Origin of the sequence: Pseudomonas sp. ACM7, assembly GCF_004136015.1 — a bacterium.
Classification (GTDB): domain Bacteria; phylum Pseudomonadota; class Gammaproteobacteria; order Pseudomonadales; family Pseudomonadaceae; genus Aquipseudomonas; species Aquipseudomonas frigoris.
Genome location: NZ_CP024866.1, coordinates 6276861 through 6504224 on the forward strand (window position 1 = coordinate 6276861; position 227364 = coordinate 6504224).

212 protein-coding genes and 11 pseudogenes are annotated in these 227364 nt (G+C 59.2%); 126 read left to right on the plus strand and 97 right to left on the minus strand.

Annotated features, from left to right (window positions below):
* Window positions 1–260: transposase (locus CUN63_RS29970; RefSeq protein ID WP_256657628.1), on the plus strand; the 260-nt coding region annotated here is incomplete at its 5' end.
* Between the two features lie 40 nt (window positions 261–300).
* On the opposite strand, the gene CUN63_RS29975 is transcribed toward CUN63_RS29970, so the two are convergent.
* A complete protein-coding gene (locus CUN63_RS29975) occupies window positions 301–1161 on the minus strand; it encodes a LysR family transcriptional regulator (RefSeq protein WP_129444766.1) in 861 nt (286 codons plus the stop codon).
* Between the two features lie 111 nt (window positions 1162–1272).
* Between CUN63_RS29975 and CUN63_RS29980 the strand changes: the two genes are divergently transcribed.
* On the plus strand, window positions 1273–1698 hold the full coding sequence (locus CUN63_RS29980) for a VOC family protein (RefSeq protein WP_129444767.1): 426 nt from the start codon (window positions 1273–1275) through the stop codon (window positions 1696–1698).
* On the opposite strand, the gene CUN63_RS29985 is transcribed toward CUN63_RS29980, so the two are convergent.
* The 5 genes from CUN63_RS29985 to CUN63_RS30005 form a co-directional block, all read right to left on the minus strand.
* Window positions 1667–2266 (minus strand): GGDEF domain-containing protein, encoded by a 600-nt coding sequence (locus CUN63_RS29985; RefSeq protein WP_129444768.1) that lies wholly within the window; start codon window positions 2264–2266, stop codon window positions 1667–1669. The genes CUN63_RS29980 and CUN63_RS29985 overlap by 32 nt on opposite strands.
* Before the next feature lie 74 nt (window positions 2267–2340).
* Complete coding sequence (locus CUN63_RS29990) at window positions 2341–2919, minus strand: hypothetical protein (RefSeq protein WP_129444769.1); 579 nt, start codon at window positions 2917–2919, stop codon at window positions 2341–2343.
* Between the two features lies 1 nt (window position 2920).
* Window positions 2921–5089: a xanthine dehydrogenase family protein molybdopterin-binding subunit gene (locus CUN63_RS29995; RefSeq protein WP_129444770.1), complete on the minus strand. Its 2169-nt coding sequence runs from the start codon at window positions 5087–5089 to the stop codon at window positions 2921–2923.
* Between the two features lie 25 nt (window positions 5090–5114).
* Window positions 5115–5570 (minus strand): (2Fe-2S)-binding protein, encoded by a 456-nt coding sequence (locus CUN63_RS30000; protein ID WP_046048854.1) that lies wholly within the window; start codon window positions 5568–5570, stop codon window positions 5115–5117.
* Window positions 5571–5892: 322 nt separating this feature from the next.
* Window positions 5893–6738 (minus strand): oxidoreductase, encoded by an 846-nt coding sequence (locus CUN63_RS30005; RefSeq protein WP_129444771.1) that lies wholly within the window; start codon window positions 6736–6738, stop codon window positions 5893–5895.
* Window positions 6739–6801: 63 nt separating this feature from the next.
* On the opposite strand from CUN63_RS30005, the gene CUN63_RS30010 reads away from it, so the two are divergent.
* The gene (locus CUN63_RS30010) at window positions 6802–7455 is read left to right on the plus strand and encodes a LysR family transcriptional regulator (RefSeq protein WP_256657629.1); all 654 of its coding nucleotides are present in this window, start codon (window positions 6802–6804) and stop codon (window positions 7453–7455) included.
* Here CUN63_RS30010 and CUN63_RS30015 read toward each other — a convergent pair.
* Entirely contained in the window at window positions 7382–8740 is a 1359-nt protein-coding gene (locus tag CUN63_RS30015) for an FG-GAP repeat protein (protein WP_129444772.1), read from the minus strand. The two genes, CUN63_RS30010 and CUN63_RS30015, sit on opposite strands and share 74 nt — an antisense overlap.
* 181 nt (window positions 8741–8921) lie before the next feature.
* On the opposite strand from CUN63_RS30015, the gene CUN63_RS30020 reads away from it, so the two are divergent.
* The 3 genes from CUN63_RS30020 to CUN63_RS30030 all read left to right on the plus strand — a co-directional run bounded on the left by CUN63_RS30020 (window position 8922) and on the right by CUN63_RS30030 (window position 14286).
* Entirely contained in the window at window positions 8922–9425 is a 504-nt protein-coding gene (locus CUN63_RS30020; RefSeq protein ID WP_129444773.1) for a VOC family protein, read from the plus strand.
* 35 nt (window positions 9426–9460) lie between these two features.
* A complete protein-coding gene (locus tag CUN63_RS30025) occupies window positions 9461–10294 on the plus strand; it encodes an AraC family transcriptional regulator (protein ID WP_129444774.1) in 834 nt (277 codons plus the stop codon).
* A 248-nt stretch (window positions 10295–10542) separates the two neighbouring features.
* The gene (locus CUN63_RS30030; RefSeq protein WP_129444775.1) at window positions 10543–14286 is read left to right on the plus strand and encodes a hypothetical protein; all 3744 of its coding nucleotides are present in this window, start codon (window positions 10543–10545) and stop codon (window positions 14284–14286) included.
* An 81-nt stretch (window positions 14287–14367) separates the two neighbouring features.
* On the opposite strand, the gene CUN63_RS30035 is transcribed toward CUN63_RS30030, so the two are convergent.
* The gene (locus CUN63_RS30035) at window positions 14368–14955 is read right to left on the minus strand and encodes a LysE family translocator (protein ID WP_129444776.1); all 588 of its coding nucleotides are present in this window, start codon (window positions 14953–14955) and stop codon (window positions 14368–14370) included.
* A 170-nt stretch (window positions 14956–15125) separates the two neighbouring features.
* On the opposite strand from CUN63_RS30035, the gene CUN63_RS30040 reads away from it, so the two are divergent.
* The 5 genes from CUN63_RS30040 to CUN63_RS30060 all read left to right on the plus strand — a co-directional run bounded on the left by CUN63_RS30040 (window position 15126) and on the right by CUN63_RS30060 (window position 19528).
* Complete coding sequence (locus tag CUN63_RS30040) at window positions 15126–15746, plus strand: LysE family translocator (protein WP_129444777.1); 621 nt, start codon at window positions 15126–15128, stop codon at window positions 15744–15746.
* A gap of 101 nt (window positions 15747–15847) precedes the next feature.
* Window positions 15848–16888, plus strand: a complete 1041-nt coding sequence (locus tag CUN63_RS30045) for a DMT family transporter (protein ID WP_129444778.1) — start codon at window positions 15848–15850, stop codon at window positions 16886–16888.
* Window positions 16889–16968: 80 nt separating this feature from the next.
* On the plus strand, window positions 16969–18051 hold the full coding sequence (locus tag CUN63_RS30050) for a bifunctional transcriptional activator/DNA repair enzyme AdaA (RefSeq protein ID WP_129444779.1): 1083 nt from the start codon (window positions 16969–16971) through the stop codon (window positions 18049–18051).
* A gap of 42 nt (window positions 18052–18093) precedes the next feature.
* Window positions 18094–18906 (plus strand): isocitrate lyase/phosphoenolpyruvate mutase family protein, encoded by an 813-nt coding sequence (locus CUN63_RS30055; protein ID WP_129444780.1) that lies wholly within the window; start codon window positions 18094–18096, stop codon window positions 18904–18906.
* A gap of 4 nt (window positions 18907–18910) precedes the next feature.
* Window positions 18911–19528, plus strand: a complete 618-nt coding sequence (locus CUN63_RS30060) for a DNA-3-methyladenine glycosylase (RefSeq protein ID WP_129444781.1) — start codon at window positions 18911–18913, stop codon at window positions 19526–19528.
* Between the two features lie 154 nt (window positions 19529–19682).
* Here the strand turns inward: CUN63_RS30060 and CUN63_RS30065 are convergent, their stop codons facing one another.
* The 3 genes from CUN63_RS30065 to CUN63_RS30075 form a co-directional block, all read right to left on the minus strand.
* On the minus strand, window positions 19683–20780 hold the full coding sequence (locus CUN63_RS30065) for an extracellular solute-binding protein (RefSeq protein ID WP_129444782.1): 1098 nt from the start codon (window positions 20778–20780) through the stop codon (window positions 19683–19685).
* A gap of 3 nt (window positions 20781–20783) precedes the next feature.
* Window positions 20784–21908, minus strand: coding sequence for an agmatine deiminase (gene aguA / locus CUN63_RS30070; protein WP_129444783.1), 1125 nt, complete (start codon window positions 21906–21908; stop codon window positions 20784–20786).
* A 100-nt stretch (window positions 21909–22008) separates the two neighbouring features.
* Window positions 22009–22893, minus strand: a complete 885-nt coding sequence (locus CUN63_RS30075; RefSeq protein WP_129444784.1) for a LysR substrate-binding domain-containing protein — start codon at window positions 22891–22893, stop codon at window positions 22009–22011.
* Window positions 22894–23173: 280 nt separating this feature from the next.
* On the opposite strand from CUN63_RS30075, the gene CUN63_RS30080 reads away from it, so the two are divergent.
* The 3 genes from CUN63_RS30080 (at window position 23174) to CUN63_RS30090 (ending at window position 25002) form a co-directional block, all read left to right on the plus strand.
* Entirely contained in the window at window positions 23174–23578 is a 405-nt protein-coding gene (locus tag CUN63_RS30080; protein ID WP_129444785.1) for a PaaI family thioesterase, read from the plus strand.
* Window positions 23579–23624: 46 nt separating this feature from the next.
* On the plus strand, window positions 23625–24113 hold the full coding sequence (locus CUN63_RS30085; protein ID WP_129444786.1) for a GFA family protein: 489 nt from the start codon (window positions 23625–23627) through the stop codon (window positions 24111–24113).
* Window positions 24114–24213: 100 nt separating this feature from the next.
* Window positions 24214–25002, plus strand: a complete 789-nt coding sequence (locus CUN63_RS30090; protein WP_129444787.1) for a MipA/OmpV family protein — start codon at window positions 24214–24216, stop codon at window positions 25000–25002.
* 111 nt (window positions 25003–25113) lie between these two features.
* Here the strand turns inward: CUN63_RS30090 and CUN63_RS30095 are convergent, their stop codons facing one another.
* The 3 genes from CUN63_RS30095 to CUN63_RS30105 all read right to left on the minus strand — a co-directional run bounded on the left by CUN63_RS30095 (window position 25114) and on the right by CUN63_RS30105 (window position 27962).
* Window positions 25114–26400, minus strand: coding sequence for an ATP-binding protein (locus CUN63_RS30095; RefSeq protein WP_129444788.1), 1287 nt, complete (start codon window positions 26398–26400; stop codon window positions 25114–25116).
* Window positions 26401–27108, minus strand: a complete 708-nt coding sequence (locus tag CUN63_RS30100) for a winged helix-turn-helix domain-containing protein (protein WP_129445189.1) — start codon at window positions 27106–27108, stop codon at window positions 26401–26403.
* Window positions 27109–27353: 245 nt separating this feature from the next.
* Complete coding sequence (locus CUN63_RS30105; protein ID WP_129444789.1) at window positions 27354–27962, minus strand: tRNA-(ms[2]io[6]A)-hydroxylase; 609 nt, start codon at window positions 27960–27962, stop codon at window positions 27354–27356.
* 159 nt (window positions 27963–28121) lie between these two features.
* Here CUN63_RS30105 and CUN63_RS30110 point away from each other — a divergent pair, with 159 nt between their 5' ends.
* Window positions 28122–28985, plus strand: coding sequence for a universal stress protein (locus tag CUN63_RS30110; RefSeq protein ID WP_129444790.1), 864 nt, complete (start codon window positions 28122–28124; stop codon window positions 28983–28985).
* A 93-nt stretch (window positions 28986–29078) separates the two neighbouring features.
* On the opposite strand, the gene CUN63_RS30115 is transcribed toward CUN63_RS30110, so the two are convergent.
* Window positions 29079–29549, minus strand: a complete 471-nt coding sequence (locus tag CUN63_RS30115; RefSeq protein ID WP_033054572.1) for a DUF1289 domain-containing protein — start codon at window positions 29547–29549, stop codon at window positions 29079–29081.
* A 408-nt stretch (window positions 29550–29957) separates the two neighbouring features.
* On the opposite strand from CUN63_RS30115, the gene acnB reads away from it, so the two are divergent.
* Window positions 29958–32567, plus strand: a complete 2610-nt coding sequence (gene acnB, locus CUN63_RS30120; RefSeq protein WP_129445190.1) for a bifunctional aconitate hydratase 2/2-methylisocitrate dehydratase — start codon at window positions 29958–29960, stop codon at window positions 32565–32567.
* A 199-nt stretch (window positions 32568–32766) separates the two neighbouring features.
* Here the strand turns inward: acnB and CUN63_RS30125 are convergent, their stop codons facing one another.
* Both CUN63_RS30125 and CUN63_RS30130 read right to left on the minus strand, forming a co-directional pair.
* Window positions 32767–34416, minus strand: coding sequence for a SulP family inorganic anion transporter (locus tag CUN63_RS30125; protein ID WP_129444791.1), 1650 nt, complete (start codon window positions 34414–34416; stop codon window positions 32767–32769).
* Window positions 34417–34789: 373 nt separating this feature from the next.
* Entirely contained in the window at window positions 34790–36070 is a 1281-nt protein-coding gene (locus CUN63_RS30130; RefSeq protein WP_033054568.1) for a serine/threonine transporter, read from the minus strand.
* Between the two features lie 1068 nt (window positions 36071–37138).
* Here CUN63_RS30130 and CUN63_RS30135 point away from each other — a divergent pair.
* The 6 genes from CUN63_RS30135 (at window position 37139) to CUN63_RS30160 (ending at window position 42694) form a co-directional block, all read left to right on the plus strand.
* Complete coding sequence (locus CUN63_RS30135) at window positions 37139–38083, plus strand: PDR/VanB family oxidoreductase (protein ID WP_129444792.1); 945 nt, start codon at window positions 37139–37141, stop codon at window positions 38081–38083.
* 50 nt (window positions 38084–38133) lie between these two features.
* Window positions 38134–39465, plus strand: coding sequence for an aromatic ring-hydroxylating dioxygenase subunit alpha (locus CUN63_RS30140; RefSeq protein WP_109633064.1), 1332 nt, complete (start codon window positions 38134–38136; stop codon window positions 39463–39465).
* Window positions 39455–39988 carry an aromatic-ring-hydroxylating dioxygenase subunit beta gene (locus CUN63_RS30145; protein WP_129444793.1) on the plus strand — a complete coding sequence of 178 codons (534 nt, stop codon included), beginning with the start codon at window positions 39455–39457 and terminating at the stop codon, window positions 39986–39988. The genes CUN63_RS30140 and CUN63_RS30145 overlap by 11 nt, the downstream gene beginning before the upstream one ends.
* Window positions 39988–40581, plus strand: a complete 594-nt coding sequence (locus CUN63_RS30150; protein WP_129444794.1) for a cysteine hydrolase family protein — start codon at window positions 39988–39990, stop codon at window positions 40579–40581. Before CUN63_RS30145 ends, CUN63_RS30150 begins: the two co-directional genes overlap by 1 nt.
* The gene (locus CUN63_RS30155; protein ID WP_129444795.1) at window positions 40578–41390 is read left to right on the plus strand and encodes an SDR family oxidoreductase; all 813 of its coding nucleotides are present in this window, start codon (window positions 40578–40580) and stop codon (window positions 41388–41390) included. The genes CUN63_RS30150 and CUN63_RS30155 overlap by 4 nt, the downstream gene beginning before the upstream one ends.
* A gap of 68 nt (window positions 41391–41458) precedes the next feature.
* Complete coding sequence (locus CUN63_RS30160; protein WP_129444796.1) at window positions 41459–42694, plus strand: dienelactone hydrolase family protein; 1236 nt, start codon at window positions 41459–41461, stop codon at window positions 42692–42694.
* Between the two features lie 54 nt (window positions 42695–42748).
* On the opposite strand, the gene CUN63_RS30165 is transcribed toward CUN63_RS30160, so the two are convergent.
* From CUN63_RS30165 to CUN63_RS30175, 3 genes are all read right to left on the minus strand, one after another.
* Window positions 42749–43771: an AraC family transcriptional regulator gene (locus tag CUN63_RS30165; RefSeq protein ID WP_218570138.1), complete on the minus strand. Its 1023-nt coding sequence runs from the start codon at window positions 43769–43771 to the stop codon at window positions 42749–42751.
* A gap of 3 nt (window positions 43772–43774) precedes the next feature.
* Window positions 43775–44788 carry an AraC family transcriptional regulator gene (locus tag CUN63_RS30170; protein WP_178082687.1) on the minus strand — a complete coding sequence of 338 codons (1014 nt, stop codon included), beginning with the start codon at window positions 44786–44788 and terminating at the stop codon, window positions 43775–43777.
* 363 nt (window positions 44789–45151) lie between these two features.
* On the minus strand, window positions 45152–46408 hold the full coding sequence (locus CUN63_RS30175) for an OprD family porin (protein ID WP_129444797.1): 1257 nt from the start codon (window positions 46406–46408) through the stop codon (window positions 45152–45154).
* Between the two features lie 412 nt (window positions 46409–46820).
* On the opposite strand from CUN63_RS30175, the gene antA reads away from it, so the two are divergent.
* From antA to CUN63_RS30215, 8 genes are all read left to right on the plus strand, one after another.
* Window positions 46821–48224, plus strand: coding sequence for an anthranilate 1,2-dioxygenase large subunit (gene antA / locus CUN63_RS30180; protein WP_129444798.1), 1404 nt, complete (start codon window positions 46821–46823; stop codon window positions 48222–48224).
* A gap of 2 nt (window positions 48225–48226) precedes the next feature.
* The gene (antB, locus tag CUN63_RS30185; protein ID WP_129444799.1) at window positions 48227–48718 is read left to right on the plus strand and encodes an anthranilate 1,2-dioxygenase small subunit; all 492 of its coding nucleotides are present in this window, start codon (window positions 48227–48229) and stop codon (window positions 48716–48718) included.
* Window positions 48719–48736: 18 nt separating this feature from the next.
* Window positions 48737–49762: an anthranilate 1,2-dioxygenase electron transfer component AntC gene (gene antC, locus CUN63_RS30190; RefSeq protein ID WP_129444800.1), complete on the plus strand. Its 1026-nt coding sequence runs from the start codon at window positions 48737–48739 to the stop codon at window positions 49760–49762.
* 107 nt (window positions 49763–49869) lie between these two features.
* Window positions 49870–51030 carry an ABC transporter substrate-binding protein gene (locus CUN63_RS30195; RefSeq protein WP_129444801.1) on the plus strand — a complete coding sequence of 387 codons (1161 nt, stop codon included), beginning with the start codon at window positions 49870–49872 and terminating at the stop codon, window positions 51028–51030.
* A 64-nt stretch (window positions 51031–51094) separates the two neighbouring features.
* Window positions 51095–52006: a branched-chain amino acid ABC transporter permease gene (locus CUN63_RS30200; RefSeq protein WP_129444802.1), complete on the plus strand. Its 912-nt coding sequence runs from the start codon at window positions 51095–51097 to the stop codon at window positions 52004–52006.
* Window positions 52007–52016: 10 nt separating this feature from the next.
* Complete coding sequence (locus CUN63_RS30205; RefSeq protein ID WP_129444803.1) at window positions 52017–53042, plus strand: branched-chain amino acid ABC transporter permease; 1026 nt, start codon at window positions 52017–52019, stop codon at window positions 53040–53042.
* Window positions 53039–53788: an ABC transporter ATP-binding protein gene (locus CUN63_RS30210; RefSeq protein ID WP_129444804.1), complete on the plus strand. Its 750-nt coding sequence runs from the start codon at window positions 53039–53041 to the stop codon at window positions 53786–53788. Before CUN63_RS30205 ends, CUN63_RS30210 begins: the two co-directional genes overlap by 4 nt.
* Entirely contained in the window at window positions 53781–54467 is a 687-nt protein-coding gene (locus tag CUN63_RS30215; RefSeq protein ID WP_129444805.1) for an ABC transporter ATP-binding protein, read from the plus strand. Before CUN63_RS30210 ends, CUN63_RS30215 begins: the two co-directional genes overlap by 8 nt.
* A gap of 100 nt (window positions 54468–54567) precedes the next feature.
* On the opposite strand, the gene CUN63_RS30220 is transcribed toward CUN63_RS30215, so the two are convergent.
* The 14 genes from CUN63_RS30220 to CUN63_RS30285 form a co-directional block, all read right to left on the minus strand.
* Window positions 54568–55191, minus strand: a complete 624-nt coding sequence (locus CUN63_RS30220; protein WP_129444806.1) for an NIPSNAP family protein — start codon at window positions 55189–55191, stop codon at window positions 54568–54570.
* A 134-nt stretch (window positions 55192–55325) separates the two neighbouring features.
* Entirely contained in the window at window positions 55326–56324 is a 999-nt protein-coding gene (locus CUN63_RS30225; RefSeq protein ID WP_129444807.1) for a 3-hydroxybutyryl-CoA dehydrogenase, read from the minus strand.
* Window positions 56321–57427 (minus strand): NAD/NADP-dependent octopine/nopaline dehydrogenase family protein, encoded by a 1107-nt coding sequence (locus tag CUN63_RS30230; RefSeq protein ID WP_129444808.1) that lies wholly within the window; start codon window positions 57425–57427, stop codon window positions 56321–56323. The genes CUN63_RS30225 and CUN63_RS30230 overlap by 4 nt, the downstream gene beginning before the upstream one ends.
* Window positions 57428–57644: 217 nt before the next feature.
* A complete protein-coding gene (locus CUN63_RS30235) occupies window positions 57645–58826 on the minus strand; it encodes an alpha-hydroxy acid oxidase (RefSeq protein ID WP_129444809.1) in 1182 nt (393 codons plus the stop codon).
* Between the two features lie 139 nt (window positions 58827–58965).
* Window positions 58966–60243, minus strand: coding sequence for an OprD family porin (locus tag CUN63_RS30240; protein ID WP_129444810.1), 1278 nt, complete (start codon window positions 60241–60243; stop codon window positions 58966–58968).
* A gap of 225 nt (window positions 60244–60468) precedes the next feature.
* A complete protein-coding gene (locus tag CUN63_RS30245) occupies window positions 60469–60969 on the minus strand; it encodes a flavin reductase (RefSeq protein ID WP_109633104.1) in 501 nt (166 codons plus the stop codon).
* Window positions 60970–60988: 19 nt separating this feature from the next.
* Window positions 60989–61948 carry a PDR/VanB family oxidoreductase gene (locus CUN63_RS30250; protein WP_129444811.1) on the minus strand — a complete coding sequence of 320 codons (960 nt, stop codon included), beginning with the start codon at window positions 61946–61948 and terminating at the stop codon, window positions 60989–60991.
* Between the two features lie 79 nt (window positions 61949–62027).
* Window positions 62028–62768, minus strand: a complete 741-nt coding sequence (locus tag CUN63_RS30255; RefSeq protein WP_129444812.1) for an SDR family NAD(P)-dependent oxidoreductase — start codon at window positions 62766–62768, stop codon at window positions 62028–62030.
* Between the two features lie 10 nt (window positions 62769–62778).
* A complete protein-coding gene (locus tag CUN63_RS30260) occupies window positions 62779–63258 on the minus strand; it encodes an aromatic-ring-hydroxylating dioxygenase subunit beta (RefSeq protein WP_129444813.1) in 480 nt (159 codons plus the stop codon).
* A gap of 15 nt (window positions 63259–63273) precedes the next feature.
* Window positions 63274–64548 (minus strand): Rieske 2Fe-2S domain-containing protein, encoded by a 1275-nt coding sequence (locus CUN63_RS30265; protein WP_129444814.1) that lies wholly within the window; start codon window positions 64546–64548, stop codon window positions 63274–63276.
* A 53-nt stretch (window positions 64549–64601) separates the two neighbouring features.
* Window positions 64602–65135 (minus strand): nuclear transport factor 2 family protein, encoded by a 534-nt coding sequence (locus tag CUN63_RS30270; protein ID WP_129444815.1) that lies wholly within the window; start codon window positions 65133–65135, stop codon window positions 64602–64604.
* 16 nt (window positions 65136–65151) lie between these two features.
* Window positions 65152–65511, minus strand: a complete 360-nt coding sequence (locus tag CUN63_RS30275) for an IacB protein (protein ID WP_084317862.1) — start codon at window positions 65509–65511, stop codon at window positions 65152–65154.
* Window positions 65512–65537: 26 nt separating this feature from the next.
* A complete protein-coding gene (locus tag CUN63_RS30280; protein WP_129444816.1) occupies window positions 65538–66710 on the minus strand; it encodes an acyl-CoA dehydrogenase family protein in 1173 nt (390 codons plus the stop codon).
* A 26-nt stretch (window positions 66711–66736) separates the two neighbouring features.
* Window positions 66737–67849 (minus strand): amidase, encoded by a 1113-nt coding sequence (locus CUN63_RS30285; RefSeq protein ID WP_129444817.1) that lies wholly within the window; start codon window positions 67847–67849, stop codon window positions 66737–66739.
* Between the two features lie 788 nt (window positions 67850–68637).
* Between CUN63_RS30285 and CUN63_RS30290 the strand changes: the two genes are divergently transcribed.
* The 7 genes from CUN63_RS30290 to CUN63_RS30320 all read left to right on the plus strand — a co-directional run bounded on the left by CUN63_RS30290 (window position 68638) and on the right by CUN63_RS30320 (window position 76957).
* Window positions 68638–69789 (plus strand): ABC transporter substrate-binding protein, encoded by a 1152-nt coding sequence (locus CUN63_RS30290; protein ID WP_129444818.1) that lies wholly within the window; start codon window positions 68638–68640, stop codon window positions 69787–69789.
* Between the two features lie 107 nt (window positions 69790–69896).
* Window positions 69897–70934, plus strand: coding sequence for a branched-chain amino acid ABC transporter permease (locus CUN63_RS30295; RefSeq protein WP_129444819.1), 1038 nt, complete (start codon window positions 69897–69899; stop codon window positions 70932–70934).
* Window positions 70931–72733: an ATP-binding cassette domain-containing protein gene (locus CUN63_RS30300; RefSeq protein WP_129444820.1), complete on the plus strand. Its 1803-nt coding sequence runs from the start codon at window positions 70931–70933 to the stop codon at window positions 72731–72733. The genes CUN63_RS30295 and CUN63_RS30300 overlap by 4 nt, the downstream gene beginning before the upstream one ends.
* On the plus strand, window positions 72730–73524 hold the full coding sequence (locus tag CUN63_RS30305) for an ABC transporter ATP-binding protein (protein WP_178082688.1): 795 nt from the start codon (window positions 72730–72732) through the stop codon (window positions 73522–73524). Before CUN63_RS30300 ends, CUN63_RS30305 begins: the two co-directional genes overlap by 4 nt.
* Before the next feature lie 75 nt (window positions 73525–73599).
* A complete protein-coding gene (locus CUN63_RS30310; RefSeq protein WP_129444822.1) occupies window positions 73600–74583 on the plus strand; it encodes a ketopantoate reductase family protein in 984 nt (327 codons plus the stop codon).
* A gap of 22 nt (window positions 74584–74605) precedes the next feature.
* Complete coding sequence (locus tag CUN63_RS30315) at window positions 74606–75370, plus strand: class II aldolase/adducin family protein (protein ID WP_129444823.1); 765 nt, start codon at window positions 74606–74608, stop codon at window positions 75368–75370.
* Between the two features lie 15 nt (window positions 75371–75385).
* The gene (locus CUN63_RS30320; RefSeq protein ID WP_256657630.1) at window positions 75386–76957 is read left to right on the plus strand and encodes a methyl-accepting chemotaxis protein; all 1572 of its coding nucleotides are present in this window, start codon (window positions 75386–75388) and stop codon (window positions 76955–76957) included.
* Window positions 76958–76975: 18 nt separating this feature from the next.
* Here CUN63_RS30320 and CUN63_RS30325 read toward each other — a convergent pair whose 3' ends face one another.
* Window positions 76976–77956 carry an AraC family transcriptional regulator gene (locus CUN63_RS30325; protein WP_129444824.1) on the minus strand — a complete coding sequence of 327 codons (981 nt, stop codon included), beginning with the start codon at window positions 77954–77956 and terminating at the stop codon, window positions 76976–76978.
* Between the two features lie 325 nt (window positions 77957–78281).
* Here CUN63_RS30325 and CUN63_RS30330 point away from each other — a divergent pair, with 325 nt between their 5' ends.
* From CUN63_RS30330 to CUN63_RS30340, 3 genes and pseudogenes are all read left to right on the plus strand, one after another.
* Window positions 78282–79625 carry an MFS transporter gene (locus CUN63_RS30330; protein ID WP_218570139.1) on the plus strand — a complete coding sequence of 448 codons (1344 nt, stop codon included), beginning with the start codon at window positions 78282–78284 and terminating at the stop codon, window positions 79623–79625.
* Between the two features lie 110 nt (window positions 79626–79735).
* Window positions 79736–80212, plus strand: coding sequence for a MarR family winged helix-turn-helix transcriptional regulator (locus CUN63_RS30335; protein WP_084317873.1), 477 nt, complete (start codon window positions 79736–79738; stop codon window positions 80210–80212).
* A gap of 155 nt (window positions 80213–80367) precedes the next feature.
* Window positions 80368–80466, plus strand: a pseudogene (locus CUN63_RS30340) (OprD family outer membrane porin); the annotation flags it as partial.
* A gap of 99 nt (window positions 80467–80565) precedes the next feature.
* On the opposite strand, the pseudogene CUN63_RS30345 reads toward CUN63_RS30340, so the two are convergent.
* Both CUN63_RS30345 and CUN63_RS30350 read right to left on the minus strand, forming a co-directional pair.
* Window positions 80566–80760 (minus strand): annotated as a pseudogene (locus tag CUN63_RS30345) (IS5/IS1182 family transposase); the annotation flags it as partial.
* A 76-nt stretch (window positions 80761–80836) separates the two neighbouring features.
* Window positions 80837–81451, minus strand: coding sequence for a LysE family translocator (locus tag CUN63_RS30350; RefSeq protein WP_129444825.1), 615 nt, complete (start codon window positions 81449–81451; stop codon window positions 80837–80839).
* Window positions 81452–82351: 900 nt separating this feature from the next.
* On the opposite strand from CUN63_RS30350, the gene CUN63_RS30355 reads away from it, so the two are divergent.
* From CUN63_RS30355 to CUN63_RS30385, 7 genes are all read left to right on the plus strand, one after another.
* Window positions 82352–82735, plus strand: coding sequence for a tautomerase family protein (locus tag CUN63_RS30355; RefSeq protein ID WP_046048875.1), 384 nt, complete (start codon window positions 82352–82354; stop codon window positions 82733–82735).
* A gap of 31 nt (window positions 82736–82766) precedes the next feature.
* Window positions 82767–83384: a TetR/AcrR family transcriptional regulator gene (locus CUN63_RS30360; protein ID WP_129444826.1), complete on the plus strand. Its 618-nt coding sequence runs from the start codon at window positions 82767–82769 to the stop codon at window positions 83382–83384.
* Window positions 83385–83572: 188 nt separating this feature from the next.
* Window positions 83573–84091 (plus strand): cysteine hydrolase family protein, encoded by a 519-nt coding sequence (locus CUN63_RS30365; RefSeq protein WP_129444827.1) that lies wholly within the window; start codon window positions 83573–83575, stop codon window positions 84089–84091.
* A gap of 147 nt (window positions 84092–84238) precedes the next feature.
* A complete protein-coding gene (locus CUN63_RS30370; RefSeq protein ID WP_129444828.1) occupies window positions 84239–85198 on the plus strand; it encodes a 2-hydroxyacid dehydrogenase in 960 nt (319 codons plus the stop codon).
* A 144-nt stretch (window positions 85199–85342) separates the two neighbouring features.
* Window positions 85343–86410, plus strand: a complete 1068-nt coding sequence (locus CUN63_RS30375; RefSeq protein ID WP_129444829.1) for a phosphotransferase family protein — start codon at window positions 85343–85345, stop codon at window positions 86408–86410.
* A 33-nt stretch (window positions 86411–86443) separates the two neighbouring features.
* Window positions 86444–87214 (plus strand): SDR family oxidoreductase, encoded by a 771-nt coding sequence (locus tag CUN63_RS30380; RefSeq protein WP_129444830.1) that lies wholly within the window; start codon window positions 86444–86446, stop codon window positions 87212–87214.
* 350 nt (window positions 87215–87564) lie between these two features.
* Window positions 87565–88680 carry a Gfo/Idh/MocA family protein gene (locus CUN63_RS30385; protein WP_129444831.1) on the plus strand — a complete coding sequence of 372 codons (1116 nt, stop codon included), beginning with the start codon at window positions 87565–87567 and terminating at the stop codon, window positions 88678–88680.
* A gap of 415 nt (window positions 88681–89095) precedes the next feature.
* Here CUN63_RS30385 and CUN63_RS30390 read toward each other — a convergent pair whose 3' ends face one another.
* From CUN63_RS30390 to CUN63_RS30405, 4 genes and pseudogenes are all read right to left on the minus strand, one after another.
* Complete coding sequence (locus CUN63_RS30390) at window positions 89096–89344, minus strand: DUF1652 domain-containing protein (protein ID WP_129444832.1); 249 nt, start codon at window positions 89342–89344, stop codon at window positions 89096–89098.
* A 129-nt stretch (window positions 89345–89473) separates the two neighbouring features.
* The gene (locus CUN63_RS30395; RefSeq protein WP_129444833.1) at window positions 89474–90970 is read right to left on the minus strand and encodes a helix-turn-helix transcriptional regulator; all 1497 of its coding nucleotides are present in this window, start codon (window positions 90968–90970) and stop codon (window positions 89474–89476) included.
* 199 nt (window positions 90971–91169) lie between these two features.
* Window positions 91170–91373 (minus strand): annotated as a pseudogene (locus CUN63_RS30400) (sigma factor); the annotation flags it as partial.
* 3 nt (window positions 91374–91376) lie between these two features.
* Window positions 91377–91688, minus strand: a pseudogene (locus CUN63_RS30405) (carboxymuconolactone decarboxylase family protein); the annotation flags it as partial.
* A 119-nt stretch (window positions 91689–91807) separates the two neighbouring features.
* On the opposite strand from CUN63_RS30405, the gene CUN63_RS30410 reads away from it, so the two are divergent.
* Together CUN63_RS30410 and CUN63_RS30415 are read left to right on the plus strand one after the other, a co-directional pair.
* A complete protein-coding gene (locus CUN63_RS30410) occupies window positions 91808–92242 on the plus strand; it encodes a YeeE/YedE family protein (protein ID WP_129444834.1) in 435 nt (144 codons plus the stop codon).
* 2 nt (window positions 92243–92244) lie between these two features.
* Entirely contained in the window at window positions 92245–92658 is a 414-nt protein-coding gene (locus CUN63_RS30415; RefSeq protein WP_129444835.1) for a DUF6691 family protein, read from the plus strand.
* Between the two features lie 79 nt (window positions 92659–92737).
* On the opposite strand, the gene CUN63_RS30420 is transcribed toward CUN63_RS30415, so the two are convergent.
* Both CUN63_RS30420 and CUN63_RS30425 read right to left on the minus strand, forming a co-directional pair.
* Window positions 92738–94021, minus strand: a complete 1284-nt coding sequence (locus CUN63_RS30420; RefSeq protein WP_129444836.1) for a Zn-dependent hydrolase — start codon at window positions 94019–94021, stop codon at window positions 92738–92740.
* 141 nt (window positions 94022–94162) lie between these two features.
* On the minus strand, window positions 94163–95647 hold the full coding sequence (locus CUN63_RS30425) for an NCS1 family nucleobase:cation symporter-1 (RefSeq protein ID WP_129444837.1): 1485 nt from the start codon (window positions 95645–95647) through the stop codon (window positions 94163–94165).
* Between the two features lie 551 nt (window positions 95648–96198).
* Between CUN63_RS30425 and hydA the strand changes: the two genes are divergently transcribed.
* The 3 genes from hydA (at window position 96199) to preA (ending at window position 100450) form a co-directional block, all read left to right on the plus strand.
* Window positions 96199–97638 carry a dihydropyrimidinase gene (gene hydA / locus CUN63_RS30430; RefSeq protein WP_129444838.1) on the plus strand — a complete coding sequence of 480 codons (1440 nt, stop codon included), beginning with the start codon at window positions 96199–96201 and terminating at the stop codon, window positions 97636–97638.
* 169 nt (window positions 97639–97807) lie between these two features.
* Window positions 97808–99175, plus strand: coding sequence for an NAD(P)-dependent oxidoreductase (locus CUN63_RS30435; RefSeq protein WP_129444839.1), 1368 nt, complete (start codon window positions 97808–97810; stop codon window positions 99173–99175).
* A complete protein-coding gene (preA, locus tag CUN63_RS30440) occupies window positions 99176–100450 on the plus strand; it encodes an NAD-dependent dihydropyrimidine dehydrogenase subunit PreA (RefSeq protein WP_129444840.1) in 1275 nt (424 codons plus the stop codon).
* Window positions 100451–100557: 107 nt separating this feature from the next.
* Here preA and CUN63_RS30445 read toward each other — a convergent pair whose 3' ends face one another.
* Window positions 100558–101178, minus strand: a complete 621-nt coding sequence (locus CUN63_RS30445) for a TetR/AcrR family transcriptional regulator (protein WP_129444841.1) — start codon at window positions 101176–101178, stop codon at window positions 100558–100560.
* Between the two features lie 140 nt (window positions 101179–101318).
* On the opposite strand from CUN63_RS30445, the gene copC reads away from it, so the two are divergent.
* The 6 genes from copC to CUN63_RS30475 all read left to right on the plus strand — a co-directional run bounded on the left by copC (window position 101319) and on the right by CUN63_RS30475 (window position 107038).
* On the plus strand, window positions 101319–101684 hold the full coding sequence (gene copC, locus CUN63_RS30450; protein ID WP_129444842.1) for a copper homeostasis periplasmic binding protein CopC: 366 nt from the start codon (window positions 101319–101321) through the stop codon (window positions 101682–101684).
* Between the two features lie 3 nt (window positions 101685–101687).
* On the plus strand, window positions 101688–102548 hold the full coding sequence (gene copD / locus CUN63_RS30455; protein ID WP_129444843.1) for a copper homeostasis membrane protein CopD: 861 nt from the start codon (window positions 101688–101690) through the stop codon (window positions 102546–102548).
* A 281-nt stretch (window positions 102549–102829) separates the two neighbouring features.
* On the plus strand, window positions 102830–104128 hold the full coding sequence (locus tag CUN63_RS30460) for an OprD family porin (protein WP_129444844.1): 1299 nt from the start codon (window positions 102830–102832) through the stop codon (window positions 104126–104128).
* Between the two features lie 275 nt (window positions 104129–104403).
* On the plus strand, window positions 104404–105228 hold the full coding sequence (locus CUN63_RS30465) for an NAD(P)-dependent oxidoreductase (protein WP_129444845.1): 825 nt from the start codon (window positions 104404–104406) through the stop codon (window positions 105226–105228).
* A 53-nt stretch (window positions 105229–105281) separates the two neighbouring features.
* Complete coding sequence (locus CUN63_RS30470; protein WP_129444846.1) at window positions 105282–106166, plus strand: SMP-30/gluconolactonase/LRE family protein; 885 nt, start codon at window positions 105282–105284, stop codon at window positions 106164–106166.
* A complete protein-coding gene (locus CUN63_RS30475) occupies window positions 106163–107038 on the plus strand; it encodes an aldose 1-epimerase (protein ID WP_129444847.1) in 876 nt (291 codons plus the stop codon). Before CUN63_RS30470 ends, CUN63_RS30475 begins: the two co-directional genes overlap by 4 nt.
* Here the strand turns inward: CUN63_RS30475 and CUN63_RS30480 are convergent.
* From CUN63_RS30480 to pedF, 13 genes are all read right to left on the minus strand, one after another.
* Window positions 107023–108750, minus strand: coding sequence for a NahK/ErcS family hybrid sensor histidine kinase/response regulator (locus CUN63_RS30480; protein ID WP_129444848.1), 1728 nt, complete (start codon window positions 108748–108750; stop codon window positions 107023–107025). The genes CUN63_RS30475 and CUN63_RS30480 overlap by 16 nt on opposite strands.
* The gene (gene ercA / locus CUN63_RS30485; protein WP_129444849.1) at window positions 108734–109897 is read right to left on the minus strand and encodes an alcohol dehydrogenase-like regulatory protein ErcA; all 1164 of its coding nucleotides are present in this window, start codon (window positions 109895–109897) and stop codon (window positions 108734–108736) included. The genes CUN63_RS30480 and ercA overlap by 17 nt, the downstream gene beginning before the upstream one ends.
* Before the next feature lie 249 nt (window positions 109898–110146).
* Window positions 110147–111289, minus strand: coding sequence for a pyrroloquinoline quinone biosynthesis protein PqqE (pqqE, locus tag CUN63_RS30490; protein ID WP_129444850.1), 1143 nt, complete (start codon window positions 111287–111289; stop codon window positions 110147–110149).
* Window positions 111267–111539 (minus strand): pyrroloquinoline quinone biosynthesis peptide chaperone PqqD, encoded by a 273-nt coding sequence (pqqD, locus tag CUN63_RS30495; RefSeq protein ID WP_129444851.1) that lies wholly within the window; start codon window positions 111537–111539, stop codon window positions 111267–111269. The genes pqqE and pqqD overlap by 23 nt, the downstream gene beginning before the upstream one ends.
* Window positions 111536–112288 (minus strand): pyrroloquinoline-quinone synthase PqqC, encoded by a 753-nt coding sequence (gene pqqC / locus CUN63_RS30500; protein ID WP_129444852.1) that lies wholly within the window; start codon window positions 112286–112288, stop codon window positions 111536–111538. The genes pqqD and pqqC overlap by 4 nt, the downstream gene beginning before the upstream one ends.
* Window positions 112289–112432: 144 nt before the next feature.
* Window positions 112433–113347, minus strand: a complete 915-nt coding sequence (gene pqqB / locus CUN63_RS30505) for a pyrroloquinoline quinone biosynthesis protein PqqB (RefSeq protein ID WP_129444853.1) — start codon at window positions 113345–113347, stop codon at window positions 112433–112435.
* 55 nt (window positions 113348–113402) lie between these two features.
* The gene (gene pqqA, locus CUN63_RS30510; RefSeq protein ID WP_003253598.1) at window positions 113403–113474 is read right to left on the minus strand and encodes a pyrroloquinoline quinone precursor peptide PqqA; all 72 of its coding nucleotides are present in this window, start codon (window positions 113472–113474) and stop codon (window positions 113403–113405) included.
* 257 nt (window positions 113475–113731) lie between these two features.
* On the minus strand, window positions 113732–115252 hold the full coding sequence (locus CUN63_RS30515) for an aldehyde dehydrogenase family protein (RefSeq protein WP_129444854.1): 1521 nt from the start codon (window positions 115250–115252) through the stop codon (window positions 113732–113734).
* Window positions 115253–115517: 265 nt separating this feature from the next.
* Window positions 115518–117296, minus strand: a complete 1779-nt coding sequence (locus CUN63_RS30525) for a PQQ-dependent methanol/ethanol family dehydrogenase (protein ID WP_129444855.1) — start codon at window positions 117294–117296, stop codon at window positions 115518–115520.
* 274 nt (window positions 117297–117570) lie between these two features.
* Window positions 117571–118509 (minus strand): quinoprotein relay system zinc metallohydrolase 1, encoded by a 939-nt coding sequence (locus tag CUN63_RS30530; protein ID WP_129444856.1) that lies wholly within the window; start codon window positions 118507–118509, stop codon window positions 117571–117573.
* A 16-nt stretch (window positions 118510–118525) separates the two neighbouring features.
* Entirely contained in the window at window positions 118526–119287 is a 762-nt protein-coding gene (locus CUN63_RS30535; RefSeq protein ID WP_129444857.1) for a quinoprotein dehydrogenase-associated SoxYZ-like carrier, read from the minus strand.
* Window positions 119287–120162, minus strand: coding sequence for an ABC transporter substrate-binding protein (locus CUN63_RS30540; protein ID WP_129444858.1), 876 nt, complete (start codon window positions 120160–120162; stop codon window positions 119287–119289). Before CUN63_RS30540 ends, CUN63_RS30535 begins: the two co-directional genes overlap by 1 nt.
* Before the next feature lie 3 nt (window positions 120163–120165).
* The gene (gene pedF / locus CUN63_RS30545) at window positions 120166–120627 is read right to left on the minus strand and encodes a cytochrome c-550 PedF (RefSeq protein ID WP_129444859.1); all 462 of its coding nucleotides are present in this window, start codon (window positions 120625–120627) and stop codon (window positions 120166–120168) included.
* Window positions 120628–120879: 252 nt separating this feature from the next.
* Here pedF and CUN63_RS30550 point away from each other — a divergent pair, with 252 nt between their 5' ends.
* The 6 genes from CUN63_RS30550 to CUN63_RS30575 all read left to right on the plus strand — a co-directional run bounded on the left by CUN63_RS30550 (window position 120880) and on the right by CUN63_RS30575 (window position 126095).
* Window positions 120880–122064: an ABC transporter substrate-binding protein gene (locus CUN63_RS30550; RefSeq protein ID WP_129444860.1), complete on the plus strand. Its 1185-nt coding sequence runs from the start codon at window positions 120880–120882 to the stop codon at window positions 122062–122064.
* Window positions 122065–122104: 40 nt separating this feature from the next.
* Window positions 122105–123079, plus strand: coding sequence for a YVTN family beta-propeller repeat protein (locus CUN63_RS30555; RefSeq protein ID WP_129444861.1), 975 nt, complete (start codon window positions 122105–122107; stop codon window positions 123077–123079).
* Window positions 123076–123807, plus strand: a complete 732-nt coding sequence (locus CUN63_RS30560; RefSeq protein WP_129444862.1) for an ABC transporter ATP-binding protein — start codon at window positions 123076–123078, stop codon at window positions 123805–123807. The genes CUN63_RS30555 and CUN63_RS30560 overlap by 4 nt, the downstream gene beginning before the upstream one ends.
* Window positions 123804–124595, plus strand: a complete 792-nt coding sequence (locus tag CUN63_RS30565) for an ABC transporter permease (protein ID WP_129444863.1) — start codon at window positions 123804–123806, stop codon at window positions 124593–124595. Before CUN63_RS30560 ends, CUN63_RS30565 begins: the two co-directional genes overlap by 4 nt.
* Before the next feature lie 224 nt (window positions 124596–124819).
* Window positions 124820–125377, plus strand: coding sequence for a PQQ-dependent catabolism-associated CXXCW motif protein (locus CUN63_RS30570; RefSeq protein ID WP_129444864.1), 558 nt, complete (start codon window positions 124820–124822; stop codon window positions 125375–125377).
* A gap of 55 nt (window positions 125378–125432) precedes the next feature.
* Window positions 125433–126095: a response regulator transcription factor gene (locus tag CUN63_RS30575; protein WP_008149733.1), complete on the plus strand. Its 663-nt coding sequence runs from the start codon at window positions 125433–125435 to the stop codon at window positions 126093–126095.
* 113 nt (window positions 126096–126208) lie between these two features.
* Here CUN63_RS30575 and nahK read toward each other — a convergent pair whose 3' ends face one another.
* The 4 genes from nahK to CUN63_RS30600 all read right to left on the minus strand — a co-directional run bounded on the left by nahK (window position 126209) and on the right by CUN63_RS30600 (window position 132394).
* Window positions 126209–128803, minus strand: coding sequence for a hybrid sensor histidine kinase/response regulator NahK/ErcS' (gene nahK / locus CUN63_RS30580; RefSeq protein WP_129445195.1), 2595 nt, complete (start codon window positions 128801–128803; stop codon window positions 126209–126211).
* Window positions 128772–129938 (minus strand): nitric oxide-sensing protein NosP, encoded by a 1167-nt coding sequence (gene nosP / locus CUN63_RS30585; RefSeq protein ID WP_129444865.1) that lies wholly within the window; start codon window positions 129936–129938, stop codon window positions 128772–128774. Before nosP ends, nahK begins: the two co-directional genes overlap by 32 nt.
* 255 nt (window positions 129939–130193) lie before the next feature.
* Window positions 130194–131378, minus strand: coding sequence for a porin (locus CUN63_RS30595; RefSeq protein ID WP_129444866.1), 1185 nt, complete (start codon window positions 131376–131378; stop codon window positions 130194–130196).
* Window positions 131379–131587: 209 nt separating this feature from the next.
* Window positions 131588–132394: a sulfite exporter TauE/SafE family protein gene (locus CUN63_RS30600; RefSeq protein WP_129444867.1), complete on the minus strand. Its 807-nt coding sequence runs from the start codon at window positions 132392–132394 to the stop codon at window positions 131588–131590.
* A gap of 161 nt (window positions 132395–132555) precedes the next feature.
* Between CUN63_RS30600 and CUN63_RS30605 the strand changes: the two genes are divergently transcribed.
* Complete coding sequence (locus CUN63_RS30605) at window positions 132556–133419, plus strand: MBL fold metallo-hydrolase (RefSeq protein WP_129444868.1); 864 nt, start codon at window positions 132556–132558, stop codon at window positions 133417–133419.
* A 110-nt stretch (window positions 133420–133529) separates the two neighbouring features.
* On the opposite strand, the gene bkdR is transcribed toward CUN63_RS30605, so the two are convergent.
* Entirely contained in the window at window positions 133530–134018 is a 489-nt protein-coding gene (gene bkdR / locus CUN63_RS30610) for a Bkd operon transcriptional regulator BkdR (protein WP_129444869.1), read from the minus strand.
* Between the two features lie 185 nt (window positions 134019–134203).
* On the opposite strand from bkdR, the gene CUN63_RS30615 reads away from it, so the two are divergent.
* From CUN63_RS30615 to CUN63_RS30635, 5 genes are all read left to right on the plus strand, one after another.
* Window positions 134204–135439, plus strand: a complete 1236-nt coding sequence (locus tag CUN63_RS30615; protein WP_129444870.1) for a 3-methyl-2-oxobutanoate dehydrogenase (2-methylpropanoyl-transferring) subunit alpha — start codon at window positions 134204–134206, stop codon at window positions 135437–135439.
* 1 nt (window position 135440) lies between these two features.
* Window positions 135441–136499, plus strand: coding sequence for an alpha-ketoacid dehydrogenase subunit beta (locus CUN63_RS30620; RefSeq protein ID WP_129444871.1), 1059 nt, complete (start codon window positions 135441–135443; stop codon window positions 136497–136499).
* Entirely contained in the window at window positions 136500–137771 is a 1272-nt protein-coding gene (locus tag CUN63_RS30625) for a dihydrolipoamide acetyltransferase family protein (protein ID WP_129444872.1), read from the plus strand.
* Between the two features lie 17 nt (window positions 137772–137788).
* Window positions 137789–139174, plus strand: coding sequence for a dihydrolipoyl dehydrogenase (lpdA, locus tag CUN63_RS30630; RefSeq protein WP_129444873.1), 1386 nt, complete (start codon window positions 137789–137791; stop codon window positions 139172–139174).
* A 299-nt stretch (window positions 139175–139473) separates the two neighbouring features.
* Entirely contained in the window at window positions 139474–140493 is a 1020-nt protein-coding gene (locus CUN63_RS30635) for a branched-chain amino acid aminotransferase (RefSeq protein WP_076031364.1), read from the plus strand.
* 159 nt (window positions 140494–140652) lie between these two features.
* Here the strand turns inward: CUN63_RS30635 and CUN63_RS30640 are convergent, their stop codons facing one another.
* The gene (locus CUN63_RS30640; protein WP_129444874.1) at window positions 140653–141567 is read right to left on the minus strand and encodes a LysR substrate-binding domain-containing protein; all 915 of its coding nucleotides are present in this window, start codon (window positions 141565–141567) and stop codon (window positions 140653–140655) included.
* A gap of 105 nt (window positions 141568–141672) precedes the next feature.
* Between CUN63_RS30640 and CUN63_RS30645 the strand changes: the two genes are divergently transcribed.
* A complete protein-coding gene (locus CUN63_RS30645; RefSeq protein WP_129444875.1) occupies window positions 141673–142281 on the plus strand; it encodes a LysE family translocator in 609 nt (202 codons plus the stop codon).
* Here CUN63_RS30645 and CUN63_RS30650 read toward each other — a convergent pair.
* Complete coding sequence (locus tag CUN63_RS30650) at window positions 142278–143042, minus strand: helix-turn-helix transcriptional regulator (RefSeq protein ID WP_129444876.1); 765 nt, start codon at window positions 143040–143042, stop codon at window positions 142278–142280. The two genes, CUN63_RS30645 and CUN63_RS30650, sit on opposite strands and share 4 nt — an antisense overlap.
* Window positions 143043–143124: 82 nt before the next feature.
* On the opposite strand from CUN63_RS30650, the gene CUN63_RS30655 reads away from it, so the two are divergent.
* Window positions 143125–144246, plus strand: coding sequence for a cytochrome P450 (locus tag CUN63_RS30655; RefSeq protein ID WP_129444877.1), 1122 nt, complete (start codon window positions 143125–143127; stop codon window positions 144244–144246).
* A 47-nt stretch (window positions 144247–144293) separates the two neighbouring features.
* Here the strand turns inward: CUN63_RS30655 and CUN63_RS30660 are convergent, their stop codons facing one another.
* Window positions 144294–144491, minus strand: a complete 198-nt coding sequence (locus CUN63_RS30660) for a LysR substrate-binding domain-containing protein (protein WP_306108942.1) — start codon at window positions 144489–144491, stop codon at window positions 144294–144296.
* On the opposite strand from CUN63_RS30660, the pseudogene CUN63_RS30665 reads away from it, so the two are divergent.
* Both CUN63_RS30665 and CUN63_RS30670 read left to right on the plus strand, forming a co-directional pair.
* Window positions 144459–144899: pseudogene (locus CUN63_RS30665) on the plus strand (pyridoxal-phosphate dependent enzyme); the annotation flags it as partial. The gene CUN63_RS30660 and the pseudogene CUN63_RS30665 sit on opposite strands and share 33 nt — an antisense overlap.
* Before the next feature lie 212 nt (window positions 144900–145111).
* The gene (locus CUN63_RS30670) at window positions 145112–145447 is read left to right on the plus strand and encodes a hypothetical protein (RefSeq protein WP_165353297.1); all 336 of its coding nucleotides are present in this window, start codon (window positions 145112–145114) and stop codon (window positions 145445–145447) included.
* Between the two features lie 95 nt (window positions 145448–145542).
* Here CUN63_RS30670 and CUN63_RS30675 read toward each other — a convergent pair whose 3' ends face one another.
* Both CUN63_RS30675 and CUN63_RS30680 read right to left on the minus strand, forming a co-directional pair.
* Window positions 145543–145881 carry an FKBP-type peptidyl-prolyl cis-trans isomerase gene (locus tag CUN63_RS30675; RefSeq protein WP_129444878.1) on the minus strand — a complete coding sequence of 113 codons (339 nt, stop codon included), beginning with the start codon at window positions 145879–145881 and terminating at the stop codon, window positions 145543–145545.
* A 116-nt stretch (window positions 145882–145997) separates the two neighbouring features.
* Entirely contained in the window at window positions 145998–146651 is a 654-nt protein-coding gene (locus tag CUN63_RS30680; protein ID WP_165353298.1) for a histidine phosphatase family protein, read from the minus strand.
* 163 nt (window positions 146652–146814) lie between these two features.
* On the opposite strand from CUN63_RS30680, the gene CUN63_RS30685 reads away from it, so the two are divergent.
* From CUN63_RS30685 to CUN63_RS30700, 4 genes are all read left to right on the plus strand, one after another.
* Window positions 146815–147348 carry an ATP-dependent zinc protease gene (locus CUN63_RS30685; RefSeq protein WP_129444880.1) on the plus strand — a complete coding sequence of 178 codons (534 nt, stop codon included), beginning with the start codon at window positions 146815–146817 and terminating at the stop codon, window positions 147346–147348.
* A 124-nt stretch (window positions 147349–147472) separates the two neighbouring features.
* A complete protein-coding gene (locus tag CUN63_RS30690) occupies window positions 147473–148165 on the plus strand; it encodes a response regulator transcription factor (RefSeq protein ID WP_129444881.1) in 693 nt (230 codons plus the stop codon).
* Window positions 148166–148181: 16 nt separating this feature from the next.
* A complete protein-coding gene (locus CUN63_RS30695; protein WP_165353299.1) occupies window positions 148182–149390 on the plus strand; it encodes a HAMP domain-containing sensor histidine kinase in 1209 nt (402 codons plus the stop codon).
* 93 nt (window positions 149391–149483) lie between these two features.
* Complete coding sequence (locus CUN63_RS30700) at window positions 149484–149873, plus strand: YkvA family protein (RefSeq protein ID WP_129444883.1); 390 nt, start codon at window positions 149484–149486, stop codon at window positions 149871–149873.
* Between the two features lie 98 nt (window positions 149874–149971).
* Here CUN63_RS30700 and CUN63_RS32845 read toward each other — a convergent pair whose 3' ends face one another.
* The 7 genes and pseudogenes from CUN63_RS32845 to CUN63_RS30735 form a co-directional block, all read right to left on the minus strand.
* Window positions 149972–150490, minus strand: a complete 519-nt coding sequence (locus tag CUN63_RS32845; RefSeq protein WP_129444884.1) for an LssY C-terminal domain-containing protein — start codon at window positions 150488–150490, stop codon at window positions 149972–149974.
* 283 nt (window positions 150491–150773) lie between these two features.
* A pseudogene (locus CUN63_RS32850) lies at window positions 150774–151490 on the minus strand (phosphatase PAP2 family protein); the annotation flags it as partial.
* Window positions 151474–153684: a bifunctional DedA family/phosphatase PAP2 family protein gene (locus CUN63_RS30715; protein ID WP_256657632.1), complete on the minus strand. Its 2211-nt coding sequence runs from the start codon at window positions 153682–153684 to the stop codon at window positions 151474–151476. The gene CUN63_RS30715 and the pseudogene CUN63_RS32850, both read right to left, overlap by 17 nt.
* 72 nt (window positions 153685–153756) lie before the next feature.
* Window positions 153757–156876: an efflux RND transporter permease subunit gene (locus tag CUN63_RS30720; protein WP_129444886.1), complete on the minus strand. Its 3120-nt coding sequence runs from the start codon at window positions 156874–156876 to the stop codon at window positions 153757–153759.
* 21 nt (window positions 156877–156897) lie between these two features.
* The gene (locus CUN63_RS30725) at window positions 156898–157962 is read right to left on the minus strand and encodes an efflux RND transporter periplasmic adaptor subunit (RefSeq protein ID WP_129444887.1); all 1065 of its coding nucleotides are present in this window, start codon (window positions 157960–157962) and stop codon (window positions 156898–156900) included.
* Complete coding sequence (locus CUN63_RS30730; RefSeq protein ID WP_129444888.1) at window positions 157959–159386, minus strand: TolC family protein; 1428 nt, start codon at window positions 159384–159386, stop codon at window positions 157959–157961. The genes CUN63_RS30725 and CUN63_RS30730 overlap by 4 nt, the downstream gene beginning before the upstream one ends.
* 11 nt (window positions 159387–159397) lie before the next feature.
* Window positions 159398–159994: an undecaprenyl-diphosphatase gene (locus CUN63_RS30735; protein ID WP_129444889.1), complete on the minus strand. Its 597-nt coding sequence runs from the start codon at window positions 159992–159994 to the stop codon at window positions 159398–159400.
* Window positions 159995–160276: 282 nt separating this feature from the next.
* On the opposite strand from CUN63_RS30735, the gene CUN63_RS30740 reads away from it, so the two are divergent.
* The 3 genes from CUN63_RS30740 to CUN63_RS30750 all read left to right on the plus strand — a co-directional run bounded on the left by CUN63_RS30740 (window position 160277) and on the right by CUN63_RS30750 (window position 163594).
* A complete protein-coding gene (locus CUN63_RS30740; protein ID WP_129444890.1) occupies window positions 160277–160939 on the plus strand; it encodes a response regulator in 663 nt (220 codons plus the stop codon).
* Window positions 160936–162267 carry an ATP-binding protein gene (locus tag CUN63_RS30745; protein ID WP_129444891.1) on the plus strand — a complete coding sequence of 444 codons (1332 nt, stop codon included), beginning with the start codon at window positions 160936–160938 and terminating at the stop codon, window positions 162265–162267. The genes CUN63_RS30740 and CUN63_RS30745 overlap by 4 nt, the downstream gene beginning before the upstream one ends.
* Before the next feature lie 253 nt (window positions 162268–162520).
* A complete protein-coding gene (locus tag CUN63_RS30750; protein ID WP_129444892.1) occupies window positions 162521–163594 on the plus strand; it encodes a sensor domain-containing diguanylate cyclase in 1074 nt (357 codons plus the stop codon).
* A gap of 12 nt (window positions 163595–163606) precedes the next feature.
* Here CUN63_RS30750 and CUN63_RS30755 read toward each other — a convergent pair whose 3' ends face one another.
* The gene (locus CUN63_RS30755) at window positions 163607–163915 is read right to left on the minus strand and encodes an RcnB family protein (RefSeq protein WP_129444893.1); all 309 of its coding nucleotides are present in this window, start codon (window positions 163913–163915) and stop codon (window positions 163607–163609) included.
* A gap of 211 nt (window positions 163916–164126) precedes the next feature.
* Between CUN63_RS30755 and CUN63_RS30760 the strand changes: the two genes are divergently transcribed.
* Window positions 164127–165440 carry an MFS transporter gene (locus CUN63_RS30760; protein WP_129444894.1) on the plus strand — a complete coding sequence of 438 codons (1314 nt, stop codon included), beginning with the start codon at window positions 164127–164129 and terminating at the stop codon, window positions 165438–165440.
* 12 nt (window positions 165441–165452) lie between these two features.
* A complete protein-coding gene (locus tag CUN63_RS30765; protein WP_129444895.1) occupies window positions 165453–166229 on the plus strand; it encodes a substrate-binding domain-containing protein in 777 nt (258 codons plus the stop codon).
* Here the strand turns inward: CUN63_RS30765 and CUN63_RS30770 are convergent.
* Window positions 166219–167124, minus strand: coding sequence for a LysR family transcriptional regulator (locus tag CUN63_RS30770; protein WP_129444896.1), 906 nt, complete (start codon window positions 167122–167124; stop codon window positions 166219–166221). The genes CUN63_RS30765 and CUN63_RS30770 overlap by 11 nt on opposite strands.
* A 292-nt stretch (window positions 167125–167416) precedes the next feature.
* On the opposite strand from CUN63_RS30770, the gene CUN63_RS30775 reads away from it, so the two are divergent.
* Together CUN63_RS30775 and CUN63_RS30780 are read left to right on the plus strand one after the other, a co-directional pair.
* On the plus strand, window positions 167417–169225 hold the full coding sequence (locus tag CUN63_RS30775) for a monovalent cation:proton antiporter-2 (CPA2) family protein (RefSeq protein WP_129444897.1): 1809 nt from the start codon (window positions 167417–167419) through the stop codon (window positions 169223–169225).
* 161 nt (window positions 169226–169386) lie between these two features.
* Window positions 169387–170481 (plus strand): DNA alkylation repair protein, encoded by a 1095-nt coding sequence (locus tag CUN63_RS30780; protein ID WP_129444898.1) that lies wholly within the window; start codon window positions 169387–169389, stop codon window positions 170479–170481.
* 89 nt (window positions 170482–170570) lie between these two features.
* Here CUN63_RS30780 and CUN63_RS30785 read toward each other — a convergent pair whose 3' ends face one another.
* A complete protein-coding gene (locus CUN63_RS30785; RefSeq protein WP_129444899.1) occupies window positions 170571–171467 on the minus strand; it encodes a LysR family transcriptional regulator in 897 nt (298 codons plus the stop codon).
* A 121-nt stretch (window positions 171468–171588) separates the two neighbouring features.
* Here CUN63_RS30785 and CUN63_RS30790 point away from each other — a divergent pair, with 121 nt between their 5' ends.
* The 3 genes from CUN63_RS30790 to lldD all read left to right on the plus strand — a co-directional run bounded on the left by CUN63_RS30790 (window position 171589) and on the right by lldD (window position 176209).
* Complete coding sequence (locus CUN63_RS30790; protein WP_129444900.1) at window positions 171589–173274, plus strand: GMC family oxidoreductase; 1686 nt, start codon at window positions 171589–171591, stop codon at window positions 173272–173274.
* A gap of 68 nt (window positions 173275–173342) precedes the next feature.
* On the plus strand, window positions 173343–174965 hold the full coding sequence (locus CUN63_RS30795) for an MFS transporter (protein ID WP_129444901.1): 1623 nt from the start codon (window positions 173343–173345) through the stop codon (window positions 174963–174965).
* Window positions 174966–175066: 101 nt separating this feature from the next.
* The gene (gene lldD, locus CUN63_RS30800) at window positions 175067–176209 is read left to right on the plus strand and encodes an FMN-dependent L-lactate dehydrogenase LldD (RefSeq protein ID WP_129444902.1); all 1143 of its coding nucleotides are present in this window, start codon (window positions 175067–175069) and stop codon (window positions 176207–176209) included.
* 518 nt (window positions 176210–176727) lie between these two features.
* Here the strand turns inward: lldD and CUN63_RS30810 are convergent.
* Complete coding sequence (locus CUN63_RS30810; RefSeq protein WP_129444904.1) at window positions 176728–177096, minus strand: DUF427 domain-containing protein; 369 nt, start codon at window positions 177094–177096, stop codon at window positions 176728–176730.
* A 347-nt stretch (window positions 177097–177443) separates the two neighbouring features.
* On the opposite strand from CUN63_RS30810, the gene CUN63_RS30815 reads away from it, so the two are divergent.
* From CUN63_RS30815 to CUN63_RS30845, 6 genes are all read left to right on the plus strand, one after another.
* Window positions 177444–179675, plus strand: a complete 2232-nt coding sequence (locus CUN63_RS30815; protein ID WP_129444905.1) for a C1 family peptidase — start codon at window positions 177444–177446, stop codon at window positions 179673–179675.
* Between the two features lie 118 nt (window positions 179676–179793).
* Window positions 179794–181743 carry a DNA topoisomerase III gene (locus tag CUN63_RS30820; protein WP_129444906.1) on the plus strand — a complete coding sequence of 650 codons (1950 nt, stop codon included), beginning with the start codon at window positions 179794–179796 and terminating at the stop codon, window positions 181741–181743.
* 78 nt (window positions 181744–181821) lie between these two features.
* Window positions 181822–182451, plus strand: a complete 630-nt coding sequence (locus tag CUN63_RS30825; RefSeq protein ID WP_129444907.1) for a glutathione S-transferase family protein — start codon at window positions 181822–181824, stop codon at window positions 182449–182451.
* Between the two features lie 48 nt (window positions 182452–182499).
* Window positions 182500–183003 (plus strand): GNAT family N-acetyltransferase, encoded by a 504-nt coding sequence (locus CUN63_RS30830; protein ID WP_129444908.1) that lies wholly within the window; start codon window positions 182500–182502, stop codon window positions 183001–183003.
* Between the two features lie 520 nt (window positions 183004–183523).
* Window positions 183524–183853, plus strand: a complete 330-nt coding sequence (locus tag CUN63_RS30840) for a hypothetical protein (protein ID WP_129444910.1) — start codon at window positions 183524–183526, stop codon at window positions 183851–183853.
* Between the two features lie 124 nt (window positions 183854–183977).
* On the plus strand, window positions 183978–184280 hold the full coding sequence (locus CUN63_RS30845) for a hypothetical protein (RefSeq protein ID WP_129444911.1): 303 nt from the start codon (window positions 183978–183980) through the stop codon (window positions 184278–184280).
* Here the strand turns inward: CUN63_RS30845 and cynR are convergent.
* Window positions 184266–185171, minus strand: coding sequence for a transcriptional regulator CynR (cynR, locus tag CUN63_RS30850; protein WP_129444912.1), 906 nt, complete (start codon window positions 185169–185171; stop codon window positions 184266–184268). The genes CUN63_RS30845 and cynR overlap by 15 nt on opposite strands.
* A 124-nt stretch (window positions 185172–185295) precedes the next feature.
* Between cynR and cynS the strand changes: the two genes are divergently transcribed.
* A complete protein-coding gene (cynS, locus tag CUN63_RS30855) occupies window positions 185296–185763 on the plus strand; it encodes a cyanase (RefSeq protein WP_129444913.1) in 468 nt (155 codons plus the stop codon).
* A gap of 115 nt (window positions 185764–185878) precedes the next feature.
* Window positions 185879–186541: a carbonic anhydrase gene (locus CUN63_RS30860; protein ID WP_129444914.1), complete on the plus strand. Its 663-nt coding sequence runs from the start codon at window positions 185879–185881 to the stop codon at window positions 186539–186541.
* A 78-nt stretch (window positions 186542–186619) separates the two neighbouring features.
* Here CUN63_RS30860 and CUN63_RS30865 read toward each other — a convergent pair whose 3' ends face one another.
* Window positions 186620–186970 (minus strand): BON domain-containing protein, encoded by a 351-nt coding sequence (locus CUN63_RS30865; protein WP_129444915.1) that lies wholly within the window; start codon window positions 186968–186970, stop codon window positions 186620–186622.
* A 169-nt stretch (window positions 186971–187139) separates the two neighbouring features.
* A complete protein-coding gene (locus CUN63_RS30870; protein ID WP_129444916.1) occupies window positions 187140–188642 on the minus strand; it encodes an aldehyde dehydrogenase family protein in 1503 nt (500 codons plus the stop codon).
* A gap of 34 nt (window positions 188643–188676) precedes the next feature.
* On the opposite strand from CUN63_RS30870, the gene CUN63_RS30875 reads away from it, so the two are divergent.
* Complete coding sequence (locus tag CUN63_RS30875; RefSeq protein WP_256657633.1) at window positions 188677–189078, plus strand: N-acetylmuramidase domain-containing protein; 402 nt, start codon at window positions 188677–188679, stop codon at window positions 189076–189078.
* On the opposite strand, the gene glsB is transcribed toward CUN63_RS30875, so the two are convergent.
* Window positions 189079–189987, minus strand: a complete 909-nt coding sequence (gene glsB, locus CUN63_RS30880) for a glutaminase B (protein WP_033054442.1) — start codon at window positions 189985–189987, stop codon at window positions 189079–189081.
* A gap of 428 nt (window positions 189988–190415) precedes the next feature.
* On the opposite strand from glsB, the gene CUN63_RS30885 reads away from it, so the two are divergent.
* The 4 genes from CUN63_RS30885 to CUN63_RS30900 are packed head-to-tail and all read left to right on the plus strand — an operon-like array spanning window position 190416 to window position 192601.
* Window positions 190416–190619, plus strand: coding sequence for a hypothetical protein (locus CUN63_RS30885; protein ID WP_129444917.1), 204 nt, complete (start codon window positions 190416–190418; stop codon window positions 190617–190619).
* 57 nt (window positions 190620–190676) lie between these two features.
* A complete protein-coding gene (locus tag CUN63_RS30890; protein WP_129444918.1) occupies window positions 190677–191192 on the plus strand; it encodes a DoxX family protein in 516 nt (171 codons plus the stop codon).
* A gap of 50 nt (window positions 191193–191242) precedes the next feature.
* Entirely contained in the window at window positions 191243–191866 is a 624-nt protein-coding gene (locus CUN63_RS30895) for a glutathione S-transferase family protein (RefSeq protein WP_129444919.1), read from the plus strand.
* Between the two features lie 36 nt (window positions 191867–191902).
* Window positions 191903–192601 carry a dienelactone hydrolase family protein gene (locus CUN63_RS30900; RefSeq protein WP_129444920.1) on the plus strand — a complete coding sequence of 233 codons (699 nt, stop codon included), beginning with the start codon at window positions 191903–191905 and terminating at the stop codon, window positions 192599–192601.
* 82 nt (window positions 192602–192683) lie between these two features.
* On the opposite strand, the gene CUN63_RS30905 is transcribed toward CUN63_RS30900, so the two are convergent.
* Window positions 192684–193652, minus strand: a complete 969-nt coding sequence (locus CUN63_RS30905) for a nitrilase-related carbon-nitrogen hydrolase (protein ID WP_129444921.1) — start codon at window positions 193650–193652, stop codon at window positions 192684–192686.
* On the opposite strand from CUN63_RS30905, the gene CUN63_RS30910 reads away from it, so the two are divergent.
* Complete coding sequence (locus CUN63_RS30910; RefSeq protein ID WP_256657634.1) at window positions 193623–195275, plus strand: hypothetical protein; 1653 nt, start codon at window positions 193623–193625, stop codon at window positions 195273–195275. The two genes, CUN63_RS30905 and CUN63_RS30910, sit on opposite strands and share 30 nt — an antisense overlap.
* On the opposite strand, the gene CUN63_RS30915 is transcribed toward CUN63_RS30910, so the two are convergent.
* Entirely contained in the window at window positions 195272–195472 is a 201-nt protein-coding gene (locus CUN63_RS30915) for a YbdD/YjiX family protein (RefSeq protein ID WP_033054429.1), read from the minus strand. The genes CUN63_RS30910 and CUN63_RS30915 overlap by 4 nt on opposite strands.
* Window positions 195473–195646: 174 nt before the next feature.
* Here CUN63_RS30915 and CUN63_RS30920 point away from each other — a divergent pair, with 174 nt between their 5' ends.
* Window positions 195647–196132, plus strand: coding sequence for an adenosine-specific kinase (locus CUN63_RS30920; protein WP_129444922.1), 486 nt, complete (start codon window positions 195647–195649; stop codon window positions 196130–196132).
* A 133-nt stretch (window positions 196133–196265) separates the two neighbouring features.
* On the opposite strand, the pseudogene CUN63_RS30925 reads toward CUN63_RS30920, so the two are convergent.
* Window positions 196266–197030, minus strand: a pseudogene (locus tag CUN63_RS30925) (cation:dicarboxylate symporter family transporter); the annotation flags it as partial.
* 74 nt (window positions 197031–197104) lie between these two features.
* On the opposite strand from CUN63_RS30925, the gene CUN63_RS30930 reads away from it, so the two are divergent.
* Both CUN63_RS30930 and gfa read left to right on the plus strand, forming a co-directional pair.
* Entirely contained in the window at window positions 197105–197533 is a 429-nt protein-coding gene (locus CUN63_RS30930) for a hypothetical protein (RefSeq protein ID WP_129444923.1), read from the plus strand.
* A gap of 953 nt (window positions 197534–198486) precedes the next feature.
* Window positions 198487–199052, plus strand: a pseudogene (gfa, locus tag CUN63_RS30940) (S-(hydroxymethyl)glutathione synthase).
* 71 nt (window positions 199053–199123) lie between these two features.
* Here the strand turns inward: gfa and CUN63_RS30945 are convergent.
* Both CUN63_RS30945 and CUN63_RS30950 read right to left on the minus strand, forming a co-directional pair.
* Entirely contained in the window at window positions 199124–199765 is a 642-nt protein-coding gene (locus tag CUN63_RS30945; RefSeq protein ID WP_129444924.1) for a DUF1109 domain-containing protein, read from the minus strand.
* Window positions 199762–200334 carry a sigma-70 family RNA polymerase sigma factor gene (locus CUN63_RS30950; protein ID WP_129444925.1) on the minus strand — a complete coding sequence of 191 codons (573 nt, stop codon included), beginning with the start codon at window positions 200332–200334 and terminating at the stop codon, window positions 199762–199764. The genes CUN63_RS30945 and CUN63_RS30950 overlap by 4 nt, the downstream gene beginning before the upstream one ends.
* A gap of 250 nt (window positions 200335–200584) precedes the next feature.
* On the opposite strand from CUN63_RS30950, the gene CUN63_RS30955 reads away from it, so the two are divergent.
* The 5 genes from CUN63_RS30955 (at window position 200585) to CUN63_RS30975 (ending at window position 204053) form a co-directional block, all read left to right on the plus strand.
* Window positions 200585–200857: a DUF2282 domain-containing protein gene (locus CUN63_RS30955; RefSeq protein WP_129444926.1), complete on the plus strand. Its 273-nt coding sequence runs from the start codon at window positions 200585–200587 to the stop codon at window positions 200855–200857.
* A 28-nt stretch (window positions 200858–200885) separates the two neighbouring features.
* Window positions 200886–201740, plus strand: a complete 855-nt coding sequence (locus CUN63_RS30960) for a DUF692 domain-containing protein (protein ID WP_129444927.1) — start codon at window positions 200886–200888, stop codon at window positions 201738–201740.
* A complete protein-coding gene (locus CUN63_RS30965) occupies window positions 201737–202504 on the plus strand; it encodes a DNA-binding domain-containing protein (RefSeq protein ID WP_129444928.1) in 768 nt (255 codons plus the stop codon). The genes CUN63_RS30960 and CUN63_RS30965 overlap by 4 nt, the downstream gene beginning before the upstream one ends.
* 20 nt (window positions 202505–202524) lie before the next feature.
* Window positions 202525–202998, plus strand: a complete 474-nt coding sequence (locus CUN63_RS30970; RefSeq protein ID WP_129444929.1) for a DoxX family protein — start codon at window positions 202525–202527, stop codon at window positions 202996–202998.
* Window positions 202999–203306: 308 nt separating this feature from the next.
* Window positions 203307–204053: a YkgJ family cysteine cluster protein gene (locus CUN63_RS30975; RefSeq protein WP_129444930.1), complete on the plus strand. Its 747-nt coding sequence runs from the start codon at window positions 203307–203309 to the stop codon at window positions 204051–204053.
* 14 nt (window positions 204054–204067) lie between these two features.
* Here the strand turns inward: CUN63_RS30975 and CUN63_RS30980 are convergent.
* Window positions 204068–204650: pseudogene (locus tag CUN63_RS30980) on the minus strand (IS3 family transposase); the annotation flags it as partial.
* A 377-nt stretch (window positions 204651–205027) separates the two neighbouring features.
* Between CUN63_RS30980 and CUN63_RS30985 the strand changes: the two are divergent.
* Window positions 205028–206455: a GGDEF domain-containing protein gene (locus CUN63_RS30985; RefSeq protein WP_129444931.1), complete on the plus strand. Its 1428-nt coding sequence runs from the start codon at window positions 205028–205030 to the stop codon at window positions 206453–206455.
* A gap of 67 nt (window positions 206456–206522) precedes the next feature.
* On the opposite strand, the gene CUN63_RS30990 is transcribed toward CUN63_RS30985, so the two are convergent.
* Window positions 206523–207143 carry a cell wall hydrolase gene (locus tag CUN63_RS30990; RefSeq protein WP_129444932.1) on the minus strand — a complete coding sequence of 207 codons (621 nt, stop codon included), beginning with the start codon at window positions 207141–207143 and terminating at the stop codon, window positions 206523–206525.
* A gap of 175 nt (window positions 207144–207318) precedes the next feature.
* Between CUN63_RS30990 and CUN63_RS30995 the strand changes: the two genes are divergently transcribed.
* A complete protein-coding gene (locus tag CUN63_RS30995; RefSeq protein ID WP_129444933.1) occupies window positions 207319–208170 on the plus strand; it encodes a CAP domain-containing protein in 852 nt (283 codons plus the stop codon).
* A 70-nt stretch (window positions 208171–208240) separates the two neighbouring features.
* Here CUN63_RS30995 and CUN63_RS31000 read toward each other — a convergent pair whose 3' ends face one another.
* Together CUN63_RS31000 and CUN63_RS32500 are read right to left on the minus strand one after the other, a co-directional pair.
* Window positions 208241–208396 carry a DUF2474 domain-containing protein gene (locus CUN63_RS31000; RefSeq protein ID WP_129444934.1) on the minus strand — a complete coding sequence of 52 codons (156 nt, stop codon included), beginning with the start codon at window positions 208394–208396 and terminating at the stop codon, window positions 208241–208243.
* Window positions 208383–208547: pseudogene (locus CUN63_RS32500) on the minus strand (cytochrome d ubiquinol oxidase subunit II); the annotation flags it as partial. The gene CUN63_RS31000 and the pseudogene CUN63_RS32500, both read right to left, overlap by 14 nt.
* On the opposite strand from CUN63_RS32500, the gene CUN63_RS31010 reads away from it, so the two are divergent.
* Both CUN63_RS31010 and CUN63_RS31015 read left to right on the plus strand, forming a co-directional pair.
* A complete protein-coding gene (locus CUN63_RS31010; protein ID WP_371928200.1) occupies window positions 208486–208839 on the plus strand; it encodes a cyclic pyranopterin monophosphate synthase MoaC in 354 nt (117 codons plus the stop codon). The pseudogene CUN63_RS32500 and the gene CUN63_RS31010 sit on opposite strands and share 62 nt — an antisense overlap.
* On the plus strand, window positions 208836–209087 hold the full coding sequence (locus CUN63_RS31015) for a MoaD/ThiS family protein (RefSeq protein WP_129444936.1): 252 nt from the start codon (window positions 208836–208838) through the stop codon (window positions 209085–209087). Before CUN63_RS31010 ends, CUN63_RS31015 begins: the two co-directional genes overlap by 4 nt.
* Window positions 209088–209091: 4 nt before the next feature.
* On the opposite strand, the gene CUN63_RS31020 is transcribed toward CUN63_RS31015, so the two are convergent.
* The gene (locus CUN63_RS31020; RefSeq protein WP_129444937.1) at window positions 209092–209880 is read right to left on the minus strand and encodes a DeoR/GlpR family DNA-binding transcription regulator; all 789 of its coding nucleotides are present in this window, start codon (window positions 209878–209880) and stop codon (window positions 209092–209094) included.
* A 297-nt stretch (window positions 209881–210177) separates the two neighbouring features.
* Between CUN63_RS31020 and CUN63_RS31025 the strand changes: the two genes are divergently transcribed.
* A complete protein-coding gene (locus tag CUN63_RS31025; RefSeq protein WP_129444938.1) occupies window positions 210178–211065 on the plus strand; it encodes a serine hydrolase in 888 nt (295 codons plus the stop codon).
* A 136-nt stretch (window positions 211066–211201) separates the two neighbouring features.
* A pseudogene (speF, locus tag CUN63_RS31030) lies at window positions 211202–213385 on the plus strand (ornithine decarboxylase SpeF).
* A 4-nt stretch (window positions 213386–213389) separates the two neighbouring features.
* On the opposite strand, the gene CUN63_RS31035 reads toward speF, so the two are convergent.
* Complete coding sequence (locus CUN63_RS31035) at window positions 213390–214283, minus strand: LysR family transcriptional regulator (RefSeq protein WP_129444939.1); 894 nt, start codon at window positions 214281–214283, stop codon at window positions 213390–213392.
* A gap of 85 nt (window positions 214284–214368) precedes the next feature.
* Here CUN63_RS31035 and CUN63_RS31040 point away from each other — a divergent pair, with 85 nt between their 5' ends.
* The 3 genes from CUN63_RS31040 to CUN63_RS31050 all read left to right on the plus strand — a co-directional run bounded on the left by CUN63_RS31040 (window position 214369) and on the right by CUN63_RS31050 (window position 218050).
* Complete coding sequence (locus CUN63_RS31040) at window positions 214369–215160, plus strand: NAD(P)H-dependent oxidoreductase (RefSeq protein ID WP_129444940.1); 792 nt, start codon at window positions 214369–214371, stop codon at window positions 215158–215160.
* Between the two features lie 189 nt (window positions 215161–215349).
* The gene (locus CUN63_RS31045; protein ID WP_129444941.1) at window positions 215350–217026 is read left to right on the plus strand and encodes an MFS transporter; all 1677 of its coding nucleotides are present in this window, start codon (window positions 215350–215352) and stop codon (window positions 217024–217026) included.
* A 115-nt stretch (window positions 217027–217141) separates the two neighbouring features.
* A complete protein-coding gene (locus CUN63_RS31050) occupies window positions 217142–218050 on the plus strand; it encodes an alpha/beta fold hydrolase (RefSeq protein WP_129444942.1) in 909 nt (302 codons plus the stop codon).
* Between the two features lie 175 nt (window positions 218051–218225).
* On the opposite strand, the gene CUN63_RS31055 is transcribed toward CUN63_RS31050, so the two are convergent.
* The 3 genes from CUN63_RS31055 to CUN63_RS31065 are packed head-to-tail and all read right to left on the minus strand — an operon-like array spanning window position 218226 to window position 219761.
* Window positions 218226–218648 (minus strand): HD domain-containing protein, encoded by a 423-nt coding sequence (locus tag CUN63_RS31055; protein ID WP_129444943.1) that lies wholly within the window; start codon window positions 218646–218648, stop codon window positions 218226–218228.
* Window positions 218649–218688: 40 nt separating this feature from the next.
* A complete protein-coding gene (locus CUN63_RS31060; protein WP_129444944.1) occupies window positions 218689–219354 on the minus strand; it encodes a DUF2268 domain-containing putative Zn-dependent protease in 666 nt (221 codons plus the stop codon).
* A 35-nt stretch (window positions 219355–219389) separates the two neighbouring features.
* Window positions 219390–219761, minus strand: coding sequence for a PH domain-containing protein (locus CUN63_RS31065; RefSeq protein WP_046049313.1), 372 nt, complete (start codon window positions 219759–219761; stop codon window positions 219390–219392).
* Window positions 219762–219960: 199 nt separating this feature from the next.
* Between CUN63_RS31065 and CUN63_RS31070 the strand changes: the two genes are divergently transcribed.
* On the plus strand, window positions 219961–220386 hold the full coding sequence (locus tag CUN63_RS31070; protein WP_129444945.1) for a hypothetical protein: 426 nt from the start codon (window positions 219961–219963) through the stop codon (window positions 220384–220386).
* Window positions 220387–220404: 18 nt separating this feature from the next.
* Here the strand turns inward: CUN63_RS31070 and CUN63_RS31075 are convergent, their stop codons facing one another.
* Window positions 220405–220884, minus strand: coding sequence for a VOC family protein (locus tag CUN63_RS31075; RefSeq protein WP_129444946.1), 480 nt, complete (start codon window positions 220882–220884; stop codon window positions 220405–220407).
* A gap of 152 nt (window positions 220885–221036) precedes the next feature.
* Between CUN63_RS31075 and CUN63_RS31080 the strand changes: the two genes are divergently transcribed.
* The 6 genes from CUN63_RS31080 (at window position 221037) to argE (ending at window position 226978) form a co-directional block, all read left to right on the plus strand.
* Window positions 221037–221579, plus strand: coding sequence for a DinB family protein (locus CUN63_RS31080; RefSeq protein ID WP_129444947.1), 543 nt, complete (start codon window positions 221037–221039; stop codon window positions 221577–221579).
* 228 nt (window positions 221580–221807) lie between these two features.
* The gene (locus tag CUN63_RS31085) at window positions 221808–223082 is read left to right on the plus strand and encodes a flavohemoglobin expression-modulating QEGLA motif protein (protein WP_129444948.1); all 1275 of its coding nucleotides are present in this window, start codon (window positions 221808–221810) and stop codon (window positions 223080–223082) included.
* Window positions 223083–223242: 160 nt separating this feature from the next.
* Window positions 223243–224553, plus strand: coding sequence for an NAD(P)/FAD-dependent oxidoreductase (locus CUN63_RS31090; RefSeq protein WP_129444949.1), 1311 nt, complete (start codon window positions 223243–223245; stop codon window positions 224551–224553).
* A gap of 21 nt (window positions 224554–224574) precedes the next feature.
* Window positions 224575–224991 (plus strand): RidA family protein, encoded by a 417-nt coding sequence (locus CUN63_RS31095; RefSeq protein WP_008027166.1) that lies wholly within the window; start codon window positions 224575–224577, stop codon window positions 224989–224991.
* Window positions 224992–225155: 164 nt separating this feature from the next.
* A complete protein-coding gene (locus tag CUN63_RS31100; RefSeq protein WP_129444950.1) occupies window positions 225156–225833 on the plus strand; it encodes a DUF1028 domain-containing protein in 678 nt (225 codons plus the stop codon).
* Complete coding sequence (argE, locus tag CUN63_RS31105) at window positions 225830–226978, plus strand: acetylornithine deacetylase (RefSeq protein WP_129444951.1); 1149 nt, start codon at window positions 225830–225832, stop codon at window positions 226976–226978. The genes CUN63_RS31100 and argE overlap by 4 nt, the downstream gene beginning before the upstream one ends.
* Window positions 226979–227364: the final 386 nt, after the last annotated feature.

Consider the following 227364-nt stretch of genomic DNA (forward strand, 5'->3'; position numbering starts at 1 on the left):
TAGGGATGGACCTTACGGTTGATGACTCCGGGAAGAAGAACGGCCCCCGGCACCTGACCAAAAAAGGGGATCCGGAAGTACGCCGGTTGGCTTACAACGCCGCAATGGCAGCCTGTCGCTCAGCTAAATGGAAACCGTTTTACGAGTCATATTTGGCAAGAGGCTTCTCGAAAACCCAGGCATTGGTGGCCCTTGCCCGGAAACTCTGCCGGGTGGCATTTGCCCTGATGAAAAATCAGAGCAAATACCAGCCGGCCTGAAGTTGCGGGGTTGCCCTGCAACATAGAATCTCCCACAGGGTTATTGGGCGCCCAGACATTTCGCAAACAGCTGCTGGATCGGCTGTGTTCGCTGGCTATAGCGCTGCAACAGGACGATCTCCCGGTAGAACGTCAACGCCCCCAACGGGATGATCCGAACCTTCGCCCCATGCTCAAGCCAGAGCCCCGCCTTGGGTAGCAGCGACACCCCCAACCCGCATTCAACCATCTTCACGATCGCCTCCAGCTCATCCAGCTCCAAAGCCACCTGCACATCAATCTGCTGCTCACGCAAAAACCGGGTCACCAATCTTCCGCCGAACGAGTTGCGGTCGTAGCGCACATGCGGATGGCTCGCGAGGATCTGCAACGGCGCATCGCCTTCAACGTCCGCTGGCACGATCAATACAAACGGTTCCTTGCGGATGAGCTGCGCTGACAGTTCTTTGGGTAACTCGAACGGCGGCTTGATCAGGATCGCCAGATCCACCTCACCGGTGTCCACCTGACTTAACAGGTTCAGCGACACACCGGGCACCAGTTTCGGTTCCAGCAACGGCGCCTGTTGCCTCAGTCGAAGCAACGCCTGGGGCAGCAGTCCGGTCTGGGCCGTGGCCACCGCACCTATTTTCAACTCGCCGCGATACTCGCTGACATCATCGCTCACCGCCATGCGGCTGAAAGTCTCGAGCATTTCCCTGGCCATCGGCAATGCGCGCTGGCCCGCGGCATTGAGCAGCGCCTGACGCCCGGTGCGGTCGAACAAGCGAATACCCAGGGCCTGTTCCAGATTGCGAATCTGCGCGCTGACGGCCGACTGGGTCAGGCCGATGTGCATCCCGGCCGCGGCAAAAGTGCCGTAGCGCGTCACCGCAATGAAGGTTTTCAGTTCCCGCAGCATAGCGTTCTCGATTCATCGAAATAATTTGAGCTCGATGCAAAAATTATCGTCTTTTAATCAAAAAGCACAGGGCTAAACTCAATCTGAATCCAGACAGCCGAGGCACATCCGATGCAACTCTCCCCTTTTCACTTGGCCATCCCGGTCTACGACCTGACTGCCGCGCGGAATTTTTATGGCGAAGTGTTCGGCCTGGAAGAAGGTCGCTCAAGCGATCATTGGGTCGATTTCAATTTTTTCGGCCATCAACTGGTCATTCACCTGGCGCCGAAAAACGCCTCGCAAGAAGCTGCGCACACCAATGCTGTCGACGGTCATGACGTGCCGGTGCCGCATTTTGGTGTGGTGTTGGGGATGGCGGAATGGGAGGCGCTGGCCGAACGCCTGAAAGCCCTCGACACCCGATTCGTGATCGAACCGGGCATTCGCTTTCAGGGATTGGTAGGTGAACAAGCGACGATGTTTCTCTTCGATCCGTGCGGCAACGCGCTTGAGTTCAAGGCATTCAAGGACGTAGGTCAATTGTTTGCCAAGTGAATACGTCGGCTTGTGCCAGCAGCTCCTCAATCGAGCCGGGGACCTGAGGGTTGCACTCGAGTTGTCCGATGCTGAAGCGGATGTCATAACCGCGATGCACCGTGGCATTGCGCTGTTCGAGTATTTCTTCGAGTCGCACCCTGATCGCGGGAATCTCCACGACGCTTGAGCCGGTCAGCAACGCAACGAATTTGTCGCTGCCCAAACGGCCGATCACATCGCTCTCGCGAAAGGCAATACGCAGCACATCAGCGAAGGTTTTCAGGGCGTTGTCGCCCTCGGCACGACCATAGAGATAGTTGATGTGTTTGAAGTCATCAATATTGAAAAGCAGCAGCGTCGCTGGCTTTTTCAGCTGTTGGCAGACATCCAGCCCTTGTTGGGCCAGCGCTGTAAAACCGTGTCGGTTGGAGAGCAGCGTCAACTCGTCCATGCTCGCCATCTGCACGCCCATCAACGCCTCCTCGGCCTTGCGGGCCAAGTCACGCAGCAGCTCGCGCTCCTGCAGTGGCGTGCGCAACGGGTCGGCGCACGCGCCTGGTTTTACCGGTTTGCCTGGGATCAGCATTACTCACTCCATTGGCGGGTATATTTCTTAGAGTCGTCCATACCCGGTTTGGCTCCCTGTTAACGGACCGCCGGTCAACTACCCACGACCGGACATGGCCCTCCCGCGTCAGCCCAACGCTTGAACTGGGTGACGAAAATGTCGTGCGGCACCGGGACCGGCACCCTTCCCTGACCTGGATTCCAGCCCCAAAGCACCAGTTTGTCGTCGCTGACATGCTTGATCAGCGCGGCGAAATCGCGGTCGCCATTGCTGGAACGGTCCTTGATCATTGCGCACAACTGGTCGGCCGGCAGACCGATCCAGGCCATTTTGTGCGCGGCTGGCGGCAAGCTCCAGTGCGGCGCCCCTGGCGGTGCATGAGCGCCGTAACTGGCCGGCGGATTACTCTCGGCGTGGCAGGTAGCGCAGGGCAAACCCGCCGCGCCCTTGCCGTCCATGCCCCGCACGACATTCATTGCGTGAGGAATCCCGGCGTCGAACTGCAACGGCGAATCGCCGGGAATATGGCAGTTCTGGCACCGCGGGCTCTGAAAGACCTTTTGCACGGTATCGAACGCCTTGATGGCTTCCTTATCGTCAGCAAACAGGTCCTCGGCGTAGCCGACCAGGCCGATCAACACCACCGCGCCAAGAATCAAATGTCGTCTCATCTCACACCCCCGACAGTTGCAGCGGCAGTTCGCGCAAGCGTTGGCCGGTCAGGGCGAACACCGCGTTAGCCACTGCCGGCGCCGTGGGCGGCACACCGGCCTCGCCGATGCCACCGGGTTTGTCGCTGCTGGGCACGATATGCACTTCCACCACCGGCATTTCGTTGAGCCGCAGCACTTGATAGTCGTGGTAATTGGATTGCACCACTTGCCCGTTCTTGAAGGTCAGTTTGCTGTGCAAGGTAAATCCGAGGCCGAAGGTGATGGCCGATTCCATTTGCGCCGCGATGCTCATCGGGTTGACCGCAATGCCGCAATCCACCGCACACACCACCCGATGGACGCGGATCGCCAGGTTGTCCTGGGACACCTCGGCCACTTGGGCAACATAGCTGCCGAAAGACTCATGCACCGCGACACCCAACGCATGGCCGTCCGGCAGTGGCGCCTTCCAGTTGGCTTTCTCGACGGCCAGGTTCAGCACGCCAAGATGCCGCGGATGGTCCTTGAGCAAGGTTCGCCGGTACTCGACCGGATCCTTGCCGGCCGCCTCTGCCAGTTCGTCGATCAGCGACTCCATCACGAACGCGGTGTGGGTGTGCCCCACCGAACGCAGCCAGAGCACGCGGATGCCGGTTTGCGGAGAATGCAAATCAACCTGGTGATTCGCCAGTCCCTCAAGATAAGGACTGTCGGCGACCCCTTCGACAGACGTCTTATCGATGCCATTTTTGACCATGGTCGCCTCGAATGACGTGCCCGCCATGATCGACTGCCCGACCATCACATGCTTCCAGGCGATCGGCAGGCCGCCGGCATCGAGGCCGATACGGGCCTGATGGAGGAACGCCGAGCGATAGTACCCACCGCGAATGTCGTCCTCCCGGGACCAGACGGTTTTTACCGGCGCGCCTGCTGCCTTGGCGACTTCCACGGCTTCTGCAACAAAGTCCGAGGTCGGATTGGCCCGGCGACCGAAACCGCCACCCAGAAACTCGGTGTGAATCTCCACCTGCTCGGGTTTGAGCCCGGTGATTTTCCCGGCGACCATTTGATCCAGCGTCTGGAACTGGGTGCCGGTCCAGATTTCGCATTTGTCCTGGGTGATTTTCACCGTGCAGTTGAGCGGTTCCATCGGTGCGTGGGCCAGGTATGGCACGCTGTACTCGACGTCGATGGTCTTCGCTGCTTTACCCAGACCCGCCGCGACATCACCGGCCTGACTGGCCGACATGCCAGGAGTGGCGGCGAGTTTGCGGAAGCTTTCCAGCAGCTTCTGACTGTCGAGCCCGGTGTTCGGGCCCAGATCCCAATCAATCTTCAACGCATCGCGCCCCAGCTTCGCCGCCCAGTAATGGTCGGCAATCACCGCCACCCCGGTGGGCACCTGCACCACTTTGTGCACGCCCGGAATCGCCAGCGCTTCGGCGCCTTCGAAGGATTTGACGCTGCCACCGAACACCGGCGAGCGCGCGACCATGGCGGTCATCAGGCCGTCGAACTGCACGTCCATGCCGAACTTGGCGCGGCCGGTGATTTTCTCCGGGGTGTCCAGGCGCTTGGTCGGTTTGCCAATGATTTTCCAGTCCTTGGACTCCTTGAGCTTGATCGACGCCGGATCCGGCGCCGGCAGCTTGCCGGCGTCATCGGCCAGTTCGCCGTAGGTGGCGCTTTGATCGCCGGCAATCACCACACCCGATTCGGTGCGAATTTCGGAGGGCGCAACGTTGAAGCGTTTCGCCGCCGCATCGATCAACATCAAACGTGCCGCTGCACCGGCCTGACGGTAGCGGTCGAACTCCATCCAGGTCGAGGTGGACCCGCCAGTGATTTGCATCCCGCCAAACCCGGCCAGGCCATACTCGGCGGCCGAAGCCGGTGCATGTTCGACGCGGATCTTCGACCAGTCGGCGTCCAGTTCTTCGGCGATCAACATGGTCAGGCCGGTCCAGATGCCCTGGCCCATTTCCGAATGGCCGAGCAGCATAGTGACGCTGTTGTCATTGCCGATCCGTAAAAACGCATTGGGCGCGAAAACATTGCCTTGATTCTCGGCGCCGATCGCAAAGCGATGGCCACCGGGGATGACAAACGCCACCACCAGACCACCGCCCAGCACCGCGCTGCCCTTGAGGAAACCGCGGCGTGACAGAGGATTGAGGCTGTTCATTGTTCGGGCTCCCGTCAACGTGGCATCAACCGATCTCGGCAGCGCGTTTGACCGCTGCGCGGATCCGTGGGTAGGTGCCGCAGCGGCAAATGTTGCCGGACAGCGCCTGATCAATGTCGCTGTCGGTGGGTTTGGGAATTTTCGCCAGCAACGCGGCGGCAGACATGATCTGCCCGGACTGGCAGTAACCGCACTGGACCACATCGAGTTCGGCCCAGGCTTGTTGCACCGGATGCGAACCGTCGGTGGACAGGCCTTCGATGGTGAGGATTTTTTGCCCGTGGGCCACCGCTGTGGCGGGGGTGATGCAGGAGCGCAGTGGTGCGCCGTCGACGTGCACGGTGCAGGCGCCACACTGGGCGATGCCGCAACCGAATTTGGTGCCGGTCAGGTGCGCGACATCGCGCAGGACCCACAGGAGCGGCATGTCTGCGGGGACATCCAGCGCCTGGTCCTTGCCATTGATGTTGAGGGTCAGCATTGCGATTTTCCTCAGACTCACGGTGTTCTGAAGGGGCGTCGCTGTGGCGGTGCAGAGCCTACGCGCGCCTCGGGTTATCCCTTCAGCTAAGCGCAAATTACCGGGCGAGACGGGTTCATCGACCACCGGTCACACAAAGAAGACTGAAGTAACTCACTCTGTGTAGCAGCTGCCGAGCCCGCGAGGCTGCGTTCGGCGACGGAGTCGTCGTGAAGTCAGGCTCTGCGGTGTGTCAGGAAAACTGCGTTTGCAGGGTTTACGACGACTCCGTCGCCGAACGCAGCCTCGCAGGCTCGGCAGCTGCTACGGACCGTGTTGGGGCTTAGAAGTCGGTGGACACCGACAGCTCACGCCACGTCTGTAACTCCTCAGCGACGAAGGCGTTCTTGGCTTCGATCGCTGCGACACAGTCGCTGCCCAGCGGTAAGCGCAGCGGTGCTTTTTGCGCTTGCACCAGGGTGATCATGGCTTGGGCGAGCTTGTCCGGATCGCCAGGCTGATTCAGGGTCACGGCCTTGGCAATCTTGCGCACCTCACCCGCCGTGCTGTCGTAGTCGGCAATCGAAGCCGGGGATTCGACCAGCGAATTGCCTTCGAGGAACTCGGTACGGAAGTAGCCCGGCTCGACAATGGTCACGTTGATGCCCAGCGGGGCCAACTCGGCGTGCAGCGCCTCGCTCAAGCCTTCGACGGAAAATTTGGTCGAGCAGTAGACACCGAAACCCGGCCCTGACCTGTAGCCGCCCACCGATGAGAGATTGATCACATGTCCACGGCGAGCGGCGCGCATGTGCGGCAGGACGGCGCGCGTGACATTCAACAAGCCGAAGACGTTGGTTTCGTACACACGTCGCACTTCATCGGCGCTGGCTTCTTCCACCGCACCGAGCACGCCGAAGCCGGCATTGTTGACCAGCACGTCGATGCGCCCGAAGTGGTCGATGGCCGACTTGGCAACCGCAACGCCTTGGGCTTCGTTGGTCACATCAAGGGTGGCGACCAGCAAACCTGGCTGCTCGCCAAAACGCTGGGTGATGCTGCTGGCGTCACGGGCAGTGGCGACCACGGCGTCGCCATTGGCCAGCGCGGCGGCAGCGATCTTGGCGCCGATACCGCGAGAAGCACCGGTGATGAGCCAGACACGTTTGAAGTTTTGGGAAGTGGTCATGATCGCGAATCCTTGTAGGCAGTTGGGGTCAGCACAAGGTACGCAGGAACATTGGTTGGAAAAATGCCCTCGTGTTACAAGCACTATGAAACGCTCTTTCATAATGGCGCCGATATGAATCACGACCCGTTTGATGGTTTGACCGAGTTTCTCGCCGTCGCCGAGCACAAAAGTTTCACCCTGGCCGCGACTCGGCTAGCCGTCACGCCCACCGCCGTCAGCCATGCGATCAAACTGCTGGAACGACGCACCGGCGTGTTGCTGTTTCAGCGCACCACGCGCCGAGCGGCGCTGACCGAAGCCGGCGCCAGCCTGTTTTCCCGCTTGCGTCCGGCGGCCAGTGAAATCAATGAATCCCTGGCGGTGCTCAGCGGTTTCCGTGATCAGCCCATGGGCACGCTGCGACTCACGGCACCGCGATTGTCCGGGGCCTTGTTGATGGAGCCGCTAATTCCGCTGTTTCGCTCGGCCTATCCGCAAGTCACTCTCGATATTTCCCTGGACGACGCCACGGTTGACCTGATGGCCGGCGGCTTCGATGCCGGGATTCGAAAAAGGAGTCCTGGGCCGCCGCTGAACCGTCGCCTTCAGACCACGGCGCCGACCAAACCTTTGCCCAGCCGATGCTGCGCCAGAAGACGCATCAAGGTTGTTTCACGTAAGCCGCGCTGTACTTCTGATACTCACCAAAACCAGTCACTTCTGCGGCGCCGTTGAGCAACTGCAGGCGAAACAGCGGATCGCCCTCAGGATCCAGTGCAATGACAAGGTTGCCGGCGAGCAGCGGATACTGATGATGGACTTCAACAGGCGGATCCTTGAGCTGAAAAATGCTCAGGTTGATGTCCGCCATCTCGGGGCCGCTGTCGATTCCCGGTAATACTTTGAGGGTCAACTCGCCGACACGCTGGTCCTGGACATTGCTCACGAGGTAGCGCCCTTCTCGCTGACTGTCAGCAACCCGCTCAAGCTTTTGCGAGGCGACCTTGAACGCAGTCGGCCGCACATCGATGCTTAATTGACGGGAACCGTTGATCCACGTGCCGGTTTGGCGGCCCTGCTCGTTCGGCGTGCCTTCGACGAACCAGTTGCCGATCATCTGACCGTCGTCGTCCAGTTCACGCAGAACGATTCCACCCTCTTCGTAGGTATTGCCCACCAGCCGGATCGGTTTACCGCTGCCGGTCTTGCTGTAGCGAACTTCGCCAACATAGACATCACCCTGAAGTTGCCACCACAGCTCAACGGGGATCTTGTCATCCAGGGTGCCACGCAACATGACGGGCGCTTCACCGACGGGACCCTCGAGACGACGACGCTCCGTCCACTGGCCGGATTTCAGTTCACGATCGGTAACGTCCACATAGCCAGAAGGCATGAACGGGTTGGCTTCCGACGGCTTTTGCACCACCTCTGTTTTCTCGGCCACCTTCACAGGCCGGTTGTCCTGTATTTGCCAAGTCGCGCTCTGGCGCCAGCAGCAACCGCTTTTGGACTGGGTATGCAGGCGCTTGGTGACCGGGTCGATCTCGAACATGCCCAGATTTGCGTCACGGGTCAGTGCGGAAAAAGGCTTGCTCAACACGAGCGTCGGGCGCTCGGGGTCGAACAGATAGATGTCGTAGGAAGGACCACCATAGCCCGCATCATTGCCATTGCGTACGGCAAGATCTTGCTGCCCGTCGAAATTGAAATCGCCGAACAACAGCAGACTTTGATCGGAATACGCCAGGTTGCGGTCGAACTCCGAAGCTTTGCGGCCTGGCTTGAACAGGGCGAAAGCTTCGGCTGACTCGATGCGCTGCAGCACCTGCCCGCCGGCCCTTTCGCGCAACGTAATCAGCGCAGGAGCGCCGTCGAAAGTCTGGGCGGGCGGCTGTGCAAACAGCACGTCGATGACGTATTTCTTCGCGGGGTCAGTGAGGTGATACGTCAGCGGTTCGGCACTCACCGCAGCGGCGGTCAGCAGACAGGAAACAGCCAATACACGAGGAATAACCATGATGCTGAGCGTCCTTGCGGCAAACCAGGTCCGCAGTCTAGCGGCTATCGGGTCATGCCGACATTGTTGATTCCGTCGACATAGGAAACTCTTTCAACTTGTCGATCTACGGTACGGCCAGACGACCCGAGGCTGACTACGCTGAAAGTCCAGCTTGAGAAATCCGTAGAGGAGCTACACCATGCACCGCGTTCAAAAACTCACGCCCTGCCTGTGGTTCGACAACCAGGCCGAGGAGGCCGCGAAGTTCTACTGTGCGATCTTCGATCATTCGAAAATCAGCGCCACCACCCACTACGGCAAGGCCGGTCAGGAGATTCACGGCAGGCCCGAAGGTTCGGTGATGACGGTCAGTTTCGAACTGGACGGACAGAGTTTTACCGGCCTCAACGGCGGTCCCATCTTCAAGTTCAATGAAGCGGTTTCATTTCAGGTCAATTGCCATACTCAGGAAGAAGTCGACCACTTCTGGGGACGTCTGTCCGCGGGCGGTCCCGTTGAGGCCCAGCAATGCGGCTGGCTCAAGGACAAATTCGGCGTGTCCTGGCAGATCGTACCGGTGGCCCTGATGGACATGATGAAAGACCCCGACACGGCGAAATCACAACGCGCCATGACGGCGATGTTGCAGATGAAAAAACTCGACATCGCTGCACTGCAACGAGCCTTTGACGGCGAGAGCTAATACACTTCGACGCTGACCTGCCGAGGACGCTGACCATGAAGCCCGCCGTTGCCAAAGACGCTGACAAAGCCCCGCGCTTCTGGCGCGACGACGCCCTGCCCTTCATTGAAGCCCGCTCCATCGCCGACGGCCGCGAGGTCTGCTACACCCGGCATTCCCACGAGCACTTTTCCATCGGCGCGATCACGGCCGGACGCAGTACCTACCACCACGAGCAATCGGAGTTTCAGGTCAGTGCCGGCACCGTGGTGCTGATGAATCCCGGTGATGTCCACGCCTGCAATCCCATCGATGACCAGCCGTGGTCGTACCTGATGCTGTACGTCGAAACCCCCTGGCTGACCGATTTGCAGCATCAGCTCGGTTTCAGCCAGGACCTGGCGTTTCGCCGGTTTTCCATCACCCACACTCACGACAGTGATCTGTATGCCGGCCTGAAGGGTTTGTACGACGTGCTGGTCGATGCGCAGCAAGACGTGTTGCGCAAACAAAGCGCGGCCGTGGAGTTTTTCACCGACGTGCAGCAGCGGCTCAACCCGATCGATCAACCGCTGCGAGAGCCCAATTTCAAACTGGAACGGGCGGCCGATTACATCCGCGACAACTGCACGCACCTGCTCAAGCTCGAAGACATTTGCGAGGCGGCTCAGCTATCGCCGTCCTACCTGATTCGTGCGTTCAAGCAGCATTACGGCATGACGCCCCACGCCTTTCTGGTCAACCGGCGTATCCAGTTCGCCCGCGATCAACTGCGCAGCGGCAAGCTGATCGCCGATGTGGCGCTCGAAGCCGGGTTTGCCGATCAGGCGCATTTTCAGCGTGCGTTCAAACAGCATCTGGCGGCAACGCCTGGGCAGTATCAACGCTGAAGTGAAAGTTTGGCTGTATATATTACACAACACTCCGCCGCGGAAATAAACGGTAATATTATTCCCGCAAATCACAACACCTCCTCTCGCACCGCTATTTATCGGTCGCGCAGCGTCATTAGTCATGATGCCAGCACAACTATCGGCCAATGACGAAACACACCGACATATAGACCTGATAATAATATTTCTCACTTCCCTTTAACCTGAAACTACCAACTACAGCTTATAGAGAACAGACCGCTACCTTGAAAGATCTGCACTTGCATCAATTCGATAAAAAACATGGAAGTTATCTTATGCACACACCTATCGATGCACCCGTAGCCTCGCGCAATGAACGTCAGTTACAGGAAGTAAGAAAAGCCCTTATGAATGTTATTGATGACGAGCACTCGTTGAGCAGACTCGACAACACATGGAGTCACCTTGGGGGTAGATCTGTGACCGGCTCGAGCCTTGATGAAGTTCAGCGTGCGGGGACGATTTTTCTACTGCGCCTGACCCGGCAAGCTGATTTCATGAAGATGAGGATTAAAAGCGGTATACCGGAAGACTATGCCTTTCATGTCGATAAAAATGGAGAACTCTGGGCCGTTGAAGAGAAGGTGAGTCGGGGCGCAACCCCTGACATTGACTCAACCGAGATTAATGTCTTTTTTAGAAGAGTCAGTATTACCCCCCACGCCAAAGCCGCCATACCCGGAATCGTCGACGACCTGAAACTGCTGGCCAATTTGGCCAGACAGGCTGGAGGGGCAATTACCTCAAACGGGCGGATCTCGATTGACCAATGGCTTCAGTTCCATGGTTTGCCGCAGCCAGGCACTAAAGAGGACACCCAACAGCTGATCGACGTGCTTAATTTCGCGAATCTTCCCGCAAGTCCACCATTGGAAAATTACTGGCAACTTCTGGACACTCCCGAAGATTCACCGTTCAGGTTGACTGAAACTACCCGCTCAATCATTGATCAGCAAACCCGACAGCTGAAAGACGATGCCCCCTTCCTGATCAAACAGATTGGCGCCAGGCTGATCAGAGAAAACGTCGGATCAGAAATGCTACCCACCAGCATTGAATACCGAATGCAAAGGCTGCTGGAAATCGCCCGACAATCCTGCAATCAGGGACAAAACTACCTCATTGCGCTGGGTTGGTTCGGTGAAGGGAACGGAGAAAAGGCATCTCAACAGTTCATCGATCAACTGCTGATTGCTGCCATGTTGCTCGATCTCGATCCTGAAATCGACAGCACCAACACCTCCTTCGCAGGCTTCGACTTTTACGCCAAACGCTTCTTGCAACAAAAGCCTGGAGTAGTGCGACTGGAACTGGAAAAGCATCTGGCCAATCATTTCCAGCTACATCAGATGCTCGCTCCACTGATGGCGCAATGGATTCTGGCGGGCATGGCGCCGCAATTCCTGATCCGTGACCTACCGCCTGAACTACAAGTGGGCACCCCGGGTTGGGTAGTCTTTAGCCAGGCGGTGCACCTGGTTGAGGCCGTCGCCCCCGGCACTTCCCGGTTAATGTCCTATGAACACCTGCTCGGCTTCAGCCTGGTCCCGGGTTTAATGCCACAACTGGCGTCGTTGCATACCACGAACAACCTCGATCCGGTTGTGACATGGGCACTGATGAATGAGCTTGTCGAACGGGACGCTGACGGTAGCCTGAGCCAGAAAACAGTCCTGCGCGCCGTCCAAGAATACGACCGGTATGTCACGGCTTTGACCCGCGCCGTGAGCGACGTCAACACGCCAATTCCCAGCCGCAGAGCTATTGCGTTGAAGGAACTGACATCAAAAATACCTCGCTGCAACCCTAACGAATTGCTGGTAAAGCATCGTGGCAATGGAGGCGGCGCAGGGCGGAAGGTGTCGGTACTGGATCTGTACATGGGCGATGAACTTCATACCACCGACTGGGGGCGAATCAGAGGAAAGGATATTTATCGAGAGTTCACCGGATTGAAAGACTTGTACCCCGCTAATGATTTGTATGAGGAGGCAATTCACGCTCATTACAATGGCATCACTACCGCGCTGTCGACCAATATTCGGTACGCACTGTCGCAACTGCATCAATCAGACAGGTCGTTCATCGAACATGGCCGATTGGCGATATACCAGATAAAAAAAGACATTCCCAAGAACATCGTCAGCACATTGAAACCTTTCATTTCTGCATTAAACCCAATTGCCGAGTTGTACCCCCTGCCCGAACCGAAAGCAGATCCGGGACGCTACGGCGTCATCCTCTGTGCTGTGAAAGGACCATTGATTCGTTGTTATGAACTGTTTCCACTAAGACTGGATTGCCGCTTCAACCAGGTTTTCAAGAACCGATTTTCCTATCACCTGATTTCCGATCCAGTAGGAGGAAAGTTTGTTGATAGCAAACTGCTCTTGGACGCGCCCATCGACTTTGAGGCTTACGTTAAAAACATCACGCCGCGCGGCGATAAGAATGCCTCGGTAGTGCTCACTAAAATTGGAGAATTCGGGACGTCGGCCCATGACACAACCGCGTCCAATCCGGTGCAGTACTTTAATTCCAGGCGGATAGAAGACGTCAGTAACCTGATTGCTGAACACAATCCGTATATTAATAAAGAAGAGCTGAGCCAGATCGGCTTTGACCAGACAGACCGTGAGCTGGCCATTGAAAAAACTGACAAAGTGTTCAATGTCATTCTCAATCTGATCATCCCATTCAAGGAGTGCATAGAAGAACTCTCTTCGGGTGTTCCCTCCAGACAGAAAGGCGCCATTGCCGGTTGCGTCATGGAGGCGGCGCTGATCGCGATCTCGCTGGTCGCCGCGCCATTGAAAATTGTCGCTGGCGTCACAAAAGGCGCAACCCTGGTCACAAAACTGCTTTCTGCCTCCCGGATCGCGGCACGGACGGTCATCGGGCTCTTTAACCCTCTGGGCGGCGTTCCTCAACTGCTAAAGGGCGGTGGAAAGCTGATTGGCAGGAGCCTGGCGAAGCTCAGTGTCCAATCCGCACCTCACTTTGCACGTAAGCAATTGCTCCGACTGACTGGCACAAGCAGCTATGACTTGCTCAAAGCAGTTAATCATTCCGGCGCGGCGTCAGAGTTGCGCATGACACTGGACGCGGTGGGTCACGGGCGAGCGATTTTCAAAAATGACAGCATCGAAACCGCCGAGCACGTGCTCAAGCACCTGTACGACAATGACAAGAAACTCCTCCAACACATTCCTGAACAGGAGCTTCAGCACCTGATGGAAATCTCCTTGGCCGAGATCGCACTAAAGTCCGACAGCGCTCACGAAATCCGCAAGATTCTGGATTCGAAAGTGGTCGATACGTTGACACGTCGGCATGCGCAAACCTTTTATCTGGACAATCTTCACCAGTTCAAGGACGTCACTGTTTTGCCGGAAGTTCTCCAGGACACCTTACGCGTGGAATACAAGAACCTGGTAGCCATGCAGGCCCACCAGCAAGAATTGCTGACCAAGAATCTGGGCAAGGCGCCTTACCACGGCGTACTGGATGAATCACGGTTCAATCCTCACGGTTTGACTGACAACACGGAACGAGCAACCGCCTGGATTCTGAATGCATCGAACTCCGAGAATGAAACAAACGCCATCCGGACCTTGCTCCTTGAATACGCCGCCAGCAACAAGCCCTTGACCGATCCCGCGATTTACAACGAACTGCATCGACGTGTTGCACCCAACGCAATCGATAAGTACCGCAGCCCTCGCCCGGATGTTCGCTACCCGTCCAACATCTCAGGTACTGCAATGCTGGAGGGCCACATGGCCAAATTGGATCCGGCACACGAACACTTTGGCAAACACCTGTTTGGATCTTTCCTCGGCTATCACGCTTTCTCGGACGGCAATGGCCGTACCGCACGTGCCATCTATGCGATTACAGAACTAAGGAAGGGCCGATTCAATGCGCTGGACCGCCCAACGGAAAACGCGTTAAGCGGTTTGAATTGACGGTCAACGTGCTTCCTCCTCGTCGCTGACACCGCGCCCCTGTCTGAAGGGGCGCGGCATCTTCCGGCCTGGCGACTGACTCTAGGCATACACCAGATACACGGCACAGACGGCTAATAACAAGGCCATTGTCCTGTTGAACAACCGCAGTCCCTTGGCGTTGTTCAAGTACTCGCGCAAGAAGGTCCCGACATAGACCCAACACGCCACCGACGCATAGCAGACCACCAGATAAATGGCCGCGAATTGCCAGACCAGCCGCGCCTCGCCATCCGCCACAAAAGCGCCCATGCCGGCCACGCACGCCAGCCAGGCTTTCGGGTTGAGCCATTGCATGACCGCGCCATACAGCATCGACGGCGCCCGGCCTGACTCCTTCGCATCCAGATGCCCATTGTCGGCGGCCAACTTGAAGGCCATGTACAACAGGAACGCCACACCCGCCCATTGCACCATCTGCGCCAGCGCTGGCCATCGCTGCAACACTTCATGCAGCCCTAATCCCATCAACACCAACAACACGACGAAACCCAGCGTCGCCCCGGCTACATGCCGTTGACTGGCGCGAAAACCAAACTGCGCGCCGGAACTCAACGCCACGATGTTCACTGGCCCTGGGGTTATCGAGGCCACCAGTGCAAACGCCGCCATCGAGATAATCAGACTCATCACAGACCTTCTTCAATTCAGTTGAACGAGGCCTCAAGGTAAAGAGCGACCTGACGGCTGTATTGAACAAAACACCCCTCAGCTGTACCGCGACCGACGTCCGTCACTGTATGGGTCAAGCCACCCCAGGCCTGTGATAAAAATACCGCTCCTGCTTTTGGAGCCCCGTCATGGACCTCGCCACCCTCACCCTGTTTCTGCCGGCCTGCTTCGCCTTGAACATGGCGCCCGGGCCGAACAACCTGTTGTCGGTCAGCAACTCGACCCGCTACGGCTATCGCACCGCCTGTGTCGCAGGGATCGGTCGGCTGCTCGCGTTCGCCGGCATGATCGCCCTCGCGTCGGCGGGGCTTGCGGTGGTGCTGCAAACGTCGGAGTTATTGTTCTACGGGATCAAGATTCTGGGGGCGGCGTATCTGCTCTACCTCGCCTGGCAATTGTGGCGCGCGGACCCCGGGGCGGAAAACGTGGTAGCGGGCGCGCCGGTGGGGATGCTGGCGTTGGCGCGGCAGGAATTCCTGGTGGCGGCCGGTAATCCGAAAGCGATCCTGATCTTCACCGCGTTCCTGCCCCAGTTCGTCGACTCGACCCACGCCGTATCGCCGCAATTCGCCGTGTTGGGCGCGTTGTTCCTGATGCTGGAATGGATCGCCATCGGCGCCTACGCCTACATGGGCCTGCACATGCGCCGCTGGTTCGCCGAACCTCGGGGCAAGCGGATATTCAATCGTTGCTGCGCCGGATTGTTGTCGGCGGCGGCTTCGGTGTTGCTGATGGCGCGACGGGCTTGAACACCTGATGTCCAATGTGGGAGCTTGGTCCCACAGTAGATGGTTGTTGAACACGAAATTTGTGTACTACTTGGCCACACCCCACTCACCACAGGCCCTCAATGAACCTGAACGTTGTCTACGCCCTTGGCGCTGCCGCTCTTTTTGGCGCGAGTACGCCATTGGCCAAGTTGCTGGGCCTGAACCTTTCGCCGATCCTTTTGGCCGGGTTGTTGTACCTGGGCAGCGGCCTGGGCCTGACGCTCGTCAGACTGTTGCGCGACCGGGGCTGGCAGCCCAGCGGCCTGAAATCGTCGGAGTGGCCCTGGCTGATCGGTGCCATCGCTTTTGGCGGCGTGCTCGGGCCGGTGGCGCTGATGTTCGGTTTGACCCTGACCTCCGGCGCCACGGCCTCGCTGATGCTCAACCTCGAATCGGTATTGACCGCCGTGCTGGCCTGGGTGGTATTCAAGGAGAACGCTGACCGACGCATCGTCGCCGGAATGCTGGCAATCGTCGCCGGTGGCTTACTACTGGCCTGGCCCCAGAACCCAGCGCAGTCACAGGGCTGGATCGGACCGTTGGCGGTAGCGCTGGCCTGCGTCTGCTGGGCGATCGACAACAACCTGACGCGCAAGGTGTCGGCCTCGGATGCGCTGTTTATTGCCGGCATCAAGGGGTTGGTCGCCGGGGCGGTGAACTGTTCTCTGGCGCTGTTGCTCGGCGCAACACTGCCACACATGACGGTGCTGGGGCCGACGTTGATCGTTGGTTTCCTGGGGTATGGCATCAGCCTGGTGTTGTTCGTTCTGGCGCTCCGAGGCCTGGGCACTGCACGTACCGGCGCCTACTTTTCCACGGCACCTTTCCTCGGCGCGGCAATCGCCATCTTGCTGCTGGGTGAACCCGTCACGCTGACGTTTTGGGCCGCTTCACTGTTGATGGGCCTTGGGGTATGGATTCACCTCAAGGAAAATCATGCCCATGAGCATCAACATGAGGCGCTCAAGCATGGTCATCGCCACGTGCATGACGAGCACCATCAACATGAACATTCGTTCCAGTGGGACGGTACCGAGCCCCACAGTCACGAACATCAACACACGCCGCTGCGCCACAGCCATCCGCATTTTCCGGACATCCATCACCGACATAAGCATTAAACAATCCTCATGACGAATGACTGGAATTCTCTGTCGATTTTCCGGTGGAGGCGTTGGGCGACGCGTCTTATGCTCACCTCATGAACCTACAAAACGCTTTGCTTCCGCCCCACGCCGAGATGGTTCGCGCCATGCTCGAACGAGACACCGCCTACGAGGGGGTGTTCTTTACCGCGGTCAAAACCACTGGCATCTTCTGTCGCCCCAGTTGCACGGCGCGCAAGCCGAAACCGGAGAACGTCGAGTTCTTCGCCCATGCCGATGAGTGCATGTCCGCGGGCTATCGCGCCTGTCTGCGCTGCAAACCACTGGACGCGGCGGCCATCGCACCGGACTGGGTGCAGAAGCTGCTCAAATCGGTGGACGCCGACGCCGAGCAGCGCTGGACCGATGCCCAGTTGCTGGCCGAAGGCATCGAACCGTTGAAACTGCGCCGCTGGTTCAAGCAGCATTTCGGCATGACCTTTCACGCCTGGCTGCGCACCCGACGCCTGGGCATGGCGTTGGGCGGGATCAAACAGGGCGACTCCATCGACAACGCGGCGTTTGATTCGGGCTACGAATCCCTGAGCGGGTTTCGCGATGCGTTTCAAAAGTCCTTCAACATCACGCCCGGCCGCGCCGCCAACAGCGAGCCACTGCTGTTCACTCGCCTGACCACACCGCTGGGGCCGATGATCGCCATGGCCGAACGACGCGGGCTGGTGCTGCTGGAGTTTCTTGATCGGCCAGCGCTGACCAAGGAAGTCGAAGAATTGCAGAATCGATACGGTTATGCGGTCGCGCCAGGACATAACGCGCATTTGCAGCAGATTGAAGTCGAACTGACGCAGTATTTCGCCGGCAAACTCACTGACTTCAACGTTCCACTACACTTGCCTGGCAGCGATTTCGCCCGACAGGTCTGGGCCGAACTGGCGAAGATCCCGTACGGCCAGACCAGCACCTACGGCGCCATTGCGGCGTTATTGGGCAAGCCCGGTGCCAGTCGCGCCGTGGGCCTGGCCAACGGGCATAACCGTCTTTCGATTGTCGTGCCCTGTCACCGGGTGATCGGCGCAGACGGCTCGCTGACCGGCTATGGTGGAGGACAACCGCGCAAGGCGTTCTTGCTAAGGCTGGAAAAAGCGGCGGTGCAGATCACGCAACAACTCGTATTCTGATCATTTACAGGTTTCTCAAATAGTCATAAGGAAGGACATTCGATGGACACGCTCGACAACCAATTTCACCAGTTGCACCAGGACGGCCTGCTGATTCTCACCAACGTCGCCGATGCCGCCGGCGCGCGAATCGTGGAGCAACTGGGCAGCAAAGCCGTAGCCACCAGCAGCGCGGCGGTGGCCTGGGCTCACGGTTATCCGGACGGCAACGCCCTGCCCCTTGAGCGCCTGATTTCAACGGTCGAGTCCATCGCCCGGGTGATCTCGGTGCCGCTGACCGTGGACATCGAGGCCGGTTATTCCGATGACCTGACGCGGGTGGCCGACCTCATCGATGCGGTGATTGCCGCCGGGGCCGTCGGGATCAATATCGAGGACGGTGCGTCCCCGCCCGAGCTGCTGGTGCGCAAGATCGAAATCGCTCGGCAGGTTGCCAGTCGCCGAAATGTGAAGCTGTTCATCAACGCCCGGACTGATGTGTACCTCAAGAGCCTGGTGCCCGCCGAAGATCGCGTGGCAGAGACGCTCAGGCGCGCCGCGTTGTATCAGGCGGCCGGTGCCGATGGTTTGTTCGCGGCTGGCGTCACGGCTGAGTACGAAATCGCTGCGCTGTGCCAGGGCACCACGCTGCCGGTGAACGTGCTCGGGCTCCCCGGACTGCCATCGCCTGATGAGCTGAAAGCGCTCGGCGTAAGCCGTTTGAGCGCGGGTTCCCGCATCGCCGAGTTTCTTTATGGCGCCATGAGCGCACTGGCCAAGAGCTTTCTGGAAACAGGGACACTCGACAGCCGTGATCTGAAGGCCTTCACCTATGGCGAAGTGAACGCCCTGTTGGCACCGTCCGGGAAAGCTTGACCCCATGCCCGACGCCTATCTGCCCGCCACCGAGTTTCTATCGTCCATCGATGAGGACTGGCGCCGCCACATCGCCGCCATCGGCCCTTGCCTGCATCAGCCCCATGCGGCTCGCGATCCTTATGAGTCGCTGGTGCGGGCGATTGCCTACCAGCAACTGCATGCGAAGGCCGGGGATGCGATTGTCGGTCGGTTGCTGGCGTTGTTTGGGACGGGCGCGTTCCCGAGGCCTGAACAGATTCTGGCGACCGACTTCGATCAACTGCGCAGTTGCGGCTTTTCCGCCAGCAAGATCGCGACCATTCAGGGCATTGCCCAAGCGGCGCTGGACGGTGTGGTGCCGGATTACGCCACGGCACTGGCCATGGATGATGAGGCGCTGATCGAGCGGTTGATTACGCTACGTGGGGTTGGGCGCTGGACGGTTGAGATGTTGCTGATTTACAGCCTGGAACGGCCGGATATCTTGCCCGCCGATGATTTCGGGGTGCGTGAGGGATATCGGCGGATGAAGGGGTTGGAGGCGCAGCCCAATCGCAAGCAGATGATTGAGATCGGGTTGGCGTGGAGTCCATACCGGACGGTGGCGTCCTGGTATTTGTGGCGGATGACTGGCAAGTAGACCGCGTTATCGTTCTTCGCGGGCAAGTCGAATCGTCGCACCGCCGCTCCCACAAGGTTCTTTGTGTACGCAACATCTGTGCTCGACGCATAACCTGTGGGAGCGGGCTTGCTCGCGAAGGCGTCAGCACATTCAACACATCATCCAAGGCCAGTCATAACCCCGACTTCAACCGACTAAACGCCCGAATCAAAGCCCGATTGAACGCCTTGCCATTGTCATTCTTGCTATACAACGAAGCCCTCACCTCAGCCGACGGATACGTCCCCGGGTCATTGCGAATCGCCGGATCAATCAAGCCGTCCGCCGCCGTAATCGCGTTGGCGTAGTGGATGGCGTCAGTGATCGGCGCAATCACCTCCGGCGTCATCAGATAATCCATCAACGCCAGCCCCGCTTGCGGGTGCGGCGCATCCTTGGGAATGACCATCGCGTCGAACCAGATCAACGTGCCCTCCTTCGGAATCCGATAACTCAGCGTGAACGGCTTGTTCGCAGCCTCGGCCTGTCCCGCGGCGATGGCCACATTGCCGTTCCACGACATCGCGACGCAGGTGTTGCCATTGGCGAGGTCGCTGATGTTCAGGTCATTGTCGAAGTAGCGGATGTATGGCCGAATCTTCGCCAGTTGCTGTTCAGCCCGTTTCAGGTCATCGAGGTTCTGACGGTTGATGTCCAGCCCCATGTACTTCATGACCGCGGCGAAAACCTCGTTGGGATCGTTGAGCAAACTCACCCCGCAATCGGCAAATTTCGACACCACCGCCGGGTCGAACAGCATCGCCCAACTGTCCCGTGGAGCGTCGGGCAGGCGCTTCTTGATTGCCTCTTCCTGATAGCCGATGCCGGTGGTGCCCCAAGCGTAGATCCCGGCGTAGCGATTACCCGGATCGAACGCCGCCATGTGCTGGCGGAACTCATCACCCACACCGGCAAAATGCGGCAGCTGTTGCGGATTCAGGGCTTGAATCGCACCGCTCTGGATCGCCCGGGACAAATGCTGGCCGGCGGTCAGCACCAGGTCGTAGCCGCTGCGGCCGGTGAGCAGTTTGGTCTCGACGGTTTCCAGGGAGTCGAAGTGGTCGGCCACCACGTGGATGCCGGTTTTCTTCTCGAAATTGGTCAGAGTGTCCGGGGCCAGGTACTCGCCCCAGATGTACAGATTGACCACCGGTTTGGCGGTGTCGGCAGCCTGCACACACAGGGGTGCAAGCACCAGCAATAACGCGTGAGTCAGTTTGTGCAGGCCCATTTTTCAAACTCCCTTTTTGTTGCAGGCACTGCCTGCGTACTGCGGCATGGTGATGCACGCGACGTTCCCGCCGCCGAGGAGGATTTCCCGGGAGTTTTCGATACCGACGATTGTGTGTTGCGGGAACAGTTCGGCGAGGGTCGCTTGCGCCGCCTGATCATGGCGATCGCCAAACAGCGGCACCACGATCGAGGAATTGCCGGCGTAATAGTTGATATACGACGCGCAGATTTTCGTCCCGGCCTGACGGGTGTGCGTGCTGTCTTGCTGATCCAGGCCTTCGGCTTCTTCAGCGGTCCATTCCAGCACATCCGGTTGCGGCAGCTTGTGCACTTTCAGCTCGCGGCCACGGCTGTCGCGGGTGCTGCGCAGAATGTCGTAGGCCTCCTGGTAGATTTCCCATTGCGGATCATCGCGATTATCGGTCCATTGCAGCACCACTTCACCGGGGCGCACGAAGCAGGCGAGATCGTCGACATGGCCGTCGGTTTCGTCGAATTTGCAGCCCCGTGGCAGCCAGATGATTTGCTCGGCGCCGAGGTAATCGGTCAATCGCCGGGTGACTTCGTCCTTGCCCAGGTGCTGGTTGCGATTGCGGTTGAGCAGGCATTGTTCGGTGGTGAGAATGCTGCCCTGGCCGTCACTCTGGATACCGCCCAGCTCGGCAATCAGCGGCGCGCGGTAGCGGTCGAACCATTCAATTTCGAGGATTTTGCTGGCGATCTGGTCGTCCTTGTCCCACGGGTAATACAAGCCGCCATCGAGGCCGCCGTATGCGTTGAACTCGAAGTCCACGCCGCGCACCTCACCGCTGTCGTCGTTGACCACAAAGCATGGGCCACTGTCCCGAAACCAGGTGTCGTTGCAGGTCATTTCCACCACCCGCACTTGAGGTGGCAATTGGCGGCGAGCGGTGGCGAACTGCGCGGCGGACGCGCACACGGTGACCGGTTCGCTCCGGGAGATGGCAGTGACGATCTGCACCCAGACTTTCTGCGCAGGCTTGGCACCATTGCGCCAGACATCGGTGCGCTCCGGCCAGCCGAGCCAGCAACCGGACTTGGTTTCGAATTCGCCAGGCAAACGGAAACCATCGAGTTTGGGGGTGGAGTCGAGCAAACGTGCCATGGTCAAACCTCATCAGCGGGGATTGGAATAACCACAGGCTACGGTCGCGGGCGCCCTCCTCGCCAACGAGGATTATTTCGGAATACTTGAATTCAATTCATCAATCGATCAGCTGATCGTTGAACCATTCCAGCATCTGCGCCACTGCCGGGCGCTCCAGCCGCACCCGCTCACACACCAGCGCATATTGGCCGAGTGCAGTCATGCTCGAGGTGAACGGCCGGACCAGACGACCACTTTGCAAATCCTCCTGCGCGGTCAAGTTATCGCCCATGGCCACGCCCTGCCCTTGGGCCGCTGCTTCCAGCGCCAAACCGGCGTGGGCGAAATACAGCTGCCGTTCCGGGCGCTGATCACCGGCATGGCTGGTGAGCCACGCGGTCCAGGTCTTGCCGTCTTGATCGTCGTGCAGCAGGCAGTGACGCGCCAGATCCTTCGGGGTTTTCAACGTGCCCTGGTTGAACAGTCCGGGGCTGCACACCGGGAAGAACTGCAACGCCGGCAACGGCCGGACGAAGTACGCGCTGCTGTCCACCGGGCCGGTGCCGTAAGTGATCGCAAGGTCGATGTCTTCGCCCGGCGCCGTGGCGTCGATCGGTTGTTCATAGAGGTGCAAAGTGATGTGCGGATAGCGCGCGTAAAAATCCGCCAGGCGACTCATCAACCACTTTTGCGCCAGCTCGGCAGTGACCGCCAGGCGCAACACCGCCAGCGATGACGGGTCACGCAGTTCATCACAGGCATCGCCGATCAGTTCGAAGGCCTGCTGCAGGCTTTGCATCAGGCGCCCGGCGGCCATCGTCGGGCGAATCTGCCGGCCTTCACGGATGAACAACGTCACGCCCAATTGCTCTTCGAGCTGTCGAATCTGATGGCTGACCGCGCTGTCGGTGACGCACAACTCCGCCGCTGCCCGGCCGAAATGGGCGTGACGGGCGGCGCATTCGAAGGTTCTGAGTGCTGCTAAAGAAGGCAGTCGTCGCATGAGTTTCAGCCCCAGTGATGAAGGCGCTCATGCTGCCTTGGTCATTTGCGGGCGTCCAGCGGGACCGCGTTATCGTTCATCGCGAGCAAGCTCGCTCCCACATTTGATCTAAGTCGTTCACAGAGTTTGTGTTCACAGGAGATCCCCTGTGGGAGCGAGCTTGCTCGCGATGAGGCCAGCACATTCACCACAAATCCAACGCCCCATCACCCTCCCTTATCCACCATGACTTCCCCCCAAACCCGGCGCATGTTGAATCTCTCAATCGGAGGGATTCGCCATGCTCAACACACTCAAACAGATCAACTCAACCTCAGCCTTTAACCGCTGGGCCGGTTTCGAAGTCACTCGCGCCGAGAGCGGCGAAGCCGAGCTCACCATGGCTTTTCGCGAGAGCGATATGGCGCAGTACGCAGGCTTCCTGCACGCCGGACTGATCGGCGCGCTGCTCGACACAGCCTGCGGATTCGCAGCCGGAACGGTCGCCGGCAACGTGCTAGCATCGCATTTTTCAGTGAGCTGCCTGGCACCCGCCATCGGCGAAGTGTTCATCGCTCGGGGTCAGGTGGTGAAGGCTGGCAAGAAGCAGGTGTTTGCCCGCGCCGAGTTGTTTGCGCAAACCGGCGATCAACTGAAACTGGTGGCGACCGGCGATGCGATTCTCGTACCGGTCGAGGGGCGCTGAAGGTCTAGGCTGTCTTGGGTAAGTTCCAGACCCGTCGGAGGTTCCCATGCAGCTCGAAGGTTCCTGCCATTGCGGCGCAGTGTCGTTCAGTTTGACCAGCGCCCACCCCTACCCGTATCAACGTTGCTACTGCTCGATCTGCCGCAAGACCCAGGGCGGTGGCGGCTACTCGATCAACCTGGGTGGCGATGCCGGCAGCCTGAAGGTGCGCGGTCGCAAGCACATTGCGATTTATCACGCACGACTCAAGGAAGAAGGCGATAAACGCGCCCACAGCAGCACCGCCGAGCGGCACTTCTGTTCTCTGTGTGGCTCAGGCTTGTGGCTGTTCAGCCCGGACTGGCCGGAACTGATTCACCCGTTTGCCTCTGCCATCGACACCCCGCTGCCGGTGCCACCGGAGCACACGCACTTGATGCTCGGTTCCAAGGCGACGTGGGTGGCAGTCGAGGCGCATCCTGGGGATCAGCAGTTCGACATTTATCCCGAAGAGTCCATCGCCGAGTGGCATGAGCGCCTGGGTTTGAGCCGCTAAGCCGGTTCACAGTCTTTGACAGTTTCCCGACAAAGCTGTCAAAGATTGCTGGCCGGCAGCCGCCTAGCATGGGCGCATCCAAACTCCCTCGGGTGCTCCCATGTTTCGCTCGCTATGTCTGTCGTTGACTTCGCTTTGCCTGCTCATTCCCACTGACTCTTTGCGCGCTGAAGACTGGCGCTACACCTTGCGGGCCGGTGCAGCCAGCGTGCCCCGTTACAGCGGCAGTGACGAACGCGTGGTGGCGCCGCTGCTGGGCGGTGAAATCGTCAGCCCTTACGGATTCTTCCTGGACACTGAAAAGGGTCTGGGCTGGGCGTTTGACGAGAACGACTTCGGCCTCAGCGTGCACATCGGCGCCAGTGATGTGCGCAAGGATCGCAAGACCGGGTTCAAAGGTTCGGATGAGCTGAACGGCATGGGCTCGATCAAGTCGCGCCCGGCGCTGGGGCTCGACGGGACTTACCACATGGGGCCGATTATTCTCGGTGCGAGCTTTGAGCATGCATTGGAAAAAGACGATGACGATCATGACACCGGCTCGGCCTGGAACCGGTTGAAACTGAGCATCAGCGCGCCGTTTTATGAAGGTGACTATGGCAAGGTCGTGGGCAGCCTCAATAGCCAGTTTGGTGACAGTAATTACGTGCGCACCTGGTACGGCGTCAGCGATGCCCAAGCGTCGCGTAGTCGGTTCAGGGCTTATGACACGCAGGGCGGGCTGGTGAGTCGCGGGGCGGATTTGACTTGGACAGTGCCCGTCAATGATCAGTGGAGTGTTTCGACGGTGCTGGCGGTGCAGTATTTGGCGAATGATGCGGCGGACAGTCCGATTGTTGAGCGGCGGATGCAGACATCGTTGGCTGGGCAGGTGGCATACACCTTTTGACGATGCGGTGTTGCTGATGGCCCTATCGCGAGCAAGCTCGCTCCCACAGGGGAATGCATTTCAAATGTGGGAGCGAGCTTGCTCGCGATGGCGTCAGTTAGAACAACACAATTAATCCTGGTGTGCCCAGGTCATGCGAAATGACGCCCCGCCCCACGGCGAGTCTGCCACTTCCACTTGCCCGCCATGGGATTGCGACACCCGCCGCACCAGCGCCAGGCCCAGGCCGAAGCCGCCAGTGCGGCGGTCGCGGCTGGCGTCCAGGCGCGAGAACGGTTCGAAGATTTTCTCCCGCCCGTCCATCGGCACACCCGGCCCGTCGTCGTTGACCCGCACTTCGTAGTGATCACCGGAGCGCACCAACGACACTTCCACCCGCTCATCGGCATAACGAATGGCATTGCGCAGCAGGTTGATCACCGCCCGGGCCATGAAACGCGGCTCGATGCGGACCTCATCGACCTGACACTCGACAATCAGCAATTGCACGCCGGCGGCTTCGGCTTCCAGCGCGACGCTGCCGACCACGCTGTCGAGCCAACTGCTGGCCTGAATGTTTTCCCGAGTGATCACCGTGGCGCCGCGCTCGAGGCTGGCATAGGTGAGCAGTTCGGACACCATCTCTTCCAGTTCGCCGAGGTCGGCGTACATGTCAGCAATCAGTTCACGGTTCTGGGTTGGATCGGGTTGCTGCTTGAGCTGGTCAAGCTCGAACGACAGCCGGGCAATCGGCGTACGCAGTTCATGGGACACCGCGTTGGTCAGCTCGCGCTGATTGGCAATCAGGCCTTCGATGCGCGCCGCCATCAGGTTGAAGTGTTCGGCCAGGTCGCGGATGTTCGAGCGCTTGGAAAGCTGGATCCGCGACGACAGATCGTTATCGCCAAAACGCTCGGCCGCCAGACGCAGTTTTTCCAGATCGCGCCAGTGCGGCCGTACCCAGAAAAGCAACACGAAACCGATCATCACCGCGATCATCAGATAGGCCGCGGCAATGTAGAACGGCATCAGGCTCGGTTCGGCCGGCAGCTTGATGCTGAGCAGTTGCGAACCGTCGTCAATGCGCGAGATGAACTGCGTGTATTTGTCGCGAATCACCAGCAGGCCCTGGGCCAACTCGGCTTTCTCCTGCTCGGTCAGGGACAATTGATAGGTCTCGACCAGGGTCAGGCCCAAGCCGTAGTGGGGGCGCACCGCTTCCAGTTGTCGCTCCCGGGCCGAACCGTCCAGGCCGTGCAACTGCTCGGCCAGCGACCAGGCCTGGCCACGCACCGCCTCTCGGTTGTAGCTCTGCATCTGACCGTCGAGCAGCGCATCGAACGTGCGCTCGACGGTTTGCAGCCCCAGCACCAGGCCCACCGTCATCACCAGAAACAACCCCAAAAATAACCGCAGCATTTACAACTCCCACGCAAACGGATTGAACAGGTAACCCTTGCCCCAGACGGTCTTGATGCACACCGGTTCTCGAGGGTTGTCCTTGAGCTTGCCTCGGAGCTTGCTGATGTAGACGTCAACGCTGCGGTTGAGACCGTCGAAGGCAATACCGCGCATGCGGTTGAGGATGTCGTCGCGGGACAGAATCTTGCCGGCGGCGCTGGCCAGCAACCACAGCAGTTCGAACTCCATGGTGGTGAGTTCGATGCCCTCACCCGCCAGCCGCACTTCCCGGCAGCTACGGTCGATGCTCAGATGGCCGAATTCCAGCGCGCTGCACACGCCACTGTCTGGCGTCTGGCGGCGTTGCAAGGCGCGTAACCGGGCCAGCAGAACCGGCGGTTTGATCGGTTTGATCACGTAGTCATCGGCGCCGGATTCCAGCCCGAGAATGTGATCAAGGTCATCTTCCTTGGCGGTAAGAATGACGATCGGCGTGTCGGATACGCTGCGGATCTCGCGGCACACGTGCAGACCGCTCTGGCCCGGCAGCATCAGGTCGAGCACGACGACTTTCGGTTTGAATTCGAGGAACGCGGCCAATGCGAGGTCGCCGCGATGCACCTGCAGCACCTCAAAACCGTGTTGGGACAGGAAATGCGCGATCAGCCCGGAGAGCTTTTCGTCGTCTTCCACCAGCAGTACTTTGCCAAAACCCAGGTTATCCATAACGCCCGTCTGCCAACCCTTGTGTGAAGTGGCCGGCATTATGGCGTCAAACGGTGACCGGACGGTTATCGCAGGCAGCAAAAACCGGCCACGGGGGCCGGTTTTCGGAGATGTTTCATTCTTTTAAGAGTTTTTAACAATTCAGACGTAAAAGATCGCAGCCTCGTTTCACTCGACAGCTCCTACAGGAAATGCACTCCAATGTAGGAGCTGTCGAGTGAAACGAGGCTGCGATCTTTTGATCTTCACGCCGCGGTTGGCACACCGCTGTGGAAACGAAACTCCACATCCGGCGACTCGATCAGCTCCTGCTCGGCGGCGCGGACCTTGTCGATCACCTGGGCGATGTCCTTGGCGTCACCGTACTGGTAGGCCAGTTTCAGGTAACCCTGGAAATGCCGGGCCTCGCTTTTCAGCAGGCCAAAGTAGAACTTGCCCAGCTCTTCGTCCAGATGCGGCACCAGCGCTTCAAAACGCTCGCAGCTACGCGCTTCGATAAAGGCGCCGACCACCAGGGTGTCCACCAGTTTGACCGGCTCGTGGCTACGCACCACTTTGCGCAGGCCCGAGGCGTAGCGCCCGGCAGACAGCTGACGCAGCTCGATCTTGCGCTTTTTCATCAGGCGCATGACCTGTTCGTGGTGCACCAGTTCTTCCCGGGCCAGACGCGACATCAGGTTGATCAGATCGACGTGGGAGTGATACTTGGCGATCAGGCTCAACGCGGTACTGGCGGCCTTGAATTCACAGCTTTTGTGATCGATCAGCAGGGTTTCCTGATCAGCCAGCGCGGCCTGAACCCAGCCATCGGGGGTGCGGCAGCCGAGGAACTCGTGAATTTCGGGAAGGATCATGGGGCTCACGGATAAGAGGTTCAAATCGAAGGGCGCCGATTATACCGGCCTGCCGGCAGACCACCAGTCGCGACCGTTGATATACATCAAGTCCCGAATGGCCGGGCAGCAACTATAGTTGTCCAACGCAGTATTTTTTACTTCATGGAGATCCCGATCATGCAAGCCATTCGCAGCATTCTGGTGGTCCTCGAACCTGAACACTCGGAAAGCCTGGCGCTCAAACGGGCCAAGCTGATTGCCGGCGTGACCCAGGCTCATCTGCATCTGCTGGTCTGCGACCGCAAGCATGACCACAGCGGCATGTTGGGTGTGCTCAAGGCCGCGCTGATCGAGGACGGCTACAGCGTCACCACCGAGCAGGCCTGGAACGAAAGCCTGCACGAAACCATTGTCGATGTGCAGCAAGCTGAAGGCTGCGGACTGGTGGTCAAGCAGCATTACCCCGACAGTCCGCTGAAAAAAGCCCTGCTGACCCCGGCGGACTGGAAACTGCTGCGTTACTGCCCGACGCCGGTGCTGCTGGTCAAAACCTCGAAACCCTGGACTGGCGGCGTCATTCTGGCGGCGATCGACGTCGGTAGTACCGATGGTGAACACCGCACCTTGCACTCTTGCATTGTCGATCACGGTTACGACATCGCCAGCCTGGCCAAGGCCCATTTGCACGTGGTCAGTGCCCATCCGTCGCCGATGCTGTCGGCGGCCGACCCGACGTTGCAACTCAGCGAAACCATCGAGGCGCGCTATCGCGAACAGTGCAAGGCGTTTCAGGCCGAGTTCGATATCGATGACGAGCACCTGCATATCGAGGAAGGTCCGGCGGATGTGTTGATTCCGTTCATAGTTCACAAGCTGCAGGCGGCGGTGACGGTGATTGGCACTGTCGCACGATCGGGTTTGTCAGGGGCGTTGATCGGGAATACGGCGGAGGTGGTACTGGATGCGGTGGAGAGCGATGTGCTGGTGCTGAAGCCGGATACGATCATGGATCATCTGGAGGAGATCGTGACCCAGCATTAAGCAAGATCAAAAGATCGCAGCCTTCGGCAGCTCCTACATGAATCGCATCCCTCTGTAGGAGCTGCCGAAGGCTGCGATCTTTGACTTTAAAAATCAGCCGCCGAAGGCATCCCTGAGAAAGCCAGGTGCAATGTAGCGCTGGTAATGCGCCTCGGAGAGTAAAAAGAACTCCCGATCAATGGCGTCTCGCAGTTCCGGCAGGTTCCAGTCGCGAAACTCTGGCATCAGCACCATTCCATACGCTTCAAGGTTGTTGATGACCCGCGCGCCCCGGGCGATCAACTGATAGGCCCAGCAATATTCCGACTGATGCGGCACAAAGCGGATCTTGCGCTGCTCCAGCTGCAGTCGAAGACGCTGTGGATCGAAAACTTCAAGCTTGCTGGCCATCACCTGGGACAGCAGCAGCTCAAGACGCAGCCACACCGCGCGTTTCTCCTCCTCGTTGTAACCATTCCAGTTGATCACTTCATGGTGGAAACGCTTGCAGCCACGGCACACCAAATCACCGTAAACAGTGGAGCAGAGGCCGACGCAGGGGGTCTTGATGGTCTGATTGGGCATAGGTTGGGAGAGCACGGGAAAGCAGAACAGGTCGGCATGTTAGCCCTTTGTCTAACATTGATCACCCCTCAATCTTGAGGGTCTAACTTACCTTTAATTTTTTTTTGCCGTAGAATCAGCCAGCCTTTTAAGGCGCCAATGTCCGTTAGAAGCTGTTTTCAAAGCGTCACGAGCACAGTCGTTCCTTCAGAGCGGTGTTGGCGAAGGGTTTTTCCAGCGGGGAAAAGCCCAACGCCAACCCTCATCAGCTCCCCGTTCTGCAGGCGTAAAACTTTGAAAGCAGCTTCTGTAAGGAATTGTCGGTAATTCTGGCTAAGTGGCCCACAACGCCACGCAGCGCATGAGTACGGCAATTTCGGGATGAGCGTCCCGGACACCCATTTGGGACCACTGATGAGGGTAATAACTGTGCTTGAAGCCTACCGCAAACATATCGAAGAGCGTGCAGCACTGGGTATCGTTCCCCAGCCGCTTAACGCCGAACAAACTGCAGGCCTGGTCGAGCTGCTGAAAAATCCCCCGGCTGGCGAAGAAGCCTTCCTCGTTGACCTGATCACCAATCGCATTCCGCCAGGTGTGGACGAAGCAGCCTATGTAAAGGCCGGTTTCCTGTCTGCCCTCGCTAAAGGCGAAGCAAAATCCCCTCTGATCGACAAGAAACGCGCTGTTGAACTGCTCGGCACCATGCAGGGCGGCTACAACATCGTGACTCTGGTTAATCTGCTGGACGACGCCGAACTGGCGCCAGTCGCTGCCGAAGAACTCAAGCACACCCTGCTGATGTTCGACGCTTTCCACGACGTCGCTGAAAAAGCCAAGAACGGCAACGTTCACGCCAAAGGCGTGCTGCAATCCTGGGCTGACGGCGAGTGGTTCAAAAACCGCCCTGTCCTGGCCGACAAGATCAGCCTGCGCGTGTTCAAGGTCACCGGCGAAACCAACACCGACGACCTGTCCCCTGCTCCGGACGCCTGGTCCCGCCCGGACATCCCGCTGCACGCCCTCGCCATGCTGAAAATGGCCCGTGAAGGCATCGTGCCTGACGCCCAGGGCGTCACCGGTCCGATGAAGCAGATCGAAGAAATGCGCGGTCAAGGCTTCCCGATCGCCTACGTCGGCGACGTGGTCGGTACCGGTTCTTCGCGTAAATCCGCCACCAACTCGGTGCTGTGGTTCTTCGGCGACGACGTTCCGTTCATCCCGAACAAGCGTGCTGGCGGTTTCTGCTTCGGCAACAAGATCGCTCCAATCTTCTACAACACCATGGAAGATGCTGGCGCACTGCCAATCGAATTCGACGTCACCAACATGCACATGGGCGACGTGATCGACCTGTACCCGCATGCTGGCAAAGTCTGCAAACACGGCACTGACGAAGTCCTGACCACCTTCGAAATGAAGACCCCGGTGCTGTTGGACGAAGTTCGTGCTGGCGGCCGTATCCCGTTGATCATCGGCCGCGGCCTGACCGACAAGGCCCGTGCCGAATTGGGCCTGGGCCCTACCGACCTGTTCAAACTGCCTGAAGCACCTGTCGACACCGGCAAGGGCTTCACCCTGGCACAGAAAATGGTCGGCAAGGCTTGTGGCCTGCCAGAAGGCAAAGGCGTTCGTCCAGGTACTTACTGCGAACCGAAAATGACCACCGTCGGCTCTCAGGACACCACCGGTCCGATGACCCGTGACGAACTGAAAGACCTGGCGTGCCTGGGCTTCTCGACCGATCTGGTGATGCAGTCCTTCTGCCACACCGCGGCTTACCCTAAGCCGATCGACGTGACCACCCACCACACCCTGCCAGACTTCATCATGACCCGCGGCGGCGTTTCCCTGCGTCCGGGCGACGGCATCATCCACAGCTGGCTGAACCGTATGCTGCTGCCGGACACCGTCGGTACCGGTGGTGACTCCCACACCCGTTTCCCGATGGGCATTTCGTTCCCGGCCGGTTCCGGTCTGGTAGCGTTTGCCGCAGCCACTGGCGTTATGCCGCTGGACATGCCGGAATCGATCCTGGTGCGTTTCAAAGGCAAAATGCAACCGGGCGTCACCCTGCGTGACCTGGTTCACGCCATTCCTTACTTCGCGATTCAGGCTGGCCTGCTGACCGTCGAGAAGAAAGGCAAGAAGAACGCCTTCTCCGGCCGCATCCTGGAAATCGAAGGCCTGGACAACCTGAGCATCGAGCAAGCTTTCGAGCTGTCCGACGCCTCGGCCGAACGTTCGGCTGCCGGTTGTACCATCAAGCTGTCGAAAGAGTCGATCACCGAGTACCTGAGCTCCAACGTCACCCTGCTGCGCTGGATGATCGGCGAAGGCTACGGCGATGCACGTACCCTGGAACGTCGCGCTCAAGCGATGGAAGCCTGGATCGCCAACCCTGAGTTGATGGTTGCCGATGCTGACGCCGAATACGCTGAAATCATCGAAATCGACCTGGCCGACATCAAAGAGCCTGTGCTCTGCGCGCCAAACGATCCGGACGACGCCCGTCTGCTGTCCAGCGTTGCTGGCGAGAAGATCGACGAAGTGTTCATCGGTTCGTGCATGACCAACATCGGTCACTTCCGCGCTGCCGGCAAGTTGCTGGAACAGGTCAAAGGTCAGCTTCCAACCCGTCTGTGGCTGTCGCCGCCGACCAAAATGGACGCTCACCAGCTGACCGAAGAAGGCTACTACGGCATCTACGGCAAGGCCGGCGCTCGCATGGAAATGCCGGGCTGCTCGCTGTGCATGGGTAACCAGGCACGTGTAGAGCCGAACTCGACTGTTGTGTCGACGTCGACCCGTAACTTCCCGAACCGTCTGGGTGACGGCGCGAACGTCTACCTGGCTTCGGCCGAGCTGGCGTCTGTTGCTTCCATCCTGGGTCGCCTGCCGACCGTCGAGGAGTACATGGAATACGCTGGCAAGATCGACAGCATGGCGGCCGATGTTTACCGCTACCTGTCCTTCGACCAGATCGCCGAGTTCCGTGAAGCTGCTGCGAACGCCAACATCCCGGTCGTTCAAGCCTAACGCTGCAACGCAATAAAAAACGCCGCCCATCGTGAGATGAGCGGCGTTTTTTTATGCACGTATGTTTTGCCCTAACCCCTGTGGGAGCGAGCTTGGTCCGGGCGGCGTTCCGACGATGGCGGTAGTACATTCAATATCAATGTTGACTGACACACCGCCATCGTCGGAACGCCGCCCGGACCAAGCTCGCTCCCACAGGTTATGCGGACGACTTGAGTGCTTGTTGCACGGCACCGTCGACGCTCAAGCCGCTGAGAATCACCTGCTCCAGTTCCTGCGTCGGTAACAGCGCGAGAACCGCTTTGGCCTCGTGCTTGAGCCGTGCCAGGATCAACAACTTATCCAGCGCCCGCACTTGCATAAAAAACGCTTCCAGCGCCTCGATGCTGGTGCCATCGAGGTTTGGAGACTCCTCCAGACTGAGAATGATCGTATGAATCGGTGGCGATGCATGCCGGGCCAGGCGCAATGCACCGCCCAGAATGCGCTCCACGTTTGCAAAAAACAGCGCCTCGCTCGGCCTGACGATCAACACTCCGGGGATCTCGCTAGCCTGGGGATGGCGTTGCACGTCGACAAAATCATGGCCGCCGCCCATTTGGCCCAGCACCTGAATATCCGCCGATGACATCTGTTTCAACATCAGCACCACGCTGATCACCACCGCCACCAACAAGCCGTCCAACACACCCAGCACCAGCACCGCCGCCACCGCGCAAATCACCAGTAGCCGATCGCGACGCCAGACGAAATACCGGCCCAATGGCTGCAGGCTCAAGCCGCGTGCCAATGCATGAATGACGATGGCCGCCAGTACCGGCTCGGGGGTCAGGGCAATCCAGGGCAACACCGTCAAGACGATGAGCAACACCACCCCCGCTGCTACCGCGCCCGTCAGACGCGATCCAGCACCAGCCGCCTCATTGGCCGACGTCGCAGAGTAACCGGCGCCCGCCGGCATGCCATGGAACAGGCCCGACAGCACATTGGCTGCACCGAGTGCCAGCAGATCGCGGTTCGAGGACACACGGTCGCCGTGCTTGAGCGCAAACGAGGTGATCGATCCGTAAGACTCGGCGTACAGAATCATCACCATGGCAAACGCCAATTCGCCCAGGCGCAGCCAGTCGGTAAACGGCAGCACAGGAAGGCGCGGCACCTCCAGGCTCAAGTCGATCACGCCAATCAGTTTCACCCCATAAGCGGGCAAGTTCAGCCATTGACCGGCCGCGATGCCAAGCGCCACCACCAGTAAACCTCCTGGCAAACGCCTGACCCGCGTGCACAGCCACAGCACCAGCAAGGACACGGCCGCCACGAGCGCGCCGACCCGGTTCCACTGCGGCAACTGCTCAAGCAGTTGCGCCAGGAAACGGATCAGGTTGCCATTGCTCAAGTGCACGTCAACGATGCTCGCTACTTGCTTGAGGATGATCGTCACTGCCAGACCGAAGGCAAAGCCTCGCAGCACCGGTTTGGCAATAAAAGACGTCACGCTGCCGAGTTTGAACAACCCGGCCAGCAGGAAAAACCCACCCGTCACCAGCACCAGACCGATCGCCAGCGTCATGCGCAGGCCCGAGTCACCATTGGCCAAAGTGGCTGTGGCGGCGGCTAGTACCGCCGCCGAAGACGACGTCGCAGAAACGATGGCAAAACGGCTGGTGCCGAACAGCCCGTAACACAGCAGACCGGTAAATAACGCAATCACGCCGGCCTGGGGCGGTAACGCGGCGATACTTGAATAGGCGACCGCCTCGGGTAACAACAAACCGGCGATCGACAACCCGGCCAACACATCCAGCCAACGGTTGGGCCTATCGGCACGGGGTTGCGCCGATGCGCCGATGCGCCTGAGCCATGAAGCGTCTCCAGAGAAAAATAGACTGGCCGGGAAAAGTCCTCGGCAAACGCTCTATGACGCGTTTATGCAACCTCAAGCTTAATCGCTAAGCGCACGGAATGTCGGCTCTGGGTCAGGTGTTGAGCATTTTCAACGCATAAAAAAACGCCGCCCATCGTGATGATGAGCGGCGTTTTTTTATGCCTGAGCAAATGTGGGACTCACTGCTTTGCTTACCCGAGGACCGCGCGGCCCCAATCGCGAGCAAGCTCGCTCCCACACGGACCGCGCAGAACCTGTGGGAGCGAGCTTGCTCCGGGCGGCGTTCCGACGATAGCGGACTCACAGCCCCCACAGAAACATCAGTGGTGATTCAAACTCAGGCAGTCAGCGAGTAGATCAACGCCGAAATTGCCACCAGGCCCACCGCCGTAACGAAGACGTTGGAAGCCTGACCGCGATAACGCGCCATGGCCGGAACCTTGCGGATCGCGTACATCGGCATCAGGAACAGGATCGCGGCGATGATCGGGCCACCGAGGGTTTCGATCATCCCGAGAATGCTCGGGTTCAGCGTGGCAACGATCCAGCAGACCACCAGCATGAAGGCGGCAGTCATGCGATCCAGAGTCTTCGGTGCCGGGCGCTTGCCACTCTTCACGATCAGACCTTTAAGACCTTCGCTGGCGCCGATGTAATGACCCAGGAACGATTTGGAAATGGCCACGAACGCAATCAACGGCGCCGCGAAGGCGATGGTCGGGTTGCTGAAGTGGTTGGCCAGGTACGACAGGATCGACAGGTTCTGCGCCTTGGCTTCAGCCAATTGCGCTGGCGACAGGGTCAGCACGCAACTGAACACGAAGAACAGCACCATCACCACCATCAAGGCGTGGGCGCGGGACAGGATCTGCGAACTGCGCTCTTCGGCGTGATCGCCATAACGACGCTTCTGGTCCACCGCGAACGCCGAGATGATCGGTGAATGGTTGAACGAGAACACCATCACCGGAATCGCCAGCCACAGCGTGTGCAGCAGTGCCGACGGTTCTGGCAGCGTCGACGCGGTGGCGAGAATGCCGCCGTTCCAGTGGGGAATCAGGAACACCGCGAGGAACAGCAACGCAACAATGAACGGATAAACCATCAGGCTCATGGCCTTGACGATCGCCTGCTCGCCGCAACGAACCACCGCCAACAAGCCGAGGATCAGCACCAACGACAGCACGGCGCGCGGTGGCGGCATGATGTGCAGTTGATGCTCGAGAAAACTGCCCACGGTGTTGGTCAGGGCCACACTGTAGATCAACAGGATCGGGAAGATCGCGAAGAAGTACAGCAAGGTGATCAGCGCGCCAGCCTTGATCCCGAAGTGCTCTTCCACGACTTCAGTGATGTCCGCGCCTTCGCGTCCGGACAACACAAAACGTGTCAGGCCACGGTGTGCGTAAAACGTCATGGGGAACGCCAACACCGCCAGGACCAGCAACGGCCAGAAGCCGCCCAGACCCGCGTTGATCGGCAAAAACAGCGTGCCAGCCCCAATGGCCGTGCCAAACAGGCCCAGCATCCAGGTGGTGTCATGGCGATTCCAGCTCTCAAGCGTCGCTGGTGCCGCCGATACATAGCGTTCGTCGACGCTATTGGCCTGATCATTCATCCGGTGGGATCTCCGCATTCCGGTCAGTTGCTACCCGGTCAGGACGAGTCGGAAAAATCCGACAGGCAGCGCCCTGGCCGAAACAGGGGCGCGATTGTCCGGGATTAATGAGCAGAAGCAAAGACTTAGCTGAGGAGTGGTTGTGCGGATCAGATCCATTGGCACCGTTTATTAAATGGATGTTCATAGGTTTTCAAAATTATTTGGACTTTTTTCACGATCATTGAACAGTCTTTGGGGCCCTGTCGCGACCGGTAGCTATCGGCCAATAGCGCCGGCAACGTGCGATAGGAATGAACCCAAAAACCGTCGTCAACTCACTTATTAAGCTGGGACCAAAGCCCACGGGGCAAATTCCGACCTTGGTATCACAGCCGAAGATTCCACCCAGAGCCAGTCGTTTTGTAGGGGTAAAAACCCGCCAAAAATAAAAAGGGGGCGCGAGATAAAATCTCGTAACCTATTGAATAATATGGTCGGGGCGGAGTGATTCGAACACTCGACCCCTAGCACCCCATCTCCTTTTTTCATACTTCTTGAAAGCTTCCAAAATTTCACTCTGGATTTTTCTAAGCTAGTATTTACTTGAGCTCCAGCGGTGTTCTGCTCTACGGGAGTCCAGTAACGTCCATCCAGAGCCGACTTTTTTGTGGGGGGAAAAGTAGGGGGAGTCCATTTCATGGCCGTTGAACATACAGAGCTATGGGCGCGCGCCGAGCGCTTACTAGCCTAAAAAAGCGCTACGAGCGTGCAGGCGAATGACGAGCCTTTTATCCAGATCACCAGCATCGACTGAACTGAATACCCGTCCCGCATTGCCTTGCACAGTGCCGCGGATTGCTCCGTGCAGTATCCACTCCCGGTGAACGCCGCTGCACTCATGAATTGCCCCATCACCGCCAATGACACCCACGTACGATTGGCTCACTGCCTGACGCCCAGTCCCGCGTACTTACGCAAAATGCGGCTATCGACTTGCCGATATCGGCTTTTTTCACACCAGCCCCCCTCCCTACAGTGTGTACGACTTCAACGGCGAGCAGCGCTCGCCCCGTTCAGGAATCGTGCATGCCCAGCCTGTCTTTGCGTATCGAAAGGATCGACCTGCTCACGCCTCACATTCGTCGCCTGATCCTGGTCGCTGACGCCGGCCACACCCTGCCCGGTTTCACCCCGGGTGCTCATATCGAAGTGCTGATACCAGGCAGTAAACCCATGTGGCGTGCTTACTCGCTGGTCAGCCTGCCTGAGCACCCTCACTACGAGATCGCGGTGCAGCTGGAGGACCAGAGCAGCGGTGGTTCGCGCTGGATGCACGAGGTGCAAGTCGGTCAGCAACTGATGGTACGTGCGCCCAACAACCATTTTCCATTGGTGGCAAATGCCAGTGACTACCTGCTGATCGCGGGAGGGATAGGCATCACCCCAATGCTTGGCATGGCCCGCTCGCTCGCGGCCAGTCAGCAGCCATTCACTTTGCACTATGCCGGTCGCGACGCAGACCGCATGGCGTATCTGGAAGAGGTCCAGGCGCTCGGCACCGCCCGATGCTGGATCAGCGGCGGCGACCCGGCGCGGCGCCTGCCCCTGAACAGCCTGCTGGACTCGCCCATCAGCGGACGTCAGCTTTATGTGTGCGGCCCCAAGTCATTGATCAGCAACGTGCTGCAAACGGCTCGCGCACTGGGCTGGGACGACAGCCAACTGCACAGCGAATTGTTCATCGGCAGCCTCGGCACCGAGACCGAAGCCGGTTTTGAGGTGGAGCTGCGCAGCAGTGGAATAACGCTTCAGGTGGCCGCGGGCAAAAGCGTGCTGGACGCAATGATAGAAGCCGATCTGGACCCGATGTTCGATTGCCGTCGGGGTGACTGTGGGGTGTGCGTGGCCCAAGTGCTCGAAGGCGCCGCTGACCACCGCGATATTTGTCTGTCGGAGCGCGAACGGGCTGACGGCAGCTTCTGCACCTGTGTATCCCGCGCCTCCAGCGCTCGCCTGGTGCTCGATTTGTAAGTGCGTTGCTGTACCACGCACCTCTTTATGGCTGGTTAAAAGGAGACATCATGATTCCCTCGAACGAACAGATCGCGGCACTGATCCGCGACGACAGCGTGCACAAAAGCGTCTACACCGACCCTCAACTGTTTGATCTGGAAATGCAGCGAATCTATGGTCAGGCATGGATCTACGTCGGCCATGAAAGCCAGGTCAAAAACGTCGGTGACTACCACACCACACGCATCGGCGATCAGGACGTGATTTTGGTTCGCGGTGCTGATAAAAACGTCAATGTGCTCTACAACCGTTGCCCGCACAAAGGCGCCAAGCTGGTGGCCGAAGGCGACGGCAACGTCGGCAAGTTCTTCCGCTGCCCTTACCACGCCTGGACCTTCAAACTGGACGGCCAGCACCTTTCGGCACCGTTGAAGAACGGCTTCGAAGGCACCTGCTTCAACCCCCGGCACCCGGACTTTTCAATGGTGAGCCTGGCGCGGGTCGACAGCTATCGGGGCTTCGTGTTCGCCAGCCAGATCGATCATGGTCCAGACCTGAAAAGCTTTCTCGGCGGCGTGATCACTTCCATCGACAACCTCTGCGATCGCTCGCCAGTGGGTGAAGTCGAAGTGGCCGGCGGTATTTTTCGGGTCATGCAGCGTTCCAACTGGAAAGTCTTCTACGAAAACCTCCACGACACCATGCACGCTCGCGTCACGCATGAGTCCTCGGTGGACGCGGCCCGCAGCGAGGCCGAATCCTTGGGAGAAATGCCATTCGAACTGCTGATCATGGACGGCAACGGCGAGCCTTACGATTTCTGGGAGAAGCTCGAACTGCGCGCCTACAACAATGGACATGGTTACATGGAAGCGATCTTCGACCCGGCGGCGGCCGAGCGCGACGAAGTGTCCAAGGCCCACTTCGAATGCCTGAGCGATGCCTATGGCGAAGAACGCGCCCGAGGCATCATGGGGATGAATCGCCACAACACCGTGATCTACGGCAGCGGCTCGCCCCACACCGTGTTCATGCAGTTCCGGGTGATCCGGCCGATGGCCGTCGACCGCACCCTGGTGGAAATCCAGACGTTCCGCTGCAAAGGCGCTCCGGATGCCGTATTTGACCGGGCGCTGACGTACGCCAACGTCATCAACTCGCCCTCCTCCAACGTCATGCCCGACGACGTCGAAGTTTATGCCCGCTGTCAGGAGGGCAACATGACCCGTGGCGGTGAATGGATCAGCATGCATCGTTATGTCGGCACCGACCGCTTGCTGCCCGATGGCGCGGTCTCGACCAATGGCACCAGCGAGCTGCCGATGCGTAACCAGTTCGCCGCCTGGAAGCACTACATGACCGCCACCCTGATCGCCAAGGAGAGCACCCATGCTGCTTGATCGCACCTTCGACGTCTCGACTCACGCCCTGATCCCGGCCCAGGTACCCAACGAAACCTTGCGCGAGATCGAGCAGTTCCTCTATCGCGAAGCACGCCTGCTGGATGAGCGCCGCTTCTGGGAGTGGGACCAACTGTTTACCGATGCGGGCATGTACTGGGTGCCGCACCTGCATGGGCAGGCCGACCCTTTCGAGCACATTTCGCTGTTCTGGGAAAACCGCATGCTGCGCGAAGTGCGCATCCGCCGGGTAGAGAACATACGCAACTGGTCGCAGCAACCACCGACCCGCACGGCTCATCTGGTGGGCAATGTGATGGTCGAAGGACTCGACAGCCAAGGGCTGCTGGTGGTGAGCGCGACGTTCCAGGTCAGCGAATGGCGTCTTGAACAACGCCAGTTGGCCGGGCGCTACACCTACAAGCTGGCCAGTCAGGACAGCGGCGGCTGGAAAATCCAGCTCAAACGGGTTGACCTGATCAACTGCAACGATGTGTTCGCCAACCTTGAGGTCTTTGTCTGATGGGGCGCCCGACCGTATTGGCCCTGCATTATCAGAATGACGTCTTGCATCCTGACGGCCGCATCCGGGTCGGGCTCGCAGCCGATGATCCGGCACGTGACGCCGTGCTGGACGCCGCCATCAGGCTGCAGCAAGGTGCCCGCGCACGGGGCTGGCCGATCATTCATGTGCGCGTGGCGTATCGCCCGGACTATGCCGACCTGGTACAGAACGCGCCGATCCTGCGTGCCGTCGCGGCCAGTGGTGCCGTCCAGGAAGGCACTTGGGGCGCGCAGTTCCATGACGCGTTGCAACCGCTGGAAGGCCCGGACGAGTTCGTCGTCACTCATACCCGCATCAACGCGTTTTACGGCACACCGCTGGACACCCTGTTGCGTCAGCTCGAAACGCGACAGTTGCTGATCGCCGGCGTCGCCACCCACTCGGTGGTGGAAAGCACGGTACGGCATGCCGTCGATTGCGGTTTCGAGGTCACGGTGCTCGCCGACGCCTGCGCCGCCGCCCGCCCCGCGACTCATCTGGCGGCGCTGGACAGCATGCGGTTTATCGCCACTGTCACGGATGTCGCAAGCTCTCTGGAGTCAATGCCATGAAGTCCATTCCTACTGCCAACCTGCAAGGTCAGGTGGCGATTGTCACGGGCAGCACCCAGGGCCTGGGTACTGACATTGCTCGTCAACTGTTAAACGCCGGCGCCAGCGTCATGCTGGTCGGCCGCAACCGTGACACCGGGGCGGCACTGGCCAGTGAGTTGGGTGAGCGGTGTCGCTTTGTCGCCTGCAATGTCGAACTGGACGAGGATATCGACGACTGTATCGACACAACGCTGGCCGCCTTCGGCCGTCTCGACATTCTGGTCAATAACGCCTGTGTCTACGACGATCAGGGGCTACAGTCAGACCGCGAGCAATGGTTGAACACCCTCAACATCAACCTGGTGTCGGCGGCAATTTTCGTACAGAAAGCCACGCCACACATGAATGAAGGCGGCACGGTGATCAACATCGGAAGCACCGGCGGTAAGTTCGGCGCGGCCGGGCGAGCCCTGTACCCGGCGTCCAAGGCCGGATTGCTGCAGCTGACCCGAAACCTTGCGGTGAGCCTGGCACCGGCTTCGATCCGGGTCATCAGCGTCTCGCCGGCCTGGACCTGGTCGCCATCGGTGGCGAACCTGAGCGGCGGCGACCTTGCAGTGGCCGACCGTGTAGGGGCTACCTTTCACCCGCTTGGGCGCGTCGGGCGCGGCGAGGAGATTGGCCAGGTGGTCGCCTTTCTGTGCAGCCATGGCGCGTCCTGGATTACCGGGGTGGACATTCCGGTGGACGGCGGTTTCTCGATCCTCGGCCCCGATCAGGGCCTCTCGCCCCGCGTGTGGTTCGAGCGTTTGCGTGACCCGGCCTGAATCGCTCGACAGCTCCCATTGAACAACGCCAATAAAACCTGATGATGAGTCGATAACGAGGTAACACCATGGGCAAGATGATCACCGTAAAAGCCAGCGACGGCAGCGGCAGCTTCACCGGTTACCTGGCGCTACCCGCCAGCGGCAAGGGCCCCGGCGTGGTAATCGGCCAGGAAATTTTCGGCATCAACGCCAACATGCACGAAGTGGCCGATTTTTACGCCGAGGAAGGGTATGTAGCCCTTGTGCCGGACCTGTTCTGGCGACTGGAACCGGGCGTAGAACTGGGCTACACCGAAGCCGACTTCGCCCGTGCCATCGAGCTGTTTCAGCGCATGGACGTGGACAAGGCTGTCGATGACATCGACGCCAGTTTCAAGGCACTCAGCGATTTGCCCGAAGTCGAGGACGTCGGTTTCGGCTATGTGGGTTTCTGCATGGGCGGCAAGCTGGCCTACCTGACGGCGACGAGAACCGACGCCGCCTGCTCGGTGGGCTATTACGGCATGGGCATTGAACAGTTGCTCGACGAAGCCGACAACATCAAAGGCCGCCTGGTGCTGCACTTCGCCGAACAGGATGGCTACTGCGATGCCAATGCCCGCCTGCAGATCAGTCAGCGCCTGGGCAGCCACAACAACGTCGAGATTTACACCTACCCCGACGTCGACCATGCCTTCGCCCGCAACGGTGGCATGCACTATAACAAGCCAGCCGCGTTGATGGCCCATCAGCGCAGCATCGCAGCGCTCAAGCAGGCAATCGGCCCGAATTACAACCTGTCCGAGCTGTGGGAAAAGCACATCGAATTCGAGTTTGCCGTTCGCGATGTCCCGGCGACCATGGCGACCATGGTTGCCGAACCTTACGTCAACCACATTCCGACCATGACTGGTGGCGTGGGCTACCGCGAATTGAGCCGTTTCTATCAGAACCATTTTGTCCATGCCAATCCGCCGGACATGAAGCTGGTGCCCATCTCTCGCACTGTTGGCGCCTCGCAAATCGTCGACGAGTTCGTGATGTGTTTCACCCACACCAGCGAAATCGACTGGATGCTGCCCAACGTCGCACCGACTGGTCAATACGTCGAAATACCGATGCTCGGGGTCATCAAGTTCCGTGGTGACAAGCTGTGTCACGAACACATTTATTGGGACCAGGCCAGCGTTCTGGTGCAGGTCGGCCTGCTCGACCCCACCGGGCTGCCCGTGGCCGGTATCGAAACGGCGAAGAAACTGCTCGACGAACAACGGCCGTCCAATACGCTAATGGGCAAATGGGCGGACAGCACCGAACAGTAATCGAACACTGCCCCTTGTAGGAGCGAGCTTGCTCCTACAAGGGGCAGCGTTTGATTATCTGATGGCAGCCGTCTGATGCGGGAGTTCGCCAAAGCGTTCACGGTAATAACGGGCGAAACGCCCGAGATGGCCAAAGCCATGTTCCAGGGCGACTTCGGTAATGCTCACGTCGCAACGACCGAGCAAACGATCACGCACCGCTTCAAGCCGCAGGTTGCGCAACCGCTCCATGGGCGTTTGTCCGTAACAGCGCTGGCACAGGGTGTTGAGGCTGCGCTCGCTCATCCCCGCCGCAGCTGCCAGTTCGCCCAAGGATAGTGCGTCACCCAGACGACTGCGCATCAAGTCTTCGATCTTATGCAACTGCCGCAAGGCCTGGCGCTGTGCCGGCGACTCAACGACCGCCATCGGCGACCCGTCGACTTTCGGTGGATGGGTCAGCAGGAACAGCGGCAGGCTTTCTTCCAGATGTCGCAACCAGTGCGCATGCACCGGCTCGCCCGCGCTGGCCCCCAGTTGCTCAAGCAAATCATCGACCAAACGCAACCAGCCACGCGCCTGACCGGTGTCGAGCCGGTACGCGGGTGGCAAGCTGAAATCGGCGGCCAGCCCGCCTTCGTCCACCAGCCGTTCCTGCATCAGCCTCAACAATGAGCGCGGCACCTTGAGCAGCAACTGTTCGCAGCCACTGTGCCAGACCAGTCGCGCCTGTCGATTGGGCGAAAGCACGGCCACCTGACCCGCCTCCAGCTCCAGCTCCAGCCCGTCGCACTCGATACTCGCCCGCCCGCGCAAAGGCATCTGCATCAAGACGAAATCGGTAAAAGGCCGTGGCCGTACCTCAACCTCGGCGCCATAACGCAGGACAAACAATTGGCAACGCCCCACTTCAGCGCGAAAAAACGCCGTGTCGACATTGCCGCTGCGCCAACTCAGATCGTGTTCGACCAACTCACGGGCGAGCAGCCGATGACTTTCTTGCCGCGAGCGGCTGGTAAAGACCGGTGTCTGGCACAACCTCGACAGATCAAGCCCCGTGCCAGCGCCTGGCATAGGGTGAACCGATAGCCCAGCCATGGCTCAAAGCGACCGGTTTCGGCGAGCTTCGTTACGTTGCAGGGTAGTGCTCGGGGTTTCATCGAACAGCTTGCGATACTCGCTGGAGAACCGTCCCAAGTGGGTGAATCCCCACCCCATGGCGATCACCGAAATGTTGCGCGCCGAATTGTCCTCGAGGATTTCCTGGCGCACAGCACCCAGCCGGTGCTTCTTCAGATACGCCATCGGCGACATGCCGAAGTATTTCTTGAAACCTTCGAACAGCTTGAACCGCGACACACCGGAAATCGCCTCAATGTCTTCCAGGTGCAGCGCTTCGCGGGCATTTTCGTGGATGTACTGCTTGGCGCGAATCAGGTAGTGCGGCAACTTGACGCCGAGCACATCGCGCAACTCTTCGGAGTAGTTATTCGGCTGGGCGAGGATCAACCCCTTGATCAGCGAACTCTCGATGTCGCGTGTGAAAAACGTCTGGTCATACAGCTCGCGGCTGCGCTCCAGTTCGCCGATAAAGTAGCGCGCCATGCGCCACCAGGAGGCAGAAGAACCGTTGACGGCGTCCATCACCGGTTCGAAACGCAAGGGGGTTTCCAAGGGTCGCTGCAACATGTCTTCAAGGGATTTGCGCATGGCCGCGCGGGTTATGACGACCTGGATCTTGCGGCAATCACCGTTGATCGTCAGTTCCTGGTTTTCGTGAGGCGACACGATGATTGCGCAGTCCCGATCAGACGTTACCTGACAGCCGCTCTTGCTCAAGTGCTGTTCACCGACGAGGGGCAGACTGAGGCTGTAGCTGCTCAGGTGTTCGGCGTCTTCGATGCCGACCGTGACGTCGGTGCCGTACTCGATCATCCCCAGCGTGGTGGACATAGATTTGAGTACATTGCCGCTGTGATGGAACTGAATGCGATTGGGATGGCTGGTCTTGAGCAGATGCGGCCCACAGATCCCGGCCATCCACTGCCGCGCACCATTGAGGTCATAACGCTCGATACGAATGTCACGAACATGTACATCAGGACTTGTACTCATCACGGGGCACCCACGGCTGTTTTATGAACGCGCTCTAACGGCACGCCTCTGTTTGAAAGAGCAATCTTCATGCCGCGTGCCTACCTCCGAGGGCCGGCCGAAATACACGGATAACATTCACCGAATAATCGGATAGGGACAGTGCATCGCCAGGACCGTCCATGCCCCTGAACGCCCTTCTCACGCCGTAAACACAGGTATGGCGCTGCAAAAAAGAGCAGACGCCCACCGGTCGGCACAATAGGCATGCATTGAACACCAGGCGTGATTGGGTATTACCTGCCCAGATGAGCAGGCAGGTGTTACCCCCTGGAATTGTTGAAGCGCAGAAGCCCGAAGTCTTGCTCGGGTGGGGCTGATCGCTTACCAGAATTTCCAGGTGTAGGTGGTGATAAGGCGGTTTTCGTCGAAGTCATTACCGTGTCGGAACTTGACGTTGATGTTGCGCAGTTCGACGCCAAGGTTCTTCAGCGGGCCTTCCTGAACCACGTAGGACAGGTAGATATTTCGCTCCGATTCGCTGTTGTCGCTGAGGGCGCCGCGATCGATGTCGGTGCCGCGCATGTAACGCGTCATCAGCTTCAAACCCGGCACACCCACACCAGCGAAATCGAAGTCATAGCGTGCCTGCCAGGATTTTTCGTTGGGTTTGACGAAAGCGATGGCGGACCAGTTCACCAGGTAAGGCTGCGGCGCGTAACCATTCAGGGTCGGGAACGTGCTGTCGCCGAGCATCCGCTGATAACCCAGGCCAAAGGAGTGTGCACCTTTGCGCACGGTGGTCATGGCGCCATAGGAGCGGTTATCGATGCGACCGTACAGGGCGTCGCCATCTTCCTTGTTGTTGAAATAACGCAAATCGGTTTTCAAAGCGTAACCGCCGCCCAGGTCTGCCAGGTAGGTTGCACCCAGATAATGCTGGCGATAGATGTCTTCCAACTGACCGTAGAAATAGGTCCCGGTCAGCGCCGGCGTGAACGCGTAGCTGGCACCGCCAAAGTTCAAACCGTCGCTGCGGCGTTGTACGTCAGGCCCGTTGAACAAGTACATTTTTTCGCTGTTGGAGGATTCGCGACCGCTGATTTCGGTCAAGCGCCCGCCCGTCAGCGTCAGCTTGTCCACCTCCTTGGACTCGATCAGGGTGCCGTGATACGTGGTGACCAGTTGCCGCGAATCGTCGGTGTAGGCCACCGGCAGCGTTGGCCGATGCTCACCGTATTTCAACTCGGTTTTGGAATGGCGCACCTTCGCAGTGTAGCCGCCACGGCCATAGTCGGTCGCTTGCTCTTGCTTGCTGACGCTATAGGGAATGATGCTGTCAGGCCCCCTGCCACCACCGCCGTCGAGCCGGTAGGCGTACTGCATCGAAGCATCCAGGCCAAACTGCAGCGGCCCCTCGGTGTAGCCCGAGATGAAGCGCAGGTCGAAGCCCTGGGTCCAGCTGCCGACGCGGGAATTCTTCGGGTTTTCGCCCTTGAAGTCGCGATCGATATAAAAGTTGCGCAAGCCCAGCGCCAAATGGCTGTCCTCAACGAAATCCGCCTGGGCCATCATCGGTGTAATTATTCCGGCCAGGCTGGCCGTCTGCACGCAACAGGTAAACCAACTCGCTTGAAACATAACTTATCCCCTCTTATTTAATGTGCGAACACATCAAGTAGCGGCGCGACCAAAGTGATCACTCCAATAGTTGGCAGTTGTTTCTTTATTAAAATATTCAGCATGAGTCGTTATGGTTGATGTCGATCCGGCGAGACAGCCGATACGCATCGAGAACGATTAGGCAGCATTGGCGCCAGAGTCTCTATCCTGTTAATTCGAGACTCATATCCGCTTACTTCGATTTATCAATCTCTCCTCGTTCGCCCTACCGCTCCCAGCCAGCTATGTATGAGCCAACGCACGCTGGCCAATTTTATGGACTGTGTTTGCCGACTAAGCGGATAGACCCCGACGCGGGCAACTTATTTAATGCAGACACGAGCAACTTATTGAACGCACGAATTATCCCGATGCAACGAGGTATCGATTAATGAGCAGTGCCAAAAGCGTCGAACAGTGGAAAAGTTTTATTGAAGGCTGCCTGGACTTCCGGCCAGCGGAAGGCATCTTCCGAATTGCCCGGGATATGTTTACCGAGCCAGATTTGTTTGATCTGGAAATGGAACTGATCTTCGAGAAAAACTGGATCTACGCCTGCCACGAAAGCGAAATCGCCAACAAGCATGATTTCATGACCATGCGCGCCGGGCGTCAGCCGATGATCATCACCCGCGACGGCGACGGCCAACTCAACGCACTGATCAACGCCTGCCAGCACCGGGGCACAACCCTGACCCGCGTCGGCAAGGGCAACCAGTCCACCTTCACCTGCCCGTTCCATGCATGGTGTTACAAAAGCGATGGTCGCCTGGTCAAGGTCAAGGCGCCAGGTGAATATCCGGAAGGCTTCGACAAAGCCACCCGAGGCCTGAAAAAAGCCCGCATCGAAAGCTACAAAGGGTTTGTGTTTGTCAGCCTCAATGTAGAAGGCACTGACTCGCTGCAAGACTTCCTCGGCGACGCCAAGGTGTTCTTCGACATGATGGTCGCCCAGTCGCCCACCGGTGAACTGGAAGTGCTGCCGGGCAAGTCCGCCTACACCTACGACGGCAACTGGAAACTGCAGAACGAAAACGGTCTGGACGGTTATCACGTCAGCACCGTGCACTACAACTACGTGGCCACCGTGCAGCATCGCCAGCAGGTCAATACCGAGAAAGGCCTGGCCGGGGCTGACACCCTGGATTACAGCAAGCTCGGCGCTGGCGACAAGGAAACCGACGACGGCTGGTTTGCCTTCCACAACGGCCACAGCGTGCTGTTCAGCGATATGCCCAACCCGGCAGTACGTCCCGGTTACAACACAATCATGCCGCGCCTGCTCGAGGAGTACGGTCAGGGCAAGGCCGAATGGATGATGCACCGGCTGCGCAACCTGAACATCTACCCGAGCATGTTCTTCCTCGACCAGATCAGCTCGCAGCTGCGCATTATTCGTCCGATCGCCTGGAACAAGACCGAGATCAACAGCTTCTGCCTGGGCGTGGTCGGCGAGTCGGATGCCGATCGGGAAAACCGCATTCGTCAGTTCGAAGACTTCTTCAACGTGTCCGGCATGGGCACCCCTGACGACCTGGTGGAATTTCGCGAAGCCCAGCGCGGTTTCCAGGCACGTCTGGAGCGCTGGAGCGACATTTCCCGTGGCGTGGGCAAATGGGTCGAGGGGGCGACGCCCAACAGCGAAACCATTGGCATCTCACCGGCGCTGACCGGCACCGAGTTCACCCATGAAGGCCTCTACGTCAATCAACATGGCAACTGGCAGCGCTTCATGCTCGAAGGTCTGGCGCGCAAAGCCGCCGAAGAGCAACCGTTGAAACTGCGTGAGGTGTGAACATGAATTCGCAACTGCAATACCGCATCGAGCAATTTTTCTACCGCAACGCTGAAGCCTGCGACGCCCAGGACTGGGATACGTACTTGTCGATGTTCAGCGACGACAGCGAGTTCCACCTGCCGCAATGGGACTCGGAGCATGTCTACACCACCGACCCGAAAAAAGGCATGTCGCTGATTTACTACCCCAACCGTGGCGGCCTCGAAGACCGGGTGTTCCGTATTCGCACCGGCAAGGCTGCATCGACCATTCCGATGCCGCGCACCCTGCACCTGATCAGCAATGTGAGGATTGCGCCACTGGACAACGATGAGCTGGAGGTGCGGGTCAGCTGGCACACCCTCTACTACCGCTTGCAAACCGCCGAGCAGTTCTTCGGTCGCGCCACCTACCGCCTGCGGCCCGATGGCGAGAGCTGGAAGATCAGCCGCAAGCATGTGGTGCTACTCAACGACACGATCAACTCGGTGCTCGATTTTTATCACCTCTGACTGGCGGAAATCTGGATTATGAGTCACAAGGTCGCGTTCAGTTTTGCCGATGGCAAAACCTTGTTCTTCCCGGTGCAGAACAATGAAATCCTGCTCGATGCGGCGCTGCGCAACGGCATCAATATCCCGCTCGACTGCCGGGAAGGCGTGTGCGGGACATGTCAGGGACGCTGCGAGTCGGGCCAGTACAGTCAGGACTATGTCGACGATGAAGCGCTGTCGGCCGACGACCTGCGCCAGCGCAAAATGCTGACCTGCCAGACCCGCGTCCAATCCGATGCAGCGTTCTACTTCGACTTCGCCTCCAGCCTGTGCAATGCGCCGGGCCCGGAGCGGCTCAAGGGCATCGTGCGGGCCGTCGAGCAGGTATCGCCAAATACCGCGATCCTGCATCTGGACGCCGGAGCCGATGGCCAGCAACTGGACTTTTTGCCCGGCCAGTACGCTCGACTGCAAGTGCCGGGCACAGACGGCCAGCGCTCCTACTCATTCGCCAACCGCCCCAATGGCAGCAACCAGTTGCAGTTCCTGATCCGGCTGCTGCCTGACGGGCTGATGAGCAATTACATCCGCGAGCGCAGCCTGATCGGCGACGAGATCATGCTGGAAGCCCCCCTCGGTGCCTTTTACCTGCGCCACGTCGACAAGCCGTTAGTGTTTGTCGCCGGCGGCACCGGGCTCTCGGCGTTCCTGGGCATGCTCGATGAACTCGCGGAGCGTGGTGGGTGCGGGCATCCGGTGCATCTGTACTACGGCGTGCGTAACGCCGCCGACCTTTGCGAAACCGCGCGCATCGCAGCCTACGCAGAGCGTATTCCCGGTTTTCGCTTCACCCCGGTCATCAGCGATCCATCCCCGGACTGGAGGGGAAAACGCGGCTACATCACCGAGCATTTCGACCTCGCCGAGTTTCGTGATCAGGACCTGGACATGTACCTCTGCGGCCCACCGCCGATGGTCGAGTCGATCAAGCAATGGCTGGCTGGCCAAGCGCTGGACCAGACGCGCCTGTACTACGAGAAATTCACCGAAAGCAACACCTGACACTGGAACCCACAGCCAAAACAAATTTCCAGGCACCCGGATTTTTTTTACTGCCCTCAACTAACAACTACGTCACGCGCGATGCGGACTTCATTAAAGGCGGCACTATGAAAAAACTACTCGTGGGTACACTGCTGGCGGCCAGCTGCGTGACCAGTCTGCTGGTCCAAGCCCAAGACCCGGTGCGCATCGGTTTTATCACCACCCTCTCAACCCCCGCCGGTTATCTGGGCGAAGACTCCCGCGATGGCTTCCAGCTGGCCATCGATCAGGAGGACGGAAAACTCGGCGGTGTGCCCGTAAACCTGCTGGTTGAGGACGACGGACTGCAACCGGCGCGCGCCAAGCAGATCATCGACCGGATGAGCCTGGACGGCATTTCGCTGTACACCGGCGTAATTTTTTCCAATGTGCTGGCGGCGGTGGTCAACACGGCGACCAAGGACGGTTTCTACATCAGCAACAACACCGGCCCTTCGAGCCTGGCCGGCAAGCAGTGCAAACCCAACTACTTCGTGGCCTCGTACCAGAACGACACGATCCATGAGATGGCCGGTGTCGCGGCCAATGAGCTGGGCTACAAAAAGATGGTCATCCTGGCCCCCAACTACCAGGGCGGACGCGATGCGCTGGAAGGCTTCAAGCGCACGTACAAAGGTGAGGTCACCGAGATCTACACCAAGCTCAACCAACTGGATTTCTCGGTCGAACTGGCCCGGGTGCGTTCGCTGGCGCCGGATGCGATTTTCGAGTTCCACCCCGGCGGTGCAGGCATCAACTTCGCCAAGCAATACGGCAGCTCGGGCCTGAGCAAAACCATCCCGATGGTAGTGCCTGTGTTCTCCATGGACGAACGCATGCTCGCCGCCACCGGCGATGTCGCCAAAGGCATGAACATCGTGACCTTGTGGAACCCTGGATCGAACAACCCGGCCAACCAGGCGTTCGTCAAAGCGTTCAGCGAAAAATACAAGCGCGTGCCAACGGTATATGCCGCTCAGACCTATGACACGGCGCGTCTGATCGGTGCAGCACTGAAGAGTGTGGGCGGCAACATGAAAGACCCCGAAGCCTTTCGAAACGCACTGCGCAACGTCAAGTTCAACTCGATCCGTGGCGATTTCGCTTTCGGCAAAAACCAGCATGCGGTCATCGACTGGTACTTGCTGCGCATAGAAGCCGATGCCAACGGCAAGCTGATTCAGGTGCCGGTGCAGACTATCGCCAAATCGCAAGTGGACAGCTTCGCCGCCGAATGCGCCCTGTGATCCGACCTTTCGGTCTCGTGCCTGGCAGCGTCGGCTGCCGGCGCTTTTCGTAGGATTCCCCAGCATGCTGTTACTTGAACAAATTCTGAACGGCCTGCAATACAGCGCCTTGCTGTTTTTGCTCGCCTCCGGCCTGACGCTGATCTTCGGCATCATGGGCGTCATTAATCTGGCCCATGGCGCCTTCTACATGGTCGGGGCGTTCTGCGCCGCCTACACCGCTTCGCTCAGCGGCTCGTTCTGGCTTGCCGGGCTGGCGGCGGTGATTGGCTCCGCACTGTACGGGCTGCTGATTGAAACCAGCATCATGCGCCGTCTCTACACCCGCGATCACCTCGACCAGGTGCTGGCCACCCTGGCCGTGGTGTTTTTCACCAACGAGTTGATCACCGTGCTGTTCGGTCGCAGTCCGCCGGCCATGCCGACACCCGAGTGGTACGGCACCTTCGTCGAAGTCCTGCCAGGGTTGATGTACCCGGTCAGCCGCCTGCTGTTCATCGCTGCCGGGGCCTTGGTGGCGATTGCCATGTGGCTGCTGATCAACCATACCCGCTTGGGGATGCTGATACGTGCCGGGGCCGACGATCACGAGATGGTCGGTGCATTGGGCGTGAACATCGCGCGCCTCTACACCCTGGTATTTGTCTTCGGCTGTGTGCTCTGCGGGCTCGCCGGCTTCATGGCCGCCCCGCTGCTGTCGGTGGAAATCGGCATGGGCGAAAAAGTCCTGATCACCACGTTTGTCGTGATCGTCGTCGGCGGTGTCGGCTCAGTGCGCGGCGCGCTCGCCGGTGCCTTGCTGATCGGCATGGTCGACGGCCTCGGGCGAGCGTATATCCCGCAATTGCTCGACCAACTGTTGCCTGCCGAAGTCAGCGGCACCTTGAGTGGCGGGCTTATTTCCGCCAGTGCCTACATCGTCATGGCCGTCGTCCTGCTGGTCCGTCCACGCGGCCTGTTGCCCGCCCGCGCCTGAGGAGAACTACATGTCCCGTCGAGTCCTTATCGATCTGCTCTGCCTGGCGACGTTCGCCCTCCTGCCGCTGCTTGCGTCGTTGTTGCACGAACCCTTTCTGGTCAGCCTGTTCACGCGTCTGGCGATCTACGGCATGGCCGCCGCCAGCCTGGACCTGTTGATCGGCTATGGCGCGATGATCAGCTTCGGTCATGCGGCGTTCTTTGGTCTGGGCGGCTACGTGGTCGGCGTCATCGGTTTCCACACGTCCCAGGCCATGCCGCTGTGGGGCTGGGACGGCTCTGACAGTGCGCTGATCGTCTGGCCGCTGTCGCTGCTGGTCTGCGCGCTGTTTGCCCTGGTGGTCGGCTATCTGTCGCTGCGTACCAGCGGTGTGCAGTTCATCATGATTACGTTGGCGTTCGGCCAGATGCTGTATTTCCTCCTCAGTTCGCTGTCGTTATACGGCGGCGACGACGGCATCCTGCTCAACCAGCGCAATACGCTACCGGGAGTGGATCTGGAAAATCCGGTGCAGTTCTACTACCTGTGCCTGGGGCTTCTGGTGGCCTGGCTGCTGTTCTGTCGGCGGCTGGTCAACTCGCGCTTCGGCTATGTACTGCGGGGCCTGAAGCAAAGCGAACGGCGCAGCATCAGCCTGGGTTTGCACCCGTTGCGCTACCGGCTGAGCGCCTTCGTCATCGCCGGCGTCGGGGGTGGTCTGGCCGGGATCTTGTGGGCCAATTACGCGATGTTCGTCAGCCCGGACATGGGCGCCTGGCACAAGTCCGGCGAATTGATGGCGATGGTCATTCTTGGCGGCGTGGGCACCCTGCTCGGACCGGTGCTCGGCGCTGCGGTGTATCTGGGACTGGAGCAGGTATTGAGCCTCTGGACCGAGCACTGGCTGCTGATCTTCGGTCCGTTGTTGCTGGTCGTGGTGCTGTTCGGCAAAAAAGGTCTGTACGGCCTGCTGCTCAGTCCGTGGCCGCAATGGCGCAAGCCTCCGGTGCCACACGCTCCGCCCGCCATTGCCAACAGAGAGGTACGCTCATGATCCCGCAACTGTCGATCCAGGATCTGGAAAAAACCTTTGGCGCGGTCAAGGCCACCAACGGTGCGAGCTTCGATATCGCCCCTGGGGAATTGCACGCCATCATCGGCCCCAATGGCGCCGGCAAGTCGACGCTGATTTCGCAGATCGCCGGGGAGATACGCCCGGACAAGGGACGGATTTTCCTCAACGGTCAGGACATCACCGCTGTGCCCGCCCATCAACGCCCCCGCCTCGGCCTGGCGCGCGCCTTTCAGGTCAGCCAGCTGTATCCGGAATTCACCCTGCTGGAAAACGTCGCGGTCGCGATCGCCGCCCGCGATGGCAAGACCTTCGGCATGTGGAAACCTCTGAGCAGTGACCGCCACCTGCTGGGCCCAGCAGCGGACTATCTGCAACGCGTCGGCCTCGCGGCACGTGGCCAGGCACTGGTCCGCGAGTTGTCCCACGGCGAACGGCGGCAACTGGAAATCGCCCTGGCGCTGGCCCAGGAAGCTTCGGTGTTGTTGCTCGACGAACCGATGGCAGGAATGGGGGCAGAGGAATCGGCTCGCATGACGCAATTGTTGCTCGAACTCAAGGGTCGCTACGCGATCCTGCTGGTCGAACACGACATGGACGCCGTGTTCGCCCTGGCGGATCGCATTACCGTGCTGGTCTATGGCCAGACCATCCTGACCGGCAGCGTCGAACAGATTCGCAACGACCCGCAAGTACGTGCCGCCTACCTGGGAGAAGAACATGCTTGAAGTGACGGGATTGCAGGCGGGCTATGGCCTGAGCCAAGTGCTGTTCGACATGCACTTGAAGATCGAACAGGGCCAGGTCGTCTCGCTGATCGGGCGCAATGGCATGGGCAAGACCACCACGGTCAAGTCGATCATGGGTCTGCTCAAGCCTACCGCCGGCAGCGTCCTGATTCACGGTCGGGAGATGCGCGGCGCCCCGCCCTACCGCATCGCCCAGGCCGGACTGGGACTGGTGCCCGAAGGCCGGCGCGGTTTTGGCAGCCTGAGCGTGCGCGAAAACCTGTTGGCCACGGCGACCCGTGGCAAGTGGGACCTGGCGCGCATCTACCAGTTGTTTCCACGACTACAGGAGCGCCAGGGTCAGCTGTCGAAAACGCTATCGGGCGGCGAACAGCAGATGATGGTGGTCGCCCGCGCCCTGCTGACCAACCCGCAACTGTTGATTCTCGACGAGGCCACCGAAGGCCTGGCGCCGATCATTCGCGAAACCATCTGGAGCTGTCTGGCGAGTTTGAAAGCCGAGGGTGAGACGATTCTCGTGATCGACAAAAACCTCAAGGAAATGGCGCGGGTGGTCGACTGTCACCACATCATCGAAAAGGGTCGACAGGTTTGGCAGGGTACCCCGGTGCAACTGGCGGCAACACCTGAGTTGTCCCAGCGTTACCTGGGTGTTTGAACACAACTTCAGCAGGCCCGATATCTGATCACCACATCGATCTGTAGGAGCCGGCTTGCTGGCTCCTACAGGGGAACGCGTGAGTGTCCGTTAACGGGGCTCATTGCAGCGGTGAAAAGCTCGCCGGCAGGTAGATCGTCGAGTGCATGTCGCGCAGTTGCGGGCCTGAATTTTCCGGCGGCCAGACGCCGTCCTGTACGGCACGGGTGCGCACGTCCAGGCGTTGTTCGAGCGAGTCGTAAGGCCAGATGTGCAGGTATCGCGGCAACTGACCGTCGGTGGCGTAGAAGGCTGCATACATCGGGGAGTAGTGCGCGCTGGTTCGCGGCCCTACCGCTTTTTCCCAGCCCTTGAGCGTGGGTGCCAGGCCCGATGGCACGAGGTCGTATACGCGAAGTTCGTAGAACGGCCCGTGGCGCCCAGCAGGCAGCGGCTGGATAAAGGGAAACAACGTGTAGTTTTCCACGCGCATGTCCGTCAGATACGCCTCTATGCCAAACGCGTCGGCACTCGACAGATAACGTTCGCGCTCAGCCTGGCGAGACGTCTCGTCGGTAAAACCACGCAACACCGCGATCTGATTCAGCGGGCCGATTTCCGACGCCCAGCAGCCGACCAGTTTCACTGCGGCGTCATCGACGGCCAGGCGCTGCTCCAGACAAGCCATGGCAGTGGCGACAGTGCGCACCCGCAAGGTGAACGTGATCAATTCGTACAGCTTCATGACAACCTCGATTCAGGACCAGACAAATGCATGGATGACCTGCATCCACCACGATAAAACCGACGCAGCCATAACGGCGCGTCGGTTGCGCAACCCAGTCGTGAAGCTGTCGCGATCACACGTCAGCTCCGCGCTCAGGACGTTGCCACGCCACCGTTGAACACCGGCGACAGCCCCATCAACTCAAGCTTGCGGGTGAACTCACCCAGCCTCTGCAGTTTGTAGGCCTCCAGGTCAACGTCCTGGTAATCATAAAAACCCTGACCTTCACGCAGCCCGTTCCGCCCTTGCGCCATGTTCTCGGCAATGACTTTGGGTGGCAGGAAACGCGGATCGATGGCTTCAGCCAGATAATGGGAGGCATAAAACAGAATGTCGCCGCCGCCCCAGTCGATGAACTCAAGCATCCCCAGCACAGAGAAACGCAGACCGAAACCGACGCGAATCGCGGTATCGATATCCTCGGCGCTGGCCACTCCCTCCTCGACCATTCGCGCCGCTTCATTCATCGCCAGTGCCTGGATTCTCGGCACGATGTAACCGGCTGCCGGGGAGCATTGCACGGGAACTTTGCCAATTCGCTTGAGCAATGCCATCAGGCGTTGCACCACCTGCGGGCAGGTGTCCTCGCTGCGGCTGACTTCGACTAGCGGCATCAGGAACGCCGGGTTCAGCCAATGGGCATTGACGAAGCGTTGCGGGTGCGTAACCAGTGCCGCCAACTGCGTCACCAGAAAGGTCGACGTTGTCGATGCAATCACTGTTTCATCGCCACATGCCGCACTCAGCCAAGCGAACGTCAGGGCCTTGAGTTCAAGCACTTCAGGCACTGCTTCGAACACGACGGCGGCACTGTGCAAATCGTCGCCACTGCCCTCGCGATCACTCAAGCGTAAATGGCTCATCGCCTGTTCGACTTGTGCCGGATCGAGTGTTCCCAGGCGTGCAAGCGTCGCCAGTTCGCCGCGCAAGTGGCCCTCGATCTGGCGGAAGTAGCGGTCCTGCGCCACGGGCTCGCGTTGCTTGATATCGATCAGGGTCACCGGCAGTCCGGCGAACATGAACGCCAAGGCAATGCCCTCGCCCATGCGCCCCGCGCCGACGATACAGATGCGTTGCGGATCGGCGCTCATGCCTGCAATCCCTGGTTCAGGCACTGCGCCATTTCGCTGCGGCTCAGTTGATCCAGCCCGAGGTTTTCCAGGGTTCGACCCTCGGCGTACAGGTCGATGCCACTGACCACCGTGGCCAGGCTCAATAGGCCCTGGGCGACCGGCGTCGGCACGCCGGCCCAGCGCCCGACCGACACCAGAAACGACAAGCCCAGTCGTGTGTCTTCAAGCATGTAGCGGTGCTTTTGCAAGTCGATGTCTTCACGCCAATCGCCGCTATCGGTCAGTTTGCCGTGAGCGCCGCGACCGTACATCCACTCATCGCCATCGGTGGCGTAATGATCGGCCAGCGGGAAATGCGGTGCGCCATAGCCCAGTACTTCACGAACGGCGATACGCTCGGCGTCGAGGGCATTGGTCACGCGACGAATCGAAGGCACGGTCCCTTCGTTGTGAATGTCCCACGTCTCGAAATGCTCAAGTGGACCCGCGTTCATAAGGATCAACGGCGGATGAATGATCGGCCCGGCGTTCATCAGCGCGCCACTGAGTGCATCTTCGATCGGTTCGACGCTGGGGTAAGCCTCGCGCAATACGGCGAACGCCGACTCGCTCAAACGACTCGGAAAAACCCCGGTCGGCAGACGGGTCGCGTAACCGCTGATCACCACCTGGTTATCGCCATGCTTGCGCGCCAGATAGGGCAAGGTGCCGGTCTCCGCAAACGCCACCTCGCTGTGATTCCCTACCTTCGCCATTGCTTGGGCGAACACCATGCTGCCGAACGTCCCCGGCGGCAGGAACACCACTTGCCCGTCGCGCAACAAGGGAGCCAGTTCGTTGGCAAGGGCTTGGTGGGAGGTCGACGGCAAGGCAATGACCAACAACTGAGCATCGGCCACGGCCTGTGCCAGATCGGCCGTCAAGGTCAAGGCATCCCCGACCTGCCCCAGACTCAAGCGTCGTTCGCCGCGAAAGTCGCGCACGAGCAGATGGCCGAGGCCTTGCAGTTTTTCCAGCGCGGCACTGTCTCGGCGCCACAACCGCACCGAATGGCCTTTCTCCGCCAACTCTATCGCTGCCGCGTAGCAACCGTGACCACCGCCGATAACACTGATATTCATGAAAGCACTCCTGTAGAAGAGCCTCGATCCTAGCAACGGCCCCGGCGAGCCACTGCCCGAAACGCGCAAGCGTCATTCCGATTCTGCAACGCAATAAACTGGTCGAGCGCGACCACAATCAGTGTGGGAGCGGGCTTGCTCGCGAAGGGGCCGGTGCATTCAACATTGATTTCGTCTGACACGCCGCCATCGCAAGTAAGCTCGCTCCCACAAATGCTCAAGCGCGTCGTCGCTCGAACACGCTGTCGCCGTCAAGGTGGTTTAGGTGGGTGCAGCCCATCAGGTTCATGGTCCGCGCCAGCTCTTCCGTCAATACGTCCAGCGCCCGGCCAGCACCGTCTTCACCTGCCACCACCACGCCGTAAAGGGTGGAGCGCCCTAGCAGCACGGCATCGGCCCCAAGCGCGAGCGCTTTGACGATGTCGCTGCCACGCCGGATCCCGCCATCCAGCAGCAGACTGAGCTTGCCTTTCGCCTGGGGCGCAATGGCCGCCAATGCGTCAAGGCTGCAGAGGGCACCGTCCAGTTGGCGGCCGCCGTGATTGGACACCACCACACCGTCGAGCCCGAGGGCGATGGCTCGTTCCACATCGGCCGGATGCAACACGCCCTTGAGCAACAGCCGCTCGCCCCATTGATCACGCAAACGCGCCAGCATGTCCCAGTCGAGCAAGGTGTCCATCTGCTTGCCGATAAACGCCATCGATCCCAAGGGATTACGCTCGCTCGGCGGCAAGTAAGGTTCAAGGTTGCCCATGCCAGGCAGCCCCGATGGCCACATCACTTGCTTGAGCCAACGCGGGTGACGGACCACGTCAAACTTGTTGCGCCATGTCAGCTGTCGCGGCCGGGCAAAACTGCGTCGGTCCCACTCGCGATTGCCTAGCACCATTGCATCACAGGTCAACACCAGAGTCCGACAACCGACAGCGGCGGCGCGCCGCAACAGGCTTTTTTGCACCACCGGATCGCGCATGGCGTAAAGCTGGAACCACAGGTCGACGCCGGGCGCCGCCGCGACGAGGTCTTCAAGTGAAGTGTTGGACGCGGTACTCAGGCTGAACGGCAAACCACGTGCCGTTGCAGCCCTGGCCAAGTGAATATCGGCATCGCGATGCAGTAGGCCGTTGTAGCCCGTCGGCCCGATCAGCATCGGCATTGGCAGCACCTTACCGAACAACGCGCGAGACGTGTCGGGAGCATGGCAGGGCACCATGGCTCTGGCGTGCAGGCCATAAGCACTGAACGCGTCGAGGTTATCCTTGAGCGTCAGTTCGGCTTCCGCGCCGCCGCTAAGGTATTCCCAGACGAAGTAAGGCACGCGTCGCCGGGCCATGTCGGCCAGTTCGGCAATGCTGTGCACACGATTCAGGTCGGAACCGGTATAGAAACGACGCATAGGTCATCCTCGTAGGGCGGATAAAACCGCTGCGAAAAAAAGCCCGGAAGGAGCGATCCGGGCGAAGGAAAACCAGTGTTGAAAACCTTTGCCCGATGCGCGGGCAAACCCGGAAGCCGCGAACAGTTCCCGGGGGATTTCAGAACTTCCAGGTGTAGGTGGTGATCAGGCGGTTTTCCTGATAGTCCGCACCCGACGCACCGCCATTGCCATAGCGCGTCTTGACGTCAATGCGGCGCCATTCGAAACCCACATCTTTGAGCGGACCGCTTTGCACCACATAGCCGAGCACGATGTTGCGTTCGCTTTCGACGTTTTGGTCGAGGGCATTGTTGCCCCGATCGATGCCGGTGCCGCGCATGTAACGCGTCATCAATTTCAACCCCGGTAAACCGATGCCCGCGAAGTTGTAGTCATAACGCAGTTGCCAGGAGCTTTCGTTCGGCTTGACGAACGCCACTGTCGACCAGTTCACCAGGTAAGGCTGCGGCGCATAGCCGTTGAGCGTCGGGAATGTCGACTCGCCAAGCATGCGCTGATAGCCGACACCGAACGCATGGGCACCCTTTTTCAGGGTCGTCATGACCCCATAGGACTTATTGTCAATGTCGCCGTACAGTGCCTTGCCGTCTTCGCTGTTATTGAAGTAACGGAGGTCGGTCTTTAAGCCGTAACCGGCTCCCAGATCGTGGTTATAGGTCAAGCCCAGGTAGTGTTGTTTGTAGATATCTTCCAACTGACCGAAGAAGTAAGTACCGGACAAGTTCGGCGTAAACGCATACGTGGCGCCCCCAAAGTTCAAACCGTCACTGCGACGTTTAACGTTGGGCCCATTGAACAAGTACATTTTCTCGGTATTGGAAGACTCCCGGGAACTGATTTCGGTAAAACGGCCACCGGTCAGTGTCAGGTTGTCCACTTCTTTCGATTCAAGCTGCACACCGTGATAGGTGGTGATTAACTGCCGCGAGTCGTCGATGTAAGCCACCGGCAACGTCGGGCGAAGTTCACCTATCTTGAGTTCGGTTTTGTTGTAACGAACCTTCCCGGTCAGCGCCGCACGGCCATAGTCCCGGACTTGTTCGCCCTTACTGGTGTCGTACGGAATGATGCTGTCCGGACCACGGCCACCGCCGCCATCCAGGCGATAGGCGTACTGCGCCGAGAGGTCCAGGCCAAACTGCAGCGTGCCTTCGGTGTAACCCGAGATCGCGCGAAAATCGAAGCCTTGGGTCCAACTGCCGATCCGCGATTGTGGCGCGTCATGCTGTTTGAAATCGCGGTCGATATAGAAGTTACGCATTCCCAGACTGACTTGACTGTCGTCTACGAAGTCAGCCTGCGCAACCACAGGTGTGAAGATCCCCATCACGGCCGTAATGGTGACGCCACGGCTTACCCAGCTCTTCTGGAACATCAAGCTTTCCTTCTTTTTTACATGCACGAAGGCACGACTAGTGGGAGCAGATCAATTCAGCAAAAGTGCAACTTTGGCAGTCAATCCGCAGTATTGTTTTTATAACCACTTACTGCAAAAAAGTCGTAACGCAGCCGTTCGCCAGAACAGCGAAAACCGCTTTATAGTTATTTTAAACACTCAACGATCAGGAAACGTCTTATCGCTTTTTTGGGCAAACCAACATCAGGAAGTTGCTTTAGAGGCATCTCCCAAACGGTGATATGCACGATTGAAATACACCAGGCCTTCCTGGCTTTCGCCATTACGAATACCCAACACCTCGCAATAGAAAATCGTGTGCGATCCCACTTCATGAGCCTGGGCAATACGGCAGTCGAAACTGACCAGTGACTCATCAAGCAGCGGCGCACCGCTTTCCAGCGTGCTCCAGGATGCGCAGGAAAAACGCTGTTCGGTATCGAGGTTGCGGTTGGAGAACGCCCCCGATACCTCCTGGTGCCCAGGGGTCAGCACGTTCACGCTCAGCACACCGTTGCTCTTGAAATGTACGTTGGAAAACGACGAGCGATTCATGCACACCAACAGCGTCGGTGGCTGGTCGGTCACGCTGCACACCGCCGAAGCGGTAAAGCCGAAACGCCCCGCAGGACCATCGGTGGTGATGACCGAAACCGCGCCACCAAGCATTGCCATTGAGTTACGAAATCCAGTTGTATCGACCATGGTCTTACCCTCCGGTCTATCAGATATCCAGCACCAGTTTCTTGGACTTGGCCCGGGAACAGCACACCAGAATCTGGTCATTGGCAGATTTTTCGTCATCCGTGAGATAGACGTCGCGATGATCCGGTTCGCCTTCGATGACGTCGCACAAGCACGTGCCGCAAACACCTTGCTCACACGACACTTCAATCTTGATGCCCACGGCAGTCAGCGCATCGACGATGCTCTGGCCTTCGGCAACCTGTACGGTCTTGCCGCTACGCTGAGCAACCACTTCGAAACCGGCGCCCGAAGCGTCGACCTCGACCTGGAAGTATTCGCGGTGCACATGATCGTCGGCGTACCCCGCTTCCAGGGCCTGGGCAATGACCCAGTCCATGAAACCGGCCGGTCCGCAGACATACACGTGTACGCCGGCTTGTGGAGTGCCCAGCACTTTTGGCAGGTCGAGTTTCTGTTCGGCGACTTCGTCGTCAAAATGGGTGTTCAGCCGCGACGCAAACGCAGCGTTACCCAGCTCCTCGAGAAAGGCGCTGCGGCTGCGCGAACGACCGCAATAATGCAGTTCGAAATCGCTGTCGCGGGCATTCAGCGCGTAGGCCATGGCGACCATCGGGGTGATGCCGATACCCCCGCCGATCAGGATCGAGCGCCTTGCATCGCTGGCCAGCGGAAAGTGATTGCGCGGCAGGCTGATCTCGATTTCTCGACCTTCCTGCAGCAGTTCATGTACTGCCACCGAACCGCCCCGCGAGGCGGGATCCTTGAGTACGCCCAAGCGATAGGCGCCGGCGTTGGCCGGATCACCGCACAGCGAATACTGGCGAACCAGACCGGTCTTGAGGTGGATATCGACATGCGCGCCCGCCTCGAAGGCGGGCAAAGGCTGTCCCGTCGGATCACTCAGATCCAGTACGACAACACCTTCGCCCTGCTCTTCGCGTTTGCGCACGACGACTTTCAATAATTGATCGCTCATACAGGACCATCCCGATTTCGTTGTAAGGGGGCGCATCTGGGCACCCCCGACTGCTTTTTCAAACCGTGTAACCGTGGCCTCAGCGCATGAAGATCCCGCCGTTCACATCCCAGGTCGCCCCGGTGGTGAAGTAGGCGTCTTCGCTGGCCAGTTGCACGATCAGCTTGCCGATGAACGCGGCGCTCCCCAATTGCTTGACCGGGATCGCCTCTATCAGTTTTTCCAGGCGCTCGGGCGGCACGGCGGCACGCACCGCCGGCGACTCAATGGGGCCCGGTGCGATGGCGTTGACCGTGACACCGGACGCCGCCAGCTCTTTGGCAAAGATCTTGGTCAAGGTAATGATGGCGCCCTTGGACGCGGCGTAATGCGCGCCGGTCGCGGTGCCGCCATTCTGCCCGGCCAGGGAAGCCATGTTGATGATCCTCCCGTAACCCCGCGCCGCCAGATAGCTGCCGAACACCTGGCAACCGACAAAAGTGCCGCGCTGATTGACGCTCACAACACGGTCGAACTCTTCCGGGCTGATCTGCATCACCGGTGTGGTCATGGTCATCGCGGCGTTGTTCACCACCACCTGCAATTCACCCCAATGCGCCACGACGGCCGCCAGCGCGTCTTCGAAATCGGCCTTGCTCGATACATCGAGCTTGAGCGCCAGGACCCGTTCGCCCGTGGCATCGAGTTCAGTGGCGGTGGCCTGTACCGATTCCAGCGAACGGTCGCTGATCACGACCCGATAGCCGGCGTTCAGCAGTTGCTCGGCAATGCTTTTGCCCAGCCCCTGGGCCGCGCCGGTGACCAATGCAACCTGTGTCATGGCAGCGTCCTCAAAGGATGTAGCCGATACCGGCGAGGGTATCGGTGGAGTTGATCAGCTGAATCAGCTTGCGCTGAATCTTGAAACTGTCACCGCTGCGCACCAGTTCAAACGTGACATCGGCGGTGTACTGCTTGAGCACATCCTTGCGGAACTCGCGCAGGTTCTGCGCACAGCGCACGGTGACAATTCCGTCTTCATCCGACAGCACGCGAAAGCGCGACTGACTGCGCACGGTGCGCGCCCGCGGGGTGGTCGAGATCGACTCGCCGCTGGTCAAACGGGTGACACGCAACTGACGCATATGGTGGTCGTCGTAGGCGTAGTTCAGGGTGTTCTCGAAGTCGGTTTCCAGTGGATCGATCGGGATGATGTAGGTCGCTTTCTCGGTCCACAGATCGAGCCATTCGACGAAATCGCCGTGGTCGAGCATGTCCGCTTCCTGCCAGATGAAAGCGCTGACTTGGTTGAGCAATTGCAGGTTGTTCATGGTGTTCTCCGTCACTCAGGCCGACATCATCTTTTTCCACTGCTGGTAACCAGCGCGCATGCCGGTCTCGGCGCTCACATCGCTCACCAGCCCGTCTTCGGATTCCTTTTCACCCGGCAAGCCGCGGTTGAGCATGATCCACAGATCGGTGCCGGCACTGGCGCCGCGCTGTACGCGCTCCCAGGCTTCGGAATCGTCCGGAGTACCAAAACCCATCGGACCCTGGAAGTGCTCATGCAGGCGCAGACGATAACGGTTGGCCACGGCCGGGCCACCGTCCATGGTGATGACGGCATGATGGATTTCGGTTTCGTTCACCGCGATCGGTTGCAGCACCCGGAAGAACGCCATGGAACAGGCGATGTTCGGGAACAGGTTGAGGTTGAAGCCCGAACCGCCGACCGCACGCACGATGCGACGGACCGATGCTTCGTCCTGGCCTTCGGCGCGCAACTGCGCGGCCAGGTCCTCGAAACGCTCGGGAATCGGCAATTCAAGGTTAGCTTCCAGGTCGACCAGGTCCGGGATCATCACCATCACGCTGTGGCCGTTGCCGAGGTCTTCGACATAGCCCGGCCCTTCGACGAAGTCGAACAGCTCCAGAGTCTGCTCATCCACGGACGACAGGAACGACTTGTGCACCAGCGGGAAGTGATAGGCGTCGGTGGTGTTTTCCAGCTGGATCTTCCAGTTACCGGGGAAGCGGAAGCGATGCTCGCCCCCCACTTTGACCGGGTAGCCGGCGCCCTGCTTCATGAACAGGTCGATCCACTTTTTGGCCGGGCCGAGGAAATCGGCGAGGGGCTCGATGTCATCCTTGAAGGTGGCGAAGATCATGCCGTTGTATTGCTCGACACGCAGGCTGACCAAAGGCAGTTCGCCCTTGTCCAGGCAATCGGCGTAGCTTTCCGGGTGCGGCACACCGCGCAGGCTGCCATCCAGGGCGTAGCTCCAGCCGTGATAAGGGCAGACAAAACTGTTGGTCTTGCCCTTCTTGTGTTCGCACACCGTTGCGCCACGATGGCGGCAGCGGTTGAGCAACACATGCACTTCTTTCTTGCGGTCGCGCACGACGATCACCGGCTGCTTGCCGATATAGGTGCTCTTGTAGCTGCCGGACTCCGGGATCTCGCTGGCGTGAGCGACCCAGATCCAGGTGCTGTAGAAAATCTTGTCCAGCTCCTGATCGAAGATCTTGCCGTCGGTGTACAGCGACGTGTGAACACGGTCATGCAGGACCAGGTCGGAAAGACTGGTGTCGAGCGTTACGGTGTTTATCAGGTTACTCACGATCACTCCTCGTCGGCATTGCTCGCCGACTCTAAGAATTCTGGGTGTTACTTTCAGGACTGGCCGGAATGACCGGGTACGGGCAGGTACGCGGTACTGTTCCAGGTGTCTACCGGTCGGCTGAACAGGTTCTCGGTCTGAAAATGCGCCATGCGCCACTGCCCCTGTTCCTGGGCGAACCGCACGGTCAGGCGGGCGCTATTGAGGTGCGAGGCACCCGAGGCAAAGGTCGAGGTCTGCAACATCACCCAACTGGCATCTGCGGTCTCACCGCTGACCCGGATCAGTTCCGAGGTCAGGAAGTGCACGTTCAGCGAAAAGTGCGCCGGTTCGACCATGTAGGTTGCGAACATAGCTTTGATCGCCTCACGCCCGTGGTAACCGCCGAAGCTGTTCTGGTACTTGGCACCCTTGCCTTCCCAGACCGCCTGCTCGGTGAACAACCCGGCCAGTTCCTCGAGCGGGGAACCCACGCCCAGCTCGTCGCACAAAAACATGTAGCGATTCATGCAGGCGCGGATCGCGTTCTCGCTTTCCAGCTGCTCGAGCCGCTGTTCCAGTGCGCGCAAATGCTCTTGTGATGACATGGCGACCTCTCTCGACTCAGCGCTGGATGATCAGTTCGCGACCGGTACGGGCCTCGACCTTGCAATACTTCCAGAGTTTGTAAGGGCCATTGCCGACATCCGTGGTGCGAAACAGATTGCAGGCGGCGTGGACGGTTTCGATGTCAGGTACATCGGCCAGCAGGTAAGTCGTCCAGGGCCAGCCGGCAGACGGGCCGACCATGCTCTGATCGTCGTCCATGTTGCCTAGCACGGTGACGCCTGGCAGGTCGGCGATGCCGTTCCACATGGCGCCGAACGCGGCCCAGACTTCCAGCGCTTCAGGACGCGGAGCATCGAAAAAGTTTTGGTTGATGCCGATGCAGAACAAAACTCGCAGGGCTTTTTTATCGGTCATGGGGTTCACCAATCAGTAGGTAAAAATTACAGGTAGCCAGGCAACGGCTTGTTGCCGAAGAAGATCGCGCCAGCGTTCTGGTAGGTCATATCGCCCATGAAGGCGTGCTGTGTAATGACTTGGGTGTCGTTGACGAAACGCGACAGAGGACTGGTGCGATACACCCCGCTCATGCCCGACAGCATTTGCGCGGTGCGCGCAACATCGGCCGCGACGCGGGTGGCGTGAGTCGAGGACAAGCGCAGCATATTGGTCTGTTCGACACTCACCGGATCGCCGGTCAGTACGCTGCTCCAGGCATCGTCGATGGACTGGTAGAACCACGAACGCGCGGCGCGCAGCGACGCTTCGGCCTTGGCCATCTCGACTTGGGCCAGAGGCCGGTCGGACAACGACGGCGCACCGGTCACGGAGATTCGTCCACTGGCCATGCCACTCAACTCATCGAGTGCCGCGCGAGCAACGCCCAGGCCAACCACTGACAACACCTGCGTGGCAAACGACAGTGACGGATAGCGGAAGAACGGCTCGTCAAGATTCGACGGACCACCGCGCACGAAGGTCCACTCTTCCGGCACCACTACGCCTTCGACGACGACGTCATGGCTGCCGGTGCCAACCAGGCCGACGACGTTCCATGTTTCCTCGATCTGCACCTTTTCCCGAGGCATTACCGCCAGTCGTGGCAGGCCGAGCATCTCGCCGTTTTTCGGGCTGATGCCCACGCCGATCAGCGAGGCCCCCATGCAACCGCTGGAGAACTTCCAACGCCCGTTGACTTCCAGACCACCTTCAACAAAAGACGCAGGTTGCGGTGGGAAGATCCCGCCGGCGAACACCACGTCAGGCGAGTCGGCGTAGATTTTCTTGATGGTTTCCAGCGGCAGCGCAGCCAGGTAAACCGGGCTCATGCCGAAGCTGGCGACCCAACCAGCGGACCCGTCGGCGATGGATATGTCTTCCACCATCTGGCAAAACTCGGCCGGCGAACGCTCGTCGCCGCCGAAGCGCTTGGGCACTAGGGCCCGATAGACGCCGAGCTTGCGGAACTGCTCGATAACGTCCTGCGAGATGAATTTTTGTTCGTCGAATTCTTCGCTTCGAGCACGCGCACGAATCTCGACCAGCAGTTTCTGAAACGCTTCATTTGCCGTGATCGGCACGCAGCGCTGATGATTCAGCTCGCTTGGCGCAGTCATGGGTTTCTCCATAGTAAGCATGACGATTACTCTTCCAGACGCCGGACCAGTTCGCGGGCGACTGCACACAGCAGTTCGTCCGCGCCATGGGCGGCAATGAGTTGAAGGCCGACCGGAAGTCCCGAGGCGCTTTCCAGAGGAATGCTCAGAGCCGGATGACCGGAAAGGTTGAAAGCGCGCACCAGGGAGGTCATGCCCAGGGCGGCGCGGGTGTCGGCCGCATCGGCGACCAGCAACGGGAAGTCGGGCATGGTCGGCATGGCCAGAATTGGGGTGATGGCCAAGGCTGCGTCCACTTCTGCGATAAACGCGCGACGGATGATTTCGGCTTCTTCAACGGATTCGGCCGAGGTCAGACTGGCGGCGCGCAGACGGTCGGCGACATCGCTGCCAACCCGACCGGTTTGCAGAAGATGACCACACGCTGCCCAGGTTTCGGCGTTGATGATCACCATTCCGGCGCCATACGCTGCGGCCATGCCAGGCAGCGTTTGCTCAAGCAACTTGAAGCGCGAACGGCCCAGTGCCTGGTTCACCACCGAGTGAATCTGTTCGTTGGCCTCTACCGCGACAACGCCGATAGCAAGATGCTCAGGCACCGGAACGGAAGAAAACGTGGGATCAATGATGTGCATCGCTTCAGTCAAGCGATCCATATCCAGTGCCAGAGGGCCTACGCAATCGAGGGTACTGCGCGCAGGCATCACACCCTGACGGCTAACACGACCGAAGGTTGGCTTGAGACCGAATACACCACAGCACGCTGCTGGAATCCGTACCGAACCGCCGGTATCGGTGCCCAGCGCGAAGTCGCAAAGGCCTGCCGCGACCGCAGCTGCCGAACCACTGGAAGAGCCGCCCGGTATATATCCCGGATAGCGCGGATTGGACGCCGTGCCGGTCCATGCGTTGAGGCCAGTGGTGCCGAATGCCAATTCATGCAGGCTGGTTTTACCGGTGATCCGGCAGCCCGCATCCAGAACAGACTGAACCACGTGTGCATGTACGCCGGCCGCCGGCGCATCGGCCAGTGCGCTGCTTGAAGCGCGGGTCGGATAGCCGGCGATATCGATGGTGTCTTTCACCATGACCGAAAGACCATCCCCTCCTAAGGCTAAATCCTCAACAACGATCGACATGCTCTTTACCTGCTCGTTATGTGTCACCAGAACGGATGACCTCGGCACGAGGGCCGGGGAAAACGCTTAAATCCAAAATCGTAATATTTACGTGAAATGTCAATTGAATTTTACCAATTAAAACGGTGTGTATTTTCGGTGCAGATTTTCCCTTTTCGCACCAGCGACGTGCAGTTTGGTAACGCCACTGCAAAAACATAAAATTCTTAATATTTTGTATTTTTACTTTATAAATCAGTTATTTACATAGTTTTAACGAGCGAAAACCATCCAACCATTTAGAAAAATGTTGAGCATGGACCTCTCTGAAAAACCAAACAGGAAAAAATCAATCAGCCCAAAAATGGCAACCTAAAAAAGCTTAAAAAAATCGCTTTTTTTAGTTTTTTATAAGCTTGTTTTTGGTCATTTGAGGGATTCCTTGATCCAGATCAAAGCCTTGTTGGGCATGGCGTGCTGCGGGTTTTTCCCACCCTTCACACCCCCTTCCTCGAGTCCTTCGGATCACCTCGGCTGAACCGCCTCGAAGCGTTCGCATCAGGCATCGCAGTAACGGCTTTCTGCCATGCACCAAAAAATTTCTGGCATGCAATCTGCTTTTGCCCTTTTCGCCTTCGACCGATCGCTCATGGTCGAGCGGCACCCTGATGACTCGGTAACCGAGCATGGGTGTCGCCGCAGTTCGATAACTAAAACAGGGCCGTACCTTGGGCCGAACTCGCACCACATCGTGGTCGAGGCGGCTGGCCATTAGCCTTTTGCAGCGTTGCAACTCTTCGGAGAAAGTCATGCTTTTCAGAAAAGCCGTGTCCACGTTGTTGTTGAGTGCCGCCTGCGCCGCCGCTGCGCAGGCGGATGTGAAAGTCGGTGTCATTACCTCCTCCACCGGACCGATCGCACTGGTCGGGCTACCACAGAAAAACACCGTGCCGTTGCTGCCGACCCAGGCCGGCGACCAGGTGGTGAAGTACATTTCTCTGGATGATGCGAGCGACCCGACCGCTACGGTGAAGGCGCTGAAGAAGCTGATCGACGAAGAAAATGTCGATGCCATCATCGGCCCGAGCGGCTCGCCCAACGCCATGGGCGTGATCCAGTTCGTCGCCGAGGCAGGCGTGCCATTGCTGGCACCAGTCGGCACCGCTGCGGTGGTGCTGCCGATGACCGAGCAGAAGAAATGGGTATTCAAGACCACGCAGAACGATGACCTGATCGCCAAGGCGCTGTTCGAACACATGGCCAAAAAAGACGTGAAGACCCTCGGCTTCATCGGCACCGGCGACCCTTATGGCGAGAACTGGGCCAAGGTCATGGCCGGCCTGGCAGCGCAGCAGAACATCAAGGTCGTGGCCAACGAGCGCTTCCAGCGCCAGGACACCTCGGTCACCGGGCAGAGCCTGAAAATTCTCGCCACCCGCCCCGATGCAGTGCTGGTCGCAGCGCCGGGCAGCTCGGCGGTGATGCCGCAGACCACCCTGTTCGATCAGGGCTATCGCGGCCAGGTCTACCAGACCCACGGCGCGGCGCTGCAAGACTTCCTCAAGCTGGGCGGCAAGAAGGTCGAGGGCACCATTCTGGCGGCCAGCCTGATGCTGGTACTGGATGAAATCCCGGACAGCCATCCTTCGAAGAAAATCGCCAGCGACTACACCACGGCCTACGAAAAGCTCAACGGCAGCAAGCCCGCGACCTTCGGCGGGAACACCTTCGATGCCGGTCTGCTACTACAGCAGGCGATCCCGATTGCAGCCAAAAAAGCGGCACCGGGCACTCCCGAATTTCGTGCAGCCCTGCGTGATGCGCTTGAGCAAAGCCACGAACTGGCCGGCACCCAAGGCGTTTACAACATGACGCCGCAGGACCACAGCGGCTTCGACGAGCGCGGTCGCGAATTGATCGTGGTGAAGAACGGCAACTGGATGTTGTTGCACGACAACTGATCGAAACCCGGGCGCACAGCCCACTGCGCGCCCTGCCCGATTGCCGCCGAGTCAACCCGCGCCGGCAAACGGGCCTGATATTCAATCTGTAGAAAAGAGCTCTCATTATGAATTTCCAGATAGCCATGCTGCTGGGCCAGGACGGCATGACCAACGGCGCGATCTATGCGCTGTTGGCCTTGTCGATCCTCCTGGTGTTCACCGTGACCCGGATCCTGTTGATTCCCCAGGGTGAATTCGTGACCTACGGCGCCTTGACCATGGCCACGTTGCAGAGCGGTCACCCGACTGCTCTGGTCTGGCTGCTGCTCGGCCTGACGCTGATCGACTGCGCACTCGATGTTTGGGGCGCGGCACGTTCAAGCCAGGCCTTTCGGTTCCCCGTGCGCATTCTCTTCAAGCTCGGCTATGCAGGCCTGCTGGCGGTGTTGATCAACACCTTGCCGTTAGCCGAATTGCCGATGGCGGTCCAGGCCTTGTTGACGCTGGCGCTGGTGGTTCCGCTGGGGCCGCAAATCTACCGCCTGGTGTTCCAGCCGATCGCCTCGGCCAGCTCATTGGTCTTGCTGATTGTGTCGATCGCCGTGCACGTCAGCATGGTCGGTATCGCCCTGTTGCTGTTCGGTCCTGAAGGCGCCCGCACCCGACCGTTCTCCGAAGCCGGCCTGGAACTGGGCCCGGTCACCTTCAACAGCCAGACGCTCTGGGTGCTGGCCGTGTCCCTGGGGCTGATCGTCGGGCTGTACCTGTTCTTCGAGCGCACGCTCTATGGCAAGGCCTTACGTGCCACCGCGGTCAACCGCATGGGAGCCCGGCTGATGGGCATCTCGCCGACCCTCGCGGGCAAGTCGACCTTTCTGCTCGCGGCGCTGATCGGCACGCTGTCGGGGATTCTGATCGCCCCGATCACCACGCTGTATTTCGACTCTGGTTTTGTCATCAGCCTCAAAGGCTTTGTCGGCGCGATCATCGGCGGACTGGTGAGCTATCCGGTCGCCGCACTCGGCGCCCTGGCGGTGGGCCTGATCGAAGCATTCTCGATGTTCTGGGCCAGTACCTACAAAGAGATCATCGTGTTCACGCTGATTATTCCGTTCCTGCTTTGGCGTTCGTTCACCAGTCGTCATGTGGAGGAAGAAGAATGAATTCGCGCTATCTGTTACTTGCCCTGTTGCTGGTGGTGGGCGTCGCGCCGCTGCTGTTGCCGCCGTACTACGTCACCCTGCTCAATTACATCGGCATGTACGCCATGGTCGTATTGGGGCTGGTGCTGCTCACGGGTGTCGGCGGCATGACCAGTTTCGGTCAGGCCGCGTTCGTCGGGCTGGGCGCCTACACCTCTGCCTACCTGACCACCACCGAGCAATTGCCGGCCTGGCTGGCGTGGGCCGGGACGTCACCGTGGCTGACGCTGCTGGTGGGCGTGGTGCTGACCGCCTCAGTGGCACTGATTCTCGGCGCCCTGACACTCAAGTTGTCGGGGCATTACCTGCCGCTGGGAACCATTGCCTGGGGCCTTTCGCTGTACTACTTGTTCGGCACCCTGGAATCCCTGGGCGGCCATACCGGCGTCGGCGGCTTGCCATCGATTTCATTGTTCGGTCTGAAGCTGGATAAGGGCGAGAATATTTTCTACCTGATCTGGGCCCTGCTGTTGCTGGCAATCGTCATCACGCAGAACCTCCTGAATTCTCGCGAAGGCCGCGCCATTCGCGCACTCAAGGGAGGCCAGGTAATGGCCGAGTCGATGGGGGTCAACACCTTCCGCTCGAAGATGGTGATTTTCGTCATCTCTGCGGTGTTCGCGGCCATTTCCGGCTGGCTCTATGCGCACACCCAACGCTTCGTCAACCCGACGCCGTTCGGTTTGAACATGGGCATCGACTACCTGTTCATGGCCCTGATCGGCGGTGTCGGCAGCGTGTGGGGCGCCCTGCTCGGCGCGGGCATCCTGACCATGCTCAAGCAATGGTTGCAGGACTGGTTGCCGCACCTGCTGGGTAACACTGGCAACTACGAAATCATCGTATTCGGCATCCTGATTGTAGTGCTTATGCAGCGCGCACCTGGCGGTCTGTGGCCCTTGTTGGCGCGCCTGATACCGGCTCGCTTCAGGGTTCGCGCCAAGGTTCGGAATGTCGACGCCAAGGCTGCGCCCCTGCCCCGCCGGCAACTGCCCAAACATGGCGAACTGATCCTTGAAGCGCGGAATGTGACCAAGCGCTTCGGCGGACTGGTGGCCAACAACGACATGAGTCTGGAAATCCGCTCGGGTGAAATCCTCGCGCTGATCGGCCCCAACGGTGCAGGCAAAAGCACCATGTTCAACCAGCTCTCCGGCGTCGATACACCGAGCAGCGGCGATGTGCTGTTCATGGGTCAAAAGATCAACGGCCTGAACTCGCGGCAAGTCGCGCGCATGGGCATGAGCCGCACCTTTCAGCACGTGAAACTGCTGGGCAACATGAGCGTGCTGGAGAACGTCGCCATTGGCGCGCATTTGCGTGGCCAGCAAGGCGTGCTGTCGGCGGCTCTGCACCTTGATCGCCGCGAGGAAGCCGAGCTGCTCGGCGAAGCCAGGCGTCAGCTGGAGCGCGTAGGCCTGGGCGACTACTTGTATGAAGAGGCCGGGAGCCTGGCACTCGGCCAACAGCGGATTCTGGAAATCGCCCGCGCCTTGTGCGCCGATCCGTGCCTGCTGCTGCTTGACGAACCCGCCGCCGGCCTGCGCCTGAAAGAAAAGGAAGCCCTTGGCATCCTGCTCAGCCGCCTGCGCAGCGAAGGCATGGCGATTCTGCTGGTCGAGCACGACATGGACTTCGTCATGGGCCTGGTCGATCGAGTGGTGGTCATGGAGTTCGGTCAGCGGATCGCCCAGGGCCTGCCCGAAGACGTACAGAAGGATCCGGCCGTGCTGGAAGCCTATCTGGGAGGAGTTGAATGATGAACATGCAAGTGGAACCGCACCTCGCACCCCGCAACCAGGTCGACGACGCCGTACTGGAGATCAAGGGCCTGAGCGTGGCTTACGGTAAGGTCGAAGCGCTGAGCGACGCCAGCCTGACCGTCGGCAAGGGCCAGATCGTGACGGTGATCGGCCCCAACGGCGCCGGCAAGACCACGCTGCTTTCAGCCATCATGGGCGTGCTTGGCTCCCGGGGTCAGGTGCATTTCGACGGCAGCCTGGAAACCTTGCCGGAAGTGGAAGTGATGGTCTCGCGGGGGCTGGGCCTGGTGCCGGAAAAACGCGAATTGTTCACCAGCATGAGCGTGGCCGACAACTTGCTGCTCGGCGCGTTTCAACGCCATCGCCGGGGCGACCATCGCTACAGCGAGACGCTTGGCGAAATCTACGAGCTGTTCCCGCGCCTGTGGGAACGCCGCGAGCAATTGGCGGCGACGTTGTCCGGTGGTGAACGGCAGATGCTCGCCGTGGGCCGGGCGCTGATGGCCAAGCCCAAGTTGCTGATGCTCGACGAGCCAAGCCTGGGCCTGGCGCCGCTGATTACCCGGGAGATCTTCCGCATCATCACCGCGCTGCGTGAGCAAGGGGTATCGATTCTGCTGGTCGAGCAGAACGCGCGTGCCGCCCTGCGGGTGGCCGATTACGCCTATGTGCTGGAAACCGGCCAGATCGCCATGCAGGGCCCGGCGCAGCAACTGGCTGACGACCCACGCGTGATCGAAGCCTATCTCGGCCTTGCCAGCAAGCATCAGGAAATGCTCGCCAACTGACCGCCGCCCTGCCCCGGCGCTCGAAACGGCGTCGGGTCCGGCTTTCCCAGACCTTTCTGATCATCCGGAGTCACGATGAACGCTTCCCCCTTGCGCATCGGCATCGCCGGTGCCGGTGCCATCGGCTGCACCCTGGCGGCCCGTCTTGCGGGCAACGGCCATAAGGTCAACGTACTGGCCCGAGGTGAAACCCTGACCGCCATCCGCCGTGACGGCATCCACTTGTCCGATCTGGACGGTCATCATCATGTGCGAGTCGAGGCCAGCGACGACGCTGCCAGCCTTGGCGAGCAAGACCTGATTTTTCTCTGCACCAAGGCACAAGCCCTGGCCAGCCTGCTGCCGCAACTGCAACCGATGATCGGCGCCGAGACGGTGGTGATCCCGGTGGTCAACGGCGTGCCGTGGTGGTATTTCCACGGCGAAGGCGGACGCTACGACGGGCAACGGGTGAACGCGGTTGACCCTCAGTCGATCCTCAGCCAGGCCCTGGACCTGTGCCATGTGATCGGCTGCGTGGTGTTCATTACCGCCCATTGCCCGGCCAGCGCCGTGGTCGAATCGCGCAACCCGCATTTGATGATTTTCGGCGAGCCCGACAACAGCCTCAGCCCGCGCCTAGAGCGCGTGCGCGCGCTGATCGAAAGCGCCGGGATCGAGGCGCGGGCCACCGAACGCATCCGCGACAACCTTTGGACCAAGATCATCGCCAATATCACCTCCAACCCGCTCTCGGTGATCACCGGCGCCACCCTTGAGCAGCTTTACAGCCTGCCGGAACTGCGGGACCTGGTCAGCACCTGCCTGCACGAAACCCTGCTCACCGCCGCCCATGGCGCCCGCGTGAGCATCGATCCGCAGACCTTTCTCGAACTCGGTGCCGGCATGGGCGCCGTGCGCACCTCGATGCTGCAGGACTATGAAAAAGGCCGCCCCCTGGAGCTCGCCGCCATCGGTGACGCGGTGCTGGAGCTGGCTGATTGCATGGAGATTCCGATGCCCGTCACACGACACCTCATTGCCCTGGCGCGCTTTCGCGGCGAACAGGCTTGTCACTGACCCCTACGATAAGGACTACGATATGAACCACAGCCCACTGGAAAAACCCGAACAGTACAGCGACGAAGAATGGGCGCTGCGCGTGCAGCTTGCCCATTGCTACCACCTGGTGGACTTCTTCGGCTGGACCGAGACCATCTTCAACCATATTTCCGCACGTCTACCCGGCCCGGCGCACCATTATCTGGTCAACCCGTTCGGCCTGAACTACACCGAGGTGACCCCGGCCAACCTGCTCAAGGTCGACCTGCACGGCAAGAAGCTCGAGGACTCGCCCTACGACGGCAACCCCGCCGGTTTCGCCCTGCACAGCGCGGTGCACGGTGCCCGTTCGGACATTCAGTGCCTGATCCATACACACACCACGCCGATTTCGGCCATCGTCATGAAGAAGGCCGGTTTTGCCCATAACGACTTTTACGGTGCACAACTCTACGGACGGATCGGCTACCACACCTTCGAAGGCATCACGCTGTTCGATGACGAAAAAGCGCGGATGATCGAGAGCCTTGGCGACAAGCACATCCTGGTGCTGCGCAACCACGGCATTGCCGTCGGCGAAAGCAGCATTGCCAAGGCGTTCTTCCTGCTGTGGACGGTGCAGCGCGCCGCCGAAATCCAGTGCCAGGCCGGCGCTCTGGGTGGTGAGGATAATCCGCTGCCTGAGGCGATCAGCCAGAAGTGTGCCGAACTCACAGCCATGCTCATTCGGGACAGCGGCTTCGCTGTGAAATTCTTCGACGCCATGGTTCGCAAAATGCGCGCCGAACGCGGCCAGTGCTGGTAATCGCGGGAGCACTCAGTGGCTAAGTCAAAGGAATACACGCCGCCGGTCATCGTTGCGGCGCAGCTAGAAATCCCGATCTCGCGCCTGGATACTCGCGGCCATCTGATGGCCTGCAACGATGCCTATGTGGCGCTCAGCGGTTACGCCCGAGAGGAGCTGCTGAACCAGCCGCACGAACTGATCAATCATCCGCTGATGCCCAAGCGAGTCATTGATCGTATGTGGGAGACCTTGCGCAGCGGTGTGCCCTGGACAGCGCCCATGATGGGTCGCGATAAACAGGGCACGACGTTCTGGTGCAATCTCTATGTGGTGCCACTGCTGGAGGGCGGTCAGTTGAATGCGCTGGGCACGGCGTATCACCCGATGGACGCCGCCCAAAGCCTGCGAGCGGAAAAACTCTATCGACGCTTGAATGATGGCCACGGCCCGCTGACTTTTGCCCGCCGCATACAGGAACATGCCAGCACTCAGGGTATCGCCTGGTTAGTGGGACTTGGTGTCACAGGCGCCATGGTTGTCGGGCAGATCGACCTGGCACCCGGCCTGCTGATGCTCGGCGGAGTACTCGCCGCGAGCTGGCAATGGCAAGCCAGACAACATGCGGACGTCCGCCGGATCATGGCCCGGCACGATCAGGTCTACAGCGACGCGTTGCTGGCCCCGCTTCAGGAAGGCAGCGCCAGCGTTGCCAACCGTTTTGACATGGCCCTTAACAGCCAGAACACGCGGATGCGCACGGTCATGGCGCGTATCCGGATCAACGGCGAGACCGTGCGTCAACGCGCGCAAGAATCGTCGACACTGGTGCAGACCCAATCCGGGCACCTGCAACGGCAACTTGAAGAAGCCGAGCAGTCCGCCGCGGCCGTCCATCAAATGAGTGCCACGATCCAGGAACTGTCGCGCAACCTGCAACACGCGGCCGAAGCCACCCAAGCCGTCGACCGTCTGGCTCGCGATGGTGACCGGATGTCCGGGCAAAGCCAGCGTTCGATGACCGGCCTGTGCACCTCGGTCGAGGAAATTGGCCAGGCCGTCAGCCGCCTGGCGGAATCGATCGAATCAATCAGCGGCGTCGCGCATGTGATTCGCAGCATCGCCGAACAGACCAATTTGCTGGCGCTGAACGCGGCCATCGAAGCGGCCCGCGCCGGCGAGACCGGACGCGGCTTCGCGGTGGTCGCCGATGAGGTACGCAGCCTCGCGACCCGCACCCGCGAATCCACTGAACAAATCCAGCGCTCGATCGAGCAGTTGCGTGACGGCAGTGCCCTGGCGCTCGCCACGGCACAACGCGGCGAGTCGGCCGCGCGGGAATCACGCGAAGACGTGGCGCAGGTACAAACCGCGCTGCGGCGCATCTGCGAGGAAGTCGGACAGATCTCCGGCATGAGTTTGCAAATGGCTTCGGCCATCGAACAGCAAGGTCAAGTCGCCCAAGAGATCAATGGGCAGATTTCCCAAATCGTGAACCTGGCGCAAACCAGCAGCGATCAGTCCCGACGCAGTACCCAGATCGGCGAGGAGCTGCATCAACTGGCCAACTCCCAACTCGACCTGGCACAGCGTTTTCTACAGGGCTGAGCGATTCATCCTCATGCATCAGGCCTGACGTCGCAGGGTCTCGGAAGGCAGGCAGCCGTACTGTTTGCGGTACTGCATGGCGAAATGACCGAAGCTGGCGACCCCGTGACGCAACAGGATATCCGTCACGCTGTCGGTCGGCCCGGCCTGCTGCAGGGCTACGTGAACCAAGGCCAGCCGACGAGTGCGGACATAGTCACTGGGGGTTTGCTGAAGAAAGCGAGTGAAGCCATTTTGCAAGGTGCGGATCGACACGTCGCAGAACTGCGCCAGGCTCGCCAGCGCAATCGGTTCGGCCAGGTGCTGTTCGATGTAGTCACGGGCCTTCTTGACGTGGTGAGGCATTGGTTGGCGCTGGTCTTGCAGCAGATCGACCGAATAATTGTGCGGCAACTGGGTCAGCAGCACCGACAGCAAATAGTCCGACAGGCTCCCGCCCATGGTCGAGGTCAGCAGCATCTGGCTGGCGTCGCCATAGAGCTGGCAGATGTAATCCAGGGTGGTCCTTACCGTCGCCATGCCCTGATGCTCGGCGTCGACCTGAATGTCGAACACCAACGGCTGACGCAAACGCCGGTTGAGCAACACTTGCAGCTGACGCTCGAGGGCTTGGCGATCGACGCGCAAAATCAGGTTGCGGCAGTCCTTGTCGATACGGATAAAACTGCGCTCAGAAGGCGAAGAAATGGTCAGCCCGCCCTTGCGCAAAATCGCGCTCTGCTTGCCCAGGCTGACCATGCCGCTGCCTTCCAGGGTGACCCGAATCAAGTAGTAGTCACTGATATCGCCGGCGTCGATTTCCACCGGTGCGCCGTAGTGCAGATCGAACAACGCCGAGCTGCCGAAAAACACGCCGTACAGCTGCGATTGCAGGGCGCCGCCCTGCTGCATTTTCATCTGGTGGGGCCACAGGTAATGACTGACCCGATCCTTGACCTCGCCAAACCCGCCGGAACTCAGAAGGCAATGATGACGGAGCGAAGAGCGTTGATCGAACATGCTGAAGCACCTCCAGAAAATGACACCGTTGCCCGCAGGCACGTCGATAATTTAGTGGAAATGGAAAGCAATTTTCACGCCACGCAAACGCTTTCTGCGCGCCCGGAACAGCCTCTGCGCCTGGTGCATAGAGTCAAGGCAAACAAGGGCTTAAAAAGGTCCTGCAGCACACACATGCCAAGCCATTGGCAACCTGGAACCGCACAACAAAACCAATAAACGCACCAGGGCAAGGCGCTCGGGTAACGACGGCGTCACCAATACACCCAACTGCGAACCGCTGCCGCCGACTGACTGATTGCCAACCCTGAAGGGGCCAAACAGCATGACCAGCAAAACACCGACCGAGGTCACCCGTAAAAGCTATGCCTACGAATGGTATGTCGTTGCCGTTTGCATGCTGGCCTATATTTTTTCGTTCATCGATCGTCAAATCCTGGCGTTGATGATCGAACCGATCAAACACGACATGCAGTTATCCGACACCCAATTCAGCTTGCTGCACGGCCTGGCTTTCTCCCTGTTCTATGCCTTCATGGGCATGCCCATCGCGCTGCTGGCGGACAAATTTTCCCGCCCGAAAATCATCGCCATCGGCATTGCGTTCTGGAGCCTGGCGACGGCCCTGTGCGGGGTGAGCAAAAACTTCCTGCAGATGTTTATGGCCCGCATCGGTGTCGGGATTGGTGAAGCGGCGCTGTCGCCGGCCACCTACTCGATGCTCAGCGATATGTTCCCCCGGGAAAAACTCGGGCGCGCCGTGGCGATCTACTCGATCGGCTCGTTCATCGGTGGCGGCGTGGCCTTTCTGATTGGCGGCTACGTCATCGATTTGCTGAAGAACCTCGACAGTGTCGCCGTACCGCTGCTAGGCGAAATGCGGCCATGGCAGGTGACGTTTTTTCTGGTGGGACTGCCGGGCATTCTCGTTGCCCTGCTGATTGCCCTGACCATTCGCGACCCGGCTCGCAAGGGCCTGAAGCTGGATGCGGCAGGTAAGGTCCATGCGCCCAGCATGAAACAGGCGTTCAAGTTCCTGGCAGTGCACCGAAAGACCTTTTTCTGCCACTACCTGGGGTTTTCGTTTTACGCGATGACGCTGTTCTGCATGCTTAGCTGGACCCCGGCCTTCTATATGCGCAAATTCGGCCTCGCCCCCAGCGATACCGGCTACATGCTTGGCATCGTGGTGCTGCTAGCCAATACCAGCGGCGTGTTTTGTGGCGGTTGGCTGATCGACTGGCTGGCGAAAAAAGGCTACAGCGATGCGCCGATCCGCGCGGGAGTCATCGGGGCAATTGGCATGGCCGTACCCGCCATCGCGTTCACCCAGGTCAGCGAACTGTGGATGTCCGTGGCGTTGCTGGCACCGGCGATGTTCTTTGCTTCGTTCCCAATGCCGGCGTCAACCGCAGCCATGCAGATCCTGCCACCCAATCAGATGCGAGCGCAGATCAGCGCGCTGTTCCTGCTGATTTCCAATCTGATCGGCCTGGGTCTTGGTACCACACTGGTCGCGCTGCTCACCGACCGGCTATTCCAAAATCCGGCCATGGTCGGGTCATCGATTTCCCTGCTCAATGCCTTTGCAGTCGCATTCACCCTGCTCTTGCTGACCAAAGGTTGCCGGCACTTCCGTGAGAGTCTCAAACACGAAGGCCTGGCCTGACGTCCTTACCTGAGGCACGCTACGGCGTGTCTGCTGGTTTTTTGCCGCGGGCGGCGCGACAATGGCGCCCGCTATCAAACCCGCTCACCTGAAAGACTACGCCAACCTTTATGACCACCCCGAAAAAGCGCCTGAGCCGATACAACCCCGCCAGCGAAGACTTCAAGAAGGAAGAGTTCCCCTTCTACTGGCTGGCTCGCCTGCACGGCCGCTACTCCATGGCCATGGAGAAAGCGCTGAAAAAAATCGATATGGACATACCGCGCTGGCGGATTCTGTTCATCCTCAAGGAAAATGGCGAGTCGAGCATTTCGGAAATCTCCATCCATGCCATCGCGAAGCTCTCGACCATCACCAAAATTGTCTATCGCATGAAAGCCGACGGCCTGGTAGAGACCAACACCAGCGCCAGCGACGGGCGCGTGACTCAGGTCTCACTCACCGATGTCGGCCGCCATACCATCGAAGAAATCCAGCACGGCACCAGCGATATCTTCCGCACAAGTTTCAAAGGCCTGACCGAGGCCCAGATCACCAAACTGAACGGAACACTGGAAAAAATATTCAATAACCTGCCGGAAGACTGACCCGCAACGACCAACGCTGTGGGCACTGGCGACAGTCTACATACCTTGAATAGCAGCCGTTTACAGCAGAAATCCGATGATTCAGATTTCTGCTTTTTTATAGGCACAGCATTCACCACCGATAGCTGATCCCTTTACAGGCAATCGCGCAGTGCGTGAATTACAGAGCGACCAAAGACCTGACCTTGCAGTACTACTACGGCAATCTGCAGGACTTTTACAAACAGAACTTTTTGGGTCTCAAATACGATTGGTAGGTCGGCCCCGGCACCCTGCGTACCGACCTGCGACACTTCGACACGCGCTCAGCCTGAGCCTGGCAGCATCAAGCACGGCCAGGTAACGGCAGATGCCAGGATCGCAGGGTGGTAAGTAGGCCGGCCTATGTCAGCTGGAATAGCACCGTCAAAACCCAGATTGACCAGGTCGAGTTCGTCGACGAAGACATCGACTACGCGCACCGGATTAGTATCGCTGACGTAGTCGTAGAGACTTTCGGGAAGTAAGGTGTTTTGGCCTCGATGTTCACCTTGGATGAAGCGTTTCATGGGCGATCCTTGCGCTGAAATCCTCAGAAATCATAGCAAGGCTTTCGATCTAGATAGATACTCAATCGTGGGATTGCTAAACCAGCTGGCGGATCCCCAGAGACAAAATCAAACCACCGCACAGTCGATCGATTGCTTTTTTCCTCCCTTGATACGCGGAAGCAATCTTAGGCTGCGAAAGAGCGATTGCGACCATTCCATACCAGGTCATTGAAACCACCACTACAACTGCCAGCATCGACGAAAACGTGCCTAGCGAAACGTGGGCGGGGGCTGCGGCTGAAAAAACAGCGGCATAGAAGGCCATGGACTTGGGGTTGCCAATGTTGGTAACCACCCCCTGAATAAAGGACTGCCTGCAACTACCGGCGACGGCATCATTTAGCGGGCCAAGCGCATTCTTCCCCGCGTTGATCAGCAGTCGGAATCCGAACCACATCAGGTAGGCGGCCCCCAGAACCTTTACAACAAGCGCAGCCCAAGGGAGCGCAGCAAATACAACCCCGAGACCTGCAATTGCACAGGTGGACCAGAACAAGTTGACCAGTACGATACCCGCTACCAAGGCCAGAGCTTCTGACCGTGTAGCAGCCACCGCTTTATGGACCACTGCGACGAAATTTGGCCCAGGGATAACGACACCGGCCAGGTAGACCAAAAAAACTGTCAAAACGGCGGAACCATCGATCATGTGCTTCCTCGCGAGTCCTGTGGACGGTGATCGTCACGGAAATGAGTGCTATAAGCGCAGGGTCGCTCGTGACCTCAACGTCCATCGAGATAAGAGTTTTACACAGGGCTCTCGAGATTAGGGGCTTTTTACACACTCTGGGCCGTTAGCGGTCTGTCGCTAAGAACAGACCGTGATCGGTCCCGGCCCACGCTAGACAGGAGACATGCGCCCAGCGGCCTCGGCTCGTTCCAGCAATTCAATATACTTAGGTTCAGCTACCCCTTCAGTCCTCTCAAAAAGTATGGGCGAACGCCTTCGACCCACAGCTGACTGTCGCGACAAGGCTGAATCAGTTTTAAGCAGACGAGAGATTGTTGAGCCATACATTCCTTATAGGAATGCAGCACATAAAATTAATGAATTTTTATTATTGCTGTGTGTGGCGTAGCTTGATTTGAAGACATGGAGAACCGCCTTGAAATCATTCCCTCTCAACGCTGCTCAAAAATTTGATACCTCACATCCTTCCTCACAAACTTGCCATCAGAGTTAAGCATTTGCGATACCCCTCATCGAATCGCGACTGTCTGGGTAGCCGCCTTGCATTTTTTTGTCATTCGCGATAGCGATGGGCAGCTAAGGTCGGCCCAGAACTCGCGAGAAATTCGCATCGACACGGTGGCCTGCTCCGGCGCACCAGACAAAAATGCTAAATCAAAGGCTTGTACCAGTTTTCCTGAAAAGAAAAGCCAAAGTGAATGACAGGCATCGCCCTCTAAGTCCCTAATTTCGGAGAGTTCGTGCCAACAAATAATGGAACCCTATGGATGTTTTAAAAAATCTATTTAATAAAGGATTACCGTCATGTAATTTCGATCCTGACTGCTGACCGGCAGTCCTTACTTGCGGAGCCCTCTCATGCCACTCGTTCGCGTCGACATAAAAAAGCATCAAGACCCTACTCACGCCAAACGTGTCGGGCAATTGATCTACGCCGCCATGCACAGCGCCATTGGCGTGCCGGAGAACGATAACTTCCAGATTCTTGCCGAGCACGATGAACAGCATTTCATCTTTGATCCCGGCTACCTAGGCATCAATCGCACCGACAATCTGGTGGTGATTCAGATCACTCTGAGCGAAGGCCGCACCATCGAGCAGAAAAAACTCCTCTACAAAACCATTGCCGAGAGCCTTAACGCAGAACTGGCGGTGCGCCTGGAAGATGTATTCATCAATCTGGTGGAGGTCAAGAAAGAGAACTGGTCGTTTGGCAACGGCATTGCTCAATACGCCAGCTGATTTCTACCTTTTATATACCTGTGAGCCGCCAATGCCTCGAGTCTCCCGCAAACAAGCCGAACTCAACCGCGAGATCATCGTTGAGGCCGCCACGCGTCTGTTTCGCGAACGCGGCCTGCACGGGATCAGTGTCGTCGACGTGATGGGCGCCGCCGGCCTCACCCATGGCGGGTTCTATGGTCACTTCGAATCCAGGGAAGCGCTGGCGCAAGAGGCGTGCAGCCGGGCGTTCACCCAATCGATGGAACGCTGGAAGCAGAAAATAGAGGATAACGACGACAGCCTCTCGGCCCGCGAGAGCATCATCACGCCCTACCTCTCCGCGGCCAATCGCGATAATCCGGGCGAAAGCTGCCCGGTGACCGCGTTTGCCGGCGACATGTGTCATGAAACCGCAGAAAGCGGTTTGCACCAGACCTACACCCAAGGGCTGGAGGCATTGCTGCAGATGCTGGCACCGCTGATGGGCGCGGATCAGCCCGAAACCAATCGGCAAAAAGCGTTGGTGGACTATTCGCTGATGGTCGGCGCCCTGACCCTGGCCCGTGCAACCCGGGGTGACGCCTTGTCCGATGAAATTCTCGACGCAGCCCGGACATTTCTCACCTCGGACACGGCCGTTGACACACCCACGACGCCGACAGCATGATCGGCCTCATGAATATTCCTGCGCTGAACCTCACCCGCACCACCACGACCGCTTCCGGCGGGTCGTGCGGTGGCTGGCTGAGATAAACACAGCGCAGTGAACCCAAGGCCCCGCCAGCAATGGACGGGGCCTTGTCGTTTCTCCCGTCCGTTCGGCACTTTTCGTACGACACCCAAGGAGAAACACCCATGTCATCAGCGCTGTTGATCATCGATATGCAGGTCGGCCTGTTCCACGGCCCGGAAAAACCCTACGACGGTGAACGGATACTGGCGAACATCCAGCAACTCATTCGTCAGGCCAGGGAGCGTAACGTGCCGATCTTCGCGGTGCGCCATACCGGCCCTCAAGGTTCGCCCATCGAAGTCGGTAGCCCCTTCTGGCAGCTATTGCCCGCACTGGATCTGGATGCCAGCACCGACACCCTGTTCGACAAAACCCGACCCAATGCCTTTTACGCCACCGCGCTGGCGGAGCAACTGCGGGCTAGCGGCATCAATGAGGTGTTCATCGCCGGCATGAAAACCCAATATTGCATCGACAGCACCTGCCGGGCGGCGGCCGAGTTGGGGTTCAAACCCATACTCGTGGCCGATGCGCATACCTGCATGGACACACCGGCGCTGCCGGCCCGGTCGATCATCGAACACCATAACGCGACGTTGAACGGTGCCTTCGCAAAGGTGTTGAACACCGTGGATGTGTAAGCGCTACGGAACGCTCCTACACTGAGGTCGCAGGCCATAAGCCTGCTATCTTTGGTAAATGCCAAACCGTTGCGCAATCAGCAATTTGAAGCAACGTTTTGAAGCAACTTTCGAGCCCCGACTTTCCGATGCGCACAGGAGCCCAGCATGCCCGCAACCGTTCTGGTACTGGTTGAAACCATCAATGATTACCTGCCGATTCTCGAACATCAGGGTTTTCACCTGATTCTGGCGCCCACGCCTGCCGAGCGCGCCGATGCCATTAAACGCCATGGCGCGCAGATCGATGCGGTGCTGACCCGCGGCCCATTGGGCCTGTACGCCGACGAAATCGCCGCCCTGCACAATCTCAAGATCATCTGCGTGATCGGCGCCGGCTACGAACACGTCGACCTGCAAGCCGCCGCCAACCGGGGCATAACGGTTACCAATGGCGCCGGAGTCAATGCCTCTTCAGTCGCCGACCATGCCATGGCGATGCTGCTGTCTCTGGTGCGTGACATTCCCCGTTGCGACGCCGCCGTGCGCCGGGGTGAGTGGCCGAAAATCATGCGCCCGTCCCTGGCCGGCAAGCGCCTGGGCATCCTGGGCCTCGGTGCGGTCGGCATGGCCATCGCCAAACGCGCCGCCCACGGCTTCGACATGACGGTCAGTTACCACAACCGCCAGCATCGCAGCGATGTGCCGTACAGCTTCTGCTCGACGCCGACGGAGCTGGCACGGAAATCAGACTTTTTGATCGTCGCCACCCCTGGCGGACTGGGCACCAAACACCTGATCAACCGACAAGTACTCGACGCCTTGGGCCCTCAGGGGTTCATCGTCAACATCGCCCGAGCCAGCGTGATTGTCACCGCAGACCTGATCAGCGCGCTTGAGCAGCGCAGGATTGCCGGCGCTGCGCTGGATGTCTTCGACACAGAACCCCAAGTACCCAATGCCTTCAAGGCGTTGGCCAATGTGGTCCTCACCCCGCATGTCGCCGGTTTGTCCCCGGAAGCCACTCAAGGCACCGTGGAGCTGGTAGGTCGCAATCTGGTGGCGTTCTTCACCGGTAATCCGGTATTGACCCCGATTGCCCTGCCATCGACGACGAGCATGATCTGACCACCATTCAAACAGGTGTATCAAAAACAATGATTGCCCGGCAACACGCTCACCTATAAGGGCGTTTCGTGGTTGTGGGTGTCGGGTGTGCGCATTAGATTAGCCAATAGTCTCAGGCCTCCAGAATAAGCAGAAGGGATAAGCATGACGCTTACTGACCAGTCCACCCGTATCCGCACCGGCGAAGAACTCGATGCCAGCCTGATCGATCCGTACCTCAAGGCCCACATTCCGGGCCTGAGTGGTTTGCCGCAGATCAGCCAGTTTCCGGGCGGTGCGTCGAACCTCACCTACTTGCTGGAATACCCCGAACAGGAGTTCGTCCTGCGTCGCCCGCCCTTTGGCCATAAAGCCAAGTCCGCCCACGACATGGGCCGCGAATTTCGCATCCTCAATCAGCTCCGTGACGGTTTTCCGTACTGCCCCAAAGCCTACGTGATCTGCACCGACGAATCAGTGATCGGCGCCGAGTTCTATGTGATGGAGCGGGTCAAGGGGATCATCCTGCGCTCCGAACTGCCGCCGGAACTGGGTCTGGATTCGGCGAAAACCGAAGCGCTGTGCAAGAGCTTCATCGACAAATTCGTTGAGCTGCACCGGGTCGACTACAACGCCTATGGTTTGGGCGACCTCGGCAAACCCGAAGGCTATGTCGCGCGGCAGATCAAAGGCTGGAGCGATCGCTACGAGAAAGCACTGACCCCGGACGCGCCGAAGTGGGAGGCGGTCAAAGCCTGGCTCAACGACAAGATGCCGGCCGATCACCCGACCTCCAGCATCGTCCACAACGATTACCGCTTCGACAACGTGATCCTCGACCCGAACAACCCGATGGACATCATCGGCGTGCTCGACTGGGAACTGACCACCCTCGGCGACCCGCTGATGGACCTGGGCAACACCCTCGCCTACTGGATCGAAGCCGACGACCCGGCTCCGGTGCAACTGATGCGCCGCCAACCGAGCCACGCGCCGGGCATGCTGACCCGCCGCGAGTTCGTCGACTACTACGCCGAGCGCTCAGGCATTCAGATCGACAACTTCGACTTCTACTACACCTACGGCCTGTTCCGCCTGGCCGGCATCGTGCAGCAGATCTACTACCGCTTCTTCCATGGTCAGACCCAGGACAAACGCTTCGCGCAGTTCATTCACATGAACAAACTGCTGGAGCAGATGAGCCTGCAAGTCATTTCGAAATCCAGCCTCTGATCACGCCACTGGCCCCAATAACAAGGAAAAACCATGTCCAAGACTCAGTTGTTCGACCTCGACGGTAAAATCGCATTCGTGTCTGGCGCCAGCCGTGGTATCGGTGAAGCTATCGCCAAACTGCTGGCCCAGCAAGGCGCCCATGTCATCGTCTCGAGCCGCAAACTCGACGGCTGCCAGCACGTGGCTGACGCGATCATCGCCGCCGGCGGCAAAGCCACTGCCGTTGCTTGTCACATCGGTGAAATGGAACAGATCAGCCAGGTCTTCGCCGGTATCCGCGAACAGTTCGGGCGCCTGGACATCCTGGTCAACAACGCGGCGACCAACCCACAGTTCTGCAACGTACTGGACACCGACCTCAGCGCTTTCCAGAAAACCGTCGACGTGAACATCCGCGGCTACTTCTTCATGTCGGTGGAAGCCGGCAAGCTGATGCGCGAAAACGGCGGCGGCGGCAGCATCATCAACGTCGCCTCGATCAACGGCATCTCGCCGGGGATCTTCCAGGGCATCTACTCCGTGACCAAGGCGGCGGTCATCAACATGACCAAAGTGTTCGCCAAGGAATGCGCGCAGTTCGGCATCCGCTGCAACGCCCTGCTGCCGGGCTTGACCGACACCAAATTTGCTTCGGCGCTGGTGAAAAATGAGGCTATTTTGAACACCGCGTTGCAACAGATTCCGCTCAAGCGTGTGGCGGATCCGAGTGAAATGGCGGGAGCGGTGTTGTATCTGGCCAGTGATGCGTCGAGTTACACCACCGGGGTTTCGTTGAATGTGGATGGTGGGTTCTTGTCCTGATCCGATTTACCGGATGAACAAAAGGCAGCCTTAGGGCTAATGCCGGTCAGTTAAGCCGCGATCCGTAGCAGCTGGCGAAGCCTGCGTTCGACTGCGTAGCAGTCGTAAAATCAGCAACTGCGGTGCGTCAGGCGGACCGCGTTAGCCAGATTCACGACTGCTTCGCAGCCGAACGCAGGCTTCGCCAGCTGCTACGGATTGCATTACTGCTTAACTGACTGGCATTAGCCTTAGGGCTGCTTTCTTTTTTTGCCCACGAAAAAGAATTTTAATTCCAACATTTGCAAACAGGGAATATTTATTCCATTAATAGCCCCTCCTGAAAACAAAATCCCAAAAGGACCCCGGCTATGCGTGAACTCGGTATCGGACTCATCGGCACAGGTTTCATGGGCCGCGCCCATGCCTTGGCGTTTCGCAACGTCAGTGCGGTTTTCGAACTGCCCCTCAAGCTCAAACTCGCCGCCCTGGCCGACGCCGATCCGCAGCGTGCCCGCCACTGCGCCGATGCCTGGGGTTTCGGCACCGCTCATAGCGACTGGCAACAACTGATCGATGCCCCCCAGGTCAATTTGATCGCCATCACCACGCCCAATCACCTGCACTACCCCATGGCCATGGCCGCCCTCGCCGCCGGCAAACCGGTGTATTGCGAAAAGCCGTTGGCGGTGAATCTGGAACAGGCCGACGCCATGCGTCTGGCGGCGAAAGCGGCGGGTGTGGTGACGCGGGTGGGTTACAACTATCAACACAACCCGATGATCGTGCTCGCCCGGCAGCTGATTGAAAACGGCGACTTGGGTCAGATCATCAGTTTCCAGGGTGAATTCAGCGAAGACTTCATGGCCGATCCCGCGTCACCCTGGTCGTGGCGTTGCGATGCCGATCATGCCGGCGGTGCACTGGCCGATCTGGGCAGTCACTTGTTGGCCATGGCCCGCTATCTGGTGGGCGATGTCGAGGCAGTGAGCGCCGACACCCAGACCGTCCACCGGCAACGACCCGCCACGGCTGGCAGCCCGGAACAACGCAGTATCGCCGTCGACGATCAGGTCCACGCCTTGTTGCGGTTTGCGAATGGCGCCCGGGGCACGTTCAGCAGCAGCTGGCTCAAGCACGGCTACAAGAATCACCTGAGTTTTGAAATCAGCGGCACCCGAGGGACTTTGGCATTCGATCAGGAACGCCTGAATGAACTGCGACTGTTTCGTGCCGGTCAGGACGGTTTCCAGCGCTTGCTGGCAGGGCCGAATCTGCCGGGCTATGCGGCGTTCAGTCCGGCGGCAGGGCATCAACTCGGCTACAACGAACTCAAGACACTGGAAGTCCATGATCTGGTGATGGCGCTGGCAGGCTTGTCTCAGGGTGGAACAGATTTCGAACAGGCGTGGGAAGTCGAACGCCTGGCGACGGCCATTCGACTGGCAGCGCAAGAATCGCGGTGGGTCAAGATCGAGGAAGTCTGAGCGAAACGCACAGATACCCGCCAGCAGCACAGCGCCGCTGGCGGTTCAACGTGAGCAGATGGACGCTTACTGAGTGACGCAACGAGTGAGCGTCGTTTCCCGGGTCACCTGCCCTTCAGCCCTCATATCGCCTTGCACATCAGTGTTTTCAGTGGTCTGGCAGGTGCGCACAGGGGGTGGAGGCGGCGCAGCGGGAGGTGGCGGTGGAGGACTCGCACAACCACCCAGAATCGCTATCCAGAGTGCGAACGACAGTGTTGCAAAAATGCGTTTCCCAAGACTTTTCATAGGTTGACCCGCGGTAAGTGATCGACATATTTCCGCGACCCAACTGCTTCACCGCGCACCCGCGGACCGGTCACAGAAAAAATACTCTCGTATTCTTTATACGACCGCCGGCAAATCCCGACAGTTCCTAGGACGTCTCGCGACGATGCAACGTGTTGCTCTCAAGCTCATAACGCAGTTCTTCGATCAACGCTGCCACCGCCTCCCGCGTTCTGAGGTTGGCCACGCTCAACCCAGTGACCACCAGATCCACCTGACCCGACACCGGATGATAGAGCTTCACCGTCAGTGAATGATCACCCGTAACATTGCAGTCACAGGCCAACGGCGAAAAGCTCCGCTCCAGTTGCATACGCAATTGCGCCACATAAATCATCCGGCAGTTCCTGTCGCTGTTTTGAAAGGGACGCGATACCCGAAGACCTGTATCGCACCCTTACAGCCTAAGAACTGCCGCGCCAGGCCAGAACATGAATTTGCACCCCCTCGATTAGTGCATTTGCACCTAACGCTGGGCCTTGGGCCGCCACTCGCTGGAGAACAAACCGCGCTCGCGAGCCCAGACAATCGCCTCGCTACGACTGTGAACATCGAGCTTGGAATACACCGTCGAGACATGGTTGCGCACCGTGTTCGGCGCGAGTTTGAGCCGCGCGGCGATTTCCTTGTCGGCCAAGCCTTCGCAGATCAGGCCGAGCACATCGCGCTCGCGGGCGGTCAGGTCGGTGAAAGACACGCTAGGCAACTGCGGCGAGTTGACGTTTTTCACGTTAGCGAGCTTCTCGATGAGCGTGCGGCTGAACCAGGAGGCGTCTTTCATCACCTCTTCAATCGCTGACACCAACTCCAGTTCCGTCCGTTTACGTTCGGTGATGTCCATAAACACCAGCAGATAGCAGGGACTGTCTTGAATGTTCACGGTGTCGGCCGAGACCGCGCAATCGATCAGCCCCGCGCCTTTCTTGCGTACCCGAACATCGACACGATCCACGCTTCCGGTTTTTTCCAGTGCCGCAAACAGTCGCGCGCAGGCGCCTGTGTCATCGATAAAATCGATCTGCGTCACCGATTTGCCGAGCACTTCTTCACTGGAATACGCGAGCGTATCGAGGAAGGCTTCATTGACGTCCATCACCACCTGATCGCCGGCGTTGCACACCAGGATCGGCACCGGGGTCAGTCGAAAAGCCTTGGCGAAACGTTCCTCGCTCTGGCGCAGGGCGACTTCGGCCTTATGCCGAGGCTCGATGTCCACAAAGGAAAACAGCATGCAGGCTTCGTCGTTCAGCTCAAGGGGCTGGCCGGCGACGATCACCTGTTTGCTCCCACCTTCGCGTAACTGCAACTGAGCCTGCATTTGCGGAATGGTTGCCCCTTCGCGCAACCGCTGCTTGGCCAGGTCTTTGTTTTCGGCGCCCTCCAGCACGTCCAGTTCATACGTCGAACGGCCGATCACCTGATCACGGGCATGGCCGGTCATCTCCAGGAAGCCCGGATTGACTTTGATGTAGCGCAAATCGCTGAGGCGACAGATCACCGCCGGGGCTGGGTTGGCATTGAAAGTTTTTTCAAAACGCTGTTCGGCGCTGGCCCACTCCGTGACGTCGTTCATGATCAACACCAACGACTCCGGCTCGCCAGCGCTGTCGGCCAATACCATGCTGCGCACACTGTGGACCCAGGTGCGCTCTTCGTCGTCCGCCGGTGTCACCTCAACCAACACATCACTGAAGGACTCGCCTCGGGCAACGCGGCTGATCGGATAATTGTCGGCCTGAACCGGATGATTATTGCGATAACGCAAGGCGAAGCGCTTGGCGTACTCCTTGGCATTCGCCCCCAGTTCGCTGAGTTGCCCGACGCCGTGCATGGCCAACGCGGCGTCATTGGCCCAGAGAAGGGTCTGGTCGAGCTCCAGCAGAATGACCCCATCGGACAGGCCGGCGATGATCTGCTGCAACTGACGGCGATTGGTTTCAGTGGTCAGGACGTCCTGGCTCATTGGATCTCCACGCGTACGGCGGCGCATTCATGCGCCGCCCTGTGAAGATTACGACCGCGGGGGGGTGGGATAGTGCAGCAAACATCACCTACATCACGCCCCCCTTGAGCTGAGCTTGCTCGCGAAGAGGCCATCATCTTCAACATCTCTATTGACTGATCCGCCGCCTTCGCGAGCAAGCTCAGCTCAGGTCTTCACCCGTGGTCAGCCAGGCGGCCGGCGTGGCAATGGCAATGGCAATGGCAATGGCAATGGCGGCACGGTCGGCCTCCAGCCATTTGATGAACAGCTCTTGCACGACATCCTCGGCTTCGGCGCGGGAGCCGCGGATGCGATACGCCAGACCGAGCAAAAAGGGCCGCCGCTGCTCGAACACAGCGGCGGCGTTTTCAGCGGAGTTCATCAATCAGTGCCTCGACACCTGCAAACGGTTCCACAGGTTGATCATGCCGATCTCGGCCGTCAAGGCACCGATTTGCGCGTCGTTGAAGTGCTCGCGCAAGTCACCGCGCAAGCTGGCGTAATCGGTCTTTTCGTCGAGTACGGTCAGGGCCTCGGTCCAGGCCAGAGCGGCGCGTTCGGATGCGCTGAAATCACTGACGTGACGCCAGACGATCAAGCGGTCCAGCCGTTCGTTGGTTTCATTGGCTTCACGGGCCTCGCGGGTGTGCATCTTCACGCAGAAACCACATTGGTTGATCTGTGAGGCGCGCAGGTGGTCTGTGACGCGCCGACAACGGCTTAGATCTTTTGGTCGTAGCACCTTCTCGCGGCGGCTGCCCTAAGCTCAAGTCGAAGAGTGATTTATGCTGTCCCTTTACTGCCTGGAGAGTTGCCATGATGCTGGATACGCTGCACTTCACGCCTTGGTCCGCGTTGGCAGGCGGTGCGTTGATCGGCTTGGCGGCGAGCGTGATGGTCGTGGCCAATGGACGGGTCGCCGGGATTAGCGGATTACTCGGCAGCCTGCTAGCGCCAGGTGATTCGGGGCGAGGCGAAAAAGCCTTATTCATCCTCGGACTGCTGGCGGCCCCCCTGTTGTGGGCGCTGTTTCAGGTGTGGCCGACCATTGAATTCAAGACCGGTACCGTGGGGCTGATCATTGCCGGATTGTGTGTCGGGATCGGCACCCGTTATGGCTCTGGCTGCACCAGTGGCCACGGGGTGTGCGGTATCTCGCGGCTTTCACCACGTTCCATCGTCGCGACGTTGAGCTTCATGTGCGCGGGCTTTGTGACTGTGTTTGTCCTACGCCATCTGTTGGGGTTTTGAACATGAAAAAACTCACGGCTTTCCTTGCCGGCCTGTTGTTCGGCATCGGCCTGCTGTTGGCCGGCATGGCCAACCCGGCCAAAGTGCTGGGATTTCTCGATATAACCGGTGTGTGGGACCCCTCTCTGGCGCTGGTCATGATCGGGGCGATTACCGTGGCCTGGGTGCCGTTTCACTGGGCCATGAAACAATCCAAGTCGTTGCTGGGGGCGCCGATGCAGTTGCCGGTCAGTCGTGAACTGGATCGACGCTTGATCGGTGGCAGCCTGCTGTTCGGGGTCGGTTGGGGCATTGCGGGCATCTGCCCCGGGCCGGCGCTGGTGCTGTTGCCGACGGGGCATTGGCAGGCTTGGGTGTTTGCAATCGCGATGCTGGCGGGGATGAGGGTATTCAGCATGTTGCAAGCGCGTCGTTAAGTCGCCTCGCCAGGTCAATGTCTAGAGGTCGTAGCCTTCGGCGGCGCAGTCATTGCCGAAGGCTACGATTTTTTGCGTTTCAGGCCGCCAATTCTCCGCTGGCAATCGCCGCCGAAGCCACCAGCATCGCCCGCAACAACACCGCACACCCGGCCGCCAGATCATCCGGCGCGGCATTTTCGATTTCGTTGTGGCTGATGCCGCCTTCGCACGGTACGAAGATCATTCCCGCCGGGCCGAGTTCGGCGAGGAAGATTGCGTCGTGCCCTGCTCCGCTGACGATGTCCATGTGCGACAGGCCCAAGCCTTGGGCGGCGCCGCGTACTGCTTCGACGCAACCTTTGTCGAAGTACAGCGGCGGGAAATCCGCAGTGGGTGTCAGTTCAAAAGTCAGGCCGTGTTCCTCGCAGGTGGTTTCGATGACTTCGCGGACTTCGGCGATCATCGAGTCCAGGCGCGCCGGTTCCAGATGCCGGAAATCCAGGGTCATGCGCACTTCGCCGGGGATGACGTTGCGTGAACCGGGATAGGCTTGCAGGCAGCCAACGGTGCCGCAGGCGTGGGGTTGATGGCCGAGGGCGGCGCGGTTGACCGCTCCGACGATCACCGAAGCGCCGACCAGAGCATCCTTGCGCAGGTGCATCGGCGTCGGGCCGGCGTGAGCTTCGACGCCGCGCAGTTTCAGGTCGAACCATTTCTGCCCGAGGGCGCCCATCACCACGCCGATGGTTTTGCGTTCGTCTTCAAGGATCGGGCCTTGCTCGATATGGGCCTCGAAATAGGCGCCGACGGCATGGCCGCTGACCTCGCGTGGGCCGGCGTAGCCGATGGCGTTCAACGCTTCGCCGACGGTGACGCCTTCGGCATCGACCTTGGCCAGGGTTTCTTCGAGGGTGAATTTTTCTGCGAACACACCGGAGCCCATCATGCACGGAGCGAAGCGTGAGCCTTCTTCGTTGGTCCAGACCACCACTTCAAGCGGCGCTTCGGTTTCCACGCCAAGGTCATTGAGGGTTCGCAGGACTTCGACGCCGGCCAGTACGCCGAAGCAGCCGTCGAACTTGCCGCCGGTGGGTTGGGTGTCGATGTGGCTGCCGGTCATCACCGGTGGCAGGTTGGGGTTGCGGCCGGGGCGGCGGGCGAAGATGTTGCCGACGGCGTCGATGCTGACGGTGCAACCGGCCTCCTCGCACCAGTTGACGAAAATGTCCCGGGCCTGGCGGTCGAGGTCGGTCAGGGCCAGGCGACAGACGCCGCCCTTGACCGTGGCGCCGAGCTTGGCCAAGTCCATGAGCGACTGCCACAAGCGGTCGCGGTTGATGTGCTGATGGGTGGACTGCAGAACGTCTACGGCAGCGTTCATGATGATCTCCTCAGGCAGTTGTTGTAGGTTTCTTCAGGCTGATCGTTGTCGTTTATGAGGCCGTCTTCGCGAGCAAGCCCGCTCCCACAGGGGAATGCATTTCAAGTGTGGGAGCGGGCTTGCTCGCGAAGAGGCCATCAATCACACCGCAGATTTCGCAACAGACGGGCTGGGGCGCATCGAGCACAACCCGTAATAAATCAGCCCGCCAAGCGCTGAGCCGGTAAACCAGCCATAGTCGTAGAACCAGCTGAATGCATTGCTACCGAGCGACAGCAGCGTCAGCGCCACCGGCACACCAAACGCAATAAACCCGAACCAGTTCCACGCTGGATAAACGTCGTCGCGGTAAAGACCGGCCAGATCCAGTTGCTGTTTCTTGATCAGGAAATAGTCCACCACCATGATCCCGGCGATCGGGCCCAACAGGCTCGAATAGCCCAGCAACCAGTTGGAATACACCGTCTCTAGGCTTAAATCCGAGACGATCAAACCGAGCTTCTTCAATAGCTCATGGGCCATCAGTGCCAAACCGACCAGGCCGGTGAGCATCACCGCTTTGGTGCGGTTGATGAACTTGGGTGCGACGTTCTGGAAGTCGTTGGTCGGCGAAACGATATTGGCCGCTGTGTTGGTCGACAGCGTGGCGATGATGATCAGCGCCATGGCCAGTGCGACCCAGACCGGGCTCTGGATATGGCCGATCAGGGTGACCGGATCGGAGACGGTGACACCCACCAGTTTTACCGAGGCGGCCGTCATCACCACGCCGAGGGAGGCGAACAGAAACATCGTCAGGGGCAAGCCGATAATCTGCCCGACGATCTGATCCTTCTGGCTTTTCGCATAGCGGCTGAAATCCGGAATGTTCAGGGACAAGGTGGCCCAGAACCCGACCATGGCGGTCAGCCCGGCGGCAAAGTAACTGACCACGCTGGCACCTTCCGGACGTTTAGCCGGGATCGCCATCAATTCGGTCATCGAAACATTCGGCATGGCCCACACCAGCAGCCCCACGCCCACCAGCACCAACAATGGCGCCGAGAGGGTTTCGAGCCATTTGATCGAGTCCGCGCCGCGAATCACCACCCACAGGTTCAAGGCCCAGAACACCATGAACCCGATCACTTCACCGGTACCGCCGAGGGATTTCCACCCTTCGAACACGGAGCCGAGAAACAGGTGAATGGCCAGGCCGCCGAACATCGTCTGAATGCCGAACCAGCCGCACGCCACCAGCGCCCGGATCAGGCACGGAATGTTGGAGCCGAGGATGCCGAAGGACGAACGCAACAACACGGGAAACGGAATGCCGTACTTGGTGCCGGGGAAGGCGTTCAGGGTCAGCGGGATCAGTACGATGATGTTGGCGAACAGAATCGCCAGCAACGCTTCGCCGACGCTCAGGCCGAAATACGCGGTGAGCACGCCGCCGAGGGTGTAGGTCGGCACGCAGATCGCCATGCCGACCCACAAGGCGGTGATGTGCCATTTGTTCCAGGTTCGTTCGTGCACCTTGGTCGGTGCCATGTCGTGGTTGTAACGAGGGCTGTCGAGGACGTCACTGCCGGCTTCGAGCTCGAACAAGCCGTCGCGCTCGGTCACTTGCGATCTGATCTGTTGCATGGCCGCTCCACTGTTCTTTTGATTATTGTTGCTCATCAGGGGCTGACGGCATCAATTAACGTGCCGGTTACCCCGTTTGCGCATCGGGCAGTTCCATAAAAACTTTGTAACCAACTGATGTTTATCAGTTTTATTTATATAGCCGATGAGTCACCGGTTACTTGCTTGTTCACTCAGGCCAAATGCCAGGCAAGTTGTCCAAACAGTCAGGACTCAATCTGGTGCATACCACTTTTTTTCAACGTTGCGCATCAACCATAGACCATCCTCAAGCGGCTGATTTCACATAAGAAATCTCGTCTATTTTTACAACCTGTCAAGTGCGTCAAAATGGTGAGAGGCCTCACCATTTTGGTGATTTACAAATTTATTAGTTACTTATCAATAAGTTAAAACAGATATAAGCTTATAAAAAATATTCTTGCTCAATCCTCAAACTCAGGCTAGCGTCTATTCCTGACAGCGCTGACAGGAATACACCTGTTTGCGTCGGCTTCATATAAAACATTTAGAACCGGCACAAGTCGGTCATTGCCTGCGAGGAACTCGGAATGTCTCTGTTGATCCGTGGCGCCACCGTTATTACCCATGATGAAAGTTATCGCGCCGACGTCTATTGCGCCGACGGCGTGATCAAAGCCATCGGCGAAAATCTTGATGTTCCGGCAGGTGCCGAAGTGCTCGACGGCAGCGGCCAATACCTGATGCCCGGCGGCATCGATCCGCACACGCACATGCAACTGCCCTTCATGGGCACGGTGGCCAGTGAAGACTTCTTCAGCGGTACTGCGGCGGGACTTGCCGGTGGCACGACGTCGATCATCGACTTTGTGATTCCCAATCCGCAGCAATCCTTGATGGAAGCCTTCCATCAGTGGCGCGGCTGGGCCGAGAAGTCGGCGTCGGATTACGGTTTCCATGTCGCGATCACCTGGTGGAGCGAACAGGTCCGCGAGGAAATGGCCGAGCTGGTCAGCCAGCACGGGGTTAACAGCTTCAAGCACTTCATGGCCTACAAGAACGCGATCATGGCCGCCGACGACACGCTGGTGGCGAGTTTCGAGCGCTGCCTGGAGTTGGGCGCAGTGCCGACCGTGCATGCGGAAAACGGTGAGCTGGTCTATCACCTGCAACGCAAGTTGATGGCCCAGGGCATGACCGGTCCTGAAGCGCATCCGTTGTCGCGCCCTTCGCAGGTGGAAGGTGAAGCGGCCAGTCGGGCGATCCGCATCGCCGAAACCCTGGGCACGCCGCTGTACCTGGTGCATGTCTCGACCAAGGAAGCCCTCGACGAAATCACCTACGCCCGCAGCAAGGGCCAACAAGTCTACGGCGAGGTCCTGGCCGGGCATTTGCTGCTGGACGACAGCGTCTATCAACACCCGGACTGGCAGACCGCCGCCGGTTACGTGATGAGCCCGCCCTTCCGTCCGCGCGGCCATCAAGAGGCGCTTTGGCACGGTCTGCAATCGGGCAACCTGCACACCACCGCCACCGACCATTGCTGCTTCTGCGCCGAGCAAAAAGCCGCCGGCCGTGACGATTTCAGCAAGATCCCCAATGGCACGGCCGGTATCGAAGACCGCATGGCGGTGCTCTGGGATGAAGGGGTAAACACCGGGCGTTTGTCGATGCAGCACTTCGTGGCGCTCACCTCCACCAATACCGCGAAGATCTTCAACCTCTACCCGCGCAAAGGCGCGATTCGCGTCGGTGCGGACGCGGATCTGGTGTTGTGGGATCCGGAAGGTACGCGGACGATTTCGGCGAAGACTCACCACCAGCAAGTGGACTTCAACATCTTCGAAGGCAAGACCGTACGCGGTGTTCCGAGTCATACCGTCAGTCAGGGCCGGGTGGTGTGGGCCGATGGTGATTTGCGCGCCGAGCGTGGTGCGGGACGGTATGTCGAACGGCCGGCGTATCCGGCGGTGTTTGATTTGCTGAGCAAGCGGGCTGAGTTGAACAAGCCGACAGCTGTGAAACGCTGATATCGAGGCCTTCGGCCTTCGCGAGCAAGCCCGCTCCCACAGGGTGAATGCATTCCAAATGTGGGAGCGGCGGTGCGACGATTCGACTTGCTCGCGAAGAGGCCGGCAGCGACAACACAAAACCAATGCCCATCAGAGGCATTACCTCAATAACCGTGAGGCCAACACCGTGATCAAGACCCTGAACCACCTCCCGCATCCGCACGAGAATGCGGCCGCCCTCGCCGGCCATTTCACCGATCTGGCACCGCCGCTCAACGATCGCCAGGCCCATCTGGAAGCCTCGCGTTGCCTGTACTGCTACGACGCGCCCTGCGTGAATGCCTGTCCGAGCGAAATCGATATTCCGTCGTTCATCCGCAACATCCATCAGGAAAACGTTCAGGGCGCCGCGCAGAAAATCCTCTCGGCGAACATCCTCGGCGGCAGTTGCGCACGGGTGTGCCCGACGGAAGTCCTTTGCCAGCAAGCCTGCGTGCGCAACAACGACCATGAATGCGCACCGGTGCTGATCGGCCTGTTACAGCGTTACGCCGTCGACAACGCACACTTCAACGAACACCCCTTCCAACGTGCTGCATCAACCGGCAAGCGCATCGCCGTGGTCGGCGCCGGTCCGGCCGGGTTGTCCTGCGCTCACCGCAGTGCCATGCACGGTCATGACGTGGTGATTTTCGAGGCACGGGAAAAGGCTGGTGGTCTCAACGAATACGGGATCGCCAAGTACAAACTGGTGGACGACTACGCGCAGAAGGAGCTTGAGTTCCTATTGGAAATCGGCGGCATCGAAATCCGCCACGGGCAAAAACTTGGAGAGAACCTGACCTTAAGCGAGCTGCATCAGCAATTCGACGCGGTGTTCCTCGGCCTCGGTCTGGCCGCCAGCAAACAGCTGGGGCTTGCTCATGAAGATGCACCCGGCCTGCTGGCCGCCACCGATTACATCCGCGAACTGCGTCAGGCCGATGACCTGACCCAACTCCCCCTCGCTGACCGTTGTATCGTTTTGGGTGCCGGCAACACCGCCATCGACATGGCGGTGCAAATGGCTCGCCTCGGGGCACGCGACGTCAACCTGGTGTACCGCCGCGGTGTCGAGGAAATGGGCGCCACCGGCCACGAACAGGACATCGCCAAAGCCAATCAAGTGCGTTTGCTGACTTGGGCACAACCCGAAGAAGTCCTGCTCGATGCTCAAGGCCAAGTACGCGGCATGCGCTTCGCCCGGACCTGGTTAGTCGACGGTCGCCTGCAAACCACCGGCGAAACGTTCGAACTGGCCGCTGACGCCATCTTCAAAGCCATCGGCCAGGCCTTCGACGCCAGCGCCCTCGCCGATCCGCTGGCCCGTGAACTCAAGCGCCAGGGTGAGCGGATTCAAGTGGACGAAAACCTGCGCACCAGCATCCCCGGCGTGTACGCCGGCGGCGACTGCACCAGCCTCGATCAGGACCTCACCGTGCAGGCGGTGCAGCACGGCAAACGGGCCGCCGAGGCCATCAACGCCCAACTCATGCTCAACGTGGAGGCTGCGTAAATGGCCGATCTCTCGATTGTCTTCGCCGGCATCAAAGCCCCCAATCCATTCTGGCTGGCCTCCGCGCCACCGACCGACAAGGCCTACAACGTGGTCCGCGCCTTCGAGGCCGGCTGGGGTGGCGTGGTCTGGAAAACCCTGGGTGAAGACCCGGCGGCGGTCAACGTGTCGTCGCGTTACTCGGCGCACTTTGGTGCCAACCGCGAAGTGGTGGGCTTCAACAACATCGAGCTGATCACTGATCGCTCGCTGGAGATCAACCTGCGGGAAATCACTCAGGTCAAAAAGGACTGGCCGGACCGTGCACTGATTGTGTCGCTGATGGTGCCCTGCGTCGAAGAATCCTGGAAATTCATCCTGCCGCTGGTGGAAGCCACCGGCGCCGATGGCATCGAGCTGAACTTCGGTTGCCCGCACGGTATGCCGGAGCGCGGCATGGGCGCGGCGGTCGGCCAGGTGCCGGAGTATGTCGAGCAGGTCACCCGCTGGTGCAAGACCTATTGCTCGCTGCCGGTGATCGTCAAGCTCACGCCGAACATCACCGACATTCGCGTCGCCGCCCGCGCAGCTCATCGTGGCGGCGCGGATGCGGTGTCGCTGATCAACACGATCAACTCGATCACCAGCGTCAACCTGGAGCGCATGGTCGCCAATCCCGCGGTGGGCAACCAAAGCACCCACGGCGGTTATTGCGGTTCGGCGGTGAAGCCGATTGCGCTGAACATGGTCGCTGAAATCGCCCGCGATCCACAGACCCAAGGCCTGCCGATCTCCGGCATTGGTGGCATTGGCAACTGGCGCGACGCGGCGGAATTCATCGCGCTGGGCAGCGGCTCGGTGCAGGTGTGCACGGCGGCGATGCTGCATGGCTTCCGGATTGTCGAGGAGATGAAGGACGGTTTATCACGCTGGATGGACAGTCAGGGCTACGCCAGCGTGTCAGAGTTTTCCGGGCGTGCGGTGGGCAATACCACGGACTGGAAGTACCTGGACATCAACTATCAAGTGATTGCCAAGATTGACCAGGAGGCCTGCATTGGCTGCGGTCGTTGCCACATTGCTTGCGAAGACACCTCGCACCAGGCGGTTGCCAGCCTTAAGCAGGCGGACGGGACGCATAAATATGAAGTGATTGATGATGAGTGCGTGGGGTGCAATCTGTGTCAGATCACGTGCCCGGTGCAGGATTGTATCGAGATGGTGCCGATGGAGAACGGGAAGCCGTTTCTGGATTGGAATCATGATCCGAGGAATCCGTATCACGTCGCTGTTTAATCGTTGAAGATCAAAAGATCGCAGCCTCGTTTCACTCGACAGCTCCTACAAGGGATTGCGTAACCCTGTAGGAGCTGTCGAGTGAAACGAGGCTGCGATCTTTTGATTCACGGCTCCAACCCAATCCCCCGCAAGATCACACTCGTCACCGTCTGCACCGCCCGCTCGAACTGCATGTCCGACAACGGCTGATGGTCATTCAGAATATTCACCTGATGATCAAAGTCGGCGTAGTGCTGGGTCGACGCCCAGATCATGTACAGCAGGCTCGAAGGTTCCACCGGCAGGATGCGTTTGTCGTCCACCCACTGGCGAATTTTCGCTTCTTTCATCTTGGCCCAGTCGTACAGGCTGACGTCCAGCTTCTCACCCAAGGTCGGCGCGCCGTGGATGATTTCGTTGGCCCAGACTTTGGAACCATAAGGCCGGCTGCGGGAGTGGTTCATCTTGGCGCGGATGTAGCTGCTGAGCACCACGCGCGGGTCGTCGAACATCTCGAAGCACAGCGCGTCCTGTTTCCACACTTCCAGTAAACCCAACAGCACCGCGCTGTACAGCTCACTCTTGGTGCTGAAGTAGTAATGCAGGTTGGAGCGCGGCAGTTGCACTTCGGCGGCGATGTCGGCCATGGCCGTGCTGCCGAACCCTTTTTCGGCGAAAACCTTTTCGGCCCCCAACAGAATTTTCTCGACGTTACTGCGACGAATCTCGATCTTGTGATTGCCCATGAGGGCTCCCTGACAACAGCGTTGCTCAAGACTAGCATCCGCTCTACCTCGCGGCGACAAGGGAAAACGAAACTTCGTACACCCAGCTTCTCGCAGGTAAACTGACCGCCTTTTCGAACTCGCCTCAGAGGTATTCCACGATGCTGCTCAAGAAAACCCTGACCACCGTCGCCCTGCTCGGCTCGTTGTTCGCCGCTTCATCGGTGTTTGCCCATGCCCATCTGAAAAACCAGATCCCGGCCGCCGACAGCACAGTGACCGCGCCGTCAGAACTGCGCCTGGTGTTTTCCGAAGGCGTTGAAGCGACCTTTTCCAAGGTCACGATCAGCAAGGACGGCGTCCCCGTACCGGTGAAAAGCCTCGCCACCGAAGGCAGCGACAAGAAAACCCTGATTGTCACCCCGGCCGCTCCGTTGGCAGCCGGTGCCTACAAAGTCGAATGGCACGCGGTGTCGGTCGATACCCACAAAAGCGAAGGTGCTTACAGCTTCAAGGTTGGCCAGTAATTCATGTCGAGCGCGATGGTGCTTTGCCGCTTTCTGCATTTCACCGTTGTGCTGATGCTGTTCGGGGCGTGGGTCTTCAGGCCTCTTTTGGTCAATGGCGACGCTGGAAATCTGGATCAGCGACTGACGAAGACAAGCCGCTGGCTGGCGGCGGTGGCGTTGGTCACTGGCGTTAGCTGGTTGCTGCTGATCACGGCCAGCATGGCCGGTTCGTGGGACGCGGCATTCGATCCGTCAACCCTGCAACTGGTGCTCGGCAATACATTTTTCGGCCAGGTCTGGCGCTGGCACTTGCTGCTCAATGCGTTGTTGGTCGCGCTGCTGATGACGCCCTTGCGTGCAAATCTGCCCCTGCGAATCGGCTTCGCCAGCCTGCTGCTGGCCACCCTCGCCCCGGTCGGCCACGGTGCCATGCTCGACGGCCTCAATGGCCAATTGCTGATCCTCAATCAAATCATTCACCTGACCTGCGTCGGCGCCTGGCTCGGCGGCTTGATGTTGTTGGTAATGATCCTGCGGCAGCCGGCAGAGCATTCCATCAAAGCGACCTTGCAACGCTTCAGCGGCGTTGGTTACGTATTGGTGGCGGGGTTGGTGATGACCGGTTTGATCAACGTACGGGTACTCACCGGGCAGTTCTGGCCGACGCCGCTGCTGTCCGGGTTTGCGCTGATTCTGTTGATCAAGGTTGTGCTGGTCGCCGGGATGCTGGGGTTGGCGTTGTTCAATCGGTTGCGGATCAAGCATTGCGAGCAACGACTGCCAACGCTGAAAACCAGCGTGATCATGGAATGGTTTCTGGGGATGGGAGCGGTGGCTGCCGTTTCTTTACTCGGCACGATGCCGCCGATGATCGTGAGCTAAAACACAAAACCCTGTGGGAGCGGCGGTGCGGCGATCCGACTTGCTCGCGAAGGCGATGTGTCAGTCAGCCAATGTGTTGAATGTGACGCCGCCTTCGCGAGCAAGTCGGATCGCCGCACCGCCGCTCCCACAGGGGTTATTCGACATACTACAAAATCGCGCAAAGTCATCGTACAACTTCTGATTGACATTCCCCGTAACACTTGCAAATAATTCGCCCCGATGTTGTACGACGACGTATAACAAAAAATAAAAACAACAAGAAACACGGGAGCGTCACTGTGAGCAAGCTCGTCCGCAATTCCTCCGTTTGCACCCCTCGCCCAGCCTTCGCACTCCGTCATACCCTGAGCCTGATCGGTTGCAGCAGCCTGGCCCTCGCCCTGCCCATGACCAGTCATGCCGAAGGTTTCGTCGATGACGCCAAAGCCACGCTGAACCTGCGCAACTTCTACATCAACCGCAACTTCACGAACCCGGCCTACCCGCAGGGCAAGGCTGAAGAGTGGACGCAAAGCTTCATCCTCGATGCCAAATCCGGATTCACCCAGGGCCCCGTCGGGTTCGGCATGGATGTGCTGGGCCTGTACTCGGAAAAACTCGACGGAGGCAAAGGCACGCGCGGTACCTCGTTGCTGCCGATTCATGACGACGGTCGCCCGGCCGACAATTTCGGGCGCCTGGGTGTGGCGCTGAAAGGGAAAGTTTCGAAAACCGAATTGAAGGTCGGCGAATGGATGCCGGTGTTGCCGATCCTGCGCTCCGACGACGGCCGCTCCCTGCCGCAAACCTTCCGTGGTGGTCAGGTGACATCCACCGAGATCAGTGGCCTGACGCTCTACGGCGGCCAGTTCCGCGCCAACAGCCCGCGCAACGATGCGAGCATGCAAGACATGTTCATGAACGGCAAATCGGCTGCCTTCACCTCGGACCGTTTCAACTTTGGCGGCGGTGAATATGCGTTCAACGAGAAGCGCACCCAGGTCGGCGTCTGGTACGCGCAACTCAGCGACATTTATCAGCAGCAGTATTTCAACCTGAGCCACAGCCAGCCCATCGGCGACTGGACCCTCGGCGCCAACCTTGGCTACTTCATCGGCAAGGAAGACGGCAGCGCCCTGGCCGGCGACCTCGACAACAAAACCGCGTTCGCCATGCTCTCGGCCAAATACGGCGGCAGCACCTTCTTTGTCGGCCTGCAAAAACTCACCGGCGACGATGTCTGGATGCGGGTCAACGGCACCAGCGGCGGGACCCTGGCCAACGACAGCTACAACTCCAGCTACGACAACGCCAAGGAAAAATCCTGGCAGCTGCGCCACGACTACAATTTTGTGGCGCTCGGCATTCCCGGCCTGACAATGATGAACCGCTACATCAGCGGCGATAACGTGCACACAGGCACCATCACCGACGGCAAGGAATGGGGCCGCGAGTCAGAACTGGCTTACACGGTGCAGAGCGGCGCGCTGAAGAATCTCAACGTCAAATGGCGTAACGCGTCGATCCGCAAGGACTTCAGCACCAATGAATTCGACGAAAACCGCATTATCATCAACTACCCGATCTCGTTGCTGTAAGCCGAGGGGCGGGGGATCAACACGAGCCCTGTGGGAGCGAGCTTGCTCGCGATGGCGGCGTTACATCCAACATCAATGTATTTGACATAAAGCCATCGCGAGCAAGCTCGCTCCCACAAAGTGCTTTGCAGTGTCAGCGGATGCAGGGATGACCCTCCGTCAATTTCAACCGATGACGCGTTGACAACGACCCGAGACCCTAACAATACTTCGGACTAGTCGTACGACAACCTATAACGAACTAAATAACAATAACTGCTTATGCAGGGACCTCCATGACAACCACTCCTATACCCCGCACTCCTTTCAATCGTCTCCTCCTGACCGGTGCCGCCGGTGGCCTCGGCAAAGTCCTGCGCGAAAGCCTGCGGCCCTACGCCAATGTGATTCGCCTGTCAGACATCGCCGACATCGCCCCGGCCATCGATGACCGTGAAGAAGTCGTGCCCTGCGACCTGGCAGACAAGCAAGCAGTCCATCAGTTGGTTGAAGGCGTGGACGCAATCCTGCACTTTGGTGGCGTGTCGACGGAGCACTCGTTCGAAGAGATCCTCGGCGCCAACATCTGCGGCGTCTTTCACATCTATGAAGCCGCTCGCCGCCATTGTGTGAAGCGCGTGATTTTCGCCAGTTCCAACCACGTGATCGGCTTCTATAAACAGGATGAAGCCATCGACGCCCACTCCCCTCGCCGCCCGGACAGCTACTACGGCTTGTCCAAGTCCTACGGCGAAGACATGGCCAGTTTCTACTTCGATCGCTACGGCATCGAGACCGTCAGCGTACGCATCGGCTCCTCGTTCGCGGAACCGCTCAACCGCCGAATGATGAGCACCTGGTTGAGCTTCGGCGACCTGACTCAATTGCTCGAATGTGCGCTGTACGCCCCTAATGTCGGCCACACCGTGGTCTACGGCATGTCCGACAACAAGAACGTCTGGTGGGACAACCGTTTCGCCACCTGCCTGGGTTATGAACCTCAGGACAGCTCCGAAGTGTTCCGCGAAAAAGTCGAAGCCCAACCGATGCCGGCCGCTGATGACCCGGCTCGGGTCTACCAGGGGGGTGCGTTTGTCGCGTCCGGCCCGTTCGGCGACTGAACCCGCGTAAATCACTTGATCCCAACAACAAAAACCCGAGGGGATGAGTTGTCATGCAAGCCGAATTGATTGTCGATGCTCGCAACGCAGTCGGTGAATGCCCGGTCTGGGTCCCCGAGGAAAACGCCCTGTATTGGGTTGATATTCCGGCCGGCGGACTTCAGCGCTGGAGCGCCGAAACCGGCCATGTTCACGCCTGGACAGCACCGGAAATGCTCGCCTGCATTGCACGTCACAGCAACGGCGGCTGGGTTGCCGGGATGCAAAGCGGGTTCTTTCATCTGCATCCGCATAACGATGGCAGCCTCGACAGCAACCTCCTGGCTCGGGTCGAACACGCCCGCACCGATATGCGCCTGAACGATGGTCGCTGCGATCGTCAGGGGCGTTTCTGGGCCGGCAGCATGGTGCTGAACATGGGCGCTAAAGCTGCCGAAGGCACGTTTTATCGCTACAGCGCCGGTCAACGCGGGCCGCTCGAGGCGCAACTCAGCGGGTTTATCGTGCCCAACGGCCTGGGTTTCAGCCCCGACGGGCGGACGATGTACCTGTCTGACTCTCATCCCCTGGTCCAGCAAATCTGGGCCTTTGACTACGACATCGACAGCGGCACACCGTCCAACCGGCGGCTGTTTGTCGACATGCATCAACTCCCTGGTCGTCCCGATGGCGCAGCGGTCGATGCCGAAGGCGGCTACTGGATTTGTGCTAATGACGCCGGGCTGATTCACCGCTTCACTCCCGACGGCCGACTGGACCGTTCCCTCGCCGTACCGGTGAAAAAACCGAGCATGTGCGCCTTCGGCGGCAGTCGCCTGGACACATTGTTCGTGACCTCGATCCGCCCCGGTGACGACCATGACGAACAGTCGCTGGCCGGCGGTGTGTTCGCCCTCAATCCCGGGGTGAAAGGTTTGCCGGAGCCGAAGGTAATATGACGCCAACGCTGCTTGAACTCGAAGACGAATTCACCCATCTCACCCTCGCCCCGGAACTCGGTGGCAGCATCGTCAACTGGAGCGTGCGCGGCACGGGTTTGCCGCTGTTGCGCCACAGCGATGCTCACGCGCTGAACACCGGTCTGCCGGGAAAACTCGGGTGTTTTCCCTTGGCACCGTGGTCGAACCGCATTGCCGAAGGCGGCTTTGAATGCCCCGATGGCTGGCTGGCGCTGACACCCAACAGCCTCACCGATCCCCTGCCGATTCACGGCAGCGCCTGGCAACAGCCGTGGCAGGTGGTTTCGCAGACGCGCGATGAAGTCGTCCTGCAACTCGACAGCACCACGCCATTCGCCTATCGCGCCCGGCAACGATTCCATCTGCGCGAAGGCAAGCTGAGCATTGATCTTAAGGTCACCCATCTGGCCGAAAGCCCTGCCTGGCATGGGCTCGGCTTGCATCCTTACTTTCCGCGTACCACGGGCACCCAGTTGCAGGCGCAAGCCCGGCACGTCTGGTTGTGTGACGGGACAAAACTGCCGACACACCTCAGTGCGTTGCCGGCCGAATGGGATTTCCAGTCGCTCAAGGCGCTGCCCGACACATTGGTCGACAACGGCTTCTGCGAATGGGACGGCCACTGCCTGATCCGCCAGCCAGCGCTGGGCTATGAGCTGGAATGCCGCGCCACCGGCAGCGATTACTTCCTGCTCTACTGCCCGGTGGGCCTGGATTTTTTCTGTATCGAACCGGTGAGCCACCCGGTCAACGCGCATCACCTGCCCGGTCGACCGGGGTTGCGATTGCTGGAGCAAGGCGAGTCAGCCGAGCTCGGTTTCAGCCTGCACTATCGCTACCCCAGCAACTGACTCAGCACCGCACGCAACTTGCCGGGTTTCACCGGTTTGTTCAGCAGCGGTGCATCGAGTCTCTGCAATGAGCGCCGACACTGGTCCGTGCGGTCTGCGGTGATGATGACCGCCGGAATCACCTGGCGGTAATGCTCGCGCAAATGCCTGACCACATCACAACCCACCACCCCGTGATCGAGGTGGTAGTCCGCCAGAATCAGTTCCGGCGGTCGCCCCTGCAAAGCGGCCAGTGCGGAAAATTCATCCGTGGCCGTGACCACCTCGCAGCCCCACTGCCCAAGCAGCGCGCTCATGCTTTCGAGGATGCTCACTTCATTGTCCAGTACCAGCAAACGTCGGCCCGGCAATGGATTGCCGTTGCCTGGTTGTGGTGCCGCCAGACTGATCGGCAGCGGAATTTCATGGGAAATCGGCACGTCGATGCTGAACATCGAACCGCGCCCCGGCAACGAATGAACCCCGACTTTATAGCCGAGGATCTTGGCAATCCGTTCAACGATGGCCAGCCCCAGGCCCACACCCTTGCGGTCGGCGGCGCGTCCGACGTCCAGTTGGTTGAACTCGAGGAAGATCGAATCCAGTCGGTCCGCCGCGATCCCGCGCCCGGTGTCCCAGACTTCCAGGCGCAGCATTTCACCCCGGCGTCTGGCACCCAGCAGGATGCTGCCGTCGTCGGTGTAGCGGCAGGCGTTGCTGAGGAAGTTGCGCAGGATCCGCGTCATCAGGCGCAAGTCGGTGCTGATGGCGTAATCGCCCATGTGCACCCGCAAGTTCAACCCTGCGGCTTCGGCCACTGACTGGAACTCCGACACCAGCGGCGCGAGCAATTCGTCGAGACGGTACAGCGCAATGTCCGGTTTGACCGCCGCCTGATCGAGCCGGGAAATATCCAGCAAATCGGTGAGCAAATCCTCCGCCCCTTCCAGCGCTTGATGCGTACGCTCCACCAGCAGCTGTTCGACGTCGGGAAGCTTGCGTTCGCGCAAGGTGGAGATCAGCAAACGCGCGGCATTGAGCGGTTGCAGCAGGTCATGACTGGCGGCGGCGAGGTATTTGTCCTTGCTGCGGTTGGCGGCCTCGGCGGCGTCCCGGGCATCGCGCAAGGCTTGGGCGATCTGTTTACGCTGGGTGATCTGCTGTTGCAGGTTGCGGTTGGCTTCCAGCAACTCGTCGGTGCGCGCGGTGACGCGCTGCTCCAGTTCGTCGTTGAGTTGCTGCAGGCGCTGCTGGGCGAGTTTGCGTTCGGTGATGTCGGCGACAAAACCCTCCACCAGCCCTTCCTGATCGGGCTTGAGCAACAGGTTCATCAGCACGTCGAGGCTGCTGCCATCCTTGCGCCGCAATTGGGTTTCGTAGCCGAGCAGGCTGCGCTCGCGCTTGAGCAGTTCACCGATGTTTTCCAGTTCTTGAGCGCCGCCGACAAACAGGTTGCTCGCCAGATCAGCCAGCGAGAACAGCACTTCCTGAGGGTCCTGATAGCCGAGCATCCGCGCCAGGGCCGGGTTGGCGGCACGCATGCCTTCCAGGAGGCTTGCCTGAAAGATTCCGTGGACCGCATTTTCGAACAGCCATTTATAACGATTGCGCTCGGCTTCCAGCTCGTCGAGGCGCGCGGCCAGTTCCGGGTAATGGCTCTTGCGCGCCGAGTGGCTGCCTAATCCCAGTAACCCCGCCAGCGCCCGTTGCTGTTCGTCAGAGGGCTTCGCCATAGACGACCTCGACATCACGCTGACTGGACTCGCGCGGGTTGGTCAAGATGCACGGGTCGTGCATGGCGTGTTGTGACAGGAACGGAATGTCCGCAGTGCTGACCCCGTGCAATCCCAGGGTTTCGTGGAAGCCGATCGCATGTTTCAGAGCGATCAGATGTTCGACCAGACGCCCGCAAATCTGCCGGTGATTCAAGCCCCGGCAATCGATGCCAAAGGTCTCGGCGATCACCTTGAAGCGTTCCGGTGCCGAGTTGTAGTTGAACGCCACCACGTGTTCCACCAACACCGCGTTGCACAGTCCATGAGGCAAGTCGAGAAAGCCACCGAGGCTGTGGGACATGGCGTGCACCGCACCGAGGATCGCGTTGGAGAACGCCAGCCCGGCCTGCATGCTGCCGAGCATGATTTTCTCGCGCAGGGCGATGTCGTTCGGATTGGCGATCATCTGCACCAGGTTGCCGTTGATCAGGCGCATCGCCTCCAGCGCATGGGGATCGGTCAACGGCCCGTGACCGGTTGACACAAACGCTTCGATGGCATGCACCAACGCATCGATGCCGGTACAGGCCGACAGGAACGGGTCCATGCTCAACGTGGTTTCCGGGTCGATCAACGACACGTCCGGGACCACCGCCTTACTGACGATGGAGAACTTCATGCGTTCTTGCTGGTTGGAGATGATCACGAATTGCGAGACATCGGCCGAGGTGCCGGCGGTGGTTGGAATCAGGATCAGCGGCGGGCTGGGGATACGGATGGTGTCCACGCCTTCGAATTCGAGGATGCTGCGTCCATGGGCGACGACAATGCCGATGCCTTTGCCGCAATCCATCGGGCTGCCGCCACCGACGGCCACGATGACATCGCAATGGTTTTCCCGGTACAGATCGGCGCCGAGCATCACTTCTTCGACCCGCGGGTTGGGCGAGACCGCGCTGTACAGGAAATACTCGATGCCCTGGGCTTGCAGGCTGGCCTCGACATCGGCGACCCAACCGGCGGCAATCACACCGGGATCGCTGACCAGCAGCACCTTGCGGGCACCAAAGGTTTTGGCGCAATTGCCGACGTTGTGCCGGCAGCCTGCACCAAAGATGATTTCAGGCGAAACGAATTTACGCAGCTGACTGAGACTCTGGCTCATTGGAAAGCCTGTTTTTATTGTTTTGGAAGGTAATGTCCACACTAAAGCATCCGGCTGTGAATGCAATCAGACCAATGGGTAGCAGGCTGGGTGTACTCAAATCTTGTATCCACCGCAGATCAACTGTGGGAGCGGCGGTGCGACGATTCGACTTGCTCGCGAAAGCGGTGGGTCAATCGACATCAATGTTGAATGTAATGCCGCCTTCGCGAGCAAGCCCGCTCCCACAGGGGATTTGTGTCGTTTGATTCATCCGCGGTAGATCAGTCGCGAAGCCTTCTCGTTACGCAACGTCAGGTGTTCCATGCCCAGCCCCGGTGCCTCGGCTTCCTCGCGGGCCTTGAGAATCACACCGTGGTGCGGGGATTTGCTGCACACCGGGTCCGCGTTGGCGGCGTCGCCGGTCAGCATGAATGCCTGGCAGCGGCAGCCGCCCAGGTCCTTGTGCTTTTCATCGCAGGAGCGGCACGGCTCTTTCATCCAGTCATCGCCACGAAAGCGATTGAAACCGAAAGAATCAGTCCAGATATGCTCGATGCTGTGCTCGCGCACATTGGGGAACTGCACCGGCAACTGGCGGGCGCTGTGGCAAGGCAACGCCGTGCCGTCGGGGGTGATGTCGAGAAACAGATTGGCCCAGCCGTTCATGCAGGTCTTGGGGCGTTCTTCGTAGTAATCCGGGGTGACGAAGATCAGCTTGCACGGGTGGCCCTGCGCTTCAAGACGCTCGCGATATGAGTGGGTGATGCGCTCGGCACGCTGCAATTGTTCGCGCGTGGGTAACAGGCCGACGCGGTTGAGCTCGGCCCAGCCGTAGAACTGGCACGTCGCCAACTCGACGAAATCCGCTTCCAGTTCCAGGCACAAGTCGATGATCTGCGCGATCTGGTCGATGTTGTGGCGATGGGTGACGAAGTTCAGCACCATCGGGTAGCCCTGGGCCTTTACCGCCCGGGCCATCGCGAGTTTCTGGGCGAAGGCCTTGCGCGAGCCGGCGAGCATGTTGTTCACCGCTTCGTCGGCGGCCTGGAAGCTGATCTGGATATGGTCCAGCCCCGCGACCTTGAAATCGCGGACTTTCTGCTCGGTCAGGCCGATGCCCGAGGTGATCAGGTTGGTGTAGTAACCCATGTCCCGGGCGGCCTTGATCAGCTCGGCCAAGTCCTGACGAACCAACGGTTCACCGCCGGAAAAGCCCAGTTGCGCAGCGCCCATCTCCCTGGCTTCGCGGAACACCCGGATCCACTCTTCGGTGTCCAACTCTTCGCCTGATTGGGCAAAGTCCAGCGGGTTGGAGCAATACGGGCATTGCAGCGGGCAACGATAGGTCAGCTCCGCCAACAGCCACAGCGGCGGGCCCGGAGGCGAGTCACTCGATCCAGAATTGAGCATGGGCCACCTCCAGAAACGCCAGCACATCTTCGTCGATCCCCGGTACGCCGGGGAAATTCGCAGACAGTCGATCAATGATCGCCGCGACACTGCGCTGGCCGTCCACCAGATCGAGGATCTGCCCGGCACTGTCGTTAAGTTTGATCATGCCTTCGGGGTATAGCAGCACGTGACAGTCCTGACGAGGTTCCCATTGCAGGCGAAAACCCTGACGCAGCGACGGTGATTGCTCGCGGTTGATCAGGCTCACAGGGCAATCCCCCGGTGCCAGACGTTCTCGGTGGTGACGGTGTGATACGGCGGGCGCTCCAGCTCGTAGGCCATGCTCATGGCGTCGAGCATGCTCCACAGCACGTCGAGCTTGAATTGCAGGATTTCCAGCATGCGTTGCTGGCCTTCGACCGTGACGTAATGCGCGAGGGTGATGCGCAAACCATGCTCGACATCCCGTCGCGCCTGACTCAGGCGAGTCCGGAAATAGTCGTAACCGCCGACGTCGATCCACGGGTAATGGGCCGGCCAGGCATCGAGCCGGGATTGGTGGATCTGTGGCGCAAACAGTTCGGTCAGCGAACTGCTGGCGGCTTCCTGCCAACAGGCGCGACGGGCGAAATTGACGTAGGCGTCCACGGCGAAACGGACACCGGGCAGCACCAATTCCTGTGAGAGGATTTGCTCGCGATCCAGCCCCACCGCTTCGCCCAGCCGCAGCCAGGCTTCGATCCCGCCTTCGCTGCCGGGCACGCCGTCGTGATCGAGGATTCGTTGTAACCATTCCCGGCGCACGTCGCGGTCCGGGCAGTTGGCGAGAATCGCGGCGTCCTTCAGGGGGATGCTCACCTGATAGTAGAAGCGATTGGCGACCCAGCCCTGAATCTGCTCACGACTGGAGCGCCCGCCGTACATGGCTTGGTGGAATGGATGGTGGATGTGGTAATAGGCGCCTTTGGCGCGCAGGGCCGCTTCGAATTCGGCGGGGGACATTGGGGTGTCAGTCATTGCGGTTCTCCGGGGAATCTGCGGTGTCTGCTCTGGCGCCTTCGCGAGCAAGCCCGCTCCCACATTGGTTCTCTGTTGTTCACACATTTTGTGTCCAGTGGAGATCCCCTGTGGGAGCGGGCTTGCTCGCGAAGGGGCCCTCCGCTATAGCTCAATACTCATGCCGTCAAACGCCACTTCAATCCCGCGCCGCTCCAGCAGCGCCCGCTCGGCCGAGTCTTCATCGAGGATCGGGTTGGTGTTGTTGATGTGGATCAGCACCTTGCGCTGGCGGGTGAAGCCTTCAAGGATTTCGAGCATGCCGCCAGGGCCGCTTTGCGACAGGTGACCCATTTCACTGCCCAGGTTCTGGCCGACTTCGCAGACTCGCATCTCGTCGTCGCGCCACAAGGTGCCGTCCAGCAACAGGCAATCGGCGCGTTGCATCCAGCTCAGAACCTCGTCGTCGACCTGTCCCAGGCCCGGCGCGTAGAACAGCGAAGCGCCGCTGCGCCGATCTTCGATAAACAAGCCGATGGTGTCGCCCGGCTGCGGATTGCCGCGATTGGGCGAATACGGCGGTGCGTTGCTGACCAAGGGGATCGCGCGAAATCGCAGATGTGCGCAAGCGGCGATGCTGAACGGCTCGCGGTCGAGCCCGACCGGTTGCCACTGCAACCCGCCGTTCCAGTGTTTGAGCATGGTGAACAACGGGAAGCCGCTGCTCAGGTCTTCATGGACCCGTTCGGTGCACCAGACCGAATGAGGGCAGCCTTCGCGCAGACTCAACAGGCCGGTGCAGTGGTCGATCTGGCTGTCCAGCAGGACGACGCCGGCAATCGCAGTATCCCGCACCCGGCGCGCCGGTTGCAGCGGCGCGAAACTCTCAAGTTGCGCGCGAATGTCCGGTGAAGCATTGCACAGCACCCAATCCACACCGTTGTCGCTCAGGGCAATCGAGGACTGGGTGCGCCGTTGGGCCCGCAGGCTGCCATTGCGCATCGCGGCGCACTGGCGGCAGTTGCAATTCCATTGCGGAAAACCACCGCCAGCGGCGGATCCGAGAACGCGAATGTGCATGGGCAATGCTCCAGAAGGCAGGCCCGGCCAACGTAACGGCTGGCCGGGTGAACAATCAGCGGTTGGCGAAATACATCGTCACTTCGAAGCCAATGCGCAGATCGGTAAACGCGGGTTTAGTCCACATGGGTCAATCCTCTTCTTATGCCGGACGATTCCGGTAAAGCCATTAATGCACGGGGCGCCAGGCACCCGAATGCTACTTTCGAAGGAGGTGGCGGCGTGCATTGGTAGGGGGTGGTGCGCGGTTTTTCAGTACACACAAAACCAATGTGGGAGCGAGCTTGCTCGCGATGAGGGCAGCACATTCAACATTGATGTTGACTGTCAGACCGCTATCGCGAGCAAGCTCGCTCCCACAGGTTCTTCAGTGTGCTTACGGGGTTAGAAAAACCCCATCGGATTGATGTCGTAGCTCACCAGCAGGTTTTTGGTCTGCTGATAGTGGTCGAGCATCATCTTGTGGTTTTCACGGCCGACACCGGATTTCTTGTAGCCACCGAACGCGGCATGAGCCGGGTACAGGTGGTAGCAGTTGGTCCAGACACGCCCGGCCTTGATCGCCCGGCCCATGCGGTAGGCACGGTTGATGTCGCGGGTCCACAGACCGGCGCCGAGGCCGAACTCGCTGTCGTTGGCAATCGCCAGGGCTTCGGCTTCGTCCTTGAAGGTGGTGATACCCACCACCGGGCCGAAGATTTCTTCCTGGAACACGCGCATTTTGTTGTGGCCCTTGAGCAGGGTCGGCTGGATGTAATAACCCGTCGACAAGTCGCCCTCAAGACGTTCGGCCGCGCCGCCGGTGAGCAGCTCGGCGCCCTCCTCCTGGGCGATTTTCAGGTACGAGAGGATCTTGTCGTATTGCTGCTCGGACGCCTGGGCGCCGACCATGGTTTCAGTGTCCAGCGGGTTGCCGCGCTTGATTTTGACGATCTTCTTCATCACCACTTTCATGAAGTCGTCGTAGATCGACTCCTGCACCAGCGCTCGCGATGGACAGGTGCAGACTTCGCCCTGGTTGAAGAACGCCAGCACCAGACCTTCGGCGGCCTTCTCGATGAACTGCGGCTCGGCTTGCATGATGTCTTCGAAGAAAATGTTCGGCGACTTGCCGCCCAGTTCGACAGTGCTCGGAATGATGTTCTCGGCCGCGCATTTCATGATGTGCGCGCCAATCGGGGTGGAACCGGTGAAGGCGATCTTGGCAATGCGCTTGCTGGTGGCCAACGCCTCACCCGCTTCGCGACCGAAGCCCTGAACGATGTTCAGCACGCCGGCCGGCAGCAAATCGGCGATCAGCTCGGCGAAGACCATGATCGACAGCGGCGTCTGCTCGGCGGGTTTGAGTACCACGCAGTTACCGGCGGCCAGGGCCGGGGCGAGTTTCCAGGCGGCCATCAGCAGCGGGAAGTTCCACGGAATGATCTGCCCGACCACGCCCAGCGGCTCGTGGAAGTGATAGGCGGTGGTCAGCTCGTTGATCTCGGCGGCACCGCCCTCTTGAGCGCGGATGCAACCGGCGAAGTAACGGAAATGGTCGGCGGCCAGTGGCACGTCGGCGTTGAGGGTCTCGCGCACGGCTTTGCCGTTGTCCCAGGTTTCGGTGACGGCGAGGATTTCCAGGTTCTGTTCGATGCGGTCAGCGATTTTCAGCAGCACCAGGGAGCGGTCCTGCGCCGAGGTCTTGCCCCAGGCATCGGCGGCGGCATGCGCTGCGTCGAGGGCTTTTTCGATGTCGGCGGCGCTGGAACGAGGGAATTCGGCGATCACTTCACCGGTGACCGGCGAAGAGTTGGTGAAGTACTCACCATTGACCGGGGCGACGAACTCGCCGCCGATGAAATTGCCGTAGCGCGGTTTAAACGTAACGACGGCGCCAGGTGTACCAGGTTGTGCGTAGATCATGGTGGGCCTCTGTCTGGGTCGATGCCTGTCGGGCAAACAGGCGATGAATCGATAGTAGAGAGCCCTGCGCGTCAGACGAATGCGCCGTTGGCAGGAGGACTCTCGTTATTTGGTAGTAGATTTGCCCACATCTCCATGTGGCAAATCCTCCCTGTGGGAGCGGGCTTGCTCGCGAAGGCGGTGTGTCAGTCAACCGATGTGTTGAATGTGACGCCGCTATCGCGAGCAAGCCCGCTCCCACAGGGGTTATGCGGTGGACTCAGAGTTAGTGCTTGGCCACTACAAGGTCTTTTGGCAGTTTGAACGTCCAGAGCATGCCGCCCTGGTTGAAGTCCTTGATGCGCTTGGCCACTTCGCCGCCCCACAGCGGAACAGCACCGCCCCAACCGGACAGCACCGAGACGTACTGTTCGCCGTCCATTTCCCACGTCACAGGCGAGCCGAGTACGCCGGAGCCGGTCTGGAATTCCCAGACTTTCTCGCCGGTCTTGGCATTGAACGCCTGCAGGAAACCTTCCGGCGTGCCGGTGAACACCAGGTTGCCCTTGGTGGTCAGCACGCCGCCCCACAGCGGCGCGTAGTTCTTGTGGCGCCAGACTTCCTTGCCGGTTTTCGGGTCGATGGCGCGCAGCACGCCGATGTAGTCTTCATTCAACGGTTTGATGGTGAAACCGGCACCGAGGAACGCCGCGCCTTTTTTGTAGGCGATGCCTTCGTTCCAGATGTCCATGCCCCATTCGTTGGACGGCACGTAGAACAGCCCGGTGTCCTTGTTGTAGGCCATCGGCATCCAGTTTTTCGCGCCGAGGAACGCTGGAGCTACGAACACCGAACTGCCTTTGGCTTCGGTGCCGGGCGCGCCTGGGCGACTGGCTTCGTTGTAGATCGGTCGGCCCTCTTTATCCAGGCCGGTGGCCCAGGTGATCTTGTCCACGAACGGGAAGCCGCGAATGAATTTGCCGTTGGTGCGGTCCAGCACGTAGAAGAAACCGTTACGGTCAGCGGTCGCGGCGGCTTTGATCTCTTTGCCGCCTTCGGTGTAGTTGAACGAGACCAGCTCGTTCACGCCGTCATAGTCCCAGCCGTCGTGAGGTGTGCTCTGGAAGTGCCATTTGATGGTGCCGTCATCCGGATTGAGCGCCAGGCGCGACGAGGAGTAGAGGTTGTCGCCAGGGCGCAGGTGCGAGTTCCACGGTGCCGGGTTGCCGGTGCCGAACAGCAGCAGATTGGTTTCAGGGTCGTAGTAGCCGCCTAGCCAAGGGGCGGCGCCGCCGGTTTTCCAGAGGTCGCCGGGCCAGGTTTTGCCGGCTTCACCGCCGGAGATGCCGTTCTCTACAGCTTTGCCGTCCTTGTAGGTGTAGCCCATGTGGCCTTCGACGGTGGGACGGGTCCACAGCAGGTCGCCGTTTTTCGGGTCGTAGGCTTCGATTTTGCCGACCACCCCGAACTCGCCACCGGCGACACCGGTGATCAGTTTGCCGTTGATCACCAACGGCGCGGCACTGATCGAATAGCCTTCCTTGTGGTCGGCAACTTTCTTGCTCCAGACGACCTTGCCGGTGTCTTTGTTCAGGGCCACGAGCTTGGCGTCGAGGGTGCCGAAAATCACCAGGTCGCCGTACAGCGCGACACCACGGTTGATCACGTCGCAGCAAGGGCGGATGTCATCGGGCAGACGCGCATCGTATTGCCAGAGCTTCTTGCCGGTACGCGCATCCACCGCAAACACCCGCGAGTAAGAACCGGTCATGTACATCACGCCGTCCTTGATCATCGGCTGTGCTTGCTGACCGCGTTGTTTTTCACCGCCGAAGGAGAACGCCCAGACCGGCCGCAAGTCCTTCACGTTGTTGACGTTGAGCGTGTCCAGCGGGCTGTAGCGCTGACCCTGGACGCCCAGACCGTTGGTGACGATCTGCTCCGGGTTCTTGGGGTCCTGGAGAATGTCTTGATCGGTGACGCCGGCCAGCGCGGTGCCGGACAACAGCATGGCACTGAGCAGCACGCTCAAGACGAAGGGTTGGCGACGTGCGGGTTGGGTCATGACGGCTACCTCTGCAGTTTTTGTTATACCCGGGAAATTTTCCCGGTCTGGTGCAGATTCTTGGGCGCCGCCGCCCTTGGAACAATTGCCCGCAGTGCTGAGATTGCTAGTTCCTTAGTACCGGGTCGGAGGAGATGAACACCGAATTTCATGATCGACACACACCCCCTGTGGGAGCGGGCTTGCTCGCGAAGGCGGTGTGTCAGTTGACATTGATGTTGCCTGACACGCCGCCTTCGCGAGCAAGCCCGCTCCCACATGGGTTCTCTGCGTGTCACTTTCCTGCGGCGGAATCGACTCGGGTCATTTGGCCGCGCTCGTAACGCGGGTACAGATGGCTGACGCTGCGGATCAGCTCGTAACGGCTCAGAGTGATCCCGGCAAACCGCTCGGGAATGGGGCTGCGGATCATCTCGGCCATATCACTGCCATTGGCGGCGCCATCGCGCATCAACTGGTCGAGCCAGCCGAGGTAGTCACGCATTTGCTCGAACGGCTGTCGATCGCTGGCCACCGGTCCATGACCGGGGACGATCAGCGTCCACGGCAAGCCTTGAAGCGTGGCGATGTCCGCCAGCCACACTGCCAACCCCGGACTGTTGGGCGTGGTCAGCGCCCGTTGATAAAACACCAGATCCCCGGCAAACAACACGCCGGTTTTCTGGTCGAGAATAGCCAGATCCGCGCCAGTGTGCCCACCCAGGCCCAGCAGACGTAGATCGTGATCCCCAAAATTTCGCACGCCGGGCGCCAGCGTTTCAGTCGGCAACACCACTTCGGTGCCGCGCATCCAGTCACCCACCAGTCGATACATGTTCTCGGCCATGGCATCGCCCTGCTGATGCAACAGCTCGGTGGTGCCGGCCAGCGCGCCGATCGGCACGTCAGTGAAGGCCTGGTTGCCGAGCACATGATCAGGATTATGATGGGTCAGCAACACCTCAATCACCGGTTTGTCGGTGGTCGCGGCAATGGCCTTGCGCATCGCTTCGCCGTAGCGTTTCGACGGCCCGGTGTCGATCACCACCACACCCTGCTTGGTGACGATGAACGCGGTATTGACGATGTTGCCGCCATTGGCCTTGGCGAAATTGTCGGTGTTGCCTTCCAGCAGCCAGGTGTCTTCGGCGATCTGCCGGGGTTTGAGTGAGTACTCGAGGTCGGCCAGGGCCGGCAGGCTCAGGCTCATAAACAACAGCAGCATCCAGCGCATCACGCGCTCCTTTGGGTCAGGGTATGGCCGCATCGAATTGATTGCCGCTGTTGTCCCGCAGCATCAGGCGCGTCTGCCCTGCCCCTTCGATGTCGAAGGCCAGGTTGGGGTTTTCGCTGACGGCGGGAAACAGCTCCAGACGGGCCAGCAGTTGATCGTGCTGATCCCGCAGTTCGGCATGGTTGATGAAGAATTCCGGGATGCCGCTGACCATGCCGTTGTCCATCGGATGCGCCACCTGCAAGCGCACACGGCTGAATTCGCCACGGGGATAACGACCGCCCAGCACTTCGCCAATGTGCTCTTCCCAGCCCGGCTGAGTGCGCACCACACTCGGCGCCGTGCAACCGCCGCCGGCCGCATCGATCAGGGTCGAGCCGACATGCCAGACCCCATCGCGGGTCAGTACCGCCGCGCGCAACGGCGTGGCCTGTTCAATACGGATGCGGATCGACAGCCACGGCAGCACCCGGTCCAGCGGCTGGAAATCGACAATTTTCGGCAACGGGTTGAGTTCAGCCCAGGCGAGGATTTTCACCACCTCGCCCTTGAACGCTCGCGCGTCGATTTCCAACGGCACTTGCCGGGCGTCTTCGGCGAACGGCGGCGCCAGCAGCTTGACCCGCTCGTCGAACACGAACGGCGCATCGCCAAGCATCTGCTTGTGATAGAAGGCCCACATCACCGACGGCACCGGGTCTTTGCCCGGGTCGATGTCCACGGCGTGCGCGGCGATGGGTAACCAACAGGCCAACAGACAACCCGCTCGCCAGTTCACTATTGATACATCTCGGGCACGTCATAGCGCAGGCCGTAATGGCCATAAATGGTTTTGACCGAGCCCTCGCGGATCAAGGCTTCCAGCGCCTCTTCCACGGCATAGGCCAGTTGACGGTTGCTTTCATGCACCGCCATGCCGATCTCCCAAAGTTGCTTGCCCATGTTCGGGTAGGCGTTTTCCGCCAGCGCCACTTGCGGGTCCGCCGCTTCATGCACTTGCCAGTCGATCTCGCCGCGCATGGCCATGACCGCGTCGACTTCACCGGCCTTCATGGCCGCGAACGCTTGAGGTACACCGGAATAGTGATGCGTTTTGGCGGCGAGCATGCCGCTGAACACCGAGGTCAGGTAGAACGACGGCACGCTGTCGACTTCGACGCCGATCGGGTGGTGCTCGAACACCGCGACGCTGCCCACCGACTCCAGCCGGCGGCGGTCATAGGCGACCTGCCATTGTTCGTTCTGGTACGGCCCGAACATCACCACATGGCCGTTTTCCAGCTCACCCAGTTCATTGCGCTTCTGCGCGTAATCGCGATCGTATGGCACGCGCATCATCAGGTCGGCCAGTTGCAGATCGTGCAACTGACTGGCACGCCAGATGTAATCGCGCAGGTCGTCGTCGAGCTTCTCGCCGGCCGGCGCCCAAATCAACGTCAGCCTCACGCCGAGAGCATTGGCCAAGGCCTGGGCGAGTTCGACATCAACGCCACGGGCCTGGCCGGCGTCTTCAAAACTGTAGGGGGCGAAGTCCTTGTAGACCGCCACTTTCAGCTCCCCGGCGGCGATCATTTCGTCATAGGTACGGACCTGCGCCTGCACTGCCTGGCAGCACAGCAACACAGCGCTGATCAACACAGCGAGCAGGCGCATGGGTTACTCCTCGACGTGAACGCTGTCCAGATAGGTGCGTACCGCCCACAAGGCTTCCTGGCTCAGGTAGTCGGCCATCTTCGGCATGTAGACCCGGCCATCACGCACGGCGCCGTGGCGCACGCGTTCGACGAACCACTCATCTCCGGCATCAGCGACATCGAGCATGCGCAAATCGGGGGCGATGCCGCCGGATTTGGCTTCCAGGCCATGACAGGCCGCACAGTTCTGGTTGTACGCCGAGGAGCCGATTTCCAGGGCCTTATCGTGTTCCGGCGAAGTGCGGTATGGGTTCACCGATGCCCAACCATCGGCATCGACCTTGACGCCTGCGTCCTTGATCGGGGTCAGGCCCGGGGTTTCCACCGCTTGCGGCACCACATTGCCGTGGGCCCAGACGGAACCTGCGCTGATAAATCCGGCCAGCAGTCCGGCAACGAGTAAGGCGTTGCGTTTTGTTTTCATTGTTATGCCCTCTTGATTGCACGCAAAACCTCTTTGAAGAGGCTATGGCACCCATCTTAGGAAGGGCTCCGCGCAAGCCCCATGCTGCTTTGGTGTTCGCCGTCTAGTCCCTTGGTAGTAGGGCTTGTGGCGCACACCCGGGTACGCTTCCGGCGCCTTTACTACCTTGGTACTGACTCACTGGTACTTTCTGCATATTTCCTTCTGCCTCACAGCGTTCCTATGCTGGCGCTACCTGTAATGGAGTGCCCTATGCGCCAGCTTGCCCCTTACGCCCTGATCTACCTGTTGGCGATTGCCTGCGCCGCCGGGCTGGCGCCCCAGAGCCAGGCCGCCGACGCGCCGTTGCAGGTGCAGATCGGCTACCTGGGCTATCGCCCCGACCCGGGCCCGTTGCTGTCGAACGTCATTCCCGAGCCGGTCGATGCCGGGCTGCGTGGCGCCGAACTGGCGATCACTGATAGCAACAGCACCGGGCGTTTTCTCAACCAGAGCTACAGCCTGATCAGCGCCAACGTCGACAATCCCGATGCCCTGGTCGAAGCGGCCAAGGCTCAACATGAACAAGGTCTGCGCCTGTTTGTCGTCAATGCACCGGCCGCCAGCCTGCGCCAACTCAGCGCCGTGCTGCCCGACAGCTTGCTGTTCAACGCCGGCAGCCCCGACGACAGCCTGCGCACCACCGACTGCCTGTCGAACGTGCTGCACAGCCTGCCAAGTCGGGCGATGCTCGCCGATGCGCTGGCGCAATTTCTGGTGGTGCGCAAATGGCAGCGGGCGCTGCTGATCGTCGGCCCAACCCCGGACGATCAAGCCTATGCGGCCGCCCTGCGCCGAGCCGCCAAACGCTTCGGACTGAAACTGGTCGCGGAAAAAGCCTGGAGTTTCGACAACGATCAGCGCCGTAGCGCCCAGGCCGACATGCCGCTGTTCACCCAGACCGCCGAGTACGACGTGGTGCTGGTGGCGGATGAACGCGGTGATTTCGGCGAATACGTGCCCTACCAGACCTGGTACCCACGGCCGGTCGCCGGCACGCAGGGGCTGACCCCGGTGGGCTGGCACAAAACCGTGGAAACCTACGGCGCCGCCCAGTTGCAGAAGCGCTTTGAAGCGCTGACCGGGCGCTGGATGAATGACCGCGATTTCGCCGCGTGGATCGCCGTGCGCAGCATCGCCAGTGCGGTGAGCAAACTGCGTCAGGTCGATCCGATGGCGATCCGTACGCTTGAAATCAGCGATCAATTGCCGCTGGACGGTTTCAAGGGTCGCAAGCTCAGCTATCGACCGTGGAACGGCCAGTTGCGTCAGCCGATCCCCATTGTGCAACCCCGGGCGTTGGTCAGCACTTCGCCCCAGGACGGTTTCCTGCACCCGTCCAACGAAATGGACAGCCTGGGCTACGACAAACCCGAAGTGACCTGTCGCTTTCCCTAATCCAACTTTCCACAAGAACGACAACAAAAAGGAATCCACCATGCGCCGCAGCCTGCTCTGCCGCTCCCAATTTTTCTGGGCCCTGCTGCTCGCCGCCGGGCATGCCGCGGCCAGCACCGCCTGGGTCTCCAACGAAAAGGACAACAGCCTCAGCCTGATTGACCTGCAGACCCTGCAAGTCACCGACACCCTGCCCGTCGGCCAGCGCCCCCGCGGTCTGCTGCTGTCCCACGACAATAAGCTGCTGTACATCTGCGCCAGCGACTCGGACCGGGTCCAGGTGATGGACGTTGCCACGCGCAAAATCATCAAAGAGCTGCCCTCGGGCAAAGACCCTGAGCAGTTCGCCCTGCACCCCAACAATCGCTGGCTGTACGTTTCCAACGAAGACGATGCGCTGGTGACGGTGATCGACACCGAAACCTCCAAGGTGCTGAGCCAGATCAACGTCGGCGTCGAACCCGAAGGCATGGCCGTCAGCCCCGACGGCAAGTGGGCGGTGAACACCAGCGAAACCACCAACATGCTGCACTGGATCGACACCAGCACCCAGACCCTGGCCGACAGCACGCTGGTGGATCAGCGGCCGCGCTTCGTCGAGTTCACGCCGGATGGATCGAAGCTCTGGGCCTCGGCGGAAATCGGCGGCACGGTGACCATTCTCGACGTCGCCACCCGCAAGATCCTCAAGACCCTGACCTTCCAGATCAAGGGCGTGCACCCGGATAAGGTTCAACCGGTGGGCATCAAACTCAGCGCCGACGGCAAGTACGGTTTCGTCGCCCTCGGCCCGGCCAATCATGTGGCGGTGATCGACGCCAAGACATTCGAGATTCTTGATTATCTGTTGGTCGGGCGACGGGTCTGGCAGATGTCGTTTACCCCGGATCAAAAGCAATTGCTGGCCACCAATGGCGTCAGCGGCGACGTGTCGGTGATCGATGTCGACAGCCTCAAGGTCACCCAATCGATCAAGGTCGGGCGTTATCCGTGGGGCGTGGTGGTGACCCCATGAACGCACTCGAAGTCAGCGAGCTGAGTTTCGCTTATGGTGCGAAAGAGGCGTTGCGCCAGGTGAGTTTCAGCCTGGCACCCGGCCGTTTTGCTGCATTGCTGGGGCCGAACGGCGCGGGCAAATCGACGCTGATTGCCCTGCTCACTCGACTCTACGACGTGCAGCGCGGTGACATCCGCGTTGGCGGCTGTTCACTGCGCAACGCGGCGCGTCCGGCGCTCAAGCAATTGGGTGTGGTGTTTCAGCAAAGCACATTGGATCTGGACCTCAGCGTCGAGCAGAACCTGCGCTATCACGCCGCACTGCATGGGATGTCCCGACGTCAGACCAGCCTGCAGGTCGACGCCGAACTGGCACGTCAGGCCTTGACCGAACGCCGTCGCGAGCGGGTTCGCGAACTCAATGGCGGCCACCGTCGCCGGGTGGAAATCGCCCGCGCGTTGCTGCATGAACCGCGCCTGCTGCTGCTCGACGAGGCCAGCGTCGGCCTCGACCCGGCCAGTCGGCTGGCGCTCAATCAGCACATCCGCAGTTTGTGCCGCGAGCAGAACATCAGCGTGCTCTGGACCACCCATTTGCTGGATGAAGTGCAGCCCAGCGACGACTTGTTGATCCTTCATCAGGGCCGATTGGTCGCCAGCGGACAAGCCGACGCCCTGAGCCTGGAACACGGCGGCGACCTTGGTTCGGCCTTCACTCGACTGACGACTTCAGGAGCCGCCCAATGAATGCCTACTGGCAATGTTTCAGCGGAATCGTGCTACGCGAATGGCTGCGTTTTGTGTTGCAGCGCACGCGGTTTCTCAGTGCGCTGGTGCGGCCGTTGTTGTGGCTGCTGGTGTTCGCCGCCGGTTTTCGCGCGGCACTCGGGATCGCGATCATCGAGCCCTATGACACCTACATTCCCTACGAGGTCTACATCATCCCTGGTCTTGCCTGCATGATCCTGCTGTTCAACGGCATGCAAGGTTCGCTGTCGATGGTCTACGACCGGGAAATGGGCAGCATGCGCGTGCTGCTGACCAGCCCTCTGCCCCGTACTTTCCTGCTGTGCAGCAAACTGTTGGCCACCTCGTTGATCTCGCTGTTGCAGGTCTACGCCTTTCTGGCGATTGCCTGGGTGTACGGCGTGCAGCCACCGGCCATGGGGCTGTTGATCGCGTTACCGGCATTGCTGCTGGTGGCTTTGATGCTCAGCGCGTTGGGCCTGTTGCTGTCGAACGCGATCCGTCAGCTGGAGAACTTTGCCGGGGTGATGAATTTCGTGATCTTCCCGCTGTTTTTCCTGTCGTCGGCGCTGTATCCGGTGTGGAAAATGCGCGAGTCCAGCGAGTGGTTGTACTGGTTGTGCGCGTTGAACCCGTTCACCCATGCGGTGGAACTGGTGCGGTTTGCCCTGTATGAACGCTTCAATCCGTTGGCGCTGGCGGTGTGCGTGGGGCTGACGCTGGTATTCGCCCTGCTCGCCGTGTTCACCTTTAACCCGCAACACGCCGCCCTGCGCAAAACCAACTGACAACACAGATCCAATGTGGGAGCGGGCTTGCTCGCGAATGCGGCTTCACATTCAACATTTACGTTGACTGACACACCGCCTTCGCGAGCAAGCCCGCTCCCACATAAAGCAACCAGCGATCAGGTGAAATTACTACTTTAGTACTGGTTTCCCTGTCTATCGTCGCATTCCAATCGCACCGAGACTGGCATGTAATAGGTTCATAACTATAAGGATTGAACCCCATGCCGCGTGCCCGACGTCGTCTGCTACGCCCTTCTCTCGTTGCGCTGTCGCTGAGCCTGTTACTGGGCGCCGCGCAGGCCGAAACACCGCTGTTCTCCACCGACGGCTATCGCATCGGCCTGTACCGCAGCCCGACCCCGAATCAAGTCCAGGGCGCCGGCATCATCGATACCGCGGCCCTGCAGACCCTGCTGACCCAGACACCGCGTCCGGTGCTGATCGACGTCTACCGCCGCCAGTGGTTGCAAGGACGTTTCATCGAGGACCAGCCCCACGAAAACCTCCCCGGCAGCCATTGGCTGGCCAATACCGGCGACGGTGACCTGACGCCCGACTGGCAGGACTATTTTGCGCGTAAGCTGAACTCATTGACCGCAGGTGATCTCGCGCAACCGCTGGTCTTTTACTGCCGCTCCGATTGTTGGCTGAGCTGGAACGCCGTGAAGCGCGCCGCCGCCATGGGCTATAAGACTCTGTATTGGTATCGCGACGGTCTGGACGCCTGGCAGGCCGCCAACCTGCCCGTAACGCCCGCCCAGCCCGAGCCCTTCCCCTGACCTTATGCGTGCGAGTTGTTGCCACACCCTAATCAAAATAATGAGGTGAAAGGCTATGTACAAAATTCTGATTGCCGACGATCACCCGCTGTTTCGCGAAGCCATACATAACGTCATCAGCGATGGCTTTCCGGGCAGCGAGGTGATGGAAACCGCCGACCTGGACAGCGCCTTGGTGCTGACACAGGAACACGACGACCTGGACCTGATCCTGCTTGACCTGAACATGCCCGGCATGCACGGCCTCAACGGCCTGATCAACCTGCGCAACGAGGCGCCGACCATTCCGGTGGTGATCGTCTCGGCCGAACAGGACAAACAAGTCGTGCTGCAAGCCATCACTTATGGCGCGGTGGGTTTCATCACCAAATCCTCGCCAAGGGTGCAGATGACCGAGGCCATCCAGCAGATCCTTAACGGTAATGTCTACTTGCCGCCGGACATCATCCGCACGCAAAAATGCGGTACAAGGCGCATGAACGATGCCCCGAGCTTCCCACCTGAACTGCTCCAGGCCTTGACCCGCAAGCAGTTGCTGGTGCTCGAACGCATGACCAAGGGCGAGTCGAACAAACAGATCGCCTACACCCTGGAAATCGCCGAAACCACGGTCAAGGCCCACGTCTCGGCAATCCTGCGCAAACTCAATGTGCACAATCGGGTGCAGGCGATTTTGAGTGCCGGGGATATTGATTTCGGGTCTTACTTACGGCGTTGAGACCGAGTCGCCCCCTTCGCGAGCAAGCCCGCTCCCACATTGGATCTGAGTGAACTCGGTCAAATGTGGGAGCGGGCTTGCTCGCGAAGAGGCCAGTACAGACACCAGAAGTCTCAAGGCCTGCCGAGCAAGTGACTCATCGCCGTCTTGAGCTTCATCGGCCGCACCGGTTTGTGCATCAGGGTGTGGCCCAGCTCACGAATCTGCTGCTTGAGTTCATTGCTGTAATTAGCGGTGATCATCATCGCCGGAATCGCCGAACCGCGACGGGCGTTGATCCGGGCCACGGCATCGACGCCGTTCTGATCGTCATTCAGGTGATAGTCGGCAATCAGCAAGTCTGCTTCTTCGTGATAGTTGTCCACTTGCCGCGCCAGGTCCTCCTCGGACAGCGCTGTGACCACCAGACACCCCCACCCTTCGAGCAACGTGCGCATGCCGGCGCAAATGGCCGCGTCGTTGTCCAGCACCCACACCCTCGCCCCACGCAGACGTTCAAGCATCGGTTCACTCATCAGCAGACTCGGCAGCGTCTTGGGTGCCGTGGCGCTGAGCGGCACTTCGACCGAGAACATCGAGCCTTTGCCCGGCCACGAACGCACATGAATGCGGTGACCGAGAATCCCGGCAATCTTTTCCACAATCGCCAGACCCAGGCCTAACCCGCGATCCTGATCTGGACGCTGTACATCACCGCGTTTGAACTCCTGAAAAATCTCCTCGAGGCGGTTTTCGGCGATACCCATGCCGCTGTCCCAGACCTCGATCGACAGGCGCTGGTGATGACGCCGACAACCGAGCACCACACGACCGCTGTAGGTGTAGCGAATGGCGTTGCTCAGCAGATTTCGAAGAATCCGCGCCAGCAACTGAATGTCGCTGCGCACCAGCGCGGAACAAGGGATGAAATGCAGCTCCAGGCCTTCGCTGCGGGCCACCTGGGTGTACTCGGCCGAGAGGTTTTCCAGCAATTCGCTCAGGGCAAACGGCGCAATGTCGGCCTTGATCACCCCGGCATCCAGCTTGGAGATGTCCACCAGCGTACCCAGCAGGTTCTCCACGTCTTCCAGGGAGTTGCTGACATTACGCACCAAAATCGCATTGGCCACGGGCTCCCGCCGTTCGAGCAACGCGCTGGTAAACAGCCGCGCGGCGTTGAGCGGTTGCAGCAGGTCATGACTGACGGCAGCAAGAAACTTGGTCTTCGACAGGTTGGCCTGTTCGGCTTCGAGCTTGGCTTCACGCAGGCGAGATTCCGCCCGCCGACGCTCGTCGATCTCGCGTAGCAACTGGTCATTGAGCGTGGTCAGTTCTGCCGTCCGTTCACGCACCCGCAACTCAAGATTCTGATAGGCCTGGTGCAGCGCCTCGGCGGTGCGGCGGCGTTCGGTGATGTCGCGGATCAACACGAAAATCCCCACCACTTCCCCGGTGGCCAGGCGATTGGGTACGTAGGAGCGCAGCATGTAGCGCTCCTGATTGTTGATGTTGGTTTCGGCGAACTCGAACGTCACGCTCTCACCGGCCAAGGCCCTGGCCACGTAGGCTTCCAGGCGCTGGTAATGCTGTTCGCTGTGGACTTCGCGCAGGCTCTGACCAAGCATCACGCCCCGAGGCCAGCAGTACCATTCTTCATACACCTTGTTGGTGAACTCGTAGACCAGGTCGGCATTCAGATAAGCGATCAGTGCCGGCACATGGTCGGTGATCAGGCGAATCCAGCGCTCGCTTTCGCTCAGCGCTTCGGCGTGTTGGTAGCGTTCGGTGATGTCGGTGAAGGTGTTGACGAAACCGCCGGTGGGCAATGGATGGGTGCGGATTTCCAGCACCCGGCCATCGTAGAGGCGCTGCTCGCATTCCTGCACGTGCCGCCCGTTTAGATCCCGACTGGCCGGGGTCAGCAGGTTCAACTCGCTGTCGCCGATCACTTCGGCAAACGGTCGATGAGCCGCCACTGGCGCCAAGCCACTCAGTTCGAGGAAACGCCGGTTCCACAACTCCAGAATGCCCTCGGCGTTGACCATCGCCACCCCTTGAGACAGGTTGTCGACCGCCCGTTGCAACAAATGGGATTTCTGCGCGACCGCCTGCTCGCGGCGCACGGTTTCGCTGAGTTTGACGTCGGTAATGTCGGTGAACAGGATCACCCGCCCGCCTTCCTGAGTCGGTCGTTCGCTGACTTGCAACCAGCGACCGTCCTGCAAGCGATAGAGCAGGTTTTCGTCGGCATGCCCACGCGGCTCTTCAGTGAACAGCCCGGTGGCGGACATCAGCCGCTTGACCTCGGCCAGGCGCATGCCGGCGTTGATCCGCACCCGGCTGTTGCCCCAGAACGCCTTGAAACGGCTGTTGAACAGCACGATCCGCTGGTCCGCATCGAAGAGCACAAACGCATCGGAAATGCTCTCGATGGCATCGATCAAATGCTGATGCGCGGTTTCCGCCCGCAGGCGCGCCTCGCTGAGCAAGTGATTGCCCGACTTGAGTTCAGCCATGGCCTGGTTCAAGGCGTCGGTGCGCTCACGCACCTGCTCGGCCAGCACCACCGAATGCTGGAACGCCGCGTACGGGTCGTTGCCGCGGGTGATGCCGGACTCGATCCGCTCGATCAGCGCGCCATTGATACGCTGCAGTTTGTGGTTGTCGCGCTGCAGGCTGGCGATCTGTGCCTGAAGCTCAACGGTGTCCAGGGGACCGGCCTCGGGCAATGGCAACCCCGGTGAAGGTCTGGTTGATGTGCATGCCATTGAACTGTTCTCCGTAGGTGTTGAAACCCATCACCCGTTGGTCACGCAAAAACGTTCCGATCTGTTCCAGACTGCCGCCGTCTTCCAGTTCCAGACGCCTGAGAAAGCAGTCGCAGCCGATGGTCAGCAACAGATCGCCGAGGCGCTCCTGCAAGCCCTCGAACAGGGTTTGCAGGTTCGGCAGCATCGGGCCTGGCGTCATGACCGTGAGGACGATGCCGTTTTCCACCGCGCAGTAGAAACTCAGGCTCAGGTCCGGATGAACCTGCTGGATGGCGCGCACGTAATACTGATCATTGATCCGCACCGCCAACGGGTGCGCGGCGAAGATCCGATGATCGAGCTCCGCCACTGGCACGCCAATGTGCCGGGCGTACTCCTCGGCGGCCGGCTCGGCATTGAGTTCAAAGACCCGGCGTGAGGCGCTGTCGGCCCCGGTGACCACCAGTTTTTCTGCTCGGGGCAGAATGTGGTGGGTGGTGAAAACTTCGAAATCCAGCCAGGTATTGACCAGCACCACCACCGCCGCGCCGCTGTGGAACTCGCCATTGAAATAGACGTGAGTGTGGGTCAGGTAATTGTCATCGCCGGCCGAACCGCCGAAATGCGGAATGTCGCCCAACGCTGCACTGAGGGCCGCGAGGACCATTTCTTCACGACTGGACAAACCATCGAGCAGGGTCAACGCAAAGCTGTTGCCCTTGATCGGCGCCTGGGTGTTGCTGCGACAGCCACTGACCAGTCGCTCGACCATTTGCTGGGCGTCGATCAGGCTGAAACGCTCCATTTCGGAGATCAGTTCGGCGTCGATGGAGAAATGCCGATGGTCGAAGCCCACCGCGGTCACGCAATTGCGGCCGTAGCCCAAGGGCGTGATTTCCCCGGCGCTGGTGCAACCCACCAGGCGAATGCCGCCGAAGCTTTGTTGCAAGGCCTGGCCCAGCGCCTGCAAGTCGTACTCGGCGGAACAGAAGAACAGCACGAAGCCCAAGTGCGGGTGCAACAGTTGTCGCGCCAGCTCCTGGGCCACCTGTTGGGCATCGGTGGCCTGGGACATTGCGCTGACCACACCTTCATCACTCTGGACCTGCTGCATCGTCGCCTCCCGCAGGTGCGAATGTATGAGGTTCGAGTGTACGAAGCCTGTGAGCTGCTACGTATGCTACTTGGGTAGCGGGTAGCCGCTTCGATGGGATTAGAGCGGTGCTCAGGATCTACAACACCACACATCCCCTGTGGGAGCGGGCTTGCTCGCGAAGGCGGCCTTTCAGTCAACTTTGATGTCGCCTGACACTGCGCTTTCGCGAGCAAGCCCGCTCCCACAGGGATCTGCATGATGCCAATGACAGGCTTACCAGGTCAGCACCGCCCCCACCGCAAAGGTGTCGGTGTCTTCGTCCTGGGCATTGGTGTCGTGGCCGTTGATTGCAAACTGGTTGTACTCGGCCACCAGCTTGAGGTTGTCATTGACGTCATGGAACAGCGCAATGCCGCGTGTTTCGTAGTCCGCGCCGCTGCCGACCACGCCATTGCCGTCGTCGTTGGTCTTGCCGTAAGACAAGGCCAGCCGGTTCTTGCCCAGTTTGTAGGAGCCCTGCAGCAGGTAACCGTCGCTGTCGACGTTGCGCAGGGTCGGTTCGCCGGCGTTGTTGGTGAAGAACGGGTTGATGCCCTTGGCCTGGAAGCCGGAGCCGGTGAGGGACAAGCCGCCCATTTTCGCCTGCACGCCATAGCCGACGCCTTTAGAGGTGACGGACTGGACGCTGGAATCGGTGTTGTCCGACGTCTGGTAGCTGCCGTTGACCCAGCTGTAGATCTTCGCCCCGGCGAGGTCGAACTGATAGGTGATCTCGCTCTCGGTACGCGGGTTCTCCTGGTAAGCCTTGCCTGTCGGACTGCTGTCGTTGGTGTCCACCGGGTCCATGATCCCCACGGCCACCCTCAAACCTTCCATCACCGGCGTGCGGTAGGTGATCTGTGAAGTCGGGAACGGATACGGATAACCCGTGCCGATGTTGCCGAACGACACCCCGCCACCGTCCACCAGCCCCAGGGTATCGCTGACCTGGCCGTAACCGGCGAGCATTTCATCCAGCAGAATGTTGGAACGGGCGAACAGGCCGAAGTCCTTGCCGATCAGCACTTCGCCCCACTCCGGGTTGGCCACGGTGCCGTAGAACTGCCGCACATCGATGGCGGTGTCGGTGCCGTTGGTTTGGCTGTCGTTAATGGTCACCCAGAAGGAGGATCGGGCGCCGAGCTTGAGGTCATCGACCTGCTTGCTCATGTTGAAGCCCAGATAGTTGGGCAGAAACCCCATCTTCACACGCGCCTGTCGCCGGTCGAACTGGTCGCCGGTACGGTCCACTTTGCTGTTCACATAGAAGGCGTTGATGTAGCCGTCGGTGGAGAACGTAGTCTGGTCCTTGTCGTACAGCATGATCTCGGCTTGGGCCATTGAGCTCAAACCGAGGGTCGACAGGCTGGCGATGAAGGCAGGCAAGAAACGATGCTTGAAGTTCTTATTGTTGTGCATGACGCGCTCCGCAGCGGGGGACTGGATGTCGGAGGCGATTATCGAAAGCTGACCGGCGGCGTCATACGCTGCCTTGGAGGCGGTTTTGAAGTGCTTTGGAGTGGCCGGTGATACGCGGCAAGTTCGGTGTAAGACCGTCCGTCGGCGAGGCCCGGAACTTAAGGTGTACGCCTGTGGAACGGACTGGCGTCCACAGGAACCGGTACTGGCTAGACGCACGCTCTAAACAGCATGTAAGCGGCGACCACGACACAGATGCTGGCGAAGCCGATCTGCAACCCCCTGGCCGGTACTCGCGCGCAAAGTCTTCGGCCAATGATCATACCGACGATGCTGGCGACGATAAACGCCACGCCCAAACCGTCGATTCGCACCCCGGCCTGAAACGCGCCGATCACGCCGATGGCGGAAATCAGGCTGATTACCATCAACGACGTGGCAACAATCCCGCGCATCTGCACATCGGTCAGCTGCTTGAACGCCGGGACGATCAGGAAGCCGCCGCCCACCCCGAGCAGCCCGGAGACCACACCGGTCACCGCGCCCAATGCCGCGAGGGTCGCGGTGCACTTGGCGGTCCAGGAAAAGCGCCCGGTCTGCTGATCGAGCATGCAGTTCTTCTGGCCCCAGTTGGCGTGCCCGTGGTCGCTTGGACCTTCGTCCTGGCGCTCACGACGCAGCATCCGCCAGGCCACCATGACCATCAGCAGACTGAACAGAATCATCAGGATTTTTTCCGGCAACTGATGGGCGAAGTAGATGCCGATCGGCGAAAAAATCGCCCCCAGCAGGGCGATCAGCAACGCTGCGCGGTAGCGCACCAGACCATGACGCAACCCGTCAATGGCGCCGACAGCCGCAGCACTGCCCACCGCGAACAGTGCGACCGGTGCAGCCTGGGTCATGGTCAAACCCAGCCCCAGCACCAAGGCCGGCACCGCAAGAATGCCGCCACCGGCGCCGGTCAAACCGAGTACCAACCCCATCACCACGCCAAAAAAACTCGCCAGGAACATAAAACACTCGTGATCTGCAAAAAAAGCCGGGAGCGCCCAGTATCGATGACTGACAGGATAGAGCCCGCACAACTTTTTTCATTAATTGAATTGATGCGGGCTGGTCAGCGCAGGGAAAATGAAACTACCCTCATGGCTTGTCCTAAAAGAAAACGGCCACCATGCCCGCCTTAATTGAAGCTTTTTTAGACCCTGCCTCGTCGACCTTCAGCTACGTCATCTACGAGCACGATGGCGGGCACTGCGCCATCGTCGACCCGGTACTCGACTACGACCCCGCCGCCGGGCGAACCGGCACCACCCAGGCCGACAAGATCATCGCCTTCGTTCGCCAAAATCAGTTGCAGGTGCAATGGCTGCTGGAAACCCACGCCCATGCCGATCACCTGTCCGCCGCACCGTATCTGCGTCGGGAACTGGGCGGGAAGATTGCAATTGGTCAGTCGATCAGCAAGGTTCAGGGCGTGTTCAAGACCTTGTTCAACCTTGAGCCGGAATTTCGCAGTGACGGTTCACAGTTCGACCATCTGTTCGCGCCGGACGAATCGTTCAGGATCGGCAACCTCAAGGCCACGGCCCTGCATGTTCCCGGCCACACGCCAGCGGACATGGCCTATCTGATCGACAGCGATGTGATTCTGGTGGGCGATACGCTGTTCATGCCGGATGTGGGCACCGCGCGCTGCGACTTTCCTGGCGGCAATGCCAACCAGATGTTTGCCTCGATTCGCAAACTGCTGGCTTTCCCTACCGGCGTGAGACTTTATGTCTGCCACGATTACCCGCCCGCAGACCGCGAACCTCAGTGCATGAGCACGGTGGGCGAGCAGCGCAAAAACAACATTCATATCCATGACGGTATCGACGAAGCCGCGTTCGTCGCCATGCGCACCCAGCGCGATGCGGGGCTGGGTATGCCGACGCTGTTGCTGCCGGCGATTCAAGTGAATGTGCGGGCGGGGAATTTGCCGCCGGCCGAGGGCAATGGCGTGACCTACCTGAAAATCCCCATTAACAAGCTGTAAACGCAAAACCTGTGGGAGCGAGCTTGCTCGCGATGACGGTGTGTCAGGCAACATCTATTTCGACTGGCACGGCCCCATCGCGAGCAAGCTCGCTCCCACAGGAGTTTCGTTTAGCTGCCGAGGGTCAATCCGTTGGCCGGCAACGGCAGCGCGGTTTTATAGCGCACCTGCTTGAGTGCAAAGCTCGAACGGATGTTGGCGACGCCGGGGACTTTGGTGAGGAAGTCCATCATGAAGCGCTCCAGCGACTGAATGGTCGGCACCAGCACCCGGATCAAATAGTCCGGGTCGCCGGCCATCAAATAGCATTCCATCACTTCCGGGCGATCCGAGATCGCTTCCTCGAAGTGCTGCAACGCCTCCTCCACTTGTTTTTCCAGGCTGACGTGAATGAACACGTTCACGTGCAGCCCCAGCAACTCGGCATCCAGCAGCGTCACTTGCTCACGGATCAGGCCCAATTCTTCCATCGCCTTGACCCGGTTGAAGCACGGGGTTGGCGACAGGTTGACCGAGCGTGCGAGGTCAGCGTTGGTGATGCGCGCGTTCTCCTGAAGGCTGTTCAAAATGCCGATATCGGTACGGTCCAGTTTGCGCATGAGACAAAACCACCTGTTTTTTATGCTTATGCAGATTTTTTATCCTCAAATGATCGCCAACGCAACGAAACAGAGAGAAATATTCTTCTTGGCCCGGCCTATGATTGTTGTAGGACAAGATTTCTTTTATCGAAGAATGACGGTCAGCTCACTACAAGAAATTCACAAGATCGAGCGTAGAAGCCATGAACCAAGCGTACGAACCGCTGCAACTGCACGTTCCCGAACCATCGGGCCGTCCTGGCTGCAAAACCGACTTCTCCTACCTGCGTCTGACCGACGCCGGCACGGTGCGCAAACCCCCAATCGACGTTGAACCGGCCGACACGGCTGATCTGGCCAAAGGCCTGATTCGCGTGCTCGATGACCAGGGCAATGCCCTCGGGCCATGGGCTGAAGGCGTGCCGGCCGAGATTCTGCGTAAAGGCATGCGCGCCATGCTCAAGACGCGGATCTATGACAACCGCATGGTGGTCGCCCAGCGTCAGAAAAAAATGTCGTTCTACATGCAGAGCCTTGGCGAAGAAGCCATCGGTAGCGGCCAGGCCTTGGCCCTGAACGTCGATGACATGTGCTTCCCGACCTACCGCCAGCAAAGCATCCTGATGGCACGCGATGTACCGCTGGTAGACCTGATCTGCCAACTGCTGTCCAACGAGCGTGATCCGCTCAAGGGACGTCAACTGCCGATCATGTATTCGGTCAAGGACTATGGCTTCTTCACCATTTCCGGCAACCTCGCCACCCAATTCGTACAAGGTGTGGGCTGGGGCATGGCCTCGGCGATCAAGGGCGACACCAAAATCGCCTCGGCGTGGATCGGCGATGGCGCTACCGCTGAATCCGACTTCCACACCGCCCTCACCTTCGCCCACGTTTACCGTGCGCCAGTGATCCTCAACGTGGTCAACAACCAGTGGGCGATCTCGACGTTCCAGGCGATTGCCGGTGGTGAAGCCACCACGTTCGCCGGTCGTGGCGTCGGTTGCGGCATTGCCTCCCTGCGGGTCGATGGCAACGATTTCGTCGCGGTATACGCCGCCTCTGCCTGGGCCGCCGAACGTGCGCGCCGCAACCTCGGCCCGACCATGATCGAATGGGTCACCTACCGCGCCGGTCCGCACTCGACTTCTGATGATCCGTCCAAATACCGTCCTGCCGACGACTGGAGCTACTTCCCGTTGGGCGACCCGATTGCGCGCCTGAAGCAGCACCTGGTGAAAATCGGTCAGTGGTCCGAAGAGGAACACGTCGCCGTCAGCGCCGAACTCGAAGCCGAAGTGATCGCCGCGCAAAAAGAAGCCGAACAGTACGGCACCCTCGCCGGCGGCCAGATTCCGAGCGCCGCGACCATGTTCGAAGACGTCTACAAAGAGATGCCGGAGCACTTGAAGCGCCAGCGTCAAGAGTTGGGGATCTGACATGAACGATCACAACAACAAAATCGAATTGGAAACCGCCATGACCACGACCACCATGACCATGATCCAGGCCCTGCGCTCGGCCATGGATGTGATGCTTGAGCGTGACGACAACGTCGTGGTGTTCGGCCAGGACGTGGGCTACTTCGGCGGCGTGTTCCGTTGCACCGAAGGCCTGCAGAACAAGTACGGCACCTCCCGGGTGTTCGACGCGCCGATCTCCGAAAGTGGGATCGTCGGCGTCGCCGTGGGCATGGGCGCTTACGGTCTGCGGCCAGTGGCCGAGATCCAGTTCGCCGATTACGTTTACCCGGCGTCGGACCAGATCATTTCCGAAGCCGCCCGCCTGCGTTATCGCTCGGCCGGCGAGTTCACCGCGCCGATGACCCTGCGCATGCCTTGCGGCGGCGGCATCTACGGCGGCCAGACGCACAGCCAGAGCATCGAAGCGATGTTCACCCAGGTCTGCGGTTTGCGCACGGTGATGCCGTCCAACCCTTACGACGCCAAAGGCTTGCTGATCGCCTCCATCGAAAACGATGACCCGGTGATCTTCCTCGAGCCAAAACGCCTGTACAACGGCCCGTTCGACGGTCACCACGAACGCCCGGTTACCCCGTGGTCGAAACACCCGGCCGCGCAAGTGCCGGACGGTTACTACACCGTGCCGCTGGACGTGGCGGCCATCGCGCGTCCCGGCAAGGACGTAACCATCCTGACCTATGGCACCACCGTTTATGTATCGCAAGTGGCGGCTGAAGAAACCGGCATCGACGCTGAAGTCATCGACCTGCGCAGCCTGTGGCCGCTGGACCTGGAGACCATCGTCAAGTCGGTGAAGAAAACCGGCCGTTGCGTGATCGTTCATGAAGCAACCCGCACCTGCGGTTTCGGCGCCGAACTGGTCGCCCTGGTGCAAGAGCACTGCTTCCACTACCTGGAAGCGCCTATCGAGCGTGTCACCGGTTGGGACACTCCCTACCCGCACGCACAAGAGTGGGCGTATTTCCCTGGTCCGTCCCGAGTGGGCGCGGCTTTGCATCGGGTTATGGAGGTCTGAATGGGCACGCACGTTATTAAAATGCCGGACATTGGTGAAGGCATTGCAGAAGTTGAATTGTCGGTATGGCACGTCAAAGTCGGCGACATGGTCGTCGAAGATCAGGTACTGGCCGATGTCATGACCGACAAGGCGATGGTCGACATCCCTTCGCCGGTGAACGGCAAGGTGATTGCGCTGGGCGGTGTGCCCGGCGAAGTCATGGCGGTTGGCAGCATCCTGATCAGCATTGAAGTCGAAGGCGCGGGCAACGTTAAAGAGTCGGCTCAGCCTGCACTTGTTAAAGAAGCGCCGGTTGCGGCTCCGAAAGTTGCAGCCGCTGTTGAAAGCAAACCGGTTCCCGCTGCAGCGCCGCGAGCTGCCGTATGCCAAGGTCCGATGGTCGCTCGCGAAGCTGATGAGCGTCCGCTGGCCTCCCCGGCTGTACGCAAACATGCGCTTGACCTCGGCATCCAGTTGCGTCTGGTCCGTGGCACCGGCCCTGCCGGTCGCGTATTGCACGAAGACCTCGACGCCTATCTGGCCCAGGGTCAGCAGCCGCAATCCACCGCTGCCGCCGCTTACGCCCAGCGTAACGACGAAGAACAAATCCCGGTCATCGGCATGCGCCGCAAGATTGCCCAGCGCATGCAGGATGCCACTCAGCGCGCCGCTCACTTCAGTTACGTCGAAGAAATCGACGTCACCGCCGTGGAAGAACTGCGCGCTCACCTGAACGAAAAACACGGCGCGACCCGCGGCAAGCTGACCTTGCTGCCGTTTCTGGTCCGCGCTCTGGTTGTTGCCCTGCGCGACTTCCCGCAGATCAACGCCCGTTACGACGACGAAGCCCAGGTCATCACCCGCCTCGGCGCGGTGCATGTGGGCATCGCCACCCAAGCCGACATCGGTTTGATGGTGCCGGTAGTGCGTCACGCCGAAACCCGCAGCTTGTGGGACAGCGCTCAGGAAATTTCCCGCCTCGCTACCGCTGCCCGTAATGGCAAGGCCAGCCGCGATGAATTGTCCGGTTCGACCATCACCCTGACCAGCCTCGGCGCCTTGGGCGGTATCGTCAGCACCCCGGTGCTGAACCTGCCGGAAGTAGCGATCGTGGGCGTCAACAAAATCGTCGAACGCCCGATGGTCGTCAAAGGCCAGATCGTGATTCGCAAGATGATGAACCTCTCCAGTTCCTTCGATCACCGCGTGGTCGATGGCATGGACGCGGCGCAATTCATCCAGGCCATTCGTGGCTTGCTGGAACAACCCGCCACCCTGTTTGTGGACTAATTATTAGTGGAGCAGGCATGCAACAGACTTTGAACACCACGCTGCTGATCATCGGCGGCGGCCCTGGCGGCTATGTGACGGCGATCCGTGCCGGCCAGCTGGGCATCTCGACCATTCTGGTTGAAGGCGAATCCCTGGGCGGCACTTGCCTGAACATCGGCTGCATTCCGTCCAAGGCGTTGATCCACGTCGCCGAACAGTTTCACCAGACGCAACACCACAGCCAGCATTCGGCGCTGGGCATCAGCGTGTCGGCGCCGACGCTCGATATCAGCAAGAGTGTCGAGTGGAAGGACGGCATCGTTGATCGCCTGACCACGGGCGTTTCGGCGCTGCTGAAGAAGAACAAAATCCAGGTTATTCAAGGTTTTGCGAAAGTCATTGATGGTAAAACCGTAGAAGTCGGCGACACGCGTATTCAGTGCGAGCATCTGGTGCTGGCCACCGGTTCGAAAAGCGTGAACCTGCCAATGCTGCCGATTGGCGGGCCGATCATCTCCTCCACCGAAGCCCTGGCGCCGACCTCCGTGCCGAAACGGCTGATTGTGGTCGGTGGCGGTTACATCGGTCTGGAGCTGGGGATTGCCTATCGCAAGCTCGGCGCCGACGTCAGCGTGGTCGAGGCCCAGGATCGCATCCTGCCGGCCTACGACGCCGAACTGACGCAGCCTGTGCATGACGAACTGAAAAAACTCGGCATAAAGCTTTACTTGAAGCACAGCGTTCAAGGCTTTGATTCTGCAAGTAATACACTGCAAGTGCTTGACCCGAATGGCGACACCCTGAACCTGGAAACCGACCAGGTACTGGTGGCCGTCGGCCGCAAACCGAATACCCAGGGTTGGAACCTCGAAGGTTTGAACCTGGACATGAACGGCTCGGCGATCAAGATCGACAACCGCTGCCAGACCAGCATGCGCAACGTGTATGCCATCGGCGACGTGAGTGGCGAACCGATGCTCGCGCACCGGGCCATGGCTCAGGGCGAGATGGTTGCCGAGCTGATCAGCGGTAAATCCCGCGAATTCAACCCGACCGCCATCGCCGCCGTGTGCTTTACCGACCCGGAACTGGTGGTGGTCGGCAAGACCCCGGACGACGTCAAGGCGGCTGGTCTGGACTGCATCGTTTCCAGCTTCCCGTTTGCGGCCAATGGCCGGGCGATGACGCTGGAATCGAAAAGCGGCTTCGTGCGGGTTGTCGCTCGTCGGGACAATCATGTGATTGTCGGCTGGCAGGCGGTCGGTGTGGGCGTGTCTGAATTGTCGACGGCGTTTGGCCAGAGCCTGGAAATGGGCGCACGGCTGGAAGACATTGCCGGCACCATCCACGCGCATCCGACGTTGGGTGAGGCGGTGCAGGAAGCGGCGTTGCGTGCGCTTGGTCACGCGTTGCATCTGTAAAGACGCACACAAAACCCTGTAGCAGCTGTCGAGCAACGCGAGGCAGCGTCCGGCGGCGAAGCCGTCGTATTTCGACTGACTCGGTCAGCCTGAAAGCACTCGGTGGCAGGTTTTGCGACGACTTCGTCGCCGAACGCTGCCTCGCGTTGCTCGACAGCTGCTACATCGGGTGCATCGATGGTCGCAGAGATTGAATTCCGGCTGCGAAATGGGCCCGGAATGAAGTATTGTTGTCCCCATCCAGAAAAACGTCAGAAGCCTTGAACCGTTTCGGCGGTTGTTAAGTGATAGAGGGTGTCATGGGTAACGAAAGCATCAATTGGGACAAGTTGGGTTTTGACTACATCAAGACAGACAAGCGCTATCTGTCGCACTGGCGTAATGGCGAGTGGGACAAAGGCACCCTGACCGAAGACAATGTGCTGCACATCAGCGAAGGTTCCACTGCCCTTCACTATGGCCAGCAATGCTTCGAAGGGCTGAAGGCCTATCGTTGCAAGGACGGTTCGATCAACCTGTTCCGCCCGGACCAGAACGCCGCACGCATGCAACGCAGCTGCGCGCGCCTGCTGATGCCACAGGTATCCACCGAGCAGTTCGTCGAAGCCTGCAAGGAAGTGGTCCGCGCCAACGAGCGTTTCATCCCGCCTTACGGCACCGGCGGCGCGCTGTACCTGCGTCCGTTCGTGATCGGCGTGGGTGACAACATCGGCGTGCGTACCGCCCCCGAGTTCATCTTCTCGATCTTCGCCATTCCGGTCGGTGCCTACTTCAAGGGCGGCCTGACCCCGCACAACTTCCTGATCTCCAGCTACGACCGCGCCGCCCCACAAGGCACCGGTGCAGCCAAGGTCGGTGGTAACTACGCGGCCAGCCTGATGCCAGGTTCCCAGGCCAAGAAAGCCCACTTCGCCGACTGCATCTACCTGGACCCGATGACCCACACGAAAATCGAAGAAGTCGGTTCGGCCAACTTCTTCGGGATCACCCACGACAACAAGTTCGTGACCCCGAACTCGCCGTCGGTACTGCCGGGCATCACCCGCCTGTCGTTGATCGAGCTGGCAAAATCGCGTCTGGGCCTGGAAGTGGTCGAAGGCGACGTGTTCATCGACAAGTTGTCCGACTTCAAGGAAGCCGGTGCTTGCGGTACTGCCGCGGTGATCACACCGATCGGCGGCATCAGCTACAACGACAAACTCCACGTGTTCCACAGCGAAACCGAAGTCGGCCCGGTCACCCAGAAGCTCTACAAAGAGCTGACGGGCGTACAGACCGGCGACATCGAAGCGCCAGCGGGCTGGATCGTCAAGGTTTGATCCAGCGCTTCAGGCACTAAAAAAGCCCACCCCTCGTTAGCGCGCAGGGTGGGTTTTTTTTATGGGAAAAATCAAAAGATCGCAGCCTTCGGCAGCTCCTACATTGAAATGCAATCCCATGTAGGAGCTGCCGAAGGCTGCGATCCTTTGATCTTCAAATCACCCAGCAATCAACCGCCCCACCTGACCGCCATCCTCTTCGATCCGGGCAAACAACCACTCCACAAACACCCGTGTCTGCACCGTCACGTCCGGCGAAACACCGTAGTAATAACGCGGCAACGGCATCCGCAATTCGGGCAACGGGCAAATCAGGCGACCGCTCGAGAGGTGGGTGCCCAGCAAAGAGGTCGGGCACAAGGCAATGCCCTGTCCTTCCACGGCGGCCTGAAGAACCAGGTGCATGTGATCAAACTGCCGCGTGACCTGAGTGGCTGACTGGCCTTGACCAAAATGCAGGGCCCAGTTGTGCCAATCTTCGCGACGCGCCTTGGCAGTCAGTAACGTGTGCAGGCTCAGGGAGGCGAGGTCTTCAAGGGCCAGGCGGTGGATCAGCGAGGGTGCCGCGACCAGCAACAGTTCGTCTTCGAAAAGCGCTCGCGCCTCAATCGCCGGCGCCCAATCGTCACGACCACGGCGAATGACGATGTCGAACCCGTCGCGTGCATGATCCGGTGCCTGGGTTTGGGTAATCACTTGCGGCTTGATGTCCGGGTGCTGCGCAATGAAATCCTCCAGCCTGGGCATCAGCCAAAGCATCGCAAAGGACGGACGGACATTAATCTTCACGGTCGGCAGCGAGGCATGTTGCTTAAGCGCAGCGGCGGCGTTGGCGATCTGCGCCAGCCCGGCACTGACCTGCTCATAAAAACGCTGACCGGCCGGCGTCAGCACCGATTGACGGACACGCCGCTCGAACAGCAGCACGCCCAGGTGTTCCTCAAGCAATTTGATATGTCGGCTGACGGCACTGTGACTGACATGCAGCTCTTCGGCCGCCAGGCTGAAACTTTGATGGCGAGCAGCAACGGCGAAGGCGCGAACAGCATTAAGCGGCGGTAGTGGATTTGTCATGCGTCTAATTTAGTCACATATGCACCGCAATTAAAGCGTTTGTCACGCTCATGTCGCCACGCCAATCTGCCAGCACGCAGCCAGCGCCACCTGACGGAGCAAGACATGAACAGCTATGGACTCTTTCTACTTTTCGCCACCCTGACCATTTTGAGTCCAGGGCCTGGCGTGGTGCTGACCCTGTCCAACGCGGTGCGCCACGGCTGGACGGGGGCCGTGCCGGGCATTCTGGGGATCGCGTCGGGTGCGTTTATCGTCGCCGCCATCAGCGCCACCAGTGTCGGCCTGATCCTCAGCACCTCCGCCAACGCCTTTACCGCGTTGAAATCCGCAGGGGCCGCCTATTTGTTGTACCTGGGTTACAGAAGCTGGCGCTCGGCTGGTTTCAACACACTGCTTGAAACGCGCCCCTCAAGCCCGGGCTACCGCTTCCTTGAAGCGGCTTCGATCCAGTTTTTGAACCCCAAGGCCGTGTTTTTCTTTCTGGCGGTGTTCCCGCAATTCATCGACACTTCAGCGCACTTCTCCACCCAGTTTTTCAAGCTGGTCGCCTCCTATGGCGTACTGGTGATCCTCGTGCATGGCAGCTATGCCTTGCTCGCCAATGCCGCCAAAGGCTGGTTGTCGAGCCCGAAGGGTTCCTGGCTGGCGGCGAAAGTCTCGGGCGTAACCTTCGCCGGTTTCGGCGTGCTGATGGCCTCGGCCAGTCGCTAAGGCACAGAACTGGCGTTCGCGCGACGCCGGGGCTCGGTGAATGCGGGTTGTGCTGTCGATACCTGAACCGGCAGTTCAACAGCGAACCGCCTGCTGAGTTCCTTTCGCCCCGTCGCAGTCAACGCCAGCGCGCGGCTGTCCAGGTCCTGAGTCACCCATTTGCGCTTGATCGCCGTTTGCAACAACGCCGCCCCTAACGAACCGCCCAGATGCGGCCGACGCATGCTCCAGTCCAGGCATGGGCAGGCGAAGCGGCGGCGCAGCGTGCTCAAGTCCTTGACCTCGATACCCAACCCTTCAAACAACGCCTCGCCGCTGTCGCTCAGCTGATAGACCTGTTCATCGGTTTCCAGCAGCCACCCCGCTTCGATCATCCGGTCATGCAGCAGCACCGCCAACGTGCCGGCCATGTGGTCGTAGCACGTGCGGGCGAATTGCAGGCGATCCGGGGTGCGCGAACTGAAGGTCGGCGCGGCGTTCTGGCCGATCACCATCAACGCTTCCAGCGCCTGGGCGACGCGCTTGTCCGTCAGGCTGTAATAGCGATGGCGGCCCTGAACATGCAAACGCACCAACGCCAGTTCCTTGAGTTTGGCCAGGTGCGCGCTGGCGGTGGAGGCGCTGACTTCGGCAATCGCTGCCAACTCGGTGCTGGTGCGGGCGTGGCCGTCCATCAGCGAACAGAGGATTTTCGTCCGGGCCGGTTCCGCGATGGCCGCGGCCACTTGAGAGACGCCGAAATCGTGCTGTTTTACGTTCATATTTCGCTCCCGGACGAATCAAGGCCCTTTCGGACTGGAGATAGTAGCAACACTTTTCCAACCACGAACAAGGCTGCGACCCATGGACCCAATTATCGCTGCGACTCATGCCAATCCTTATCCCTATTACGCGCAACTGCGCTTGGAGGGCGGGCTGGTTTTTCACCAAGGACTGAAAGTGTGGGTGGCGAGTAGCGCCCGAGCCGTTGCGGCCGTGCTGGCGCATCCTGACTGTCATGTCCGGCCGTCCCACGAACCGGTGCCCAAGGCGATTGTTGGCGGGATGGCCGGCAAGGTCTTTGGTCAGTTGATGCGGATGAATGAGGGCGAACGGCAGCGTTGCCCGAGGTCGGCGGTTCAACCGGAGCTGGCGTTGATTGATGTCGCTGAAGTCAATGCGCTGGTCGGCGCGCGTCTGATCACTCCGGGCGCCGATGGGTTGCACAAGGCGATGTTCCGCGGGCCGGTGTGCGTGGTGGCTGCATTGCTGGGGTTCTCTCCGGCTCAGGGCCGGACTATCAGCGAGCTAACCGGGGACTTCGTCGCGTGCCTGTCGCCCCTCGGCGATCAGGCGCAACGGGATGCAGCGCACGTTGCGGCGGAACACTTGAGCGGCTACTTCGTTGAGCTACTGGATGACCGGGGCAATCAGAGCACCCTGCTCGCCGGGATCCGCCAGCGCTTCGCGGCAACCTCTGGCGACTCTGAAACGTTGATCGCCAACCTGATCGGGCTGTTTTCCCAGACCTATGAAACCACCGCTGGGCTGATCGGCAATGCGCTGTTGGCATTGATTCGAAACCCCTCGTTGCACAGCGAATCGACACGCGTTGATGACTTGATCGCTGAAGTTCAGCGCTTCGATCCGTCGGTGCAGAACACCCGCCGGTTTGTCGCTGCGCCGTGTGTAATCGACGGGGTAAGCCTCAATTCGGGCGACTTGATTCTGGTGCTGCTGGCTTCGGCCAATCGCGATCCACAGGTCAATGACCATCCCGACGTCTTTTTTCTTGATCGTCCGGACCGGCGTAGCTTCACCTTTGGGGCTGGGCGGCATCAATGCCCGGGACAGACATTGGCCCTAAGCATTGCCAGCGCTACGTTGAAGGAGATCCTGACGATAAAGCCTGCTTTGGATCGCCTGACCTGGCATTACCGGCCTTCGCTGAACGGGCGTATTCCGCTGTTTAGCGATTTGCCGTAAGCCCGATCATTCCCACGCAGAGCGTGGGAATGATCAACACGCAACACTCACGCCAGTCGCTGCGCAACAAAATTGATAAAGGCTTTCAATTTTGGCAGTGATTTTCTCGAGCGTGGATACACCATCTGTACCGGCTTGGGCGGCGGCGCGTAGGCGTCCAGGATCCGCACGAGTTCACCTTTGGCCAACGCGGCCGACACCAGAAAATCGGGCTCGTGGTGCCCAACGGCAGCGCCGGCACCCACGCCGGGCTCGCGGCGGGTTTCCAGTTGCTGGGCCGAGGCACCTCGATCGTCAAGTCCTATTCGGTTTTATCCGATCGAGACACTTCAGCGGCCAGAACCCGGCAATTGACCCAGGACGCGTTGGCGCTGTTGGGCAGTAGCGCCATTGTGCAGGCTGAAGAGATCGCCATCGACGGCAGTCAGTTGGGCGACGGTTACGGTCTGCCGACGCCAGCCATGCAGGAAGCAGTGCGCCTGATGGCTCGCGCCGAAGGCCTGTTGATCGACCCTGTGTACTCCGGCAAAGCGTTTGCCGGGCTGTTGGCCGATCTCAGGCAAGGACGCTACCGTTCCGGGGACAACGTGCTGTTCGTGATGACCGGTGGAACACCGGGCCTCTATGCCTACCGGGAGACCTTTCAGTCATAGCGGTTAATCGTCGCGGGTCAGTACTTCCTGCCATTGACTTCTCTCGATTGATTTTCCTATTGAGAGAAACACGTGCATTTGTAACAACAAGACGAGTTTCAGACCCGTCCTACAGCCATAGGATGCAATCCTGAGTTCTCACCAAGATATGAAAAATGCTCTGATTAAAGCTAAAAAAATCGATAACAAGGGCAACGTTCCAGGAGTAAAAAGTGGGCCTTCTCTACCAGGATCCATCAATGAGCCACGAGGAAGCGACGAGGCTCCTTGCTAGCGATGTAGAAACGAACGTTATTGCAGCATTGGTTTCAATAGGCCTGAATGAACAGGACAAAACCTGGGCTCAGAACACTTGCCTCAAGTACCTCGCAAGTGAGATCGAATCGATTGCAGCAACCGCCATCACCGCGCTTGGTCACATAGCCCGCAGGCATGGCGATCAGGATACGAAAATGGTGCTCCCGGCACTCGAAAGTGTGAAGTACAAATTCCCCTTCTTGGAAGGAGTTGTTATGGACACCCTTGACGACATCGACGCATTCACCTGAATCACCGTGGCGTGGTGACTTGATCAATGTTCCAAAAAAACCGCCCTTTCTGCGAGCAGATAGGGCGGTTTTTGTCATTTCAGCTCATCCGCCAATCAATCATCACGCGTCAGCACTTCCAGCAATTCAATCTCAAAGATCAGGTTCGAATTCGGCCTAATCGCACCCATAGTCCGCTCGCCATAGGCCAAATGCGCTGGTACCACCAGCTTGCGCTTGCCGCCGACCTGCATCCCCGTAATCCCCTGATCCCAACCTTTGATCACCCGACCAGTGCCGATTACGCACTGAAAAGGTTTACCACGGCTGTAGGAAGAATCGAATTCAGTGCCGTCTTCCAGCCAGCCACGGTACTGCGTGGTGATCAGCGCGCCTTTGACGGCGGCTTTGCCGTCGCCCACCTGGATATCGATTACCTGAAGCTCGTCATTCATTGCTTGCACTCGTGTGTTCGTTTGCCCGATAGGCTGGTTAATTGCATCGACTTGAGGAGTTCAGGACTCTGACGTTGAGCCAGCCAACGGTATCTTGAGGTCCAGGACTGCCATGACTATTTCCGACTCATAAAGTCAGCGCTAAAGTCTTGTGTATTCACAAAACCAAGCGCATGTGGTTTTTTATCATTCTCGCCAAATAACATGAATAGCGAAGAGGTATAGGGTGGTTTTTCAGGTGCATGCACATTCAAATTTTTTTCGATTTGCCGAATGCAACTGCTGTGCGTAACCAGGATCAGGTTGTGTCCTTTACGCTTAGTTTCAACCGACTTTTGCAGCATGATACCTCTGCAGGACGCAAGCCACTCCTGATCTTCAATTTCATGGTTAAACATAAAGGTGGCTGTCTGCTTGGTCCTCGTCAGGGGGCTGGTAAAAATATCTGTCTTATCAAGACCGAGCTTTTGATATTGCTCGCCCAACTCCACTGCAACGTCCTTACCCCTTGTGGTAATGCCATCTGGGGCATTCAGGCAGGGAGCACTCGATTGATCGCAGCGCTCCGCGTGGCGAATCAGGACAATAACTTCTCCACTGGCCCATGCCGATTTTAGATTGGTAATTTCCAAGGACGTACTGTGAGCAAGATTGGGCAGTCGAGGCGTTCTGAATAGAAAGTAGGCTCCTGTTATACAAAGCACGATGGCGAGCGCGGCCAAAAGCACTTTTTTGCTGCGCCAATTCAACCCAGTGAAAGACAACGACATAATGCTAGACCCCATCCAAAGCGTGGCTGATTAAGTCGAAAGCTTGCCCGACGGACCGTGAAGAAGTCGTTGGTTTGGTCACTGGCAATCAAGAAGTGCGTGTTAACGGATTCTTGACGGTACTTTATGCAGACTGATGCTTCGAATCCTGGAGGAGCTTCATATGGCACGCTCAATAGCAAAATGGCTCGCAGCATCCGTTCTTGGACTATTACTGATACAGCCGGCATTCTCCGCGAATAAAAGCCCATCGAAGGTCTTTGGCTGGGTTGAGGAAGGTGTGTTGATGCCCGAAAACATTTCGGTGAAGGTCAAGCTCGACACAGGGGCATTGACTTCCTCAATGGATGCCAAGGACATCGCGCCTTTCCGGAAAGACGGTGAAAAGTGGGTTCGCTTCAATGTTGAAGTGAAAGACAGCAACACGGGAAAGCTGGTCACTGCTCCGTTCGAGCGTAAGGTTGAGCGTAATGTGAAAGTCCGGGGGGCCGGTGGTGCCGAGCACCGACCTGTGGTGCAAATGACAATATGCATTGGCGACCAGATTTATAACGAGCAGTTTTCCTTGAAGGATCGAGGCAAGATGAATTATCCCGTGCTTATTGGGCGGCGTACCTTAGAAAATCTGGGGTTGGTGGATGTTTCCCATACCTTCACCATGGAACCTAAGTGCAGCAAAGAAGCTTCTGCCAAGTAGTCCTCGATGGCGACCCGAGCGGGTCATGCAAAAAGGTTGTCGCTACGGGCGCTGCTTTCGCTCAAGTGGCGGCCGCATCGGCTCACCGATTTCCATGTATGAATGAGGTTATTTGAGCCAAACCATGCGAATTTTGATTATTGAAGACAACTCGGACATCGTGGCCAACCTCTACGAGTATTTCGAGCCCCTCGGACACGAACTCGACAATGCCCGCACGGGACAGGGTGGACTGGCTCGGGTGGCTGAGCAGCGTTTCGACGTGATCGTGCTGGATGGCATGCTGCCAGGTCTGGATGGGTTGGAAGTGTGCCGACGGTTACGTGAAGAGCAGCAATGCAATACGCCAGTGCTGATGCTCACGGCACGAGACACGGTTCATGACAAGGTGAAAGGATTACAGGCGGGAGCCGATGACTACCTGGTCAAGCCCTATTCGCTGATTGAACTGGAAGCGCGGCTTCATGCGTTGGTGAGGCGAGCAAGTACACTAAGAACCGATCAGGTGCTGCGTTTTGGTGATCTGGAATTTGACCCCGGAACCTTTGAAGCGCGCCGCGCAGGACAGCGGGTCGAGCTGACGCCGTTCGGTTACAAGATGTTGGTGGCACTGTTGCGTGCAGCCCCAAGTCTGGTAACCCGTGAGGAGCTTGAACAAGAACTCTGGAAAGACGATCCGCCACTCAGCGATGCCTTACGAAGCCATATCCACGCCCTACGGCTGGCAATAGATAAATCCTTCCCTCAATCCCCTCCAATGCTTTTCACCGTGTCAGGGGTAGGTTATCGACTGGTCGACCACAATGTTTCAAAGTGACTCGTTACGCGGTCGCATGGTCGCTGCCTATGTGTTGCTGGCAGTCATCATCGTTGGCTTTTTCACGGGCTCCGCTTTCTTTGTCGTCGCGAAGATCGAGAAGGAGCTTATCGATAACCGACTCGTGCGCGCAGCCGATCTTTGGGCCGCAGATTCTTTTCATGTGGTGCAGTCACAAACCCTCGATCTCAGCTTTTTCAAAGGTCCGCTGATTCCGCAACCTCTGCAAACGTTAGGGCTTGGCACTCACGAAATGAAGTTGAACGGACGGGGACTGCACGTTCTGATCGGTGAGGCCAATGGTGAGCGCTATGCCGTGGTGGATGACCAAAGTGACTTTGAGTCGATCGAATCCTCCTCCTACATTACCTTGGGCATTGCGTTCCTGGGGGGCATTGGATTAGCCATCTTGATTGGTAGAGTCAGCGCAAACCGGGTGATCCTGCCGCTGACCAAGCTGGCTTCTTCGGTTCAGGACAAGCATACGACAGGCAGGCTTCCCGGCCTCGATGCCACTGACGAGCTTGGTGTACTGGCGAGGGCTATCGATGATCGAACCAACCAGTTGAGCTATGCCTTGCAGCGCGAACGCTGGTTCACTGCCGACGTCAGCCACGAGCTTCGTACCCCTCTGACGATCATGCTCGGCGCAGCGGAAGTGCTCACCAGCCGTTTGCAGGATCGCCCGGACCTTCTGGTCATGACCGAACGTATTCGACGTAATGCCGCGGAAACCGCGCAGCAGGTCGGGGCCCTGCTGCAACTGGCCCGAGTGCCGGAAATTACCGACCTCGTCTTGATCAACCTGCGTCCCCTGATTGAACGTGAGCTGGAGCGTTGCCAGCCACTGCTCCGTGGAAAGGCCCTGACACTCAACCTCTTCTGCACTGAGGAGGTTTCGGTACGAGCCATTCCTGAGCTGGTCACTATCGCGGTCAGCAATCTGCTACGTAATGCTTGTCAGCACACGGAGCAAGGCATCATCACCATTTACTTGAACTCATCTCAAATTGTTGTGGAGGACAGCGGTACGGGTTTACCCGATGCGGTACAAGCCCGCCTCTTTGATCGGTTTGTTCGAGGCGATGATGATTTCACGGGTGGTTCGGGTTTGGGCTTATCAATCGTCAAACGTGTTGTAGATCACCTTGGATGGAGAATTCGACATGAGCCCAACCCGAATGGCGGCAGCCGTTTCACCTTGCAGCTTCCCGATGTTGTGTAGTTTTCCAGCGACCGCAAAATTGACACACCGCACGCATACAGATTGATCCGTCAGAAATCGACCCGCACTCCCTACCATAAGCAAGAGCACCGAATGAAAGGCATCCTTGAACACCTACGTCGCTGGGCTAAAAATCTCAAGCGACAAACCATGGTTCTGTGGTTTTGTTATCAGCATCCACAAACCCCATGGCTGCCCAAGTGGATCTCAGTTTTTGTGGTGGCTTACGCACTGAGTCCAATCGACCTCATTCCAGATTTCATCCCGGTATTGGGCTATTTGGACGACGTAATCATTCTGCCGCTCGGCATTCTGCTCGCTATCCGATTGATGCCACCGCTTGTGCTTGAGGAGTGCCAGCTAAAGGCTAGCGAGTGGGAGGAAAGCCATGTGAAGCGCCCAGTGAGTAAAGTGGCGGCGGTGCTCATCGTTTTGATCTGGCTCGCTGTTGTTGCAGGTGTGTGGTGGGTTTACTTTCGTTGAGTATAAAGCGGTACTTTTCATTGCATTTACGTACAACAAGCTAAAGCACTGGTCGAGGTAGGAGGTAGGAGGTAGGAGGTAGGAGGTAGGTAAGACGATCATCGGATTTGACGACAGGCCATGGACAGCACAATCGCACGACCATCCGTCCAGAATGGGTCTCCCGCAGCATTCATTCCTCGTAGCGGCTGTGCCACGTGAACGCTTCCTTCCTGCTTTGCCCCAACACGCGTGAGATCGGTCACGATGAGCGCGCGCTCATGATCGATAGCGGGGTCAATGTGGTGCGTCGGGAGATGGAGGCTCGGCGAGATTTCTATACCCATGTCAAAGCTGGCGGTTGCTACCCACACAGGACGACAACTAGGCGCAAGGCAATATGACGTCTGCCACAGGCGGGTGTGATGCCGCCGTTGTATGCTTGGGGAACCTGTATCCGGTTTCTCAAATGTGAGGTCTTGTGGGCGGTCCGAAAAAAAGGCCGGCGTAGCTGGACCGGTTGGATCGGGAAGGTTTCGAAGCGCAGCGAGGCCTTCCTTGACCACCCGCAGTGGGGTTGGTGAATCGGCACGTGCCCATCCGGCGCGCGTAAAGGCATTCAAAATGCTCTTCCTCATCCCCGACAAAGACAAGAGAAATAGGCTCCATTTTTCCTCCGACCAAGTCCTCCGACCAACGAGGAAGTTCGGGTGGAAAAAAGGTTCGCAGCGCGTGGATGTCAAGCAAATGCGTGGCTGAATGAGGCTTATTCGGGATGGTTTCGGTCTGACTCATGAGTAGGACTGTGGCCCCCACTGCAAGAATTAGGACACTTTTGCCACCCATAGAAAGGGCGTTGGCGCTGAGGGGCACGTGAAGTGTGTCGACCCACCGAATAGAATGGTTGTAATGGAGGAAAAACAGTAGTGATGCGAGAAGGATGAGCGCCAAACCGAGGCTGCCAAGGAGATCGGAAGGCCAGTGCACGCCAAGATAGAGGCGAGAAAGACCAATACCTACGATGACCAGGAGCAGCAGCGTGATACCAAGCGCTCGCGCACCGCGACGTACTTGGCTGCTCAACAGCAGCGCGGCGAGCAACCCATACACGACAGTGCCCGAGAGCATATGCCCTGAGGGGAAGCCCGGCTCATGCACCCGGACAATGGCATCCATTGGCCGCGCGTAGCTGAAGAGCGCTTTCAGAATGGTCGAGATGAGGCCCGAGCCGGCGAGAGCGAGCATGAAGGTGGCTGCGAGTCGCGGCTGATCTCGCGCAAGAGCAAGCAAGGCAAGGCCGGAACACAGCAGGGATAACACCGTAGTGCTTCCCAGCTCTGTGAGAGCGAGCATGAGCCAAGTCATTCCTGTTGAGCGGAAGAGCGGGACCGTGTTGTGCAAGCGGATGTCGAGAATCACAAGGGGGTCATTTGCCACGATTTCCTGCAACACGCTAAGGAAGACCCACAAACCTAGAAGCATGCCAAGGCCGGCAGTGGTTGCCCGCAGGCCCCAAGGACTCTGCGGATTGAGGCGGTGCTCCAGGAACACGGCAGTGCCAGGGAAGCGCTGCCGAAGACCAGCAATAACAGGCCTTTGTGCCAACTTTGCGCCAATAGAGCTAATAATTGCTGCCATGGGTTGCCAGAGTTGACGCCGGCGATCCAGAAAGAGCAGCACAATAAGAATCAAACCTGCAGGGACAACAACCAGTGCCAAAAACAAAAATGTGTAAAAAATGGCTGCGGAGAGCATGATTCTGGCCTCGCAAGTGGCTGATCTGAAGTTCTGAGTATTTCTGTGTCTTACCCTGGCGAGCTAACAGGACTTTTCCATCCCAATCCCCATCTGCCGTTCCTTCGGTTCGAGATAGCTGCCGCCCATCGTCAAAAGCAGTAGCTAGCGTGCTTCGTGGTGCATTCACATCGGGCTGTGTCGACGTTAACGTGACGAGGGATAGGGGATGATAGAAACGCTCCTCCACAACTGAACCCATCCACAGCGGTGAAGTACGCCCGTTCGTGAGCTCGAAATCGACGACCCACACTCGAAGCACGAGGCGCGAGCTGGTAAGTGCGCCATCACTATTCGGTCGAACGAGCGTCATACTGGGGAGGCGACCACTGGCGAAAAATGGAATAACCGGAAGGCCTGCAGGATCGGTTTGGACGGTAAGCCAGTTCAGGGCATTCAACGGTGTCCAGTCCGCCGAGTCGCGCCACCCGTTGTTCTGCAGGACATCTTGCAAGTCCTTCAGATCACCGGCCCACTGGAACGTCAGTGGTTCATTCGTCTCGCCAGTCAGATCAATACGCCGCGCCGGCAGTTGCTGCCAACCCGACGCCCACCAATCGGTGGCGGCCATGGTCGGCGTCCCCACCTTGACGGCATAGCGGTCGCTGTCGGTCGCATGGCTACGATAGATATTGAGTCCTCCGGCGAGAATCAGCGCTGAACATCCGGCGGCGAGTAGGCCCTTTGGTTCAATGCGTCCGGCTTGGCGCCCCAGGTAGGCCAGTCCGAGCAGCGCTAGCCACGCCGACCCGAATGCCAGTCCCCCGAGCACATCGGAAAGCCAATGCGCACCGAGGTAGAGGCGCGAGAATGCAATCAGAAATATCAGGCTTGCTGCGCCAAGAGCGACCGCGAGACGCCATGCCGGGCGGATCTCACGCGCGATGAGGAAGGCGAGGAAACCGTATAGCACCACATTGACCGTGCTATGGCCGCTGGGGAAGGAAAACGCGCTCCACCCGGAGTAGAGAAGCTCGCCGGGTCGAGCTCGATGCAGCGCAACTTTTATGACCGTGTTGAGCGCCGAAGCGCCGGCGATCGCCACCAGCCAATAGACAGCTGTACGCCAGGCGCGCTTCCACATGAGCCACAGCAAGACAACAATCGTTACCGCCACCACGACCTTGGTGTCGCCAAGCTCTGTGATGGCGATCATCACCGCATTGCCTGGCGTTGTGCGAAGATCCTGGAGGGCGCGGTATATCGCGCTGTCTGCGAGCAGCAACGGGTCACCGCTGACGACGTCTTCAAGAACACCGAAGAAAAGCCAGGCGGCACCGACGAGAAGCACGGCCGACAGTGTGAGAGGCCACGCTTCGGGCCGTGAAGGATCGAGCAACCGGGTGAGACTGCGGCTCAGCCAAGTGTCGTGGGTGCCGGCCCAGCTCCGCAGCCGCTCCACTGCGACGATGAGGTAGGGGATGCCTCGACGCAACGTCCAGCGCACGAGATGCAGGCCCGCCCAGCCCGTCGCGACTAGTACGACCAGCAGGATCGCGAGCGGCTTTGCAGCCGCACCGAGAAAGCTGAACGTTGCGCCGACGAGCACACCGGGCAGGATATGCGACGGCGCCCAAGCGAGCGCCGAGACAACATTGACGGCATAGAACCGACTGACCGCCATTCCCATCATGCCGGCGAGGAGCGGGATGAAGGCGCGGACGCCCGGTACGAAGCGCGCGAGAAACACACTCTTGGCGCCGTGACGCTCGAAAAAGGCCTCGCTGTGCTGAATCAGTTCAGGGTGGCGGTTCAATGGCCAGAAACCAAGAATCTCGCGGTGGTATCGATGCCCGAGCCAGAACGAAAGACCATCACCCGCGATGGCACCTAACGTGGCGGCGACCAGCAACGGCCAGAGCAATAATACGCCGCTTGGCACCAGGGCACTGAGCGCGAGGATCACGGCTGTGCCTGGAACGACGGCGCCGATAATCGGGACTGACTCGGAAAGCGCCAGAAGAAACACCGCCAGATAGGCGACATGCGGATGCGCCGTCAGGAACTCGATGACCGATGAGACCAGGGACGTCATCATTCGTGGGCTGCCTATAGAGTACCGGTGATGAAGCGATCAAAGTGCGTACCTTCCCGAGAGGTCGCACAACCGTTATGAAGCAGGTGCCACGGCAGTGGGAAACTCCTCGGTGCGCTTTTCAAAGCGTCCAAAGTGCAAAGCCAAGGTTGGTAGCACCAATAGATTGAGTGCTGTCGAGGTCACTAAGCCACCCAGGATAACTATAGCCATAGGCCCTTCGATTTCATTGCCAGCAGCGCCACTGGCGAGCGCCAGAGGTAGCAGTCCCAAAGCGGTCACCACGGCCGTCATCAGGATCGGCACCAGTCGCTCGGCGGCACCCCTTCGAGCCGCATCCGACCCCCATGTCATACCTTCTTCATTCACCAGATGTGAGTAGTGCGAGATGAGCATGATGGAGTTTCGCAGCGTGATACCAAACAGGGTGACAAACCCGACAAGCGATCCCAATGACAAATTTCCACCGCACACCAACACGGTCAACACGCCACCTACCAGGGCGAAAGGCAGGTTCACGAGGACTAAGACCAACGCACGCATGCTTTTGAGGGCGAGGAACAAAAGCAGCATGATCCCAATGATGGCAACCGCTGTGTAAACCAGTAAGTCTTGTTGTGATTGCACACGTGCTTGCTCTTCTCCAGCAAACAAGACATAGGTTCCCTTGGGTAGGGTGACCTCCTTGTTAATTAACCGTTGAGCCTCCTGAACGAAGTCACTCACCGCCCGGCCATGTACTGCGGTCGAGACTGTTTGTAGACGTTGGCCGCCGCTGTGCATGATTTGGTAACGGCTGGTGGTTTGAGTGATCAGGGCTAGTTGATCGAGAGGCACCGTTGTTCCGGCTCTGTTACGTAGCAGCAGTGAACCGACAGTCGCGATGCTGTGATGGGCCGTGGGAGTCAACGAGACGGCGACGTCATAAGTCTGATTCCCCTGATAGATTTGGCTGGCGGTCACTCCGTCGTAAGCCACTTGAATCGCGTCCATCACATCAACCGGCTCGAACCCCCAATGTGTCAATTGCTCAGGCCGCAGCCTAATGGTCAATTGCGGCACATGCTGGGCGGACTCGACTCTCAGGCCGATGGTGCCAGGGATTCGACCTATCACCTGGGCGATTTCCTGGGCTTTGCTGTCCAGCACATCCAGGTCAGGGCCAAAGACATTGATAACGACCGGCGCGGTGACGCCCGAGATGCTTTCGTCCACCCGCTCAGTCAGGAAGGTGTTCACCGACGTCGTCAGCCCTGGAAAACTGGCCAATACTTGTTGAATACGCGCCACGGCCTGGGTTTCTTCAGCAGCAGACAAGGTATTCAAATCCACTTCGAACTCACTGACGTGGACGCCGGTCGGGTCGACCACTTCACTGGCTCGCCCTGCGCGCTGCGATACCAGTCGCACGCCGGGGACTGTACTCAGCTCCTGCGCTACACGGTCGCCCACACGCATGGATTCGGTCAAAGAGGAGCCTGGGGCCAACGCCATATGGATGAGGTAATGCCCCTCCTTCAATTCTGGTATGAAGTTACCGCCAAAAAACGGCAGCGCGGTGATCGCCACCGTGCAGAGAATGACGATCATCCAGACTATTGATCGAGAGTGCGACTCGATACTGGCGAGTAACTTCAGATAACGAGCCTTCAGTCGCTGCACCAACTTTGGCTCTTCCGATTGAAGTGGCCTGGTGGTCAACAACATAAACGCCAGCGCTGGCGTGACCGTTAGGGCCACCACAAGGGATGCCAAAATCGCCAGGATGTAGGCGAGACCCAAGGGCGCAAAGAGTTTCCCGGCGATCCCTGACAGCGCCAGAACGGGCAGGAAAATCAATGCAACAACCAAGGTGGCATATACCACCGCACTACGGACTTCGAATGAGGCGCGCAATACAACCAGGGCCGGTGATATGGGGTTCTTCAGCGCTTGATTTTGGCGCAGCCGACGGAAGATGTTCTCCACATCGACCACCGCATCGTCCACGACCTCTCCCAAGGCAATGGCCAGGCCGCCCAAGGTCATGGTGTTGAGGCTCACACCGAAGTGATGGAGCACGATCACCGCCGTTAACAAGGAAAGCGGAATCGCCGTAGCGGAGATGATTGCAGTGCGGATATTGAGCAAGAACAGAAACAGCACCAGGACAACTAACACGCCTCCCAATAACAGTGCCGTTTGCAAGTGACCAATCGCGGTTTCGATAAACCTGGCTGGGCGGAAGATGTCTGGATGCAGGCTCACCTGTTCTGCTTCGAGCGCAGGTTTCAAACTGTCCAGGGCGCTTTCCACATGACTGGAAACGCTCATCATGTCGGCGCCGTATTGGCTTTCCACCATCAGCGACACCGCCGGCTTACCCTCGATTGCCGCAGCGCCGACTGCGGGAGCAGGCCCATAGGCCACCGTGGCGACATCGCCCAAGCGTACGGCGACACCACTCTGGTAGTTGAGCACCGTTTGAGCCAACTGCTCGGGTGTTACGGTCTGACCCTCGGTATTCAAGACGATGCGCTGGTTAGCGGTTTCCAGAAAACCCGCGCCTCCAACCCCCGTTGCGCGCTGGGCAGCGCTCAACACGTCTTGAAGAGAGAAACCGTATTGCACCAGCTTTTTGGGATCCGCCTGAATCTGAAACTGTTTTAGATCGCCACCGAATACGATCACGTCCGCCACGCCGGGCACGCGCAACAATTGCGGTTTTATCGTCCACTCCGCGAGTGTGCGCATCTCCATCAGCGAGCGGGTGTCGGAGGTAATACCCGCGACAAGAGTGATGCTGGTCGATGACGTTAATGGCAATAGCGCGGGCGTTTTGACGCCGTGCGGGAGAATACCGGTGAGCGTACTGAGTCGCTCCGCAGCCAGTTGTCTGGCTCGGTATATGTCAGCTCCATCCTTGAAGGTCAGCGTCACCATGGACAGCCCTGGTAACGATTTGGATCGCATGCTCGCCAGCCCCAGGGTGCCACCCATTGCGTTTTCGACCGGCTGGGTGACCAACATTTCAACCTGCTCGGACGATAACCCGGGAGCTTCGGTTTGAATCACCGCTAACGGTGGAGCGAACTCGGGGAAAACATCTTGCCGGGCCTGAGTCAGAGTGTAGATGCCATAACCTGCCAGCAGACAAGCGAGGGCGATAACGACCCCTCGGAAGCGCACAGCGAATCGGATAATTGAATTCAACATGATGTATTCGCTGCCGTCTGGTTAGTCGTCACATTCGGGGTCTTTGCAAGCCGATGCGGTGATTGGCGGACGCTGCTCTTCGGATAACAGCAGTTGCGCACCATGCACCACGACACGATCACCGGACTCAAACCCGGTGCTGACCAGGTACCCATTGTTGTAGGGGGTTTGGTCTGCGACAGGACGGCGGGTAAACCGGTCGTTTGCAATTTGCACATACGCCCACGGCTGCCCACCAAACCATAGGATGGCGGCCTCAGGTATGACGAGACTGGTGCTGGTTGGCGTGGGTAATGGCAAATAGGCAACCACTTTGCTACCGACTGGAAGGGTCGCCGCCGCTCGGTAAAGGTATGCACGGCCTTCAGTCGAAGGGTCGACTTGGGGCGAGACTGAAATGAGGTGAGCCGTTTCCCGACGATGTTCGCTGGACTCTACCGCAATCAGTTCTGGAGCGGCCAAATCAACACCGAGGGGGAGGACAACGCGCAAAAGCATGTCCTCGCGGTTCAACAGTCTGCGCAATAGCGGAGCGTCTTGCGCTCCGATCACGCCGGCCAATGGCGCACCAAACTGTTGGAGCGCACTATTGCGTACCGACTGAATGTTGGCACTCGTTGCTTGTAGCTTGGTCTTGTCTGTATTCCATGTGACTTGCGAGGCTTGCAGCACCTTCAAGGACACGCTCTGGTTAGCTTTGTACAGCGCGAGGTTGCGCTCATATTCTTGACCCGAGGCCGAAGCGGCAGACTGTGCCGCCTCTGAGTCTGCTTGAGCCATAGAGTAACGAGTGCTCAGATCATTAAGCCCCTGCACATCAAGCACACTGCCGTAAGCAAGATGTTCCACTTGATTCTTGGATGCAGTTATCGGCTCACTCTGGATACCACTGATTGTCTGGGTCGTTTCATCCAGCGTGACGATGGTTAAACCTCCTTCGGTTGTGACCCGTGTAGGGGGCGCTACCGCAGTTACAGGTGCAACCTGCATGGCTTGATAAGAGAAGAAACCTAAAGCGCCTAACCCGGCAGCGGCTATCACCGCCAGGGCGATCCGCGAGGTTTTGCTACGAAAGGGTGTGTTCATTTTCGAATGACAGCCTCTGTTGACTGGGCTTGCAGTGAGATTCCATCGAGCGGTTGCTGAATGGCATTTTCAAGTTGACTGATGGCTTGCTGAACTTGAACCACTGCATCAACGTGGGTCATTGCATCGACATTCACGGCACGGCGTGACCGCGATAGCGCCAGTCGGTCTATCGCGCCTAAATCAAAGGAGCGTTGGTCAGATTGAAAGGCGGCTGTTCGAGTCGCCCCCTGGGTGTCGATGAGCGCCAGGTTTTGCGTAGCCAGGCGATAGTGCTGTAGAGCGCTGTCTGTCTGATTGATCGCTTGGTCTTGAAGTGCTTCGACGTGGATGGCAGCTTCCTTGCGGTGCGCTTCGGCTTCCGCGATAGGCCCTTCATTACGGTTGAATAGGGGGAGCGTGATGCCTGCGGGTGTCACGCTGTACTTGTTCACCCCTTGGTCGAACGAGTACCCGAGCCCGAGTGACAGGTTCGGATATTGCCGTGCAACTTCCAGTTGGAGAGCGGCTTGGCTCGCTTCGTACTCGGCCAGGGCGCCCAGGATGTCAGTGCGATTCAGAATGGTTTGACGGCGGGCGGTGTTATCAGGGATCTGCGGAGTCAGGCTCTCGAAATCGCTCAGATCTATCTTGATGGGCTCAAGAGACCTGAGAGGAACCCCAATGGTCTGAGCAATCAATGCTTTGGCGTCCAGCATCAGTTTTTCGCTATTCGCCAAGTTGCTACGATCACGCTCCAGGATGATCTGCTCCTGGCTCAATTCGAACGTCGAGGCCGACCCCAACGAAAGTTGCTTCTCCAGCATGGTCACTATGTTCTGCTGGATGTCGACCTGGCGCTCGATAATCGCGTGGTGCTGGCTGGCGGCGTAAAAGTCGAGCAACGCGCTGCGAAGACGACTTCTGATCTGCCAGGCGATTTGAGCGATATTCAAACGGGCAGCGTCTGAGAGCTGTTGCGCTTGCGCCACTCGATACCCACGCTTACCGGCAGTCTCAATCGGAATGTCGAGGGCCAATCCATACGTCCACGGCTTTATCGGCTGATCTGCGTACTGCAGTGGCAACGACAAGGACGGATTGGGTCGTTGATTAGCCGTTTCTGTCGCCGCCTCACCGCTGGCAAACATGGCGCGCACCGCGTCCAGCTCAGGACTGTAGTAGTAAGCGGCCAGAGTTAAGGTGTTCAGACTCCAGAGAGGGGTAGTGTTGGGGCGGTGTGCAGTGATAAAGCGCTGAAGCTCTGGGTTAGTCAGTGTCCGCTCTTCATAGGCAGCCATCATTTTCAGGGGCGCCAGTGGTTGTGGTTGATAACTCGCACAGCCGGTGAGCAGCATTACCACCGTGATAAAACAAAGTTTATGCATTCGCATTTTCTTTGAGACCAAAGTGGCGGAGTACACAGAAACTCGCGAATCAAGCATTGCCTCTCCCCCTATTGATGAGTGTTGCGGCGAGCCGCTGGTGGAAAAACTCGTTGGTATAGGCCCTCAAGAACGTCGAGCAAATGCTCGCTAAGATGTCTCCAACTCAGCACCTGTGGTACCAACCACGCGCTTATCAAAGAGACCAGCAATGACCCGGCAATATCGAATGGAAAATGCACGCCTAAATAGATACGTGCCCAGCCGACTAATGTACCCAGTAGCAAAATCAGCACGCCAAGTTTGCGCAGCGATACCAGCATCAGAGCCATGGCTAACGTGAACATCACAGTGGCGTGATCGCTGGGGAAAGAGGACTCAGGGGCGTGCTCCAGGAAGTTTTGTCCTAACCCCAGCATGAAGGGACGCGGATGGAACCAAAGGCTACTGATCAGCAGATTGCACCCAAGCGCGAACACGATGCTCAGCGTGGCAGTTACCGCAGCAGCTCGGTATTGGCGTGTACCTCGCAGCCACAATCCGATCAGCAATAGCGGTACCCCGGTGATGAGCCACTGCGCCAGAAAAGTCGCACATAGGCGCATTTCCGCCAAGGAGTGCACGCTGGCGTTGATAGCCAAGAACAGAGTGCGATTGAGCTCTTCCATGGGGAGACCCGTTCAGGAGACTAGGAAGCACCACGTTGTGATCACGGTGCGAGTGATACGCACCATAGTGGTTGCTTCCTTAAGTCCACCTTAAGGTTGACGCTGGCAGTCTTATCGTCCGTGTAGGCCCAAGGGGTCGCGGGGTTGAGTTAAGAATGCTGATAGGCCGAGTGGGGTCAGAATCATCTATGACATGGGCGCGATATGCGCGGAGTCAAGACTTCGGCACACTGTGTGGTACTCCAGTGAAGCGCTGACTGATGTGAGAAGAGGGATCAGGCGATGCGAATATTACTTGCAGAAGATGACCCGATGATCGGCAGCGGCTTGCAAAAAGGGCTGCGCCAGGGAGGGTACACAGTGGATTGGGTCACGGACGGCAAAGCTGCCGTCCTCGCTTTGGAAACCAACCCATATGCGTTGCTTCTACTCGACCTGGGACTTCCGCGCCAGGATGGCATGGAGGTGCTCACGGTTCTGCGTCAACACGATGAGAGCTTACCGGTAATCATAATCACCGCCCGCGACTCGCTACCAGATCGGATTGCTGGCCTTGATCATGGTGCTGACGATTACCTGGTTAAACCGTTTGCCATCGAGGAATTGGTTGCACGCATTCGCGCCGTCAGCCGCCGTCAATCCGGGCGTGTGCAGACGGAGCTTCGGGGTGGCCCGTTGCGACTTGATCCGGTACGACACCTGCTGTGGTTACGCAACGAGCCTGTCAGCCTGTCGGCCAAAGAATATGCGTTGCTGCACGAGCTGATGAAGGAGCCGGATGCGGTGATATCCCGCGAGCAGTTAGAGGATCGCCTGTACGGTTGGGGAGATGAAGTGGGCAGCAATGCCGTGGAAGTTCACATCCATAATCTTCGCAAAAAACTCGGGGCCGAGGTCATCCGTACTGTTCGAGGTGTCGGATATCACATTGGAGAGGACGCATGAGTTCGCTCCGTCGGCGTCTACTGTTATGGCTGCTACCAGCCACTTTTCTGGCTGGACTGCTGGCAAGTATCGGCACCTATTGGGGGGCTGTCCTTGAACTGGATGATCTGCTCAACGACCAAATGCGTTACCTCGCAGAACACATCAATGTGGATCCTGGTGAGCGTGTTGTACTGACGGATACAGGCAATAAACCCAGTGCATTGCGTGATGATAATGCTGACGAAGTGCTGCTTCAGGTTTGGAGCGCAGGGGTTTTGAACTTTACGACCGACTCCGCGCTCTTACTCCCTCCACCGCAGCAAACTGGACTGAGTGATGTTCAGGTCGGGGATCAAACTTGGCACACGTTCGTGAGCCAGCGCGGTGATAAGGTTTTCCGGGTGGCTCAAGCTCAAAATAGGCGTTGGGAAAAGCTCGCGGGTTTAGCCGTGCACCTATTGTGGCCAGTGGTATCAATGATTCCCTTGTTAGCTCTGTTCTTGTGGTTTGGTATCAGCTACGGGCTAAAACCACTGCGAACAGTGGCGACAGAACTGTCGGAGCGCAACGTGAATAGCCTGCAGCCTATCGCTTCGAAAGAGTTGCCTGGAGAAGTCAAACCTCTGGTCGATGCCCTCAACGATTTGCTGGAACGGCTGGCAAATGCTTTCACCATGCAAAAATACTTCATCGCTGATGCAGCGCACGAGCTACGCACTCCAGTGGCAGCACTCAGCATTCAAGTGGAGTTGGCACAGCGGGCCACTCAGGAAGAAGACCGACAGGTATCGCTGTCTGAGGTACAGGCGGGTGTCACGCGCCTTACTCACTTGACACAACAGCTATTGACCTTGGCGCGCCTGGAGCCTGATGTGCAGTCGCCAGTCATGCAGAACATCGAACTGTCCACTCTATGCAAGTCGGTGATCACTGATCAGGTTCGCAGGGCTGAAGCCTCAGGCATCGATCTGGGGCTGAGCGAGCATGCCGCATCCAGCATTTCGGGGGATCCTGAAACGCTGCGTATCCTGCTCAATAACCTGATCGACAACGCCATTCGTTACGCGGGGGCCCACGCAAAGATTGACTTGGCAGTGCGCGATACCGACCAAGGGGTCGTGCTTGAGGTGTGCGACAACGGCCCAGGAATAAATGCGTCGGAGCGTGAGCGGGTGCTTGAGCGATTCTATCGAGGCAACAATCAAAGCGGCTCTGGTAGCGGTCTGGGGCTTTCAATTGTTAAAGCGATTGCAGAGCAACACGGAGCTCAAGTGTTACTCGATATCGGAGCAAATGGCTTGGGACTGCGGGTACAGATCATTTTTCCGTCTATATCGGGAAAATAGGCAGAGTAGAAAAGCACTCTCTAAAAGGCTCAGTGCGATGAGATAACTCCTCAGCTATTTGTGGTCAGTGCGAATGCAATCGGGTGGTCAAGTCAATGCAATTATCAAATAGGCGTAATGGGGGTAATGGGCGCCGTTTTCCCAGAAATGCGCCCAATTGGCAACCGATTCGATCTGTTTCTGGCATTGACCGTGAACTAAGATATGCAACACCTAACCCCACGGATCAATACGCCATGATGGCAACCCCTGAATGAATTTCGTCTGGACCAGCGCAACCATCGGTTCACTGATGCTTGCCCTGATCGTCGCGTTGATCTGCCGCGAACGCTCGCTGCAAAAGCAGCTGGCCGAGTATCGCGTGCTGATCACCAGCCTGACTGACGGACAAAACATCCGTCAGGACGGTGACGCCGAACGCTTCAAGCGCAGCCAGTACTTCGCCCGCATCGGCACGTGGGACTGGGATGTCGACACCGACAAGCTCTACTGGTCGGACGCGATCTACGGCATGTTTGGCTTCAAGATCGACGAAGTAACGCCCTCCTACGCACTGTTTTGCTCATGTGTTCACCCGGACGACCGGGCCAAGGTCCGGGCCGGGGAATTGCGTTGCCTGGAAACCGGCGACAACCATGACGAGGAATATCGGGTGGTCTGGCCCGACGGCACGATCCGCTGGCTTCGGGAAACCGGCAATGTGGTCAAGAACGACCACGATGCAACGATCAAGATGATGGGCGTGGTACGCGATATCACCGAGGAAAAAGCCTCCGCCAGCTACCTGCAACACTTGGCCCACTTCGACCCGCTGACCGGTCTGCCCAATCGTCTGGTGCTCGAGGAGCGTCTGTCCGAGGCGCTGGAACAGGCGCGCATCAGCGCCACGAGGGTTGCGCTGGTGTTTGTCGACCTCAACGGCTTCAAGGCAATCAACGACCATTACGGCCATGCCGCCGGCGACCGGGTACTGATCACCACCGCCACCCGCCTGAAGAAAATCCTGCGTTCAACCGATACCGTCGCCCGGATCGGTGGCGACGAATTTGTGGTCATCCTTCAAGGCCTGCCCCAGGGCAACAGCCTGCAAGACGAAGCCCGCAGCATCTGCCAGAAAATCTTCGTCGAACTGTCGCCACCGGTGACCATCGGTAATGATCAACGACACATCGGCACCAGCCTGGGGGTCGCGGTGTTCCCGGACCATGCGCCGAGCATGGACCGGTTGATCCATATTGCGGATCTGGCGATGTATGAGGCGAAGCGCAGTGGGAATAATCAGTATCGGTTGGGCACTGAAAGCCCCGTACGCGCTCACAGCGAATAGCCCTTCGACGGTTTAACGCTCCACTGGCGTGATATCCACAATCGTCCCGTTGGTAATCATCACCATCATGTACTTGTCATTGATCTGCACCCACTGCGCCTGGCTTTTCGGGGCTTTCAGGCCTTTCTGCTTCCAGTTGGTCAGGGCTTTTTCACTGCGCTGGTAAACGTCGGGGGCACGATCACCCTTCACCAGTTGGCGGGAATTGTTAACCCCCGGCTGGACGGTTTTTTGCGGTGGGTCATCCGCTTGAACAATGGGACTGATACCGGCAACGCCGGCGGCAATGGCCAAGGCGGCGATGAGGGATTTGCTGTTCATGGGGTGATCCTCCTGTGATGTCGCGGTACCAGAACTCCGACTGCACATGCAGCGAATCATTCCTTACGGGCTACATTGATCCGTTTCAAACATCAATGCATGCCAACAATGCAATTAACTTATCGTTCACCCTGCTCCACTATCCGCCCCAATAAGAACCGTGCGCCGCGTCCAGGCGGTGCACGTCATAAAAGCGGTGGAGTACACGTCTATGACAGCATCAACCCAACGGCCCGCGACTTCCGGTCGCTCCCGGGCCAGTGCGATTTTCCGGGTCACCTCGGGCAACTTCCTCGAACAATTCGACTTCTTCCTTTTCGGCTTTTACGCCACGCAGATTGCTGCCGTGTTCTTCCCGGCCAGCAGCGAGTTCGCCTCGCTGATGATGACCTTCGCGGTGTTCGGCGCAGCCTTCCTGATGCGACCGTTGGGCGCCGTGGTGCTGGGTGCCTACATCGATGATGTGGGCCGGCGCAAAGGGTTGATCGTCACCCTGTCGATCATGGCCAGCGGCACGATTTTGATTGTGCTGGTGCCCGGTTACGAAACCATCGGGCTGTTCGCCCCGGCCATCGTCTTGATCGGCCGCTTGTTGCAAGGCTTCTCGGCCGGCGCAGAAATGGGTGGCGTCTCGGTGTATCTCTCGGAAATCGCCACGCCCGGCAACAAAGGCTTCTTCACCAGTTGGCAGTCGGCCAGCCAGCAAGTGGCGATCATTGTCGCGGCAGCGTTGGGCTATGGCCTGAACCAATGGATGGCGCCGGCGATGATTGCCGACTGGGGCTGGCGGATTCCGTTTTTCGTTGGCTGCATGATCGTGCCGTTCATTTTTTTCCTGCGTCGCAACCTTGAGGAAACCGAAGAATTCGCCGCCCGCAAACACCGTCCGAGCATGGGCGATGTGTTCCGCACGTTGGCGCAGAACTGGGTGATCGTGTTCGCCGGGATGATGATGGTCGCCCTGACCACCACCGCGTTTTACCTGATCACCGTTTACGCACCGACCTTTGGCAAAACCGTGCTGCACCTGAGTACATCTGATGCGCTGCTGGTGACTTTGCTGGTGGGCGTTTCGAACTTCTTCTGGCTGCCGATTGGCGGTGCACTGTCGGATCGCATCGGCCGTCGCCCGGTGCTGATTGCCATGGCCCTGCTGACCTTGGCCACGGCGTATCCGGCGCTGACGTATCTGGTGCAGGCGCCGAGCTTCATCAACATGCTGTTGGTGCTGCTGTGGTTGTCATTCATTTACGGGTTGTACAACGGCGCGATGATTGCAGCGCTGACGGAAATCATGCCGGTCGAAGTGCGGGTCGCCGGGTTCTCCCTGGCTTACAGCCTGGCCACGGCGGTGTTCGGTGGTTTTACGCCGGCGATATCGACCTTCCTGATCCAGTACACCGGCGACAAGGCTGCGCCCGGCTACTGGATGAGTTTTGCCGCGTTCTGTGCGTTGTGCGCGACGCTGTATCTCTATCGCCGTTCGACCGATCGCTTGCAACCGGCGATGTCCCGAACCCTTTGAGAGCACATGACCATGAAAAAGCTATACAATTTTGCGGCCCTGACTTTGCTGGTCAGCCTGGGTCTGAGCACCGTCGCCCAGGCCGAAGAGATCCGCGTGATGACCTCCGGCGGTTTCACCGCCGCCTATAAAATCCTCGGCCCGAAATTCGCCGCCTCCACGGGCAACACACTGGACACAGCCCTCGGCCCCTCGATGGGCAAGGCGCCGGAAGCGATCCCCAATCGCCTGGCTCGCGGTGAAAAAGCCGACGTGGTGATCATGGTCGGCTACGCCCTCGATGACCTGATCAAGCAAGGCAAAGTCGATCCCGCCTCACGGGTAGAGCTGGCTGACTCGCGGATCGGTCTGGTGGTACGTGAAGGCGCGCCGAAGCCGGACATCCGCTCTGTCGACGGCCTGAAAAAGACCTTGCTCGACGCGAAGTCCGTGGCCTATTCCGACAGCGCCAGTGGGGTGTACATCGAGGATCAGTTGTTCAAGCGTCTGGGCATCGAAGATCAGCTCAAACCCAAGTCGACGATGGTCCCGAAAATCCCGGTGGCATCGGTGGTTGCCACCGGTGACTATCAACTGGGCTTTCAGCAGGTCAGCGAGTTGCTGCCGTTGCCGGGCGTGAGTTTTGTGGCAAAGATTCCAGAGTCGGTGCAGTCGGTGACGCGTTTTGCTGCCGGTATACCGGTGGGCGCGCAACACCCGGCGCAGGCCAAGGCATTGCTGGATTACCTGGCCTCCACCGCCGCTCAGCCGGATGTCAAAGCCACGGGGCTGGACTCGGTCAGTCGCTGACCTGGACTTTCATTTCCACCACCAGCCGTTCCAGTTCCAGTGCCGCCGGGGTCAATGTGCGACCCCGGCGCTTGATCAAACCGACACTGCGCATCACCTGCGGATCGGTCAGCGGCACCCGTGTCAGGATCGGGTGATCCGCCGCCGGCATCGCCATCAACGGCACCGCTGCCACGCCCAACCCCGCTTCGACCAAACCAATCATCGTCGTCACATGCCGGGTTTCGCAGATGCTCGGCCGCTGCGGCACGATGCCCGTGAGCGCCTGATCCAGCAGAAAGCGATTGCCCGACGTCTTATCCAGCGAGATGTAGTCCTGCTGATAAAACTCATCCCACGTCACGCTACTGCGCCCGGCCAACGGATGATCGCGCCGGCACGCCACCACATAACCTTCCTGTACCAGCGGCTCGAACTCTACTTCCGCCTCCAGGGTGCCCATGAAACTCAGGCCGAAATCCGCCTCGCCGTTGACCACCGCACTCAGCACTTCGTGGGCGCTGGAGTCGAGGACCTTGACCTTGATCCGTGGAAACTGCCGGTGGTAGTGGGCGATCACTCGCGGCATGAAGTAGTAAGCCGCTGAAGGTACGCAGGCGACGGTGACGTGGCCGAGGCGGGTCGAGGCGACTTCGCTGATGCCCAATAGCGCCACGTCCAGGTCGTCCAACAGACGCTCGACGCTCGGCATAAAACCGCGTCCGGCCTGGGTCAGGCTGACCTTGCGAGTGGTGCGCTCGAACAACCTCACACCGAGGGCGTCTTCGAGCTTTTCAATGCGCCGGCTCAGCGCCGGTTGGGAAATACGCACCGTGTCAGCCGCCTTGCGAAAGCTGCCCTGCTCCACCACGGCGCGAAAGGCTTGCAAGTCGTTAAGGTCGAAGTTGATGGCCATGGCGCGCACTCGGGAACGGGACAGATTGATCAGCTTATCCTATGAATGTAACCAATTGATGCAACATGTAACGAAATCTATGTCGACTGCAAGGCAGCTATCGCGAGCAAGCTCGCTCCCATTAATGGATCTCCAGCAAGCATGGAACTCGTGGGCGACGCTGATCAAATGTGGGAGCGAGCTTGCTCGCGATAGCGGTGGGTCAGGCAACATCGTTGTATGTCATGGCTGACGCATGAAGCATCACCCTTTATTCTTGTCGCCCCCGCCGTACCGAGTTCTGGAGTAAGCCATGCCCCATGAAGGCAACCTGTTGCAAGCCGCTGTCGTGTTTCTGTTCGCAGCGGTGCTCACCGTTCCCTTGGCCAAGCGTCTGCAACTGGGGGCGGTGCTGGGTTATCTGTTTGCCGGCGTGATCATCGGCCCATCGGTGCTGGGCTTGATCGGCAATCCGCAAAGCGTCAGCCACATTTCCGAACTCGGGGTGGTGTTGCTGCTGTTCATCATTGGTCTTGAGCTGTCGCCGCGACGTTTGTGGGTGATGCGCAAATCGGTGTTCGGCGTCGGCCTGGCGCAGGTGCTGCTGACCGGGTCGGTGATTGGTGTACTGGCGTTGTTCGTGTTCGGCCAACCGTTGAACAGCGCGATCGTGCTGGGCTTGGGCCTGGCGCTGTCGTCCACGGCGTTCGGTTTGCAAAGCCTGGCCGAGCGCAAGGAACTGACCAGCCCCCACGGACGGTTGGCGTTCGCGATTCTGCTGTTCCAGGACATCGCCGCTATCCCGTTGATCGCCATGGTGCCGTTGCTGGCGGGCGGCGATCACACCAGCAGCGCTGGCGAAGGCCTCAATCACGGCTTGCGCGTGCTGGGCAGCATCGCGGTGGTGGTGATCGGTGGACGGTATCTGCTGCGCCCAGTGTTCCGGGTGGTGGCCAAGACCGGTTTGCCGGAAGTCTCCACCGCCACCGCGTTGCTGGTGGTGATCGGTACGGCGTGGCTGATGGACCTGGTCGGCGTGTCCATGGCGCTGGGGGCGTTTCTTGCCGGGTTGCTGCTGGCGGACTCCGAATACCGCCACGAACTGGAAGCGCAAATCGAACCGTTCAAGGGATTGCTGCTGGGGCTGTTTTTCATCAGTGTCGGCATGGGCGCCAATTTGAGTCTGCTACTGAGTGCGCCGATCACGGTGCTGGGTCTGACCTTATTGCTGATCGCAATCAAATTACCGCTGCTGTTTGCTGTCGGTCGGCTGGCCGGTGGCTTGGGCAAGGTCAGTGCCATTCGCCTCGGCATCGTGCTGGCGGCCGGTGGTGAATTTGCGTTTGTAGTGTTCAAGATCGGCCGCGACCAGGGACTGTTCGAGCCGCGCCTGTACGACTTGCTGGTGCTGACCATCACCTTGTCCATGGCGGTGACGCCGCTGCTGTTGCTGGTGTGCGCACGACTGGTCAGCCCCAAGGTTCAACCGGTGGTTGTGCCGGAGAAATTCCGCGAGATCCATACCGACACGCCGCGCGTGGTGATCGCCGGCATGGGCCGTATGGGGCAGATCGTTGCGCGGATTTTGCGCGCGCAAAACATCAAGTTCGTCGCCCTCGACACCTCGGTGGAAACCATCGAACTGTCGCGCAGCTTCGGCGGTGTGCCGGTGTTCTACGGCGACCCGATGCGCCCGGAGATCCTCAGCGCGGCCAAGGTCGAGCAGGCGGAATACTTTGTCATCGCCACCGACGACCCGGACACCAATATCAAGACCGCCGAGTTGGTGCACAAACTCTACCCGCACATCAAAATCATTGCCCGGGCGCGTAACCGTCAGCATGTGCATCGCTTGGTGGACCTTGGCGCCGAGGCCATTCGGGAAACCTATTATTCGAGTCTGGAAATGAGCCGGCGCACCCTGGTCGGCCTGGGGCTGACCCAGGCCCAGGCCGATGCGCGGATCAAACGCTTCAAGCATCACGACGAGCAGGTGCTGGAAGCCCAGCATGCGATTTATGACGATGCGGCGAAGGTATTGCAGACGGCGCAGGAAGCCCGGGCAGAACTGGCGAGGTTGTTTGAGGCGGATCAGTTGGAAGAAGAATCAGGTAAGCGTTGAGGCGACTGTTAGGGCCTCATCGCGGGCAAGTCCGCTCCCACATTGGTTCTTTAGTGAACACAGAATGTGTGTACGACTGAGATCAAGTGTGGGAGCGGGCTTGCTCGCGAAGAACGATAACGCGGTATTTCAGGCAAACCAGAATTTCCAAGGAACTCACTATGGCTGACCAACCCCCCGCCCTAAAAGAAATCTTCAACGCCGAACGCCTCAAACACATCGCCACCGAGATGACCGCGGTCTACCCCGCGTTCAACGCCAAGGCCTTCCTGAAGCTGACCAACGACGGGCTTGCCGAGTTATCGATCATGCAGCGCATGGCCCGGGTCAGCGAGTGCCTGCACGCGGTCCTGCCGTTGAGCTATGAAGAAACGCTGGAGGTGCTGCGCGCCCTCGCCCCGCGGCTGAACAGCGGCTTCGTCAGCATTTCATTACCTCATTACGTCGCGACGTACGGCGCGCATGCCTTCGAACAGTCCATGGACGCCCTCAAGTACTTCACCACCTTCGGCTCCTCGGAGTTCGCAATCCGCCATTTCATGCGCAGCGACATCGAACGCTCACTGGCGGTCATGCACGAGTGGTCCCTGGACGAAAACGAACACGTCCGCCGCCTGGCCAGCGAAGGCAGCCGACCGCGCCTGCCGTGGTCGTTTCGACTGGAACAGATTCAGGCTGACCCAACATTGGCGGCGGCGATCCTCGACAACCTCAAGGCCGACGACAGCCTTTACGTGCGCAAGTCCGTGGCCAACCACCTCAACGACATCACCAAGGATCATCCCGAGTGGGTGCTGGGCCTGATCGAAGGCTGGTCGCTGGACAACAAACACACCGCATGGATCGCCAAACACGCCCTGCGCAGCCTGATCAAACAGGGCAATCAACGCGCGCTGGCGATCATTGGCGCGGGCCGCAAGCCTGAGGTCGAGATCATCGATGTGAAGGTGGAACCGGCGGTGATTCGCCTGGGTGAAAAAATCACCCTGTCCTTCGCCGTGAAATCCACGGTCCAGGACAGTCAGCGACTGGTGATCGACTACGCCATCGATTACGTAAAAGCCAACGGCAGCACGTCGGCGAAGGTGTTCAAGCTCAAGGTGCTGACGCTTCCCGGCAAGGCGACCGAGACCATCGCCCGTAGCCAGCAGATCAAGGAACTCACCACCCGCAAACACTACGTGGGCAAACACGCCGTACACGTGCTGGTGAATGGAGAGCGCCTGGCCAGTACCGCATTCGAAATTATCCCTTGAAACACGAACCCCTGTAGGAGCAAAGCTTGCTCGCGATGAACGAAAACGCTGTGTGTCAGACCTGACGCCATCGCGAGCAAGCTCTGCTCCTACAGGGGATTGGGGCCCAGCAATAAATCCTGCTCGCTCTCACAAAGCTGCACCACGTAATCCCACAACACCCGCAACCGCACGGATTTGTGCAGCTCACGCCGCGTGCTGATCCAATAGCTGCGCTGAATGCTCTCATCCGGCAGCAACGGGACCAGGCCGGGATCGGCGCTGGCCATGTAACAAGGCAGCACGGCGATCCCCAACCCGGAACGCGCGGCCTGTTGCTGGGCGATGACGCTGGTGCTGTGAAACACCACCTGCGGATTGCGACAGAAGCTGTTGAGGAACATCAACTCCTGGCTGAACAGCAAGTCATCGACATAGCCAATCCAAGCGTGGCGACCGAGGTCTTCGCGGCTGCGCAGCGGTGGCGAACGATCCAGATACTCCTGGCTGGCGTACAGCGCCAATCGATAGTCAGTCAGTTTGCGGGTGACCAACATGTCGGCGGCCGGGCGTTCCAGGTGGATGCTGATCTCGGCCTCGCGATTGAGAATGCTGACAAAGCGCGGCACCGCCACCAGTTCCACTTCCAGCCCCGGATAACGTTCGAACAGCCCATTCATGCGGCTGGCGAGGAACATGATGCCCAACCCTTCAGTCACGCCGACGCGGATCTTGCCCAGCGGCGCCGTGGACTGAGTGATTTCTTCCTGCGCCAGCAACGCGACGTTTTCCATCGCTTCGGCATGTTTGAGCAACGCTTCGCCGGCCGGGGTCAGCTCATAACCCTGCGCATGCTGAACAAACAACGCGGTGCCGAGGCTCTTTTCGATGGCCTCGATGTGCCGGGCCACGGTGGCGTGGGTAGTGTTCAAACGGCGGGCAGCGGTTAGCAAACGCCCGCTGCGCTGCAACTCGAGAAAAAACCGCAGGTCATTCCAGTCGAACATGAACCGTCCTTGAGGTAGGGCTGTTTAAAAACGCACAGCGGCTGCGCAAAAACTAACATTCTTTTGACGAAAGCTAACAACTAGGATGACCGACAACAAGAACAACAACATGAGGTCACGGATGCAGACTTCCCTGGATGAATACGACTACATCGTGGTCGGGGCCGGCCCAGCCGGTTGTTTGTTGGCCAATCGGTTGTCGGCCGACCCGCAGAATCGGGTGTTGCTGCTCGAAGCCGGCGGCCGCGATAACTATGCGTGGATTCACATCCCCGTGGGTTACCTGTTCTGCATCGGCAACCCGCGCACCGACTGGTGCTTCAAGACCGAAGCGCAACCCGGCCTGCAAGGTCGCGCCTTGAGTTACCCGCGTGGCAAGGTGCTCGGCGGCTGTTCCTCGATCAACGGCATGATCTACATGCGCGGCCAGGCCGGCGACTACGACGGCTGGGCGGCTCAGGGCAATCCCGGCTGGAGCTGGCAAGACGTCCTGCCATTGTTCAAAAAGAGCGAAAACCACTTTGCCGGCGACTCGGAGTTTCACGGCGCCGCCGGGGAATGGCGGATCGAACGTCAGCGACTGTCGTGGCCGATTCTCGATGCCTTCCAAAGGGCCGCCGAGCAAACCGGCATCGCCAGCATCGATGACTTCAACCAGGGCGACAACGAAGGCTGCGGCTACTTCCAGGTCAACCAGAAAGCCGGTATTCGCTGGAACGCGGCCAAAGCGTTTCTCAAACCGATCCGCAATCGCCCCAATCTCACCGTGCTGACCAACGTCGAAGTCGACCGTGTGCTGCTGGAAAACGGCCGTGCGTCAGCGGTCAACGCGCGTTGGCAGGGTCAGGCGAAAACCTTCAAGGCGCGCAAGGAAATCGTGCTGTGCGCCGGATCCGTCGGCTCACCAAGCATCCTGCAACGTTCCGGGATCGGCCCTCGCCCGCTGCTGCAACGATTGGGGATCGGCGTTGCCCATGAACTGCCCGGCGTGGGTGCCAATCTGCAGGATCACCTGCAACTGCGCCTGATCTATAAACTGGAAAACGCCCGCACCCTTAACCAGATTGCCGGCAGCCTGTGGGGCAAGATGGGCATGGGCCTGCGTTACCTGTATGACCGCAGCGGTCCGTTGTCCATGGCGCCGAGCCAACTCGGAGCCTTCGCCCGTTCGGGACCGGAGCAGACATCGGCGAATCTCGAGTATCACGTTCAGCCGCTGTCGCTGGAACGTTTTGGTGAGCCATTGCATGCCTTCCCTGCCTTCACGGCGTCGGTGTGCGATCTGCGCCCGCAAAGCCGTGGCCGCGTCGAGATTCGCTCCACCGATCCGCAGGAAGCACCACTGATTCAGCCCAATTACTTGAGCCATCCGGAGGACTTGCGGGTGGCAGCGGATGCCATTCGCCTGACCCGGCGCATCGTCGCGGCACCGGCCCTGCAAGCATTCAAACCGGTGGAGTACTTGCCCGGCGACAGCTTGCAGAGTGAAGAACAACTGCACGAAGCCGCCGCCCGCATCGGCACCACCATCTTCCATCCGGTCGGCACCTGCCGCATGGGCAACGACGCGGACGCCGTGGTCGATGCCGAGCTGCGCGTTCACGGCATCCCAGGCCTGCGCATCGCCGACGCCTCGATCATGCCGCGCATCACCTCGGGCAACACCTGTTCGCCTACGCTGATGATTGCCGAAAAGGCAGCACAGTTGATCCTTAACCCCAACACAAGGAGCATCGCCGCGCAGAAGGAACTGACCACCAACGCCAGCTCCTACAGGGAGCCAGTACGCCCGATACATCGACAGTAGCGACGCCAGCCCATAAGGCCGGCGCCGACAGTGGAACAAAAAAAACAATCACTGTGAGGGATACCGATATGTCAGAACATGTTCAGCCTCTGGAAGCCGTGCGCAGCGCGGGCACCAGCAAGGAAACCCAAAAAGTCATCTTCGCCTCGTCGCTCGGGACGGTCTTCGAGTGGTACGACTTTTTCCTCTATGGCGCCCTCGCGGCGGTGATCAGCAAACAGTTTTTCGCCGGGGTCAACGACACCACGGCGTTCATCTTTGCGCTGATGGCCTTCGCTGCCGGCTTCATCGTGCGGCCGTTCGGCGCCTTGGTGTTCGGCCGGTTGGGGGACATGATCGGGCGTAAATACACGTTCCTTGCGACCATCATCCTCATGGGCCTGGCGACCTTCTGCGTCGGGTTGCTGCCGACCTACTCGAGCATCGGCATTGCCGCGCCGATCATCCTCGTGCTGCTGCGCATGCTTCAGGGCCTGGCCCTGGGCGGTGAATACGGCGGTGCTGCCACGTATGTTGCGGAACACGCGCCGATGGGTAAACGCGGCTTCCACACCAGCTGGATTCAGTCCACCGCGACCCTAGGCTTGCTGCTGTCGCTGCTGGTGGTGCTCGGTTGCCGTTACTTCACCGGTGACCAGTTCGAAGTCTGGGGCTGGCGGATTCCGTTCCTGTTTTCGATCATTCTGCTGGGCATCTCGACCTGGATTCGCATGAGCCTGCACGAGTCGCCAGCGTTCGTGAAAATGAAAGAAGAAGGCAAGCTCTGCAAGTCGCCGCTGCGCGATTCCTTCGGCAAATGGGAAAACCTTAAAGTCGTCCTGATCGCCCTGTTCAGCATCAACGCCGGGCAAGCCGTGACCTTCTACGCGGCGCAGTTCTACGTGCTGTTCTTCCTCACTCAGTTCCTGAAAATGGACCCGGCGCTCGCCAACAGTCTGTTGATCGTCAGCGTGATCATCGGTGCACCGTTCTTTATTTTCTTCGGCTGGCTGTCGGATAAAGTCGGGCGCAAACCGGTACTGATGATCGGCCTGCTGCTGGCGACTGCACTGTACTTCCCGATCTTCAAGTCCATCGCCCACTACGCCAACCCGGCCATCGACCTGGCCAGCCGTCAGGCACCGATCACCGTGCTGGCTGACCCGGCCACCTGCACCTTCCAGTTCGACCCGGTGGGCAAGGCGAAATTTGACAGCCCTTGCGACAAGGTCAAAACCTTCCTGGTGAAACAGGGCCTTCCCTACAACAGCGAAGCTCTACCTGCCGGCAGCGCCGTGCAGGTCAGCGTCGGCGAAGTGAAACTCGATGGTTACGATGAAGCGGCCCTGCGTGGCGCCGTGACCCTGGCCGGGTATCCGTCAAAAGCCGACACTCAGTTGATCAACAAACCGATGATCGTGGCGCTGATCGTCGCGCTGATCATCATCTCCGCCATGTGCTACGGCCCGCTGGCAGCATTGATGGTCGAACTGTTCCCGACCCGCATCCGCTACACCTCGATGTCCCTGCCTTACCACATTGGTAACGGCTGGTTCGGTGGTTTCCTGCCGACAGTGTCGTTTGCCTTGGTGGTGTACACCGGGGACATCTTCTACGGGCTGTGGTACCCGGTGCTGATTACCGGGGTGAGCCTGGTCGTCGGGATGATCTGTTTGCGTGAGACCAAGAACGTGGATCTGGATACCAACTGACAGCACGGGCAAAAAAACGCCCCGCAATGCGGGGCGTTTTCGTTAATCTGACCCGACGCTCGACGCAACCATCGCCCCGCCACTCACCAGACCGAGGCACCATGATCATTTCATCCGCATCCGACTATCGCGAGGCAGCACGTCGCAAACTCCCGCGTTTTTTGTTTGATTACATTGATGGCGGTGCTTATGCAGAGCACACGCTGAGGGCCAATAGCGCTGATCTGACGGGCATCAGCCTGCGTCAGCGCATTCTGAAAAACGTCGAAACCCTGAGCCTTGAAACCACCCTCTTCGACCAACCGCTTTCAATGCCGATCATATTGGCCCCGGTCGGCCTGACGGGCATGTTCGCCCGCCGTGGTGAAGTGCAGGCGGTTAAAGCGGCGGAAAACAAAGGCATTCCACTGTGTCTATCAACGGTTTCGGTATGCTCGATCGAAGAGGTCTCGGCACAAAGCCAACAGTCCATCTGGTTTCAGCTGTATGTGTTGAAGGACAGAGGCTTCATGAAAAATGCACTGGAGCGGGCGAAGGCCGCCGGTGTGAAAAACCTGGTGTTTACCGTGGACATGCCCACGCCCGGCGCCCGATACAGGGACGCACACTCGGGCATGTCAGGTCCTTTTGCGGCATCGCGGCGAATGCTTCAGGCCATGACCAAACCCGACTGGGCATTCAACGTCGGCGTCATGGGGCGTCCACACGACCTGGGCAATATCTCGAAGTACCTTGGCAAAGCCGTAACCCTCGAAGACTACATGGGCTGGTTGGCCAACAACTTCGACCCTTCGATCAGCTGGAGCGATCTGGAGTGGATTCGTGAGTTCTGGAAAGGCCCGATGATCATCAAAGGCATTCTCGATCCTCAGGATGCCAGAGACGCGGTCAGCTTTGGCGCGGATGGCATTGTCGTGTCGAACCACGGCGGGAGACAGCTGGACGGCGTGCTCTCCACCACCAAGGCATTGCCGCCCATCATGCAAGCCATCGGTAATGATTTGACGGTGCTGGTCGACTCGGGAATCCGCTCGGGGCTTGATGTCGTACGGATGTTGGCGCTGGGCGCAAAAGGCGTATTGCTGGGGCGTTCCATGGCTTATGCACTGGCCGCCGATGGTCAACGCGGGGTGGAGAATATGCTGGATATCTTCGCCAAGGAAATGCGCGTCGCCATGACCTTGACCGGGGTGACGTCGATTAGCCAGATTGATGAATCCACGCTGGTGGATGCTGTTCGATGAGCTGAACACCTGCTCTTAAAAACGCCCCGCCCCTGCGCAGGGCTCGAGTCGTGTGTCGACAGCGGAACGCGGAGCGTCCCCGGCGGCATTCCCACGCAGAGCGAGGGAACGATCAATACGCGCAGGCGTTGAGAAAACAGGCCGGCCGGTAGGCCGCCTCGCTTTGGCTTTTGCGGTGCACGCCCCCCTCGAGAGGCCGAGTGGAGGTTCTGCGCAGTGGGCAACCCGGCATGGATGCCGGGTTAGCCGCCCCCGGCCATGGATGGCCGATGGCGGCGGGCCCACGGAGCAGGACCGGAACGAGGGCACCCTGAGCCTAGGCGAAGGGCCGAACGAAAGGGGCAAGAGCCTTTGGTTACTTGGGCTTTTCCAAGTGACCCGCCGTAAGGGCGGAACCCTAAGCCGCCGTGACCGCAGAAACGGATATGCACACGATCAACAAAAGACAGATCGGCCGCCTCGCTCTTGCTCTTGATCCTCCGCCCTCTCGCTACGCATGTGTGCCTGGAAAGCGACCCTCACTCAACGTCTTTGAGAACTTCAAAGGTCACTTGATCGGGATAGAACGCCATGTAGCCGCGAATCTGATCGACCGACACTTTAGGGTCTTCATAGCTCCACACCGCGTTAGCGCCCTCATGTCCCGGGACTTGCAGACTGAAATAGCTGGCATCGCCCTTATAGGGGCAATAACTCGTGTGATCGGTGCGGGCAAAGTACTTTTCATCAATGTCCTCCCGCGGTACGTAATACACCGGAGGATAGTTGGCCTCGAGCAACACCAGCGCCCGTGAGGACGCGGCCACCTGGATACCGTGAAACTTTACCAGCAGGCAGCCCGGCTGCTCTGCGATGGTGATGACAGGACTAGGACCGGAGCTTTTCATGGAATACGTTTCTCCTGACGCTGATGAACCTGTGAGAGCGAGGCTTGCCCGCGGTGGGCGGCGCAGCAGCCCCAAAACCTGAGAACACGACTTTCAGGTATAACCCAGATTTTGCACTCATGACGGCTTCGCAGCCGAACGGGACGGTGCGGCGTTCCGACGAGCCTCCTCGACGGCATAGGTAATGCCAAGTCCCTGCACGGAGAGGTCCTTGGTCCTTCCACCGAATTGAATATTCGAAGTCGGCGAAACATCGACTACGATCAATAGCACCGTTGTCACCCCTACTGCGCAGTCAGGCAGTCGTGGCGTGGGGGTTCGAGTCTCAGAAACTTGAGGGTCCCCACATGCCCGCCACGAAGTTTTCTCTCGATCAGAAAATCATCACCCTGGATGCCCGTCCCGATCGCCTCGACCTGCGTGATCGGATCTTCACCCCACGGGTCCAGTCACTGCCGCCCTCCTGGCCCGCCGACAAAGACATCGCCACCGAACTCTCTGCCTACCTGGGTAAGGGCCTGGTGCTCTACCAAGGCAACGAAGGTGCGTGCACAGGGTTCGGGCTGGCGGCGGTGGTCAACTATTTGTTGTGGCTGCGGGACCGGGCGTCCATCAAGACGAGCCCGCGTCAGCTTTATCATTTGGCCAAACTCTATGACGAATGGCCAGGAGAGGACTACACCGGTTCCAGTTGTCGCGGCGCGTTGAAGGGATGGCATAAGCACGGAGTCTGCGCGGAGGAACTGTGGCCCTATACCGTCAAGCCCGACGGATCGGTTCCGGCGTTTGAAGCGCCCGCCGAAAATTGGGCAACAGACGCCGTGACCCGGCCGCTGGGGGTTTACTACCGCGTCGAGAAAGACGACATCACCGCCATGATGGCGGCGCTGTACGAAGCGGGTGCGCTTTACGTTTCCGCCAATGTGCATCAGGGCTGGGCACTGATCCAGCCCAAAGGCAAAAAACGTCCGCCGGCGGTGTTCCAGAGCATGTCTCAGCTGCCCGTCATCAAATGGCCGACAACCAGCCAGGGCGGTCACGCCTTTGCCTTGATCGGCTACACCCATCAGGGGTTCATCGTGCAGAATTCCTGGTCAACCGACTGGGGATTCTCGGGCTTCGCCATCCTGACGTTCGAGGACTGGCTGGCCAACGGCACCGACGCCTGGACCGTGGCCCTCGGTGTGCCGATTGAACACGGCGCGTTATCGCACAACGCGCGGCCTTCACGTTCCCGGGCCGATGTTCAATCAGCGTTTCGCAACGCGCTGTCGAGCTCCAGCGCCAAGCGTGAAGGTTTCTCGCTGTTCACCGCCGGTGCCCGCGATACCGGTCGCAAAGGACCTCCCCTGTTGACCATGGATCAGGCGTATGGCCTGACCATCGTGATGGAAAACAACGGCAGTATCGGCCCCCGCCTCACCGACGTCGAAAACGTCCGCGCGGGCGTCAAGCGAATCGTCTACGAGTCACCGCGCGCCTGGTACGACAAGCTCTCGGCAGCCAACAAACCCGCCGTGCTGCGCATCGCCGTCATCGCCCATGGCGGGCTCAACTCCGAGCAGGACTCCATCAATCGAATCTGTGCGATGGCGCCGTACTTTCTTGAAAACGGCATCTATCCATTGTTTGTCACCTGGCGAACCGGGGCGCTGGAGACATTTGCCGACATCGTCAAGGACGCCCTCCCGGGGCTGTTTCCCGAGGCTGGCGGCATCAGCGATGTGTTGAAGACCCTCAAGGACAAGGCCCTGGAAGGTTTTGATCGCACGGTGGAACTGGCCACCAAAAAACTCGGCGGCGATCAGTGGAGTCAGATGAAGCAGAACGCCGAAGCGGCCTCAGTCGCAGGCTTTACCCCGCGCGGGCTGGTGGAAATGGCGGAGAACCTGAAAAAACTGGTCGCCGACATGGGCAAGAAGAACGTCGAACTTCATCTGATCGGTCATTCTGCGGGGTCCTTGATCAATGGCCACTTGGCTCAACTGCTGTCGGCCAGAGGCTTGGCCATCGAAACGTCGACGCTGATGGCCCCGGCCTGTACCCTCGATTTCGCCAACCAGACCTACCGCAAAGTCATCGAAGGTGGAGGCCTCAAACGCAAGGACTTCCACATTTACATGATGTCCGACAACCGCGAACAGGATGACAACGTCATCGGCGTGTACCACAAGTCACTGCTGTACCTTGTTTCCCGTGCCTATGAAGAACTGCAACGCATGCCGCTGCTGGGCATGGCCAAGAGCCTGGACAAGAACTTCCAGGACTTCAGCAACCCCGATGTGGCGCAGTGGAACATTGCCGCCAAGAACATGACCGAGCAGTGGAACCAGTTTTACTGGGGAAAAACCATTCCGGCCGGTTTCGCCGCCACAGGCCGTGGGCTTCCCGAGGCGTTCGCGAAAACCCTGCATATCTTCAACGATTCGCAAATGAACTACGGCGCGGGCACCAAAGCGGACACCTCCCACGGCGGGTTCGACCATGATGTGAACGTCATTACCGCCGCCTTGCTGACCATTCTCAGACGAGAGCCGGACGCGAAGCTGGACCAACCGGTGGTTAACCTGAACTACTGAGGCGTCTGTGCAATGAATCGCAACGCACCGACTGTACATCCATACAGATAAAGATTGCCCCATCGCTCATCAGCCGCCATTCTGTCCGCCTCTCGACAGTTGATGAGCGATGGTGGTTATGCGGCTGTACCTCTGTGAAAAACCTTCCCAGGCCAAAGACATTGCGGCCGTCCTCGGCGCCAGGCGTCGTGGCGACGGCTGCTGGCTGGGAACGGACGTCACGGTGACCTGGTGCATCGGCCATCTGTTGGAAACCGCGCCGCCGGACGCCTATGACGCGCGTTACAAGCGCTGGGTGCTGGCGGATCTGCCGATCATTCCAGAGAAGTGGAAGATGACCGTCAAACCACGCACGGCCAGCCAGTACAAAGCGGTCAAGCGGCTGCTCGGCGAGGCCGATGAATTGGTGATCGCCACCGACGCCGACCGTGAAGGCGAGATGATCGCCCGGGAACTGGTCGAGCATTGCCGTTATCGCGGGCCGATCCAGCGGCTATGGCTGTCGGCGCTGGACGATGCGTCAATCCGCAAGGCGTTGGCAGCCCTGAAGCCGGGGGCCGAGACCTTTAGCCTGTACCATTCGGCACTCGGGCGCTCGCGGGCCGACTGGTTGATCGGGATGAACATGAGTCGGCTATTCACGCTGCTAGGGCGTCAGTCGGGTTATCAGGGCGTATTGCCGGTCGGTCGGGTGCAAACGCCGACCCTGCGCCTGGTGGTGGATCGCGACCGCAGCATCGCCGATTTCGTGCCGGTCGCCTATTGGGCCATCGATGTGCAACTGCTGCACGACGGCACCTCGTTCACCGCCCAGTGGCGTGCAGCCTCCGAGGTTTGCGACGATCAGGATCGCTGCCTGAATCAGGCGTTGGCGCAAAATGCAGCGGCAGCCATTGGCAGTGCGGCGAGTGCCCGGGTGATCAAACTGCGTACCGAGCGAATGCGCGAAGTGGCCCCCCTGCCCTTCGATCTGGGCACCTTGCAGGAAGTCTGCTCGAAGAAGCTCGGGCTCGGCGCCCAGGAAACCCTCGATATCGCCCAGGCCCTGTACGAAACCCACAAGGTCATCACCTATCCCCGCAGCGACTGCGGTTACCTGCCCGTGAGTCAGCACAGCGAAGCACCGGGCATTCTGGCCGCGCTGAGGCAGGCTGATCCGGCACTGAATGCCTTGAACGATTTCCTGGAGCCTCAGCGCCGCTCACGGGCCTGGAACGACGCCAAGGTCAGCGCTCACCACGGCATCATCCCCACCGCTGCGGCGAAAAACCTCGAGCGGCTGGTGGGCAAGCAGCGGGCCGTCTATACCCTGATCCGCGCGCGTTATCTGGCGCAGTTTCTGCCCAACCATGAATACGACCGGAGCCAGGCCGACTTCGACTGCGCCGGTGAAGCCTTGCGTGCCGTCGGCAAGCAGATCTTCGAGCCCGGCTGGAAACGCGCTCTGCCCGAGGCCCTCGCCCCGGCCAAGGGCCGCGAAGCACCGGCGCCGCAAACGCTGCCGGCATTGGCCGAAGGACGTGACTGCGCGGTGGCCGACGTGAAGCTCAAGGACCTCTGGACGCAACCGCCCAAACCGTTCACCGAAGGCGATCTGATCAAGGCGATGAAGAACGTCGCCAAACTGGTGGAAGATCCCCTGCTCAAGCAGAAACTCAAGGACACCACCGGCATCGGCACTGAAGCGACCCGCGCCTCGATCATCCAGGGCCTGCTCGACCGTGGTTATCTGATCAAGAACGGCAAGGCGCTCGCCGCCACCCCGGCCGCTTTCAGCCTGATCGATGCCGTGCCGCGTGCCATCGCCGACCCCGGGACCACGGCGATTTGGGAGCAGGCGCTGGACATGGTGCAGAGTGGCGAGATGAGCCTGGAAGAATTCGTCACGAAACAGGCCGCGTGGATGAGCAAACAGGTCGCCCGTTGCGCCGGCCTGAGCCTGACCATCAGTGGACCGGCAAGCCCCGCCGGGCGCGGTGCCACACCGTGGAAAAACAAACGCAAGCCCGCCAAACGCAAGCCCTCGACCGGCACCAAACGCGCGGCAAAACCAGCGAGCAAGGCTTGAGGGCACTTCGGGCGAGCCAAAAGGGTCTAGTGTTCTTCAAGCCCAGCGACAGCCCCATTTTCTGAGAAGGCATCGACCATGATTATCGTGCATCACCTGAACAACTCCCGTTCCCAGCGGATTCTCTGGTTGCTGGAAGAACTGGCCATCCCTTACGAGCTGAAATGCTATCAGCGCGACCCGAAGACCAACCTGGCACCGCCGGAATTGAAAGCGATCAATGCCCTGGGTAAATCACCGGTCATCGAAGACGGCGCGCAGAAGCTGATCGAGTCCTCCGCGATCATCGACTACCTGATTCGACGTCATGGCGACGGTCGCCTGCAACCCGATCCGTCCACCCCCGCCTATGACGAATACGTGCAGTGGCTGCATTTCGCCGAAGGGTCAGCGATGTTGCCGCTGATGTTGAACCTGTATGTGGGACGCCTCGGTGAAGCCGGTGCGCCGTTGCATCCGCGGATCAATTCGGAGGTGGCCAACTACCTGGGCTACCTCGACACGGCTTTGAGCCAGTCCGATTACCTGTTGGGCGATGAGTTCAGCGCCGCCGACATCCAGATGAGTTTTATCGGCGAGATCGCCAGAGCCCAAGGCAAGCTCGGTGACTATCCTCATATAGCGGCCTGGATTGAACGCTTTCAGGCTCGTCCGGCCTATCAAGCCGCACTGAAAAAAGGTGGGAAATACGATTTCGCCCCCCACTGAGTGATCATGCCGGGGCCAGGGATGGCCTGCACCTCAGGAGCTATCAACATGCCCTTGATCGAACTGCACACCGCCCAGCGCGACGAACTGGAAACGATTGAAAACCTGATGCAGTTCTACATGTATGAATTCAGCGAGTGGCTGCCGCTTAAGCTCGGTGAGCACGGTTTCTTCAACGCCCAGCCCAAACCGGGTTACTGGCGCAACCCCGCAACCCGGCCGTTTCTGATCAAGGTCGACGGAGAATTGGCCGGCTTCGTGACTGTGGATGACGAAACCCATCTGCACGGCGCCGAGTACAACATCGGCTACTTCTTTGTCAGTCGACGCTTTCGCGGCCAAGGCGTCGCGAAGTTTGTCGTTTCCACCCTCTTGAGCCGGTTCCCCGGTCAATGGCAAATTTTCCACCTCGACGTGAATCAGCCTGCGCAGCGGTTCTGGGCCCGGGTCCTGGCTGATCTCACCCATGGCGAGTTCACCCTGCATCAGCTGCCGGTAGACGGTTATCCCTGCACCGTTTACCGATTCCAAACATCGCTGCCATCGTCCTGACTGGCGCTTTCCCATTCCGATTTTTAATTCCAAACGACTTTGTCCGACAATATGTAGTGACCAAAAATAATCACTACAAAACCGTTGACGCCTCCGATTTGCCCTTGCATGATGCAGACGTCTCCCCGATCGGGAGAACAGGCAACACGTTTGAGCAAGCTCGTCTGACCGCCGAGCTGTTTTTCCCGGATACACGCTGCCCACAAGGCAGATTGAAGAAGCTGACCTGGCCTGAACGTCCAGTACAAGGACGAGAAGCGCTGGCGATCAATCCTCATGAAGCTTGTGACCGACCCTGAAAATGTCGGCAGTGGCCAGAAGGTTTTCGCCGCTTCTCCTCGTTGTGACGCTATTGCGTAGCAGTTATTCAACACGACTACATGCAACAGACGCGGGACCCCGTCATTTTGGCGGCCGACCGCTGACGTCCTGGTTTCGGTGCCAGGGATCAACTAACCGATGGGCTACCTGTATTAGCGAATCAACTTTGAAAGATCACAAAATGGTCAAGGGGCTTACTATGAATCTGAACAATCAACCCACTATCGATGAACTGGCTCATCTGTTCGCTGCGCAAAAAGACAGCCATGACAGCCATATTCTGTGGATCAGCAAGTCGGGTCAGGTGCAAATCGACTGCCTGTCGCCTCACGCCCATGAAGCGGAGTTCGACAAGAACAACCAGAACCTGCTCGCCCGACTGAAGATGTACCGTCGCGGCCAAGGCTATGTCGGCAAGAAAGCCGCGGCTGACAAGGACTTCATCGGTAATGTTCTGCAAACGCTGAAACAGGCATGGGCCTCGATGCAGAACCAGAACGACGTTCGGGTGATTGACCGGTTCTCCTGATACCTCCACACCCCATCCATAAAAAGGCCCCGCTCGTCACATCGAGCGGGGCCTTTTTGTTTGTCTCGTGCGCACCAAACAACGCTATCGTTAACCGTGTGCACTGGATCATTGGAGGATTGTGATGAACATACAACTGACAGGCTTGCTGTTGCTCGTAATGGCCAGTGCTGCCCATGCAAACAGCATCATCGGCGTTCCGTTGTTCGATGCGGACTGCCCCGGCAAAATCATCGTCCACGCGGATCAGGACGGGCCGGTATTGATCAACGGCAAGGAAGCCGAGACCAAAGCCATTGACGATCGCCGATTCGAAGCCAAGGGTTCGGGCGTCGTCATCTCGATCCTCCTCTCCGATGACGACTCGGTCACGGTGTCTTCCACGGGCAAAGCGCCTAATGGTGTGTGCCAATTAATAGAAGATTGACGTCGTCGACTCACCTGCAGCCGCACCCAACACCAGCTCCATAAAAGCCACCGACGCAGCGCTGTGATAGTTGTTTTTGCGTCGAAGCAGCGCGGCCCCTCGTTTGGGCGACTCCCCCAACAACGGGATTTTACGCAACGCGCGGTCCTCGGTGGCAATGGGCTCAGGAAGGATGGTGGCGATGGCCGTGTGCCGAATGACTTCCAGCAAGGTGCTCACCGAGTTGACCTCGATTACCACCTTCGGCGTGATCTGCTCCTGGGCAAAATACTCATCGATGCGGGTGCGGGTAACGAAGTCGGGGGCCAGCAGCGCAAATTCCAGCTGCGCAACCTCTTGCGCGGACAACCCGACCTGGCTTTCGTATAACGGGTGATCGCGTCCCACCATGACACCCAAGGTCTCGGTAAACGCCGGGATCGACTCGATGTCGGCATTTCTGACCTGGGTAAAGGCGATGGCGATGTCCAGTGAGTCATCCACCAGACCGGCCTCGATGTCATCCATCGACAGCTCAAAAATCTGTAGATGGATGTTCGGATACCGCGCCACGTAATCGCGCACCAGCGGCCCCACCAGGTACGCCATGAACGTTGGCGTCATAGCCAGCCGCAAGGTGCCGCGGGACAAGTCCTTTACGTCATGCAGCGCACGTTTGCCTGCCTCCAGTTCCACCAGCACCCGACGAGCACATTCGATGTAGGCCTCGCCCGCATCGGTGGGTTTGACCGTGCGCGAGGTTCGGTCGAACAGGCTGACACCCAGGGTTTCTTCCAGTTGCCGGATCTGTTGGGACAGGGTCGGCTGCGAGACGTGAAGCGCCTCGGCGGCGCGGGTGAAACCGCCGTGGTCGGCGACCGCCAGCAAATAGCGCAAATGTCGGAGCAGCATGGGGAATCACCATCTATAGGCTGTGCTTATGCGCTGCATTGTATATCGGTCTTGGACGCTATGGATCGATCAGCAGAAGATTGCTCCACACCCAAGCAACATCACTCCCGACAGGAGAAACACCATGCAACAGTCCCACGCTTACAACGACCCAAGCCTGGCCCTGACCACATCGATCATCGATGCAAAAGCGCGTAAAAACCTGTCCTGGCAGGACCTGACCGACGGCACCGGCCTCGGTCTGGCCTACGTCACTGCCGCCCTGCTCGGTCAGCACCCGCTGCCGGAAAGCGCCGCCAAAGTGATTGGCGAGAAACTGGACCTGGACGCCGACACCGTGGCCCGCCTGCAGATCATCCCGTTGCGCGGCAGCCTCTCAGGTGTCCCGACCGACCCGACCATCTACCGCTTCTACGAAATGATCCAGATTTACGGCACCACCTTGAAAGCCCTGGTTCATGAACAATTCGGCGACGGCATCATCAGTGCGATCAACTTCAAGCTCGACATGAAGAAAGTCGAAGACCCGGAAGGCGGCTCCCGCGCGGTGATCACCCTCGACGGCAAGTTCCTGCCACTGCGTCCTTTCTAAGTGGATGCCGGCCCTGCGAGGACTTCGGTAGAGCGCGACCCCGGCTCGGACGCAGCCTCGCGGGCTCGGCAGCTGCTACAAAATAATCATTCGTCTCACGCATGAGGACATCACCATGAAAGCGCTCATCGAAGGTTTTTTGAAGTTCCAGAAAGACGCCTTTCCGCAACGGACCGACCTGTTCAAGCACCTGGCCACTACCCAGCATCCGGGCACGCTGTTCATCACCTGCTCCGACAGCCGTGTCGTGCCGGAGCTGCTGACCCAACAAGAACCCGGTGAACTGTTTGTGATCCGCAATGCCGGCAACATCGTGCCCTCCTACAGCCCCCACCCCGGCGGTGTGTCGGCCACGGTCGAATATGCGGTCGCAGTGCTCGGCGTCACCGATATTGTGATCTGCGGGCACTCGGACTGCGGCGCCATGACCGCCGTCGCCAAGTGCACATGCATGGACCACCTGCCCGCCGTCAGCGGCTGGTTGCAGCACGCCGAGTCAGCGAAAGTCATTAACGAATCCCGCCCTCACGCTAATGAAGCGGCGAAGGTGAGTTCAATGGTTCGGGAGAATGTCATCGCGCAACTGGCCAATATTCAGACGCATCCGAGCGTGCGCCTGGCTCAGGAGAAAGGCCTGCTGAATTTGCATGGTTGGGTTTACGACATCGAGACTGGTTCGGTCGACGCCCTGGATGCCAACAACCACCGTTTTGTGGCGCTCGCCGAGTATCCGGACACCTGCGCCCTTCAAGCCCGATCCATAGAAGCAGCAGCCTGAAGTGTGTATCCACTGGCAGAGACGATCGACGCAGCGCTCCCGGCTCACGGGCGCGCTGCACTGACACGATCGACCGGGTTATTTATCGTCCATCTTTGCTGAAGATTGTGGCCGAATTTCAGCGCTCTCTTCGGCGTTGGGGGGTTCTGGAATACTGCCGGGCGTGAACACGTGAGTCAGCAAGTCTTTGGCATCGATGTCGACGACCCCCTGAACCGAACGGGCCAGAGCTACAGCCTGCTCACACTGTTTATGGGTGTTGACGCGACCGCTCAATGCCACCGTGCCCCCGTGGGTTTTGACATGGATTTGCAGCCCAAGGCTTGGTTCAGCCATTGCCAGGGCTGACTTCACCCTCGCGGTAATCCACGTGTCGTGAACGCCCCTTTCCAGATCATGAGAGTATTGTTGAAAGGAATGAAGTTTCATGGTGTAACCCTCTCTCCGTCATCAGATGCACGGCCCGTCCATTGGCTGTGCAGCCTTCTGACTCTCAGGCGAGCGTTATGGACATCTGATTCGTTTTGGAGTGCTCGCCGCGCCCCTACAGACGCACATTAAGTATAGTGCGGCCGTTGGCTGGGGTCGTGGTGCTGGATCAGCGTTTGACCGACAGATCCGTCTGGGTCATGCGACTGCGGATCGTGAACACCCCATCTCCCGAGAGAATCGCGCTGCGAGCAAACAGACGACCGCTCTCCCAGTTCGAAAGACCCAGTTCCGGCTTGTTCAGCGCGTACTGTCCATCGACCCAGCGGGTCATCCCATTGCCGACAAAAGGTGCGTTGACCGCGTTGTAGAAGCGTTCCTGAGCCTCGGCATCTTCACTGATCAATGACACGGTGAACTGCGGGCTATGGCGATTGAACAACGCGATGGCGCTGTCCAGGTCATGGACAATCTTCAGGCTGACTTCCGGGGTTTCTTCCCATTCCCACTCGCGGCCCAACTGATCCTCGGGCAGCGGTTCGGCCAACGCTTCGGTTTGATAGCCTTCGGCGCGGTACACCTCAACGCTGGCAGTCTGCCAATCGGTCGGCAAGTACGGCTCGCTGCCTTCGACGATGTGCAATTTGCAGCCCTGCCCCCGTGCGGTGCCGGCTTGTTGCAACGCGTCGAGGAACAGCGGTAGCAGTTCTGCGACACGGTCACGGTGAATCAGGCAGACGTTCATCGTGTTGCAGACTTTGCGATCCAGCGAGTTGCGCACTACAGCGGCAAAGCGTTTGGCATCGGCGTCCTTGTCGGCGATCAGCCAGGCACCACCGGTGCCGTGCAGGCTGACGGCGGTGCCGGCCTGTTGGGCGATGCTGCCCAATTGACTGACGGCGCGCCCCGAACCACGGGCCACCGCCAACGACAGGCGCCGGTCGGCGAACATCGCCCAGCCGGCGGCGTGATTGACGCTGTCCACCAGCGACACCGCGCCGGTCGGCAACCCGGCGTCGCTCAGTGCCGGATTCAGTGCGTGGGTGACGATGGCTTGGGCCGTGCCCAACGCATCGCTGCCGATGCGCAACACCGCCGTGTTACCCGTGCGCAACACACCGGCGGCGTCGGCGAAGACGTTCGGCCGGCCTTCGAAGACGAACGCGACGATGCCCAGCGGCGAGACCACTTGCTCGACTTTCCAGCCGTCATGCTCGACGCAACTGACCACTTTGCCGCGCGTGGCCGACGCATCGCGCCAGGCCCTGAGGCCGGCGATCATGTCGCGGCGCATGCGTTCATCCGCCAGAAGCCGGGTGGTGGAGCGTCCGCGGGCCTTGGCTCGCTCGATGTCGGCCAGGTTGGCGGCTTCGATCAAAGCCCAGCAGGCAGGGTCTTCCAGGCGTTGGGCGAAGCGATCAAAGAACTCGCTGATGGCTTGATCGGAGACCGCGGACATTGCGCTGAAGGCCGCTTCGGCACGCTCGATTGCAATGGCCGCCGCTTGCTGGTCAGCCACCGGAATCAGCAACAACTCGCCGCTGACCTGCTCCACCAGCAAATGGTCCCCGGGCTGAAAGCGCGCGGCTAATTCAGGGCTGACCACAGAGACACGATTCCCGGCGAAAGGGATCGGCGTGCCAGCGACTAGACGTTCGAGCGCAAGAGACATGAAGCGGTTTCACCATGCAGTGGGCGGCCGGAAAATGTATAGGAAAATCCCTGGAGCGTCATTAACCGCACGCCTGTGCACCATTGGCACGTTGATCGAGGGCGGGTCAGTCGCGGCATTACGGGCCAAGGACTGGGCCAACTTTGCACGCCGCTACAACGACCCCAACTACGCGATCAATAACTACGACGTGCGGCTCAGCGCGGCGTATCAGAAGTTCTCCTATGGAGGGATGCCGGACCTGAGAATCCGTATGACGCAAACCTGCTTGACATACCTGTGCTGGCATCCCGGCCCCGTCGACGGCATCGTCGGCAAACAGACCGGGGATGCAATGAACCTCTTCCAGGCAAAAGAGCACCTGAATATCACCACGGTGCTGGACGATGAAACGCTGGCGTGTTTGCGCAGCCGGGTCGAAGCGTTGCGGCTCTGACTAGAACACCGACCAGCCAATCCGCTGACTCAGCAACTCCAGTGCGGCCATGCCCGCGAGGGAGTTGCCGGCAGTGTTCAACTCCGGCGACCAGACGCACACCGTGAATTGCCCCGGCACCACCGCGACAATCCCCCCGCCCACGCCGCTCTTGCCGGGCAAACCGACGCGATAGGCAAAGTTGCCGGCTTCATCGTAGAGGCCGCTGGTGGCCATGATCGAGTTGACTTGCTGGGTCTGGCGGGCGGTGAGGATCTGTTCGCCGCTGTGCTTGCAGAAACCGTCGTTCGCCAGAAAACAGAACGCCCGGGCCAGATCCACACAGCTCATGCGCAGCGCGCAATGGCTGAAGTAACTGCGCAGCACCGCTTCGACGTCGTTATGGAAATTGCCGAAAGACTGCATCAGATAAGCCATCGCCGCGTTGCGCGCGCGGTGCTGGTACTCGGACTCGGCGACCTTGCCGTCCACCATGACTTGCGGGTTGCCGGACAGCCGACGGACAAAATCGCGCATCGACAGTGCCGGCGCGGCAAAGCGTGACTGGTTGATGTCGCAGATCACCAGCGCACCGGCATTGATGAAGGGATTGCGCGGGCGTCCGCGCTCGAACTCCAGTTGCACCAGCGAATTGAACGGTTGGCCGGAAGGCTCGTGACCCAGGCGCTTCCAAATGTCTTCGCCGGAGTGTTCGATGGCCTGCACCAGGCTGAACACCTTGGAAATACTCTGCACCGAGAACAGCGTATGGGCATCGCCGGCGCAATACAGTTCGCCGTCATTGCCATACACCGCGATGCCCAGCTGATCGGCCGGCACCGTACCGAGGGCGGGAATGTAGTCAGCCACCTTGCCCTGACCGATCAGGGGACGTACTGCGTCAAGGATCTCGTTCAACAGCGCTTGCATGCCGGGCTCCGAAGTCACGCCCCATGGGATTGCGGGGACACAAACGCTAGACGCCAGCGGTCGGTAGCGGATCACAGTTTTGTAAAAACTGCGGTACTGGATGAACCCAATCTCAACTACACCACTGATCCCCTGTGGGAGCGGCGGTGCGGCGATCCGACTTGCTCGCGAATGCGGTGTGTCATTTAACAACGATGTTGACTGACACACCGCATTCGCGAGCAAGTCGGATCGCCGCACCGCCGCTCCCACAATTGGTTTTGTGTTGGCTGTGTATCTGAATGTGTACAGCCCCGTCCCATACACACCCCGCCCCTAAAACCCCACGGCAAAGACACATCGCAGATACACCTGCTTGATGAACTGTGCCTGTCGATTGGCCATGCCAATCAAAGCGCTCAACTCGCTCAATGCTACGGAGTATCACGATGTTCAAGCTCTCGACTTCTTCTTTGACCCTCGGCCTGATCTTCGCTGGCGGCCTGGCCCTGTCCAACGTGGCTTCGGCCTCCGAGTCCGAAGCGTTCAGCATGAAACAACTGGCCCACGGCTACAGCCAGGTCCAGGCCGACACCGCGGAAAAACCGGCGGAAGGTAAATGTGGCGAAGGCAAGTGCGGCGCCAGCGAGTAACCCAATGTGTGGGGCACCGCGGTGCCCCTCCTCCCTGACTGAACGGAGATCAAGCCCATGACCACCTCACTCTCATCGGCCGTGAAAGGCCTGCACCTGAACCTCGACCGTGCCGGTAGCTGGATCGCGCCGCTGACCCTGCGGGTGTTCCTCGCCTGGGAGTTCTTCGAATCAGGCCTGGAAAAATTCAATGGCGAGAACTGGTTCGCCGATATTCAGGACAGCTTCCCGTTCCCCTTCAACCACGTGCCGGCCACGCTGAACTGGGACCTGTCGATGTGGGCCGAACTGATCTGCGCCCTGGCCATACTGGTCGGCCTGGGAACGCGGATCTCGGCATGCATTTTGATCGTGGTCACGGTCGTCGCGACCGCCGCCGTTCACTGGCCGGCCGATTGGTCTACATTGAGTGAGCTTGCCCAGGGTTACGCCATCAGCAACAAGGGTCACGGCAACTTCAAACTGCCGCTGATCTACCTCGCGGCCTTTATGCCGCTGTTGCTCTCGGGTGCCGGCAAGCTCAGCCTCGATGCGCTGCTGGCTCGAGTCTTCTGGCGTCGCGATAACCGCTAAAACGCCAGGGACTCGATAACGTCCCTCGGTTCAATAGTGGAGCAATGGTCATGAGTCTCACCCTCTACGGTTTTGACGGCAGTTCCTATGTGCGCACAGTGAAGATGCTGCTGGTGGAAAAAGACTCGGACTTCGACCAGGTGCAGGTCAACGTGATCAAAGGCGAGCCGCACCTGCCAGAGCACTTGGTGCGTCACCCTTTCGGCAAGGTGCCCGCCATCGACCATGACGGGTTCCGGGTGATCGAAACCGATGCGATCGTGGCCTATCTGGACGAAGTCCTGCCAGGCCCGTCAATCACCCCTGACAATGCCCACGACCGTGCGCGCACCTACATGGCCCAGGGCATTTACAATTCCTATGGCTACGGCAACCTTGTGCAAGTGTTCGGCTACCATCTTTTTCCTGACTTCATTGGTGGACAGAATGAAGATTCGCGCCGCAAAGGGATCGAGAACTCGAAACGGGTGCTGCGCGAACTGATGAAAATAAAAGGCACCGATCCGTTTATCGCCGGTCAAGAACCCAGCATCGGCGACTTTTACCTGGCGCCGGGCTGTGCCTACATCGCCATGACCCCGGATGCGCCACAGGTGTTTGCCGTGGACGGCTTCGGCGAATGGTGGAAACGTATGCAGGCACTGCCAAGCTTCAAGGCCACACTGCCCCAATAAGCTTCATCCAACTCACTTGTGTAGACAGGAGCCACCATGAGCGTGACCACCCAATGGATCGAGATCGACAGCGCCGACGGTAAATTCGGCGCTTACCTGGCGATTCCGCACACCCGCAAAGGCCCGGGGATCGTGCTGATCCAGGAAATCTTCGGCGTGAATGAACACATCCGCTCGGTCGCCGAACAATACGCTGCCGACGGTTACCTGGTGATTGCACCGGACCTGTTCTGGCGCAGCGGCGAGCGCATAGAACTGGGCTACGACGAGGCCGGCTGGAAACGCGCCGTCGAGTTGATGAACGCCACCGATGTTGGCAAGGCACAGACCGACATCGAATTGGCCATCGACGCCTTGAAAGCCCAGCCGGGTCTGGACGGCGGGATCGCCTCGATTGGTTACTGCTTCGGTGGCTTGCTCTCGTACCACACCGCCGCCAATGGGCTGGTGGACGTGGCAATCGCCTATTACGGCGGCGGGATCCAGAACCATCTGGACCGCGCCGATGAAATAGAAGTGCCGCTACTGATGCACTTCGGCGAACAGGACAGCCACATCCCACTGGAAGCCGTGGAGAAAATCGCCGAACGTTTCGATACCAACGATAACGTCGAAATTGTCGTGTACCCGGAGGCCGAACATGGCTTCAACTGCTCGCATCGCGACAGCTACAACCAGCGCGCAGCGGCTGAGGCCCACGGCAATACGTTGATCTTTTTGGGTATGGAACTGTAAGGCCAGACTTTTTTAGCGCCTGTAATGGCCTCATCGCGGCGATCCGACTTGCCCGCGATGGGGTCGACACGGTCTCAGCCGTTTAACGACCGGTTTCTTCCACCACCTCGTTCACCATCAACTTCGGATGAGCACTGCGCTCATGCACATGGGCTGTCGGTGTACGGTCGATCAGCAGGCTCAACAGTTCCGGACGGCTGTAGTGACCGCGCGAATCCATCATGCGTTTGCGCTTGTCGATCAGGCCCATGTCGAGGTCGACGATGACTTCGCCTTCAGTCAACGAACCCAACACCGAACCATCCGGGCTGATGATGGCGGTGAAGCAACCACCGGAAATCGGGCCGATGGGGCAACCGGTGTCGGCCATGATTTTCGCCTGTTGTTCAGGGTTCAGCCAGGCCGTGGAGTTGACCACGAAGCACGCCGCTTCCAGCGCATGCTGGCGGATGCTGACTTCCATTCTTGAAGCAAACAACGGCCCCGCAAACGACCCCAGGTACATCGCTGCATGGATCTGTTCGCCATCGGCCATCAAGGCATAACGGGCCAGCGGGTTGTAATGTTCCCAGCACGCCAGTTGGCCGATGCGCCCTACCGCGCTGTCGGTGGCGCGCAGGCCGGAGCCGTCGCCCATGCCCCAGATCATGCGTTCGTGATAGGTCGGGGAGATCTTGCGGCGATGCTGAATCAGGGTGCCGTCGGCATCGAACAACAACTGCGTGTTGTACAGCGTGCCGCCGTCACGCTCATTGACGCCGATGGAAACCACCATGCCGGCCTGTCTGGTGGCGGCGCCGATGGCCTCGGTGGCCGCCGAAGGGACCGTGACGGCCTGATCCAGCAGTTTGAGGTGTTCAGCCGCCATTTCGAAAGGCGACTGAACGAACGAGAAGTACGGGTAGTAAGGCACGATGGTTTCCGGGAACACGGCGAACTGCACGCCCTGCTCAACGAGTTCGAGAATCTTCTGCACCACTTTGTCGACGGTGCCTTCACGGCTGTAAAGAACGGGGCTGATTTGTACAGCGGCGGCTTTTACGAGGGTCATGGCGGTGATCTCATTGAGGGAGTGGACTTCAACGAGATCAAAATTACGCCAATAATATTTCTGCGATCGCCGGGCATCTATGAAGTGGGGATCAGCGGCTTCATTCCGCTGGCGAGCCGGTTGACCGCGTCACGCCCCGCTAATTGCGAGGCACCGACCCAATCGCAGTCGGAACGAGGCGTACGTCCGCACGACCTGATGGCGCTGCGCTGCCTTCAGGACCCCTCACCGCCGCCCTACCCTGAACCCTCCAAATTAATTCGCGACCGCTTCAAGCAAGCCCAATCGTTCTTCTGGACCGGGCCACTGACAATCACGTTTTTGATACTCGCCGGGTTCATCGTCTGGTGGCGGATCGAGGGCCCGAAAGATGACCATGACGCACGGCTGGCCTGGGTGCGCGGCGTGCCGATGACGCTGTTCATGGTGGCGGCGGCCTGCGCATTCATCGCCACGCGGTTCTGGCATGCGGAGTCTCTCTGGTTCACATTCGTGCTGATATTGCTGGGTATCATCTCGTCGAACCTGACCGGGCGCTCCGCGAGGCAACTGGCGATGGCCAAGGACTCGACCGCCAGCATAAGCCCGGGCTTATATGACTCCCGGGCGTGGTACATCGTGGTCCCTCTCGTCATGTGCATCCTCGTGCTGATGTTGGCGTACCAGATGCGCAGCACATTGACGTACAACGGACTGGGTGAGCCGATGTTCCTGTTTGAAGGCATCAGTGCCTGGCCCACCGTGGCACTGCGGCTGCTGGCCGTGCTGATATCCCTCTCTGCATTGACATGGGGCTGGCGCAATCTGCGCATCAACCGGACCGAGATCGAAGCCGCGTACCATTTACGCCTGCACATGCGCAAATACGAGATGACGTTGTGGGGACAGGTTCGACGCTTGAGTCGCCGGGGCCAAGGCTGGACATTGCGTCTGCGGCTCCTTCGGCGCTCGAATGCTGCGGGCCATGCTCGCCACGTGGGTTTACGTTGTGGTCACCAGCGTGTTGTTTGTCATCTGGCCCATGGAGGGCATGCCCGTTCGCGGCTCATCGATGTGGTGGATGATGAGTTGGCTGATCCCTTCCCTGATTTTCAGGTGCTGCTGTTCTGGGTCATGGATGCCAACCTGCTGCTGACGCGATTCGTCCGCCATCTCAGCGAACATCATGCGATCTGGCCAGGGACCTTGCAGATGAAACACAAGAAGACCTTTGGCATGCTCAGGCACCCGTGCATCGACGAGTGGATGGATTTGCAACTGATCGCCAAGCGCACCTCGGCCGTAAACCGTCTGATCTATGCGCCGACGGTGGTCATGTTGATCCCGTTCGCATCGCGCAGCAGCCTGTTCGATAACTGGCCGACACCGCCCAACCTGGTCATTTCCTACCTGCTGACGGCGCTGGTACTGCTGGTCTCAGCGCTATCGCTGCGCCGTGCCGCGGAAAAATCCCGCACGCTTGCACTGCAACGACTTGACGCCTACCTGCTGCAAACACCTGAAACGACGCCCTGCTACGGCAAGTTCAAGATGATCCGCGAACGAGTCGCGACGCTCAGTACCTCGCTGACCGGTATCGGCGGCTCGGCCATAGTCGATGCGTTGAACTATGCGAAGTTCTAGCAGCAACGGGTATTACATTTCCCACGGCCGAAGCGGGCCTCCTGACGCTCACGGAAAAACGCCGAATAGCTCATGACCGGCTCGCCGGGATGATTGAGCGCCATTTGGGCCACGTAGTTGTCGTAATCGGGTACGCCGACCATTAAACGCGCGCTCTGGCTGAGGAACTTCGCGACATGCTGCAGTTTGCGGTACATGGCAAATCTCTCTATGAGTGTGGGGCTGGCCCATGAGAGCGCACTGATGTATCTGCACTGTGTCAGCACCGGGGCGCTTTGTATTTTCACGTATCAAAAGCGGCGACGCTCAACACCCGGCTCGTTCTCACGCTAGGCTGAAGTGTAACGACATCGTGAAAGGAGGCGTTCGAGATGCAACTCATCACGTTGAAAATCGACAAGCCGGAAGCAACGAACTTCATTTTCGGTCAGACCCACTTCATCAAGTCCGTCGAGGACATCCACGAAGCGTTGGTCAATGCCGTGCCGGGTATCCGCTTTGGCGTGGCCTTTTGCGAAGCTTCCGGTAACTGCCTGGTGCGCTGGTCCGGCACCGATACCGCCATGACCGAACTGGCTCGGAGCAATGCCCAAGCCATCGGCGCAGGCCATAGCTTCATCATTTTCCTCGACGATGGCTTCTATCCCGTAAACGTGCTGAACGCCGTCAAAATGGTTCCAGAGGTGTGCCGCATTTTTTGCGCGACGGCTAATCCGACTGAAGTGATTCTCGCCGAGACGGACCAAGGGCGAGCCATTCTGGGCGTGGTGGATGGCTTCTGTGCCCGTGGCATTGAAGGCGAGGAAGACATCCTGTGGCGCAAGAACCTGTTGCGGCAGATCGGCTACAAGCTTTGAGCACCTTCCGTTATAACCGGGCGCTGAACATCACACTGTTCAGCGCCTCACACCTTACGCCTGAGAGGCTTTTTGGCGAGCCTGCAGCACGGAACCTGCTCCCAGCGCTGAATGAGCAGAGATAACCTCTGCCTGAGGTAAACATCAGCACGGCCAGGACGATCAACTGATCCGTCAGGGTCAGCGGTGTGTTCGTGGCCTGCGCGATGAAGATGGCGGCGATGGTGTAGTAAATCGCCTGACCATCCGGATTGAAGGTCAGGCCCGATGGAATGATCAGGCCGGCGACGGGTTTGGAAACACCGGCCTTTTCCATCTTGGAAATCATCTGCGGCAGCACCGATTCCGAAGAGCTGGTGCCGAGGACAGTGAACAGTTCTTCCTTGATGAACTTCAGAAACTTCCACAGGCTGAATCCGCTGTAGCGGCAGATCGGGCCCAGTACAAAAACCACGAACACGGCACAGGTCAGGTAGACACAGGCCATCAGCTTGCCGAGTGAGAACCGCGAGCCAAAGCCGTATTTGCCGATGGTGAAGGCAATCGCTCCGAAGGCGCCGATGGGTGCCAGACGCATGACCATGTTGACGATGCGAAACATGCCCTGCATCAGGCTGTCCAGCGTGTCGACGAACACCTTGGCACGAGGTCCGACATGCGCCAGGGCAATACCCAGCAGTATGGAGAACAGCAATATTTGCAGCACGTTGCCCTTGGCGAAGGCATCCACGATGGTGTCGGGGATGATGTTCATCACAAAGTCCATGAACGACGCATGCTTCACGGCGCTGGTGTAGGTGGCCAGGCTGGACGTATCCAGCGTGGCGACATCGATGTTCATGCCGGCGCCGAGTTTGAACACATCGACCACCACCAGACCGACGAGAGCGATGGTGTTTTTGGCGAATGGCTTTATGAAGCAAAGCAGCATGACGCTCTGATACATTCGTCCTTTTTCAGGAGGGAAAAATTATGCGAAGGATTATCGCAGCGGGGGCGCTCTTGCTGGCCTTGGGCGGTTGCGCAACATCACCTATGCGGGTTTATGAAGCGCGGCCAGTGCCGGCCAATGCGATGTACGCGTTCAAAAGCCAGGGTACGAAAGATCCGGGACGCCTGACCATTCTCCGTGATGACGGGTTTGTCGGTTCGGGATGTGACATCGTGTTCTACATTGATGGTCAGCGCGCAGCCAAGATAGGTCCCGGTCAGAAGGCATCTTTCGTATTGCCTGCCGGTGAAGTGAACCTCGGCACCGGGCTCGCCGAGTCTGGATTATGTGCTGGTGTCGCGATCAAAACTGTCGCGGCCAACATCAAGCCAGGGAAAGAAGTGATTTATCGAATCAACTGGGATACACAAGGTTTCTACTTGGGCCCCTACGTTGAATATGGACGTTGAGCCCAGACAGTTCCGGCCTGTTTCGCACGCCACATCACCTATAGTGAGTGATCGCAAACACCAAAGCGCACCCTGAATGCAGAACGGGTGGCTCGCAACGACTCATCCCAAAACCGGGAAATCCCTCTGTCATTACGGTGGATGAAGTGACATTAGGCGATTTAACAACGTGCAATTCACTCAACAGGAACTGGAACTGATCGACGGCCTTTTATACATGTACGGATAAGTCGGCTACACGTTAGCACCGGTGCTAGTCCTTTCGGCGTCAATTTTCTCCGGTTGCTACCTGGTCAGGCTTGGCGGAAGAGCGGGAGGCGCGATTGTGCTCACTCTCCTCTGCCGTTTGGGTGTCCGCTATCGGCCGATTCTGTTGAAAAAGTCTGGATTGCTTTCCACGGCAGAAAAGTACGCGCCTGAGATTGAAATCCTTGCTTTCAGCAAAGGCTTCCGGACTCGGATTTCACGTAGCAGCGTGCAATAGAGGTATTTTCATCCATCAATTCGAGTGGTTTGGGCAAACCGACTTTTTCAACAGAATCGGCCAAGAGCAGACCATGAACACGCTGCTAATGACTCCGTAATGTGTGCACAAACCGTGTCGCTTTGCCTTCTCATGTCCGGCCCTACAAACGATCCGCTGCGGACCATTGATGCGTCAAGTGGGATACCGCGCCTGGCTCACGCCAGCGTTGAATTCGGCACACTCGCCCATGCGCTGGCCCCCAGCCGCGCTCGAGGCGTCATCGCAGACTATTCTTGATCTGGGTAACCGACCGGTCGCACCGAAGGAGGTCACTCGTTTATACACTGTGTCCTTTTCGCAATCCGCCGCGGTTCGATCTGATGCATGAAGGCAAATCGATCCGCGCCGTCATCGAGTTCCGATGAACTACCGGTCTGCGGCACGGCCCAGGCACTTTTGTCTGCCCCCCTGAAACGGAGACGCCAGCATGAGCACCTTGCAACTTCACCCTGCACTGGACAATGGTATCCAATCCGCCGCCACGAATTTCGCAGGTGGCACCCTGCAATGCCTGTGTGCGGCCGACAAGGTTGAGGTCAAGATCGACGCACAAACTCTGCATAACCACGCGTGCGGCTGCAGCAAATGCTGGAAACCACAAAACGCGACATTCGCCGTCATCGCCGTGGTGCCTCGAGATAAGGTCAGCGTCATTGCCCACGGCGAAAAACTGGCGATCGTCGACGAAACCGCCACCATCCGGCGCCACGCCTGCAAGCAGTGTAAAGCCCATCTCTTCGGGCGCATCGAGAACAAGGACCATGCGTTTTATGGCCTGGACTTCGTCCACACCGAGCTTTTTCGCCACAGAGCGGATGGGCTGCGCCGGGATTCGCGGCGTTCGTGTCCTCCATCATCGAAACCGGCACACCGCCAGCGCAAATGAAGGCTATCCGCGAGCGTCGGCGCCAACAACCACCCATTTGCACAGGTACTGACCACCTGTTTGCATTCAACCTGACCAGTCATTTGCATTGGATTTGGTCAGGGTAGCTGTACTGTTCTCCCACTTGCGACGATAGTCAGTGGTGGAGTGGCTGGATAACTAGCGATTTTTAACCACACTACCATTGAAGCCAGCGCGGTCCGAGCAGCGCACCGATAACGGTCGGTATCAACATACCAAGCAAGTACCAGACGCCCCAGAACGGCACTTCCATTTCAGGGCAATGCAGGCAGTAGGCAATGGTAGCTATCGCCCCTGCGAGCAACCCGCCGCAGGCGCCGGCCAGTCTCAGGCGAGTGGGCGCCAACCCGCGCAAAGCCCAAAAAACTGAAATGAACCCCGGTATCGAAAGCAAGCTGATGTTCAGTGTGCACACCCGCCAGGTTTTACCAAGAATCATCGAAACACGCACGTCCGGGGTTGCGGTCATCAGGACGTAGAGGGTTCCAGCCCACACCAGTGCGAGCACTGCAATGACCAGGATTTGTCCGGCCCCCGGAGTGACGCCAGGTCTCGCCAGGCGCACGACCAAGCTCAACGCACCGAGCATCAGGCTCAGGGGAAAGGCAATCTTCGCCCAGAAAATCGGGGTTGCCACCACTTCGGCCAGATCTGGACGAGCACCAAATATGATCAACACCAGCAAGAAGGCTGCAATCAGACCGACCAGCACCCCGACGCCGAAACGTTTGGCGAGTGCATTGCGGTCAACCGGTGTGACTCCAGACGCGAGCATGGAAATAAAATCATCAGTTTTCATCGTGTACCTCTAATCCTCTCGGCCAGCGCTTTAAGCCCGCGATGGATGCCTATCTTCACGGCCGACTCCGAAAGTCCGGTCATTTGCGCGGTTTCGGTTACCGACAATCCTTCAAGCTTCACATGCTGGATGGGTAGACGCTGCCGCTCAGGTAGTTGCTCAAGTAACTTGCCCAAGTCGCGACTGGCCTGCGCCGGTTCCAGATAGGGCTCGGCAAACAGCTCCGTCGCATCGTCGAGGGAGTCGTTGAGTACCTCATGGCGCGACCTGCCGCGAAAAAAATCCGTGAGTTTGTAGCGGGTGATGGCAAACACCCATGCCGTCAACGGCTGGTCCGCCCGGTACGTTTGTCGACCGTTATGAACGGCCAGCAAAACCTCTTGCAGCAAATCCTCGACTTCACCCGGTTGGCGTTGAAGCCGAGTTCGCACAAAGCCGCGTATATGACCACTCAGTTCCGAGAGGAAGGTGCGATAAGCCCGCTCGTCTCCACCCAAACCCGCGAGGAACAAGGTCTGAAGATGGATCTCCCGACTGCGCAGTGCATCGTTATGTGTAGTTCGTTCCATCGCTCACTCTAGTTACACGAAGGCAAAAATATTATGTACCTACATAACGCCAGCCCCCTAACGGGCAACGGATGATGCTTGCGGCCAAGGACATAAGGCAACCAGCGGATTCATTCTGCGGTACTAAAAAAATATTTCGCGATGGCTGTAACCGGATTGGAAAACCCAGCGAACTACCTTTCGGATCTGAAGCACAGCGCACTCCTGAATTGATGCGACGGTCCATCCTCATGAAACCGGAGAAACAGTCATGAACAATCTGAAACTCGCCGCCCTCGCCGTTGCCTTTTCCTCCTTCGCTGCCGGTGCCATCGCTGCAGAGACCCCGGCCGCCGCAGGCGCCATGGAGAAATGTTACGGCGTCGCCATGGCCGGCCACAACGACTGCAAGGCCGGCGCCGGCACCACCTGCGCAGGCACCACCAAAATGGATTACCAGCCGAACGCCTGGAAAAACGTTCCAGTCGGTACTTGCACTACCATCAAGACGCCAAAAGGCACCGGCAGCCTCACACCTATGTAACGTCAACACCACGGGGCACACGCCAATCATGAACAAACCATTCCAGATCGGGGCCGGACTCGGCCTCAAACCGAACCATTATCAAGAGGCCCACGACTGCACGGTCGAAGGTCTCTGGTTCGAAGTTCATCCGGAAAATTACATGGTCGGTGGTGGCCCCCGTTTGGCGTGGCTGGAGGCCATTGGTGACCGGCACCCATTGTCGTTGCACGGTGTATCACTCTCGCTGGCGGCCGATTGCCCGCCGGACCCGGAGCACTTGAAACGCCTGAAGCTGCTCGCTGATCGCGTTCAACCGGCATTGATTTCCGAGCACCTGGCCTGGTCAGCCTGGCGCGACCAGTATCATCCCGACCTGCTGCCATTTCCCCGTACAGGCGAAGCCTTGCAGCGCATCGCAGGCAATATCCAGCGCACCCAGGATGCCCTTGGACGCCGGATTGCCATCGAAAACCCGACCCACTACTTGCACCTTGATGGGCATGACTACAGCGAACTCGATTTCCTCACCGAGTTGAGCAGGGCCACGGGCTGTGGCTTGTTACTGGACGTCAATAACGTACACATCAGCGCCCACAACCTCGGCTTCGATGCAGCTACTTACCTGGACGCCTTTCCCGCCGAGGCGATCATGGAGATTCATCTGGCCGGATTCACCAAAGACCTTGGCCATTCAACGTTGCTGATTGATAGCCACGACGCCCCTGTCGCAGAAAACGTTTGGACGTTGTTTCAGCGCTTGATCGAACGGATCGGCCCGCGTCCAACACTGATCGAACGGGATGACAATATCCCCGGCTTCGAAGTTTTGCTGGCCGAGCGCAACCGAGCGCAGACGTTATTGAACCTTGGGCAAAACCAGCGATTGAAGGTGGCGATATGAAGCCATCTCTCGCAGGTTTTCAGGATGCATTCGTCGATGCGTTATACGGCACAGAATCATCCATGATGGAAACGCTGACCCAACAACCGGGCTTTGCGGTCTATCGCAATACCGTACTCAAAGGCACGACGGATGCGTTGCTAGCCAACTTCCCTACCGTAGAGCGCCTGGTGGGAACTGACTGGCTTAAAAGCGCCGCCGCCATACATGCCCGGCTTTCACCGCCAACAGATGCCCGTTTACTGAATTACGGAGCGGGCTTCCCCGACTTTCTCGACAAATTCGAGCACGCGCAAGACATGCCGTATCTGGGCGACGTCGCCCGTCTGGACCTGCTCTGGACACAGGTCCATTGCGCCGCTGATGAGCCTGGCCTTCAGCTGAACGACTTGGCGCAGTTTCCCGCAACGGAACTGGGCAACCTGCGGCTGACACCACGGGACACCGCCCGTTGGGCCTGGTTGCCGGACTGTCCCGCCTACACGATCTGGCGCGTCAATCGTGAACAACGGGAAATGCCTGAAAAACTCGAATGGCAAGGTGAAGGTGTACTACTGACACGCAAGGCCGGCCGCGTGCATTGGCAGACTGCCAGTGCCGCCGACTGTGCCTTTCTCGACGCCTGCGCGGCACACCTGCCTCTCGATGTCGCCGCCGACTGGGCCAGTGATGTCGAGCCTGGCCTGAAACTGGAAGACCTCATTATTCGCCTGGTGAGTGCTGATGCGTTCGCAACGGCGGAACTCCTGACAACCCGCTACTGAAGCCATCAACGGAGCACAGCATGGATACCATCCACACCCGCTCACCTGCCGCCGACAATTCCCTGCGTGGCCTCTGGAATCGCGCTGCAACCCGATTGGGCAATCTGATCAGCGATTCGTTTCTGGTGTTGGTGGCGCGCATCGCCATCGCCGCCATTTTTTTCATGTCCGGGCGCACCAAAGTCATTGACGTTCTGACGATTACGCCGAGTACCTACGAACTGTTCCGTACGGAATACGCCTTGCCTCTGATCTCTCCAGAACTGGCGGCACACCTTTCGACCTACAGCGAGCACCTATTTCCACTGCTGCTGGTGCTCGGCCTGTTCACCCGTTTATCCGCCTTGGCATTGCTGGGTATGACCTTTGTCATCGAGGTTTTCGTTTACCCCGATGCCTGGCCGACGCACCTGTCCTGGGCGGGATTGTTGCTAATCATCATCGCACGCGGTGCAGGAGTACTTTCGCTGGATCGCCGACTGGGAATCCGGTGATCCATTCACGTATGAAGAAACTCTCGAGCAGGAGTATGCGAGTAGTTATCGGCACCCCGACGGCATACATCCAGCGTGAAAATTGCCGTCACTCCAAGAGCAAAGCCCTTGTACAAGTTAACAATCCAGGGGGCTCCCTCATATGGGCGAGCGCCGAGCATACGTGCGCATTGCGCCCGCGATGAGCAACTAAACAAGCGAATCCAGCAACCGGTTTATCGCCAGCCAATTCATCCTTAGCGCGATCCACATCATGCAAATACAACACCCAACTTCCGTCAGGTTGTCGTTACGTACAGGTGAATAATATGCAAAGCGACACCGTCCGATTCTCCTGCGTAGGCTGCGGTGTCTGCTGCAAGGGCAGACTGATACCGCTGACGTTGGCTGAAGCGCAACAATGGTTGATCCGCGGGCATGACATCGCGGTGATTCTCGAGGCCTTCGATGAATCGAGCTGGCCTCGTTCATCAGAGGAGTTTGCCCACGCCAGAGGCCGATCAGTAAGTGTGCATTGTGGTCAGACCCAGATACAGGTCATCGCCGTGTTTGCTGGCAGAGCCCTCGAGCAATGCCCTAATCTCAGAGAGGACAATCTTTGCGGCATCTACGAAGAACGCCCACTGGTTTGCCGCATTTACCCGATGGAAATCAACCCATTCATCGCGTTACGTCAAGACAACAAAGCGTGCCCGCCACAGGCGTGGGAGAGCAACGACATTCTCTGCACAGATGGACGTGCCGATCCGGCTCTTGAAGCACTCGTCATTCAATCTCGACAAGCAGACAGAGCCGATGCATCAAGCAAAATCGCCATCTGCGCGCAACTGGGCTTGAATGTGGCGAGTTGGAAGGACAACGCGCTGGCCGTTTACTTTCCACCACGGGGAAAACTGCTCGAAGCGATACACAGCGTCAAAAGTACTCTTGAGGAGTATCCAGGCTGCGAGTGGCAGGTGCGGGTCGATGATTCATCGCTGCGCGAGCTATTGACCGCGTCGGCGGTGTCTCTGGCTGCCAACGAGTCCGCCGACTACATCTTTCATGTTTTATGAACCGCCTTTACAGCCTCGGTCCAGCGTTGCAAGGTTCTGAGTGACAGACCAACCTCCTGGCAGGCCTTGATCTTTCTGGTCCCTGCTGCGACGGCCTCGGTCAACCACGCCACGAGTAACTGCCGTTCCGGCAAAGACGTCAGTTGTCCTCGTTGTCGGTCCCCCAGTAGTCGTTGAGCTTTTTTCGCAGCACCAACAACGCGGCTGTTTCAGCGAGCGCCTTGTCTTTGCGGCGCAGTTCGCGCTCAGTTCCTGGATGCGTTTCTTATCTTTGCGAGACTGCTCCCGATCTTCTTTTTGCTGGGCCTTTTCCGATTTCTGGCCGGTGATGAAGGCTTGTCGCCAGGCAGTGATTTGCTCGGGGTAAAGGCTTTTGCGGCGGCAATACTCGCTCAGATCGATCTCGGACAAACCGGCCGTTTCAAGGACGACAGCAAACTTGGTTTCGGCTGACCAGTTCTGAGCCGATTGCTTGTTTTCGGACACTGCACTTCCTTCAGAACTGAGCTGCTTGCGCCAGTTGGACAAAGACATTTCGCTGACCCCTTCGCGCCGGGAAACCTCGGCCATCGACAGGTTCAGTGGGGGAAGCAGCATCTTGAGAAATGCGGCTTTACGTTCGGGTGAATAGTACGGCACGACCAGTCTCTTTCCGCCCGATATGCTTTTTTCGGAAAAACCGGAGAGGCGACAACTATCCTGACACCGGGGGATAACGGCCAATTTCTGCCTCTCACGACTGACCGAAAATCGCCGATGAGAACAATGAGACATTCCTTATTGGTTAATTGCGTTCGCGTGAACATTTTTACCTGCTTGTGCAGCAGAAATCGGGAAGGAGTCTAATATTGAAATGCCATAGATCGGTCCATCCCATATTTACGTAATGATGCGACGGACCATTGGCATACAGGCGGCTTTGGAGCCAACACCGGACCGGTGTTGGCTAAATAGATTTCAACCTGGAGGGAACCATGAGCAATCTCATCGCCACCGGCGAGCCACCTGAAGCCGTCCGCCTCATGGTCAAGGTTTATGCCTACTTGCTGCTCGCAGGATTCGCGTTTGTTCCGGCCTATCTGATTGGCTACTTATACGTCTTTCAAGACCCCACCCTTATATTCGAAAACCACCTGTTCCATATAATTGCGATCACGGCAGCCACCTTGGCGGGCCTGTTTGTTACTTACGTCACGTGGCGCTGCTATCAGTCATCGGGAGATCCGCTGCTGCGATGGATGACGCTTGGTTTTCTCGGTTTTGTACTGATCTACGCGTTGCATGGTGCGTTCACCGGGCAAGCACACCACAATATCTGGCTTTTTCTGCTGTATGGACCGACCTCTCGACTGGTCATGTCGATTCTGCTGTTAGTCGGAATGCTGTCGTACCACCGCCCACCGGATGCCGCGGACCAACGAATGAAGGCCCGTCCGTGGTTGACCTGGATAGGCCTGTTCCTGCTGGTTGATGTGGCAGTGGCGTACGTCGCCAATTCGCCGATCGCCGGCAATCTCGCGGTGCGCCTCTCGATGGAAGGTGGTGCCCTCATTCTTTCCACATTGACCGTGGCAATACTCCTGCTGCGCCGTATCCGTTCGCCGCTGATGATGATTTTTGTCATCTCGGTCACCGCGTTCGCGCTGTCATCGCTTGCTTTCATCCTTGCGCGTCCGTGGAACCACATGTGGTGGCTCGCTCATGCGATCTTCGCCGGTGGATTCTTCATGTTGAGCTACGGGGTCGTGCAAGCGTTCCTCACTACGCGGTCGTTCTCGAAGATCTACAGCCAGGAGGAGTTGATGGTGCGGCTTGCCGAAGCGATGGCGTATACCGAGAGCGCCCTGCAGGAACTCCAGCGTACCAATCAAGAACTCGGGCACCTTGCGGCGACCGATCCACTGACTGGCGCTGATAATCGGCGTCGATTCATGGAGCGGGTCGAAGTCGAAATTGGCCGGACCAAGCGCGGCGGTGAGCCGTTCTCCGTGTTGGCACTCGATCTGGATAATTTCAAGTCCATCAATGATCGCTTCGGGCATCAGGTTGGCGATGACATCCTGAAGGGTTTCGTGGAGAAATGCCTCGATTCGATCCGGCCGTATGACGGCGTAGCCCGGGTGGGCGGGGAAGAATTCATGATATTGCTACCTCAGACTTCACTTGAAGGCGCGCACGTCATCGCTGAGCGTCTGCGAAGCACCGTTGCAAATAATTCTTTTCATGGCCTGCAGCGGTTAACCGTGGTCACAGTGAGCATCGGCGTATCGCAATCCGGCCGCGACGGCGACACCATCGAGGCCATTCTGCGTACAGCCGATCAACGCCTGTATCACGCTAAACACGAAGGCCGTAACCGTGTGGTCACTGCCATCAAAACCAGCCTCCAACCTCTGCCCTGACCCATCATCTCGAAGTCGCTGGGCTAATCGAAGGGACGGCACCGCACCTGTTTTGGATCGAACGTCCCTACTTCGCCGACCCACCACGCGGCTTATAAAAAAGAAACATCGAGGTCTCGCTGGTCTTGATGTATTTCCTGGCCCAAGCGGGTTTCACCTTCCTGTCGTGGAAATACATCGCGCCATGGGTTCGGTCGTTGAGTTGCTGGTTGAGCGCCTTGCGCGCGATTTCCTTGGCAATCGCGTATTGGGTTTCTTCCTGGACCTGATCCGAGCGTCCATCACACCACCACGAAAACTGACAATTCCTGGTTTCAGAACCCTGCTTGACCAAGGCGCATACCGTGTCCGGAAAGCCCTCGTGGCCCAGGCGGTTCATGACGACGCTGGCGACGGCTTCCATGTCGGCGGACGATTTTCCTTTGGATTCCCAATAGATGGAGCGGGCCAGACAGGTGATTGCATCGTCCATGGGCGACTGACCGGCCGGATCGACCGCCTGAGCCTCGGAGGTGGTGATGGTTTCGGACTTGGGCACCGGTACGTCGCTGCCCTTCTCCGCGGCTTTCTGCTCCAGGACCTCGGCCTTGTCCTCAGCCACTTCCTTTTTTTGCTCCTGCTCAGACGCGATGGTGTGGCCGGCGAGAAGGGTTATTGCGAAGCAGGTGGCTATCCAGATAACTCGCATGATCGACCCTTCTGACGGAACCGGGAGCACAAAGCACTGGTGACTTTGCTTGATTGTAGTTGCCAAAATTCATTCCAACAGACGGACAAAAAAACAGTCTTGGGGCGTGAAAAGTCATTGCGCTTGCGGGGGTGAAATCGCGCATCATGGGCGCAGTCAGCTCAAGGGGATTTCCATGCGCTTCAAATCATCTGCTAAGCGTCTTGCCACGTTGTCACTGGGGATGTTGTTCGCCGTGAACGCGTTGGCGGCCGACGAGAAACAACTGATTGATTCGATCAACCTCTACCGCAGCCAGGTGCAGCGCTGCGCAGGTCAGGTATCGCAGGAACTGCCACCGCTGGCCGGCGACCCACGGCTGGCGCTGAACGCCAACAGCGTCGGCAATCTGCAGCAGGCAATGGCCAGCGCGGGTTATACGATGAAGAATGTACAGGCGATCAGCCTGTCTGGGCCGCGCGATGCGCCGTCAGCGATGAAAGCGATTCAGGAGAGTTTTTGCCAGATTGTGCTGGACCCGCAATTCGTCGATGTCGGCGTCAGCCGCCAGGATCGTGAGTGGCGCATCGTACTGGCACGTCCACTGTTGAGCGCTCGCCTGGGTGACTGGCAGGCCGAAGGTCAGAAACTGCTGGCCGAGCTCAACATCGCACGCAGTCAGCCGCGCCAGTGCGGCACGCAATCCTTTGCCGCCGCCACGCCACTGGCCTGGAACGCCGCACTGGCGACGGCGGCCGAGGAGCACGCCCGGTCGATGGCTAACAACAATTACTTCGATCACAAGGACCGCGATGGCCGCATGCCGGGTGATCGGGCTGAATTGGCCGGTTACAGCGGCGGGCAGGTCGGCGAGACCATCGCTGCCGGCCAAGACACCGTGCGCAAGGTGGTCGATGGCTGGGTGTCCAGCGCCGGTCACTGCGCGAACCTGATGAACCCGAATTACCGGGAGTTGGGTGCCGCATATGCGGTTGATCCGAAGAGTGATCCGGGGATTTACTGGACCGCGATGTTCGGGGCGCAGTAAGTTCGGGACGCTCGATAGAAAAAACCCGGAGCCCTGTCATGGGGCTCCGGGTTTCTTTTTGCAGCGATCGTCAGTGGGTACTCATCCCGGCCGCATGCATCAACAATCGCAATGCCCCCGCCACAACACCCAACGCCGGCACACTGCCCAGCCAGATCAACACAAGCCACCCAAGGCGCCGATACCAGCGCACGGGTTCAGGCTGACGCGATTTAATGGTAGCCATCACCGATCCTCACTTTGCCGCGGAACACGTAGTAGCTCCAGCAGGTGTACATCAGGATGATCGGGAGAATGAACAAGGCCCCGATCAAAATGAACTGTTGGCTGCAGGGTGCTGACGCCGCGGCCCACAGGCTGATGGACGGCGGCATCATGGCGGCAAAAAAGACCCACGAACTGATTCCGCTCTGCCACGCCTTGCTGCTCAGTTCAATTCATGTCGAGCTCAAAGCCTGTGCGCCCGACAGCGTGAAGATCATCGGCACGTGCCGCCTCGAAGGGCAGACCGGCGTCGAACTGGAGGCACTGACCGCCGTCAGTGTGACTGCGCTGACCCTTTACGACATGTGCAAAGCGGTGGATCGCGGCATGGTCATCGGCGAGATCCGTCTGCTCAGCAAACACGGTGGACGCTCGGGGAAACTCCAGTGGGAGGACGCACAATGATTCTGATCAGCTACTTCGCTCGTTATCGCGAGCAACTAAACCTTGGCGGTGAAAAGCTGCCATTGACGGCAACCCTCAACAGCATCGACGACGTCCGCCAACTGCTGATCGCGCGTGGCGGGGTCTGGGCAGAGGTGTTCGGTGAAAGCAACCTGATGTGCGCCTTGAACCAGGAGCTGTGCCATCCGGATCAGGCGATCGAGGACTTTGACGAGATCGCCTTTTTCCCGCCGGTGACCGGGGGCTGAAGCTTCACGCCTCCACCTGCACCACCTCAATCCCGAGCTTTTGATAGTCCTCGACATTGCCCGACGCCACATGACGCTCGGTGATCAGGGTATGAATACGCTGACACGGCGCGACCACGAACGGCTCCACCGCCCCCAGTTTGTCGGCGGTGGTGACGGCAACGACATGGGAGGCGCTGGCGAGCATCGCCTGTTTGACCGGCACCTCGTCGAAATGCAGGGAGCTGATGCCGACTTCCGGGTGAATCGCACAGACGCCGGTGAACAACAGATCAGCCTTGATGCCCTCGATCAGCCGCAGGGTTTCATGTCCGCTGGCCGACAGGGTCGCGCGGTTGAGTTGCCCGCCGGCCAGAATCACCGTGATGCCTTTGTATTCGGCCAGGGTGATCGCAATCATCGGCGAGGCGGTGACGGCCGTAATGGCAATGTCCGACGGTAGAGAACGGGCGATTTGCAGCGTCGTGCTCCCCGAATCGAAAATCACAATCTGGCCGTTGTGTACCTGGCGTGCGGCGAGTTGCGCCAGGTGTGTTTTCACTTCATCGGTTTCACTGACGCGGGTGAAATAATCCTTGCCGGTGTCCTTGGGCCGCGGCAGCGCCCCGCCGTGCACCCGCTGCACCAGCCCGGCGGTGGCCAGCTCCGCCAGATCACGGCGAATGGTGTCTTCGGACACTGCGAAATGCAGGCTCAGCTCACTAGCCATGACCTTGCCGTCACGTTCGAGAATCAACAGGATTTTTTGCCGGCGCAGATGAGGGAGCTCGGCGGCTGAGTGTGAGTCGTGCATGTTTTTGCCTGTTTTTGCGCGAAATTGCGTGCTTGTGCGAGACTAGCCAAAGCGCGGGATAAACACAAACCACCCGGACATCAATTGTTTCGATAATTCAAATCATGAAGCCGAATTTTTTATTTGTTTGTGACTTGTTCAAGATGGCGCCATCACAAATGTTTTGGATGAAAACTTCATGAATCTAAACTTTGCCTTTGCCTGCATGATCGTGGTCTCGTTCGCGATTGCGTTGGGTCACGCCTGATCAGCAGAAGCCAAAGGCCATTCGCTCCCTCCTCCATCCAGAGTCGACTCATGCTGTGTTCCCTTGTATCGAACGGCGCTATCGTCACGCCTGAAAGGCCGGATACAACGGTGCCCTGGTGGAGCTTTACCAAAACCGTGCTCGCTGCTGCCGCGCTGTCACTGGTGCGTGACGGGTTGATCGACCTTGACGACACCGTTGCTGAAGGCCCCTTCACGCTGCGCCAACTGCTGCGGCACGAGGCCGGGCTGGCGGATTATGGCGAACTCGCCGACTACCACAACGCCGTGGCCCGCCATGAGACGCCCTGGCCGGCCGATGACATGCTGCAACGCCTTGATGCCAGCCGATTGCGCTACGCACCCGGGGACGGTTGGCGCTATTCGAACGTCGGCTATCTGTTCGTCGTGCGACTGATTGAACGCGTGACGGGGCGCACGCTTGAAGCAGCGCTCACGGAGCGTGTGTTCGCCCCCCTCGGTTTATCCCGCGTACGCCTCGCCAAAACGCGAGCCGATCTGGACGGCGTGAACATGGGGAGCGCGCCAACCTACGACCCCGGCTGGGTGTATCACGGCTTGCTGGTTGGCCCACTTGAGGAAGCCGCCCTTTGTCTGGACGGTCTGCTGGCCGGCAACCTTCTGCCAAACGCGCTGCTGCAAGCGATGCAAACGGTACGCGTCCTCGGCGGCCCGATTCCCGGTCGCCCGTGGACTTCCCCGGGCTACGGTCTCGGCCTGATGCAGGGTTTGGTCACGGGCGATCTGACGTTGAGCGGACACACCGGCGCCGGCCCGGGCAGCGTAGTGGCGGTCTATCGCTGCGTTGATGGCGAAAACGCGGCGAGTTGCGTGGTCTTTCATGAAGGCGCCGACGAAGGGGTTGCCGAAGCAGAAGTGGTCGAACGCCTGTCGGCAGTCCTTGGGAAAAACCGGTAGAAAAGCCGTAACCCTTCCCCGCATGGTCTATAACCAGTGGCGACATGATTTGGATCAGGGAACCTTGAAGGCGCCCTCGCTAAATTGATCTCTTGAAAAAAGCCGACAAGTGACTGTCCGCTAGGAGATTCCCCGCATGAAAGCCCTGAAAATAGCCGCCAGTGATTCCGCGTTCGATTGTTTCCAGACCTCCCGAGAAGTGATCCCGCTCAATCAAACCGACTACACCGACGTCGCGGTTGCGGTGTTCTCTGTGGAGGATGTGATGGCGGGCGCCCTGGACGCCCTGCAGCGTACCGGTTTCGATATCCCCATTTTTCTCGTCGCCTCTCCCGGTTCCGGCAACCGCGCCCGGGACGTCTACAAGCACCTGCAAGATGTGCTGCTTCAGGTGAATGGCATTTTTGACCCCTCGCGCAATAACGCCGAATACCATGGCAACCAATTGGAGACCGCGGCAAAAGCCTATTAAGAAAGTCTCCTGCCGCCCTTCTTCGACGCGCTCAAGCACTACACCGAATCGGCCAACGCTACGTTCGCCTGCCCTGGCCACCAGGGCGGCCAGTTTTTCCGCAAACACCCGGCTGGCCGGCAGTTCTTCGACTTCTTCGGCGAGACTCTATTTCGCGCCGACATGTGCAACGCCGACGTCAAGCTCGGCGACTTGCTGATCCACGAAGGCCCGGCACTTCAGGCGCAAAAACACGCGGCGCAGGTGTTCAACGCCGACAAGACCTACTTCGTGCTCAATGGCACATCGGCCTCTAACAAGGTGGTCACCAATGCGCTGCTCACGCCTGGCGATCTGGTGCTGTTCGATCGAAACAACCACAAATCCAATCACCAAGGTGCGTTGATCCAGGCGGGGGCTACCCCGGTTTACCTGGAAACCGCGCGCAACCCTTATGGTTTTATCGGCGGGATTGACGCCCATTGTTTCGAAGAAGGTTACCTACGCGAACTCATCAGCGAAGTGGCACCGGACAAGGCCCAACTGCCACGGCCGTTTCGTCTGGCGATCATTCAGCTGGGCACCTATGACGGCACCATCTACAACGCCAGACAAGTCGTCGATCGCATCGGCAAACTGTGCGACTACATCCTGTTTGACTCGGCATGGGTGGGTTACGAACAGTTCATCCCGATGATGAAGGATTGCTCGCCGTTGCTGCTGGATCTGCACGAGAACGACCCCGGTATCTTTGTCACTCAATCGGTGCACAAACAGCAGGCGGGGTTTTCCCAGGCGTCGCAGATCCACAAGAAAGATCGCCATATCAAAGGCCAGGCCCGTTATTGCAACCATGCACGGCTGAACAACGCCTTCATGGCCCAAGCCTCTACCAGCCCGTTTTACCCGCTGTTCGCCTCACTGGATGTGAACGCGCGCATCCATTCCGGCCGCAGTGGCCTGCGCCTGTGGGAAGACTGTGTGAAGTTCGGCATCGACGCGCGCAAATTGATTCTGGAAGCGTGCACCATGGTTCGCCCCTTCGTGCCGGACACCATTGACGGTCGCCCCTGGCAGGACCATCCGACTGAGGACATCGCCAACGACATCCGGTTTTTCGAATTCCATCCGAAGGATCGCTGGCATGCCTTCAGTGGTTACGCCGACAAGCAATACTTCATCGACCCCTGCAAGTTGCTGTTCACCACGCCAGGCATCGACCCGGTCGATGGCAGTTACACCGACTTCGGCATCCATGCCGGCATCCTCGCCAACTTCCTGCGCGAGAATGGCATCGTTCCGGAAAAGTGTGACCTGAACTCGATTCTGTTCCTGCTCACCCCTGCCGAAGACTGGGCAAAGATGACGCATCTCGCCGCACAGATCGCACGCTTTGAACGCTTCATCAGTGATGACGCACCGATGAGCCGGGTGTTGCCGGCCATCTATGCAACGCATCAGGAGCGCTATCGCAACTACACCATTCGCCAACTCTGCCAGGAGATGCACGACCTCTACCGCACCCACAACGTCCAGCAATTGCAGAAGGCAATGTTCCGCAAAGAACACTTCCCGAAAAAGGCGATGAACCCGCAGGCAGCACAGTTCGAATTCATCCGTGGCAACGTCGAACTGGTGGCGCTGGCGGACGCGGAGGGTCGCATCGCTGCCGAAGGGGCCCTTCCCTATCCACCCGGCGTGCTCTGCGTGGTGCCCGGGGAAATATGGGGCGGTGCGGTGCTCAAGTACTTCCTGGCGCTGGAGGAAGGTATCAACTCACTGCCTGGCTTCACGCCGGAACTCCAGGGCGTGTATTTGAAACAAGAAGGTGGTCGCATTCGAGCCTATGGGTACGTGATCAAGACTTGAGTCTTCACACCGCCCCCACAATAAACGCCCGCAACCACTGATGCGCCGGATCGCGATGGCAGCGCTCCGGCCAGAGCATGCTCATCTCGTAACCCGGCACCTCCAGCGGTGGCTCGAACACCGCCAGCCCGTTTACGTCACGAACCAGCCGTGCTGGCAGCATCGCCACCAGATCCGTGCTCTCCAGCACCGAGCGGACAAACAGGAAATGCGGAACCGACAGCACGACCCGACGCGTCAGCCCGACTTCAGCGAGCGCCCTGTCAGTGGTGCCGTGAAAGCCGCCGCCGTCGGGCGACAGGATCACATGATCGAGCTCGCAGAATTGCGCCAGTGTCGGCCGCTTTTGCAGACGCGGATGGTCGGCACGCCCCACCAGCACATAGCGTTCGGTAAACAATGCCCGGCGATGCAAACCGGGTGGCGAGTCCTCGCGGGTATGAAAAGCCAGATCGATGGCGCCCTGCTCCGCTTGTTTGGCCAACCGTGGCGGCACCAGGTCAAACACCGCCAGGCGCGTGCCCGGTGCTGCCGAGCGCAGCCCGGCCAATGCGGGCAACAGGATGGTCGACTCGCCGTAATCGGACGCCATGACCTTCCACGTCTGTTGCGCCTCGGCCGGGTTGAAAGCGTCCGCGGGCGACACGGCGCGCTCCAGAGCTTCCAGTGCCTGGCGCAGCGGTTCGCGCAATTCATCGGCCCGGGCGGTGGGCCGCATGCCCCGTGGGCCCGGCAGCAACAGCGGATCGCCGAAAATATCGCGCAACTTCGCCAGGTGCACACTCACTGACGGTTGCGACAGATTCAGACGGTGAGCCGCGCGGGTCACATTGTGTTCCGAAAGCAGGACATCAAGGGTCAGCAACAGGTTGATGTCCAGGCGCCGCAGATTATTCATCACAATACCTGGCATATTGGTTATTCATTTCCAATATACCGATCAACGTCCGATCCTGCAGCCTCCAGACACCGGAGACTCAGTGATGAATGTTTTGCTCGTTTATGCCCACCCTGAACCCAAGTCCTTGAACGGCTCGCTCAAAGACTTCGCCATCGAACGGCTGGAAGCTGCCGGCCACCAGGTCCAGGTTTCAGACTTGTACGCGATGAACTGGAAAGCCTCGCTGGATGCCGATGACAGCCTCGGCCGGCCAACCAACTCGCGCTTCGATCCGTCGCTGGACTCCAAGCGTGCGTACGCAGAAGGCCTGCAACAACACGACATCGCGTGTGAGCAGGAGAAGCTGATGTGGGCGGACGCGGTGATTCTGCAATTTCCCCTGTGGTGGTTCTCGATGCCGGCGATCCTCAAAGGCTGGGTGGAACGGGTCTACGCCTATGGTTTCGCCTATGGCGTGGGGGAACATTCCGACGCGCGCTGGGGCGACCGTTATGGGGAAGGCACGCTGGCGGGCAAGCGGGCGATGCTGGTCGTGACTGCCGGCGGCTGGGAGTCTCATTACAGCCCGAGGGGGATCAACGGCCCGATCGACGACCTGCTATTCCCGATCCACCACGGCGTGTTGTTTTACCCCGGTTTCGACGTGCTGCCACCGTTCATGATCTATCGCACTGGCCGAATGGACGACGCACGCTTTTCAGCGACGTGTGACTCACTTGGGCAGCGGCTGGATGACCTTTGGACGACGCAGCCCATCGCGTTTCGTCCGCAGAATTCGGGGGCGTATGAGATTCCGCAACTGACCTTGCGCGATGAGATTGCTGCGGATGAATTCGGTTTTGCGGCTCACATTGGGGAATCAGCCCGGGGTTGAGCGTGATGGCGAGTGGATATCTGCGCGAAGCCGATTATGCTTCAGGAAACCTTGCAGCGATGCGAGGCCGTCAGCCTGTGTGCATGCTTCGCGCAATCCGTAATCCGACGACATCAGCCCCAGGGCCTGGGTGCGGCAAAAAAGGTAGTGAGGTACTCCGGCCTACAACAAGAACGACGGAGAAGACTCATGGCCGCAATCGACAACACATCCACGGGCAGCGCGCCCCACCACGGGATCACCAAGGAGGAGCGCAAGGTCATTTTTGCCTCGTCCCTGGGTACCGTGTTCGAGTGGTACGACTTTTACCTTTACGGCTCCCTCGCTGCGATCATCGCCAAGCACTTCTTCGCCGGCGTCAATGAGACAACGTCCTTCATCTTCGCGCTGCTTGCGTTCGCCGCGGGCTTCGCGGTACGCCCCTTCGGCGCCATCGTGTTCGGCCGACTGGGCGACATGATCGGGCGCAAACACACCTTTCTCATCACCATCGTGATCATGGGTATCTCCACGGCCGTAGTGGGCTTTTTGCCCGGCTACGCGACCATCGGGGTGGCAGCGCCGGTCATTCTGATCAGCCTGCGCCTGCTGCAAGGCCTGGCCCTGGGCGGTGAGTACGGCGGCGCGGCGACCTACGTGGCCGAACATGCGCCGAAAGGTAAGCGCGGCTACTTCACTTCGTGGATTCAAACCACTGCGACCCTCGGTCTGTTCCTTTCGCTGCTGGTGATCCTCGCCTGCCGCACCATCCTCGGCACCGAAGCCTTCGAGGCCTGGGGCTGGCGGATTCCCTTCCTGCTGTCGATCCTGCTGCTGATCGTCTCGGTGTACATCCGCCTGCAACTCAGCGAGTCGCCGGTGTTCTTGAAGATGAAAGCCGAAGGCAAGTCCTCCAAGGCGCCGCTGACCGAATCCTTCGCCCGCTGGGACAACCTCAAAATCGTGATCATGGCCCTGCTCGGCGGTACTGCCGGCCAGGCCGTCGTCTGGTACACCGGGCAGTTCTATGCGCTGTTCTTCCTGCTGCAGACGCTGAAGATCGACCCGCAGACCGCCAACTTACTGATTGCCGGCTCCCTGCTGATCGGCACGCCGTTCTTCGTCATATTCGGCAGCCTCTCCGACCGCATCGGCCGCAAGGGCATCGTCATGGCCGGCTGTATCCTCGCGGCGCTGACCTACTTCCCGATCTTCCATGCGTTGACCCAATACGGAAACCCCGACGTGTTCATCGCGCAGGAGAAGAACCCGGTGACAGTGGTCGCCGATCCTAACCAGTGCTCGTTCCAGTTCGACCCGGTGGGCAAGGCCAAATTCACCAGCTCCTGCGACCTCGCCAAGACGGTGCTGGCGAAGAGGGCCATCCCCTACAAGAACGAGAAAGCTGAGCCTGGCGCCGTCGCGCAGGTCCGCATCGGCAACAAGGTGATTCAGAGCTTCGAGGGCACCGGCATGCCGGCCGCCGACTTCAAGGCCAAGAACGACGCCTTCACCGCCTCCCTCGGCACCGCGCTCAAAGACGCCGGCTACCCCGAGAAAGCCGACCCGGCCAAGACCAACTATCCGATGGTGCTTCTGCTCCTGACCATCCTGGTGATCTACGTGACCATGGTCTACGGCCCGATCGCCGCCTGGCTGGTGGAACTGTTCCCGGCGCGCATCCGCTACACCTCGATGTCGCTGCCCTACCACATCGGCAACGGCTGGTTCGGCGGCTTTTTGCCCACGGTGGCGTTCGCCATGGTCGCGGCCACGGGTGATATCTACTACGGGCTTTGGTACCCCATCGTCATCGCCGTGATGACGGCCATTCTTGGCATATTCTTCATGCCGGAAACCAAGGATCGGGAAATTCATCACACCTAGGCTGGCACCTGCCCTCTCCCGCGAGGGAGAGGGCAATCCGGAGACGATCAAACGGTCTACGCTCATCAAAATGGCTTCGGGGCTCCTTCCCCGCGCACTGATTGGGGGCACCATCATGATCCGCATCCTGTTAATCACTTTTATGCTGCTTGCGCTCAGCATCCCGGCACAGGCCGGGGTGACGCCATTTCCTGCCGCCTTTCGGGTTCAGGACATCCCGGTCGAAGGCGTCACGCTCCATGTGCGCGTCGGCGGCAAGGGGCCCGCCGTGGTGCTACTGCATGGCTTCGGCGACACCGGCGACATGTGGGCGCCACTGGCCGCCGATCTGGCCAAGGATCACATCGTCGTCGTGCCGGACCTTCGCGGCATGGGCTTGTCGTCGATCCCGGACAGCGGCTACGACAAGAAGACCCAGGCGGGCGACATCCGTGCGCTGTTGGCAGCGCTGGGTATCGAACACTCGGTGGTTATCGGCCACGACATCGGCACCATGGTCGCCTTCGCCTACGCCACGCGCTATCCGCAGCTGACCGACCGCCTGGTGGTGATGGATGCGCCCGTGCCGGGCATTCCTCCTTGGAACGACATTGTCCGCTCACCGATGTTGTGGCACTTCGACTTCGGCGGACCGGATGCCGAACGCCTGGTCGCCGGTCGTGAGCGCATCTACTTGGACCGGTTCTGGAACGAGTTCGCGGGCGACCCCACCAAAGTGGATGAAGCCACCCGTCAGCATTACGCCAAGCTCTATGCCCGACCCGGCGCCATGCACGCGGCCTTCGCCCAGTTCCGCAGCATTCGTCAGGACGCGGTGGACAACGAAGCGTCGATGGCGACGCGGCTGACGATGCCGGTGCTGGCCGTCGGTGGGGAAAAATCCTTTGCGGAGAATGAAGCGATCGTGATGCGCAATGCAGCGGACACTGTGACGCAGGTGGTCATTCCGGGGGCGGGACATTGGCTGATGGAGGAAGCGCCAACGCAGACCATTCGAGCGATTCGCGACTTTATTGCGCAGTAATGCAACCCGCACTGTGTAGCAGCTGGCGAAGCCTGCGTTCGGCTGCGCAGCAGTCGTGATGTCAGGCAACGCGATGTTTCAGGAAAACCGTGTATTCAGGTTTTACGACTGCTGCGCAGCCGAACGCAGGCTTCGCCAGCTGCTACACAGTGCTAGGCGCAATGGAAATGGCTCGTCAGGAACGCAACACGCCAATCGCCCGCCGATATTTTTCAATGCGTTCCAGGTCTTCCCACGACGGCTGCGCGATTCGCGACAAGTCGCTGTTCTCTTCCAGATCCGCCAGTTTCACCACCCGGCCAATCGGGTTCTGCGCCGCGCGTTCGACGAAGGTTTCATAGGACTCCCCCGGCACTTTGGTGACCGATTCGATGGCCGTCAGTACGGCTTCGCTGAACCCTTCCTTGCGCAGGTCATCAAGGCTGATGCCGCAGTCTTCGACCACGTCATGCAGCACCGCGACGATGCGTTCTTCCAGCGTCGTGACCCGCAGCATGACTTTCAGCGGATGCAGGATGTAAGGGCTACCGCCCTTGTCGACCTGCCCCTCATGCGCAGTGGCGGCGATGGCAATGGCGCGTTCCAGTGTTTGAGTCATCTTGCAGCTCCCAGGCTTGAATGCCTTAACGGTCGTTGGGTCAGAGCACCACAATGCCTTCCTCAAGCGCTGAGGCGAAAATATCGTGTGCAGGCACGTTGATCCAAGTTGCAGCATCGATTTCGCCCACTGACGCAAGCCAGCGCCCAACCATCTCGTAACCAAGCGTATAGCCAAGCCATTTCGGATGAGCACCAAAACCGAAAAACCACTCACTGTGATTGTAATGCGTGGACTCAAGGGTCTTCAGGTCTACCGGGAAGCGAAGCAGATCGGCGTCGGTAACGGCACACTCCCAAGGCTCTGGGTCGCTGCCGAGCAAATGCCGGACGAACTGTCCGGCAAGTCCCTCGCTGACCAAGGCTTCACCTAACGTCCAACCGTAACCAGGCCCCGCCATGCGCAGGCAATGATGAACCTCATGGACGATTTGTCGATGCAGCGTGCCCGTGCGCAGGCTGGGCAAAAAATTCGGGTTGTCTGGATCGATGGTCATCGTGAACATTGAGCTTCGATAAGCGCGCCCCAAGAGGCCCATTTCAGGAATGGTCTCGCCAGGGAGCCGCTGGATCAACACATCAAGTCGCGCAGGCGTAATCAGACGGGAGACCGTCTTGTAAGCGGCGTCAAATTCGCCGATCAAATCGGAGCGAAGTTCAGCAAGGCTCCCCGAGGCTTCCAGCCAATGCAGTGTCCATGCGTCCATTGTTACCTCTGAAAACTGTCACGGAGCCTAAAAACTCAGCCCAACAGATGCTGTGAGATGAGTTTGGAAATCTCGACCATCGACGTCCTCCCAGTGAATTCAAACTTCACTCTGCCCAGCGCCGAGAAGTAGATTTCCAGCTCAGAATCCAGGTCGAAGGTGCCCGAGGTTTCCACGGAGTAAGCGACGATGTTTTTGTAAGGCAACGAAGTGAAATCTTTTTTGCTGCCGGTGATGCCTTGCACGTTCACCGCGATGATTCGTTTGTTGGTAAACACCACGCCGTCGCGCATGGATTTATAGGCATCAATGACCTGCTCGCCGTCCAGCAGCAGCGCGGTGACTCGCTCCGCGTACTCGTTGTTTTGCTTGAGTTTGAAAAAGCCTTTGTTGTTGAAATCGATCATCCGCCATCCCCTTCCTTAAAGAGTGTTCCCTGGATTGCCAGCGCGTGGCGCGGCGAGCATACCATCGGGCCTGCGCTTTTTGCGCCCCCTCCCACAGCGGATCTAAAAAACCAATGGAACCCCGCGCCTCATCGCGTTTTCGAAACCCTATCAGCGCTGATCTTTGATCAAACAAGGCGCCATTGGAGAGGAAATCCCGATGAACAGTAGACTGCTGCTTCTGCTTGCCAGCCTGAGTCCCACCCTGGTCATGGCTGAAGGCTGTGACGTGCTGACCCGCTCTCAAAGCCCTTCCGTGCCGGTGGTCGAAACGCATAGCTGCTATGAGTACGAAGGCATGCCGGTGAACGCCATCAATTGGTCATGCAGCAACGAGAGCAAAGACATGCTGGCCAGTACCAAGAAAAAAGTCGAACAGTGCGCCGATCATTCTCAGGCCACTTGCATCGCCACGTTGACGCAAGAATCGCTGGCCAATCCTCACTCCACCAGCAAAGACAAGAACAGCACATCGCTGAATATTCCGAACAATGCTCAGGTCACTACGTATTACTACGGCGCTGAGCATTTGAGTCAGGCGAAAATTGATTGCGAGTCGGGTGGTGGTCACTGGAAAGCGCAGTAGTCCCCCCAGCAGCGTTGGTTAACCCTTAACAGCCGCTTCAATCGCAGCGATGTCGATCTTTCCCATCTCCATCATGGCGTCGAACGCGCGCTTGGCCGCTGCTTGATCAGGATTGGTTATCGCGGCGGTCAGAACACGTGGTGTGATCTGCCATGACACTCCCCACTTGTCCTGGCACCAGCCGCATACATTTTCCTGGCCGCCATTCCCGACAATCGCGTTCCACAAGCGGTCCGTTTCGGCTTGGTCGTCGGTCGCAACCTGGAACGAAAAAGCCTCGTTGTGCTTGATCGCCGAGCCCCCGTTCAGTCCGAGACAAGGGATGCCCATCACCGTGAACTCGACTGTCAGGACATCGCCCTGCTTGCCTGCCGGATAGTCGCCGGGCGCGCGAAGGACAGCTCCCACAGCGCTGTCGGGAAACGTTTCGGCGTAGAACGTCGCTGCATCCAACGCGGTGCCGTCGTACCACAGACAAATCGTGTTTTTGTTGATCATCTTGGTTCTCCAGAATCGGAATGGGTTCGTGCATTTTAGCAGCGCATTCAGCGGCACGGCTTTGGCTACTCTTCAGTAGCTGCTCCGCATTGGAGGCGATAACATCCCGGCCTCGCATGGATAGTGCGAACACATACTCAAAGGATGAACACATGAGCCGCACCGAACACATCTGCCTGATGGCGACCTATAACAAATGGATGAACGCAAAGATCTATGGGGCAACCAGTTGCTTGTCCGATGATGAGCTCTCAGCCGATAGAAAAGCGTTCTTCAAATCTATTCTCGGGACGCTAAACCACGTGGCGATCGGAGACACTGTGTGGCTAAAGCGATTCGCCAAGCATCCAGCGGACCACTCGGCACTGGAGCCGGTGAGGCAACTTTGCGATCCGAAAAGCCTCGACCAATTGTTGTTCTCTACTATTCCAGAGCTCTCAGTGCATCGAGAGAGACTCGATCAGATAATTGTCGAATGGGCTCACTCTATTACAGAGTCCGATCTGGACCACACTCTCCATTACGCCAGCATGAAAGGTGTAGTGTCCGATAAGGATTTTTACAGCCTGGTCATGCATTTTTTCAACCATCAAACCCATCACCGTGGCCAGGTTACTACGCTGCTTTCACAGGCTGGTATTGACATAGTTGATACAGATTTAGTCTTTCTCATTCCATCCCAATCCTGCGTATAAAAAAACTCGTCACCAGGCACCTGATCATTGGGCAGACTTTTGGCCTGGTCTTCTGTCGCAAGCCGTCCATCGTCGAGAGTTCGCAGCTCCAGAGCTTCCAGTGAATCGATACCTGACCAGAGAGCCTTTTCACTCCAATAGATACAGCTCAGGCGTGACCTCTCACAACGGGATGCATCGACAACGACTAAACTTTTGCGACGAACCTCGTCTCCCAAGGTGATGTCTGTGAGTGCCACTCCCCTGTCCGAGCTCGATGCCGCCCTGCCCGGTCTGGCCCGCAAGATCCGCGTGCTGGATGCCCTGGCCTGGCCGGATGGGGTCGAGGAAGTATTCCTGGCACGTTGGCGCGCCGGGCAGGCAGAACTGCCCAAGGTCGAGCTGCGCCCGCACGACCACAGCGCCGATATCGCCGCCCTCGAAGCCTTTATCGGCCGCTGCGATGAGGGCCATCCGGCCGGGCGCCACCTCGCCATGACGGCGCGCAGCTATGCGACGGCGGGGCATATGCTCGGTGCCATCGGTACACCCGCCTTTACTCAGTATTCGTCAGCGCTGTACCGGCGCCCGGACTTCTATTACTCGAGCCAGAAATTGAGCATGCTGGACGCGGCCCAATTCTTCCTCAAGACCACCGACGCCCTTCTGGGCGGTGCGCGGATTCCACCGTGCCCGGCAGAAATCCCGGCCGAGGTCTTCGCCGCCTGGATGCAGCCGGAACTAGACCGCTTCTTCGGACCGGGCCGGATCACCGTCGTGCTCGATCCGACCCTGGCCGCCAAGGCCATCGCCGGGGCCAGTCGCATCCGCCTGCGTGCCAGCGCGCTGTTCTCGGAACTGGACAAGAACCAGCTGTTGCAGCATGAGGCCTTCGTGCATGTCGCCACGGCACAAAACGGCGCCCTGCAACCCAACCTGAAAAGCCTGGGCCTGGGGGCACCACGCACGACCCAGACCCAGGAGGGCATCGCCACCCTGGCCGAGCTGTTCACCGGTAGCATGGACATTAACCGCCTTCGCCGCCTCGCCCTGCGCGTGCTCGCGGTCCAGCAGGCGCTGGATGGCGCCGACTTCATTCAGGTATTCGAAGGCTTTCTCGCCGCCGGTCAGTCGCAAGAGGAGTCCTTCCGCTCGACCCAGCGGGTTTTCCGCGGCGCCGACCTGCGCGGCGGTTCGGCGTTCACCAAGGATGCCGCCTACCTGACCGGTTTGCTCGGCGTGCATACCCTGTTGCGCATCGCGATCCGCGACAACCGGCCGGAACTGGTGGGCCATTTGTTCGCCGGGCGCCTCAGTCTGGGCGATACCGTGCGCCTGGCCCCGCTCTTCGAGTCCGGCTGGCTCCAGGGGCCGGTCCATGTCCCGGCCTGGGCCTGCGATCTGCGTCTGCTCGCCGCCAACCTGGCCTTCTCCGCTTTTATTTCCCGAATCAAGCTGGATGTACTCGATCTGGAGGTGCTCATGGCCTTCGCCGACGAGCATGAAGCCGATGCCAGCGCCTAGCGTTTAAAGGGAGAGCCACCGAACCAAACGCTCTGCATCAGTTATTTATACTCAAATGCCAGCTTAATAATATTTTACCGATACCAGGGTGATCCCTAGTCTTGACCCCAAGAAATGGCAGGCCGTTACCGACCTAAATCCAACTTCGAAGGGTATAGAGATGACCACTGAAAAAATAAAAACAGATACGCTGATAGTTGGCGCCGGTCAGGCTGGCGTGGCCATGAGTGAACACTTGAGCAAACTTGGCGTGCCGCACCTGGTGCTGGAGCGTAACCGTATCGCCGAACGCTGGCGCACCGGCCGCTGGGATTCGTTGGTGGCCAACGGTCCGGCCTGGCACGACCGTTTTCCCGGTCTCGATTTCGACGACCTCAGCCCCGATGACTTTGCCCCGAAAGAGCGGGTCGCCGACTACTTCGAAGCCTACGCCAAGAAATTCAACGCCCCGATCCGCACCGGCGTGGACGTGCTGAAGGTTGAGCGCAATGCCGGTCGCCCGGGCTTCACCATTGAAACCTCCGAGGGCGTGATCGAGGCCAACCGCGTGGTGGCTGCCACCGGGCCTTTCCAGCGTCCGGTTATCCCGCCGATCGCGCCGAAAGATCAGCCATTCCTGCAGATCCACTCCGCCGACTATCGCAACCCAGCGCAACTGCCCGAAGGCGCTGTTCTGGTCGTCGGCGCCGGTTCGTCGGGCGTGCAAATCGCCGATGAACTGCAGCGTGCCGGCAAGAAGGTTTACCTCTCGGTCGGCGCACACGATCGCCCTCCCCGCGCTTATCGCAACCGTGATTTCTGCTGGTGGTTGGGTGTGCTCGGCGAATGGGATCAGGCGGCCATGAAACCCGGCCGGGAACACGTGACCATCGCGGTCAGCGGTGCACATGGCGGCCGCACGGTGGACTTCCGTGGGCTGGCCCATCGCGGCATGACGCTGGTGGGTTTGACCCAATCGTTCAACGGCGGCGTAGCGACTTTCCAACCGAACCTTGCCGAGAACCTGGCGCGCGGTGACGAGAACTATCTGGCGCTGCTCAACGCGGCTGACGCCTACATCGAGCGCAATGGCCTGGGCCTGCCGGAAGAGCCTGAAGCGCGCATTACCTTCCCCGATCCGGAATGTGTGACTAACCCGATCCTTGAGCTCGACCTGGCCAAGGCCGGCGTGACCTCGATCATCTGGGCCACCGGTTTTGCCACGGATTACAGCTGGCTCAAGGTTGATGCCTTCGACGATAACGGCAAGCCACAGCATCAACGCGGCGTGTCGAGCGAGCCTGGCGTGTATTTCCTCGGCCTGCCGTGGCAGTCGCGTCGCGGGTCTTCGTTTATCTGGGGCGTTTGGCACGATGCCAAGTACGTGGCTGACCACATCGCCATCCAGCGTTCATACCTCGACTACCACGATGCCGCGCAACGCGAGGCTGAAACCGTCCCGGCCGTCCATAAAGCAACGGTTAGTGCTTAATTTCTTCTTCAGGAGCTTCAAATGTCCACGCCAACCCATACCCGCATTCGCATGTTCAACACCAAAGAAACCTACCCGAACCAGAGCCTGGACAATGACCTGTGCCAGGCCGTCCGGGCCGGCAACACCGTTTATGTTCGCGGTCAGGTCGGCACCGATTTCGAAGGCAACCTGGTAGGCCTCGGTGATCCACGCGCGCAAACCGAGCAAGCCATGCGCAACGTCAAACAGTTGCTGGAAGAAGCCGGCAGCGACTTGAGCCACATCGTGAAAACCACCACTTACCTGATCGATCCGCGTTACCGCGAGCCGGTGTATCAGGAAGTGGGCAAGTGGCTCAAAGGCGTGTTTCCGATCTCGACCGGGTTGGTGGTTTCGGCGCTGGGGCAGCCGCAGTGGTTGATGGAGATTGATGTGATTGCGGTGATTCCTGAGTAAGCAGGTTTACCGAGTCGCGGCCTTCGCGAGCAAGCCCGCTCCCACAGTAGATCTCCAGTGGACACAGATTTATGTACGACGCAGATCAAATGTGGGAGCGGGCTTGCTCGCGAAGGGGCCCGCCCAGACATCCATTTCGCCAAGGCAATACAAGGAGCAAAACCATGACCTTCTCCATCGCAGCACGTTGCCCCGAAACCGGTCAGTTCGGCATTGCGATCAGTTCCTCCAGCATCGCCGTCGGCGCCCGTTGCCCCTGGCTGCTGCCAGGTGTCGGCGCCGTCTCTACGCAAAACATCACCCTGCCGTCACTCGGCCCGGAAGCCCTCGCCCTCATGGAACAAGGCCTTACACCGGCCGAGGCGTTGGACAAGGTCCTGACCCGCAACGGCTACAGCCAATATCGCCAGATCACGGCGATAGACCATCTCGGCCGCACCGCGCATTTCAGCGGTTCGCAAACCCTGGGCAACCACAACGCCGTGTCCGGCGATCAATGCGTCGCTGCCGGCAACATGCTGGCGGACCGTTCAGTGATCGAGGCCATGGTCGAGGCGTTCGAACATGGCGAGGGTCAACTGACCGACCGCTTGCTCGCGGCCATGAAAGCGGCAATCGCCGCTGGCGGCGAAGCCGGGCCGGTGCATTCGGCGGCGGTGGTGGTGGTCGGCGAGTTGACCTGGCCGATCATCAACCTGCGGGTGGACTGGGCGGATCACGACCCGATCGGCCAGCTTGAGAAATTGTGGGACGCCTATCGCCCACAGGTTCAGGACTACATCGACCGCGCCCTGGCCCCCGACAAATCCCCCCGCTACGGTGTCGCCGGAGACGATCGATGAGCAACAGCCTCGATTTGCTGAAAACGTTGGTGGCCTTCGACACCACGAGCCGCGAATCAAACCTGCACCTCATCGAGTTCGTCCGCGACTACCTTGAACGCTTCGACGTGCCTTGCGAGCTGGTCTACAACGAGCCGCGCAGCAAGGCCAATTTGTTCACAACCATTGGCCCGGCGGACTGGCCGGGCATCGTGCTGTCGGGGCACACCGACGTGGTGCCCGTCGACGGCCAGCCGTGGACCGTTGCGCCGTTCGAACTCACTGAGCGCGACGGCAAGCTGTACGGTCGCGGCACCGCGGACATGAAAGGCTACATCGCCTGTGTACTCGCGCTGGTCCCGTCGCTGGTGAAAGCCATGCTGCGGGTGCCGGTGCACATCGCGCTGTCCTACGATGAGGAAGTCGGCTGCCTCGGTGTGCGTTCGTTGCTGTCGGAATTGGAAAAACGCCCGGTCAAACCGATGCTCTGCATCATTGGTGAACCGACCGAGCTCAAACCGGTGCTGGGCCATAAGGGCAAACTGGCGATGCGCTGCGATATTCACGGTGAAGCGTGCCATTCGGCGTACGCCCCACTCGGAGTCAATGCCATCGAGTACGCCGCCGAACTGATCGGTGAACTGGGGCGGATTGGCAACCGACTCAAAGCGCCCGAGCATCACGATGCGCGTTTCGATCCGCCGTTCAGTACGGTGCAAACCGGTGTGATTTCCGGCGGCAAAGCCTTGAACATCGTCCCCGCCGATTGCCGCTTCGATTTCGAAATTCGCGCCCTGCCCTCGCATGATCCGGGTGAGGTTGCGCAGAAACTGAAGGCCTACGCCGAGCAACAAGTTTTGCCGCGCATGCGTGCGGTGAGTGAACAGAGCGAGATTCGCTTCAGCGAGTTGTCGGCGTACCCCGGGTTGGCGACCGATGCGCAGAGTGAAGCGGCTGAGTTGATTGCTGCGTTTTCGGGTTCACGGGAGTTTGGCACCGTCGCCTTCGGAACCGAGGGAGGTCTATTCGACGCCGCAGGCATTCCCACCGTCGTCTGCGGCCCCGGCAGCATGGATCAAGGCCACAAACCCGACGAATTCGTCAGCCTCCAACAACTCACCGCCTGCGACGCCATGCTGCAACGAATGCTGCTATCGATCTGTTAACCCAATCCCTGTAGCAGCTGGCGAAGCCTGCGTTCGGCTGCGAAGCAGTCGCAAAATCCAACGACGCGGTGCCTCAGAAAAACCGCGGGCGCAGGGTTTACGACTGCTTCGCAGCCGAACGCAGGCTTCGCCAGCTGCTACACATTGCGTGGTGTTTTAACAATCCGGCAGGCCCTGAATCGCGAAGGAATTTGAACAGCCAAAACCTCCTGTGGGAGCGAGCTTGCTCGCGATAGCGGTCTGTCAGCCAAATCAATTTTGACTGTCAGGCCCTCATCGCGAGCAAGCTCGCTCCCACAGGTTTTGTGCCCATCCACTGACTGGCATTCAACCCCGTCTTCCCCCGCGCGGACGCCGTAAAACCAGCCATCACACCCTCCCCACCC

What these genes read in the sequence shown, in the direction of transcription:
- CUN63_RS29975 (WP_129444766.1), bottom strand. Translation starts at nt 1,161, where the DNA reads ATGCTGCGGGAACTGAAAACCTTCATTGCGGTGACGCGCTACGGCACT.
- CUN63_RS29980 (WP_129444767.1), top strand. Translation starts at nt 1,273, where the DNA reads ATGCAACTCTCCCCTTTTCACTTGGCCATCCCGGTCTACGACCTGACT.
- CUN63_RS29985 (WP_129444768.1), bottom strand. Translation starts at nt 2,266, where the DNA reads ATGCTGATCCCAGGCAAACCGGTAAAACCAGGCGCGTGCGCCGACCCG.
- CUN63_RS29990 (WP_129444769.1), bottom strand. Translation starts at nt 2,919, where the DNA reads ATGAGACGACATTTGATTCTTGGCGCGGTGGTGTTGATCGGCCTGGTC.
- CUN63_RS29995 (WP_129444770.1), bottom strand. Translation starts at nt 5,089, where the DNA reads ATGAACAGCCTCAATCCTCTGTCACGCCGCGGTTTCCTCAAGGGCAGC.
- CUN63_RS30000 (WP_046048854.1), bottom strand. Translation starts at nt 5,570, where the DNA reads ATGCTGACCCTCAACATCAATGGCAAGGACCAGGCGCTGGATGTCCCC.
- CUN63_RS30005 (WP_129444771.1), bottom strand. Translation starts at nt 6,738, where the DNA reads ATGACCACTTCCCAAAACTTCAAACGTGTCTGGCTCATCACCGGTGCT.
- CUN63_RS30010 (WP_256657629.1), top strand. Translation starts at nt 6,802, where the DNA reads ATGCCCTCGTGTTACAAGCACTATGAAACGCTCTTTCATAATGGCGCC.
- CUN63_RS30015 (WP_129444772.1), bottom strand. Translation starts at nt 8,740, where the DNA reads ATGGTTATTCCTCGTGTATTGGCTGTTTCCTGTCTGCTGACCGCCGCT.
- CUN63_RS30020 (WP_129444773.1), top strand. Translation starts at nt 8,922, where the DNA reads ATGCACCGCGTTCAAAAACTCACGCCCTGCCTGTGGTTCGACAACCAG.
- CUN63_RS30025 (WP_129444774.1), top strand. Translation starts at nt 9,461, where the DNA reads ATGAAGCCCGCCGTTGCCAAAGACGCTGACAAAGCCCCGCGCTTCTGG.
- CUN63_RS30035 (WP_129444776.1), bottom strand. Translation starts at nt 14,955, where the DNA reads ATGAGTCTGATTATCTCGATGGCGGCGTTTGCACTGGTGGCCTCGATA.
- CUN63_RS30040 (WP_129444777.1), top strand. Translation starts at nt 15,126, where the DNA reads ATGGACCTCGCCACCCTCACCCTGTTTCTGCCGGCCTGCTTCGCCTTG.
- CUN63_RS30045 (WP_129444778.1), top strand. Translation starts at nt 15,848, where the DNA reads ATGAACCTGAACGTTGTCTACGCCCTTGGCGCTGCCGCTCTTTTTGGC.
- CUN63_RS30050 (WP_129444779.1), top strand. Translation starts at nt 16,969, where the DNA reads ATGAACCTACAAAACGCTTTGCTTCCGCCCCACGCCGAGATGGTTCGC.
- CUN63_RS30055 (WP_129444780.1), top strand. Translation starts at nt 18,094, where the DNA reads ATGGACACGCTCGACAACCAATTTCACCAGTTGCACCAGGACGGCCTG.
- CUN63_RS30060 (WP_129444781.1), top strand. Translation starts at nt 18,911, where the DNA reads ATGCCCGACGCCTATCTGCCCGCCACCGAGTTTCTATCGTCCATCGAT.
- CUN63_RS30065 (WP_129444782.1), bottom strand. Translation starts at nt 20,780, where the DNA reads ATGGGCCTGCACAAACTGACTCACGCGTTATTGCTGGTGCTTGCACCC.
- aguA (WP_129444783.1), bottom strand. Translation starts at nt 21,908, where the DNA reads ATGGCACGTTTGCTCGACTCCACCCCCAAACTCGATGGTTTCCGTTTG.
- CUN63_RS30075 (WP_129444784.1), bottom strand. Translation starts at nt 22,893, where the DNA reads ATGCGACGACTGCCTTCTTTAGCAGCACTCAGAACCTTCGAATGCGCC.
- CUN63_RS30080 (WP_129444785.1), top strand. Translation starts at nt 23,174, where the DNA reads ATGCTCAACACACTCAAACAGATCAACTCAACCTCAGCCTTTAACCGC.
- CUN63_RS30085 (WP_129444786.1), top strand. Translation starts at nt 23,625, where the DNA reads ATGCAGCTCGAAGGTTCCTGCCATTGCGGCGCAGTGTCGTTCAGTTTG.
- CUN63_RS30090 (WP_129444787.1), top strand. Translation starts at nt 24,214, where the DNA reads ATGTTTCGCTCGCTATGTCTGTCGTTGACTTCGCTTTGCCTGCTCATT.
- CUN63_RS30095 (WP_129444788.1), bottom strand. Translation starts at nt 26,400, where the DNA reads ATGCTGCGGTTATTTTTGGGGTTGTTTCTGGTGATGACGGTGGGCCTG.
- CUN63_RS30100 (WP_129445189.1), bottom strand. Translation starts at nt 27,108, where the DNA reads ATGGATAACCTGGGTTTTGGCAAAGTACTGCTGGTGGAAGACGACGAA.
- CUN63_RS30105 (WP_129444789.1), bottom strand. Translation starts at nt 27,962, where the DNA reads ATGATCCTTCCCGAAATTCACGAGTTCCTCGGCTGCCGCACCCCCGAT.
- CUN63_RS30110 (WP_129444790.1), top strand. Translation starts at nt 28,122, where the DNA reads ATGCAAGCCATTCGCAGCATTCTGGTGGTCCTCGAACCTGAACACTCG.
- CUN63_RS30115 (WP_033054572.1), bottom strand. Translation starts at nt 29,549, where the DNA reads ATGCCCAATCAGACCATCAAGACCCCCTGCGTCGGCCTCTGCTCCACT.
- CUN63_RS30130 (WP_033054568.1), bottom strand. Translation starts at nt 36,070, where the DNA reads ATGAATGATCAGGCCAATAGCGTCGACGAACGCTATGTATCGGCGGCA.
- CUN63_RS30135 (WP_129444792.1), top strand. Translation starts at nt 37,139, where the DNA reads ATGCCCAGCCTGTCTTTGCGTATCGAAAGGATCGACCTGCTCACGCCT.
- CUN63_RS30140 (WP_109633064.1), top strand. Translation starts at nt 38,134, where the DNA reads ATGATTCCCTCGAACGAACAGATCGCGGCACTGATCCGCGACGACAGC.
- CUN63_RS30145 (WP_129444793.1), top strand. Translation starts at nt 39,455, where the DNA reads ATGCTGCTTGATCGCACCTTCGACGTCTCGACTCACGCCCTGATCCCG.
- CUN63_RS30150 (WP_129444794.1), top strand. Translation starts at nt 39,988, where the DNA reads ATGGGGCGCCCGACCGTATTGGCCCTGCATTATCAGAATGACGTCTTG.
- CUN63_RS30155 (WP_129444795.1), top strand. Translation starts at nt 40,578, where the DNA reads ATGAAGTCCATTCCTACTGCCAACCTGCAAGGTCAGGTGGCGATTGTC.
- CUN63_RS30160 (WP_129444796.1), top strand. Translation starts at nt 41,459, where the DNA reads ATGGGCAAGATGATCACCGTAAAAGCCAGCGACGGCAGCGGCAGCTTC.
- CUN63_RS30165 (WP_218570138.1), bottom strand. Translation starts at nt 43,771, where the DNA reads ATGGCTGGGCTATCGGTTCACCCTATGCCAGGCGCTGGCACGGGGCTT.
- CUN63_RS30170 (WP_178082687.1), bottom strand. Translation starts at nt 44,788, where the DNA reads ATGAGTACAAGTCCTGATGTACATGTTCGTGACATTCGTATCGAGCGT.
- CUN63_RS30175 (WP_129444797.1), bottom strand. Translation starts at nt 46,408, where the DNA reads ATGTTTCAAGCGAGTTGGTTTACCTGTTGCGTGCAGACGGCCAGCCTG.
- antA (WP_129444798.1), top strand. Translation starts at nt 46,821, where the DNA reads ATGAGCAGTGCCAAAAGCGTCGAACAGTGGAAAAGTTTTATTGAAGGC.
- antB (WP_129444799.1), top strand. Translation starts at nt 48,227, where the DNA reads ATGAATTCGCAACTGCAATACCGCATCGAGCAATTTTTCTACCGCAAC.
- antC (WP_129444800.1), top strand. Translation starts at nt 48,737, where the DNA reads ATGAGTCACAAGGTCGCGTTCAGTTTTGCCGATGGCAAAACCTTGTTC.
- CUN63_RS30195 (WP_129444801.1), top strand. Translation starts at nt 49,870, where the DNA reads ATGAAAAAACTACTCGTGGGTACACTGCTGGCGGCCAGCTGCGTGACC.
- CUN63_RS30200 (WP_129444802.1), top strand. Translation starts at nt 51,095, where the DNA reads ATGCTGTTACTTGAACAAATTCTGAACGGCCTGCAATACAGCGCCTTG.
- CUN63_RS30205 (WP_129444803.1), top strand. Translation starts at nt 52,017, where the DNA reads ATGTCCCGTCGAGTCCTTATCGATCTGCTCTGCCTGGCGACGTTCGCC.
- CUN63_RS30210 (WP_129444804.1), top strand. Translation starts at nt 53,039, where the DNA reads ATGATCCCGCAACTGTCGATCCAGGATCTGGAAAAAACCTTTGGCGCG.
- CUN63_RS30215 (WP_129444805.1), top strand. Translation starts at nt 53,781, where the DNA reads ATGCTTGAAGTGACGGGATTGCAGGCGGGCTATGGCCTGAGCCAAGTG.
- CUN63_RS30220 (WP_129444806.1), bottom strand. Translation starts at nt 55,191, where the DNA reads ATGAAGCTGTACGAATTGATCACGTTCACCTTGCGGGTGCGCACTGTC.
- CUN63_RS30225 (WP_129444807.1), bottom strand. Translation starts at nt 56,324, where the DNA reads ATGAGCGCCGATCCGCAACGCATCTGTATCGTCGGCGCGGGGCGCATG.
- CUN63_RS30230 (WP_129444808.1), bottom strand. Translation starts at nt 57,427, where the DNA reads ATGAATATCAGTGTTATCGGCGGTGGTCACGGTTGCTACGCGGCAGCG.
- CUN63_RS30235 (WP_129444809.1), bottom strand. Translation starts at nt 58,826, where the DNA reads ATGCGTCGTTTCTATACCGGTTCCGACCTGAATCGTGTGCACAGCATT.
- CUN63_RS30240 (WP_129444810.1), bottom strand. Translation starts at nt 60,243, where the DNA reads ATGTTCCAGAAGAGCTGGGTAAGCCGTGGCGTCACCATTACGGCCGTG.
- CUN63_RS30245 (WP_109633104.1), bottom strand. Translation starts at nt 60,969, where the DNA reads ATGGTCGATACAACTGGATTTCGTAACTCAATGGCAATGCTTGGTGGC.
- CUN63_RS30250 (WP_129444811.1), bottom strand. Translation starts at nt 61,948, where the DNA reads ATGAGCGATCAATTATTGAAAGTCGTCGTGCGCAAACGCGAAGAGCAG.
- CUN63_RS30255 (WP_129444812.1), bottom strand. Translation starts at nt 62,768, where the DNA reads ATGACACAGGTTGCATTGGTCACCGGCGCGGCCCAGGGGCTGGGCAAA.
- CUN63_RS30260 (WP_129444813.1), bottom strand. Translation starts at nt 63,258, where the DNA reads ATGAACAACCTGCAATTGCTCAACCAAGTCAGCGCTTTCATCTGGCAG.
- CUN63_RS30270 (WP_129444815.1), bottom strand. Translation starts at nt 65,135, where the DNA reads ATGTCATCACAAGAGCATTTGCGCGCACTGGAACAGCGGCTCGAGCAG.
- CUN63_RS30275 (WP_084317862.1), bottom strand. Translation starts at nt 65,511, where the DNA reads ATGACCGATAAAAAAGCCCTGCGAGTTTTGTTCTGCATCGGCATCAAC.
- CUN63_RS30280 (WP_129444816.1), bottom strand. Translation starts at nt 66,710, where the DNA reads ATGACTGCGCCAAGCGAGCTGAATCATCAGCGCTGCGTGCCGATCACG.
- CUN63_RS30285 (WP_129444817.1), bottom strand. Translation starts at nt 67,849, where the DNA reads ATGTCGATCGTTGTTGAGGATTTAGCCTTAGGAGGGGATGGTCTTTCG.
- CUN63_RS30290 (WP_129444818.1), top strand. Translation starts at nt 68,638, where the DNA reads ATGCTTTTCAGAAAAGCCGTGTCCACGTTGTTGTTGAGTGCCGCCTGC.
- CUN63_RS30295 (WP_129444819.1), top strand. Translation starts at nt 69,897, where the DNA reads ATGAATTTCCAGATAGCCATGCTGCTGGGCCAGGACGGCATGACCAAC.
- CUN63_RS30300 (WP_129444820.1), top strand. Translation starts at nt 70,931, where the DNA reads ATGAATTCGCGCTATCTGTTACTTGCCCTGTTGCTGGTGGTGGGCGTC.
- CUN63_RS30305 (WP_178082688.1), top strand. Translation starts at nt 72,730, where the DNA reads ATGATGAACATGCAAGTGGAACCGCACCTCGCACCCCGCAACCAGGTC.
- CUN63_RS30310 (WP_129444822.1), top strand. Translation starts at nt 73,600, where the DNA reads ATGAACGCTTCCCCCTTGCGCATCGGCATCGCCGGTGCCGGTGCCATC.
- CUN63_RS30315 (WP_129444823.1), top strand. Translation starts at nt 74,606, where the DNA reads ATGAACCACAGCCCACTGGAAAAACCCGAACAGTACAGCGACGAAGAA.
- CUN63_RS30325 (WP_129444824.1), bottom strand. Translation starts at nt 77,956, where the DNA reads ATGTTCGATCAACGCTCTTCGCTCCGTCATCATTGCCTTCTGAGTTCC.
- CUN63_RS30330 (WP_218570139.1), top strand. Translation starts at nt 78,282, where the DNA reads ATGACCAGCAAAACACCGACCGAGGTCACCCGTAAAAGCTATGCCTAC.
- CUN63_RS30335 (WP_084317873.1), top strand. Translation starts at nt 79,736, where the DNA reads ATGACCACCCCGAAAAAGCGCCTGAGCCGATACAACCCCGCCAGCGAA.
- CUN63_RS30350 (WP_129444825.1), bottom strand. Translation starts at nt 81,451, where the DNA reads ATGATCGATGGTTCCGCCGTTTTGACAGTTTTTTTGGTCTACCTGGCC.
- CUN63_RS30355 (WP_046048875.1), top strand. Translation starts at nt 82,352, where the DNA reads ATGCCACTCGTTCGCGTCGACATAAAAAAGCATCAAGACCCTACTCAC.
- CUN63_RS30360 (WP_129444826.1), top strand. Translation starts at nt 82,767, where the DNA reads ATGCCTCGAGTCTCCCGCAAACAAGCCGAACTCAACCGCGAGATCATC.
- CUN63_RS30365 (WP_129444827.1), top strand. Translation starts at nt 83,573, where the DNA reads ATGTCATCAGCGCTGTTGATCATCGATATGCAGGTCGGCCTGTTCCAC.
- CUN63_RS30370 (WP_129444828.1), top strand. Translation starts at nt 84,239, where the DNA reads ATGCCCGCAACCGTTCTGGTACTGGTTGAAACCATCAATGATTACCTG.
- CUN63_RS30375 (WP_129444829.1), top strand. Translation starts at nt 85,343, where the DNA reads ATGACGCTTACTGACCAGTCCACCCGTATCCGCACCGGCGAAGAACTC.
- CUN63_RS30380 (WP_129444830.1), top strand. Translation starts at nt 86,444, where the DNA reads ATGTCCAAGACTCAGTTGTTCGACCTCGACGGTAAAATCGCATTCGTG.
- CUN63_RS30385 (WP_129444831.1), top strand. Translation starts at nt 87,565, where the DNA reads ATGCGTGAACTCGGTATCGGACTCATCGGCACAGGTTTCATGGGCCGC.
- CUN63_RS30390 (WP_129444832.1), bottom strand. Translation starts at nt 89,344, where the DNA reads ATGATTTATGTGGCGCAATTGCGTATGCAACTGGAGCGGAGCTTTTCG.
- CUN63_RS30395 (WP_129444833.1), bottom strand. Translation starts at nt 90,970, where the DNA reads ATGAGCCAGGACGTCCTGACCACTGAAACCAATCGCCGTCAGTTGCAG.
- CUN63_RS30410 (WP_129444834.1), top strand. Translation starts at nt 91,808, where the DNA reads ATGATGCTGGATACGCTGCACTTCACGCCTTGGTCCGCGTTGGCAGGC.
- CUN63_RS30415 (WP_129444835.1), top strand. Translation starts at nt 92,245, where the DNA reads ATGAAAAAACTCACGGCTTTCCTTGCCGGCCTGTTGTTCGGCATCGGC.
- CUN63_RS30420 (WP_129444836.1), bottom strand. Translation starts at nt 94,021, where the DNA reads ATGAACGCTGCCGTAGACGTTCTGCAGTCCACCCATCAGCACATCAAC.
- CUN63_RS30425 (WP_129444837.1), bottom strand. Translation starts at nt 95,647, where the DNA reads ATGCAACAGATCAGATCGCAAGTGACCGAGCGCGACGGCTTGTTCGAG.
- hydA (WP_129444838.1), top strand. Translation starts at nt 96,199, where the DNA reads ATGTCTCTGTTGATCCGTGGCGCCACCGTTATTACCCATGATGAAAGT.
- preA (WP_129444840.1), top strand. Translation starts at nt 99,176, where the DNA reads ATGGCCGATCTCTCGATTGTCTTCGCCGGCATCAAAGCCCCCAATCCA.
- CUN63_RS30445 (WP_129444841.1), bottom strand. Translation starts at nt 101,178, where the DNA reads ATGGGCAATCACAAGATCGAGATTCGTCGCAGTAACGTCGAGAAAATT.
- copC (WP_129444842.1), top strand. Translation starts at nt 101,319, where the DNA reads ATGCTGCTCAAGAAAACCCTGACCACCGTCGCCCTGCTCGGCTCGTTG.
- copD (WP_129444843.1), top strand. Translation starts at nt 101,688, where the DNA reads ATGTCGAGCGCGATGGTGCTTTGCCGCTTTCTGCATTTCACCGTTGTG.
- CUN63_RS30465 (WP_129444845.1), top strand. Translation starts at nt 104,404, where the DNA reads ATGACAACCACTCCTATACCCCGCACTCCTTTCAATCGTCTCCTCCTG.
- CUN63_RS30470 (WP_129444846.1), top strand. Translation starts at nt 105,282, where the DNA reads ATGCAAGCCGAATTGATTGTCGATGCTCGCAACGCAGTCGGTGAATGC.
- CUN63_RS30475 (WP_129444847.1), top strand. Translation starts at nt 106,163, where the DNA reads ATGACGCCAACGCTGCTTGAACTCGAAGACGAATTCACCCATCTCACC.
- CUN63_RS30480 (WP_129444848.1), bottom strand. Translation starts at nt 108,750, where the DNA reads ATGGCGAAGCCCTCTGACGAACAGCAACGGGCGCTGGCGGGGTTACTG.
- ercA (WP_129444849.1), bottom strand. Translation starts at nt 109,897, where the DNA reads ATGAGCCAGAGTCTCAGTCAGCTGCGTAAATTCGTTTCGCCTGAAATC.
- pqqE (WP_129444850.1), bottom strand. Translation starts at nt 111,289, where the DNA reads ATGCTCAATTCTGGATCGAGTGACTCGCCTCCGGGCCCGCCGCTGTGG.
- pqqC (WP_129444852.1), bottom strand. Translation starts at nt 112,288, where the DNA reads ATGACTGACACCCCAATGTCCCCCGCCGAATTCGAAGCGGCCCTGCGC.
- pqqB (WP_129444853.1), bottom strand. Translation starts at nt 113,347, where the DNA reads ATGCACATTCGCGTTCTCGGATCCGCCGCTGGCGGTGGTTTTCCGCAA.
- CUN63_RS30515 (WP_129444854.1), bottom strand. Translation starts at nt 115,252, where the DNA reads ATGATCTACGCACAACCTGGTACACCTGGCGCCGTCGTTACGTTTAAA.
- CUN63_RS30525 (WP_129444855.1), bottom strand. Translation starts at nt 117,296, where the DNA reads ATGACCCAACCCGCACGTCGCCAACCCTTCGTCTTGAGCGTGCTGCTC.
- CUN63_RS30530 (WP_129444856.1), bottom strand. Translation starts at nt 118,509, where the DNA reads ATGCGCTGGATGCTGCTGTTGTTTATGAGCCTGAGCCTGCCGGCCCTG.
- CUN63_RS30540 (WP_129444858.1), bottom strand. Translation starts at nt 120,162, where the DNA reads ATGCGCCTGCTCGCTGTGTTGATCAGCGCTGTGTTGCTGTGCTGCCAG.
- pedF (WP_129444859.1), bottom strand. Translation starts at nt 120,627, where the DNA reads ATGAAAACAAAACGCAACGCCTTACTCGTTGCCGGACTGCTGGCCGGA.
- CUN63_RS30550 (WP_129444860.1), top strand. Translation starts at nt 120,880, where the DNA reads ATGCGCCAGCTTGCCCCTTACGCCCTGATCTACCTGTTGGCGATTGCC.
- CUN63_RS30555 (WP_129444861.1), top strand. Translation starts at nt 122,105, where the DNA reads ATGCGCCGCAGCCTGCTCTGCCGCTCCCAATTTTTCTGGGCCCTGCTG.
- CUN63_RS30560 (WP_129444862.1), top strand. Translation starts at nt 123,076, where the DNA reads ATGAACGCACTCGAAGTCAGCGAGCTGAGTTTCGCTTATGGTGCGAAA.
- CUN63_RS30565 (WP_129444863.1), top strand. Translation starts at nt 123,804, where the DNA reads ATGAATGCCTACTGGCAATGTTTCAGCGGAATCGTGCTACGCGAATGG.
- CUN63_RS30570 (WP_129444864.1), top strand. Translation starts at nt 124,820, where the DNA reads ATGCCGCGTGCCCGACGTCGTCTGCTACGCCCTTCTCTCGTTGCGCTG.
- CUN63_RS30575 (WP_008149733.1), top strand. Translation starts at nt 125,433, where the DNA reads ATGTACAAAATTCTGATTGCCGACGATCACCCGCTGTTTCGCGAAGCC.
- nosP (WP_129444865.1), bottom strand. Translation starts at nt 129,938, where the DNA reads ATGCAGCAGGTCCAGAGTGATGAAGGTGTGGTCAGCGCAATGTCCCAG.
- CUN63_RS30595 (WP_129444866.1), bottom strand. Translation starts at nt 131,378, where the DNA reads ATGCACAACAATAAGAACTTCAAGCATCGTTTCTTGCCTGCCTTCATC.
- CUN63_RS30600 (WP_129444867.1), bottom strand. Translation starts at nt 132,394, where the DNA reads ATGTTCCTGGCGAGTTTTTTTGGCGTGGTGATGGGGTTGGTACTCGGT.
- CUN63_RS30605 (WP_129444868.1), top strand. Translation starts at nt 132,556, where the DNA reads ATGCCCGCCTTAATTGAAGCTTTTTTAGACCCTGCCTCGTCGACCTTC.
- bkdR (WP_129444869.1), bottom strand. Translation starts at nt 134,018, where the DNA reads ATGCGCAAACTGGACCGTACCGATATCGGCATTTTGAACAGCCTTCAG.
- CUN63_RS30615 (WP_129444870.1), top strand. Translation starts at nt 134,204, where the DNA reads ATGAACCAAGCGTACGAACCGCTGCAACTGCACGTTCCCGAACCATCG.
- CUN63_RS30620 (WP_129444871.1), top strand. Translation starts at nt 135,441, where the DNA reads ATGAACGATCACAACAACAAAATCGAATTGGAAACCGCCATGACCACG.
- CUN63_RS30625 (WP_129444872.1), top strand. Translation starts at nt 136,500, where the DNA reads ATGGGCACGCACGTTATTAAAATGCCGGACATTGGTGAAGGCATTGCA.
- lpdA (WP_129444873.1), top strand. Translation starts at nt 137,789, where the DNA reads ATGCAACAGACTTTGAACACCACGCTGCTGATCATCGGCGGCGGCCCT.
- CUN63_RS30635 (WP_076031364.1), top strand. Translation starts at nt 139,474, where the DNA reads ATGGGTAACGAAAGCATCAATTGGGACAAGTTGGGTTTTGACTACATC.
- CUN63_RS30640 (WP_129444874.1), bottom strand. Translation starts at nt 141,567, where the DNA reads ATGACAAATCCACTACCGCCGCTTAATGCTGTTCGCGCCTTCGCCGTT.
- CUN63_RS30645 (WP_129444875.1), top strand. Translation starts at nt 141,673, where the DNA reads ATGAACAGCTATGGACTCTTTCTACTTTTCGCCACCCTGACCATTTTG.
- CUN63_RS30650 (WP_129444876.1), bottom strand. Translation starts at nt 143,042, where the DNA reads ATGAACGTAAAACAGCACGATTTCGGCGTCTCTCAAGTGGCCGCGGCC.
- CUN63_RS30655 (WP_129444877.1), top strand. Translation starts at nt 143,125, where the DNA reads ATGGACCCAATTATCGCTGCGACTCATGCCAATCCTTATCCCTATTAC.
- CUN63_RS30675 (WP_129444878.1), bottom strand. Translation starts at nt 145,881, where the DNA reads ATGAATGACGAGCTTCAGGTAATCGATATCCAGGTGGGCGACGGCAAA.
- CUN63_RS30680 (WP_165353298.1), bottom strand. Translation starts at nt 146,651, where the DNA reads ATGTCGTTGTCTTTCACTGGGTTGAATTGGCGCAGCAAAAAAGTGCTT.
- CUN63_RS30685 (WP_129444880.1), top strand. Translation starts at nt 146,815, where the DNA reads ATGGCACGCTCAATAGCAAAATGGCTCGCAGCATCCGTTCTTGGACTA.
- CUN63_RS30690 (WP_129444881.1), top strand. Translation starts at nt 147,473, where the DNA reads ATGCGAATTTTGATTATTGAAGACAACTCGGACATCGTGGCCAACCTC.
- CUN63_RS30695 (WP_165353299.1), top strand. Translation starts at nt 148,182, where the DNA reads ATGGTCGCTGCCTATGTGTTGCTGGCAGTCATCATCGTTGGCTTTTTC.
- CUN63_RS30700 (WP_129444883.1), top strand. Translation starts at nt 149,484, where the DNA reads ATGAAAGGCATCCTTGAACACCTACGTCGCTGGGCTAAAAATCTCAAG.
- CUN63_RS32845 (WP_129444884.1), bottom strand. Translation starts at nt 150,490, where the DNA reads ATGAGGAAGAGCATTTTGAATGCCTTTACGCGCGCCGGATGGGCACGT.
- CUN63_RS30715 (WP_256657632.1), bottom strand. Translation starts at nt 153,684, where the DNA reads ATGATGACGTCCCTGGTCTCATCGGTCATCGAGTTCCTGACGGCGCAT.
- CUN63_RS30720 (WP_129444886.1), bottom strand. Translation starts at nt 156,876, where the DNA reads ATGTTGAATTCAATTATCCGATTCGCTGTGCGCTTCCGAGGGGTCGTT.
- CUN63_RS30725 (WP_129444887.1), bottom strand. Translation starts at nt 157,962, where the DNA reads ATGAACACACCCTTTCGTAGCAAAACCTCGCGGATCGCCCTGGCGGTG.
- CUN63_RS30730 (WP_129444888.1), bottom strand. Translation starts at nt 159,386, where the DNA reads ATGCTTGATTCGCGAGTTTCTGTGTACTCCGCCACTTTGGTCTCAAAG.
- CUN63_RS30735 (WP_129444889.1), bottom strand. Translation starts at nt 159,994, where the DNA reads ATGGAAGAGCTCAATCGCACTCTGTTCTTGGCTATCAACGCCAGCGTG.
- CUN63_RS30740 (WP_129444890.1), top strand. Translation starts at nt 160,277, where the DNA reads ATGCGAATATTACTTGCAGAAGATGACCCGATGATCGGCAGCGGCTTG.
- CUN63_RS30745 (WP_129444891.1), top strand. Translation starts at nt 160,936, where the DNA reads ATGAGTTCGCTCCGTCGGCGTCTACTGTTATGGCTGCTACCAGCCACT.
- CUN63_RS30750 (WP_129444892.1), top strand. Translation starts at nt 162,521, where the DNA reads ATGAATTTCGTCTGGACCAGCGCAACCATCGGTTCACTGATGCTTGCC.
- CUN63_RS30755 (WP_129444893.1), bottom strand. Translation starts at nt 163,915, where the DNA reads ATGAACAGCAAATCCCTCATCGCCGCCTTGGCCATTGCCGCCGGCGTT.
- CUN63_RS30760 (WP_129444894.1), top strand. Translation starts at nt 164,127, where the DNA reads ATGACAGCATCAACCCAACGGCCCGCGACTTCCGGTCGCTCCCGGGCC.
- CUN63_RS30765 (WP_129444895.1), top strand. Translation starts at nt 165,453, where the DNA reads ATGAAAAAGCTATACAATTTTGCGGCCCTGACTTTGCTGGTCAGCCTG.
- CUN63_RS30770 (WP_129444896.1), bottom strand. Translation starts at nt 167,124, where the DNA reads ATGGCCATCAACTTCGACCTTAACGACTTGCAAGCCTTTCGCGCCGTG.
- CUN63_RS30775 (WP_129444897.1), top strand. Translation starts at nt 167,417, where the DNA reads ATGCCCCATGAAGGCAACCTGTTGCAAGCCGCTGTCGTGTTTCTGTTC.
- CUN63_RS30780 (WP_129444898.1), top strand. Translation starts at nt 169,387, where the DNA reads ATGGCTGACCAACCCCCCGCCCTAAAAGAAATCTTCAACGCCGAACGC.
- CUN63_RS30785 (WP_129444899.1), bottom strand. Translation starts at nt 171,467, where the DNA reads ATGTTCGACTGGAATGACCTGCGGTTTTTTCTCGAGTTGCAGCGCAGC.
- CUN63_RS30790 (WP_129444900.1), top strand. Translation starts at nt 171,589, where the DNA reads ATGCAGACTTCCCTGGATGAATACGACTACATCGTGGTCGGGGCCGGC.
- CUN63_RS30795 (WP_129444901.1), top strand. Translation starts at nt 173,343, where the DNA reads ATGTCAGAACATGTTCAGCCTCTGGAAGCCGTGCGCAGCGCGGGCACC.
- lldD (WP_129444902.1), top strand. Translation starts at nt 175,067, where the DNA reads ATGATCATTTCATCCGCATCCGACTATCGCGAGGCAGCACGTCGCAAA.
- CUN63_RS30810 (WP_129444904.1), bottom strand. Translation starts at nt 177,096, where the DNA reads ATGAAAAGCTCCGGTCCTAGTCCTGTCATCACCATCGCAGAGCAGCCG.
- CUN63_RS30815 (WP_129444905.1), top strand. Translation starts at nt 177,444, where the DNA reads ATGCCCGCCACGAAGTTTTCTCTCGATCAGAAAATCATCACCCTGGAT.
- CUN63_RS30820 (WP_129444906.1), top strand. Translation starts at nt 179,794, where the DNA reads ATGCGGCTGTACCTCTGTGAAAAACCTTCCCAGGCCAAAGACATTGCG.
- CUN63_RS30825 (WP_129444907.1), top strand. Translation starts at nt 181,822, where the DNA reads ATGATTATCGTGCATCACCTGAACAACTCCCGTTCCCAGCGGATTCTC.
- CUN63_RS30830 (WP_129444908.1), top strand. Translation starts at nt 182,500, where the DNA reads ATGCCCTTGATCGAACTGCACACCGCCCAGCGCGACGAACTGGAAACG.
- CUN63_RS30840 (WP_129444910.1), top strand. Translation starts at nt 183,524, where the DNA reads ATGAATCTGAACAATCAACCCACTATCGATGAACTGGCTCATCTGTTC.
- CUN63_RS30845 (WP_129444911.1), top strand. Translation starts at nt 183,978, where the DNA reads ATGAACATACAACTGACAGGCTTGCTGTTGCTCGTAATGGCCAGTGCT.
- cynR (WP_129444912.1), bottom strand. Translation starts at nt 185,171, where the DNA reads ATGCTGCTCCGACATTTGCGCTATTTGCTGGCGGTCGCCGACCACGGC.
- cynS (WP_129444913.1), top strand. Translation starts at nt 185,296, where the DNA reads ATGCAACAGTCCCACGCTTACAACGACCCAAGCCTGGCCCTGACCACA.
- CUN63_RS30860 (WP_129444914.1), top strand. Translation starts at nt 185,879, where the DNA reads ATGAAAGCGCTCATCGAAGGTTTTTTGAAGTTCCAGAAAGACGCCTTT.
- CUN63_RS30865 (WP_129444915.1), bottom strand. Translation starts at nt 186,970, where the DNA reads ATGAAACTTCATTCCTTTCAACAATACTCTCATGATCTGGAAAGGGGC.
- CUN63_RS30870 (WP_129444916.1), bottom strand. Translation starts at nt 188,642, where the DNA reads ATGTCTCTTGCGCTCGAACGTCTAGTCGCTGGCACGCCGATCCCTTTC.
- CUN63_RS30875 (WP_256657633.1), top strand. Translation starts at nt 188,677, where the DNA reads ATGTATAGGAAAATCCCTGGAGCGTCATTAACCGCACGCCTGTGCACC.
- glsB (WP_033054442.1), bottom strand. Translation starts at nt 189,987, where the DNA reads ATGCAAGCGCTGTTGAACGAGATCCTTGACGCAGTACGTCCCCTGATC.
- CUN63_RS30885 (WP_129444917.1), top strand. Translation starts at nt 190,416, where the DNA reads ATGTTCAAGCTCTCGACTTCTTCTTTGACCCTCGGCCTGATCTTCGCT.
- CUN63_RS30890 (WP_129444918.1), top strand. Translation starts at nt 190,677, where the DNA reads ATGACCACCTCACTCTCATCGGCCGTGAAAGGCCTGCACCTGAACCTC.
- CUN63_RS30895 (WP_129444919.1), top strand. Translation starts at nt 191,243, where the DNA reads ATGAGTCTCACCCTCTACGGTTTTGACGGCAGTTCCTATGTGCGCACA.
- CUN63_RS30900 (WP_129444920.1), top strand. Translation starts at nt 191,903, where the DNA reads ATGAGCGTGACCACCCAATGGATCGAGATCGACAGCGCCGACGGTAAA.
- CUN63_RS30905 (WP_129444921.1), bottom strand. Translation starts at nt 193,652, where the DNA reads ATGACCCTCGTAAAAGCCGCCGCTGTACAAATCAGCCCCGTTCTTTAC.
- CUN63_RS30915 (WP_033054429.1), bottom strand. Translation starts at nt 195,472, where the DNA reads ATGTACCGCAAACTGCAGCATGTCGCGAAGTTCCTCAGCCAGAGCGCG.
- CUN63_RS30920 (WP_129444922.1), top strand. Translation starts at nt 195,647, where the DNA reads ATGCAACTCATCACGTTGAAAATCGACAAGCCGGAAGCAACGAACTTC.
- CUN63_RS30930 (WP_129444923.1), top strand. Translation starts at nt 197,105, where the DNA reads ATGCGAAGGATTATCGCAGCGGGGGCGCTCTTGCTGGCCTTGGGCGGT.
- CUN63_RS30945 (WP_129444924.1), bottom strand. Translation starts at nt 199,765, where the DNA reads ATGAAAACTGATGATTTTATTTCCATGCTCGCGTCTGGAGTCACACCG.
- CUN63_RS30950 (WP_129444925.1), bottom strand. Translation starts at nt 200,334, where the DNA reads ATGGAACGAACTACACATAACGATGCACTGCGCAGTCGGGAGATCCAT.
- CUN63_RS30955 (WP_129444926.1), top strand. Translation starts at nt 200,585, where the DNA reads ATGAACAATCTGAAACTCGCCGCCCTCGCCGTTGCCTTTTCCTCCTTC.
- CUN63_RS30960 (WP_129444927.1), top strand. Translation starts at nt 200,886, where the DNA reads ATGAACAAACCATTCCAGATCGGGGCCGGACTCGGCCTCAAACCGAAC.
- CUN63_RS30965 (WP_129444928.1), top strand. Translation starts at nt 201,737, where the DNA reads ATGAAGCCATCTCTCGCAGGTTTTCAGGATGCATTCGTCGATGCGTTA.
- CUN63_RS30970 (WP_129444929.1), top strand. Translation starts at nt 202,525, where the DNA reads ATGGATACCATCCACACCCGCTCACCTGCCGCCGACAATTCCCTGCGT.
- CUN63_RS30975 (WP_129444930.1), top strand. Translation starts at nt 203,307, where the DNA reads ATGCAAAGCGACACCGTCCGATTCTCCTGCGTAGGCTGCGGTGTCTGC.
- CUN63_RS30985 (WP_129444931.1), top strand. Translation starts at nt 205,028, where the DNA reads ATGAGCAATCTCATCGCCACCGGCGAGCCACCTGAAGCCGTCCGCCTC.
- CUN63_RS30990 (WP_129444932.1), bottom strand. Translation starts at nt 207,143, where the DNA reads ATGCGAGTTATCTGGATAGCCACCTGCTTCGCAATAACCCTTCTCGCC.
- CUN63_RS30995 (WP_129444933.1), top strand. Translation starts at nt 207,319, where the DNA reads ATGCGCTTCAAATCATCTGCTAAGCGTCTTGCCACGTTGTCACTGGGG.
- CUN63_RS31000 (WP_129444934.1), bottom strand. Translation starts at nt 208,396, where the DNA reads ATGGCTACCATTAAATCGCGTCAGCCTGAACCCGTGCGCTGGTATCGG.
- CUN63_RS31010 (WP_371928200.1), top strand. Translation starts at nt 208,486, where the DNA reads ATGAACTGTTGGCTGCAGGGTGCTGACGCCGCGGCCCACAGGCTGATG.
- CUN63_RS31015 (WP_129444936.1), top strand. Translation starts at nt 208,836, where the DNA reads ATGATTCTGATCAGCTACTTCGCTCGTTATCGCGAGCAACTAAACCTT.
- CUN63_RS31020 (WP_129444937.1), bottom strand. Translation starts at nt 209,880, where the DNA reads ATGCACGACTCACACTCAGCCGCCGAGCTCCCTCATCTGCGCCGGCAA.
- CUN63_RS31025 (WP_129444938.1), top strand. Translation starts at nt 210,178, where the DNA reads ATGCTGTGTTCCCTTGTATCGAACGGCGCTATCGTCACGCCTGAAAGG.
- CUN63_RS31035 (WP_129444939.1), bottom strand. Translation starts at nt 214,283, where the DNA reads ATGAATAATCTGCGGCGCCTGGACATCAACCTGTTGCTGACCCTTGAT.
- CUN63_RS31040 (WP_129444940.1), top strand. Translation starts at nt 214,369, where the DNA reads ATGAATGTTTTGCTCGTTTATGCCCACCCTGAACCCAAGTCCTTGAAC.
- CUN63_RS31045 (WP_129444941.1), top strand. Translation starts at nt 215,350, where the DNA reads ATGGCCGCAATCGACAACACATCCACGGGCAGCGCGCCCCACCACGGG.
- CUN63_RS31050 (WP_129444942.1), top strand. Translation starts at nt 217,142, where the DNA reads ATGATCCGCATCCTGTTAATCACTTTTATGCTGCTTGCGCTCAGCATC.
- CUN63_RS31055 (WP_129444943.1), bottom strand. Translation starts at nt 218,648, where the DNA reads ATGACTCAAACACTGGAACGCGCCATTGCCATCGCCGCCACTGCGCAT.
- CUN63_RS31060 (WP_129444944.1), bottom strand. Translation starts at nt 219,354, where the DNA reads ATGGACGCATGGACACTGCATTGGCTGGAAGCCTCGGGGAGCCTTGCT.
- CUN63_RS31065 (WP_046049313.1), bottom strand. Translation starts at nt 219,761, where the DNA reads ATGATCGATTTCAACAACAAAGGCTTTTTCAAACTCAAGCAAAACAAC.
- CUN63_RS31070 (WP_129444945.1), top strand. Translation starts at nt 219,961, where the DNA reads ATGAACAGTAGACTGCTGCTTCTGCTTGCCAGCCTGAGTCCCACCCTG.
- CUN63_RS31075 (WP_129444946.1), bottom strand. Translation starts at nt 220,884, where the DNA reads ATGATCAACAAAAACACGATTTGTCTGTGGTACGACGGCACCGCGTTG.
- CUN63_RS31080 (WP_129444947.1), top strand. Translation starts at nt 221,037, where the DNA reads ATGAGCCGCACCGAACACATCTGCCTGATGGCGACCTATAACAAATGG.
- CUN63_RS31090 (WP_129444949.1), top strand. Translation starts at nt 223,243, where the DNA reads ATGACCACTGAAAAAATAAAAACAGATACGCTGATAGTTGGCGCCGGT.
- CUN63_RS31095 (WP_008027166.1), top strand. Translation starts at nt 224,575, where the DNA reads ATGTCCACGCCAACCCATACCCGCATTCGCATGTTCAACACCAAAGAA.
- CUN63_RS31100 (WP_129444950.1), top strand. Translation starts at nt 225,156, where the DNA reads ATGACCTTCTCCATCGCAGCACGTTGCCCCGAAACCGGTCAGTTCGGC.
- argE (WP_129444951.1), top strand. Translation starts at nt 225,830, where the DNA reads ATGAGCAACAGCCTCGATTTGCTGAAAACGTTGGTGGCCTTCGACACC.